Genomic DNA, 230,686 nt, shown 5'->3' with positions numbered 1-230,686 from the left:
GGAGCGGCCGGTCGGCTCGACCGGCGATTCGTCTGACCACGCCCTCGCTGAGGCGTTCGCGCGGACACCTTCTGCCGGCACGACCCCGCGGCGACTCGCGTCCGCTCCGAGCCTCCACCACACCGGGGCGAGACACGGCGCGACCCGTAGGTTTCGATCATGCAGCCAACCGAGGCGTCCTCGTTGCGCGGTGACCTGAGCCTCGCGGACCTGCTGAGCGTGGCGGGCGTCGCGACGGAGGACGTGCTCCTCGTCCGGCACACCTACAGCGCAGACGGCCTCACCGGCCCGCAGGACGCCACGGTGGAGAACGTCCTCACCTACACCCGAATCCAGTCGGTCCGGCAGAGCAAGATCCCGAGGGATCCACCTGCCGTGTGGCTCAACTTCGTGGCGGACGGCAAGCGGCGGTCCCGGTTCCTCGTGGCCTACGAGAACAGGGGTGAAGTGCTCGCCGAGCGGACCGAGGTCAAGCGGTACTTCGATCTCCACCCATCCGACGTTCTCGTGTCGCTCCGGAACCGGCTCGTCATCGAGTGGTCGAACGACACGATCAACTGGGCCAAGGCGGGAGGGAAGGCCGCGCAGATGCCGGTGGTCGAGATCGCCGACCCCGCCCGCGTGCCGTTCCCGGGCTTCGACAACGTCCTCATCACCCACGACGAGCTGGTGGCCGTCGTCGAGGACTCGCGATACGCGGAGTGGAGGACAGCGCTCGCCGCCGTCCAGGGCGTCTACCTCGTCGCGGACACCAGCAGCGGCGAGCTGTACGTCGGGAAGGCGGACGGCACGGAGCGCCTTCTGGGTCGGTGGAGCGCGTACGCCCGCGACGGCCACGGCGGCAACGTCGCGCTCCGCGAACTGGCAGAGGTCGACGTGACCCACCGTCGGCACTTCCTCTTCAGCATCCTGCGGGTGTTCGGCCCGACCGCGACCACCGCTGAGGTCGACGCGGCCGAGGCTCACTACAAGCGGGCGTTCCTCACCCGGCAGTACGGCCTCAACCGGAACTAGCAGGCGGCACCGCGGACGCTGCCGCACGGAGCGGTGGCGGTTCGGCCGGGACTGCGACACCGATGCAGATGGCTGACGCAATCGTGCAGACATCCGGCGGGCATGCCGGGACCAGAGATGGAAGAACCCCCACCGGCCAGGGAGGCCGTGGGGGTCCAACTCTGTGTCCGAGGGGGGACTTGAACTTCCGTCCGCAGGTAAGCATCTAGGTGCGTCATGATGCCTCGACCAGCGCTTTTGTCCCTCTTTGTGGACACCGAGATGACCTAGAATTGCATCCAGATGCCCTCAAATGCGCCGACGGCAGTATCACGCGGAGTATCACGAGGCGATCCTCACGGACCCGACTTCTGGCCGATCGGCCAGCTCGGCGGTCCCGGGTATGCCACCCCGCGCATACGACGCGTTGTCGGCTGGGCGGCGAGTTGTCGGTGGTGCCGCTGACCGTCCTGGTTGCGATCAGCTGGGCCATTGCGCCACGCCTGGCTACCGGCTACCAGCAGAGGTGTCGTCTACTAGGCGTCCTGACCACGGACGTTGGTGACGCCACTCACCCGCCCCAACCGTCGTCAGCTCATCACCGGTAGACAGGCTCAGCCAGGCTCGTAGTCAGTCCAAGTTGTGAGCGCGGGCCAATTGTCGCCCGATGCCTCGGGCGGCGACCTGGAGCACCGGTACGAGGCGGGGGATGTCCCGCCGGTGCGGGGGGACCACGATGCCCAGTGCTGCGACGACGACGGGTCCGCTGCGGCCCTCCAGGCGCACCGGCACCGCAAGGGACGCCGCGCCCGCGGACATCTCCTCCGACGTCCGTGCGTAATGGCGACGCCTCACCTCGGCCAGTTCCCGGCGCATCCGGCCGGGCTCGACCAGCGTGTGCCTCGTCTGGCGGGTGAGCAAGCCCAGCGCCTGTTCCACCACGTCGAGCGGGGCAGCGGCCAGGAGCACCTTGCCCACGCCGGTCGCGTGCAGCGGCAGTCGGCTGCCGACCTGGCTGATGATGGGCACCGACACGCGGCCGGAGATCCGTTCGACGTAGAGGGCCTGCAGGTCCTCGCGGACGGCGAGGTGCACGGTGTCCCGGATCGTGGTGTGCAGGTCGTGCATGAAGGGCGCGGCCACCTGACGCAGCTCCATCTGAACCGGCGCGAGAAGTCCGAGGTCCCACAGCTTGCGGCCGATCTCGTAGCGGCCGTCGGGGCGCCGGATGAGCGCGCCCCACTCGGTCAGCTCGCCGAGCAGCCGGTGGGCCGTGGCGAGCGGGGTGCCGGAGCGTTCGGCGATCTCGGAGAGGGTCAGCCGAGGCGTGCGGCCGCCGAACGCGTCCAGGAGCCCCAGGGCGCGCGAGGTCACCGATCGACCGGGGGCGTTGCTGCGGCCGGCCATAGGTTCTCCTCCCGCCCAGTGGAAGTGCGGGCTTGGGCAGCCTAACCGTCGGCCGTACCGTCCCGGCATGACCGGGAGCACATCCGGTAGTCGGCTGCACCTGCCGCGCTACCTGCGCGAGGACGACTCGCTGCGCACGCCCATCGGCTTTCCCGATTACCGGAGCACGGCCCTCCGCGCCCCGTTGCGCACTCCGGTCGACCTCCCGCATCGGCTGACCGAGGTGACCGGTCCGGTGCTCGGCGAGGACCGTGTACTCGCCCGGGACGCCGACCTGACCTGGCGCAACGACGGCGAGGCCATCGGTCAGCGGATCCTGGTTCATGGGCGGGTGCTCGACAGCGACGGTCGTCCGGTGCCCGATGCGCTCGTCGAGGTGTGGCAGGCCAACGCGGCCGGTCGCTACCGGCACGTGGTCGACAACTGGCCGGCACCGCTGGACCCGCACTTCGACGGACTGGGCCGCGTGGTCACCGACAGCCTCGGCCGGTACGAGTTCCTGACCATCAAGCCGGGTGCTTATCCGTGGGGCAACCATCACAACGCATGGCGGCCGGCGCACATCCACTTCAGCCTGTTCGGCCGGGCGTTCACCCAGCGCCTGGTCACGCAGATGTACTTCCCCGGCGACCCGTTGTTCGAGCAGGACCCGATCTACAACGCCATTCCCGCCGCGGCGCGGCACCGGGCCGTCAGTCGGTACTCCCTCGAGCGGACGCAGGACAACTGGGCCCTGGCCTTCGAGTGGGACATCGTGCTGCGCGGCACCGACCAGACCCCGCTCGAGACCGACGACGACGGAGATGTCGCGTGAACCCGCTGGACGTCCCCCCGGACCCCGCTGTCCCGCACGAGCCCCGTTCCGGGCAGCGCGGCTCCGGCTTCCTGACCGCCCCGTTCCGGCTGGGCACCACGCCGAGCGCCACGGTGGGTCCGTACCTGGCCATCGGGCTGAGCTGGCCCGACGGCATCTGGGCCGCTGATGAGGGCACCCGGGACGGCGTGTGGATCCGCGGCCGGGTGCTGGACGGTGCCGGCGACGTGGTCCCCGACGCGATGGTGGAGACCTGGCAGGCGGACCCGGACGGCGGCTTCGCCTCGCCCGAGGACCCGCGCGGTGTGGCGTCCTACCCGGGCTTCCGCGGCTACGCCCGCGCCCAGACGAGCACCGGTGAGTTCGGCGTCTTCACGCTCAAGCCGGGGCGGGTGCCCGACGGGCATGGCGGTCTGCAGGCGCCGCACATCGATGTCTCGGTTTTCGCGCGCGGCCTCCTCGACCGCGTCGTCACCCGCATCTACTTCGCCGACGAGGCGGACGCCAACGCCGAGGACGTCGTCCTGCGCGAGCTGCCCGAGGACCGGCGGAGCACGCTGGTCGCCGACCGGACCGAGGACGGCTACCGGCTCGACGTGCACCTCCAGGGCGAGCGCGAGACGGTGTTCTTCGCCGTATGAGTCCTTCCGGTAGGAAGATCCCGTGAGCGGACTCTTCGACGGCACCTTCGCGCGCGGGGGTGCGGCCGCCGCTGTCTCCGACCCCGCCTGGCTCGACGCGCTGCTCGACGTCGAGGCGGCCCTCGCCCGGGCCGCCGCGCGCTCCGGGCTGGTCCCGGCCGGAGCCGCCGAGGCGGTCTCCGCGGCGTGCGCGGAGCCGGCCGGGCTGGACCTGGCACGGGTGGTTGCGCGCGCGGCGGACGCCGGCAACCCGGTGCCGCCGCTGGTGCGGGTGCTGCAGGACGCCGTCGGCGCGGAGGCCGCGCGGGCCGTGCACGTGGGGGCGACCAGCCAGGACGTGCTGGACACCGCTCTCGTCCTCGTCGCCCGCCGCGCCATGTCGGCGATCGAGCGCGACCTCGCCGTCGCCGCGGAGGCCGCGGCGGCCCTGGCGCGTGCCCACAGGGACGACGTCGTCATGGGCCGCACCCTGATGCAGCAGGCGCTGCCCACGACGCTCGGGCTCAAGGCCGCTGGCTGGCTGGCCGGCCTCGAGGGCGCGCGGGCGCGGCTGGTCGCCGTCGACGCCGCCCTCCCGGTCCAGTACGGGGGAGCCGTGGGCACCCTGGCCGCCAGCGAGGGCCACGGCGTGGACCTGCGTGCGGCCCTGGCGGCAGAGCTCGGGCTGACCACGACCGCGGTCGCGTGGCACACCGTGCGGCTGCCGATCGCGGACCTGGCCGGGGCGCTGGGCACGGCGGCCGGTGTCCTGGCCACGGTCGCCGTCGACGTCGTCCTCATGGCGCAGACCGAGGTGGGGGAGGTCAGCGAGGGCGGTGCCCGCGGCGGGTCGTCGGCCATGCCGCACAAGCACAACCCCGTCGCCGCCATCTCGGCCCGGGCCTGCGCGCGACGGGCCCCCGGCCTCGTCGCCACCCTGCTCGGTGCCATGGAGCAGGAGCATGAGCGCTCGGCCGGTGCGTGGCACAGCGAGTGGCCGACTCTCGGCGCTCTGCTGGCCACCGTCGGGTCGGCGGCCGCGTGGTTGGCCGAGTGCCTGGCCGAGCTGCGACCCGACGTGGCGCGGATGGCCGCGAACGCGGCGGCCGCCCGCGATCCGGAGCTGGCCGCCGCGCTGGCCGAGGCGCTCACGCCGTCCCTGGGTCGCGGTGCGGCGCACGACGCGGCTGCCGGCTCCGTGCGCGAGGCGCAGCGCTCGGGCCGTCCGCTGGCCGACGTGATCGCGGAGAGGGGCGACGTCGACCCGACGGGACTGCTCGGCCGCGGACCGGACGTCGGCGAGGCGGCGGGCCAGGTCGACGCCGTGCTCGCGCAGTACGACCGCAGGACAGGGAGGCCGTGATGCCCGCAGTGGACGTCTCGTACACCGAGGACGGGCCGGCCGGCGCGCCGGTCGTCGTCCTCTCCAATTCCCTCGGCGCGACCCGCGCGATGTGGGAACCCCAGGTGCCGGACTTGGCCGAGCGGTTCCGCGTGATCACGTACGACACCCGCGGGCACGGGCAGTCCCCGGCGCCCGGCGGGCCGTACTCGATCGACGACCTCGTGGACGACGTCGTCGGGCTCCTCGACCGCCTGGGCGTGGAGCGGGCGCACGTCGCGGGGCTGTCGCTGGGCGGCATGACCGGAATCCGGCTGGCCGCGCGCGAGCCCGGCCGGGTGCACCGGCTCGCCGTTCTCTGCAGCTCGGCGAAGGCAGATCCACAAAGTTTCCTGGACCGGGCGGCCGCGGTTCGCTCCGGCGGTACCGCGCCGCTGGCGTCGACCGTGGTGAGCCGTTGGCTGACTCCCGCCCACGCGGCAGCCCACCCGGGGCAGGTGGCCGGCCTGGAGGCGATGGTTTCCGGGGCCGACGACGAGGGCTACGCCGCCTGCTGCGAGGCCATCGCCGGTCTGGACCTGCGCGAGGACCTCGGCCGGATCACCGCGCCCACCCTCGTCGTCTCCGCGCTCGAGGACCCGGCGCTGCCGCCCGAGCACCAGCGGGTCATCGCCGACGGCATCGCAGGGTCCGACCTGCTGACCCTCACCCCGGCCGCGCACCTCGCCAACCTCGAGCGGACGTTCGAGGTCACCCGCGCCCTGCTGGGGCACTTCGACGCAGCAGGAGGCACCCCGTGAGCGATCCGACCGGCCCGACCACCGACGACGAGCGGCGCGCGGCGGGCATGCGGACGCGGCGCGAAGTTCTGGGCGATGCCCACGTCGACCGTGCCGTGGCTGCCACGACGCCGTTCACCGCCGACTTCCAGGACTTCATCACGCGCACCGCTTGGGGCGACCTCTGGCAGCGGCCCGGGCTGGCCCGCCGCGACCGCAGCCTGATGACGCTGTCGATCACCATTGCGTTGCGGCACTGGGAGGAGTTCGCGCTGCACGTGCGGGCGGCGAAGAACAACGGGCTGAGCGACGAGGAGATAGGCGAGGTCATCCAGCACGCCGCCGTCTACGCCGGCGTCCCGGCCGCGAACCACGCCTTCAAGGTGGCGGCGCCGATCCTGGAGGAGCTCCGCTCGACCTCCTCCTGACCGGACCGTCAGACGGTGCTGGGCAGCGGCATCTCGCGCATCTCGTCGGCCACGATCAGGGGCGCGCCGGTGGCAGCCACGACGTCGTCGGCGCTGACGCTGGGCGCGGTCTCGCGGAGTACGAGGCCGTCGTCCGTGACGTCGATGACGGCGAGGTCGGTGATGATCCGGTCCACGCACGCCTTGCCGGTCAGCGGCAGGGTGCACTCCTCCACGATCTTGGCCGATCCGTCGCGGGCGACGTGCTCCATCATGATGATCACGCGCCGAGCCCCGTGGACGAGGTCCATCGCCCCGCCCATGCCGTTGACCATCTTGCCCGGGATCAGCCAATTGGCGAGGTCGCCCCGGGGGTTGACCTGCATGGCGCCGAGCACCGCGACGTCGAGGTGCTTGCCGCGGATCATGCCGAAGGAGTCCGCCGAGTCGAAGTAGCTGGCGCCCGGCAGGACCGTGACGGTCTCCTTGCCTGCGTTGATCAGGTCGGCGTCCTCCTCGCCCTCGTAGGGGTAGGGGCCGACGCCGAGCACGCCGTTCTCGGAGTGCAGCACGACGTGGACGCCCTCGGGCACGTAGTTGGGCACCAGGGTCGGCATGCCGATCCCGAGGTTGACGTACTGGCCGTCCTCGAGCTCGAGCGCGACCCGGGCGGCGAGCTGCTCGCGGGTGAGGGACATCAGGGCGTGGCCTCCTCGCCGGCGGCGGCCGGGGTGTCGGTGCGGTCGTTGCGCGGACGGGTGGTCCGCTTCTCGATCTTCTTGTTCTCGGCGCCGACCACCACGACGCGGTCGACGAACACCCCGGGCAGGTGGACGTGCTCGGGGGCGAGCTCGCCGGGCTCGACCAGCTCCTCGATCTCGGCGATGGTGACCCGACCGGCCATCCCGGCGAGCGGGTTGAAGTTCCGCGCCGATGCGTGGAACACCAGATTGCCGTGACGGTCACCCTGCGCGGCCCGGACCAGCCCGAAGTCTGCGGTGAGCGCGGTCTCCAGCACGTACTGCTGGCCGTCGAAGACCCGCACCTCCTTAGGCGCGCTGGTCTCGACGACGTTGCCCTCGGCGTCGTACCGGACCGGGATGCCGCCCTCGGCGACCATCGTGCCCACGCCGGTCGGCGTGTAGAAGGCCGGGATGCCGGCGCCCCCGGCCCGCAGCCGCTCGGCCAGCGTGCCTTGGGGAGTCAATTCCACGTCCAGCTCCCCGGAGAGGTAGAGCCGTGCCAGCTCCTTGTTGCCCCCGACGAAGGAGCTGATCGTGCGGGAGATCCGGCCCGCGTACAGCAGTACGCCCAGCGCCTGGTCGTCGACCCCGCAGTTGTTGGAAATTGTCGTGAGCCCGCGGGCGCCCTGCTCGAGCAGGGCGTCGATCAGGATGACCGGGACGCCGCAAAGGCCGAACCCGCCGACCGCCACGGTTGCGCCATCCGGGACGTCGGCCACGGCATCGCGGGCCGTGGCGCGGACCTTGTCCACGGCTCAGAACCTCCCGGCGCGTGCGGTGACCTGCCGGCAGGCGCGCCGCAGCTTGTCCGTGTGCTTGAGATACACCAACTGCTCCGATCGGTTGAGGCTGCGCGTCAGTATCAGTGCCGATCGGTCCAGTTCTGACGCCCGAACTCCACTGGACGGAAAGCTTCCTGCACCACCGGTCATGGGTGACGCGGACGGCGGGAGACAGACCACGAGTGCGGTGTAGCCGCGGTGGTGGTCGTGCCGGTGGAGAAGCCTGGACAGGCGGCGACGCGGTCAGCCTCGCTGACATAGGGGCAGGGTGCGGCGGGACTCCTGCAGCTTCGGTTGACGGCGGTCGGGACTGGTCGTGCCGCGACTGCGGCCTGAGCGCGGCATGAGTGTGAAGGCGAGCTCGTATTCGACCGGGTGAGTTCGCCGAGGGCCCGCTGCCGGCGTCGGCGGGCGTAGGTAGCGTTCGGTCAGACAGACGATCGGCTGGTGCCGCTCGTCTCGTTCTCCATCTCCCGCCGCCGCTTCTCCCGGCGCAGCTGCACGAGCTCGTCCTGCTCGGCGCTGGTCTGCCCGTCGACGACTCCGTCGTCAATTGCGGCCGGGCGCGCCCAGCGGCGCACGGACCCGACTGAGATGTCGAAGTCAGCAGCGGCCGCGGCCTGGCTTAGGTCACCGCGGCGAGTGACCCGAACGACGTCACGCTGTACTCCGGCGGGAACTCCTTGGGCACAGCGACATCTTCTCCGCAAGACGAGATCCCGGCAGACCGAGTCTCGACCGAGTCGCGACAGTCCCCATTCTCGTCTGGGCGAGGCGCTAAAGGCAGTAGTCTACAGCTGGAGATGGTCGGTCGACGGTCGCAGAGGTGGGCACTGAGAGCTGCCTGGGAAGGGGGATCATCGTGGATGACCGGCGTTGCCACGACGGAAGGTGGTCCGGGCGCCAGATCGCCGCGTCGGCGCCCTCTCACCCCCCAGCGCACGGCCCGTTGCCATTTTGGTCCTGCTACCCCTGATGTCCACCGCCCCAGACGTGTCAAAGCCCGGCGGTGAGGATGGGCGTGAGACCCGGAGCCCGGACTTCGTGCGTGCCTTCGAGCGCGGGCTGGCCGTCATCCGGACATTCGGAAAAGAGACTCCTGAACTGACCCTGACTGAAGTCGCTCGCGCCACCAACCTCACCCGAGCCGCTGCTCGCCGCTTCCTCCTCACACTGGTCGAGCTGGGCTATGTGCAGACGGACGGCCGCGTGTTCTCGCTCCGTCCCCGGGTGCTGGAACTGGGGTACGCCTACCTGTCCGCACTCAGCTTGCCGGAGGTGGCGCAGGGACACATGGAACGGCTCGTGCACCAGGTGCGCGAAACCTGCTCCCTTGCCGTGCTCGACGAGGACGAGGTGGTCTACGTCGCGCGCGTTCACACTCGGCGGATAGTGACGTTGTCCATTAATGTGGGGACCCGCTTCCCCGCCTATGCCACCTCCATGGGGCGTGTGCTGCTCGCCTACCAGGACCGCGAATGGCTGGAGCGGTACCTGTCCACTGTCGCGATGGCTCCGAGCACGTCCCGCAGCGTGACAGATCCACGTCAATTGGCTTCCGTGCTGGCGACGGTCCGCGCCCAGGGCTACTGCGTCACCGAGCAGGAGTTGGAGGAGGGTCTCCGCTCGGTCGCGGTGCCCATCCGCGGTGGCAGCGGCTCGGTCATCGCTGCGATGAACGTCTCGGCCCACACCAGCGGGCGGGATGCGGACTCCTTCCGGAGTGAGGTCCTCCCCGTTCTCCTCGAAGTCGCCGCCGCCGTGCACGAGGATCTGGTTACTCGCTGACACGGCGACGCGGCTCGGGGCGTCAAGGACGGAGCAGCATCGGTCGGGCCGCCTCGGACAACCCCATCACACCGATCGGGGTGGGGTCTCGAGCGTGCTCGGGTAGAAGAGTCCGTCGACGGTCACATCGCGGCCCACCATCCCTTGCTCACCGGCGTACCCGAGGAACCTTTCCAGCGTTCTGCGATTCCGGTCGGAGAGGCCGTACTCCCACGGGTCGCGGCCGAGGAGCGCCCGTTCCTCCTCGATGAGGGCCCTCAGCCAGGCCAGGCTGACCGTGCGCGGATCCTCCATCCGCTCGTAGGCCAACCGCTTGGCCTCCTGGAACGCATCGAAGAGGTTGCGTGCAATCCACGGATGGGCGGCCAGGAGTTCCGCCCGGATGGCCACGGTGTGCATGATCGGGAAAATTCCGGTCGTACGGTAGTACTCCTGCTCAGCGCTCTTGGGATTGTGGAACACACGGCGGATGGTGCCCTCGTTGCGGCGGATCGGCCCTGGGATCTCGGGGTAGATGAGGCCGGCCAACTCGCCCTCGACACACATCTCGGTGATGGTGCGTCCCGCGGGAACGCGGTCCACGTGCACCCCCGGCGGCAGGTCGAGCGGTACGTCCTCGCTGTCCTGGGCGACCCAGCGGACCTGGTCCAGGGCGAGACCGTGGTGCTCGCCCAGGATGCCGCGCAACCAGACGCCGGCGGTGGTCTGCCAGCTGCGGATCCCGATCGCGGCCCCCGAGAGGTCGCTCGGGCGCCGAATGTCGGAGCGTGCCGACGCGAATACGTAGCCGTGACGGAAGCGCCTATGCGGAAAGACCGGGATGGCCACGAGGTCGTCCTCGCCGCGGCCTCGGCGCGTCACGTACGAGCCCATGGACAGCTCAGCGGCGTCGAACTCCCGGTGCTTGAGCATGCGCCAGTGGCGCGGTGGCGACGGAGCGGTCAGGACGGTGAGGTCGACCCCCTGCGGCTGGACCGTGCCGTCGAGGATCGGACGGGTGATGTCGTAGTCCCCGACCATGATGGTCATCCGCACCTTGCTGCCCACACTCACTTCTCCTTCACGCGTTGATCTACGGAAGCTCGACCGGCGTCCTTGCCGGCTCCTGCAGTCGTTGCCAAACCCTGTTCCGCGGGCTCCTGACGGCGCCGCGAGCAGCATGATCACAGCGAGGGCCTCGTCATCCGGACAAGGGCATGCGAACTCGCCCAGGACCCATGCGGGACGTCACACCCGGAACCGAGGTGCCTCAGGGGACGCGCGGGCCATCAGGGATGGTCGACGGTGGGTGACAGGTCAGCGCCTGTTGCAGCGTTCACCAGTCGTGCCGGGTCCGACGGGGGAGTGCTTCCCCGCCAGACGATGTGCATGTCGGGCCGAAGAAGCAGGAGGTCGTGCCCGTACACCTCGCGGGCCTGGGGTGAGTTGACGTGCACCGTCTCGAACGGGGCGCCGTGCGCGGCGAAGGCGTCGGTGAGGTCGTCCAGCGCCACGTCCGTGTTCCCGAGGAGCAGGAGGGTGTAGCCCTTGCCGACCCGGTCCTGCACAGCGGTTGATCCGTCGATCCAGACATTGGGCAGGCGCGCGCCGGGCCATGTCGTGGGGGTGTAGGTGAAGCTGTCCGGGTCGGGGCCTTCCTCGACCTCGTGCGCGATGAGTGGCGAGTCGAGATAGCGGTAACCTCGCTCGATGCCGTCGAGGTCGTTGCTCCACCGCTGTTCGCGGTCGGCGACCCGGGTGAGCTCCGCGCGCGTTCGCGCCCCGTCGGGCGAGTTGTCGGCGATGTCGGACTTCCACATGGCTCGCCAGGCACGGCGCCCCGTCGCCGCCTTCTTCGAGGCAGCCACGTTCCGCAGCCCGATGGGCCGTCGTTCGAGTTCGTAGGACTCGAGCAGGCCCGGGCCGCCCCAGCCTTGGAGCGTGCCGGCCAGCTTCCACGCCAGATCGATCGCGTCGCCGAGGCCGGTGTTCATCCCCAGCCCACCGGTCGGGATCACGAGGTGCACGGCATCACCGGCCATCAGTACCCGCCGGTCGCGATAGCGGTCGGCGACCATCAGTCGCTGCGTCCAGGATCCGGTGTAGAGGATCTCGTAGTCGATCGGCATACCGACGATGCGCTCGAAGAGCTTCGGCATGTCGTCAGGGCTGTCCACGACGGCGTGCAGAGAGAAATGCTTGGTGTCGTCCTGGACGATCAGGAACGAGTGCTGATCGTCCGCGACGTGGTAGTGCCGGCCCTTACCGATGGGGATCCGGTCGAACAAGTCCTCGCAGTAGAAGAGAGCCTGCTGCATCTCGAGGAGGGACTCGCCCCGGAGCTCCACGCCCAGCCGGGCGCGAACCGTGCTGGACCCTCCGTCGCAGCCGACGACATAGTCCGAACGGAGCGACAGGTCGTCGCCGTCCAGGGTCCGGGCGCGCGTCGTGACGCCCGATTCGTCCTGCGCGAAGTCGACGACCTCGTGCCCGAACCGGACTTCTACGCCCGGGGTCGCCTCCGCGACCGAGCGCAGGAGTGGTTCGAGCGTGTACTGGGAGATCAGCTGGTACGGCTCGGCCGGCTGGGTGCCGTCGTTTACGTCATGCGACCGCTGCTTCAGTTCCTCCACGGACGGATAACGATGCTGGACCAGTGGCGGCCGGGTGACGTCCTCCAGACAGATGAAGACGTCCATCGGCAGGTCCGTGTCGAAACCTGCCGAGCGGATGATGTCCGCCAGCCCCAGCCGTCGGTAGTGCTCCATGGTCCGGGCGTTGCACCGCTCCATCTTGGGGAGCCGTCCCGGGGCGGGACGTTTGTCGAGCAGGAGACAGCGGATTCCTCGCTGCCCCAGGTCGATGGCCAGACTGAGGCCGACCGGCCCTCCGCCGACGATGATCACTTGCGGGTCGCTCACAACGTCTCCTCGGAACGTGGCGGATTGAGAGGCTCGGCTCAGCCCTTGAGCTCGAGGCCGAGCATCTTGGTCACGTTGCCCCGGAAAATGGCGTCCTGTTCGGCCTCGCTGAGGCCGATCTCCTGGAGGTTCTTGATCGTGGCGCGGATGTAGCCGGGACCCTTCTCGGGGTCGTATGGGCTGTCCGACGAGAAGAGCACATGGTCGACGCCGTAGAAGTCGATACTGCAGCGGAGAGCGTGGGCGGCACCGAACATCGCGGTGTCGGCGTACATCATCTTGAAGTATTCCAGTGGACGCTTCGTCAACGGGTAGCCGGTGATGTCGTCCTTCTGGTCCTCAGGAGTACGGGCGCCCAGCTGATCCCAGCCTGGCCCCACGCGCCCGGAGAAGTGCGGCACCATGCTGCCCCCGTGGTGAATGAGCATCTTCAGGTCGGGATAGCGCTCGAGTACTCCTGAGAAGACCATGCGCGCCATGAAGGCCGACAGGTCATACTCCCATCCAAAGGTCCACCAGATCTCGTACTTGGAGCGCTGTTCGCTGGGGTAGTCCGCCCACGCGGAGCTCCGGCTGGGGTGCACCTGCAGCAGTGAACCGAGCTCGGCGACCTTGGCGTAGAACGGGTCGAACCGGGGCTCGTCCATGGGGTGGCCGGCGACGTGGGTGTAGATCTGAGCACCGAGGGCACCCAGCTCGTTCACCGCGTACTCGAGCTCCTCGACGGCGGCGTCCGGGTCGTCCATCGGCACGCAGGCTGTCCATCCAGCGAAGCGCTCCGGGTGTGCGGCGACAAGCTCCGCCATTGACTCGTTGCCGATCCGGGACAGTTCCTTGGAGATCTTGGGCGAGCCGAAGAACTCCACCGGCGGAGCGGCGATGTTGATGATCTGCCGGTAGTCGCCAAACTCGTCCATCTGGCGGAAACGGACGTTCATGTCGACGAGTGCCGGGATGTTGGAAACACGCTTACGCAGGTTCTGCACGTCCGGGGGTGCGTCCAGTTCGAAGAAGCGATCGAAATACGGGCGCGGCATGATGTGGCAGAACGCATCGATCTTCATTGTGGGACCTTCCGTCGTGGCCGTTCCTCGCCTGGCGCAGCTCTGGTCCTGCGCAGCGGCGGGTGATTTTTGTACGACGTCACTTATCCAGAGGGGGCTACGACTGCGAGTCGTGTTCGCATGCCGAACCGTTGTGCGCTGGTCGAACGTACCGGGAGCCCTGCGCCATGGTCAACACACTCAGGCCACATATCCGTGAGGTCCCGCCGCCAGGCCAAATCGCGTGGTCGGGACAGACGACAGGGGTGCGCCCCGTCCCCGGTGCCGCTGGAGGGCGTGCAGGGGAAGGTGACCCGGACAGCACGGTGTGGCGGCTCATGCCGGTGGCTGCGACGCCATCGGGCACCCCGCTGCCGCCGCCTGAACCAGGGGTCCGAGCCCCCGCGCCGATGGTGCCTGGGCGCGGGATCGTTCAGACCTCGGCGAACCGGCGCAGGCCTCTGTCGCCGACCGTGAGCAGCAGCAGCAGAGCTCCCGCTCCGACGGAGACCCAGCCCAGGAAGTGCAGCCCGTCGCCGGAGACGCCGTCGGCGTAGGCGAGCGCTGCGACACCCGTGGCGGTCATCGCGCCGGTGTACTGCGCGGTTCGGAAGAGGCCCGCTGCCGCCCCGACATGGTCCGCGGGCGCCGCTCGGTACACGAGGAGTTGGTTCGCCACGAGTCCGAGGCCGTTGGGCAGGCCGAACGCCGCGCACACGAGAACGAGCAGAGCGATCGACGAGTCCGCGTCCAGGACCAGCATTCCGGCGCTCCCCGCGAGGAGGCCCAGCGCCCCTACCATCAACGGGGGGAGCAGGCGCCGACCGCGGACGCCGACGAAGGCCGCGACGGCGCCGACCGCCGACATGCCCAGGAGTACCAGCCCCGCGGCGCTCGCGGACAGACCCCGGCTGTCCTGGAGCCAGGGAGTCAGCCCGAAGAGCACCCCATACACGACCAGGAAGGTGAGGAAGACCCGCGCGTACGCGGTCACCAGCGCGGCGTTCGTGCCCAGCATGCGGAGGTCGATGAACGGCGTACGCACGCGCACCTCCACCAGGACGAGGAGAAGCAGGCAACCCACCAGGCCCAGCAGGACTGCAGCCGGTGGCCGCGGCAACTTCATCGTGGTCAGCAGGAAGAGCGAGACGGCGCCCCCAAAGAGGGCAGTTCCGGGCAGGTCGAGCAGCCGCCAGGCTCGTGCTTCCCGGTGCCGGGGCAACGACCGGGGGAGCAGGAGGAAGCCCAGGGCTGTGACGGCCAGACCGAGCGGCACGTTGACCGCGAAGACGGCCCGCCAACCGATGGTGTCCACGAGGACGCCGCCCAGCGGGGGGCCGACGGTCAGCGTCACCAGGCTCACGGTGCTCAGCAAGGCCAGCGTGCGCGGGGGAGTGGGCACACCCAGTCGACCGGCTTGCTCCCGGAGCATCGCGATCGCCGCCGGGAATGCCGCCCCCGTGCCCAGACCCACCAGGGCCCGGGAGGCCAGCAGCCAGCTGAAATCCGGTGCGAGCGCCCCGAGCACGCCGGCCACCGCGACGAGCATGCCGCCGGCGAGGAAGACCCGCCGCGGGCCGAACTGGTCAGCCAGCCGTCCGGCCACGGGCTGGCCGATGGCGCTGGCCAGGTACATCACCGCCACGAGCCAGGCCGTAGCCGAGGGACCGACTCCCAGGTCGCCGCCGATGGGGGAAAGGGCGGTCGCGATGACCGTGGAGTTGACCGGGTTCAGCACCGCACCGGCGCAGAGCGGCACCACCAGACGTGGCCCCAGATCGACGGCCCGATGTCGTCCGAACCGGGACGCCGGGGGGGCGCTCCGGAGCTCGGCGGGACGGTTCCCCCGGTGTCGGTCGGCCGAGCTGTTCAAGCGCGAGTGCACGTTCCTCCGGGCCGATCGGCGCCCTCCGGGGGCAGCGGTGTCGATGATGGTGCGGAGCCTCGCCGAGATGGCTACATCCCGTGCAGCTGCCGGACGAGGACGGGGCACTCGGCGCTGAGCATGATGCGCTGCGCGTCACTGCCCATCAGAGCCTTGCCCACCCGCGTGCGCTTGGCCAGCCCGATGACCATCAGGTCCGATTCCCGGGTGGCTGCGATCCGCACCAGGTCCACCGCGGCGCTGACGGCGACGATGCTCGCTTCCCAGGTCGTCTCGTAGCCCTCGCCCGTGAGCATCTTCGCCTGCTCCTCCAGGCTGCGCTCGGTGCGGCGGAGCCGCTGGATCTCGTCGTCCTCGGTCCCCACCCGCACGAGCGTGACCAGGTGCACGCGCGCGGGGCTGGGGCCGGCCTTCTTCGCGAGCTCCAGCAGCGGCTCGTGCGGCTGGTTCTCCTTGAGGGCTACGAGGATGTTGGTAAACACGGAGTACTCGCTTCCGGAGCTCGTGGGTTACACCGTGGGCGACGGCGTCAGGGTGTGCGCGGCCGAATGGCCGTGGACGGGGACGCCGGACATGCGGCCAGGGCCTGCTCCACCTGGGCGAGGGACATCACGTCGGCGTACTTGTGGTGCAGGTCGAAGAGACTGACCTTGTGGCTGAGGGGGCTGCGGTCGAACACCGCTTCTTCGACCACTACCGCGTGGAAGCCGTGGGAGTAGGCGTCGACGGCGGTCGCCCGGACGCAGCCGCTCGTGGTCTCTCCGCACAGGATCAGTGTGTCGACGCCCAGCCGCTCAAGGTGGTCGGCGAGGTCTGTCTCGAAGAAGACGCTGGCCCGGCGCTTGGGGACGACCAGCTCGCCGGCACGGGGTCCGAAGAAGGGATCGAGAGAAAGGTCTGCAGCGTCGCGCTGGGACGGGGGACGGTTGGTTGCCCGTGAAGTCTCGGGGTTCTGGCTGCTGAAGAGCACGGGGAGGCCGCGCCCGCGGGCGGAGTTGAGGAGGGTGGCGATCGGCGTGCGCGCCGCCCACGCGTAGGGGCCACAGCTCCGCGGATTGCGGGCAACGGCGTCGGCCAGCGTCATCGGGCCCTCGGGGAACACGCCGCTGAAGAGGTCGACGGCCAGGACCGCCGGCAGGCCGACGATCCCGGTCTCCCGCTGGTAGGACCGGTAGACCTCCAGAGTCTCGGCGGGGATGACGTCGCGCCAGCAGTGGTCCTCGAAGGGGTCCAGAGCAGAGACGTTCGACGACATGGACGGCACCTCCAACGGCGGCAGACGGCGCAGTGCGCCGGCCCCCGGAAATCGGGACAGCGAGGTCGCTGGGGGCGCCGCCGAGCAGTTCGCCGGCGCCCCCAGTCCCCGGTGTCAGAAGGAGGCCTTGACCGCCTCGATGAACTCCGGGGAGGAGTCGATCACCGACTCGATCAGCTCGAGGTACTCGTCACCGTTGAGCACGTCCAGCGGACGCTGCTGGCCCTCGAGCTCTGCGATCAGCTCCTCATTGGTGGTGGCGCACTCGAAGGCCTCACGCAGCTCGGTCAGCTGGTTCTCGGGCAGCCCGGGGGGTGCCACGAGGCCGCGGCCGAGGGTCTCCAGGTTCACAAGGTCCTCCACCAGCACCTGCCCCTCCTCCGACTCGGGGGTGAAGTCGGTGAGGACGGGGGTGTCGGGAAGGAGCTCGACCGGCTCGTCGCTGGTGACGAGGACCGGGTTCAGCTCACCGCTCTCGATCGCACCGAGGTGACTGTCCCAGGTGCTGGCGTGGGCGTCGGCGTTGCCCGCGATGACGGCCAGCCGGGCCTCGCCCGAGCCGCCGAAGCCGGTGATGACCTCGTACGGGAAGCCGTAGATGGCCGACAGCACGCTGGCTGCGATGTACTCGTTGCTGCCGGGGCCTGTGGCGACGAAACGCACCGTCTCCTCGGAGTCGATGATGTCCTGGAAGTCCTCGAGGTCGCTGTCGGCGGCAACGGCGACCGTGTCCGGAGCGGTCGCCAGCCGGCCGATCATGGAGAACTCGGACATATCGAACATGACGCCCTCGGCGCCAGCGATCTGCGCACTGGTCGTGCCCACTGAGTTGGTGATCTGAATGCGGCGGTCCTCGGGCCCGGCTGCGGCCGTGGCGTTGGTGGCGAGCAGGCTCCCGGCGCCCGGCTCGTTGCGCACCACGACCTCCGCTCCCAGGCACTCCCCCAGATACGGGGCGATGGCGCGGGCGTAGACGTCGTAGCCACCGCCGGCGTCGTAGGGGACCACAAAGTCGAGGTTCTCCCCTTCGTAGAAATTCGCCTCGGCACCGTCGCCGGACGTCTCACCGTCCTGCCCGCATGCGGCGAGAGCGGCGACGAGGACGGCGGCTCCGCCGGCACGGCGCAGGGCGGTCAAGGGCCTGTGGGTCATGGCGTTCTCCTTGGTTCGGGTAGCTGTCGTGGTGCCCGTACGGGGTGCTGCTGGTGACCGACGAGCCGGAGGGTGCGACGGTGCGTCGGGGTCGAGGGGCTTGCTGCCGTCTGCCGGCCTGAGGAGCCCGGCGGAGGCAGATCAGAAGAAGAGCCCGGGTGGGACTTGCAGTTGCAACGCCACCTCGAACGCGAGGTAGAGCACGGCGAAGACCACGGCCGCGTAGACGAGGCTGAACACCCACGACCTGCGCACCGACAATTTCAGGTAGGTGAAGGCGAAAAGCGGGGCGGTGACGAACAGGCCAACCACGTACAGCCCCACGAAGAAGGCCGCGACCCATGCCAGCGAGCCGGCCCAGACGCGGCCACCGGCATGGGCGAAGACGTACTCGACGTCGCCCTCGGCCTCGTCGTCGGCGTCCACCCGCGACTCGACCACCGGCACGGCGCGGCGGGCGCGCAGGAGCAGCATCACCACATGCAGGAGAGCAAGAGCCACACCCAGCAAGGTCACCATGCGGGGGAACAGCCCGGCGCGCTCTGACCACTCCGTCGCGATCCAGAATGCGTTGCCGAAGAGCGCTGCCAGGCCGAGGCTGATGACGATGTCGACCACCGGCAGCCGGTGCTCGGTTTTCTGCCTGGCGGTAGGCGCCGCGGGCGCGGTACCGGCGGGGGTATCGGGCGTGGTCACGAACGGACGTCCTCGGTGAGCGGGGCGGTCTGGGGGCGGTTACGGAGTCGGCGCAGCGCCGGGACCACGAAGACTCCGACAAGCACCACGGCCATGCCGATAACGGCCGGGCGCAGGAGCCAGTCCCAGCCGAAAAGCGAGTAGGAGACGAACAGGTACCGCTCGGCAATACCGCCGAGCACGACGGCGAGGAGGAACGGCACGCGGGGCCAGTCCCAGCGGATGCAGGCCACGCCGATGGCCGCGGCGATCAGCATGACCAGGACGTCGCCGAAGGAGTTGCTGGAACTGTAGGCCCCCAGCCCCAGTAGAAGCAGGAGGAAGGGCACGAGTAGCGGGCCGGAGATGAACGTCAGGCGGGTGAGCGGGCGGAGAAAGGCAAAGGCGGCCGCGACGGCGACGAAGTTGGCCAGGACGACGATCCACACCATGGAGTAGGTGACGTCGAGCTCGGTCGTCAGCATCTCCGGACCGGGGTCGAGCCCGGCGATCAGGAAAGCGCTCAGCAGCACGGCGGTCGCCGCGCCGCCCGGGATCCCGAACGCGACGGTGGGGACGAGTGAACCGCCGTCCTTGGCGTTGTTGACCGCGCCGCTGGCGATGACGCCGTCGATCGCGCCCTTGCCGAACTGCTCCGGGTTCTTGGACGACTGGCGCGCCTGACCGTAGGCGATGAACTGGGCCACCGAGCCGCCGAGACCCGGGACCATGCCGATGGTGGAGCCGATGGCGCTTGACCGCAGGACGACCGGCCAGTGGCGCAGCGTGTCCCGGATCCCCTCGCCTACGCCGGTGATCCGGGTGGGCACGTCACTTGCCTTCGACGCGATGCTGCTCCGGCTAAGCATGAGTTGGAGCACCTCGGCCCCGCCGAACAGGCCGACGACCAGTGGTACCAGCGGAATGCCGTCCCACAGGTAGATCTGGTCCATCGTGTAACGCGGGATGCCCTCCTGCGAGTCGATCCCGATCAGCGCCACGAGCAGGCCCAGGACGGCCATGAGAAGGCCCTTGGTGACGTTCTTCCCCGAGAGCGCCACCACGAATGTCAGGCCGACCAGGGTCAGCATGAAGAACTCCGGTGCGCTGAGGGCGAGCACTACCGGTCTGATCACAGGCACCGACAGGGCGAGGACCAGGGCGCCGAACACCGACCCCAGCGCGGAGCTGAACAGGACCGCGCCGAGGGCACGGCCGCTCTGGCCCCGGCGGGTGAGGGGGTAGCCGTCGAGCGTGGCCGCTGCCGAGGTCGCCTCGCCCGGGATGCCAAAGAGGACCGACGTGATGTCGCCGGTCGTGGAGGTCACGACCAGCATTCCGAGCAGGAAGGCGAAGGCCTCGACCGGCTCCATGGTGAACGTGAATGGCAGCATCAGCGCCAGCGTCACGGGCCCGCCGAGCCCGGGCAGGATCCCGACGACGAAGCCGATCGCGACGCCGAGCAGCATCAGGCCAAGGGTCTGCAGTTGCAGAACCTGGGACAAGCTGTCGAGAAGTGCCTCGCCCACGAGAACTCCAGAGGACGTAGTGGCCGGCATGGCCGAGGTCGGCCAGCTGGTTCGAGCGCGGCGATCGGCTCCCAGGGGGTGGGGTCCGGGCCGATCGCCCTGCGTCTGACGTGCTGTGGATCACGTCCCCGAGGATGGTTGGGCAGAAAGGAGTTCTTTGTCAACCCCATCGCGCCCACTGTTCGAGACCAGCTCCGGTCCCTCCCTTGGCGGGAACTGAGGCTTGTCGGCAGCACTAAAAGCCACGTACAGTCCCGCTCGCAGAAAGAGCTTCTGCTGCGCCTCACGGGAAGGAACGCTCTTGCGACAAGTGGGAGTCGTCGGTCTTGGGGGCATGGGCATCGCCCTGGCCGAGTCGCTGCTTGACGCCGGCTGGCCGGTCCGCTGCTACGACATCCGGACAGAGCCGGTGGCCACCATGGTGGCTCGGGGCGCGGAGGCAGCGACCAGTCCGCGGGCCCTGGCCGAGGCCAGCGACGTCGTCTTGACCTTCCTGCCCGGGCCGACCCAGGTTCGGCATGTAGCGTTGGATCCCGAGACCGGCGTGCTCGCCGGGCTGCGACCCGGTGGCGCGATGCTGGACATGTCCACGTGTGGGCCCCGCCTCGCCGAGGTGCTCGGCGAGGCGTTCGACGCCGCGGGACGCCGGTACGTCGACTGTCCGGTGAGTCGTAAGGCGCCGCACATGACGGTGCTGGTCGGCGGGCCGGCAGGCGTGCTCGGTGCCGACGAGGAGGTCGTGGCTGCGGTCTCCCGCGTCATTGTCCACTGCGGACGGCGGGGGGCGGGGTACGCCGTGAAGCTGCTCAACCAGCAGGTGAAGTACAGCTGGTACCTGGCATCGTCGGAGGCCCTGCTCGTCGGCTCTGCCCTGGGGCTAGACGCCGAGACGGTGGCCACGGCCATCGAGGAGTCCAGCGGGTCGGACTCCGGCTTCTCGACCGCAGCCGAGTTCTTCCGAGGCGACGCCGCGGGAATCGCGGCCCACGCCCCGGCGAGCACGATCGAGAAGGATCTCGCCCTCGCCGAGGCCATGGCCGCCGAGGCGGGCGTGCGCAGCCGACTGCTGTCGGCGGCCGTCGACTTCTTCGTCACCGTCGGTGGCACCCCCTATCGCGGACGCCCCTACCCGGAGAGTTCCGCCCTTCTTCAGGAGCTGCGGGCGATGCCGCCACGAACAGGAGAGTCACCGTGACCATCACCCACCGGATCACGCCAGGCCTCGGCTCCTCCGCGGAACTCCGCAAGCTCGTGGCCCTCGGCTGTCGGGTGCTGGCCTTCCGTGGCCTGGCCGAGGACATCCTCGGGCACATCAGCGTCCGCACTGCATCCAACGAGCTCCTCGTCCGATGCCGGGGTCCGCAGGAGCGCGGACTGCTCTTCACCGGTTGCGCGGACGTCCATGCGGCCTCCCTGGACGCGCAGAGTGACCTGCCCCCCGGTTTCTCGGCGCCGAACGAGCTTCCCATCCACACCGAGGTGCTCCGGGCAAGGCCCGACGTCCAGGCCGTGGTGCACGTGCACCCCCCGGCAGTAGTCGCGGCAGACCTGGCCGGTCTGCCGCTCCGGCCCATCGTCGGCGCTTACAACATCCCGGCGATGCGCATGGCCCAGGCTGGCATCCCCATCTATCCGCGTGGTGTCCTCATCAACCGGCCCGAGCTGGGGCGCGACGTGGCCCGCGCTCTGGGCGACCGCCCCGCGTGCATCCTTCGCGGGCACGGCATCGTGGCCACGGGCGAGTCCGTGGAGCAGGCCGTCGTGCGCGCCCTCAACCTCGATGCGCTGGCCCGGATGACCCTGCAGGCCAGCAGCTTCGGCACCACCCCGCCGGAGCTGTCGGCGGAGGACATCGCAGCCATGCCGGACCTGGGGTCCGCCTTTAACGACGCGCAGGTCTGGGCCTACAACATCCGCCGGCTCGAGCACGCCGACCTCGCCGGCGACCTCTGAGATTGCCTGAGCGGGAGCCGGTCCGGCAGGTCCCGCTCAGTGTCCCGCGACGCGGCGAGCAGTCCGCTGGAGGTGGTCGGCCATGATTCGCTGAGCCCGTTCGGGGTCACGGGCGCGCACCGCCTCGACGAAGGTCCGGTGCTCCGCCACGCCTTGGCGTCCCTCGTGCTGCGCCTCGCGCAAGGACATCAGCACGGGTTCCCGCAGCGACCGCATGAGCATCACCAGTGCCGGGTTGTGTGCCGCCGCCGCAATCTGGAGGTGGAAATCGAAGGACATCGTGACCGTGTACGTGCCCGCGTCACGCGCCCGCTCCGCCTCGTTGCACAGCTCAACAAGCTCGTCGAGCTCCTCCTCGGTGGCGCGTGCGCACACCAGCGGAACCACGCCCAGCTCGAACACCTCGCGGGCCTCTGTCACCTCCACTGCGGAGAGCGCCGAGAGACTGAGCAGGTCGGTGATCCCCTCGCCGATCCGCCTGGTGGTGGGCGCGGTGACGAACGCGCCGCCCCGCGCGCCGACGCGGATGTCGATGAGACCGCCGGCTTCGAGCACCCGGAGGGCCTCGCGCACGGTCACCCGGCTGACCTCGAAGCGTTCGCAGAGTTCGCGCTCGGACGGAAGTCGCGCTCCGATACCGAGCTCACCGCTACGGATCAAGGCCCGCACTTGGTGAACGATCGCCTGCGAGATCCGCCCGACGGCCACCGGCTGGAACAGGTCAGCATTGGACGGGACAACGCCGTCGCTCACCGCCGGTCTCCTCTCATCGGGTGGGAAGGTTACTGCACGAACACGAACCCTTCCCGGACGTGCGGGTGTGGGAGGGCCTCGGGAGACGCGAGTTCAGACCGCGGGGCGGAGCCGGCCGAGGCCGACCGCCGGCGCTGTGATGAGCAGCCCGGCGGTGACGATGGCGGCGGTGAGCGGGATGACGGTGACCATGCCGGCAACGGCGAACGGCGCCACCAGGAGAGCTGCGGCCCGGAAGGTGCCCGTGGAGGCGATGGCATCGCCACGCTCCTCCGCGTCGACGGCGTCGGTGGCCACGGCAGGACCAACCGTCTGGACCGCCCCGGCCCCGATGCCGGAGACGAACAGTGCCAGCCCAGCGAGCGCCGCCATCCCGGCGAGCGGCCCCACCACGGCGATACCGATGCCGCTGGCCAGGATGCCCAGAACCAGCGACCGGCGCAGCCCCGCGCCGCGCAGCCGGCCGGCGATCGCGCTCCCGGCGACCTGAGCCCCGTTGGCGACTGCCACCAGGGCGCCGATCGTCGTGGAACTCTGCCGCGCGAGGTCGAGGGCGACGGGGACGTAGGAACCGAGGAGCCCGCGCCAGGCCCCGGCGCTGGCGCCTGCCCAGCAGCCGACGTCCACCCCCGGGCGCAGCCAGATCCGCACCCGGGTGCGGTCCTTGCTGCGGGGCGCGAACGGCGCCAGCCGGGCGAGCAGCAGGGCGGCGACCACGCCCGTCGCGCTGATCGCCCCTGCCACGCCCAGTGCGAACTGCGGGGACCGGGCGATCAGCAGCCCCGCCACCAATGGCCCGGCGATCTGGCCCAGCCCGGAAACCAGGTTGATCCGCGCGAGCGCGCCGACGGCGGACTCCGACGTTCGCACGGCGTGCGTCTGCGTACCGGTCCAGAAGCAGGCCCGGGCCAGACCCTGGAGCAGTTGGGAGACCGCGATGACCAGCCACGTCGTCGACAGCACGAGGACGCCGCAGGAGAGTGCGAGCGAGGCGGCGGCGACGACGACGAAGACCTTGTCCGGCAGGCGCCGCATCATGGCGCCCATGACGAGTCGGGTGCCCATCTGCGATACCGCCGATATCGCGACGATGACTCCCACCTCGGGGGTCGAGTACCCGACCCGCAGCGCCAGGAGGGGCACGGCCACGCTGGCGATCCCCAGGCCCACGGCGAAGATCACCGCGCCGACCAGGCTCGCGGTCGTGTCGCGGCGTGAGCCACCCGCATCCTCCTGTGGCGGTGGCGACATCCCGCGGGTCCTCCTCGGTGAATACGGATATCGGTCGGGTGGTTGACAGTGATCCCGACCACTCATACCATAGAATGGACTGACCATTTGCACAATGCGTGCGATGCCGACCGCGGACGGTGGGCTGGCGCTGCGGATGTGACCGCGTCCGAGCGTCCGGAGCGACTACGGAGCGACCCTCATGCAGATCAAGGCCGACGTGGGCAAGTGCCAGGGCTACGGCAACTGTGTCGACCTGGATCCCGAGCATTTCGACCTCGACGACGACGGGGTGGTCGTCCTGCTCCAACCTTCCGTCGGCGAGGCGGAGCTCGAGACGTCCGGCGCCGCCGTGCGCAGTTGTCCCGTGCAAGCCATCTGGTTGGCCGACGACGATGCGTGACAGGGCGCCCGGACGGATCCTCGTCGTCGGCACGTCGGTCGGCGGGATCCGGACCGGGCAGGCTCTCCGGGCCGCGGGCCATACCGGAGAGGTGGTCGTGGTCGGTGCCGAGGACGTCACGCCCTACGACAAGCCGCCTCTGTCCAAGCAGGTCCTCGTCGGCAGTCAGACGGCGGCTGACATCTCCTTGCTCGGTCCCGGTGGCTGGTCGGGCGACGGGCTGACGCCGATGACCGGCCGCGCCGCGGTGCGCTTGGACCCGGTGGGCAAGCAGGTCATCCTGGCCGATGGTGAGCCGGTGGACTACGACGCCGTCGTGCTGGCGACCGGCGCGTTTCCGCGGAGCATTCCGGCCCCGGAGGGCGACTTGGTGTGCACCGTCCGCGAGTTGCGCGACGCCGCCGCGATCCGGGAGCGGTTCTCGCGCGGTGGGCCGGTCGTCGTCGTGGGCAGCGGCTTCATCGGCGCCGAGGTCGCCTCGAGCGCCCGCCAGTTGGGCCTGGACGCAACGATCGTCGAGGCGCTGCCCGAGCCGTTCGCCCGTGTCCTGGGTCCGGACGTGGGTGCTCGGATCAGCCGCCTGCACGCCGATGCGGGGGTGACAGTCCTGGGGTCTGCGGCGGTGGCGCGCGTGGAGTCACTGGCCGACGGCACCGGCGTCGTGCACCTGGCGGACGGCAGGCGTCTGCCGGCGGCGACGGTCGTCGTTGGAATCGGCGTGGTCCCCGGCACCGGGTGGCTGGAGGGCTCTGGGCTGGATCTTGGATTCGGGGTGTTGACAGACGAGTTCTGCCGGGCCTCGGGTGCGCCGGACGTATACGCCGTCGGCGATGTCGCGCGCTGGTTGGACGTGCGCAGCGGCGAGCACCGTCTCGTGGAGCACTGGACCAACGCGGTCGAGCAGGCCAACCTCGTGGCCCACAACCTCCTGCACCCGGACGACCTGCGACCCTACGTGAAGGCACCGTACTTCTGGTCCGACCAGCACGGCCTGAAGATCCAGATGGTCGGGCGCATCCACCCCGACGACCGGGTGTCCTTCCTGCGCTGCACGACGACCGCGGGGGACAAGGACGTCGCTCTCTACTCCCGCGATGGCGGTTTCTCGGCCGCAGTCGTACTCGGCTGGCCACGCGCCGTCGTGGCCTGTCGGCAGGCGTGGGAGCGCGGAGAGGACCTCGCGCAGATCACCGCCCGGCTGTCCGCCCTGGCCACGGCGACCGTCCCCGTCCCGGTCGGCTGACCGGGTGCCCTTGCATGTCCCGTCCCACGGACCCCGACAAGTCCACACCACAGAGGAGAACGAGCAAGTGACGACAGTGGAAGAGCCCACCGGTACCGGCGCTCGCCAGGTACGGAGCCTGGTCGACGTCCAGAAGGGCGAGATCAGCCGCGAGATCTTCATCGACGAGCAGATCTTCAAGGCCGAGCTCGAGAATCTGTTCCCGCGAGCGTGGCTGTTCGTCGGCCACGCCACCCAGGTCCCGAACCCCGGGGACTTCTTCTCCTCGTGGATGGGCGCCGACCCCGTCCTGCTGACCCGCGACAACAAGGGCGAACTGAACGTCCTGCTGAACTCGTGCCGGCACCGTGGTATGCGCGTCTGCCGATACGACGAGGGCAACACTCTCCAGTTCACCTGCCCGTACCACGCCTGGTCGTACTCCATCGACGGCTCCCTGGTGGACACTCCTGGCGCCCTGCACGGTGTGCCGCAGCAGAAGGCGGCGTACGGCACCAACCTCGAGCGGGAGAAGTGGGGACTCGTTCGCGCCGCCAAGGTGCACAACTACAAGGGCCTCGTCTTCGCCAACTGGGACCCTGAGGCGCCGTCGTTCGACGAGTACGTCGGTGACTTCCACTGGTGGCTGGACAACCTGGCCGACGCCTTCGACGGCACGGAGGGTGGCACCGAGGCTTACCGTGGCGTGCACAAGTGGCGGATCCGGTCCAACTGGAAGTTCGTCTCGGAGAACTTCCTCGGGGACACCTACCACGGCGCCTCCACGCACGCCTCCGTCGAGGCCGTCGGCATCGGCCCCGGGGGGAAGGGCAAGCGTCGCCACGGCGAGCGACAGAACGAGGGTGGATTCTCGAAGGGCCGCATGAAGACGTCGTTCCGGCGGGGGCACGGAGCCTCGGACAACATCGCCTACGAGATCCCCTACCCCGAGTTCGCCGAGGACGACCTGGACGACTACTTCGTCGCCGCCTGGGAGAAGCGCAAGGAGAAGCTCCAGGCCGAGGGCCGCCTGCTGGGTGGTCGCGGCCCGGCGACCCTCTTCCCGAACATGTCCTTCGCCGCAGGCTTTCCGCGGACCATCCTGGTCGCGCACCCGATCAGCCCCACCGAGACCGAGGTGTGGCGCTGGTACCTGGTCGACAAGTCCGCGCCCGAGAAGGTCCGCGACTGGCTGCGCCGCTACTACATGCGTTACGCCGGCCCGGCCGGCATGACCGAGCAGGACGACATGGAGAACTGGGACTACGCCACCGAGTCCAGTCGGGGCGTCATCGCTCGGCGCTACCCCTTCAACTATCAGCAGGGCCTGGGTCAGGAGACCGCCAGCGACCTTGCCGGCTCTGTGCACTCCCACCACGCCATCGCCGGAGAGGTCAACGCCCGAGCCTTCTACCGGCGGTGGGCCGAGTTCGTCGACAACCTTTCGTGGCCCGAGCTCACCAAGCTCGCCCAGGTCGACGACCGCACCACCGAGCACGTTGCCGAAACCACCGACGTCGCCGGGGGCGTCAAGGTCCTCGACGCCGTCGACGTCGTCGACGGCCCCCCCGCGAAGTAGGACCACCACTACTCCACGAAAGGACTGCCATGCCGATCGACGAGGCTCTGCTCGAGCGCATGCTCCTGCTCGAGAGCGTGTCCGAATTCCTATACCGCGAGGCCGATCTGCTCGACGAGCGGCGCTACACCGAGTGGCTCGACATGCTCGCCGAGGACTACCAGTACTCGGTGCCCCTCCGGATGAACGTCGCCTACGGGGAGACGGACGCGCGTGAGGAGACGCGTGCCGGCCGTGAGATCCTCTGGTTCGACGAGGGCAAAGAGACGATGTCTCTGCGCGTCGACCAGCTCAACACGGGCCTGCACTGGGCGGAGGAGCCGGTGTCCCGGGTCTCGCACCTGGTGACCAACATCCGGCTCGACGCCGTCGAGCTACCGGAGGTCTCGGTGAGCTGCCGATTCTTGGTCTACCGGAACCGGGTGGCCGACGAGACCGACTTCCTCGTCGGTCGTCGCAAGGACCGCCTGCGCCAGGTGGGTGACTCGTGGCAGGTGGTCCGCCGGGAGCTGCTGCTCGATCAGTCCGTACTCCTGGCGAAGAACCTTTCTATTTTCGTCTGAGCCCGGCAGCACCTCCGTCTTGTCGCGCCGGCACGCGCCTAGGAGGCCGGCGCGACAAGACGCACCGACGCAGGGCTGGGCCCCCACAGTCGCAGGATTCAAGTCTGCAGGCGCCGTGATAGCGCCATCCCACCTCTCGCGAAGTAATCATTGGTCTTCAGCTGACTGTACTTCTGGAGGAGAACTTGCTTGACGCGCCGCGACCAGCATTGTTAATGTGATTCGGGTCACGCAGAAAGATCTTCCGCAAGCAGATTGAATTGCCTTCGCTGCTGTCCACCCCGAGCCGAAGAGCGGATCGGTTCACCGTCTTCGGCGAACTCTCCATGCGCTCGGACTCAGCGCGATGCCCGTCCCACCGACATCTATCGGTGCGATAGCTCCCCCGTCCCCTCCCCCCCAGGAAAAGAGCGATGAAACGACGCCATAGCTTGTCCCTCACCGCAGCCATGGTCAGCCTGGCGCTCGCCGTAAGCGGCTGCAGCAACCCACGCGAGTCCGGCGGTAGCGAATCCAGCGGCGGAGGAACCATTCGCATCGGGCTGGCCTCGGCTGGCTATGGCCCCTACCTGCCCGTGTACGTCGCCGAACAAGAGGGCTACTTCGAGGACCGCGGCCTGGACGTCGAAATCACGGCCTATCAGGGTGGCGGTGCGGCTACCGAGGCCCTCGTCGCCGGGGAGGCCGACATCATCAGCTACACGCCCGCCGGTGTGGCCGTCTCCCGAAGCCGCGGCATCGAGCAGCGAATTATCGGCGCCGGCCTGCCGACGTCGACGGGTTGGTCGGTCCAGGTGCGGGCCGATAGCGACATCCAGTCGGTGGAGGACCTCGCCGGACGGCAGGTGGGCATCGGGAATCCGGGGGGCACGGGGGAGTACTTCGCGTTGTGGGTGGAGCAGACGGCCGGCATCGACTTCGAGCCGGTGGCTCTGGGTTACGGCGCCCTGAACGAGAGCCTGCTGCAGGGGACAGTGGATGCGATCGTTCAGTTGCCTCCAGCCAGTTACGACCTGCCACTCAGTGGTGAGGCTCGCGTGATCATGGACCTCGGCGAGACCATGGAGCCGACATTGCCGGACGCCTGGGTCGCCAGCGACGAGTTGATCGCGAGCGACTCGGAGATGGTGCAGTTGGCCCTAGAGGCCATCTATGAGGGTGTCCGCAAGCTCCAGTCGGACGAGGCGTACGCCTTGTCGGTCCTGGAGGAGCGGGCAGGTATCACCGGCGAGCTCGCCCGTGAGGAGTACTCGAACACCATCATGGCGTTGTCCACGGACGGTGACATCAAGGCGTCGTGGATCGACAACGCGCTGCAGCTGGCAGCGGACGTTGGACTTGATTCGCAAGGAGACCTTCCGGCGGCTGAGGACGTCTACACCGGCGAGTTCGTCCCGGTAGATGTCGGGGCCGGCGACTGACGTGCACACCGTCAGAGCCCGCAGTGACGCCGTCTATGTGGCCGGCCTGATCGTCGTCCCTATTCTGCTGTGGGAGGTGGCGGTGCGGGCGGGGATTCTCCAGTCCTCGCTCGCACCGGCACCGAGCGCTGTGGTGACGGCGATCCGCGGCCTGTTCGAGGACGGCCTCCTCTACGACCTGAGGGTCACCGCGACCTACGTCATCGTTGCGTTCCTGCTCGCACTGATCACGGGCACTGTCCTAGGCGTCGTCCTGGCGCAGTCGGAGCGGGTCGCGCAGGTCGTGCGAGGCTTCCTCACCTTCCTGCTCAGCATCCCGAAGTCGCTCTTCCTGCCGCTGTTCATCCTCATCCTCGGGATCGGGGCGCTGCAGAAAATCGCCTTCGGCGTCTTCAGCGCCTTCGCGGTCATCGTGGTGGCGACCATGGTTGGCATTTCCACGGTGGACCAGAACTTGTTGCAAATGGCCAGATCGCAGGGGGCGTCCCGGGCGCAGATGTTCGTGAAGGTCCATTTGCGGTCGATGGCGCCAACGCTGCTGGAGGCCGCGCGGATCGCGATGATCCTCAACATCACGGGAGTGCTCATCGCGGAGATGTACGTGTCTCGTGAGGGTCTCGGCTTCCTCATTAGCTCCTACGGCCAGACGTTCCAGGTCGAGCGGCTGCTGGGCGTTATCGCGATCACCAGCCTGATCGGGATCTTATTCAACGAATTCTTGCGGTGGTGCGACAAGCGTCAGAACCGCTGGCGCGGAGGAGTGTGAGATGTCAGGGAACGCAGCGATGGAAACCAAGTCTACCTCGGTGGGCACCATCGAGGTCAGCGGCGTTAGCCACGACTATCAGACGACGAAAGGTAAGGTCGCGGCGCTCGAAGACATCTCTTTCTCGGCACCCGCGGGCAAATTCATCTCCCTCGTCGGCCCCAGCGGATGCGGAAAGTCCTCGCTGTTGATGGTCCTAGCCGGTCTAATGACGCCGACCAGAGGTCAGGTCCGTCTCGACGGCCGGGTTACCTCGGGCCCGCAACCGGACCAGGTCGCCGTAGCCTTTCAGGACGCGTGTCTCCTGCCCTGGCGGAGCAGCCTGGACAACGTCAGCTTTCCCCTGGAGCTCCGCGGTGTCTCGCGCAGTGAGCGCGAGGAGCAGGGCCGACAGGCGCTGGCGAAGGTGGGGCTGAGCGGGTTCGCCGACCGGTACCCGCGCGAACTGTCGGGTGGGATGCGCCAGCGTGTCGCTGTTGCGCGTGCCCTGATCCAACGTCCATCCGTCCTGCTCATGGACGAACCGTTCGGTGCGCTTGACGAACAGACGCGTATGGACATGGGTGAGGAACTGCTGAGTCTGTGGGACGAGATCCGGAACACGGTGATCTTCGTGACTCACAATCTCACAGAAGCCGTCTACCTCTCCGACGAGGTAATCGTCATGGCGGCCGGCCCCGGCCGAATCATCGAGCGGGTCACCGTCGATCTTCCCCGGCCTCGCGCCATCGAGATTACCGAGACTGAGGAGTTTCTTCACCTGCGAAACCGCATCTGGCGCTTGATCAGGAGCCACTGACATGACGGCGGTCCTAGACAGCCCAGCGGGTGAGAACACCCTGCCAACGGTTCCCCGGCGCGGCCGACGGCCGAGCTCGGTAACTGCGTGGCGCTTAGGCGTAGTGGCAATCCTGCTGCTGTGCTGGGAGCTCCTGCCCCGGCTCCTCGGGATCCCCAGCGGCTTCCTCGTCCCGCTTTCCGAGGCGCTTCAGGCGGGAGGCCGGGAAGGCGACGCGGTGCTGGCCGCGCTGTGGCCGACCGTGTCTGCGGTTCTAGCGGCACTGACCTTCACCTGGGTGGTAGGCGTCGTCGTCGGCTTCCTAGTCGGCTCCATGCCCGGTTTGCGCTTCGTTGGGACGTTTTTCGGCATTCTTTACGCCGTCCCTTTCGTGATTCTCTATCCGCTGCTTTCGGTATGGATCGGCCCTGGCCAACTTTCTAAAATCGCTTTTGCCTGCTTGTACGGTTTCATCCCGGTGGTCCTGACAGCCGCCGCAGGCGTGCGTGGTGTCGACGAGAACCTGTACCGGTCGGCCCGCAGCATGGGAGCCAGTCGCCGACAACTCATGACCAAGGTCCTGTTGCCCGCCTCGATGCCGGTGATCCTCTCCGGACTGCGTCTCGGCGGCGGGCTTGTTCTCATCGCGGTGATCGTCGCCGAGATGCTCGCCTCGACCAGCGGCGGCATGGGAACATTGATCACCGCCTACCGCGTGCAATTCGATGCCGCCGCCGTCTACTTCTGCATCATCGTCGTACTGGTGCTGGCACTGATCATGGATCAGAGCTTGGCCGCCGCTGAGCGATGGGCCGCGCGTGGTCGGTCGGTGACCGTGAACACCGTGGCGCCCGGCTGAGTCCACCCGGCCTATCGTCCCTCCCAGTCCGAGAGGAAAGCCTCCATGTCCCTGCCTTCTCACAGCCGAGCGGCACTACTGCGTGCCTTCGGTGAGCCCGCCTCCATCGAAGACGTCCCCGTTCCCCAGGAGCTCGAGCCCGGGTCGCTGCTGGTTCGCATCTCCATGGCATCGGTTTGCGGGACGGACGTCCACATCTGGGAGGGTGGGGCCTTCAATGCCTCGGCCGACAATCTGCCGTCGGTCATGGGGCACGAAATGGTTGGGGAAGTGGTCGCCTTCGGTGAGGGGCCCCACAAGGACTCCCTGGATCAGCCGCTGTCTCTCGGCGACCGGGTCGTCTGGACCCACGCACCCTGTGGACGCTGCTTCTTCTGCACCGTAGATCGGCAGCCTTCCCTGTGCTCTCACCGCCAGAGCTACGGGCGTCTCTCAGCGCACCGCTTCCCGTATCTGACAGGGGGGTTCGCGGAGTACTGCTACGTCTTTCCCGGCTCCGGCCGGGTCCGCGTGCCCGACGAAGTTCGGGACTCCTGGGCGGCCCCGGCCAGCTGTGCCCTGCGGACCGTTGTCCACGTGCTGGAGCAGGTCGGCGGGGTGGAGCCGCACGAGACCGTCGTCGTCCAGGGCGCGGGACCGCTGGGCCTGTACGCGACCGCAATGTTGCGGGCAGCCGGAGTTGGCTCAATCGTCGTGATCGGTGCCCCCGACAGTCGGCTAGAGCTGGCAACGACCTATGGCGCGACCGGATGCGTGTCAGTGGAACACGTCCCCGACGCTGCGGAACGCGCCCGCCGGGTGAGGGACCTGACACGTGAAGGCCGAGGCGCCGACGTGGTCCTCGAGTTGTCAGGCGCAGCGTCCGCTGTGCCTGAGGGGCTGGCGCTCCTGCGGGCGGGCGGACGTTACGGGATCGCCGGACAGACGAACGCGGTCCAAGCCGCCATCGACCCCAGCGTCCTGGTGAAGAAGCAGCTGACCCTCCGCGGGGTCCTGTCGGCGCACGTGGGGCACTACTGGAAGGCCCTCGACTTCCTGCGCCAGACCCGGGAGACGGTGGACTGGGACGCCCTGACCACGGCCCCCGTCGCGCTCGACCGGGTGACAATGGCTATGCAGTCCATGAAGCGGGGAGTCATGAAGCCTCTGATTGACCCGGCCCTGTGATGGCGATCGACAGGGGGCAGATCGCTGTGGCGGCGCCCGAGCCCGGTGACTCCGGGCCTGCGTCCTCGCCGGTGACCTTCGATGCTCAGCCAGACCCGGCCATGGTCGGGGCGATTGATTTGCACGTGCACGGATATCCAGATGTGGGCCTTCGGTGGCGGATGCGCACCGACGACCTCACCCTAGCCAAGCTTGCGCGCGCCTATGGCATGGCCGGGATCGTACTGAAATCACACTTCTGGCCGACGATGGACCGTGCGTTGTTGCTCAACGAGCTTCTGGACGCGGACAACTTCACGATCTACTCCAGCATTACCCTCAACCAGCTCGTGGGCGGCATCTCACCCATGGCGGTCGAGGCCGCGGCCGCGCACGGCGCACGGGTCGTATTCCTGTCGACCTGGGGCTCGGCGAACGACCACGCGCACGGCGGGGTCGTCCGCCGGCAGGTGATCGACCCGATGTTCCCGTCCTTCAGTGGCCACTTGGACCGATCGGCAATCCGGGTCGTGGACGGGAACGGGCGGCTGTCCGCGGAGTGCCGGGATGTCATGGCGGTGTCCGCTGATCTTGGTCTGACCGTGTCGACGGGGCACCTCTCAACCGACGAAAGTCTTGCTGTGGCTCGTCACGCCGCTGACATGGGCTTCCAGAAGCTCATCTTCGCTCATCCTTTCTCGCCGTCGATCCGAGCGGAGCGGGCGGTCATGGGCGAGATCGCCGACCTCGGGGTGACCGTCGAGATGACTCAAGCGCTGACAGTCCTGCCGCGCGCTCCCATCACTGTGGGTGACATCCATGCCACCATTGGCGAGCTGGGCAGCCAGCGGGTGGTTCTCACCTCTGACGTCTTCTTCGACTGGCTGCCGCCGCAAGCCGAGGTCTTCCGAATGTTTCTCGGGCAGCTCCGCTCGCTCGGCTGCACCACCGAGGAACTCCGAACCATGGTCGTCGACAACCCGGCGCGCTTGCTGAGCCGATGACTGAGCCCGTGATGGCTGTCGCCTTAACGTGCCGCCGATCTCCCGGGGGAAACCCGTCCCTCGCCCCTCTCTCGACTGTCCAGACCTGCCCGAAGGAGACCCGATGAACGAGATGGCACAGAACGCCGACGCTCAAATCCGGGAAGGGCTCATGCTCATCGGCGGCAAGCTCTGCCCCAGCGTCGGGGAGGGGTGGCTGACCGCCATCGACCCCTGCAATGAAGAGGTGCTCGGCCGGGTGCCCGACGCAACGGCGGAGGATGTCGAACTCGCGGTCGCAGCTGCGGACCGCGCCGCTCCCGGGTGGGCCGCGACGCCTGCGCTGGAGCGGGCCCGCCTCGTACGGGAACTCGCCCGCCGCGCCCTCGAACGGGCCGACGAGTTGCTGGAGCTGGAGGTCCGCGACACCGGGAACACCCGGCGACGGATGGTGCGCGACGTCACGATGGCCACGGACCTGCTCGAGTACTTCGCCGGTCTGGCCCTGGAGTTGAAGGGCGAGACCGTCCCGTCCACCTCCACCGGACTGCACTTCTCGGTGCGTGAGCCCTACGGGGTCGTTGGACGCATCCTCGCTTTTAACCACCCGTTCTACTTTGCCGCCTCGCGACTGGCGGCCCCCCTCGTCGCTGGTAACACCGTGGTGCTGAAGCCGTCAGAGGAAGCCCCGCTGTCGACTACCGTGCTGGCCGAATTGTGTGCAGAGGTCTTCCCGCCCGGCGTGGTCAACATCGTGACCGGCACGGGCTTGGACGCCGGGGCCGCTCTAGTCCGGCACCCGCGGGTCAAGCGGCTCACCTTCATCGGATCGGTCCCGACCGGCCGAGCTATCCAGAGCCAGGCCGCGGAGTCCTCGGTCAAGCACGTCTCGCTCGAACTGGGCGGCAAGAATCCGATGATCGTGTTCGCTGACGCCGACCCGGAGAAGGTCGCGACCGCGGCAGTCGCGGGCATGAACTTCGGCCACCAGGGCCAGTCCTGCGGCTCGACCAGCCGGCTGCTGCTCCACGAGGACCTCTACAACGACGTCCTGGCGCGTGTGGTGGAAAAGGTCTCGGCCCTGCGGTTGGGCGACCCCATGCGGGACGACACCGACATGGGCCCGCTCAACAACGCCCGGCACCTCCAGAACGTGATGAGCCACATCGCGGCGGCGGAGGAGGATGGCGCGCGGCTCGTGACCGGTGGGCGGCGGCCCAGCGGTGCGCAGTTCGAGCGCGGGTTCTGGCTCCAGCCCACCGTGTTCGCCGACGTGACCCCCGGGATGCGCCTGTTCCGGAACGAGGTCTTCGGGCCGGTCCTGGCGGTCAGCCGGTGGTCCGACGACGACGACCTGCTCGCGATCGCGAACGGGGTCGACTACGGATTGACCGCGTCGATCTGGACCAACGACCTGAACCGGGCGCTGGTCACCGCGCGCGCCGTGCAGGCTGGATACGTCTGGATCAACGGGAACTCGTCCCACTTCCCGGGCACCAGCTTCGGCGGTCGCAAGGAGAGCGGCACCGGGTCGGAAGAGGGGCTCGACGAGCTTCTCAGCTTCACGGAGGTCAAGACCATCAACATCGTGCTTCCGGCCGAGCTGGTCTGACGGGACGGAGCGGCGTGCTGGTTGCCGGATCCGGCGACGCGACGATGCACCGGCGACCGTTAATATCGGCCAATGCCTGAGACGGTTCCCAACGCCGCGAAGGCCGGCCCCGCCTATCCGATCTCGTCGGTGGATAACGCTCTTCGGCTCGTGCTGATGCTGCGGGACCAGCCGCGGGTGCGGTTGTCGGGGATCGCCGTAGCGCTGGACATCGCTCCCTCCACGGCGCACCGGCTGCTGGCGATGCTCGCCCACCACGGCTTCGTCCGGCAGGAGGACGGCATGGGCACCTACGTCGCCGGCCCGGCCTTGCTCGACTTGGGACTGGCTGCCGTGCGCAACCTCGACATCCGCACCTACGCCCGGCCCATCCTCGCCGATCTCGCCAGGAAGACCGATGAGACGGTGCACCTGGCGCAGCTGGAAGGCGCCAAGACCCGGTACCTGGCCGCCGCCGAGAGCGGCCAACCGCTCAGGGTGGCCGACCGGACCGGCCAACTCCTCCCGGCACATCGCACGGCAACCGGCAAGGCGATCCTCGCCGCGTTCACCTCTCAGCAGTTGGACGAGACCTTCTCGCTCGAGGAGGTCGGCAATGCCGAGAGGCTCACCCCGGAGGACCGACGGCAGCTCGACGCCGAATTGGTCGAGGTGCGGGAGCGGGGGTACGCGACCAACCACCGGGCGGCCGAGGACATCATCTCCGTCGCCGTGGCGGTGCAGGATCACCGCGGAGCCAGCATTGCCGCGATCAATGCGTCTGCGCCGTCGAGCCGCATGACGAAGAAGCGGCAGATCGCGGTGGTTCGAGACCTGCACGCGGCCGCCGGGCAGCTAGAGGAACTGCTCAGCACCGTAGGCCGCACGTGACGCGTCGAAGGCAGTGCCCCCGGACGAGGAGGCGCCGTCGTCCTGAGGGCCGCAGCCCGGCTCAGCCGCCCAGCACCGGGACGTCGCTGAACCGCCGGACCGCGTCCACGACGTCCTCGGTGGAGGTATCGTAGGCGTGCGGCATCAGCAGTAGCTGGGTCCCGTACCACCGTTCCTGCAGGCGGCAGTATCACGCGGAGTATCACGACGCGATCCCCGCAGACCCGACTCCCAACAGCCGACCAGCTTGGTCCCGGACATGCCAATCCGCGCAGAAGCCTCCCACCGGCTGGGCGGTGAGGTTGCTGGTGCGGTCTCCGCTTCCGGGGTCGCAGTCAGCTGGTTGTTGTGGGTGTAGGCCCGTGGCTACCGGCCCCCAGCAGAGGAGTCGTGCAGCCCTCCGACGGCGTCGTCGACTGCCACACCCAGGACGGCCAACAGTGGTAGGCGTGGGATCAGTACTCGTCGACCCAGCCGAACCACGGGCAGCTCGCCATTCTCGATGGCTCGGGTCACCGTACGGACATCGACGCCGAATACCGAGGCCGCCTCCGCGACGGTCACCACGGCGGAGCCACTGGCCCTGAGGTCCTCGAGGTTCACCGCGGCTGCTCCAAGCCACCGATGACCTCAGGCTGGAGACGAAGCTCCGGATGACCGGCATCCGCCCGCGCCCGAGGCCCTTGACGGATCGGCGTCCTGCAGGTGGCCCAGAGCAGGTGCGCTCTCTCCTCCGGCATGAGCAGCATGTGATCGATGTCCAGAACATCGGCGAGCGGCTGCGGATAACCCATGTCGTCACCTTCCGGATATGTCCCATCTCACTGACACGGACCCGAAGTCGTGCTGAAGGACGTGCTGCCTGCTACCGGCGCCTCACGATGACGCACGGGTCTCCGGGAATCCTCCAGTTCCGGTGATGAGAGCACCGCCCGTCCCCCGTGATCGTGCAAACCGGCGCCGCGCTACGCGTCTTCCGATCACTGAAAGTTACGGGCGAAATACCGGAGGCCCGGGCTGGTGTACAGGCTGGTGGCCACTGCTCGGCGGCGCGGAGTAGTGGCCTGAGGCTCTCGCACCATCAGGCGGCCAGCGGCATGTGCCGGCCGCTGACGCGCGTCCGACTAAGCCGACGTTGCGGCTAGGGTTCGACGTCACACGAGCGGGGTGTCCACCGAATGGGTGACATGGAGGAGGGCTGCCATGGCGCGGCCGCTGCTTCGAGGTGACCGCTTGCGGGCTGCCCGTGAGGCCGTGGGGCTGACCAGGGAAGAGCTGGCCACGAAGCTGGAGCTCTCCGGCCCGGCGCGTATCCGAGTCTGGGAGGCGGGGCTCGAACGCCCGCGACCCCGCTTCGTACCCCGCCTGGCGACTGCCCTGGGCGTCGATCCGTTGCATCTTCTGGACGTCGATGCAGGTGACCCGCCCTTGGCGGCCCTCCGCCTGGCGGCCGGACTCGCCACGAACGAGGTGACTGGCCCCGGCCTATCGGTCATGACCTACGTGCGCCTGGAGGATGGCCGCCCGGGTGTAGATCACTCCGCCAAGGTGATCGCCGCCGTCGCGGAAGTCCTCGGTGTAGACGTCGCTCGCGTGGAGGCGGCCGTCCGCCGTTCCCGCAGCGACCACGCGGCCATGGCCTCCTTCGGGGGCTGAACAGGAGCATTGCAGGAGCATCGGTCTTGCTTTCCTGTCCCTATCTCGTGGTAATTTCCCGCCACTTTCGGGGAGGTGCCGTGAACCGCAGGTCAGCGCTACGCCGTGCGCTCGCAGGCGCCTTCGATCGCCTCGTGCACGGGCCCTGCGCGATGCGACCGTTGGCCGAGCCTGAACGTGGCCGGGCAGCCGGCGCCGTTGGGACCCGGGCGCGCACGCGGATCGGCCTCGCCGTCGCCGGATCACTGATCACGCTCGTTGCGTGTAGCGGTGAGGACGGTTCTGCGAGCCAGGCGTCGCCGAGCACGAAGGCGCCCGAGGCGCGGCCATCGCAAGCTGCCCCCAGCGTCGTGGAAGACCCGGAGAGCGAGGCTGCCGCCGAGGAGGCGATGGCCGTCTACGGCGACCTAACGGAGCTGATCCAGGACGCGCGCCGCGACCCCACCAAGAGCTGGCTACCTGCCTACACGCAGCTGACCGCCGACCCCTATAGGTCGGCCGAGCTCCTCGAGATCTCTGCCCTCCGGGATCGCGGCATCAAGCACACAGGTTCGGTGATCAACAGCCCCGAGGTTGCTGGAGTCGACCTTGCCGGGGGTACCGACGGGACCTTGCAGACGGTGACGATCGAAGATTGCGTGGACGCACGCGACTTCCCGGCAGCGGTGCAAGCCAGTGGCGAGGTAATCAGCGCCGAGCGACCACCGCACTTCGCCGTCGCGACCGTCGTTTTCTACCCGGCTCCCACGGATCGATGGCTGGTCACCGCCGTCGAGGTGCAGGACCAGACGTGCTGACCCTTGGACGGGCTCGGGTCGTCGCGGGCGTTCTGGCTGCGGTGCTCTTGCAGGGCCCGACCGCGGCAGCCGTGTCCCCCGACGAGATCTGCCTCTCCTCCGGGTTCTGCTACCTCGAGGACATCCGGCCGGCGCTTACCAGCATCTCGCCCTCGACGCCGGCCACCTCGAACGGGGGTGCGCCTGCCAGCTGCAGCGACGCCGGTGGGCGGATGGTGCCCTGCTACAGCGATAACCTCGGCTGGTATGAGCAGTCGAGCGACTGCTATCTCGGACTCATGGACCCCCAGCCGCCGCCGGGCTCACCGCTGTGGGACGGACACACGCCAGATGAGGGCGGTGCCCTCTACACCGCCAACTGCGGGGTGCAGGACGGCGGCTCGATCGGGTCTACAGCGACGTCGGTGGTCTGGCGGCGAGGTCCGCCCACGGGCTCCGTCGACCCCGCCGTCCTCGCGCGGCGGGCCATCGCTGCCATGCAGTTGCAGCCTCCGCTCATCCGCACCGCGCCCCCGCAGGAATCGGGCAGCGCACTGGTCGGGCTCCCGGTGTGGATGTGGACCGAACGCGGGGAGATCGTCTCCGGCCCCATTACTCGCTCCGCCACCGACGGACCGGTGTCCGTCGAAGCGACCGGCGTGGTCACCGGGATCACCTGGGACATGGGAGACGGGAACACCGTCCCCTGCGGCCTCGGAACGCCCTATCGCGCCGGAGCTGACGGCCCCTCCCCAGACTGCGGCCACACCTACGCACGCTCCTCGGTCCGGCAGGTGCCGGGCGGCGGCCCGTGGCCGATCACTGCCACGACGACGTGGACCGTCACCTGGTCCGGTGGCGGACGAGCCGGCTCAGAGGTCGTCCAGCTTTCGTCGTCCGGCGAGCTTCTCGTCGGGGAGCTGCACGTCCTCAACCAGTACGGGAGCAGCTGATGACTCGCACCCAGCCGCCGAGGACCAGCGCACCGCCTTCTTCCGAGGCGGGCAACGGGCTGTCCCGGGCGCCGGTGCTGCCGCAGCCACGTCGCCAGCGCCGTCCGGCGCTGCTGGCGCTCGCTGTGACCATGGTGGTCCTCGGAGCGCTGGGCGCGACATATCTGGCGACGTCGCTGGGCCAGACGTCTCCGGTGATCGCGCTCGTACGGGAGGTGCCCTGGGGCCAGGCCATCAGCGCCGCCGACCTGGTGGAAGCGAGGATCTCGCCCGATCCGGCGTTGCAGCCCATTCCGTACGGTGACCGAGACCAGGTGATCGGCATGGTGGCGGCGGCCACGCTGATGCCAGGTTCGCTGCTCACCCGGGAGGCGCTGACCGATCAGCGCCTCCCGGCCCCCGGCCAGCAACTGGTCGGGGTCGGGGTGTCGCCGGTGCAGCTGCCGACGACCGCGCTGCGTCCCGGCGATGACGTCCTCCTGGTTCCCGTGGCCGCCGGCAGTGCTCCGGTCGCGACCGAGGCAGGCGCGCCAGGCGTGGTGGACGCGACCGTGGTGCAGACTGGTCCGCCGGGAACCGACGGTCTACGAGTGGTCGACGTGCTCGTCGCGGCGGCTGACGGGCCGGACGTCGCCGCCCGCGCCGCTGCCGGTCTGGTCGCCATCGTTGTGGTCGCAGGCGAGTAGGCGGCGGCCGTGTTGATCGCGCTGTGCTCGGCCAAGGGCGCGCCCGGGGTGACCACCAGCGGCCTGGCGCTGGCGCTGTCCTGGCCGCAGCCGGTGGTATTGGCCGAACTGGACCCGGCCGGCGGGGACGTGCTGGCGGGATACGGCCGAGGCGAGATGTCCGCCGGCGGGCTGGCCGACCTGGAGCTCGCGGCGCGGCGTGGCGGACTGGCCCGGCACCTGGACAGCCAGCTGCTGCGGCTCGACCCGGAGGGTCGGGCGCGGTTGCTACCCGGCTTGGCCGACCCCGCCGGCGCCCGACACGTGGACTGGGACCGACTGGCCGCCGTGCTGGCGTCGGGGGAGGACGGCGCGGTCGACGTGATCGCCGACTGCGGTCGGTTGCGCGCCGAGCACTTTCCCGCAGCCGTCGTCCGGCGGGCCGCCGCCGTGGTCTTGGTCACCGGATCGACGCTGCGTGCCGTTCGTGCGGCGACGCAGGCGATCGCCGAGCTCCGCGGAGGGGGAGGCCACGCAGGCATGGTGGCCACGCTGGTAGTCCGGCCGGGTGAGCCCTACGGCGAGCGGGAGATCGGCGAGGCCCTCGGCGTTCAGGTCATCGGTTCGCTGCCGCGCGATATCAAGGCGGCGTCGGTGCTCAGCGATGGCGCGCCGGCCGGCCGGCTGTTCGCCCAGTCGGCGCTGCTGCGGGCCGCGCGGGCGGTCGCAACACGCGTGGTCGAGTTCGCCGCGGCGCACGAAGCCCGGTTGACGCCACCGCCGGCGCCCGTGCCTGCGTCGGCGACCACGATCGGGGGCAGCCGTGTCCGCTGACCTCACCACCGACCTCGTCCGCGCCGGAGCCGTGCCACGAGGACTCGACGCATCACCGGTCTCGGTGGACTGGATGCTTGTCCGCCGGCTGCACGAGGCGACGGCGACGGCGCTGGCCGAGGAGCTCAAGCGCCGCCCGGCGCTCAGCACGGTGGCGCAGCAGGAGCTGGCCCGCACTCTTGTTCAGGACGGCGTCGACGAGCTGGTGCGCGAACGGATGCGCGCCGGGCAAGCGGTGCCCACCCCGGAGGACGAACAGGCGATCGCCGAGGCGGTGTTCGCAGCCCAGTTCGGGCTGGGCCGGCTGCAGCCCTACTTGGACGACCCGCTGGTGGAGAACATCGAGGCGCACGGGCACGACAACGTGTGGGTCGGCTATTCCGACGGCCGCGATGTCCGGGTCGATCCGATCGCGGACTCGGACGAGGACCTGGTGCGTCAGCTGCAGCACATCGCCGCCCGGCTGGGCCGATCGGAACGGACGCTGACCACGGCAAGTCCGCTGCTGACCATGCGGCTGCCGGACGGGTCGCGGTTGGCGGCGGTGATCGAGACCGTGCCCCGCCCGCAGTTGGTGATCCGGCGGCACCGGATCCGCGACGTCGACCTCGACGACCTGGTGGAGCTGCGGGCGATCGGCCGGCCTCTGGCGGAGTTCCTACGGGCGGCGGTGCGGGCCCGGAAGAACATCGTGGTCACCGGCGCGCAGGGCGCCGGCAAGACGCTCATGCTGCGCGCGTTGGCCAACGAACTGCCGGTGAGCGAGAACTTGGCCACGATCGAGAAGCACTTCGAGCTGCTGCTGCACGAGCTGCCCGATCGGCATCCGCGGGTGGTGCCGTTCGAGGCCCGGGAGGGCTCCGGGGAGCGCGGCCCGGACGGCCGCCGCCTCGGCGAGGTGACGCTGACCGAGCTAGTGGAGCAGGCGTTGGTGATGAACGTCAGCCGGGTGTGGCTGGGGGAGGTCCGTGGCGAGGAGGCTTGGCCGCTGATCGAGGTGATGGAGGCCGGCGAGGGCGGCTCGTGCTGCACCCTGCACGCCCGCTCGGCACACCACGCGTTCGAGCGGCTGGCCAATCTGTGCATGCGCGGCCGTGCTGCAGTCACCCCCGAGCATGCGTACCGGTCGTGCGCGTCGGCGATCGACCTGGTCGTGCACATCACCACTGTGGACGAGCGGTGGATCGGCGGTGAGCGGCAGCGGTTCGTCAGCCAGGTCGTCGAGTGCAACGGCATCGGCGAGGGCGGACGCCCGGCGGTCACCGAGGTCTTCGCTCAGGGACCCGACGGTCGGGCAGTGCCTGAGCACGATCCGGTGGACTTGGCGGACTACGTCCGGGTCGGCTTCGACCCCGGCTGGCTGCGAGTCGGCCAGGGGCCGTGGGCCGACACGGTCGGAGGGCGACGGTGAGCGGCGCGGGGTTGCTGGTCGGCGTGTGCGGAGCACTCTTAGTCGCCGGCCTGTTACTGGCCGCCCACGCGCTCACCGCCCCGGACGCACCAGCTCAGCCGCGGCGCCGCAGACCGCGTCCGGCGTCGTCGGTCGACTGCCCGGCGGCGCGGCGGCAGCGGATGCTGTGGGGAGCCGCCGCGGTGGCGGCGGCTGTGGTGTGGCTGGCCTCGGGCTGGCCGGTCGGCGGCGTCCTGGTCGGGCTGGCGGCTATCGGCGTGCCGTGGCTGCTGGCGCAGTTCGCCGCCGGCAACGCCGCGGTGGAGCGGCTGGAGGCGCTGCAGGAGTGGGTGCGCCGCACCTCCGACGTCCTGGCCGCGGGCGGTGGGCTGGAGCAGACGCTCATCCGCTCGGCCCGTACCGCACCCGCGCCGATCCAGACGGAGGTGGCCACGCTGGCGGCGCGGCTGCAGGCGCGCTGGCCGACAGCCCGGGCGCTGCTGGCCTTCGCCGACGATCTCGACGACGCCGCCGGAGACCTGGTCGTCGGCGCACTGCTGCTGGGCGCGGAGCTGCGTGGGCCGGGACTCGCGCGCGTGCTGACCGAGCTTGCCGGAAGCCTCAGCGAAGAGGTCACCATGCGCCGCAAGGTGGAGGCCGACCGCGCCAAACCGCGCGCGAATGCCCGCTGGCTGCTCCTGATCACCGTCGCCGTCTCCGGGCTGGCCGCGTTCAACGGCGACTACCTGGCGCCCTACGGCACCGGGCTCGGGCAGCTGGTGCTGGCGGCCATCGCCGGTCTGATGGTCGCCTGCCTCCTGTGGATGCGCAGGCTCACCGTGGCCGTGCCGTCGACCCGCTTCTTGGTCGATCGCGACGGCGGCCGGCGGAACGAGCTCGCTCACGAGGAGGTGCCGGCCCGGTGAGCGGCGCTCAGGCGTTGCTGATCGGCTCCGGTGCGGTCGTCGGGCTCGGCGTGTTCCTGCTGCTGCGCGCCGCCGTGGTGGTCGAACAGCCGCGGCTTGCCGACGCGCTGGTCCGCCTGGACGGGCGCGCGGTACGCGCACCGGTCGGGCTGGTTCCGGGGGCGGGTGACCGGTGGGCACGGGCGGCCGGCCGCGCCGGTATCTGGGCCGCCGCCCGGTTGCCGGGGGCGGGTCGGCGGGTACCGGGACAGGCGCTGGCGTTGATTGGCTGGACGCTGGAGGGCTACGCCGCACGCAAGGTGGGCCTGGCAGCGTTCGGCGCGGCCTTGGTGCCGCTGCTCACCGCTGTGCTCGGGCTGGCCGGCGTCCGCATGCCCGTAGTGATTCCGGTGGCCGGATCGCTGGCGCTGGCCGTCGTCCTCTTCTTTGTCGTCGATCTCGTTGTGCGTGACCAGGCCGCCGAGGCGCGCTCCCAGATGCGCCTGGCGCTGTGCTCCTATCTGGAACTGGTCAGCCTGCGCCGCGACGCCAGCGAGGGCCCAACCATCGCCCTGGAACGGGCCGCCGCGCTAGGCGACGGGTGGGTCTTTCGGCGGATCAACGACGCGCTGGTGGCCGCCCGGTTGGCCGGGGAGCCGCCGTGGGACGGGTTGCACCGGTTGGCCACCGACACCGGGGTCGGCGAGCTGGCCGATGTCGCCGACATCGCCGCGGTCGCCGCCGTCGAGGGGGCCTCGATCGCCCCGACGCTGCGGGCCCGCGCCCAGTCGCTGCGGGTGCAGCTGCTGGCGGAGGAGGAGGCAGCGGCCAACACCGCCAGCGAGAAGCTCACCGCTCCGGTTGCGCTGCTGTCGATCGCCTTCCTGTTGCTGTTCCTCTATCCCGCCCTGGCCCGACTGATGGCTACCTGACTGCCATGCCCACCTCAGAAGGAGAGTCCGATGATGCCGCTTTTCACCACCTTGACCGCCCTCGGCGCGGCGCTGCGCGAGCGGCTCCACGATCTCCGTGACGAGCCGGAGCGGGGCTCGCTGTCGGTGGAGCAGGTGATCATCACGGTGGCGCTGATCGGCATCGCCGTCGCGTTGGTCGCGGTGATCGCCAACGCGGTCACCTCCCGTTCGGACTCGATTCAGTAGCCAGCCCGTGGTCCGCTCCGCCAGCCCCCGCGGCCCCACAGCGCTGTCCCGGCTCGGCCATGCCTCTGGCCACCGGTCCAGCGGCGTGGTGCGCCGACGGCTGTCCGGGGAACGCGGCGCGGCGTCGGTGGAGCTGGCGGTCACGTTCCCCGTCGTGCTCCTGCTAGTCATGACGCTGATCCAGGCGGCCCTGTGGTTCCACGCCCGCTCGATCGCCCTCGGCGCTGCCCAGGAAGGCGCCCGGGAGGGCCGGGTGCAGCCCGCCTCGATCGTGCGCGCGGAATCAGCGGCCGCGGGCTTCCTCGAGCAGACCGCCTCCGACCTGCTCACTGACAGGACCGTCACCGTGGCCGACTCACCGACCAGCATCGAGGTGACCGTGACCGGAACCTCCCTCAGTCTCTTCCCCGGCCTGTCCGGCTGGTCGGTCACCCAGAGCGCCATCGGCCCCGTGGAACGGGTCACCTCATGAACGGCCGGGTGGGGGAGCGGGGATCGGTGTCGGTCGAGCTGGCGCTGCTGGCCCCGGCGCTGCTCCTGCTGCTGTCTTTCGCCGTCGTCGCCGGACGTACACAGATCGCCGAGGGCGCCGTCGCCGAGGCTGCTCGCTCGGCCGCCCGGGAAGCCTCCTTGTCCGGCGATCCCGCTATTGCGGCGGCCTCGGCCACCGCGCAGGCGGAGCGCACCCTGGCCGCTCAGGACCCGCGGTGTGAGCGCACCGCGATCGATGTCGACACCGCCGGCTTCCAGGCACCGCCCGGCCAGTCGGGCGACGTAACCGTGTCGATCACGTGCGTCGTCGACATGGCCGATCTTCTGGCGCCCGGTCTGCCGGGTTCGGTGACCGTTGATGCGACCTTCTCCAGCCCTGTAGACGCCTACCGCGAACGATGAACCCCCGACAGCGCCTCCGAGATCAGGATGCCGACCGCGGTGCGCTTGGCGTCTTCCTCGCCGTCCTTGTCCCCGGCCTGCTGTTGATCATCGGCCTGGCCGTCGACGGCGGCGCCAAGGTGGCCGCCACCCAGCGCGCCAACGCCATCGCCGACGAAGCCGCCCGCGCCGGCGGCCAAGCCCTCGACGTCTCCGCCGCTCTCGCCGGAGATGTCCGGGTCGATCCCGGCGCCGCGGTCGCCGCGGCGCAGGACTACCTGTCGCGCAACGGCGTGCAGGGCGCGGTGGCGGTTGTGGACGGCGACACCCTGACGGTGACCACGACGATTACCGAGCCGACCAGTCTCCTCAGCCTTATCGGCATTCAGACCATGACCGTGGAGGGCTCCGGGACCGCCGCCCTCATCACCGACCAGGACGGGGGAGCGGAGCCATGACGACTACGCCGTGGGCGCTCGACGTGCCGCGCCGAGTGCTCGCATTGCTCCTCCTGATTGCTGCGGTCGCCGGCGTTCCCATCGGGCTGTGGCAGCTTGGCGCCGCCTACCTGCCGTTAGCGCTGCCCTCATGGGAGCAGGTCACGGACGCGTTGAGTGGGCCGGACAACGGTGCTCTCTTCCTCGGCCTGCTCGTGGTGATCGGCTGGGCCGCGTGGGCGGTGTTCGCCCTGTCGGTGGCCGTCGAGCTCGCCGCCCAGTTACGCGGTCTCCCACCGCTGCGGCTGCCCGGCCTGGCCGGACCACAGCAGCTGGCCGGCCTGCTCGTTGCCGCCGTCGTCGGCGTCGGGGGTGCCCCCCTGCTCGCCGCCCCGGCGCTCGCCGGACCACCCGTGGTCGCCGAGCAGCCGATCGACGAGCCGCCATCGACACCTTCCTCCGCACACGATGCCGAGCCAGCCGAGCCTGCGGCGAACGGCCGCACCTACACGGTGCAGCCGCGCGACACCCTCGGCCGTATCGCCGTCCGCTCCCTTGGGGACTGGACGCGGTTCGAGGAGATACTCGAGCTCAACCGCGGCCGGCCCCAGCCCGACGGCGCCGTCCTCACCGATCCGGCGCTGATCCGCCCCGGCTGGGTCCTGGTCCTCCCATCCGACGCCACGCCTCCCGAGGAGGAACCGACCGCCGGCGAGGTGACGGTGCGGTCCGGCGACACCCTCGCAGACATCGCCGCGCAGCACGGGCTGGGCAGTTGGCAGCCGATCTTCGACCTCAACGCCGGTGAACCGATCCCGGGTGGCGGCCGGTTCACCGACCCCGACTTGATCCGCCCTGGGCAGGTCCTCGACCTCCCGTCCGCCGACTCGGCAGTGTCCGACTCGACTCCGCCGAACGCTCCGGAACCATCGGCCGAGGACGCGCCGCCGTCGCCGCCAGAGGGGCGCGAGGCACCCGTGCCGGCTACCCCATCGCCGACACCGCCGGCCTCGCCGCCACGGGGGAGTCCCTCCGACGAACCAGCGCAACCGGCAGCCGACGCCACCGATGCCGAGGCCGACCAAGTCCCGTCGGAGCTGGCGGCCGTCCTCGCCGGCAGCGGGGCACTGCTCGCAGCAGGTGTGGGCGCGACGTGGCTCGCCCACCGCCGCCAGCGCCTACGTCGTCGGCGCACGGGTCGACGCCTGGCCCCGGTGCAGCCGACGCTGTCGGCCACGCAGACGGCCGTGACCTGGGCGGCCGACGCGGGCACGGCCGACTACGCCACGCTCGACCGCGCCCTTCGCAGCTTGGCTGTACGGCTATCGGAGGACCCCGACGGACAGTTACCGGACGTCGTCGCCGCCCGGCTGGATGGCGGCCGCCTGGAGCTGCGGCTGTACGCCCCGGCCGACCGCCCTCCGCCCGATCCGTGGACCGCCGACGACACCGACCTGTGGTGGTCGGTGCGGCTCGACCAGGACACCGGCGTCGCGCCCGAGGTGGCCCGGGCACGCCTGGCCCCGTACCCGACCCTGGTCACCATCGGCGCCGACGGCACAGGCCGTTGGCTGCTGGACCTGGAACGCCTCGGTGCCGTCCACGTGACCGGGCCAGCCGAGCGCCGGGAGGACTTCGCCCGGCACCTGGTCGCCGAGCTGGCCGTCAACAGCTGGTCGGACTTGCTCACCGTCACCCCCGTCGGCTTCGGCGAGGAGCTGGTCGACCTGGCTCCGCACCGCATCCGCCCCGTGGACGCTGCCGCCGCCCCTGCGCTGCACACAGCCCCGCGCGACAGTCCCGAGCGGGATACCGACGACGTGCTGGGCGGACGGCTACGCGCCGGAGCCGGCGACGGTTGGATGCCACACGTCATTTTCGCTCCACACCAACAGGATCGGGACGACGGCGAGCTGGCCGGCTCCGCCGCTGTCTTGCGGGCCCGGAAGCGGCGTGCCGCGGTCGCATTGGTGCTCGGTGTCGAGTCGACGCAGGTCGGCGACGAGTGGCTGCTCACGCTGGCCGACGACGGGTCGCTGCTTGTCCCGGCACTCGGACTGTCGCTCCCGGCCCCGCAGCTGACCGTCCAACAGGCCTGCGACATCGCCACCCTGCTGGCCTTCGAGCGCGACGCGATGGACGACGCCATCCCTGCATCCGATGGGGACCGGCCGTGGCAGGTCCACACCGACGCCGCCGGAGCACTGCTCGATGACACGACGGCGGAGGAGCCCGGCGACGCTCCGGAACGCTTGCCTCAGCCACGGCCAGCTCGCCGGTCTTCTGCTGGTGGCGCCGCACTCGGGCCGGTTTCGCGTGAACACCGTGCCAAGGCTGCGGATGGCAACGGTCAGAAGACGCACGGCGAGTGGCACCCGACCGAGCTGCGGCAGCGGATCGAGGACGACCTCGAGCAACTCGATCGTGACCTGGTGGATTGGTGGTCACCGGACTGCGCCCGGCCGCGGCTGACTCTGCTCGGACCGGTCACCCTGCGCGCGCACGGCGACGAGCACGCCGTCGCCAAGTCCGGGCGGCGACGCCGCTATGAAGAGGTGGTCGCCTACCTGGCCACCCGCCCGCACGGTTCCACCGCCGACGAGGCCGCCACCGCCTTGCAACCGGCTCGCGGCGGCAAGACCGACCCGGTCAGCGTCCGCGCCTACGTGCATCGGATGACCGCCGGTGCCCGTGCTTGGCTCGGCGACGACCCGGCGACCGGGGAGAAGCATCTGAGCTCGGGCTACCGCGGCCGGTACACGCTGATCGGCGTGCTCGTCGACGCCGACCTTTTCCGCCAGCTGCGCGCCCGCGCCGAGGTTCGCGGCGACGACGGCTTGCCCGACTTGCTGGCCGCACTCGAGCTGGTGTCCGGGCCACCGTTCGCCCAGCGGCCCGCGGGCTACGAGTGGCTGGACGGCCTGGATCTCTCGCTCACCGCGGGAATCTGCGACGTCGCCCACCAGGTCGTCACCGCTGCCCTCTCCGACGACGATCTGACTTCGGCCCGCACCGCCTCGGCCGCCGCACTGCTCGTCGCGCCGGACGACGAGAAGGTGCTGCTCGACGCGATGTGGGTCGCCTACCGCGAGGGCAGCCGCGCCGAAGCCGAGACCTACGTCGCGCGGATCGTGACCATCTACGACGGCGAGGACGAGATGGACCTGCCCATGAGTACCGCGGAGACCATCAACCGCGCCCGCCGGCAGTTCCTCGACCGGGCCTCATGAGGACGGGCCGCAGCCTGCACCCACTACGAGGGAGGTCCCACCAGCCATGCCGTATCCGTCTCGACCGCAGCTGCGCCCGCTGCCCGCGTTCGCCGGCTCCGCCCGCAGCGGCACCGTGTCCAGCCAGCGGCTGCAGGGACAGCTGGAGGCCTTCGTCCTCGCCGAGTACGCCGTCGGACGCTCGCTGAGGCAGATCGCCGAGCTGATCGACCGTTCCCCGACCGCGGTCCGCCGTGTGCTCGACAAGCATGGAGTTTCACGGCGCGCCGTCGGCGCTCCCCGGCAGACCGACCACACATGAGGGCGTCCACCGACTTCGGTAGGGCAGGCTCCGCGGCCAAGAAAGACGAAACCCCGGCGATGTGGCCGAGGCCAGGGATCGTTCCGGGGTCTTCGCCGCCGAGTCTACGGGGACGGGTCTGACATGTCCACGCCTCCACCCGGAGACAGGGAATCGCCGAATGCGACTGGTCAGCCCTCAGCGACCGCGCTGCTCATCCAACGCCACCTGTCCGCGCCCCGCCTGGCCACCTACGTGCGCGCCACCGATGGCGACCTGGACCGTGCGGTCGAGCTTTACCTGTGGAACGCGGCGGTCGCCGGTGCGCTGTGGGAGGTCCTTAACCACGTCGAGGTCGTGCTGCGCAACGTCCTGCACGACGCCCTGACCGCCCGACACCAGCGGCTGGGCCGAACCGGGCAGTGGTACGGCGACCCTACCCGAGAGCTCTCCCAGCACGCCCGCGACGACATCAGCCGAGCCAAGCAGCGGCTGCAGCGGGCCGGCGCCCCGCTGCTACCCGGCAAGATCGTCGCCGAACTGAGCTTTGGATTCTGGCGGTTCCTGCTCGCCCGCCGCTACACCGCTTCCCTCTGGCCGGCGCTGCGACCCGCCTTCCGGTACTTGCCCGGATCCGATCGGCGCCTACTGGAGGCTCCGGTCGCCCGGTTGCACGTACTGCGCAACCGCGTCGCCCACCACGAACCGCTGCTGGCCGAGCCGCTGGGCGACCGCTACACCGATCTGCTCCAGATCGTGGGATTCGTCCACCCGCAGCTGTGCGGCTGGCTGGACACCCACAATCGCCTGCTGGCCACACTCGCCCAGCGGCCCTGACCGGAACCGGAGCAGCGCAGCTTCGGCTGGTACGCCCACGTCGGTTCTCCCGTAATCCTCCAGTAGTTCGCCTGTGGTCGGCCGATCGTCACAGCTGCTGCGCCCGTCGCATGCCCGACCTCACCAGGAGACCTCAGTGCCGTAGCTGACTGGAGAACTACAGGAGGTTGGAGCGCAACGGTCGGCGCATGCAGACCACCGCCCCGTGTCGGGGATCAAGGAGCGGCCGAACGAGCCGTGACGCGCCGCCGGCGGCGTCGTTGGCGATCGCCGGCTCCGTGCGTCCTTCTGGGGACCGGCCGATGACGGTTGAGGCGTTGCGCGGGGCCGTGATCGCAATCCGCGCCGGAATCTTCGACGAGGTCAGCGGTGACGATGTCGTCTGCACAGGCCAGGTGTCCGGCACCGCGGTCGCCGGCAGCGCCTACCGGTCGGATGCCGGTCCGACTCCCTGGGCGGCAGGCGATGTCGGCGGCCCCGTCGTCCTAATCGTGGCCGGTCACGCCGGGGCCGGCGCCTCAACGGTCGCCTTGGCGGTCGCCGAGGGCCTGGCGGAGAGCCGGCGGGTCCAGCTGATCGACTACGCCGAACCGGTCCGGTCGGGCCTGACGGCGGCCTCGACCATCGAACTGGGCACGGACGGCGCCGAGTGGCGACGCGGCCGGCGCGGTCGACTCGACGTGGTCCGCCTCGCCCGCCGCCCAGGCGACGGAGAGCTCCCGCCGCCACCGGAGACCGACGCCACCGCTCGGCTGCTGGTGGTCGATGCGGGCTGGTCGCTGACCACCGCGCTGCTCGACTCACCCGGTCCCCTCATTCAAGACGCGAACGTCGTCGTCGTCACCCGGGTGACGGTCCCCGCGGTCCGGCAGGCCGAGCACGTGCTGGCCGCCCTCGCCGACGAGCCGGTCGTCGCCGCGGTCGGCCCGGCGCGCTGGCCGCGGGCGGTGCAGGCCAGCTGCGGACCACGACTGCGTGAGCTGCGGTCGCTGGGGCGGGTGGTCCGGGTTCCGGTCGACCGGCGACTGGAGACCGCCGGACTCAACGGTGACCGGCTGCCGAAGCCGGTGGCGTCCGCTGGCCAGTCGATGGCCGCGCTCCTGGTGCCGGCCGAGGACCCGCAGCCCCGGCATCGGCGTCGAGCGGGGCGGGCTGGGACCGGCTGCACAGAGGAGATCCGATGATCAGCGGGCGCCGAACCGCGCCTGCGGCGCTTCGCGCGGCCTCGGCCGTCGCACTCGTCCTCGCCGGGGTGGTGGTGCTGGGCGCCGAGCCGGCGGCTGCGGCCCCGGTGGAGATCACCGCAGCGGTCTGCCCGGAGGCGCCGCCGGGGATGCAGGCCTTCGCCGACGACGTCACCGCCTGGGTGAAGTGGGGCGTGCTCGCGCTGATCGGCATCGGCGCGGTGGTGTCACTCGGCTCCATCCTGGTGGGGCGGATCTTCTCCCATCCGCACGCCTCCCGGTACGGGGCGATGGGTATCGCAGTGGTGGTGATGGTGGCCATCACGTACACCGCGATCCTGACGATCCTCGGCTCGATCACCGGCAGTGGGTGCACCTGATGAGCCGCCGTCAGAGGCACCGGGAGAGCAGTGCGGGGGAGTGGGGCCCGGCTCGGCTGCTGACGCTTCTCGTGGGCAGCGCGCTGGGGGCGCTAGCGGTGCTGGCCGGACTGGTCCTCACCGTCATCACAACGTTCACCGACGCCGGCCCTGGCCCAGCCGGGGCCGCACCACAGCTCACGGCTCCGGCAACGGACTTGTCGCGGCATGATGCGCTGGCCGCCGCCCCTATGCCGCACGCCGAGCCGGAGGCCGCGCTGCCCGGCCCGCTGGCGACCGAGGCCGCCGGCGTGATGGAGCTGCCACGACCCACCGGCGTCGGTCCGGCAGAGGTGCCCACCGGCTTCCCCCGCACGTCGGAGGGGGCGCTGGCGCAGCTCGCGGCCATCGACGTGACCGCGATGGAGAGCGGATCGGTAGACGGCGTGCGTCGGGTCATCGCCGAGTGGGCCGCGCCGGGCGGCCCCACCCCCGAGACGTGGTCGGGTGTGGACGGGATGGCGCGCATGCTCTCGGCGGCCGGCTTGTCGAGCGCGGGGTCGCCGCAGTTGGCCATCGTGGTCCGCCCGCTGATGGGGCTGATCAAGGGCACGGTGGGCCCGGACTTTGCGGTGGTGTGCGTGGACTTCGAATTCACCGTCGCCGTGGAGCAGACCTCGCGGATCGCGATCGCCGACTGCCAGCGCATGGTCTGGACCGTCGACCGCTGGCTGATCGCGTCCGGGCCGGAGCCAGCCCCGGCTCCGTCGGTCTGGCCGGGAACCGAGGCCGCGGTCGCGGCCGGCTACCGGGACCTGCGCTATGTCTAGGCGCTGGTTCGGAGGGCGCGGCGGGCCGGTGTCGCCGCGTGTGCTGGTCCTTGTTCTCGTCCTGACCGCGCTGGCCTGGGTGGCGACGGCCTCCTCGGCGTCGGCCGACTCCACGGTGCTCGCTTTTCCAGCGGAACCGGCCGCCGACGACGGGGTTCTGTCGTGCCTGCCGCTCAATCCGTTCTGCGTGCTCGGTGAGGTCGCTGGCGCCGCGGTCGCCGATGTGTGGGTCAACGCCATGCTCTCGTTGTGGGAGGCCGGCCTCTGGCTACTGGGCCTGGCCTTCTCGGTGATCGATGCCCTGGCCACCCCGGACCTGTCCGCCGACGGACCGCTGGCGGCGGTGTATCCGGTGACCTTCGGCATCGGGGCGACCGTGGCGGCGCTGATGGCCATGGTGCAGCTGGGCGTCGCGGCGGTGCGCCGGGACGGGGAGACACTCGGCCGGCTGCTGATCGGCCTGCTGCAGTTCGGGCTGGTCTGGGCCGGCTACGTCGGCGTGGCCGCGCTGCTGGTCACCGGCGTCTCCGGGCTGACCACCGCCCTGCTGCGCAACCTGCTGGGCATCGACAACATGGCTTCTTTCGAACCGTCGATCAGCGTGGGCCGTGATCTGGTCGACGGCACGGTCGCGACTGTCCCGGGCGTCTGTTCGATCTTCCTGCTGGTGCCGGCCAGCGCCGGCTTCCTGCTGCTGATGCTGGTCCGCGAGGCGGCGCTGATCGTGCTGGCGGCAACCTCGGCGATCTCGGCCGGCGGGCTGCTGGCACAGACGGCGAGCTCCTGGTTCTGGCGCAGCCTTCGCTGGTTCCTCGCTGCGCTGCTGGTCGCCCCGGTGGCCGTGCTCGTCCTCGGCGTGGGAGTCACCATCACCGAGGGCATCGTCACCGGAGCCAAGGAGACCAGCACCGAGCAAGCGGTCGGCATGGCGGTGGTCGGCTGCCTGCTGATCCTGCTCGCCGCGATCTGCCCGCTGGCGCTGTTCCGGCTACTGGCCTTCGTCGACCCGGGAACATCCAGCGGCGCGTCGCTTCGCTCCTCGCTGGCCGCCTCCGGCGGCGCGATGGGCGCGCTGGGCAACCTCGGCGGTCGGGGTGGTGGACGGGCCGCGGGGGCCGCGGCCGTCGCGGCCTCCGGCGGGGTGGCCGCGACAGGCGCCGCGGCCCAGCTGGCTGGAGACCGAGCGCAGGGTGAGTCGACCGCGGACTCCGCCACCCAAGGCCGGTTCGCCGGCGTGCTGCACGGACTCACGGTCGGCACCGCCCAGGCGGGCCGGCTGGCCGCAGGGGTAGCCGCATCGGCAGCCGACGTGCTCTCGGGCGCCGGGATCGGGCACTCCGCGCACTACTACGGACCGTCGGTACCCGGTCGGGCCGCTCCCGGCTCCAACGGACACGGCCGAGCGGCGCCGGGCTCGGCGGGGGCGGGGCAATCAGCGCGAACGGACGACGGCACCCCCCCCGCCGGGTGCCGCAGGTCCGGCCGCGTACGGGCCGACGGGCACCGACCGGAACGACAGCCCGGCCGACCCGGGTGATGCCGGTCCTCCGGCTCCCCGGCCACCTCGTCGAGGCGACGGGCCTGCCGGTGGAGGTACCCGGTGAGCGCTCACCGCTACGGCGACTACTCCCGGGACGTCTCGGGCTGGTTCCTCGGGATGACCGGCGCCCAACTGGCTCTGGTGGCGCTCTCTGGAATGCCGGCCCTGCTGGCGCTGAACGCCCAGGCCTGGGGGCTCTTCTTCGGCTGGCTGCCGGTGTGGGCGCTGCTGGCCGCGGTGCTGCTGGTGCCCGTCCGGGGCCGCGCGGCCGGCCGCTGGTTCGCCGACCTGCTTCTGCACGCGATCGGAGTCCTCATGGGATGGACGGCGTTCGGCTCCAGCGCCGCATCGGGAACGGCCGACGACCTGGCCGAGGCGGATCTGCCCGGAGTGTTGGCCGGCATCCGTACCCACGACGGGCCGCCCTTCGGGCAGCTGTTCGACCGCCCGGTAATCGTGCAGGACTCCGCGGCGCGCACCTGGGCGGCAGTGGCCCGGATCGTCCATCCGGGTATCGGGCTGGCCGAGCCGGGTGAACGGGATCGGATGGCGGCCGGGCTGGCCGAGCTGTGCGAGCTGACCGCACGCACCGAACTGATCGACACCCTCGCCGTGCACCTGCGGACCGTGCCCGACGACGGCGCCGAACGCGCCACCTGGGAACACGCGCACACCCGCGGCGACGCGCCGACATTGGCCACTCAAGTCAACGCGCTGCTGGGCGCGATGCTGACCCCGGCGGCAGTGCGCACCGAGGCCTTCATCACCGTCGTCGCCGGCGAGAGCCGGATCGCTCGCGCCGCGAAAGAAGCCGGCGGAGGGGTGGACGGCCGCGCCCGAGTGCTGCACGGAGTGATGGCCGAGGTCGAGGCCGCACTGCGCGGCCCGGTCGGCTGCACCGCGGTGGCTTGGCTGGACTCCGCCGCACTGGCCGCCGCGGTGCGCACCGGCTTCGCCCCCGGCGACCGCGGCCAGCTGGTCGCCGCTGACCTGGCCGCCGCGTCCGGGCAGGGGCTGGCCGCGTGGGTGCCGATGGCCGCCGCCGGCCCCACCCAGGCGCGCGCCGAGGTGCGGCACTACGTGCACGACGCGTGGGCGTCGGTCACCGACACGATTCTGTTGCCCGACCAGGGGGCGGTGCTCGGTGCGTTGGCTCCCGTGCTGGTGCCGACCACGGCGGGAGAGCGGCGCTGCCTGACGGTGTTCCTTGCTCCGCTGCCGCTGGAGCGGGCCACCAGGATGGTGGGCCGGGAGGAGATGAGCGCCACCACCGGCAACGAGATGCGCGCCCGGATGGGCTTCCGGCAGCGGGCTCGCCAGCGCCGGGACACCGAGCGAATCGGTGCCGCCGACGAGAAGTTGGCTACCGGCCGGGCACTGGTTCGTCTTGCCGTCGCTGCCTGCGTCACTGTGCCGGCGTCCTGGCCGGTGGCCGAGCACGGCCGCCGGTTGTCCGCCTCCGTTCGCGCCGCCGGATTCGTGCCGCTGCGGCTGGACCTGGCGCAGGATGCTGGCTTCGCTGCCGCTGCCATCCCCCTCGGCGTGGGGCTGCCGAACCGGCGAGGACGACGATGACCCGCCGCCTTTCCCGCCGCGGGCGCGATGTCGCCGTCCTGCTCGATGACTTCGGCCACCGCCTGCCCACCGCTCTCCCTGCACCGGCGGCGCCCCGCGAGCGGGGGTCGTTTCCCGTTCTGGTGCCCCGCCGCGGCCCCCGCGGCCGCGGCCGGGGCCGGGCCGCGACACCGGCGCCGCTGTCGGTGTGGCGGATGACTTCGGAGCAGACCCCGGTGGCGTGGCCGCTGATCCCCACGCCCGGCCTGCCGCCCACCGGCGCACAGATGGGCATCGACCTGCTCTCCGGAGGGACGTTCTACTGCGACCCGGTCGGCTGGGTCACCGACGACGCCATCCCGGTCACCAATCCCAACGTCGTCGTCTTCGGCAAGCCCGGCCGCGGCAAGTCCGCCACGGTCAAGGCGTTCGCGCTGCGGATGCTCGGCTACGGCTACCGCACGCTGATCCTGGGGGACACCAAGGACGAGTACGAACCGCTGTGCCGCGAGCTGGGGGTGGAGCCGTTCGTCATCGGCTCGGGCCTGCCCGCCCGGGTCAACCCATTGGCTTTCGGCCCCCTTGGCTACCGGTGGGAGCGCCTGGACGCCGCCGAGGCGCGCCGCCGTGAGGCGATCATCTTCGCCCGGTGGCTCGTGCTGCTGCGCGGCCTGGTCGGCTCCCAGTCTGTGCCGTTTGGCCCGGTGGAGGAGACCGCGGTGGGGGAGGCGCTGCGGCTGCTCACCGGCTACCGCGGCGGCGCCACCCGGCTGACCGAGCCCACGATCCCGCAGTTGTGGCGGGCGCTCGACGAGCCTCCCGACGAGTTGGTCGCCAGCTGCCGGTACGCCGACCGCCGGCACTTCCTCGACGCCACCCGCATCTTGCGTGACGCCCTTGGCGCCCTGGTCAAGGGTTCCTTGGCGGGGCTGTTCGACGACCACACCAGCATCGACGTTGACTGGCGCGCGCCGATCCAGTCGCTGTCGCTGTCCCGGCTGGAGCCGCTCGGTGATCAGGCCGTCGGTATTGCGCTGACCTGCCTCAACTCGTGGGGGCAGGCGATGCGGGAGATTGCCGACCCGGGTGATCTGCGCATCGTCGTGCGCGACGAGACCTGGCGGCAGATGCGCCTGGGCACTGAGGCGATGAAAAGTCTCGACGCCAACTTGCGGCTGTCCCGCCGGGACGCCGACGTGCAGATCCTGCTGGCGCACAAGCCCTCGGACATGCTCACCGCCGGCGACGCCGCGTCGCAGGCGGTGGCCATCGCCCGCGACCTGCTGCACCTGTGCGACGTGAAGGTGCTGCACGGCCAGGACCAGGCCGTCGGCGACGAGCTCGGCAGCCTGCTCGGCCTGGCGCCGATGGCCCAGCGGGTGGTCACCGGCTGGGCCGTCGCGGGCAAGGGCCGGGCGCTGTGGCTGGTCGGGGATCGGGCGTTCAAGGTGCAGACCGTCCTCACCGCGCCCGAGTTGCGACTGACCGATACCAACGAGGCCCTCACCGCTGGAGGTCCGGCGTGAGCGGGACGGCGGAAGGATTGGCCCAGGCGTACGCGACGCGATGGCTGTGGAAGGCCGCTATTCCGATTGCGCTACCGGTGCTGGTCGGGCTCACCGTGTTGCTGATCCCGTTGGCCGTTCTTGTAGCTCCGGAGGCATCGACGCAGGCGGTCTCGTCCGCCTGCTCGACCGGTGGCACCGGCGCGACCGTCGCCGGCATCGAGCTGGACGCCGTTCAGATGGGGCAGGCGCAGACCATCGTGAACGTCGCCGCGGTGCGCGGGCTCGGGCCGTACGCGGCCACCGTGGCGCTGGCCACCGCCTACCAGGAGTCCCGATTCCGGATGCTGGCCAACGACGGCAGCAGCCCCGAACTCACCGCCGAGCAGGCCGCGGTGACCGCCACCAGCCTGCAGTACGCGCATGACGGGCTGGGCTCCGACCACGACAGCGTCAACACCTTCCAGCAGCGGTGGATCGCCGGCTGGGGCACCCCCGCGCAGTTGATGGATCCCGTCTACGCCGCCGAGGCCTTCTACGCCCGGCTCGTCGAGGTGCCCAACTGGCAGACGATGTCGCTCACCCGTGCAGCGCAGGCTGTGCAAGTGTCGGCATACGGGTCGGCGTACGCCCGCTGGGAACCGCTGGCCCGAGAGCTGACCGCCATGCTGTGGCCGGCCGCCCAGGCGACCGCTGCCGACGCGACCGGTGCAGCGTCCGCTGTCTGCCCGGGCCTCCCGGTGGCTGCCGGGTCGTGGGTCGGGCCCAGCACCGGAACGGTCACCTCCGAGTACGGGCAGCGGTGGGGCACCCTGCACGCCGGGGTCGACATCGCAGGGCCTCGCAACACCCCCGTGTACGCCGCCGCCGACGGCACCGTGACCACCGCCGCCTGCACCAGCGCCTACTGCGATCGCGACGGCAGCCTGAACCTGGCTGGTTACGGCAACCTCGTCGAACTCGACCACGGCGTCGGCGTGACCACCCGGTACGCGCACCTGTCCGGCTACACCGTCACGCCCGGCCAGCAGGTGCCCGCTGGTGCGCTGATCGGTTTCCAGGGCTCCACCGGCAACAGCACCGGCGTCCACCTGCACTTCGAGGTCCGCGTCGACGGAGCGCCGATCGACCCCGTCCCTTGGCTGGTCGACCGCGGCGTCGATCTACATGCCCCCAACCCCGCATGAGTCCGCCACCAATGCCGCGAGACCGAGGAGGAGCCATGAACGCTGCATGTCCAGGAGGCCGGCGGTGAGCGCCGGCCGCCCGCGGCCCGACGTCGGTCCGGCCAGCTGGGAGGTTCCCGCCGCCGCCGGTGTGGTCTGGCTGACCGCAGGCGCACTGCTGCTGCCCGTGGGTCGAGCCGCCGCGACCCTGGCGACCGGCGGCGGCTGGGTGTGGCCGACCGGATCGCCCGCGCTGGTCGCCTCCGTCGGCGGGCTGCTCACCGGCGACCTGGCCGCCGGTCTCGACCCCACACAAGCCGCGGCACTGCCTGGAACGGGCGCCGTGTATGCCGCCGTCATCACCGTCCTCGTGCTGTTCCTGACCGGCAGTGGGGGAGCGGCGTGGGCCGTACACCGATTCTTGGGCGGGGGAGTGGGCATGGCCACCCGCGGCCAGGTCGCCGAGGTCCTCGGCCGCGCCCGGCTTGGCCAGGTCGCCTCCGTTGTCCGCCCGGACCTGCCTAGCGGCCGCCGACGGCGAGACCGCACGCCGATCGAGCGCGAGGTCGGGTGGCGGTTGGGCCACGCCACCGTCCCCGCCTCCGGTGAACTGTGGGTGCCCTTCGACCGCGCCACCGGCGTCTACGGCCCCCAGGGCTCCGGCAAGACCCTGGACCTGCTCGCCCCCGCGTTGCTCGGCGCCCCCGGCCCAGCGCTGGTGACACTGACCAAGGCCGAGGACTTGCTTCTCACCCTCGACGCGCGCGCCACCGGCGACCGTCCGGTCGCCGTGCTCGACCCCTTCGGTGCGGTGCCCGGCCTGCCGGAGCTGGTGTGGGACCCGGTCGCCGGCTGCGTCGATCCGATGGTCGCCGAGCGCCGCGCCAAGGCATTCACCGCCGGCACCGTGACCGGCGCGGTCACCGGCGGCAGTAGCGACAGCGCGGCGCGGTTCTACGCGTTCGAGGCGGCCAAGGTGTTGCAGGCCTATCTACACGCCGCCGCGCTCACCGGGCGCACGATCGAGCACGTCCTGGAGTGGGCCGCCCACCCCCAGGCAGCCAGCCAGCCGGCCGACATCCTGCGCGCCCATCCGCACGCCGCGCCGTTCTGGGACGGGCTGCTGCACGGCGCCTTGAACGGCGATCCGCGCACCGCCGGCAACACGACGACGACCGTGCAGCAGGCCCTGGCCTTGTTCTTCCAGGCCGACATCCGCCGCCGGTGCGTGCCCGGACCCGGCCGGGCGGCCACCGACATCCCAGCGCTGCTGTCCGCCGGTGGCACCGTCTACCTGCTCGGCCGCGAAGACCCCTACGCCTCGGCATCGCCGCTGATGACCGCGCTGGCCGAGCACGTCCTCGACACCGCGCTGCAGTTGGCCGGCGACGCGCCCACCGGGCGGCTGTGCCCGCCGCTGCTGGCCTGCCTGGACGAGCTGCCCTCCACCGCGCCGCTGCCGACCTTGCGCACCCGGATGGCCAACGACCGGGCCCTCGGGGTCAGCTTCCTCTACGCCGCCCAGACCTGGCGGCAGCTGGTGCTCGTCTACGGCGAGGACGAAGCCCGCGCCCTATTCGGGCTCACCAACGTGATCGTCGCCTTCGGCGGCGGCAAGGACGGCGGCTTCTACCGCGAGCTCTCCGAGCTGCTCGGCACCACCCGGGTGCGGCGTACCTCCTACACATACCGCGGAACCGGGTGGGGCCGATCCACCCACGGTGAGACCGTGCCGGTGCTGCGACCGGAGGAGATCCGCCAGCTGCCGCCCGGCCGCGCCCTGGTCGTCGCGGAGAACGCTCCACCGCTGATCGCCCGGCTCACCCGCTGCCTCACCGGCCGCCGCGGCGGGGAGCTGCTCGCGGCCCAGTCCGCAGCCCGCGACCGCGTCGCCGCTGCCCGCGAGGAGACCGCGCCTTCGGCCGAGCGCGCCGCTCTCGCCCACGAGGCGGCCGCCAACGCCGGCCTGGTGCCGACCGGGCAGGACATCCGATGACCGGCTCCCAGCTCGCCGTCACGTTTCCCAAGCCGCCGCACGAGGTGCGCCGCGCCCTCGATCAGCTCCGGCTGGCCGAGGACGCCGGCCTCGAGCCCACCGGCCTGCCATTGCTGGACCGGCCCTGGGACCCGGCCACCTGTTCGGCGGTCGTACGGCAGCAGTTGTGGCCGTGGCTGGACGACGTCGCGGCCTGGCTCAACCACACCTACGTCTGGCAGACCACGAACGCCATCCCGTCCTGCTGGCCCACCCACCCCCACCTCGTCCAGGAGCTCGCCGTGCTTGCCTGCCTGCGCGTCACTGCCGCCGCCGCCCTGGTCCCGCACGGGCTGGAGGAGTGGCACCGCTACGCGTTACCGACCTTTCACGCCCGGATGAGTGAGCGACTCGGTACGGGTTGCCCGCCCGGCCGGCACACCGACTGGCCCGCCCGATCCCGGGCTGCCGACTACGACAGCCCGAAGGCCGCCGAAGCACGGCGGGCGCTGTTCGCCCGCGACCTCGGCCTCACCCCGCCCGCCGGGAGCGAGCCAGGATCGACCGGCAGCGGGATAGGCAGGCCGTGAGCCGCCCGGCCGCGCACGGCCGTGGGGACTGGGTGTCGCTACTCGACGGCGTGCGAGTCAGCCGCCGCTGGATGACCCGCCATACCCCACAGCTGCTCACCGCGTGGTGCGACGCCCCCACTGCCGGGCACCGGCGGGCGATCGCCGCCCGCATCCTGCAGATCGCAGCCGACCTGGAGAGCGAACCGGACGACGCCGACGACATGGCAGCCGAGTCGGCCTGGCGGGCGTTCGTCGTCCGGATCGATGCCCGCCTGGTGCGCGACCCGGACTGGCTTCCGCTGGCCGCCGCGCTGACCCGGGCTGCGGCCGCCGGCTACGACGTCGCCGTTCGGCTGCCCGCGCTGGCCGCCGCCGCGCCGCTGCCCGACCGTCATCCGGCCCGGGAGCTGCACTGGCGATTGCTCGACGACTGCCCGGACGCGCTGACCGCGCTCAGCCCCACCGGTGACCTCGCGGCGACCACCGAGGGGGCCCCGATCGTCCACAACGGCCCTGGCGGTCCACAGATGTTCCGCGGCATCCCGCCCGGTCTGCCGCACCGACTCAGCCTCGAAACAACCAACCCTCAGGACAGGAGACCGTCATGACCGCCGACGTGGCCAGCGATCCACTCAGCTATGCCGCCTCGCTCCTCGACGCCGTCGGCGCTGACCGAGAGCAGGTGCCCGCCGACATCGCGCTGGAGTGCCTCTACGCCGCCGAGTTGCTGGAACTCGCCGGTGCCCGTACCGAACGGATACCGCTGATCGACGGCGATCCGCGGGCCAGCGTCCGTGCCGCCATGGGAGCACTCGGCCTGATGGACGAGGCCGCCTTCGCGAACCCCCCGGTGCTCGACGCCGCGCGAGCCGCCCGACACGCCCTGCGACGACTGGGCTGAGAAGTGGCCACCACCCTGCAGCAGCTCCTCGACGGCCTCACCGAGCGGGCCACCGAGCCGCAGCCCTCGGCGACGATCGAGGACGTCACCGGCGGGTTGGCCCACCTCGGCCGGGCGCTCACCGGCCTGGCCCACGACGGGCTCACCCCCGGCAACAGCATGCGGCAGCGCGCCGCCGCCGAACTTGCCGCCGCCTGCACCACCGCTGGTCGGCTGTGGCCGCCCACCGGCGGACCGCTCACCGACCTCGCCGGCACAGCCGCCGACCTCGTCGGCCGCGACCGCGACATCATGGGCCGCTCGCATCGGTGGGCGGTCACCGTGGAACTGGCCGAGGTGGCCGACCACTGCGCGCGGCTCGGCCGCCGACTGCTGCCGCAGGCGGCGGCTCCGGAGTTGGCGACTGTTCGGGAGTCGGCCGTCGCCGTCGAACGGATCGCACAGACCGAGCCTCCGACGGCGATCGGTGCGGTAATGCTCGACCGCCTGGTACCCATGCCCGGCGACCCGCTGGCAGCCGCGCAGCTGACCGTCTTGGATGCTTCCGGGGCGCTGGCCGCGGCAATCGACCGAGCGCAGGAAAGCAGCGAATTGACTCTGCGCGACTTCCGCGCCGCCGTCGCCGCCGCCGAGATCACCAGCCGCAGCGCCGCCACCGTCACCGCAGCCGCCACCGGCAACGATGCCGGACCGCTGCTGGTCACCGGACTCGCCTGGCAGCTGGCCGGCCGCGCCAGCACGGTCTTCGACGATGGCCGACGAACTCGGTCCACCGATCCCCACGGCGTCGTCCCGTGGGCCTTGACGTTCGTGGGCTACCTGCGCGCACAGGTCGCCTTCAACACCGACATCGGGGCGCTCCGCGACCGGGACGATCTGGCGGCGGTCGCCGGCAGGATGCAGCAGGTCACCAGCCAGCTGCCGGTCCTCGCCGACCAGCTCACCGCGGCAGTCGACCGCTGGTCCCGAACCGGACAGCTGTACGCCAGCGCTCGGGACCTGCCACCCATGGACAACATGCCGGACGACCGGGTGGCTGCCGTGATCGCTGGACGACACGTGCAGGCCCGCGGCGCCGATCTGGACCGCCTTCGGCAGGTCGTCGGTAGGGCGGCGGAGCTGTCGACCGGACTGGCCGACGCGCTAAACCGCGCCACCGCAGCCGGCCCGCCCGCCCAACGACACCAGGCCCGTCTCTACGCCCAGGCAACGCGAACCCCCGACGCGCCCGAGCGCCTGCTCGACCACGCCCAGGCTGTCCATCGCGACATCACCACGATCCGGTCCCCGCATCAGGTCGCGCGGGAAGTTCCACCGTCCCGATAGTCGATCCCCCTGCGCGACAAAGCCGTAGTGGGCCTCTGCAGCGTGTATCCCTGCGGCTGTCGGCGGGGTCCGCGAGGATTCCCTCCGTGGCCAGCTCCGGTTCGTACAAGTATCTCTACGAGCGTCTCGGCGCTGATCGCTTCCAGCAACTCTGCGCCGCACTTGTCGTGGAGAGCTTCGAGGATGTCGCAGTCTTCCCCGTGCACGAGAAGGACGGCGGCCGAGACATGGTCTCGGGGACCGGCGAGAACCGCACGATCCTCCAGGTCAAGTGGACAGGCACCAGGAACCGGAAGCCGGCGTCCTGGCTGAAGGCCCAGGTCAAGGGTGAGGCCGACAACATCAAGCGCTTGGTTGGCGAGGGATGCAAGCGCTACATCTTGATGACCAACGTCGAAGGCAGCGCCACGCCCGGGAGTGGCGCTCGCGATGACCTCGATGGAGCCCTCAAGGAGCTCTCGAAGACATACGGCGTGGAGATGTCTTGTCTCTGGGCCTCCGATCTTGACGCCTGGGTAGACCTGGCGCCGTTCGAGCTCAAAGCGGCATACGTAGACATGCTTGCGGGCACCGACGCACTCTTCGCCCTCCTACGTTCTGAACTTCTTCAGGAGCGCGAAAAGCGCGAAAAGGACATACTCGTTACCTACGTCGCGACGCACTGGGATCGCGACAAGAGGGTGAAGTTCCGACAAGTCGACCTCAGCTCGGATCTACTGACTGACCTGTTTGTCGACGTGGCCGTGAGGCGAGTCCGCAGCCCCCGAAACCTCGCTCTTCCCGCAGCCGATCTGGGCGGCGTCGCGAAGCACCTGCTGAATTCGCAGTCCCCTCCCTTAACCCTGATCGAGGGCGTGCCTGGACAAGGCAAGTCCACGCTCGCGCAGTACGTCTGTCAGGTGTATCGGGCAGGGTTCATAGGCCGCAAGCAGCTCGCCGCAAGCAAGGAGTCCCTCCCCGTCGATGAGACGGAAGACCTTCGTGTCTCAATCCGTATCGACCTCGCCGACTACGCGGAATGGATCAGCGGTCACGACCCGTTCTCCGCTTCCGACACTCTCCCCAAGAGGACCAAGGAGCGGAGTCGGATCGACCTTGAGCTATTCCTCGTCGACCACCTGGCCGCAGGCGCCCCCGGCCACGACATACGGCTCGATGACGTCCGAAGCATCCTCGACCGCTTCTCAACCCTCGTAATCCTCGATGGGCTTGATGAGGTTGCCGCCTCCTCGGTCCGGGCCAAGGTCGTCCGGACGATCGACGAGTTCACGACTCGCTGGGCTCAAGCCCGCCCAGGCAACATGCGGATCATCGTCACCACCCGCCCGAACGGCTCTGGCTTGCCCGAGCCTGCGCCGGACATCTTCGACAAACTCGTCCTCCGACCGCTCGACGAAGCGACGAAGAAGCGGTACCTGCGTCGGTGGGCAGCGGCGCAGCACCTCGACGGCTCCGAGCGACGCACATTGGAGCGTGTGTTCGGCGAGCACACCGCGTCACCCCACGTCGCACAGCTGGCGGACAACCCGATGCAGCTCACGATCCTGCTGCATCTGATCCGGATCAAGGGTGAGTCCATGCCCACCGCGCGCACCAGCCTCTACCGGTCGTACATGGACCTCTTCCTCGAACGGGAAGCCGCCAAGTCAAAGGTCGTGCTCGAGAGCCGCGCCGACCTAGAGGAGGCCACTTCGTACCTCGGCTGGCTGATGCAGGCCCTCACCGAAGTCGACGCCTCGTCGACCCGGTTGCCGGCCCAGCGCATCGTCCGGGAGTTGAAGGCCTACCTGGCGGTCGTCGAGAAGGCCACCGCGCCCGTGCAGTCATTGTTCGAGGCCATGCGGGACAGGGTGTGGGTACTCACCAGCAAGCACTCCGGCACCTACGAGTTTGACGTCCAGTCGATCCGCGAGTTCTTCGCCGCCCGATTCCTTTACGACTTTGCCGAGGCAGATACCGGCCACGATTTCACCCCTGAAGGTGCACTAGTCGAGCTCCTCCCGCGTCCCTACTGGGCCAACACCGCGCGATTCCTCGGAGGACATTTCCCGCCGCGGCTGCTTCCCGAGGTGGCCGAACTGATCGAGGCCCGGTTCGGGGAACTGTCCGGTGCACGGCAGGTCCGAACTACCGTCTGGTCCCTCCTCAGCGATGGCATTTTCAAAGAACGTGCAAGCAGCCAGAGACGTGTCGCGGAGCTCTTCGCCGATGAGCTGGCCGTTCGACTCCTCGCACCTGAGATCAGTCGCCGCACTTCCGTCCCGGACCTTCCGAAGGAGTTCGGCGGGCTCGACCTGGCCGCGCGACTGCGGAACGACATCACCGCGGACGTCACTTCTCTGCTAACGCCAGCGAGAAGTTCCATCGCCGCGACAGTCGGCGACCCCGACGAGTTCAACATTTGGTGGGCTTCCGAGCTGGGCACGGCGGCTGGCACCGCCAAGGAGGCCCACTGGTTGGCTGTCGGCCGCCCGCTGGCGTCCGGGCAGCACCTCCCCCCGTCAACGGTCGAGGCGCTGGCCATGGACACGCCAGAGGGCGCAAGGGCAGCCATCGCCGCAGGGGTTTCCCCCGAACACAGCAGCAAGCGAGCCAAGCGACTCCTCGATTGGACTCTCGCAGGGCATTGCTCCGATGTATCGCCGCAAGGGACTAGCGAGGCCAGCGACCTGCTCCGGGTCGTCGCACCACACGTCCTGCTCACCAAAGCGGCGGGTGAAGCGCTGCCCGGAAGGCTCGGCATCGCCGGCCACCCCGTCACAGTCATCTCTCAGGAGCAGCGGACGGCTGCGCTCAGGCGTCTCGCCGAGCGGCATGGCGGCGACCAGCTGAAGCACGCGCTACGCGCCAAGGCCGGCGAGAAGGGCACTACGAGCCAGTGGGTCAACACCGCCCGCACCCTTTGCGCGACTTATGGCGGACCCTGCTGGCTTGCCACTGAGATCGCGGCCATCGGCGCCGCACTTCACGCCACGGAGTTCAGAACCGGCGGCGGTACGACAAAGGACGCCCCGTGCTTCGGCACCGACATGGACTACGGCCAGTGGCTACCAGCAGTACGACAGTATCGCGCCAGGCACGAGTGGTGGGAGGAACAGCGGACCAGCTGCACCGATGACCACGCGCGAGCAGCATGGGTCCTAGGGGCGCTCGCAGTCGCGAACTCGGACGTGGTGACTCGACTCCTTCCTACGATCAGCGGGGTCGTAGCTGACCTTCCCCACGACGCACTGTGTGCCCTGGTCGCCACGAGCAGCCGGATTGCTGCTTCCGGACTGCCCCGCAGGCTGAGCACTGCCGCCGTGGACAAGAAGACACCGGCTGCAGTCCGTCTCCTGCTCGCCCACTACGCAGACGACCTGACTGACCTGCTGCTTGGTGACACCTCCGTGCTCCACGAGGCCGCCCGGTTCCCAGTGGGAGCGTGGCCCGCGACACAGGTCGTCACGAGGCGCGCGCTCAAGGACCCCTCGGATGAATCGTTGGCGCTGGTCGAGCTGTTCGGGCTTAGCGCCATGGATGCGCTTCCCCTCGACAGCGAACTGCCGATAGAGAGCGCTGAACACATCCTCAGGCATCCGGATCGGTACTCGACAACTTGGCTGACGGTTGCTGACCAATCGCTGACCACGCGTCGGTACGACCAGCCGCTCAAGAGCTACGTCGACGCACACTGGGGCATCTAGCTCGTCTCAGGCAATACACGACACGCCTGAGCGGCGACTCGTCTCGCGCTCGCTCAGTCGGACGTCGAGCGAGAACGACTGCAGCGGTCCCGCACGTCGAACGTCTATCGGGAGTAGGGCAGGTCAGGCAGCGCGTCCTGCGCCGGGCGTCCCGTATAGCCCGCCCGGTGAGGATCGTCGTAAGGAAACGCCAACCGGGACGCCTGCTGCGGACTGGCCGTAGTCCTGGCGGTGATCGGTTCGGTGTCCAGCACGGCGGCGTGGACAGCGCCCAGGGGGACACCGAGAGTCTCGGTGACTCGGTCGATGTGTGCCAGCCACCGGGCTGGTGGTGTGGCGACGATGATGGCTGCCGCGTCACGCACTCCCGCCTGGATGGCCAAGGGGTTCCTGTCGCTTCGGGCCAGGGTGAGGCGGGCGTCGAGAAGGGCGTCGGCGAGGCTGTCTGAGGTCTCGATGGCCGTGCGCAGCGCGACGACGCCGTCGCGATGGAGGACGTCGGCCGGGTCGAGGCCGTCGGGCAGGGTGAGCCGGCGGGGGTCGTCGCCGCGCGCGGTGAGCTGCCAGAAGATGCGCTCGGCGGCCCTCTGTCCGGCGGCGTCGTTGTCCGTAGCCAGGAGAATGCCCGGATTGCCCTCGCGGATGTGGGGGCGGAGCAGGTCGGCTTGTCGATCGGTGAGGGCTGTGCCGAGGGGGGCGACGCCAACTGTCCGTCCGTCACCGGCGAGGGTGACTGCAAGAGCATCCAGCGGTCCTTCAACGAGGGCCGGGACGGCACCGGCAGCGAGCGCGGACCGGCTTTCGTAGAGCCCGAGCAGGTGGTCGCCCTTGGTGTAGAGGTCGGTGCCGGGGGTGTTGAGGTATTTGGGTCCGGCACGGCAGTCGTCGGCAGCGGCGGGGTTGCGGCGGGCGATGAACCCGACGATGGTGCCGTCGGCGTCGTGGATCGGGAAGATGAGCCGGTCGCGGAATCGGTCGATCAGTGCCCCGGTGCGGGCGCATTGGACGAGGCCGGCGGCGAGCAGTTCGGTGTCGGTGGCGCCGGACGTCCGCAGGTGGTCGAGGAGGGTGGTCCAGCCGGCGGGGGCGTACCCGGGGCTGAACCGCGGGTCGGCGGTGAGGTCGGTGCCCAACCGTTCGCGGAGGTAGTCCGGCGCCCAAGAGTCGTGGTAGCGGTCGGTGTAGAACGCGGCCGCCTTGGTGTTGAGCTCGATCAGCCGGTCGCGGCCGACGACGGCGGTGGCCCAGAAGTGCTGCTCGAGCAGGTAGTCCGCCTCGTCGCAGGCCGGTTCCTCGCGGGCGAAGGGGTCCGAGGTGAAATACCGCGGTCCGACCAGCGGCGATTCGACGTCGGGGTCGGGGGGCTCGGCGTCGTCGTCAGGCCTGTAAGCCCAAACGGCGCCGGTGAGAGCTGTGTTGTCGGCGGCCGGTGGGAGCAGATGCGCGTCGTCTGGTGGCTGCAGGTCGTCCGGTAGCGGCTCGGGCGTTTGCACGGGCGCGGGGTCGATAAGGGCGGCGATCCGGAAGACGAGCGTTTCGGCCAGCTCGTTCCCGGACCGGCCGCCATCGTCCGCCGACGGCAGGCCGGCGACCGCGGCGGTGAGCAAGTCGGTGGGGGACCAGCCGTCGCGGATCCCGACGGTGACCGCCGCGACGAGGGCCGGCCAGGCGGGGGTGTCCAGCACACGCTGCCCGTGCTCGTCGGGCAGCAGCGTCAGAAGGGTGGTGCACCAGTCCGGCCGGACTACGGTGGCGCCCGGCCCGGCGGCGACGGTGGCCGGGGCCAGGTGAGGGGTGAGTCGCCACCACAGGGCCGCGGCGGGCAGGTCGTCGGGCAGCGGTCGCTGTGCCACCGCGGCGAGCAGGCCGGCGGCGTCCAGGCCGGCGCGGTCGGCTGCCGTGAGCCGTTCGGCCAGGGCCGGCCAGTGCGGGTCGCGGCGCACGCGGGGGTCGATGCTGTCGGCCAGCCTTGACCACCCTGAGCTTCCAAGTGCCGGGATGGCGGCGGCCACCGCGTCGTCCAGCCGTTGCTGATGCCGGCTTTCGGCGACCGCGGGGCGGGGCGGGCCGGTGGGGCGCCGGTCGCCGTCGGGGACGGCGAGCGCAGCGCGCCAGACGGCGAGCTCGGCCCTCAGGCGTGCCTGGTCGGCGCCCAGCAGCGGCCGCGCCCAGGTGGGTGCGCTGGCCGGAGTCATGGCGGCGGCGGTGTTGACGACCCGGGTCGCGCAGTCGGTGACGTGGCGGGCGCGGGCGGCCAGGTAGGTGCCCCAGTGCGAATCGTCGGCAAGCGCCGTCGGCGTGCCGGGCAGCCACGGCAACGGCCCCGCCGGACCGGGACTGGGAGCGTTCAGGCGCCAGCCGAGGACGGCGGCGGGGTCGCGGACGCCGTTCAGCTCGCGTCTGGCTGCCGCCGTTCGCAGGGCGGCGATGGGATCGGTGCCGCTGACGGCGAGCAGCGCCAGGTGCCCGTGCAGTGTGGGCCAGGCCGGAGCCCCGGTCAGCCCAGGGTGGAGCTGCTCGGCGGCGTTTTCCAGTGCTTCTGCAGCTGTGGCGCCGAGTTGGTGGGCGGCGGCGAACCGCAGTGCGTCGGCGTACCGGGCGGCCGCGGAGTGCAGCTGTTCTTCAGGGTCGGCCAGCGCCCGGCGGGCGCCGGTGGCCGAGGTCTGCGCGCCGTCGCGGTCCAGCATGCCGAGCAGAAGGTCAGTGGCGGCGGGTGGATGGACGGCGGCGGGGGTGACGATGCTGTGCGGCTCGCCATCCCCGACGGTGGCCAGGTAGAGGTGGTTGGCGGTTCGGCCGCGGGAGAGCGCGACGTAGAGCAGCTGCCGGCTCTCGCTGCCAGTGAGCACGGTGTGGCAGGTATCGGCGGTGACGCCCTGGGCGCCGTGCACAGTGGTCGCGTAGCCCAGTTGCACGTGGTCGGCGACGTAGTCGGCCGGCAGGGTGATGCGCCGAGCGCTGCGGTTGTGGGTGACGGCGAGGGCGCCGTCGTCGTGCACGGCGGTGACGGTCCAGCGGTCGCCGTTCTTCACCCAATCCGCGGCGCCCAGCGGCAGTCGCCGGTCGTTGGTGCGGGTGATGATCGGGTCACCGGTGCCGGCCCGGGTGCCGTCGGCCAGCGCCACCTCCCGGCCAGCCGGTCCAGCGAGGGCGGCGAGTCGATCGGTGCGGGCCCGCGCGTTGAGCACGGTCACGCTCTCGCGGGTGGCGGCCAGCAGCAGGGCGTCGACGCCGCGGGCCTGGTCGGCGGCCCAGGCGGTGTAGGCCTGTTCGGCGCAGTTGGCAGCATCTCCGACATGCACCCGGCCGGAGTCGAGGTAGAAGCCCACGGCGGTGGTGTCGCCGTCGCGAACCGCGACGGTGGCCGCGGCCTCGGCCGGATCGGCGAAGCGGACCAGCTGAGTCAGCGTCACCGCGCCGTGGGTGGCGGCGATCTCGGCCAGCACTCCGCCGGCGGCGACCGCGGCCAGCTGTCGGTCATCGCCGACCAGCCGCACCGACCCGCCCCGCCCCAGCACGTGGTCGACGACGGCAGCGAGCTCGCGGGTGCCGGCCATGCCCGCCTCGTCGACGATCACCAGCGTGCCGGGGCCGATGTCGGTTACCCAGGCCGGCCGGTCGCCGGTGTCCAGCGCCCAGACCAACTTCGTCACGGTGTCGCAGTGGCCGGCGACGGCCTCGCGCAGCCCGGCGGCGGCCACCGCCGACGGCGCCAGACCGAGCACGCTGCCGCCGGCGGCGGTCCAGGCCCGGGCCAGCGCGGCCAGCGCGGTGGTCTTGCCCGTACCGGCGGGCGCGATAGCCAGCTGCACCCCCACCCCACTGCCGGCCAGGTCCCGGACCAGTTGAGCCTGGCCGGGGTTGAGCTCGGTGCCGTTGGCGGTGACCTCCAGCAGCGCCAGTTCGACCACCCGGGGATCAGCCTGGCGGCCGTCGGCGCGTCCCGCAGCGGCCAGCAACAGCGCCTCGGCGTCCAACACCTGCTGGGACGTGTAGAGCTGGGCACCGGCGACGGTGTAGACGCTGGCGCCGTCCGAGCGGCGCAGCTCCGACGGCTCGACCGCCGAGTCCGACTCGCGGAGCGGGATCGACAGAGAAGGTGAGAGCGCGGCCACGCTGACCTGCGCAACCGCGGCATCGATGACATCCGGCGCGAGGTCGGCGGCCCGGACCAACCGCTCGGCTTCGGCGCGCACATGCCAGACCTGCCAGGTCGCGCGCTGCGCGGAGACCGTGTCCAGCACCCGGCCGGCGGCTGAGCGCACCCAAGCATCGGTCACCACCGCAACGGCACGGACCCGTGGGCGCAGGGCGTCATCGAGCATGCCGGCCACCGCCGTCGGCCCGCCGAGCACGTCGTGGGCCTGTTCTCGCCAGGCCGCCCGCTGTTCGGCGAGCGAGCGGGCCTCGTGCTTGGCCTCTCGCGTTTCCAGCGTGGCCTGCTGGGCGAGCGCGATCGCTTCGGATGCCGTGGGCGTCCGGGAGTGCTCGGACTGGAAGTCGGTGGCCAGCTCTCCGCGGCGGACGTCGATCGCCTGGCGCCGCGAGGACCAGGCGCTCAGCAGCCGGGCGTCGAGGCCGACGATCTCCCGCACCGACCGCTTGCCGTCCTCCCGGCCGGGACGCTCGGCGAAGCGAACCCCGAACCCGGCCACCAGATTGGCCTCCAGTCGGGTGTTGTACCGCTCCGAGGCCGCGACGTTGGCCTTGTACAACACCCGCCCGTCCAGCGCCCGCCACCGCCCGTCGCGGCCCTGCACCTTGTTGCTCACCGCCACATGGGTGTGCAGGTCCGGATCACCGGCGCGCGAGTCGCGATGGGTGAACACCGCGGCGATCAGCCCCGAGGTGTCCACCTGCTGCGCCCCGCCGGCGCCCAGCCGGGTGAAGACGGCGTGCCGCTCGAGCCAGGCCAGGGTGTCGGCAACCGCGGCGTGGTGGGCGGCCTCGATCTGTTCGGCGATCTCACGGGGTGCCAGCGCCCACAACGCCGACACCGACTTCACCGGCGAGAACGTCAGGTCGTAGCCGGCCACCGCCTTCGTCGCCGGCCGCGACGCCCGGGCGATGAACCCGGACAATTCGCGGGCATCGGCGGGTGGGCGGCCGTGCTCGGCGGCGAACATGCCGCGTGCGACCTCGCCACGGATTCGGGCCCGTTCGGGCGCCGGCAGGGGCGCATCGGGTGGCAGCCCGCGGGCGGCGTTGACCGCAGCGAACTCATGCGCGCAGCGCGCCCGGAAGCCGTCCGCGGGTGTGGGGTAGACCAGAAACGGCTGGCCGAGGGCGCCGGCGGCGCGCGCCTGCTCCGGCGTCCGTCCGGCGGCGAGCTCCTCCCGCTCCAGACGCTCGGCGTCGGGATGGCGCCCCTCGCCGAATAGAGCCTTCATCTGCGCCTCGTCGACCGGTTGCCCGGCGCTCACGGCGGGCAACCCGGTGAGGCCGCTGCCGGTCCAGACGCCCGGCGACTCGCCCCGATGTGAGTAGTAGTCACCCAGGCCGGCATGCCCGCGTTCGGTGGCATCCAGCGCCGCGACCTGCCGTGTCAGGTACGTGTACCCGTCACCCGCGGTCAGCTTGTGCAGCGACATCACCACGGCTGCGGACGGTAGGAACGAGACCTCCAGTGCTTCTCGCGTAGTTCTCCTGTTCGGCTGCCTTCTCCACTTACTCGCGGCTCATCGGTGCGGGAAAGCGCCGTCGCGGGTCTGGCTCCTTACGGCCCGGCAGGAGGGATCGTGGTGGCCAGCGGTTCCGTGCAGGCGCCGGGGATGCACGACGACCGTCGGGCCGGTCGCGTTGCTGCACCTCTGCCCGGGAATGGACCGGGGCATCTGACGGATGAGGACGCGCACCAGGTTGGCAGGAAGGTCGGCTACCAGAAGGCGCTTGGTTGTCCGAGATGCGACCGACTCGGGCACGACCACGGGTGCGCTGAGCTGCAGCAATACTCGAGATGCCGGCGTCTCACTGCTGTGGTGCGAGTCCCAGTAGATGCAATAGGCGACCTTCTCGCCGCAAGTGCATGAGGTGTGTGGCACTTGATCTTGGTCAAGCTTCAGTAGCGATTAGGCGCAGGATGGCCGCGGGGGGCAGAGCGCCAGGATCGACGTCGAGGCCTCCGTCGAGCCGGTCTGGGAGGTGCTGCGCGAGGTCGAGCGGCGGCCGGAGTGGGCGCCGACGGTGACCTCGGTTCGCCGCCTGGACGACGGGCCTCTCGCCGTCGGGTCCCGGGTCCGGGTGGCGCAGCCGCGGATTGCTCCGACCGAGTACGTGGTGACGGAGCACGCGTGACGCTGGCCGTCGAGCAGGCCACGTTTGCGTAACGCCGCAGTCCCGGATATCGCCGTCCTATCTAGAGTGCACCGGAGTCCGATCGGGGAGCTGGGCAGTGACGACGGTGCGCAAGCAGGTGCGCTTCTACGAGCCGGTGCTCGTGCAGGGCAACGGGACCCGGTCCGAGATCAAGGGCGACTTCTGGAAAAGGGTCCGCGAGCGCGCGGACACTCTGAGCCCGAACAACAGGGAGTGCCGCTACAACTCGGTCAGCTACTTCGGGGAAGCTCGCCTCGGCGTGCACCCGGCGATTGACTACGTCTACTTCGGCCGGCTTCGACCTCGTGCGGATCACCCCGACAGCTACCGTCCGGGGAAGGGCTGGATCGGTCCGCTGAAGCCCGCGCAGGTCGGCGACCTAATCTCGGAGCCCACGTACGTGGTGCCCATCCGATCTCGCAACATCATCGCGGTCATGCGGCCGACCAGCGGCGCGACGCGCATCCAGGCCATCGAGGCGTGGCTGAACCACATCTTCGACATGATCCAAACCCCGGACCACTTTGAGCTCAGGCCGTTCATCGACGAGCAGATCCTCGAGCGCCTTCTTGGCGCATCCGGGGCGACGAAGCTCAACGTCAAGATCGCGCCGGGCACGGAGGTCCCCAGCGATCTCCCCGGTGAAGTCGGCCGCGCCATCGAGTCGGCCTCGGAGGACACGACTGACGAGATGTCCCTGGAGATGACGTGGAGCTTTGGCCACAGGACCGGCAGTCAGGGCTGGCGGAGTGCCCTGCTCAACACCGCTCAGGCCATCGCCAGGGGCTCCTGGGCGGAGAAGGCTGTGGTCAGCATGCAGGTTGAGGATGACGACGGCTTCCATGTGGAGCAGCACAACCTCTTCGAGGACCGCGTTTCGTTCCCGGCGAGCTTTGAGGTCCCCGAGGGTCGGGAGCCGTCGGAAGAGTCAGTGCTCACTGGTATCCAGGGGGCCATCGAGGAGTTCCGTCGGCGTCAGCTGTAGGTGACATGGGGCAGAAAGCAGTGATGCGCCGGGTGAAGGCCGGTACCAAGCGCGTCCGGGCCTGGGCCGAGGACTACCCCATGGCCGTGAACCTGGCGGCGGGCGTGCTGCTGGGCCTCTACTGGCTCGCTACACGGTGGTGGCCCGACGCGAGCATTCCCAGGGCCCTCGGCGGGAGCGTGAAGAACGAGGTTCTGCTGGCCCTCGACCTCGGTGCCGCCGGTGTGGCCACGATGACGGCCGGCTTCGCCGGTGTCGTGATCATTTTCGGCCTGTCCGGCGGTGGGCCACGCTTCCGCAAGCTTCGCCAAGCTGGGGGGCAGCGGCTGCTGGCCAATTGGGTCTCGGTGGTGGCGGTGTCCTTCACGGCCGCGTTCCTTGCTGTCGCCGCCGGGGTTGCAGCGCTTGCTGACTGGACGCAGGAGTCGGTGTGGGGCTTCCTGTTCGCGTGTCTGCTGGCCGCGCATGGAGCCGCGCGCCTGGTCTGGCTGCTGACCGCGCTCGCCCAGGTGGTCAAGCGGACCGATAAGGACGAACAGATCGAAGCGGACGCGGTACACATCGACGACATCCTGCGCCGAACTGCGTAGCACCAGCACGGCCAGCCAAACTCCATCGGCGCAATGTCAGGCCCGTTATCAGGGCCTGCCGGGTCGGTGAAGGTCGAGGACCGCGGCAACCGCTGGAGCAGCTGCGGGTTCAGCACCGCCGTCGCCCTAACGCTGCGCGACTGGCTTCATGCTTCATCCACTACAACGGCGCGATGGAGTTGTCAGAGGACACTCTCAAGGATCTGCTGGCGGCCCACCCAGGCGACAACCGCTAGTCCACCCCACCCATAACACGGCCGGGCTGCCTCACGGGGGCCGGGCCGGCTACGTCTACAGGTCGGTGCTGGCCGCGGGCATGGCTACTGGTCGCGGGCATGGCTACTGGTCGCGGGCATGGCTACTGGCCGCGCTCGACGAGCCCCTGCGCCGTTGCGTCATAGACGTAGCGGACGATCGCTCCTGACTGGATAAGTTCGATGGCCTGGTCGATCACGGCCCTCGGGACCACAAACCACTCCGACGCGTCGTAGTCGCGGCCCCAGCGATCCACCTGGCTGATGTCGAGGCGGACTTCTGCGAAGACTCGGTGCAGCAAGTTCTCTAGGGCAGACGCCTTGAGATTGTAGGTACGGTAGCTGGCCACCACCTCCACTGGCGCCATCAGATACGTCGGCGACTTCTCGGCGTCCTTGATTCGGAGTTCGACCGACCCGCGTGTAAAGCCGATCTTGTACAGGTCCTTGATGCCAGCAATCTGCGGGTCCGCGCTGAGGGACCGAAGCACGTAGATGTAGCCGCTCACCTGGTCATCGCTCAGGATCTCGGGCGGCTCGGACCTAACGACGATCTGGCCGTCCTCGTCGCTCAGCCTGATGCCTAGGGACTGCCGATACATCGAAGATTCGGTGCCGTTCTCGAAGATGCAGCGGAGCCGTTCGCGCTTGTTTTCTCTCACGGTCGTTTTCTTGTATTCGGTCTCACCGACCTCGGCGATGAACAGCATGACTCCGTTGAGGACGAAGAAGGCCCCAGGGAGGATGTGGGTCATGCCGGGGTAGGGCAGCAGCTTGCTCACACCGTCACGCAGCTCGGCGTGCTTCTGCTTAAAGAGCGGCTCGAACCGCTCGAAATCCTGGGCCTTCTCGCGGCGCGCCGCGTTCCCGCTGTCGTAAGTCTGACGGCGCACCGGCAGGTCGGAGACGTCCAGCAGTCCGGACTCGTCAGCGAGCAGGTCTAGGTCGTCGCCACCGAGCAGGTCGTCAAGCGACGCTGGTGCCTCGGGTGTCTCCAGGAGACCAAACTCGTCGAGTGGCTTCAGTGCAGCGATCTTCTCCTCGCTGGCGAGGATGCCGTCGAGCCGGGCGCCGAGCCTGCGTTCGGCAATCTCCCGCGTTGTAGAGCTCGGGAGCCGCTCGTGTGCACGTCGGAACTCAACGATCTCCAGGAATCCCCGCTTCAGGCGATCGGCTGAGGTGACTTTCAAGGCCCGCTCAGGTCCGTCCAGCAGGCCATCGATGTCAGAGTCGAGGATGTCATCGATGCTGGCTGGGACGACGGCGTCTGCCAACCCCGCTTCGTCGCTGGCGCTCATACGTCGTCCGGAGCCTCGGCATCGCGCTGAGCGGCATCGCGCTCTTGCTTTTTCTTCTGCAGGAACAGCACTACCTCGGCGTACCGTTTCTCGGTCGGATCATCGGAGCGCACGTTTGGCTTGCGCCCGTTGACCTTGGCCCACTGCTGAATCTTTGGCCAGGTAGTCAGCGTCTCTTCCTCGGTGATCTCGACCCTGGTCGCGGTAATCGCATCCGAGATGATACGCAGTACGGAAGGCCTGACGGACTTGGAGATGACCTCGAAGGCTCGCTGAAATGGGTTGACGGAGTCGATGAGATTAATGTTGATGTCGTCGATGTTCACGAACTTCTCCGACATTCTGATGAACCGCTTGTCGCCCACTTCGCGGACTTCGCCGTTCTTGATGACAGAGTCCACGACCACCTGCTGACGCAACTCCTCGACCTGCGACTCGTCTAGGTCGGGATAGCGCTCGCGGATGATCTTCGGGATCAGAACCTTGTTGGTCGTCTGGGGGTCCACCGAGCCAGCAGCGGCCTTTGCAAACGTGTCGTCTTGCAGGATGGTCGCCTTCAGGTCGTTGAGGTCCGTCTCGACGATCTGCTTGACCCGCTCCGAGCTGGGCTCCTTGAATCCCTTGATTTTGATGACACTCGGCGGGGTTGGAGCGTCGTCACCGCTGCGCTTGGTCTTGAACTCGAAGTTCTGGGCCAGTACTTGTTCCATCAGCAGCGACGCCGTGATGGCCTTCAGCATGTTGTTCACCGACACCTTCACCTCGCCCTGCGATGCGTCCGGCTCGGCAATCAGGTTGGTGAACTGGGCGTGCTCCTTGCCGGGCGAGTCACGGGTGACGCGACCAATGATCTGGATGACCTCAGTCAGCGATGCTCTATAGCCGACGGTGAGGGCGTGCTCGGCGAAAGGCCAGTCGAAGCCCTCCTTGGCCATCCCGAGGGCCAGGATCACGTCCACGGCGTCCCGGTCCTTCGAGGCGACGGTAGAGAGGTGGTGCAGGGTGTCGGCGCGCTTCTTCTGGTCCGTGTCGTCCACGAGGTCGGCCAGGCGCAGCATTGCGCCGGTGTCGGACCTGCGGATGCTGATGATCCCCGTGTCAGGGTCGGTGGACTCGACGTGGCCGATCGAGTCGATGATGAACCCGACCTCTTCGATCTTGTCCTTGGTGGACTCTCCCGAGTTCACGTTCGGGATGTGGATAATTGTCTTCTTGTTCAGGTCGAAGACCTCACCGATCGCCTCGGTGTACCGGCCCTGGTAAAAGTGATGGCCGATGCCCAGCGAGTGCAGATGCTCGTAACCGTTTAGCTGGTCGTAATAGTTGAACGTGACCGGCGTGAAGCGTGCCTCGTCCTCGGCCGCTAGCACGGGGACCGAGTCGCCGCGAAAGTAGGAGCCGGTCATCGCGACGATGTGAACGTCCGAGCCGTTCATGACATCGCGCAGAAGCGCGCCGAGTCGACTGGCTTCGGTGTCGGCAGAGACGTGGTGGAACTCGTCGATCGCGAGCACGGTGCCGTTGAACGCGTCTGGAGTTAGCTTCTCGAAGGCGAAACGCAGTGTGGCGTGCGTGCAGATTAGGACCGCCAGGGGGCCGTTCAGAAAGTTGATGAAGGCGCCGACCTTGCCCTGCGAGGAGCCTGGGTCGCACAGGTTGAGCTCCGGCTTCACCTCCCAGTCTGCGAAGAATCCGAACTGGGTGAGGCTCGTCGAGGCAAACGACCCGCCGATCGACCGCTCTGGTACCGCGACGATGACCTTCTTGCGACCCTGGTTGTAGAGCTTGTCGAGAGCCACGAACATCAGGGCTCGGGACTTGCCCGAGGCCGGCGGAGCCTTGACTAGCAGGTGCTGCGCTTCGCGTTTGGCGAAGACGCGTTGCTGCATCTCGCGCATGCCCATCGCGTCGGTGTTCACTGAGCCGCCCGTGCGGGCGTAGGTGACGTCGACGACGTTGGGTGGCTTCTTGATCTCGCTCACTTGCGCCTACCCCTCTGCTTCTTGGCGGGCGCGTTTGCGGCCTCCTCGGCAGTCATCGCCTCATACATAGCAAAGAGGTCCGACAACCGTTGTTCATCGGTCTCGTAGTTGCGCTTGGAGTATATTGAGTCGACCAGCGCATCGACCTCGGCGTGCGCCGCTCGCAGGTCAGCGGGCATCAGTTCGGGGTCGTACAGTTCCGCGAGGGTCTTCTCACAGTGGTACTCGCGGACGTCGAGAACCCGCAGAGCCATGACGGTGAGCTGCTCCTTCACCGCGTCGGAGAGCGGCGGTACCAGGAAGTTGTTGTAGACGATTGTGTTCGAGTACCGAAGTCGCGACTCGTGTTGTCCGCCGACTGCCCGAGTCCAGACTATGTGCATCCGCGCCGTGATCAGCGCGAACACCCACGGCTCGGCGTCGTAGACGGCGAAGGCGAGATTGGATATTATAGTGTCGGCGCCCCTGTACCCAATAGGGATATAATCGCGTCGCTCGGACGACACCGCGGGGACGATTATTGAGTCAGTGGGCTTGTAGCTGATCTGCACAAAGCGGTGGGGCTTCGCCGCGTAGGCAGCCGTACTGCCGGCGTCGCTCTTGCCTCGCTCGTCTGTCACCTGTGCAAGGCGCTCCGCGATTGCTGGCACTGAGCGCGCTAAGTCCACTTGGCCATCTTCGATCCAAAGGCAATATCGTTCTAGCCCATCCACATGCTCTTTGGTGCCAATGTAAGCCTTGATGAACTCGGAGGATAGCGGATCGTTGTCAATCATCCTCTGCCGCTCGCGGGGGCTGATTACTAGCCCGCGGGCTCGAGGCATTGACCCGAACACCATGACCGGGCGACTCGCGCCAAGCGGGCTGTTACGCCTGCCGATGAAGATGTTCGCGCCGTCCGCGAGGTAGCCGTTGATGTTCTTCGCACCGATCTGCAGGTCGTCGGTGTATAGGTACTTCGGGCCTGAGCGAGCTACGCGAAGTCCGATGACCACGACCGTGACTCCGGCGTTGCGCCTGGCGTTATTCGCCCACTTGAATGAGGTGTAAGCGAACCCGATCTCGATGCCCCCGGCGAAGATCATAGGAAACATGAGCCCAACATGCTCGCCCTGAGAGACCGAGTTGGTGGCGACAAACGCAAGTTCGGCTCTCGTGCCCCCAATGTAGTCCGCTCCCTTCACGAACCAGAGGGCGATGTAGTCCAAGTTTTTGTTGAAGGGGCGCCCTCCGAAGACGAATGGGAAGTCTGCCTTCATCTCCTTAGTCTGCGCCTTCGCACCCTTGTATGGCGGGTTCCCGATCAAGTAGATTTCGCCGTCGTCGTTGGGGCAGACTGCGTTCCAATCGACCCGCGCTGCGTTGCCCTGCTGGATCTGGCCGGCTTCCTTGAGGGGGATCAGCGGGATGGAAACGTTGAACTTTTCTCTGAACTCCGTGTTCATCTGGTGCTTTGCGATCCAGAGCGAGAGGATCGCGATCTCCGTGGCAAAGTCGTCTAGCTCAATGCCATAGAAGTTCTCGATGTGGATCTTCGACTCGGTGAACAGCACCTGGTGCTTGGGGTGAAGGTAGGCGAGTCGCTCGAGAATGGCGTGCTCAAGTTTCCGGAGCTCCTTGTAGGCGATGACAAGAAAGTTCCCAGACCCACAAGCGGGGTCGAAAACCTTGATTGCGCTGATCCGCTCCAGAAGCGACTCGAGCCTGCGAACTGAGTCGAAGCCTGCGTCGAACTCATCCCTCAGTCCGTCGAGAAATAGGGGCTCGATGGTCTTGAGGATGTTCGGCACCGACGTGTAGTGCTGCCCGAGGTCGCTGCGCTCGAGGGGATTGACGACTGCCTGGAACATGGACCCGAAGATGTCGGGGTTGATCTTGCTCCAGTTGAGCGTTCCCAGCGCGATCAGGAGGTCGCGGGCCGACTTCGTGAAGGCCGGCAGCGCGTCTTCGGGGGCGATGGTGAAGAGTCGGCCGTTGACGAATGGGAACGCGGCCAGGTGGGTGGGTTTGTCAGCCTTGTCCTCAGTGTCGAGGGCCCTGAACAGCGTGAACAAGAAGTCGCCGACGTCCGATCCGTCGGCCTGGGTGTGGGAGCCGACCGCGTTGGTGAACTGGCTCTTTGTGAAGATCTCTGTGTCCTCGGCAAAGAAGCAGAACAGCAGTCGGGCAAAAAACACATTGATCGCATGGCGCCCGTGCGTCCCCTCCATCAAGCCGGGGTTGGCGACGAGGAGCTCATCGCAGAGCTTGCCCATCCGTTCCGCTGCCTTGACGTCCGCGTGGGCCTCGGTGACGTACTGGGCCTTCTCCATCCCCGCCCAGGGCAGGAAGAACGTGAAGTGTTGATCGATGTCCCGGATCGGGATCATCAAGTTTTCGCCGGTCTTCGTGTCGACAGCCAGGAGCTCGGTGTAATCGGTGACGATCACGAAGCGGGTGCGGTACCGCACCACGGCCGGGGAGGTCTTCAGCTCATCGATGACCGCGAGCGGGTCCTCCGTCGTCTCCTTGAAGTACACGACATTCTTCTGCGCCACCTCGGTGGCCTTGTCGGACGCGACGCTCAACGACCCGTTGCGCAGGCGCGTGACATTGCCTTGGGGCTTCCCGTACGCGAGAAGTAGATCGAAGATGAACTCGCGGTCATAGAGCTCGCGACCTCCGAGCCGGGCGACGCGCTCCTCGACGGCTCTCAGGTTCAGCCTCAACTTGGCAGATCCTCTTCCACGCGCATGATCCCATCATGGCTACCTGCAGGCGCGCCCGAGCGCGCATGGGTGTCGCCGCGATGGAGTGTTCTCGCCGGTCGCCAACCGCAGTCCGCCAGCGCAGGCTCTTGCCGCTTGCAGTATGAAAGCTGCCGGGCATGTGGGTCCTGCGCGCCAACAGCGCCCGCAAGGCCGTGATGTCGATGTGCACCCTTCCGGTGCTGGCCGGAACGAACCTCGAGCCCGCGTTCGCCGCCCCACGGTAGCCTCCAGCGCTGACCTGGTCGTGCATGTGGGCACCGAGCCGTGCGGGCAGCGGCGACTGCGCGAGGTCGTGCGCTTCCCGGGCGACACCGAGGGCAGCGTCGTGGAGACGGCGGACGTCTTCGCCGCCGGCGATGGCCGGCGGGTGTGCGCCGATGCCTATCTGCGGCACGCCGACCGCTTCAGGTGACTCGGGCGCAGCGCGTCCCGAGTCAGGCAACCGTCGCCCTCTTGATGGTTTCGGCTCGGCGGCTGACCTTGCGGAGCTTGGGTCGGTGACGTGCCGGTTTCGCCAGGCGATGTAGCGGCGGATCATGCTGGCCTGCCCTCGGTGGAAGTGGGGGGCAGTCCCCACCTCTTGCGGCTCGCGGTACTCCACAGAACCGGTCCCCATCTGCAAGGCATGCCAGGCTCAGTGGAGGGCGCGCCCCTCCGTTAAGAGTCCGCGGAGAGCAGCGATTCGGGCTTCGGCCAAATGCGGATCGCGGCCGCGGCTAGGCTCTTAGCCCGACCATCGATCGAGGCCTCGGACCAATGGCTAGTTGTCGCGATATCATAGTTGATGGCAAGCGACTTCTGTTTCTCGAACTCGAGCTTTTTGGTCAACCAGCCCAAGTTGGACACTCCACGATTGAAGGTGCTGGTGACGAGCGTCAGGTTCCCAAGCCGGTCGATGCGCCGGCGACGTTCGGAGTCCAACTTGATCCAGAGCGGGTCGGATTCATCCCTGGCGACGGTGGCATTCGCCTCGTCGGTGAGCGGCCAGTGGGGCTGCCAAGATTGCGGCATGACATGCTCGATCTGGAGGTTGTCGTACGTGACAACTGCGGCCGGCTCATTCGGGTCTTCTGATCGCAGTCGGTGGTCGATCGCTCCGAGCAGCAGACGGATTCGCGCCTGAGCCATGCCGTCGTAGAAGCGGCGGCTCAGGAATGCCTCCTCGATGTCAGTGTCCTTCGGCCAGTCGAGTGCACCACCCTTCAACCCGTTGATCACGGCGTCCGCGACATCGTGGTCCTTCTCGGCAGCGAGCTTGGCTTCGCGGAGCACCCTGGTGAGGTGGGTGCCGTAGCCGCGTGTCTGCCAGCCCACGTAGGCGCGGCGAAGTGACCACGACTCAACGGCGCGAACGGCGCGGACGTGGTCCGCCGCCGAAAGGGTGTCTTTCGAGAGCGTGCGGAGCCATGCGAGCAGGGGGACTGCGGTGGTGATGTCCAGCGCTCGGATCCGCTGGTACGCGGCCGCCACCACGTCCTCGTTAACGGGCGTGGCTCCGTAGATTGCCCGATAGGCGTTGGCGAACGTGCTGAGCTGCTGCAGCACCGCCTCTGTGCTCGGGCCACCATCGAGGTACTCCCTAGCTTCTCGATAGAGATGTCCCACGTTGGCCTCGATGCCCGTTGCCGCCGTTAGCCATACGGACAGAAGGGCGTCGCGGCGACCACGCTGGGCGTGTCCGCGTCCGACCTCCTGCTTCCACCACGGCTCATCAAAGTGTGCCCAGTGGCGCTCGTACAGGGTCTCGACGTCGTCCTCGGCGAGCTCGCCGCGAAGAAACAAAAGGTTCTTCACGAGGTCTATCGCCGACAGGGGCGTCTGACGGCCATTGAGTACCTCGAAGATGACCTGAGCATCGTCGTTGTCGTCGAGATCGATAACGACCAGTTTGAAAAGACTCGACAGTGCGTCGGCCAGGGCAACCAGACGCGAGGGCTCCACCTCGCCGTCCTCGTCGGTGGCGTAGTCCCTCGCCGCGTCTGAGAAGTACTTGCGGGCCTTAAGGTAGAGGTGATCGGAATTCCCATCGTAGATCGGAATCGAATCGCTCACCGCGGCAGGCCAGAGCTCACGGTCCTTGCGTCGCGGCCAGAGCTTGTGGATCTCATCCGGCGACTCGACGACATCATCGGGATTGAAAAGCATCCGACGCACGGACTTCGTTCGATCGGAGTCGTTCTCGGCCAGCACGTCGAGCAGGCCGCGGACCAGGAGCTGCACCGTGGTGAGCCGTTGTTGCCCGTCGATGACGGACCGCAGCGCCACGCCTCCTGTGGCGAATGGCAAGCTCGCGCACACTATGGCGCCTAGGAAGTGAGGCGAGACGCTCTGCTCCTTTGATTTCAGTGCGGCCCCTTCCGCGCCGCTGGTGCGGACCTCCATGAGCCGATCGGCGGTCGACTCCAAGTCCTCGAAGAGGAGCCTCCACTGGCCGTCGAGCGTCCACTCGTAGTCTCGCTGGAACGTTGGAATGAGGTACCGGCGCTCCGGCTTGAGGATGTCCTGCAGCGGGTAGGTCTTGGCGTCCACATGCCCATGATGCCGGGCGCCGACGGCGCGGACATGCGTCGCCGACCTCTGTCGAGACCCGCCAGTGGCGGTTCAGCGCGTGTGCAGGAGGAGGCTCGCCCGTCGTGGTCGGTGGACTCCCTGTGATGTGGTCTGCTGTCTCAGTGAGAGGCAGTGCCACCCAGCATGTGCGCCCCGGACTGCAGACGGGCGGAGGGTGGTCGCCGTGGCGATGACTGCCATGGTCAAGGACGAGCTCTCCCGGGTCGGGATTACGAACAACTCCGAGCGCAAGGCTGAGGTCACCGCGCTCCTCCGGCTTTCCGGTGGGGTGCACATAGTGGGCGGCCGGGTGATCATCGAGGCCGAACTGGACGCCGGCTCGGTCGCGCGCCGCCTGCGCCGTGACATCAGCGAGGTCTACGGCTACACCAGTGGGGTCAGCGTCCTCGCCGACGGTAATACTCGGCGCGGCGTTCGCTATCTCGTCCGGATTGCCAAGCACGGCGAGGGGTTGGCTCGCCAGACCGGTCTGGTCGACCAGCGCGGCCGGCCGGTACGCGGTCTGCCGCCGTCGGTTGTCTCTGGTGGCATCCGCGACCTCGAGGCGGCATGGCGCGGGGCGTTCCTCGCGCATGGCTCGCTCACCGAGCCGGGGCGATCGTCCTCGCTGGAGATCACCTGTCCCGGTCCTGAAACGGCGATGGCGCTCGTCGGTGCCGCCCGCCGCCTGGGTATCGCCGCGAAGGCCCGCGAGATCCGCGGGGCCCATCAAGTGGTCGTCCGCGACGGCGACGCGATCAGCGCCCTACTCACCCGCATGGGCGCGCACCACGCCATGCTTGCGTGGGAGGAGCGGCGCATGCGCCGTGAGGTCCGCGCGACCGCCAACCGGCCGGCCAACTTCGACGACGCTAATCTGCGCCGTTCGGCGCGGGCAGCAGTGGCCACGAGCGCACGAGTGGAGCGGGCGATGGAGATCCTGGCCGGGGACGCGCCCAAGCACCTTCTCGATATCGGGCGGCTGCGGCTGAAGTTCAATCAGGCATCACTGGAGGAACTCGGGCAGCGGGCCGATCCGTCGATGACCAAGGACGCCGTGCACGGGCGCATCCGCCGGCTACTGGCAATGGCCGACAACCGGGCCAAGGAGCTGGGCATCCCGGACACGGGATCCGTCGTCAACGACACCATGATGGGTGTTTGAGATGACACCGGCCCCTAGGCTGCGCTCGGTCGACGTGTCAAGCACGGCAGCTTGCCCGCCGGTGGTGGGGTGGCGGCTGCTGATCTGGCTGGTCCGCGGCCCAAACCCGTGGCGGGAGCCGCCCCGCTGGCCGTGGCGACGGCGAGCCGATTAGACCGAGTGGAGCGGCAAGGCGCGGAAACGAGGCAGACGCCGTCGTGCCTCAGCAGGGGCAAAACTGGGCGGTCGGAGGCCAACAGAGGTCACCACGGTTGAGGCAGGAAACGCTGATGACTACCCGCTTGAACTGGGCAGATGAATGAATTCGCTGGTGAGGACAGAGAGCGGGTAACCGGGATCGAACCGGCATGGCCAGCTTGGAAGCCTGGGCATCTCGCCGTACCCCTTCATGGCCGCAACCTCCGTCGCGTCAACGGCGTGCCGAGGCAGGCGATCGACTTCGTCCGCGCGAGAACTATCCCCGGCAGGCCTTACCGGAGAAGTTCGGGAGGAACTCGGTAGCCCGCTCGTGAAGAGTTTCGCGGGTACTGGCGCTCGGCCGCGCGGTTGGGTTGCTGACCGTGGTCCACAGCGTCGAGTCGCGTCCACAGATGCAAGCCGGTGCTGGCTGTCGGGCTGCCGCTGGTTGTTCCGTAGTCGTAGCCAGTGGCTCCCTATAGCAGGCATCCGGCTGGCAGCGGGTGCGCTGGGTCGAACGATGGAGGTCTGCGATGGCGAAGCCACGGAGACGGCAGGCGGGCGAGGGCGGGATCAGCGAGTACATGACCAAAGCTGGTCCGCGCTTCCTGATCAAATTCACGGCCCAGCGGGCCGACGGGACAAAGCGCGTCGTCCTCAAGCGCGGCTTCAAGACCAGGAAAGACGCCGCTGCGGCTCTGCGCGCGGAGGTCCGCAAGACTGACGTAGGGGAGTGGGTCGAGCCGTCGAAGCAGCGACTCGATGCATACCTGGCCGAGTGGATCCAAGGACAGCGACTCAGCCCGGCCACGCTGGCCTCCTACCGGAAGAACATTCGGCTGCACGTTGATCCACACCTCGGTGCACAGCCGGTGGCCCGGCTCACCGGTCCGGCGGTGGACGCCTGGATGCGCAGGCTGGAGGAGTCCGGCCGAGCCGACGGCCAGGGCGGCCTTTCCCCGCGCACGGTGCGCTACGTGTTCACGATCCTTCGGTCGGCACTGAGCGACGCAGTCAAACAGGGGCGGCTCTCGGTCAACCCGACCGACCGATCGACACCGCCGAGCCCATCGGAGGCCCGTCCACCGGAGATGCAGGCGTGGACCGCGGCCGAGCTCGGTCGGTTCCTTGGCTGGGCGGAGGCCTACGACCGGGACTTCGCCATGGGTTGGCGACTGCTCGCGGCTACCGGGATGCGCCGCGGAGAGGCGCTGGCCCTGCGCTGGCGCGATGTGGACCTGGACGCCGGCCGGCTTGCCGTCCGCCGCAGTGTCGGCGTGGTGAAGACCAAGGGCGCCGGAGAACAGCTGGTCGAGGGCCCGACCAAGAGGGGCCAGTCACGCGTCGTCGATCTGGACGCGGGCACCGTGGCCGCGCTCCGCGCCTACCGCGCAGCTCGCGGACTGCTGGCGCTCGACCTCGTGCGTGACTCGGCGCTCGTACTCAGCAACTCGGACGGCACCCATCGGCACCCCGAGCGGTTCTCCCGCCGATTCACCGGCCAGGTCGTCCAGGCGCGGAAGGCGCTGGGGGAGGAGCGGCTGCCGATGATCCGGCTGCACGACCTCCGCCACACGCACGCCACCCTGCTGCTGGCCGACGGCGTGCCAGTGAAGGTCGTCTCGGAGCGCCTGGGCCACGCCAGCGCCACGATCACGCTCACCGTCTACCAGCACGTCCACCCCGGCATGGGGCGCCAGGCTGCCGACCGGTTTGCCGCCCTGCTCGAGGGCTGATCCCAGGCGCGAAGTATCACGCGGGTATCACGAGGGCCTCCGAGGCTCCTTCAACGAAACACCCCGGGCTCCTGACCTGCAGGAACACCGGGGTGAGGCTGTGTCCGAGGGGGGACTTGAACCCCCACGCCCGATAAAGGGCACTAGCACCTCAAGCTAGCGCGTCTGCCATTCCGCCACCCGGACGAGTGCGGGGCAAGACTACCGGAACCGATCCGCCGGTCGAAGCACCCCCCGCCGGTCAGGCCGCGGCGACCGAGACCCGGCCTCGACCGGCCCGCTTGGCGTCGTAGAGCGCCGCGTCGGCGGCGGTGTAGAGCCCGCGCCGATCGGTCGAGTGCTGCGCGACGTGCGCGACGCCGACGCTGATCGACAGGGCCAGCAGGCGGCCGTCGAGCAGCGTCATCGGCGTGGCGCGCACCGCGTCCAGCAGCTCTTCGGCCCGCTGCACGCCGGTGTCCCGGCCACATCCCGGCATCAGGACGGCGAGCTCGTCGCCGCCCAGCCGCGACAGGACGGCGTCCGCTGCGCGTATCCGGCTGGCGGCAGCGGCCGCGAGCATGAGCGCGGCGCTGTGCGCCGCCGCTTGCGGATCGCGCGCAGTGCTCTCACGATCCCCACGCCCTCTCCCTCGGCATCGCCGTGCGGACGGTTCAGCCTCGTGTCACCCGGTGGGAGGAGGCAGGGACCGGTGGCACCATCGGCCCATGACCGACGACGCGACGGTGCCCGGAGCCCGTGCCCAGGACGAGGTCGCCGAGCTGCTCTCGGACCTCATCCGGATCGACACGACCAACACCGGCAGCACGGCCACCAGCGCCGGCGAGCGCGTCGCCGCCGAGTGGGTCGCAGGCAAGCTCGACGAGGTCGGCATCCCGTCGGTGATCCACGAGTCCGAGCGGGGGAGGGCCAGCCTGGTCGCCCGCATCCCCGGCGCGGACCGCAGCCGCCCGGCGCTGCTCGTGCACGGGCACCTCGACGTCGTCCCCGCCGATCCGGCCGAGTGGAGCGTGCACCCCTTCTCCGGAGAGGAGCGGGACGGCTACATCTGGGGCCGCGGCGCGGTCGACATGAAGGACATGGACGCGATGGTGCTCGCGCTGGTCCGCGACTGGGCCCGCACCGGCGTCCGCCCCGACCGCGACATCGTGCTGGCGTTCGTCGCCGACGAGGAGGCCGGCGGCAAGCTCGGCGCGCACTACCTGGTCGACGAGCACCCCGACCTGCTCGAGGGGTGCACCGAGGCGATCAGCGAGGTCGGCGGCTTCAGCATCACCGTCCGCGACGACCTGCGCCTCTACCTCGTGCAGACCGCCGAGAAGGGCCTGGCCTGGATGCGGCTCACCGCCGGCGGCCGGCCCGGGCACGGCTCGTTCGTGCACGACGACAACGCCGTCACCCGGCTCTGCGAGGCGGTCGCCCGGATCGGCGCGCACCGCTTCCCGCTCACCCTCACCCCGCCGATGCGGCAGTTCCTCGCCGCGGTCGAGGACGCCTACGGCATCGAGATCGACCCGGCCGAGCCCGAGCTGGCCCTCGCCCGCCTGGGCAGCATCAGCCGGATGATCGGCGCCGCCCTGCGCAACACCGCCAACCCCACGATGCTCGACGCCGGCTACAAGGCCAACGTCATCCCCGGCACCGCGAGCGCCACCGTCGACGGCCGCTTCCTCTACGGCGAGGAGGAGGAGTTCGAGCGCCAGCTCGCCGCGCTGATCGGCGAGGGCGTGCAGCGCGAGTGGCTGGTGCACGACCAGGCCGTGGAGACGACGTTCGACGGCCCGCTGGTCGACCAGATGGTCACCGCGCTCAAGGCCGAGGACGACGGCGCGCGCCCGGTGCCGTTCACCATGAGCGGCGGCACCGACGCGAAGAGCTTCCAGCGCCTGGGCATGCGCTGCTTCGGGTTCTCCCCGCTGCGGCTGCCCGCCGACCTGGACTTCGCCTCGCTCTTCCACGGCATCGACGAGCGGGTGCCGGTCGAGTCGCTCCAATTCGGCGTCCGGGTGCTCGACCGCTTCCTACGGTCGGCATGATGCATCGCGGCCGAGCGTGCGAGGTCGCGCAGAAGGCAGGGCACCCGGGGGCACGCGCCGGACGAGCGCCAGCGAGGATGGGCGCGTGACCTCGACCACTCCTGCACCCAAGCCCGGTTCCGTCGCGCTCATCACGGGAGGCACGGGTGGCTTCGGCCGCGCCCTCGCCACCAAGCTGAAGGCGCTCGACGTCACCGTCGTCCTCGCCGACCTCGACAGCGAGCGCAACCGGCAGGTCGCCGACGAGCTCGGCTGCCCGTTCGTCGTCCTCGACGTCTCCGACCGCGCGGCCAACGCCGCCGTCGTCGCCCAGGTCGAGGCCGAGCACGGCCGGCTGGACGCCGCGTTCCTCAACGCCGGCATCGCCGGCAAGTCGCGGCAGGCCCTGGACGTCGACGAGTTCCTGCGCGTGGTCGAGATCGACCTGTTCGGCGTCGTCTACGGCACCGAGGCCGCGCTGCCGGCGCTGCGGCGGGCCGGCGGCGGCTCCATCGTCGTCACCGCCTCGCTGGCCGGCCTCGCACCGCTGGCCACCGACCCCGGCTACAGCGTCGCCAAGGGCGGGGCGATCACGTTCGTCCGCTCGATGGCCGCGCGGGTGATCAGCGAGAACATCACCATGACCGCGATCTGCCCCGGCTTCGCCGACACCGCGATCATCGACGGCATCCGCGACACGTTCATCGAGAACGGCTTCCCGATCCTCTCCGCCGAGGAGGTCGCCGACGCGATGATCGCCGCCTGGACCTCGGGCGAGCCGGGTGGGGCCTACATCGTCCAGCCGGGCATCGGCGCGGTGCCCTACAAGTTCAAGGGCGTGCCGGCCGCGCGCACCGCCAGCGGCGAGACCGCGGGCGTCCCCAGCGCGCTGAAGCCGGGTTCCGCGACCTGATCGCACGCTCCTCGGGGAGCGAACCCCTCCCGCGGGCGGGTCCGGTCGGCCACACTGCCCCCGGCCGGACCCGCCCGCTCCGAGAGGTGCCTCGATGCGACACCGGATCACCGCAGCGGTCGAGATCGAGGCACCGCCGGACGCGGTCTGGGCGGAGCTGGCCGACCTGGCCGCGTACGCCGACTGGAACCCGTTCATCCGGTCCGCGTCCGGCACCCTCGCGCCGGGGGAGCGGCTCTCGCTGCGCCTGCAGCCGCCCGGCGGCCGCGCGCTGCCCATCCGGCCGACCGTCACCGAGGTGGTCCACGGCCGCGTGCTCGAGTGGCTCGGCCACCTCGGCGTCCCCGGCCTGTTCGACGGCCGGCACCGCTTCGAGCTCACCGCGACCCCGCAGGGCACCCGCCTGGTCCAGAGCGAGTCGTTCAGCGGCCTGCTGGTGCGACCGCTCCGCGGCTTCCTCGACGGCGGCACGCTGGCCGGCTTCCGGGCGATGAACGACGCCCTGCGCCGCCGGGTGCTGGAGCCGCGCGGCTGATCAGGCGGCGTCGTCCTGGGAGCAGGCGAACAGGAACGCCGGTGGCACGTTCCACGGCGTGATCCGCCAGCGCACCGAGCGGAACCGGCGGCGGAACTCGCCCAGCATCAGCGGCGAGTACTGGATCACCACCATCACGCCCCCCGGGCCCAGGATGCGCGGCAGCACGTCGAGGATCCGCTGCCGCAGCTCGCCGTCGAGCGAGGTGAACGGCAGGGCCGAGACCAGCACGTCCGCGCGCCGGCCGCCGAGGTGGGCGTCGATGTTCTCGGCGGTGTCGGCGACGACCTCCAGCCGGTCGTCACCCGCGTAGCGCTTCGCGATCCCGGCGGCGAGCTTCGGGTCGATCTCCACGGCCACCAGGCGCGCGTCGGGCCGCAGCCGGGCCAGGATCTCCCCGGTCTGCACGCCGGTGCCGGCACCCAGCTCGACGACCAGATCGGCGGCCGGGACGTCGGCCAGGTCGAGCATGTCGCGCACCGCGGTGCGCGAGGTGGGCAGCACGGCGCCGACCTGGCGGGGGTGGGCGATGAACGCGGCGAAGAAGCGCAGCGGGTCGCTCAGGTGCTGTCTCATGCGGTCCTTCCAAGGGCCGGGCGTCGTGGGCAGCACCCTGTCACGGCACCGGGCGCGGAGCGAGTGCGGCCGGGGGCAGGTGACGGCCGTCACGCCCGGTCTGGCAGGGTCGGGCCATGCGTGCATGGCGGGTCCACGAGCTCGGCGATCCAGCGAAGGTCATGAGCTTCGACGAGGTCGACGTCCCGACCCCGGGTGAGGGCCAGGTGCTGGTCAAGGTGCGGGCGGCCGCCCTGAACTTCCCCGACATCCTCATGGCCCAGGGGCTGTACCAGGAGAAGCCGCCGCTGCCGTACACGCCGGGCGTCGAGCTGTGCGGCGAGATCGTCGGGACGGGCCAGCGGGTCATCGGCTCGCCCGCCGGCGGTCCGGGCGCGTTCGCCGAGTACGCGCTGATGGACGCCGCCGCCGCGTACCCGGCACCCGAGGCGCTCTCCGACGAGAAGGCCGCCTCGCTGTACCTCACCTACTCGACCGGGCACGTCGGCCTGCACCGCCGCGCGCACCTGCAGGCGGGGGAGTGGCTGCTGGTCCACGCCGGCGCCGGTGGCGTCGGCTCGGCCGCGATCCAGCTCGGCAAGGCCGCCGGTGCGCGGGTCATCGCCACCGCCGGTGGTGCCCGGAAGACCGAGATCTGCCGCGAGCTGGGCGCCGACCACGTCATCGACTACACGACCGAGGACTTCGTGCCCCTCGTCAAGGAGATCACCGGCGGGCACGGCGCCGACGTGGTCTACGACCCGGTCGGCGGCGAGGTGTTCGACAAGTCGCGCCGGTGCATCGCCTTCGAGGGCCGCCTGCTCGTCGTCGGTTTCACCAGCGGGGTCCACCCCTCGGCGCCGGCCAACCACGTGCTGGTCAAGAACTACAGCGTCGTCGGGCTGCACTGGGGCCTGTACCGCAAGCACGAGCCGGCACTGTTCTGGCGGACGCACGAGGAGCTGCTGCGGCTCGTCGCCGACGGGCTGATCGATCCGCTGGTCGGCGACGTCCTCCCGCTGGACCAGGCGCCGCAGGCCCTGGCCCGGCTGGGCGACCGCGGCACCGTCGGCAAGGTCGTCCTCGTTCCCTGAGGTGCGGGGCCCGCTGCCTAGGCTGGGCGGGCCATGACCTCCCGTGACCTCCCGATCGTCCCGGCGCGGGAGGGGCTGTCCGCCGACTGCTCCCGGTGCGCGGGGCTCTGCTGCGTGGCTCCCGCGTTCGCCGCGTCGGCGGACTTCGCGATCGACAAGCCGGCCGGCACCCCCTGCCGGCACCTGCAGGACGACTTCCGCTGCGGCATCCACGACCGGCTGCGACCGGAGGGCTTCCCCGGCTGCACGGTCTTCGACTGCTTCGGCGCCGGCCAGCGGATCACCCAGCAGACCTTCGAGGGGCGCAGCTGGCGGGAGTCACCGGAGCTCGCCGCCGCGCAGTTCGCCGTCATGCCGGTCATGCGGCAGCTGCACGAGGTCCTCTGGCACCTGGCGGAGGCCGCGACGCTGCCTGCCGCCGCGGCGCTGCACCCCGCCGTCGCGGACGCCCGGGTCGAGACCGAGCGGATGGCCGGGCTGGGCGCCGACGAGCTGCGTGCGCTCGACGTGGCCGCGCACCGGGCGCGGGTGGGTGCGCTGCTGCAGCAGGTGAGCGACGCCGTCCGAGCGCCGGCCGGTCCCGACCGCCGCGGCGCCGACCTCATGGGGCGGGATCTGCGCCGGACGAGGTTGCGCGCGGCGAGCCTGCGGGGCGCCTACCTCATCGGCGCCGACCTGCGCGGCACCGACCTCGGCACGGCCGACCTGCTCGGCGCGGACCTCCGGGCGGCCGACCTGCGGGGGGCGGACCTCTCCGCGTGCCTGTTCCTCACCGGACCGCAGCTGGAGGCCGCCCGGGGCGACGCCGCCACGCTGCTCCCGGCCGGGCTCCGGCGTCCGCAGCACTGGGCCTAGATGACCGGGCCGGGCAGGTAGGAGAGGCGGGAGCGGCGGCGCAGGATCACCTTGCGGGTGCCGTCGGGGTGCAGTTGGAGCCGGGCGAGCTCCCAGCCGCCGACGTCGGACTGCAGGCTCAGCATGGTCGCCGCCGCGGACCGGGACGTGCCCGGCGGGATCCGCAGCGGCGCGAATTCGTACTCGGCAGACGCCTCCATCGGCCCGATTGTGCCTGGCGGACGCCCGCCGGTCACGCCGTCGTCGCCGCCCGGCGACCGGCCGGCCTGCCGAAACGGCCTCCGGGCGGCAGGATGGACCCCGACCTGACCGCTGAGCCCGACGGAGGACGACGTGACCGATCCCGGTACCGCCAACGACGCCGACCGCGCGGAGCAGGAGGCTCTCGTCGACCCGGCTGCGGTCTCCGTGGCCGGTGACGCGGTGGCGCCCGGGGACGGCGTCCCGGAGGCCGACGCCCTGGAGCAGCAGCTCGCCGCGCGCCCCGGCGAGACCGGCAGCCCGTCCCGCCCGGTGGGGGATCGCGAGGCGGACGAGGCCGACGTCCTGGAGCAGGAGACCGACGTCCCGGCCGACGAGGACGACATCCCCGGCTGATCGCGGCACGCCATAGCAGACGGGGAAATGTGACGATCGCGTTGCGGAAGTCTGTCGAAAGCTGTTCTCGACGCCTGTCGCGCCTTCGCCCTCGCTAGCGTCGATCGTCGGGCCGCGCACGGTGCGACCCGGCACGACGCGTCCGGCGACCCACGCCGCCGGATCCCCGGCGAGAGGTACCTGTGACCGCACTTCGCGTCGACGGCCTGTTCAAGGTCTTCGGTCGACACCCTGACCAGGCGGTGGACCGGCTCCGTGCCGGCGCCTCCGCCGACGACATCCGCGCCTCCGGCGCCACCCCCGCCGTCATCGACGTCAGCCTGGCGGTGGAGCCGGGCGAGATCTTCGTCGTCATGGGCCTGTCCGGCTCGGGCAAGTCCACCTTGATCCGCACGCTGAACGGCCTGCTCGAGCCGACCGCGGGCACGGTCCACGTCGGCGACGACGAGATCACCGCGCTCAGCGGCAAGCGACTGCGCGAGGTGCGGCAGCGCCGGATCAGCATGGTCTTCCAGCACTTCGCGCTCCTCCCGCACCGCAGCGTCGTGGAGAACGCCGCCTACGCCCTCGAGGTCCGCGGCGTCGACCGCCGCACCCGGCTGGCGGCGGCGAACGAGGCGCTGGCGCTCGTCGGCCTCGAGGGTCAGGCCGACAAGCGCCCCGACCAGCTGTCGGGCGGCATGCAGCAGCGCGTCGGCCTGGCGCGCGCCCTGGCCTCGGAGGCCGACGTCCTGCTCATGGACGAGGCGTTCAGCGCCCTGGACCCGCTCATCCGCCGCGAGATGCAGGACCAGCTCCTGGAGCTGCAGGCCCGGCTGGGCAAGACGATCGTCTTCATCACCCACGACCTCAACGAGGCCATGCGCCTGGGGGACCGGATCGCCATCATGCGCGACGGCCGGCTCGTCCGGCTCGGCACGCCGGAGTCGATCCTGGCGAACCCCGGCGACGAGTACGTCGAGCGCTTCCTCGCCGACGTCGACCGGTCCCGCGTGTTCTCCGCGGGGGACGTGATGGTCCCGACGTCCACCGTCTCCGTGGACGTCACGCCGGAGACGGCGCTCGCCGCGCTCCGCGAGCGCGGCGCCTCGGCGCTCACCGTGGTCGACGGCGAGGGCCACCTCGTCGGAGTCGTCACCGGGGCGGACCTGCTGAGCTCCTCGGGGGACGTCGCCGCCGCGGTCCGGCCGCCGGCCGCCCGCGTCACCCCCAGCACATCGCTGGCCGACCTGCTCGCCCCCGCGGGTGCGAGCGAGGCGCCCGTCGTCGTCGTGGACGAGTCCGGCCGCCCCTGCGGGCTGGTGGACTCGCGTGCGGTGCTCGCCGCCCTGGCCGGCTCGGCATCCGACGGGCGTCCTCCGGCCGGCTCGGTGGGCGACCGCGCCGACCAGCTGGAGGGGTCCCGTGGCTGAGCCGACCACCATCCTGGCCGTTGACGAAGGACCGCTGCCCCGGGTGCCGGTGGGCGAGTGGGTGGACACGGCGATCGACTGGCTGAAGGACAACTTCGACCCGTTCTTCGACGCCGTCAAGACGGGCACCGAGACCTCCGTGGAGGGCGTCACCGACGGGCTGCTGGCTCTCCCGCCGCTGCTGTTCGCCGCGATCCTGGCGGCGCTGGCGCTCGTCGTCCGGTCCGCCGTGTTCGCCGTGGGCTCCCTGCTCGGGTTGCTGCTCATCCAGAGCATGGAGCTCTGGGAGCCGGCGATGCAGACCCTGGCCCTCGTCCTCGTCGCCACGCTGGTCGCGATCGTCATCGCGATCCCGGTCGGGATCGCCGCTGCCAAGAGCAGCCGGGTGAGCGCCGTGGTGCGGCCGGTGCTCGACCTCATGCAGACGATGCCGGCGTTCGTCTACCTGATCCCGGCCGTGACCTTCTTCAGCATCGGTCTGGTGCCCGGCGTCATCACCACGATCATCTTCGCCCTGCCGCCCGGCGTCCGGCTCACGGAGCTGGGCATCCGCCAGGTGGACCGGGAGACGGTCGAGGCCGGGCACGCGTTCGGCAGCTCCCCGTGGCAGATCCTGCGCGGCATCGAGCTGCCGCTCGCCCGGCCGACGATCATGGCCGGCGTCAACCAGGTGATCATGCTGGCGCTGTCCATGGCGGTCATCGCCGGACTGATCGGCGCGCCCGGGCTCGGCCAGGTGGTCGTCACCAGCATCTCCCGGCTGAACATCGGGCTGGGCTTCGAGGCCGGCCTGTCCGTGGTGATCCTGGCGATCTTCCTGGACCGGCTCACCTCGTCCTTCGGGGAGCGCCGGCGCGAGGGCGGGCTGCGCTCCAGGCTCGTGCGCCGGCGGACCGCGCCGGCCGCGGGCACGCCCGTCGTCGCTGCCGAGGACACCGTCCCGGCGAGCCGGCCCACCGCGGGCGCCGGCATCTGACCCGCACGAAAGCCGACCGGGTCCCACGAGGGCGCCCGGCGGACGAACACGTTCGACGACGGTCCGCGACGACGCGGGCCGCACCGACGAGAGGAGCACCACGTGACCGTGCACAACCGAAAGCGCCGCAGCCTGCGGGCGGCGGCAGGTCTCGCCGCGCTCGCCCTGGCGGCCACCGCCTGCGGCAGCGACGACGAGGGCAGCGACACCAACGCCTCCGGTGAGGGCGGCAGCAGCTGCGAGTCGGTCACCCTCGGCTTCATCCCCTCCTGGACCGACGGCCTGAGCATGGCCCACCTGTGGCAGAACGTGCTCGAGGACAAGGGCGTCGACGTCGAGTTCTCGGAGATCGCCGACGCCGCCCCGCTGTACGCGGGCCTCGCCGGCGGCGACGTCGACGTCTACCCGTCCGCCTGGTCGGAGGTCACGCACGCCGACTACATGGAGGAGTACGGCGACGACATCGAGGACCTCGGTGCCTGGTACGAGGGCGCGGTGCTGACCCTGGCCGTCCCCGAGTACGTCGACATCGACTCGATCGCCGACCTCGCCGGCAACGCCGACCGGTTCGACGGCCGCATCGTCGGCATCGAGCCCGGCGCCGGCCTGACCCGGACCACCAAGGAGTCGGTGATCCCCGCCTACGGGCTCACCGACTACCAGCTGGTCGAGTCCTCCACGACCGCGATGCTCGCCGAGCTGCAGTCCGCCGTGGACGCGGAGGAGGACATCGTCGTCACCCTGTGGCGTCCGTTCTGGGCCAACAGCGAGTTCCCGATGAAGGACCTCGCGGACCCGGAAGGCGCGCTCGGTGACTCCGAGGGCCTGCACAACCTGGCCCGCAGCGGCTTCTCCGACGACTGCTCCGACGTCGCCGAGATGATGGGCGACTTCACGCTCACCGACGAGCAGTACGGCTCGCTGGAGAACCTGGTCGTCAACGAGTACGGCGAGGGCCAGTACCCCGAGGCGATCGAGGCGTTCTTCGAGGAGAACCCGGACGTCGAGGAGACCCTCAAGGGCTGATCGACCCCTCTCGCCCACGGGCGCGGCACACCTCCGGGTGTGCCGCGCCCGTTCGCGTTCGCGGACGCTGCCGGGTCAGCCGGCCAGGTCCGCGGCGTACTCGGCCAGCAGTCCGGCCAGCCGGGTGCGCCGCGGCCGGACGTCGACCTCGCGGACGGCCCGCATCAGGGCCGACCCGCTGGCGTGCACGATCGACAGGTGCTTCTGCGCGCGGGTCAGCGCGGTGTAGACCAGCGGCCGCGACAGCATCCCGCCCGCCTCGGGCGGCAGGACGACGACGACGCCGGGCCACTCCGAGCCCTGCGCCCGGTGCACCGTGATCGCCCAGCCGTGCCGCAGGTCCGAGAGCGCCGACCCGGTGACCGTGACCGGACCCGAGCTGAAGTCGATGTTCAGCGAACCCTCGCCGGCCTTGGTCACCACGCCGACCTCGCCGTTGGCGAAACCGATCGGCTCCAGATCGAGGTGGTTGGCGGTGGCCACGACGCGGTCGCCCGCGTCGAAGCCGAACACCGTGCCGTCGCCCGGGTTCAGCACCGCCTTGAGCGCCTTGTTCAGCTCGATCGTCCCGGCCGGCCCGCGGTGCACCGGCGTCACCACCTGGACCGCGCCCGGCTCGATGCCCAGCGCCCGCGGGATCGAGTCGGTGACCAGCTGCACGACCCGGCGGGCCGCCTCGGCCGAGCCGGTGGCCGGCACGATGACGACCTCCCGGTCGGGGGAGTCGACCGCCGGCAGCTCCCCGCCCCGCACGCCGGTGGCCAGCCGGGCGATCGCGCCGCCCTCCGCCTGCCGGTAGAGGGTGGTCAGCTCGGTGACCGGGACGGCTCGTGAGTCGATGAGGTCGCCGAGGACGTGCCCGGGCCCGATCGAGGGCAGCTGGGCGGGATCGCCGACCAGCAGCAGGTGGGTGCCGTCCTGGCAGGCCTCGAGCAGCGCGGCGGTGAGCTCGACGTCGAGCATCGAGGCCTCGTCGACGACGACGACGTCGGCGTCCAGCGGCCACTCCTCGTTGCGCGCGAACCCGCCGGTCATGCCCTGCGCACCGAGCAGCCGGTGCACGGTGACCGCGGGGTGGTCGGTGAGCTCCTCCAGCCGCTTGGCCGCCCGGCCGGTGGGCGCGGCCAGCGCCACCTCGGTGCCCTTCGCCTGCAGCAGCTTCACGATCGCGGCGACCGTGCGGCTCTTCCCGGTGCCGGGGCCGCCGGTGAGCAGGCTGACCCCGGCGCCGAGGACCTGCGCGACGGCCTGCTTCTGCGCCTCGTCCAGGCCCTTGGACACCGAGCGCACCGACGCCGGGTCGGCGATCCGCTCGGCCGCCGCGGCCAGGCGGGCGACGTTCTCCGCGACGGCTTCCTCGGCCATGCCGTAGCGGGCCAGCGACAGCATCCGCAGCGCCGGGTCGGGCTCGGCGGGCTCGGCCGTGTCGGCATCTCCACCCGCCCCGTCGTCCTCGTCCGGCAGCGGTGGCTCGTGCTCGAGCACGTCGCCGCCGTCGACGGCCGCCACGATCGCCGCGGCCGGATCGGTGATGCCCTCGGCACGCAGCGCCGCCACCACCAGGTCGGCCGGGAGCACGGTGTGCCCGTCCCGGGTCGCCGTCCGCAGCGTGAGGCCCACGATCGCCCGGCCGCGGCGGCCGTCCTGCCGGTCGGCGCCCTGGAGGACGGCGATCGCCAGCCGGTCGGCCTCGGCGAGCGAGACGCCGGGCAGGCTCAGCAGCGCCCAGGGATCGTCGCGCAGCCGTCGCGCGGCGTCGGGCCCGAGGGCGTCGGCCACACCCGCGGCCAGCTTGGCCTGCAGGCCGGCCCCGATCAGCATCTCCACCACCTCGTAGGTGGGCGCGGCGGCCAGGAAGCTGGAGAAGAGCCGGTCGGCGCGCTGCCGCCCGACCCGCGGGATCTTCTGCAGCCGGTCGGCGCTGACGTCGTCGGGGGCGGTGATGCCGGCGGCCGGGAGCTCCGCCGCCGTCCGGCGGCCGAGGCCGGGCCAGAGCCCGGCGGCGCAGAAGGCGGCGAAGACCGGATCCGCGCCGGGGGCGGGGGCGGGGGCGGCCGCGGTCACCGGTCCGCCCGGCGCTCGGGATAGCCGGCGGGTGCTGCGGAGACGTCCTCGAGCGCGGTGCGGATCGCGGCCGGCAGCCGGACGCCGTCGGCGTCGAGCGAGGCCTGCAGCTGCTGCGCCGTCCGGGCGCCGACGACGGGGGCGACGACGCCGGGGCGGTCGCGGACCCAGGCCAGCGCCACGCCCAGCGGGCTGGTGCCCAGGCCCTCGGCGGCGGTGATCACCGCCTCGACGATCCGGTCGGACTTGGGCGAGCGGAGCCCGTCGATGAACGCCTGCCACTGCTGCGAGGCGCCCCGGGACTCCGACGGCGTGCTGTGCCGGTACTTGCCGGTGAGCAGCCCCCGGCCCAGCGGTGACCAGGCCAGCACGCCGAGCCCGAGCGCCTCCGCGGCGGGCACGACCTCGCGCTCGACGCCGCGCTGCAGCAGCGAGTACTCGACCTGGGTGCTCACGATCGGGGTGCGGCCGGGCCAGGCGCGCTGCCAGGTGGCGGCCTGCGCGGTCTGCCAGCCGGAGAAGTTGCTGATGCCGATGTAGCGGGCCCGCCCGGAGGAGACGGCGAGGTCGCAGGCGGCCAGCGTCTCCTCCAGCGGCGTCGCGTCGTCCCAGGCGTGCACCTGCCACAGGTCGACGTGGTCGAGCCCGAGCCGCTGCAGGGAGGCGTCCAGCGCGGCGAGCAGGTGGCCGCGCGAGGCGCCGCGGCCCATCGGGCCGGGAGCGGTGCGGCCGGCGGCCTTGGTGGCGACGAGCACGCTGTCGCGCGGGACGACGTCGGTCAGCAGATGCCCGAGGATCCGCTCGCTCTCGCCGTCGCAGTACACGTCGGCGGTGTCGATCAGCGTGCCGCCGGCGTCGACGAAGGCCGTGAGCTGCATCGCGGCCTCGTCCTCGTCGGTGTCCCGGCCCCAGGTCATCGTGCCCAGCGCCAGGCGGCTGACGACCAGACCGCTGCGCCCGAGCGCCCGTTGTTCCACGACCGGCAAACCTACCGGCGCGACGCACCCCGCACGCGGGACCACCCACAGCCTCGGAGCGGCGCGCCGGAGCGGTGCAGGGTGCCGCCTAGGGTGACCGGTCGTGCCCGACTGCCTGCTGCCGACCGTCCCTCCCGCGCGCTGATGGGCTGGTTCGAAGCCGTCGTCCTGGGGCTCGTCCAGGGGCTGACCGAGTTCCTGCCGATCTCCTCCAGCGCGCACCTGCGCGTGGTGGGGGAGGCGTTCGGCTGGGACGACCCGGGTGCGGCCTTCACCGCGATCACGCAGATCGGCACCGAGGCCGCTGTCCTGCTGTACTTCCGGCACGACATCTGGCGGATCCTCACCGCCTGGTTCGCCTCGCTCGGCGGCCGGCGGAAGGGCGACCCCGACGCCCGCATGGGCTGGCTGATCATCGTGGGCAGCCTGCCGATCGGGATCCTCGGCCTGCTGTTCGAGGACGACATCGAGACGACGTTCCGCGACCTGCGCATCGTGGCGACGGCGCTGATCGTCTTCTCGCTGATCCTGTTCTGGGCCGACCGGGTGGGCGCCAAGCAGCGGCAGCTCGACCAGCTCACCGTGGGCCACGGCATCGGGTTCGGGTTCGCCCAGGCGATGGCGCTGATCCCCGGCGTCTCCCGCTCCGGCGGCACGATCACCGCCGGGCTGTTCCTCGGCTACTCGCGCGCCGCGGCCGCCCGCTACTCGTTCCTGCTGGCGATCCCCGCGGTGCTCGCCTCGGGCTTCTACCAGGCCTACGACGAGCTCAGCGGCGGCGACGGCGCCGGGGTCGGGGTGTCCTGGGGGCCGACGATCCTCGCCACGGTGCTGGCGTTCGGCGTCGGGCTGACCGTCATCGCGTGGCTGCTGCGCTACCTCGACCGCGGTTCGTTCACGCCGTTCGTCGTCTACCGGATCGCCCTGGGCGTCCTGGTGCTCGTGCTGGTGTTCAGCGGCGTGCTCGACCCGGAGCCGGTCGCCTCGTCCGTCCGCTGAGCGTCGCGCCCGTAGGCTCGCGCCCGTGACCACGGTGATCCTGCTCCGGCACGGGCGGACCACGGCCAACGCCGGCGGCATCCTGGCCGGCTGGACGCCCGGCGTGCAGCTCGACGAGGCGGGGCAGGCGCAGGTCGCCGCGGTGGGGGAGCGGCTGGCGAAGGTGCCGCTCGCGGCTGTCGTCAGCAGTCCGCTGGAGCGCTGCGTGCAGACGGCGTCGGCGGTCACCGCCGGCCGCGACCTGGAGCTGCGCACCGACGACCGGCTCGGCGAGGCCCGCTACGGCGACTGGACCGGCCGGGCGATCAAGGAGCTGGTCAAGGAGCCGCTCTGGAAGGTCGTGCAGCAGCACCCGTCGGCCGCCGTCTTCCCCGGCGACGAGGGGGAGGGCCTGGCCCAGACCCAGGCCCGCGCCGTCGCCGCCGTCCGTGCGGTCAACGCCGAGCTGGGCCCCGACGCCGTCTGGCTGGCCTGCAGCCACGGTGACGTCATCAAGGCGGTGCTGGCCGACGCGCTGGGCCTGCACCTGGACCAGTTCCAGCGGATCGTCGTCGATCCGGCGTCGATCTCGGTGGTCACCTACACCGAGACGCGACCCTTCGTCGCGCGCATCAACGACACCGGCGGCGACGTCTCGGCGCTGATCCCGGCGCCGAGGAAGCGCGGCCGCCGGAAGGCGTCCTCGGACGCCGTCGTCGGCGGCGGAGCCGGCGCACCCTCCTGACCTCCCCGCGCCGACGGCGAGCCCCGGCTCCGCCCGCGTAACCTGGGCGCGTGCCCCGTCAGGTCCATCTCTTCGACCGTCCGAGCCGCTTCGTCGCCGGCACCGTGGGCCAGCCAGGGGACCGCACGTTCTACCTCCAGGCGTCCGACGGCACCGGCCGCACGGTCAGCGTCGCCCTGGAGAAGAACCAGGTCCAGGTGCTGGCCGACCGCATGGCCGAGCTGCTCGACGAGGTCGCCGGCCGCGCCGACGCGGTCATCCCGCCCGACGCCGACGTCGACGACCTCGATCCGCTCACCCCGCCCGTCGACGAGGAGTTCCGCGTCGCCGCCATGGGGCTGGCCTGGGACGGCTCCGAGCAGGCCGTCGTCGTCGAGGCGGTGGCCGCGGGCGAGGAGCCGATCGAGGAGGACGCGATCCTCTCCGACGCCGACGAGGGCCCGGACGCGCTCCGGGTGACGATCACCCCGATGGCGGCCCGCGCGTTCATCGCGCGCGCCCGCCGGGTGATCTCCGCCGGGCGGCCGTCCTGCCCGCTGTGCTCGCTGCCGCTGGACGCCACCGGCCACGTCTGCCCGAGGCAGAACGGTTACCGCCGCTGACCGGCGGTGAGCCGATGAGCGAGCAACCCGCCGAGCCGGTCACCCGGCCGCCCGCCGACGACGCCGAGGCGCTGCACCTGCTGCGCACCGGCGAGATCGACCTCGAGGGCCGGATGCTCGACGCCTCGAACGTGACCCTGGTGGGCAGCATCCGGTCCGGCGACGTCGGCGGCGAGTGCGTCTACAAGCCGGTCGCGGGGGAGCGGCCGCTCTGGGACTTCCCCGACGGGACGCTCGCCGGCCGGGAGATCGCCTCGTTCCTCGTGTCGGAGGCCACCGGCTGGCGGGTCGTGCCGCCGACGGTGCTGCGCGACGGCCCGTTCGGCCCCGGCATGGTGCAGCTCTGGATCGACGGCGACGAGGAGATCGACCTCGCCGAGTACGTGCGCCGCGACGACCCCGCGCTGCGCCGCATGGCGGTCTTCGACGCGGTGGTGAACAACGCCGACCGCAAGGGCGGCCACATCATCCCGATGCCCGACGGCCACGCGTACGGCGTCGACCACGGCATCTGCTTCTCCGTCGAGCCCAAGCTGCGCACCCTGCTGTGGCGCTGGGCCGGCCGGCCCCTCCCGCTCGCCTCGCTCGAGGTGCTGGAGCGGCTGGCCGAGGACCTGCGCGGCGCCCTGGGCGAGGAGCTGCACGAGCACCTGACCCGCCGCGAGGTGCGCCGCACCCAGCAGCGGGTCGCCGACCTGCTGCGCACGAAGCTGCACCCGGAGCCCAGCGGCGACTGGCCTGCGCTGCCCTGGCCGCCCTTCTGAGACAGTGTCGGGGTGGGTGATCTCGGCACGGACACGCAGGTGGAGCAGGTCGACGAGGGGCGCTTCACGGCGATCCCGTCGCCGGAGTGGAACATCTGGGGGCCGATGGGGGGCTACATCGCCTCCTTCGCCCTCCGGGCCGTGGGCGCCACCGTCCCGGACCACGAGCCGGCCGCGTTCTCCTGCCACTACCTCGGCGTGGCCCGCCCGGAGCCGATCGACATCGAGGTGCGCAGTGCCAAGCCCGGCCGCACGGCGGGCTCCTCGACCGTCTCGATCACCCAGGGCGGGAAGCCGATCCTGAACGCGATGGTGTGGGCGGTCGCCGGCGTCGAGGGCCTCGAGCACGACGAGTCCGTGCCGCCCGCCGTCCCCGGGCCCGACGAGCTGCCGTCGCTGGACGCGCTCGGCCGCCGGGAGGGCTCCTCGACGGTGATCCCGTTCTGGAACAACATCGAGAGCCGACCCGTCGACGCCGAGGGTCTCGGGCGGCCGGACGGCCCGCGCCCCGCCGTGTGGCAGCAGTGGCTCCGGTTCCACACGACGGCGACCTTCGCCGACCCGTGGGTGGACGCCACCCGCTCGCTGATCCTGGTCGACCTGCCGAGCTGGCCGGCGGCGGTCCGCCCGCACGCCTGGCAGCGGCCGGCGTTCACCGCCCCCACGCTGGACCTGAACGTCGCCTTCCACCGCCCCGCGACCGAGGAGCCGTGGCTGCTCTGCGACGGCTCGGCCCCGGTCTCCACCCGAGGGATGTTCGGCTGGCGGGCGAACGTGTGGTCGCCCAGCGGGAAGCTGCACGCCTCCGGTGGCGGCCAGTGCCTCTACCGGCGCCTGCCCGCCTGAGGGAGGGGGCTCCCGTGCCGCACCGCAGCCGCCTGTCGATCCTGCTGCTCGACCTGCCCCCGGAGCACCACGCCGCCGGCTCCGCGTTCTGGGCGGGGGCCACCGGGCGCCCGTCCGCGCCCGACCCGGACGATGCCGCCTGGGCCTCGCTCGGCTCGTTCGCGGACGGCTGGCACGTCGAGATCCAGCGGACGGGGGAGGGGACGCCGCCGCGCTGGCACGTCGACATCGAGACCGACGACATCCCGGCCGAGGTGGCCCGGCTGGAGGCGCTGGGCGCCACCCGGCACCGGGACATGGGCAGCTTCTGGCAGATGAAGGACCCGGCGGGGATGGTCTTCTGCGTCGTCGGGATCCAGACCGGCGAGGAGTTCGAGCGCCACGCGGTGACCTGGCCCTGAGGTCCGCCGGCTGGGTGCAGCCGCGCCATCCACCGTTCAGCCGCACCGTGACGCGGCTGAACGGTCGCCCGGGCGGCGGGACACCGGGACCGACGACCTAGTCGAGGTCGACCAGGCCGATCATCGCGGCGGCCTGGAGGCCGTCGCCGTCGACGGTGAGCACCTCCAGCGGCACCCGCCGCCAGACCGCGAGCAGCAGGTCGCCCGCGGTGCCGGTCAACGCCGCGATCGGGAAGGGCCGCGAGCCGGGGAAGAGGGTGCGCTCGGCGTCGACGTCGACGGCGTGGAGGACGACGGGGTGCGCGTCCGCGGGCGGCCCGTCGGGCAGCGCGCCCGGGACCATGACCTCGAGCCACTCGTCCAGCCCGTCGAGGCCGACGTCGGCCGGGACCGGGCGGACGTCGCCCAGCACCTGCTCCACGTCGACGGTGTGCACCGTGGCCTCCTGCAGCTGCCGGCGAAGCACGAAGCCGACGTCCTGCCGGCGCGCCCAGGTCCACACGTGCTCGCGGGGGTCGGCCGCGGCCAGCGCCGCCTCCAGCTCCGCGCTGCGGGCCGCGCCGTACGCGAGCAGCTCGTCGTCGGGATGCCGGACCGGCTCGACGTAGCCCTCGGGGCTCTGGGCGCGGGTCCGCACCACCCAGGTCCAGAAGCGCTGCACCTCGGCCAGGTGCCAGACCAGGTCCGCCAGGGACCATCCGGGGCAGCCCGGCACGCGGGCTGCCCAGCCGTGGTCCAGGACGGCGGCCGCCGCGGCGTCGGCGAAGCGGGCGTCCGTCCGGCGCAGCGCCGGGAGGTAGTGGTCGAGCTCCATGGCGTCCCTCCCCGTCGGGTGACCGCGCCGGACGGGCGGCCCGGAGTCGTCGCACCCGCAATCTAGGCTCGGGTCGTGCTCTCCTGGCCCGCTCCGCTCCTGCCGACCCTTCCCGGGACGGGTTCCGTGCTCAAGGTCCACGACACCGCGCGCGGCGAGGTGGTGCCCACGACGCCGGACCGCACGGCGCGCATGTACGTCTGCGGCATCACGCCCTACGACGCCACGCACCTCGGCCACGCGGCCACCTACCTGGCGTTCGACCTGGTCAACCGGGTGTGGCGGGACGCCGGCCACGCGGTGCACTACGTCCAGAACGTCACCGACATCGACGACCCCCTGCTCGAGCGCGCCGACCGGGACGGCGAGGACTGGGTCGTCCTCGCCATGCGGGAGACGGCGCTGTTCCGGGAGGACATGACGGCGCTGCGCGTGCTGCCGCCGGAGGACTACGTGGGCGCGGTCGAGTCCATCCCGCGGGTCGTGGCCCACATCGAGACCCTGCTCGACGAGGGCCTGGCCTACGTGCTCGACGACGGCACCGGCGACGTCTACCACGACATCTCCCAGGCGCCCGGCTTCGGCAGCGAGTCCCGCTACGACGAGGCGACCATGCTGCGCTTCTTCGCCGAGCGCGGCGGTGACCCCGACCGCGCCGGGAAGCGGCAGCCGCTGGACCCGGTGCTCTGGCGCGGCGCGCGCCCCGGCGAGCCGTCGTGGCCCGGCCCGCGCGGCACCGCCGGCCGCCCCGGCTGGCACATCGAGTGCGCCGCGATCGCCCTGGACACCATCGGCATGGGCTTCGACGTCCAGGGCGGTGGCAGCGACCTGATCTTCCCGCACCACGAGTACTCCGCCGTGCACGCCGAGGCGCTGACGGCGGCGGCATCGGGGGAGAAGGGGCCCTTCGCCCGCGCCTACGTGCACGCCGCGATGATCGGGCTCGACGGCGAGAAGATGAGCAAGAGCCGCGGCAACCTGGTCTTCGTCTCCAAGCTGCGCGGTGAGGGTGTCGACCCCATGGCCATCCGGCTGGCGCTGCTGTCCGGGCACTACCGCACCGACCGGGCCTGGACGCCGGCGCTGCTCCGCGAGGCGCAGGAGCGGCTGGGCACCTGGCGGCGCGCCGTCGCCCAGGACACCGGCGCCCCGGCGGGCCCGGTGCTGCACGGCCTGCGCGACCGGCTCGCCGACGACCTCGACAGCCCGGGCGCGATCGCGGTCGTCGACGCCTGGGCGGCGGCGACCATCGCGGGGACCGGCGAGCAGGAGGAGCAGGCGCCGGCGATCGTCTGCGACGCCGTCGACGCGCTGCTCGGCGTGGCGCTGGACTCGTGCGCCGAGGCGCCCGCGTTGCAGGACGGCTGATGACGGCCGGGCCCCGCGACCACGCCGCCCCGTTCCGGTTCACCGACCGGGCCGCGCGGGAGCGCGCCGAGGAGCAGCTCGCCCCGGCCGCCTGCCGGGCGGCCGCCACCCGGGGCCGGGCACGCCCGGAGGCGGAGGACCCGCTGCGGACGGCGTTCGAGCGTGACCGGGACCGGATCCTGCACGCCAAGGCCTTCCGCCGGCTCAAGCACAAGACGCAGGTCTTCCTCAACCCGGACGGCGACCACTTCGTCACCCGGCTCACCCACACCCTGCAGGTCACCCAGGTCGCCCGGTCACTGGCCCGCGCGCTGGGGCTCAACGAGACCCTCGCCGAGGCGATCGCGCTGGCCCACGACGTCGGGCACTCACCGTTCGGGCACATCGGCGAGGACGCGTTCGACCCCTACGTCCCCGGCGGCTGGCACCACGCCGCGCAGGGCGTGCGGATCGTCGAGGTGCTCGAGGACCTCAACCTCACCTGGGAGGTGCGCGACGGCGTCCGGGCGCACAGCTGGAAGATCAGCCCGCCGCCGTCGACCCGCGAGGCGGAGTGCGTGCGCTATGCCGACCGGATCGGCTACCTGTCCCACGACGCGCTGGACGCCGTCCGCGCCGGGGTGCTGCGCCCCAGCGACCTCCCGGCCCGCACCCGCGCGGTCTTCGGCGAGCCGGGCAGCGAGATGGTCGGCGCCATGATCGACGCCGTCGTGGCCGGCTCGCTGGCCCCCGGCGCCGAGCACGTGGTGATGGCGCCGGAGCCGCTCGAGGCGATGCACGAACTGCGGGCGTTCATGTTCGAGCGGGTGTACGAGTCGGAGACCGCCGCCGGGCAGAAGCACGTCGCCGTCGACGTCATCCGGCGGCTGGTCGACCACCACCTGGGCCACCCGGAGCTGCTCCCTGCGTCCTACCGCGACACGGAGGCCGACCCGGTCACCCAGGTCGTCGACTACGTCAGCGGGATGACCGACCGGTTCGCGCTGAACACGCACGACCGCCTGTTCGACGACGACGCCGCCGCACGGCTGACGCCATTGCTCCGCGATCCTCCGGATCGCACCGCGGCCGATTCCCGTCCCAGCCTGCGCTGAGCTGGTCCGTCGTTCGACCGCGGAGACCCTGCGGGCCCCCACTCCTCACGACAGAGCTCAGGCGCCGCTCGTGTTCCCCCGGCGCTTGAGGTAGCGCTCGAACTCGCGGGCGATCTGGTCGCCGTTGGCCTGCGAGAGGTCGCTCTCGGTGGCCCGCTCCTCGAGCGAGCGCACGTACTCGACGACCTCCTCGTCCTCGCTGGCCATCTCGTCGACGGTCTGGACCCACTCCTCGGCCTGCTGGGGCAGCGTCCCGACCGGCACGGCGATCTCCAGCACCTCCTCGACGCGGCGCAGCAGCGCGAGCGTGGCCCGGGGCGAGGGCGGCTGCGAGACGTAGTGCGGCACGGCCGCCCAGAAGCTGATCGCCGGCAGGCCGGCCTGCACGCAGGCGTCCTGGAAGACGCCGAGGATCCCGGTCGGGCCCTCGTACCGGGAGGTCTCCAGCCCGTAGGCCTGGGCCGACTCGTCGTCGTAGGCCGAGCCGGTGACCGGCGTCGGGCGGGTGTGCGGCGTGTCGGCCAGCAGCGCGCCCAGGGAGACGACGGTCTGCACGTCCAGCTCCTGCAGCAGCGCGATGAGCTCCGCGCAGAACGAGCGCCAGCGCATGTTGGGCTCGATGCCGCGGACGAGCACGACGTCGCGGGGGCTGCCCGGGGGCCGGGCCACCGAGATGCGGGTGGTCGGCCACTCGATGCGCCGGCTCACCCCGTCGATCAGCGAGACCGTCGGCCGGTTGACCTGGAAGTCGTAGTAGTCCTCGGGGTCCAGCGCGGCCAGCGGTGTCGCGTCCCAGATCAGCTCCAGGTGCTCGACCACGCCCGTCGCGGCGTCGCCTGCGTCGTTCCAGCCCTCGAAGGCCACGACCACCACCGGCTCGGTGAGGTCGGGCAGGTCCTCGGCGCTGTCCTTCGGGTCGATCACCCCTCCCAGCCTACGTCGATCACCCGCGGCGGTCGGGCTCCGCGAGGTGGGCAGCCCGAACAGGGGACCGGCTCGAACAGGGGACTCCGCTCACCGGAGGACGCGGAAGTGAGACCATGGAGCCGACATCGGGACCGCCCAAGCCTGGGCCAACCCGCCGGGGTGCCGGAGTTCGCACGCGCAGAGCCCGCACCCCACAGACGAGCACACCATGGGGATCACCTGTGTCCGAGTCACCCGTCCTCCGCCCCGACGCCACGGCCGAGCTGACCGCCCTGCTCGAGCAGCGCATCCTCGTGCTCGACGGCGCCATGGGGACCGCGATCCAGCGGGACCGCCCGGACGAGGCCGGCTACCGCGGCGAGCGCTTCGCGGACTGGCCCAGCGACGTCCAGGGCAACAACGACCTGCTCAGCATCACCCAACCCGAGCTCATCGCCGGCATCCACCGCGAGTACCTCGAGGCCGGCGCCGACCTGCTCGAGACCAACACCTTCAACGCGACGACGATCTCGCTGAACGACTACGGCATGTCCGACCTCGCCTACGAGCTCAACCTCGCCTCGGCCCGGCTCGCCCGCCGCGAGGCCGACGCGATGACCGCCCGCACCCCGGACAAGCCGCGCTACGTCGTCGGCGCCATCGGGCCGACCAGCCGGACGGCGTCCATCTCACCGGACGTGAACGACCCCGGCGCCCGCAACGTCACCTTCGACGAACTCGTCGCGGCCTACCTCGAGCAGGCCAACGGCCTGGTCGACGGCGGCTCCGACGTGCTGCTGATCGAGACGATCTTCGACACCCTCAACGCCAAGGCGGCGATCTTCGCCCTCGAGACGCTGTTCGAGGAGCGCGGCCGCCGCTGGCCGGTGATGATCTCCGGCACGATCACCGACGCCTCCGGGCGCACGCTGTCCGGCCAGGTCACCGAGGCGTTCTGGCACTCGGTGCGGCACGTCGAGCCGCTGCTCGTCGGTCTCAACTGCGCGCTCGGGGCTCAGGAGATGCGGCCCTACATCGCCGAGATCGCCCGGATCGCCGACACGTTCGTCTCCTGCTATCCCAACGCCGGGCTGCCCAACGCCTTCGGCGAGTACGACGAGTCGCCCGACGAGACCGCCGCGATCGTGGCCGAGTTCGCCGACGCCGGCTTCGTCAACCTCGTCGGCGGCTGCTGCGGCACGACGCCGGCGCACATCGCGGCGATTGCGCGCGACGTCGCGGGGAAGACGCCCCGCGTCGTCCCGGAGGTCCGGCCCGCGCTGCGGCTGTCCGGCCTGGAGCCGGTGACGGTCACCGAGGAGACGCTCTTCGTCAACGTCGGCGAGCGGACCAACATCACCGGCTCGGCGCGCTTCCGGAACCTGATCAAGGCAGGCGACTACCCGGCCGCCCTCGCCGTCGCCCGCCAGCAGGTCGAGGCCGGTGCGCAGGTCATCGACATCAACATGGACGAGGGGATGATCGACGGCGTCGAGGCGATGGACCGCTTCACCAAGCTCATCGCCGGCGAACCCGACATCTCCCGCGTCCCGGTGATGGTCGACTCCTCCAAGTGGGAGGTCATCGAGGCCGGCCTGAAGTGCGTGCAGGGCAAGGCGATCGTCAACTCCATCTCCCTCAAGGAGGGCGAGGAGAAGTTCATCCGCGAGGCCCGGCTGTGCCGCAAGTACGGGGCCGCCGTCGTCGTCATGGCCTTCGACGAGGACGGCCAGGCCGACAACCTGGAGCGGCGCAAGCAGATCTGCCGCCGCGCGTACGACGTGCTGACCCAGCAGGTGGGCTTCCCGGCCGAGGACATCATCTTCGACCCGAACGTGTTCGCCGTCGCCACGGGCATCGAGGAGCACGCGAACTACGGGCTGGACTTCATCGAGGCCACCCGCTGGATCAAGCAGAACCTGCCCGGCGCGCTGGTCTCCGGCGGCGTCTCGAACGTCTCCTTCTCGTTCCGCGGCAACAACCCGGTGCGCGAGGCCATCCACGCGGTGTTCCTCTTCCACGCCATCGCGGCGGGCATGGACATGGGCATCGTCAACGCCGGCGCGCTCGAGGTGTACGACGAGGTGCCGGCGCTGCTGCGCGAGCGGATCGAGGACGTCATCCTCAACCGCCGTCCGGACAGCACCGAGCGGCTGCTGGAGATCGCCGGCGACTTCGCCGGCGACGGCACCGTCAAGGAGGTCGCCACCGAGGAGTGGCGCAACCTGCCGGTGGGCGAGCGGATCACCCACGCCCTGGTCAAGGGCATCGACGCCTACGCCGAGTCCGACACCGAGGAGCTGCGCGCGCTGATCAGCGAGCGCGGCGGCCGGCCGATCGAGGTCATCGAGGGCCCGCTGATGGACGGCATGAACGTCGTCGGCGACCTGTTCGGGCAGGGCAAGATGTTCCTGCCGCAGGTGGTGAAGTCCGCGCGGGTCATGAAGAAGGCCGTCGCCTACCTCATCCCGTTCATCGAGGCGGAGAAGAAGCCCGGCGACGTCGAGCGCAGCAACGGCAAGGTCGTCATGGCCACCGTGAAGGGCGACGTCCACGACATCGGCAAGAACATCGTCGGCGTCGTCCTGCAGTGCAACAACTACGACGTCGTCGACCTGGGTGTCATGGTGCCGGCGCAGAAGATCCTGGACGCCGCCAAGGCCGAGGGCGCCGACGTCATCGGCCTGTCCGGGCTGATCACGCCGTCGCTGGACGAGATGGTCAACCTCGCCTCGGAGATGGAGCGCCAGGGCTTCGAGATCCCGCTGCTGATCGGCGGGGCGACGACGTCGCGCGCGCACACCGCGGTCAAGGTGGCGCAGAAGTACCACGGCCCGGTGATCTGGGTGAAGGACGCCTCGCGGTCGGTGCCGGTCGTTGCCGCGCTGCTGTCCGACGAGCAGCGGCCCAAGCTGCTGGCCGACACCGACGCCGAGTACGCCACGCTGCGGGAGCGGCACGCCGCCCGGCAGGACAGCCGCTCGCTGCTGCCCATCGCCACCGCCCGCGCCGCGGCCACCCCCGTCGACTGGACGGGCTACACGCCGCCACGCCCGCGGATGCTCCTGCAGCAGGCCAAGGACGTGTGCGACGGACCCGCGTGCACGCTCGGCACCGCGACCCAGTTCGTGCGGCACTTCCACGACTACCCGCTCGCGGAGCTGCGCGACTACATCGACTGGCAGCCGTTCTTCAACGCCTGGGAGATGCGCGGCCGGTTCCCCGACATCCTGCACAACCCGACGACCGGTGAGGCCGCACGGCGGCTCTACGAGGACGCGCAGGCGATGCTCGACCGCGTCGTCGAGGAGAAGTGGCTGCGCGCGTCGGGCGTCTTCGGGCTGTTCCCGGCCAACCAGGTCGCCGGCGACGACATCGAGGTCTACACCGACGAGGCGCGCGGTGAGGTGCGCACCGTGCTGCACCAGCTGCGGCAGCAGACCGAGGGCCGGGACGGATCGGCGCGCAAGTCGCTGGCCGACTTCGTCGCGCCCAAGGAGTCCGGGCTCCGGGACTACGTCGGCGCCTTCGCCGTCACCGCGGGGCTGGGCTCCACCGAACGCGTCCTGGCGTTCAAGAAGGAGCACGACGACTACAACGCGATCATGCTCGAGGCGCTGGCCGACCGGCTGGCCGAGGCGTTCGCCGAGCGGCTGCACGAGCGGGTCCGCAAGGAGTTCTGGGGCTACGCCACCGACGAGCGCCTGGACAACGAGTCGCTCATCTCGGAGAAGTACCAGGGCATCCGTCCCGCGCCCGGCTACCCCGCCTGCCCCGAGCACACCGAGAAGCAGACGATCTGGGAACTCCTCGACGTCGAGGCGCACACCGGCATCGAGCTCACCGAGAGCATGGCCATGTGGCCGGGCGCCGCGGTGAGCGGGCTGTACTTCTCGCACCCGGACTCGCAGTACTTCGTCCTGGGCAGGGTCGGCCGCGACCAGGTCGAGGACTACGCACAGCGCAAGGGCTGGACCGTCGACGAGGCCGAGAAGTGGCTCTCGCCGAACCTCGGCTACCGGACCGAGGACGAGTGACGGGTCACTCGACGACGAGCACGTCGGAGAAGGACGCCGAGTGGGCGCTCGTGAACGGGTGTCCGCCCGGCTCCTGAGGTGCCACGAAGGTCGACAGCGTCCCGGCCGGGAGGACGACGTCGAACGAGCCGTCGTCGGCGGTCAGCGTCACCTGCTCTCCGCTGCCGTTGAACACGGTGATCCGCGAGCCGGCGGCCACCGGGCCGGCGACGTGGAACCGTTCCTCGTCGACCAGCACCCCGACCGACAGCTCGCCGTGGTCGTGCCCCGCCATGGGGTCTGCGGCCGCGACGGGCGCGGTGCCTTGCGTGCCGGCTGACGCGCTGCCGGTGGGCGTCGCCGCCGGGGGAGGGGACGCCGCGAGGGCGACCGCGAGCGTCACGGTCGCCAGCATCAGCACGACCTCCCCGGCGGCGAACCGGCCGAAGCTCCGGCCCTCGCCCGCCCGGAGCCGGGGGAGGGTGCGTCTGCGGTGGTGCCGGCCGAGGACGCCGAGCAGCGTCAGGCCGGCGGTCTTCCCCACCAGCAGGGCGCCGTAGCCGGTGCTCAGCGCCGACAGCACGGCGCCGGTGCCGCCGAGCACCAGCCAGGCGGCGAGGACGCCGGAGACGGCCGTCGCCACGAAGCAGCCCAGCGCCAGCGCGCTGTACCGGGTCGCGGCCCGACCGCGCGCCACCGCACCGTGGCGGCCGTGCACGAGCAGGGCCACCAGTCCACCGACCCAGACGGTGGCGGCCACGACGTGGACGCCGAGGGTCGTGACGGCCAGCAGGTGGTCCTCCGCGCCCGAGGAGTGGCCGCTGAGCACGACCGGCAGGACCAGCGCGCCGAGCGCCAGGGCCAGCAGGGTCCGCGCGCCGGCCCGTGAGGTCCGGGTGGCCGCGACGGCGACGACGCCCGCGAGCGCCATGCCGAGCAGCGCCGCGCGTCCGGCACCGGTGTCCTCGACGAACACCCGGACCGACGCCCAGGACAGCGACGTGGGAGCGGTGCCCAGCAGCCGGCTGAGCGCGAGGATCCCGCCGACCGCGGTCGCGACGGTCCACACCAGGGCCCAGCCGGCGGCCGCGCGGAGCGCACGCCGCGACTCCGGGGGCAGCGCACCGCCCGAGCCCGGGAGCAGGACCGCGGCGAACACCAGGGTGCCGACCGTGCCCACAGCCGCGACCCGGCCGGCCAGCGTGGTCAGGGGCAGGCCCCACTCGACGAGCCGGCCCGCGTCCGGGAGCTCCGTCGCGGTCGTGGCGCCGTCGCCGATCGCCAGGGCCCAGAACAGCAGCACGCCCAGCCCGACCGCGCCGAGGGCGGCGCCGGGAACGGCGGCACGGCGGTGGCGGGTCCGTGGTGCCGCGGGCGGCGGCAGGACGAGCGGGGGGAGGGCGCTCATGCGCGTCGTCGCAGGCGCGCCCCGACCATCGCGCCGAGCCCGAGCAGGACCACCGCGCCGGACACCAGCCAGACGGGGGCGATGCCTTCCTCCTCCGGGCCCGGTGCGGAGCGGGCATCCGACGCCGGCGACGGGGCGCCGGCGGCCGGAGCGCTCCCCGCCGTCACCGTGAAGTCGAACGCGCCGGAGAGCGAGTGCCCGTCGGATGACGTGCTCCGCCAATCGACGCGATAGCTCCCCACGGGCAGGTCCGGGAGCAGCTGCTGCACCACCGCGGTGCCGCTGATCTCGGCGGGCCCGTCGGAGACGGAGGCACCGTCGGGACCGGTCACCGCCACCAGGGTGCCCAGCGGCAGGGGCTCCCCGGTGAACTCCAGGTCGACCGTGTCGGGTGCGGTGGCGAGGGTGGCCGCGGCAACCGGGCTCGAGCTGACGAGGCCGTCGTGCGCGGACGCGGGGGAGGCGCCGAGGACCAGAGCTGCGCCCGCGACGAGGGGCACCAGCGCCGGCGCCGTGCGCCGGAGGATCCGCTCCAGGGACGTGCGCAGCGATGCGGTCATGTCCTGCCTTCGTCGCCGGGTGCTCTTCCGGTTGGGCGGATCGCATCTGTTTCCCAGGTGGGTGAACCGATCACGGCCGGGATGCCGAACCCCTTGCGGACAGCGCGCCGGAAGGACTCGTCCACGCCGGCTCTCTCCCCGCTGACCTGGGTCATCCGACCGGATCGACGGCAGGCACACCGACGTGCCGGCCGGCACCACGGGCGAGCGGCGCTCAGCCGTCGCCCTGGCACCACTCCGATCGAAGGAGCACACCTTGCGCAAGGCATTCGCACTCCCCACCGTGGCCATCGCCGCCGCGGCCTTCCCGCTGCTGGCCATGTCCCCGGCCTCGGCCCACGAGGGCGCCACCAGCTACCAGGCCAACCTGGCCTCGGTGAACAGCTCGGGCGTCACCGGAACCGGCATGGTGACCCTGGACGGGAACACCGCGACCGTCATGATCGAGGCGAACGGCCTGCTCGCCGGCGCGCCGCATGCCCAGCACTTCCACATCGCCGCGCTGGGCACCTGCCCGTCCAACGGGCTCGAGGACGACGCGGACAAGGACGGCTTCGTCAGCGTCACCGAGGCCGCCAAGTACTACGGCGCCATCGGCTCCTCGCTGACGCTGACGGGCGACACCAGCCCGGACAGCGGCCTGGCCGTCGACCGCTTCCCGACCGCTGACGGCGGCACGATCAGCTACGACCGCACCTTCGAGGTCACCGACGACGTGCACAAGGCGTTCGAGGCCGGCACCGCCGTCATCGTGCTGCACGGCGTCGACAAGAACGGCAGCGGCACCTACGACGGCGACATCAAGAGCGACCTCGACCCGTCGCTGCCCATGGAGGCGACCGCCCCCGCCGCCTGTGGTGGCCTGAAGACCGCCCAGATGGGCACCGCCCCGTCCGGTGGCGCCGAGACCGGTGCGGGCAGCACCTCCGGCATCGAGAACCAGGGCGCCCTCGGCGTCGGCGCCCTCGCCGCCGTCGGTGCGGCCGCCGCCGGTGCCGTGGCCTACCGCCGCCGTTCGGCCGACCAGGCCTGATCGGCCGCCCGGCCGCGCGGAGGGCCACCCGCTCTCCGCGCGGCCGGGCACCCCGTACTCCTCTCCCCGGAAGGACCCCCGTGACCGAGCAGAGCGCCCGTCGGCCCGGCCGCCGTACCTGGATCGCGCTCGCGGTGGCCCTCGCCGTCGTGGCGGCGGTCGCCCTCGGAGTGGCGCTGACCGGGCAGCAGCAGGCCCCGCAACCGATCGCCTCGTCCGGTGACCGCAGCCCCTCCTCGTCCGTCGCGCCCGATGCGACGACGTCCTCGCCGGCCCCGCCGGCTGCCGATCCGCCGGCTGCGGCCGCGCCGGCCGTGGCCGCGCCGGTGTCGATCGGCATCCCGTCCATCGACGTGACCAGCGACCTCATGCGCCTGGACCTGAACGACGACGGCACCGTGCAGGTGCCGCCGCTCGAGCCCGACGACGAGGCCGGGTGGTACCAGCGCGGACCGGCGCCCGGCGCGGTCGGGCCCGCGGTGATCCTCGGGCACGTCGACTCCGCCGAGCATGGGCCGGGAGTCTTCTTCGACCTCGGGGCGCTGCGCGCCGGTGACGAGGTGACGGTCTCCCGCGCCGACGGGACGGTGGCGGTCTTCGCGGTCGACCGGGTCGAGCGCCATCCCAAGGACGACTTCCCGACCATCGAGGTCTACGGCGACACCCCCGACCCGCAACTGCGCCTGATCACCTGCGGTGGCGACTTCGACTCCGGCGTGCGCAGCTACGAGGACAACGTCATCGCCTTCGCGACGCTGGTCGGCACCCGTCCCGTCTGAACCGGGCCCGCCACCCCTCCACGGCAGAGCGGCCCTCGAGCGGCTCTCTAGACTCGGGCCCGTGCGGGAGCTCCAGTGAACGGGCAGGAGCCCGCGACCCCCTCAGGAACCGGTGCGCTGCGGGCGGTGCTGTTCGACATGGACGGCACTCTGGTGGAGACCGAGGAGTACTGGGGCGAGGCGATGTTCTCCCTCGCCGGCCAGCTCGGCGGCCGGATGTCGGCCGCAGCGCGGGCGGCGACCGTGGGCACGAGCATGCGCGTGGCGATGGACGTCCTCTACACCGATCTCGGTGTGACCCGGACCGAGGCGCAGGCCCAGGGCGACGTCGACCAGATCCTCGACGCGGTCGCCCGGATGATGACCGAGCGGCTGGTCTGGCGGCCCGGCGCCCAGGAGTTGCTGGCCGCCGTGCACGCCTCGGGGCTGCGCACCGCGCTGGTGACGACGACGCCGCGCCGGCTCGCCGACCTGGTGATCGCGCACATCGAGGCCGGCTACCGCGGCGGCGGCCCCTTCCACGTGACGGTGTGCGGCGACGAGGTGCCGGCCCGCAAGCCCGACCCCGCGCCCTACCTGCACGCCATGGCGTGGCTCGGGGTCTCGCCCGCGGAGTCCGTCGTCATCGAGGACTCGCTCGTCGGCGTCACGTCCGGCCTGGCCGCGGGCGCCGCCGTCCTGGGCGTGGCCGGTCTGCAGGCGGTGCCGCCGGCACCCGGGCTGGTGCAGTGCGGGTCGCTGGAGGGCATCGGGCTCGCCGAGCTGGCCGACGTCCTCGCCGGGCGCGTGACCGCGGGCGGGCCCGCGGCCTGATCGCCGGCGACCGGGGTCAGTCCAGGTCGACGAGCGGCAGCCTCCGCCAGCCCGCCGCCGCCGCGGCCTCCGCAGGGAACGGCGGGGGAGTGCCACCGAACGCCGGGCAGGCCGCCTGGTGGTCGCACCACCCGCACAGCCGTGACTTGTTCGGCCGGAAGTCGCCGGTGCTGACGGCGCGCTCGATGGCCGACCAGATGGCCTGCAGCGTGCGCTCGAAGCGGAGCAGCTCCTCCTCGTCCGGGGCGTAGGTCAGCGCGTCGCCGTCGCCGAGGTAGATGAGCTTGAGCTGGGCGGCGACCACGCCGCGGGTGCGCCACAGCACCAGCGCGTAGAACTTCATCTGGAACAGCGCCTTGTTCTCGAACGCCTCGCGCGGCATCGAGCCGGTCTTGTAGTCGACCACCCGCAGCGCGCCGCTGGGGGCGACGTCGAGCCGGTCGACGAAGCCGCGCAGCAGCAGCCCGTCGGGCAGCGTCACCTCCACCAGCTCCTCGCGGCCCGCCGGCTCGATGCGGGTCGGGTCCTCCAGGGTGAAGTAGCGCTCGACGAGCTTCCCGGCCGAGGCCAGCCACGCATCCACCGATTCCGGCGCGTTCACGTCGGTCTCGGCGCCCTCGCCCCGGGCGGTCGCGAAGAGCTCGGCCACCCCCGGCTCCGCCTGCAGGTCGGCCCACGCCGGCTCCAGGAGCTCCAGCGCACCGTCGACGGTGCGTCGCGCCGCCGGCAGGTCGTAGAGCCGCTCGAGCACGGAGTGGACCAGCGTGCCCCGCACCATGGCGAGGGTCTTGCGCTCGGGGAGCCGGTCGATGGTGCGGAACCGGTACAGCAGCGGACAGGTCTTGAAGTCAGCGGCGCGGCTGGGGGAGAGCGAGGGGCGCCGCGGGGCGCGGTCGGGCTCGGGCCCGGTGGCGGCCTCGGTGGTGGGCCCGGCGTCCGACCCCAGGGGCGCGTTCGTCTCCACCGTGAGCGTCATGGGTCCGAGGCTAGGTCGGGGCTGCGACAGTTCCGAGCGCCCGCGCCGTACCGGGGCAGCGCTGCACCGGGGACGCGGGTCACACGCGCCCCCTCCGTAGGCTCGGCGGTCGTGACCACCGAGCCCGAGCCCGACCTCGACGTCCCTGCCGAGCGACCGGAGCCGGTGCCCGGCGCGTTCGTGGCGGGCGACCGGGTGCAGCTGACAGACCCCAAGGGCCGGCTGCACACCGTCGTCCTCGAGCCCGGCAAGCAGTTCCACACCCACCGCGGCGCCATCGAGCACGACGACCTCATCGGCGCGCCCGAGGGGTCCGTCGTCCACTCCACCGCGAACACCGGTTACCTGGCGCTGCGTCCGCTCCTGGCCGACTACGTGCTCTCCATGCCGCGCGGTGCGCAGGTCATCTACCCCAAGGACGCCGCCCAGATCGTGGGCTTCGGCGACGTCGGCCCGGGCATGCGGGTGCTGGAGGCCGGCGCCGGCTCCGGGGCGCTGAGCTGCTCGCTGCTGCGGGCGGTCGGGTCCGAGGGCTCCCTGACCAGCTACGAGCGGCGGGAGGACTTCCTCGACGTCGCCCGGGGCAACGTGGGCGCGTTCTTCGGCGAGGTGCCGGCCAACTGGGACCTGCGGCTGGGCGACCTGGCCGACCACCCGGCCGACGAGGTCGTCGACCGCGTCGTCCTGGACATGCTGGAGCCGTGGGCGGTGCTGCCGACGGTGGCCGCGGCCCTCCGTCCCGGTGGTGTCCTCGTCGGGTACGTCGCGACGACGACGCAGCTGTCCACCTACGTCGAGGCGCTGCGGGCCCAGGGCCTGTGGACCGAGCCGCACCAGTGGGAGACCCTGCTGCGGCCGTGGCACGCGGTCGGCCTCTCGGTGCGCCCGGAGCACCGGATGGTCGCCCACACCGCCTTCCTGGTGACCGCCCGCAGGCTCGCCGAGGGCGCCGTCGCCCCCATCCGGCAGCGGCGGGCGCAGAAGTACTGAGCCGCCTCCGGGGGGCGCAGCACCTCGCGCGAGCCACCGGCGAACTGTCGTCGCGCGTGTATAGATTTGCGTCCTGGCTCCCCCGAATGTCCGGAGGTGCGTGATGGGCCCAGGTCCGATCGATGGTCCCGACGAGACGAAGGCGCGACGCGAGCGTGACGTCGCTGCGCTGCTGACCCAGATCTCCTACCTCGAGGAGGAGATCAGCCTGCTGCGGCGCAAGGTGTCCGACAGCCCGCGACAGACGCGGGTGCTCGAGGAGCGGATCGCCGAGGCGGAGGGCCGCGCGGCCTTCCTGTCCGAGCGCAACGACAAGCTCTCCTCGACCCTGCGCGACGCCCGCGAGCAGCTGGTGACGCTCAAGGAGGAGGTCGACCGGCTGGGGCAGCCGCCCTCCGGCTACGGCGTCTTCCTGGAGCGCCACGAGGACGGCTCGGTCGACGTCTTCACCAGTGGCCGCAAGATGCGCGTGACCCTCTCCCCGAACGTGGAAGGGCTCGAGCTGCGGCCCGGCCAGGAGGTCATGCTCAACGAGGCGATGAACGTCGTCGAGGCGCGCGGGTTCGAGCGCGCCGGCGACGTCGTCATGCTCAAGGAACTGCTCGAGCCGGTGGACGGCGTCACCCAGCGGGCGCTGGTCATCGGCCACACCGACGAGGAACGCATCGTCTACCTCGCGGACTCGCTGACCGACCAGCCACTGCGGGCGGGGGACTCGCTGCTGCTGGAGTCGCGCTCGGGCTACGTCTACGAGCGGATCCCGAAAAGCGAGGTCGAGGAGCTCGTCCTCGAAGAGGTGCCCGACATCGACTACGCCGACATCGGTGGCCTCTCGCGGCAGATCGAGCAGATCCGCGACGCCGTCGAGCTGCCGTTCCTGCACGCGGACCTGTTCCGCGAGTACCAGCTGCGCCCGCCGAAGGGCATCCTGCTCTACGGCCCGCCCGGGTGCGGCAAGACGCTGATCGCCAAGGCGGTCGCGAACTCCCTGGCCAAGAAGGTGTCCGCGCTCAAGGGGGAGGGGCAGGGGAAGTCCTACTTCCTCAACATCAAGGGCCCCGAGCTGCTCAACAAATACGTCGGCGAGACCGAGCGGCACATCCGCCTGGTCTTCCAGCGGGCGCGCGAGAAGGCCAGCGAGGGCACCCCGGTCATCGTGTTCTTCGACGAGATGGACTCGATCTTCCGCACCCGCGGATCGGGGGTCTCCTCGGACGTCGAGTCGACCATCGTGCCGCAGCTGCTCAGCGAGATCGACGGCGTCGAGGGCCTGGAGAACGTCATCGTCATCGGCGCCTCCAACCGCGAGGACATGATCGACCCGGCGATCCTGCGGCCGGGCCGGCTCGACGTGAAGATCAAGATCGAGCGGCCGGACGCCGAGGCGGCACGGGACATCTTCAGCAAGTACCTGTTGACGACGCTCCCGCTGCACCCCGACGACCTCGCCGAGCACGGCGGCAGCCGCGAGGCGACGATCGCCGGGATGATCCAGCGCACCGTCGAGCGCATGTACACCGAGGTCGAGGAGAACCGCTTCCTCGAGGTCACCTATGCCAACGGGGACAAGGAGGTTCTGTACTTCAAGGACTTCAACTCGGGCGCGATGCTGCAGAACATCGTCGACCGCGCCAAGAAGATGGCGATCAAGGAGCGGCTGGAGACCGGCACCGGCGGCTTGCGGGTCGGCCACCTGATGCAGGCGTGCGTCGACGAGTTCAAGGAGAACGAGGACCTGCCCAACACCACCAACCCCGACGACTGGGCGCGGATCTCGGGCAAGAAGGGCGAGCGGATCGTCTACATCCGCACGCTGATCAGCGGCAAGGGCAACGAGTCCGGCCGCGCGATCGACACGGCCACGAACACCGGCCAGTACCTGTAGGTCAGCACGCTCGACGACGACGACGACGACGGCCCGGCACCCGCATCCGCGGGCGCCGGGCCGTCGTCGCGCCCGCACCCGTGACGTCAAAGAATCTTGACACCATGTCGACCCCGCTTTACGTTGCTCGATGTCAAAGATGTTCGACACGAGGAGCAGGGTGTGGCGTTCGAGGAGAAGCGGGCCTGGATCATGGCGACGGTCGCGGTGCTCACCTATGCCGTGTACGCGGTCGTCGTCGTGAGCGGGGCCGGTGACGCGCCGCTCCCCGATGCGCCCTATGCGGCCGCTCTTCTCTGGAGCGTCGGCGCGGCGATCGCCGGCACCATCGCGCTGAACGTCGCGGCCGACCTCAGCGGACGCCGCGAGGACAGGACCACCGACCAGCGGGATCGGGAGATCCACCGCCTCGGCCAGTACGTCGGTCAGTCGTTCCTGGTGCTGGGCGGCGTCGCGGGGCTGCTCCTCGCCCTCGGCGAGCACGACCACTTCTGGATCGCGAACGTCCTCTACCTGGCGTTCTTCCTGTCCGCGGTCGTCGGCTCGGTCGCCCGGATCGTCGCCTACCGGAGGGGCTTCCAGGAATGGTGAAGCCCACCAGCGTCACGAACCGCATCCGCACGCTGCGGTTCGAGCACGGCGAGATGACCCAGGCCGAGCTCGCCCAGCGGATCGGCGTCACCCGGCAGACCGTCATCGCCATCGAGCAGGGGCGCTACTCACCGTCGCTCGAGATGGCCTTCCGCATCGCCCGGGTCTTCCGCGCGCCCTTGGACGACGTCTTCCAGTACCCCGCAACGACCGAGGAGCAGCCATGAAGGCGATCGTCCAGGACCGGTACGGCTCGGCCGACGTGCTCGAGCTCCGGGAGGTGGCCGAGCCGACCGTCGGCCCGCGGGACGTCCTGGTGCGCGTCCGGGCGGCGGGCGTGGACCGGGGCGCCTGGCACCTGATGGCCGGCGAGCCGTACGCCGTGCGGCTGGGCACGGGCCTGCGCGCCCCACGGCAGCCGATCCGGGGCGGGGAACTGGCCGGCGTCGTCCAGCGGGTGGGCGCCGAGGTGACCGGCTTCGTGCCCGGGGACGAGGTGTTCGGGAGCGGCAGCGGCACCTTCGCCGAGTACGCCGCCGTGCGGGAGGACAGGCTCGCCCCCAAGCCGGCCGGGCTCACCTTCCCGGAGGCCGCCGCCGTCCCGGTGTCCGGTGTGACGGCGCTCCAGGCGCTGCGCGACCAGGCCCGCCTGCAGCCGGGGCAGCGGGTGCTCGTGATCGGCGCGAGCGGCGGCGTCGGCAGCTTCGCCGTGCAGGTGGCGAAGGCGTTCGGCGGTCACGTGACCGGGGTGTGCAGCGCGGGGAAGGTCGATGCGGTCCGGGCCCTGGGGGCCGACGAGGTGATCGACTACGCGCAGCGCGACGTCACCGACGGGACGCAGCACTTCGACGTCGTCCTGGACATCGGCGGCGGCCGGCCGCTCCGCGGGCTGCGGCGGGCGCTCGCCCCGCGCGGCACCCTCGTCGTCGTCGGCGGTGAAGGCGGCGGCCGGTGGCTGGGCATGAGCCGGCAGCTCGGCGCGGTGCTGCTCTCTCCCTTCGTCCGGCAACGTCTGCGCATGCTCGTCTCCGTGGTCCGGACGCCCGACCTGGTGGCCCTGACGGAACTGATCGACCGTGGGACCGTCCGACCACTGGTCGACCGCACGTTCCCGCTCGCGGCGGCGCCGGACGCCGTCCGGGCGCTCGTGGCCGGGACGGTGACGGGCAAGGTCGTGGTCACCCTCTGACACGGCGGCGGCCCGGTCGTCGCCGTCCCCGGGAATGCCGCGCGGCCTAGGGTTGGGTCATGAGCGTGCGGCGGGTCATGGGCACCGAGGTCGAGTACGGCATCTCCGTGCCCGGGCACCCGAGCGCCAACCCCACGACGCTGTCCAGCCAGGTGGTCAACGCGTGGTCGGTGGCCGAGGCCCCGACGCGCCGCCGTCCCCGGTGGGACTTCGAGGAGGAGTCGCCGCTGCGCGACGCCCGCGGCTTCGACCTCACCCCGGCGCAGGCGCTGGACCACAACGACCTGGACGAGGACACCGGGATGGCCAACGTCATCCTCACCAACGGCGCGCGGCTGTACGTCGACCACGCGCACCCGGAGTACTCCACGCCGGAGGTCACCAGCCCGCGCGACATCGTGCTGTGGGACAAGGCGGGGGAGCGGGTCATGGCCGAGGCCACCCGGCGGGCCGCGCGCGTGCCGGGCACCCAGCCGATCCAGCTCTACAAGAACAACACCGACGGCAAGGGCGCCTCCTACGGCGCGCACGAGAACTACCTGATGGACCGCCGGACGCCGTTCGTCGACATCATCCGCGGCCTGGTGCCGTTCTTCGTGACGCGGCAGGTCTTCGCCGGCGCGGGCCGGGTGGGCATCGGCACGGAGAGCCGCACGGCCGGCTTCCAGCTCTCGCAGCGCGCCGACTTCTTCGAGGTCGAGGTGGGCCTGGAGACGACGCTCAAGCGGCCGATCATCAACACTCGGGACGAGCCGCACGCCGACGCCGAGAAGTACCGCCGGCTGCACGTGATCATCGGCGACGCGAACCTGGCCGAGCTCTCCACCTACCTCAAGGTCGGGACGACGTCGCTGGTGCTGGCAATGATCGAGGCGCGGTTCCTGCCGAACGACCTCTCGCTCGAGGAGCCGGTGGAGGCGCTGCGGGCGATCAGCCACGACCCCTCCCTGACGCAGACGCTCCGGTTGCGCGACGGACGCCGGATGACCGCGCTGGAGATGCAGCAGAGCTACCTGGAACTGGCGCAGAAGTTCGTGGCCCAGCGCGGGGAGGGCGACGAGCAGACCGACGACGTCCTGCGCCGGTGGGCCGAGGTGCTCGAGGATCTCTCGATCGACCCGATGCGCTGCGCCGATCGGCTGGACTGGCCGGCCAAGCTCCGGCTGCTCGAGGGGTACCGCTCCCGCGACGGGCTCTCGTGGGGCGACTCGCGGCTCAAGCTCGTCGACCTGCAGTACTCCGACGTGCGGCCGGACAAGGGGCTGTACAACCGGCTGGTGGCGCGCGGCTCGATGCAGCGGCTGCTCACCGACGACGAGGTCGAGCGGGCGGTGGTGCACGCCCCCGAGGACACCCGCGCCTACTTCCGCGGCGAGTGCCTGCGCCGCTTCCCGGCCTCGGTGGCGGCGGCGTCGTGGGACTCGGTGGTCTTCGACCTCGGCCGGGAGAACCTCGTGCGCATCCCGACGATGGAGCCGCTGCGCGGCACCCGCGAGCACGTCGGCGCCCTGTTCGAGGCGTCCGCGACCGCCCAGGAACTGGTGGACACGATCACCGGCAGGTGATCTCCACAGCGTCCGTCCGCCGACCCCCGCATGTCACCCCCGGCGGGTAGCTTCAGCGCCAGCAGCAGTTCCCACGACGGGAGGGGCAGGCCATGGCCACCAGGGACACCGGCGGGCAGCAGAAGGCGACGCGTTCGCGCGAGGAGACCGACGAGGTCGAGGCCTCGGTCGACACCGAGGCCGCCGAGCGCCGCCAGGAGATGACCGACGAGGTCGACTCGCTCCTGGACGAGATCGACGAGGTCCTCGAGTCCAACGCCGAGGACTTCGTTCGGTCGTACATACAGAAGGGCGGCGAGTGAATTAGATCGAGCAAGACCAGGTTTCATGAGTCGTCGGTGCGCCGATTGTTGCAGAGATCTGCCCGAAAGCAGCTACTACTTCGTCTCGAAGACGAGCGGCAAGCTGCGCGGCCAGTGCAAGGACTGCATGCGGCAGCGCAAGCTCGAACAGCGAGACCCTGACTGGACTCCTTCCTGTTCGCGCTGCGGCAGTCGGCTTTCTGTCCGGGCCGGTTCGGGACGGCGCCTCTGTGAGGAATGTTTCGCGCAGACGTATGACACGGCCCATCCCCGAGTCAATGGTGCGCACCGGATCAAGCTGAAACCCTGCAGCTTGTGCGGTGGTCGCAAGGAGCGCTTCGAGCGGGGCAAAGTCTGTCGCGCTTGCCGGCCATGGCTCAGGTTTGCCTCGTCCCTCCGACAGTTCGGCCTTACGCCGGCCGAGTACATGTCGATATTCGATGCCCAGGGTGGCCGCTGCTACGTGTGCGGTGCCCCGCCCGGCGCAATCCGACTGAGCATCGATCACGACCACTCGATTTCCGAGATGCGTCGATCTATTCGTGGCCTCCTGTGCAACGAATGCAATTACAGCCGGCTTCCCCGGTTTCAGGATGACGTGGGAATGCTCCAGCGGGCGGTGTCTTACCTGGTGCACCCTCCGGCACAATCGGCGCTCGCTGACATCCGTCACCCCGAGGCCCCCGCTCCGCCACCGCCGGAAGGCGTCGTGTTCTTTCCGGAGATCCAGGCCGGTGCTGACCCGCAGTCCGAGCGCTCGGTCGCTACAGCGAGCGACGGACACCACGTGGCCAGCCGCCCGGGGGAGCCGCCGGTAGGGTCGCAGCGACGCCCGGGCGCGCGCGGTACCAGCACGCGGAGCACCGGGCGGACCAGCGGTGCACGCCGGCGTGAGCAGGCGGGAGAGGGAGATGCGTGAGCGATCAGTCAGCCACCCGGAGCGGGTTCCCGCCCGCCTACCTGGACCGGGTGGGCTCCTCGTTCACCGACTTCCTCGCCACCGCGGCGCCTGACCTCCTGCCCGGCCGCCGCCCCGTCCCGACCATGCCCGTGGGAGACCTGGCGCCGCACGGCACGACGATCGTCGCCGTCACCTACTCCGGCGGCGTCCTCATGGGCGGCGACCGGCGCGCCACCATGGGCAACCTGATCAGCTCGCGCGACATCGAGAAGGTCTACCCGGCCGACTCCTACAGCGTCATCGGCATCGCGGGCGCGGCCGGCATCGCCATCGAGATGGTGAAGCTCTACCAGGTGGAGCTCGAGCACTACGAGAAGATCGAGGGCCTCACGATGTCCCTCGACGGCAAGGCGAACCGCCTGGCCGCGATGATCCGGGGCAACCTGGGTGCGGCGATGCAGGGCCTCGCCGTCGTCCCGCTGTTCGCCGGGTTCGACCTCGACGCCGCGCAGGGCACCCCGCCCGGCCGTATCTTCAGCTACGACGTCACCGGCGGGAACTACGAGGAGCGCGGCTACGCCGCCGTCGGCTCCGGCTCTCTGTTCGCCAAGAACTCGCTCAAGAAGACGTGGCAGCAGGGTCTGTCGGCCGACGCGGCCACCCGCACGGTCGTCGAGTCCCTCTACGACGCCGCCGACGACGACTCCGCTACCGGCGGCCCCGACCCGGTGCGCCGGCTCTACCCGATCGTCTACCGGGTCGACGCCGAGGGCATCGTGCGGCTGACCGACGCCGAGATCGCCGCCGTCGCCGACGCGATCGTCACCGAGCGGGCCGACGCCGACCGCCGGAACACCGAGCGGGGGGCCACGCGCCCAGGAGACCAGCCATGACGATGCCGTACTACGCCTCCGCCGAGCAGGTCATGCGGGACCGCTCGGAGTACGCCCGGAAGGGCATCTCCCGCGGCCGCAGCGTCGCCGTCGTCACCTACGCCGACGGCGTGCTGTTCATCGCCGAGAACCCCAGCTCCACGCTGCACAAGGTCGGCGAGATCTACGACCGGATCGGTTTCGCCGCCGTCGGCCGGTACAGCGAGTTCGAGAGCCTGCGCGTCGCCGGGGTCCGCCTGGCCGACGTCCGCGGCTACTCCTACAACCGCCGCGACGTCACCGGCCGGGTGATCGCCAACGCCTACGCGCAGACCCTCGGCGCGATCTTCACCGAGCAGATGAAGCCCTACGAGGTCGAGCTCTGCGTCGCCGAGGTCGGCGACCGGCCCGAGACCGACCAGCTCTACCGGCTGACCTTCGACGGCTCGGTGGTCGACGAGCCGGACTTCGTCGTCATGGGCGGCCAGGCCGAGGCCGTGACCGGCCACCTGCGCGAGCACTTCCTGCCGGGCATGGGCCTGTCGGACGCCCTGCAGGTCGGCGTCCGGGCGCTGTCCGCGGTCAGCCCGGTCACCGCCGGTGCCGCGCACGGCGGCCCGTCGCAGCTCACCGCCGCCCAGCTGGAGGTCGCCGTCCTCGACCGGCGCCGGCCCAAGCGGGCCTTCCGCCGCATCACCGGCTCGGCGCTGCGCACCCTGCTGGGCGACGAGCCCACGCCCGACGCCGTCGAGGACGCACCGGCCACGGTTCACCACGCGCCCAGCGTGCCGGAGCCGGGCACGCCCGCCGGCCTCGGCGACCCGGCCAACCCCGACACCGCCGGCGAGGCGGGCTTCGACGCCCACGACGAGGACGGCGGCGAGGGCTGAGCCGAGCGCGCGTGCGCGCGGAGACGATCCCTGTCGCCTCCGGCGCCTAGGCTCGGATCGTGGACCGACGGATCTTCGGGATCGAGACCGAGTACGGCGTCACGTGCACCTTCAAGGGGCAGCGGCGGCTGTCCCCGGACGAGGTCGCCCGCTACCTGTTCCGGCGGGTGGTGTCCTGGGGTCGCAGCTCCAACGTCTTCCTCCGCAACGGCTCCCGGCTCTACCTGGACGTCGGCAGCCACCCCGAGTACGCGACGGCGGAGTGCGACGACCTCACCGAGCTCGTCGTCCACGACAAGGCCGGCGAGCGGATCCTCGAGGGACTGCTGGTCGACGCCGAGCAGCGCCTGGCCGAGGAGGGCGTGATCGGTGACATCTACCTGTTCAAGAACAACACCGACTCCGCGGGCAACAGCTACGGCTGCCACGAGAACTACCTGGTCGGCCGGCACGGCGAGTTCAGCCGGCTGGCCGACGTCCTCATCCCGTTCCTGGTGAGCCGCCAGATCGTGGTGGGTGCCGGCAAGGTGCTGCAGACCCCGCGGGGTGCGGTCTACTGCGTCAGCCAGCGGGCCGAGCACATCTGGGAGGGCGTCTCCAGCGCCACCACCCGCTCCCGGCCGATCATCAACACCCGCGACGAGCCGCACGCCGACGCCGAGAAGTACCGCCGGCTGCACGTCATCGTCGGGGACTCGAACATGAGCGAGACGACGACGCTGCTCAAGGTGGCGATGACCGATCTCGTGCTGCGCATGATCGAGGCCGGCGTCCCGATCCGGGACATGACGCTGGAGAACCCGATCCGCGCCATCCGCGAGATCAGCCACGACATGACCGGCCGGCGCAGGGTGCGGCTGTCCAGCGGCAAGGAGATGTCGGCGCTGGAGATCCAGCGCGAGTACCACGACCGCGCGCTGGAGTTCGCCGACCGTGAGGGCGTCACCCCGGTGCAGCGGCAGATGCTCGAGCTGTGGGGAAGGGTGCTCAAGGCCGTCGACACCGAGGACATCAGCCTCATCGACCGGGAGATCGACTGGGCCATCAAGTACAGCCTGATCGAGCGCTACCGGGCCAAGCGCGACCTGCCGCTGTCCTCGCCGCGGGTCGCACAGATGGACCTCGCCTACCACGACATCAGCCGCACCCGCGGCCTGTACTACCTGCTGGAGCGGGCCGGCCAGGTCGAGCGGGTCACCCACGAGCCCCGGGTCTTCGAGGCCAAGAACGTGCCCCCGCAGACCACCCGCGCCCGGCTGCGCGGCGAGTTCATCCGCAAGGCCCAGGAGAAGCGCCGCGACTTCACCGTCGACTGGGTGCACCTGAAGCTCAACGACCAGGCCCAGCGCACCGTGTTGTGCAAGGACCCGTTCAAGTCCGTCGACGACCGCGTCGAGAAGCTCATCGCGAGCATGTAGGGCAGGCCGAACGGGCCCGAAGGGTCCGTGGAGGCGTGGCCTGAAGCCGCCCCGCGAGGGACGCGCCACGACGTGGGGGCCGGAGGCTCCCCGGCGCGGTGCGTCAGACGCGCTCGACGCAACCGGGGAACGGCTCCTGGCCGCGGTGTCAGCCGGAGGCTGACAGATCACACAGGGCGGCGTAGCGGCCGGCGGCCGCGGCGGCGAGGAAGTAGGCGCGCTCCTCGGGCATGCCGCGCCCCATCGTCCGCAGCGGGATGGGGGAGAGGCCGAGGGCGTCCTCGAGGCCGTCGGTGTCCACCCACACGACGGGGTTCCGGGCGGGCTGCCCAGCGAGGTCCTCGTCGACCTGCGACCCGAGCTCGGAGCCCAGGCCGCGCGGGGCCACCAGCGTCACGCCGCCCAGCGCCACCCGCCCGAACGCGGTGAGCGAGTGGTGCGACACCCCGCGGTGGCGCGGCCGCGGGTCGGCGTCGGAGATGCGCAGCGCGCCGATGGCCTGGCCGCCGAGCACGGCGACGGCGTTGCACGCCTCGCCGGCGGCGACGCCGGAGAAGCCCCACGGCGTCCCGGTGCCGAGGTTGCCCGGGCCCTGGGTGACGACGGCGAGGTCCGCGCCCAGCACGTGCCGCGCGGCCAGCAGGCCGGTGTGCACGGTGACCGCCTCGACGTCGCCGCCGAAGGCCTGACCCACCGTGACGATGCCGGCCAGCGACTTCCGCAGCGCGTCGATGGTCCGCGAGAACCCGGCCGCGAGCGCTCCGCCGTCGGTCATCACGTAGGCGACCTTGAGGTCGGGGTCGGTGGCCAGCATCCCGATGAGCACCGCCGGCAGCGCCGAGTGCAGATCGGCCACGACCACCGGCATGCCGTCCAGGGAGTCGGCCTCGGCGAGCGTCGCGTGGTGCTCGGTCTCCTGCTCGTCGACGCCCTGCACGGTCACCTGCATCGGCGTGTAGCGGGCCTTCACCAGGTGGCCCGGGCCGGAGGGGTCGGCCGGCAGCCGGTCGGGGACGGCGACCACCAGCGCGTAGCCGCCCGTGCCGAGGTTCTGCGCCCAGGCGGTCGTGTTCAGCAGCACGTCGTCGCCGACCTGCGGGACGCCGACGAGCGACGGGTAGGCGAGCGCGCGCAGCTCGCCGTCCTCGGGCACGGAGACGGTGAGCTCCAGCGAGTCGTGCCCGCTCCGCCCGAGCGCGGTCACCGCCCCGCGCCGCCAACGGATGCGGGACGGGACCGGAGAGCTCATGCCCCGCAGGCTAGCCAGCGTCCCGGGAGACGGCCGGTCGGCCGCTGCCCACTAGCCTGGGGCGCATGGCGGCCAAGCGGGCGGAACGACTGGTCAACCTGGTCATCGCGCTGCTCAGCACCCGCCAGTACGTGACGGCGGCCCGCATCCGCGCGACCGTGCCCGGCTACGAGGCCGACGACGGCACCGACCGCGCCGACGAGGCCTTCAAGCGGATGTTCGAGCGCGACAAGGCCGAGCTCCGCGAGATGGGCGTGCCGCTGGAGACCGGCCGCACCAGCGTCTTCGACACCGAGGACGGCTACCGCATCGCCCGCGCGGACTACGAGCTGCCCGAGATCCAGCTGACCGGCGAGGAGGCGGCGGCCGTCGGCCTGGCACTGCGGCTGTGGGAGTCCGCCCAGCTCGCCGGTGCCGCGCAGAGCGCCCTCGTGAAGCTCCGGGCCGCCGGCGTCGACGTCGAGACCGGGGGAGGCATCCCGCTGCAGCCGCGGCTGGACGCGGGGGAGCCCGCGTTCGAGCCGGTCTACGCCGCCGCCCGGGACCGCCGTGCCCTGCAGTTCGACTACCGGCGCCCGGACGAGGACGCCCCCGCCCGCCGGCACGTGCAGCCGTGGGGCGTCATCGCCTGGCACGGCCGCTGGTACCTCGGCGGACTGGACCTCGACCGGCAGCAGCCGCGGATGTTCCGGCTCTCCCGCGTCGTCGGCACGCCGCAGGCCACCGGGCCCGCCGGCGCGTTCGAGCCCCCGGCCGACCTGGACCTCGGCGCGATGGTCGCCAACCAGGTGGGCGGCCAGGAGCACGTCGTCGTCGTGCGTGCCCGGCCCGGCACGGCCGTCGGTCTGCGCCGCTGGGCCACCCCGCTCGGGACGACGCAGGACGGCACGGAGGACCGGCTGGAACTGCGCACGACCGAGCCGTGGGGGCTGGCCGGTCAGCTCGCCGCCCTGGGCGCCGACGTCGTCGTCGAATCGCCCGCCGAGGTCCGCGACGCCGTGATCGCCCGACTCACCCGGCTGGCCGCGATGGGGGCGTCCGCATGAGCACCAGCAGCACGCCCGACCGGATGACCCGGTTGCTGGCCCTGATCCCGTACCTGACCGCGCGGCCCGACGGCGTCCGCGTCCAGGAGGCGGCCCGGGACTTCGGCGTCACCGAGCGGCAGTTGCGCAGCGACCTCGAACTGCTCTGGATGTGCGGCCTGCCCGGGCACGGCCCCGGCGACCTCATCGACCTCTCCTTCGAGGGCGACCGGGTGCACGTCACCTTCCCCGCCGGCATGGTGCGGCCGCTGCGGCTGACCACCGACGAGGCCGTTGCACTGGTCGTGGCCCTGAAGACCCTGCTGGAGCTGCCGGGGCTCGCCGAGCGCGAGGCGGTGAGCCGCGCGCTCGCCAAGGTGTCGGCCGCCGCCGGCCATGCGGCCGAGGTCGCCCCGATCACCGTGAGCGTGGACGCGCGCGAGGAGACCCTCGCCGTCGTCCGGGAGGCGCTCCAGCGCAAGCGCGCCCTCCACCTGCACTACTACGTGCCCACGCGCGACGAGCGGACCGAGCGCACGGTCGACCCGATGCGCCTGCTGCTGGTCGACGGGCGCTGGTACCTGGAGGCCTGGTGCCGCCGGGTCGAGGGCGTGCGGCTGTTCCGCCTCGACCGGGTCGACGACGTCGCCGTCCTCGACGAACCGGCCGCCCCGCCACCCGAGGCGCACGAGCGAGACGTCGAGGGCGGGGTCTACCACCCCGAGCCGGGGTCGCCGGCCGTGCGGCTGCGGTTGTCCCGCGGCAGCCGGTGGGTGGCCGAGTACTACCCGGTCGACTCCGTCGCGCCCGTCGACGACCCGCCGGGCGGGCTCGCGGTCACGGTGCGCACCGCCGACCTGGCGTGGGCCCGGCGGCTGGTCGCCTCCCTGGGCGGGGACGCGCTGGTCGACGAGCCGACCGGGCTGGCCGACGACGTCGCCGCCGACGCCCGGGCGGCGCTGGCCCGCTACGGGATCGACGCCCCGGGCAGCGCCACCCGCTAGGGTCGCCCCGTGCTGCTGTGGGTCGTGTGGGGCGTCGTCGTGGTGCTGTCCGTCGTCGTCCTCGGCGCCCTCGCCTACGGCGTCCTGGGCGCCCGCGCCCGGCTGGCGCGGGAGGTCACCGCCTTCGAGCGCGAGGTGCAGCCGCTGCTGGACCAGATCACGGCGACCGCCGATCGCGCCGCCCGGACGGACGACGAGTCGGCCGACCGTCGCTGACGGTGCGGGGGAGCGGCCGCGTCCGGCGTAGCATCGGTCGCGACTCAACTTCTGGAGGACCAGTGAATCTCGGCCCGCTGGAGATCGGCCTGATCATCCTGGCCATCCTGCTGCTGTTCGGCTACAAGAAGCTCCCGGACGCCTCGCGCTCCCTGGGCCGCTCGCTCCGGATCTTCAAGGGCGAGATGAAGGGCATGAAGGACGACGACTCCGTGGGCGGGGGAGTCCGCGGCAAGGAGCCGGCGAAGACGACCGTGCGCGGCGAGATCGTGACGCCGGCCCCGTCGACCGCCGAGGCCGACGTGCTCGCGGCGGAGGCGCACGCCGCCGAGCTGCGCGCCGCTGAGCTGCGGGCCCGCGCCGAGCAGGCGCGCACGTCCGACCGCCCCTCCTGACCCCAGCCCCGGACCGGACGACGGTGAGCGAGGCGCCGCGGCGCAGGCGCCGGAAGCGCGACCCGCAGGCGACCATGCCGCTGGTCGGTCATCTGACCGAGCTGCGCAACCGGATCGCCAAGGCGCTGCTGGCGCTCGCCCTGGGCACGGCCGTCGGGTTCCTCTGGTACGACCACGGCCTGCTGACCTTCCTCACCGAGCCCTACTGCGAGCTCCCCTCGAGCTTCCGGTTCCAGGGCGACGAGGAGTGCCGGCTGGTGGTGCTCGACGTCTTCGGCGGCGTGCTGCTGCGCCTCAAGATCGGCCTGATCGCCGGCGCCGTCCTGTCGGCGCCGTTCTGGCTGTACCAGCTGTGGGCGTTCATCACCCCCGGCCTGCGGCGCCACGAACGGCGCTACACCGTCGCCTTCGTCGCCTCGGCCACGGCGCTGTTCGCCGCCGGCGCCTTCCTGGCCTGGCTGACCCTGCGCAAGGGGCTGGAGCTGCTGCTCTCCCTCGCCGGGGACGAGGTCGCCTTCCAGCTGACGGCACCGGACTACCTCGGCTTCGTGATCAGCCTGCTGGTGGCCTTCGGGCTCTCCCTGGAGCTCCCGCTGATCGCCGTCGCGCTCAACCTGGTGGGCATCCTGAGCTACGCGGTGCTGGCGAAGAGCCGGCGCTGGATCTTCTTCCTGACCATCGTGTTCGCCGCGTTCGTCACGCCCACGCAGGACCCGTTCACGATGCTGGCGATGGCCGGGCCGATGATCCTGCTGTTCGAGGTGGCCATCCAGATCGCGCGCTTCGTCGACCGGCGTCGGGCCCGCCGCGAGGCGGCAGAGAGCTTCCACGACCTCGGTGACGACGTGGCCTCCCCGCTGGACGCGAGCCCCTCCTCGCTGGACGAGCCGCACGACTCCGCGTCCACCCGCGGCTGACCGGGCCGCACCGTGGACGTCGCCGTGCTGGTCAGTGCTGCCGCGGGCCGTGGCCGTGCCCGGGCCGCCGGTGAGGCCGTCCTGCACGAGCTCCGGAACGCCGGCCTACGCCCCCGGATCCTGCCGGCCACCACCGGTGCCCAGGCCGAGGCGCAGGGGCGGGCGGCCGTGGCCGCGGGGGTCGCCGCGGTCGTGGCCGTCGGCGGTGACGGGACGGCGCACGCCGCGCTGCAGGCGGTCGCCGGAACCGGAACGCCCCTGGGCGTGGTCCCGGCCGGCACCGGCAACGACCTGGCCCTGGCCCTCGGGATGCCGGCCGACCCCGCGGCCGCCGCCCGGGCGATCGCCGCGGACCTGGCGGCGGGGGCGCGGCGGGCCCTCGACGCCGGCCGGGTGGGCGACCGCTGGTGGGCCACCGTGCTGTGCTGCGGCTTCGACTCGGCCGTCACCGACCGCGCCAACCGGCTGCGCTGGCCGCGTGGTCGCCGCCGGTACGACCTCGCCGTGCTGATCGAGCTGGCCCGGCTGCACCCCTACGAGATCACGCTGCGGCTCGACGACGACGAGGCGCGGACGCTGCCGGCGACGATGATCGCCGTCGGCAACACCGCCTGGTACGGCGGCGGGCTGAACATCTGCCCGGGTGCGGACCCCGCCGACGGCCGGTTCGACGTCACCGTCGTCGGGCCCACCACGCGCCGCGAGCTGATCCGCACCCGTCCCCGGCTGGCCGACGGCTCGCACGTGGACCACCCGTCGGTCTCGGTGTTCCGCGCCGCCCGCGTGGAGCTGTCCTGCCCGGGCGTCACGACCTACGCCGACGGCGAGCCGGTGGCGCCGCTGCCCGTCGTCGTCGAGTGCGTGCCCGGTGCGCTGAGCGTCATCGGTGCGTGGCGAGCCGAAGGCCGACCGCGCGCATAACGTGGGGGCATGTCCAGCCCCGCTGAGCGGTACGCCGCGGCCCGGCGCCGGACGGCCCATCCGGCGCTGGCGGAGTTCACCGCCGAACTCGGTTTCTCCCTCGACCCGTTCCAGGTCGAGGCGTGCGAGGCCCTGGACCGGGGCTCGGGCGTGCTCGTGTGCGCCCCGACGGGGGCCGGCAAGACCGTCGTCGGCGAGTTCGCGGTGCACAAGGCGCTCTCCGAGGGGCGCAAGGCGTTCTACACGACGCCGATCAAGGCGCTGTCCAACCAGAAGTACAACGACCTGGTCGAGCGCTACGGGGCCGACCGCGTCGGCTTGCTGACCGGCGACAACGCCGTGAACGGCGACGCGCCGGTGGTCGTGATGACCACCGAGGTGCTGCGCAACATGCTCTACGCCGAGTCGCCGGCGCTGCTCGGCCTGGGCTACGTCGTGATGGACGAGGTGCACTACCTCGCCGACCGGTTCCGCGGCGCGGTGTGGGAGGAGGTGATCATCCACCTCCCGCCGTCGGTCACGCTGGTCTCGCTGTCGGCGACGGTCAGCAATGCCGAGGAGTTCGCCGACTGGCTGGTCACCGTGCGCGGCGACACCGAGGTGGTGGTCAGCGAGGTCCGGCCCATCCCGCTCTGGCAGCACATGCTCGTCGGCAACCGCGTGTTCGACCTCTTCTCGCTGCGCCCGGCCGCCCACGCCGCAGAGCACGGGGACAGCCCGCGCCCGCTGTCCACGCGCGAGCGCGGCGCGTCGGTCGTCGACCCCGAGCTGGTGCGCTACGTCCGCGAGCACGAACGGCGGATCGAGGGGTGGGGCGGGCCGAGCCGCCGGGAGTCCTCGCACAAGCCGCGGTACCGCCCGCCGGCGCGCTCCGACGTCATCGAGCGGCTGGACAAGGCCGGCCTGCTGCCGGCGATCACCTTCGTGTTCAGCCGCAACGGCTGCGACGCCGCCGTGCACCAGTGCCTGATGAGCGGCCTGCGGCTCACCGACGAGGCCGAGCGGGCCGAGATCGCCGCGATCATCGACGAGCGCACCGGCTCGCTGCCGGAGGAGGACCTGCACGTCCTCGGCTTCTGGGAGTGGCGCGAGGGGCTGCTGGCCGGGCTCGCCGCCCACCACGCCGGCCTGGTCCCCGCGTTCAAGGAGACCGTCGAGGAGTGCTTCGTCCGCGGGCTGGTCAAGGCGGTGTTCGCCACCGAGACCCTCGCCCTGGGCATCAACATGCCGGCGCGCACCGTCGTCCTCGAGCGGCTGGTGAAGTGGAACGGCGAGGCGCACGTCGACGTGACGGCGGGGGAGTACACCCAGCTGACCGGGCGGGCCGGGCGGCGGGGGATCGACGTGGAAGGCCACGCCGTCGTCATCTGGGCGCCGGGCATGGACCCCTCGGTCGTGGCCGGGCTGGCCAGCACGCGCACCTATCCGCTGCGGTCCAGCTTCCGGCCGAGCTACAACATGGCGGTCAACCTGGTCGGCTCGTTCGGCCGGGCGCGGGCCCGCGAGCTGCTCGCCTCCTCCTTCGCCCAGTTCCAGGCCGACCGCTCGGTCGTCGGGCTGGCCCGGTCCGCCGCGCGGCACGAGCGGGAGGCCGCGACGTTCGCCGCCGACATGCGCTCGGACCGGGGCGACGTGGGGGAGTACGCGCGGCTGCGCCGGGAGATCTCCGACCGCGAGAAGGAGCTCTCCCGCGACTCGCAGGCCAAGCGCCGCCTCGAGTCCGCCGACGCGCTCGCCGCGCTGCGCCCCGGGGACGTCATCCGAGTGCCCTCGGGCCGCCGCCAGGGGCTGGCCGTCGTCCTCGACCCCGGCGTCTCCGACCTCGCCGACCCGCGGCCACTGGTTCTCACGGAGGACAAGTGGGCCGGCCGGCTGGCCTCCATCGACTTCCCGACGCCGGTGACGGCGCTGGCCCGCGTGCGGGTGCCCAAGAACTTCAACCATCGCAGCCCGCACGCCCGCCGCGACCTCGCCTCGACGCTCCGCAACGCCCGCGTCGAGCACGACCTCGGCGCCCGGATGGTGCGCAAGGGGCGTTCGGCCGCCGCCGACGACCCGGTGCTCGCCGACCTGCGCGCCGCGGTGCGCCGCCATCCCGTGCACGCGCTGCCCGACCGCGAGGAGCGGGTGCGGGTCGCCGAGCGGTGGCTGCGCTCGGTCCGGGAGGCCGAGGCGCTGCACCGCACGATGGCCGAGCGCACCGGCTCCCTGACCCGCCAGTTCGACGCCATCTGCGACGTCCTGGAGGAGCTGGGCTACCTGGTGCCCGAGCCGGCGCCGCTGGTCCCCGCCGAGACCGCGGTGATCGGCGCGGTCGATGACGTCCCGCTGGTCACCGACGACGGGCGGCGGCTGGCGCGCATCTGGTCCGAGGCCGACCTGCTGGTGGCCGAGTGCCTGCGCGCGGGTGCGTGGCGCGGGCTGAACGCCACCGAGCTCGCTGCGGCCGTCTCGACGCTGGTCTTCGAGGCGCGGCGCGACCTCGTCTCGCTGCCCGCGATCCCCTCCGGGAAGGTGACCGCCGCGGTGGCCGGGATGCGGCAGGTCAAGGCCCGGCTCTCCGACGTCGAGGCGGCGCACGGCGTGCGGGTCACGCGGGACCTGGACCTCGGGTTCGCGTGGGCGGCCTACCGGTGGGCCGACGGGCAGAGCCTCGACCGCGTCCTCGCCGGCGCGGAGCAGGCCGGCACCGAGCTGTCCGGGGGTGACTTCGTCCGCTGGATGCGCCAGCTGATCGATCTGCTGGACCAGGTGGCCAAGGTGGCCGACGGTCCGGTGGCGTCGGTGGCGCGCGCCGCGGTCGGCAAGGTCCGGCGGGGCGTCGTCGCCGTCGCGGTGGGGGGCTGACGGTGACCGATCCGGACCTGGCCCACGAGGACGCGTCCGCGCCGAAGCGGCGGTCCCGGGCGCCGTTCTACGGCGGGGTGCTGCTCATCGGGCTGCTCGTCCTGGTCGCGCTCGCGCTCAGCCGCTGGCTCGGCCTGGGCCCGACCCTGCTCGATCCCGGCCGGGTGGAGCGGGACGTCGCGGAGCAGTTCGAGGAGCGCTACGGCGTCGGGATCGACATCGACTGCCCGTACGGCCTGGAGGTCGTCGAGGGCGAGAGCTACGAGTGCGACGCCGAGACCGACGACCGCGAGGACGTCGAGATCGTCATCACGATCACCGACGAGGACGACGCCGCCTACACCTGGGCCGTCGACTAGGCCGCTCAGCCCAGGGCGTCGGCCGGCCAGCCCAGCGCCGCGCCCAGCCGCCGCAGCGACGAGTCCAGCCCGTGTGCGGCGGCGAGCTCGGCCAGGGCCGACGCGTCCGCCGGCCCCCGCGGCAGGTCGCCGTGGACCGCGGGCAGGTCGATGTCCTTCGCGACGGCGACGACCACCGGCGCGCGGTCGAGGTAGTCGGTGGCCGCGTGCAGCTTCTTCAGCACCGCCGCGGTCAGCGGCGCCTTCGGGACGACGGTGCGCGCGGCCGCGGCCCGGATGCCGGCCAGGTCGCCGAACTCGTTGATCAGGGCGGCCGCGGTCTTGGCACCGACGCCGGCCACGCCCGGGAGCCCGTCGCTGGGGTCGCCACGGAGGACCGCGAAGTCGGCGTAGGCGCGGCCCGGGATGCCGTACTTCGCGGCGACGGCGGCCTCGTCGACGCTCTCGATGTCGGCGATGCCGCGGTTGGTGTACAGCACCCGGACCTGGCGTCCGTCGTCCACCAGCTGGAACAGGTCGCGGTCGCCGGTGACGATGTCGACCGGGCCGCGGGCGCGGGTGGCGAGCGTCCCGATGACGTCGTCGGCCTCGTAGCCGGGAGCGCCCACGCGGACCAGGCCGGCCGCGGCCAGCACGTCCGCCAGGATCGGCACCTGCGGGCCCAGCTCGTCGGGGGTCTCCTCGCCGCCCTCGGGGGACAACCGGTGCGCCTTGTAGGAGGGCAGCGCCTCCACCCGGAACGCCGGCCGCCAGTCGTCGTCCCAGCAGGCCACCCACCGGTCGGGACCGTGCGCGGTGAGCAGCCGCGCGGTCATGTCGAGGAAGCCGCGCACCGCGTTGATCGGGCGGCCGTCCGGCGTGGTCACGCTGGTGGGCACGCCGTAGAAGGCGCGGAAGTAGAGCGAGGCGGCGTCCAGCAGCATCGTCGTCACAGCCGCGCACGCTAGCCGTCGGGCGGGACGTGCGGAGCGCGCCCGGGGCCGTGGTTAGTCTGCGCGCGTGGCATCCGCTTCCGTTCCGCGGCCTACCGGGCCGCTCGTGACCGTGGACCGGGTGCACGCCGCCCGCGCCCTGGCCGCCGAGTCCGGCACCGACCTGCTCGTCCTCACGCCGGGCTCGGACCTGCGCTACCTCACCGGGTACGACGCGCACGCCATGGAACGGTTGACCGCCCTGGCCGTTCCGCGGCAGGGAGAGCCCTTCCTCGTCGTCCCGCGGCTGGAGGCACCGATGGTCGAGGTGAGCCCGGCGGGCGCGCTCGGCCTCGACGTCCTCGCCTGGGACGAGACCGACGACCCCTTCGCCCTCCTGGCCGGCGCTGCCGCGGCCCGGCTGGGCTCCGCGCCGGCCCGCGTCGCCGTCGGCGCCCGCACCTGGGCCGAGCACGCCCTCGGGGTGCAGCGCGCACTGCCCGGCTCGGCCCTGGAGCTGGCCGGTCCGGTGCTGGACCGGCTGCGGATGGTGAAGTCGCCGGCCGAGGTCGAGGAGCTGGCCCTGGCCGGGGCCGCCATCGACCGCGTGCACGCCCGGATGGCCGAGCTCCTGAGGGTCGGCCGGACCGAGGCAGCCGTGGGCGCGGACATCGCCGCGGCGATCCTCGAGGAGGGGCACGTCGGCGTCGACTTCACGATCGTCGGTTCGGGCCCCAACGGCGCCAGCCCGCACCACGAGCTGTCGGACCGGACGATCGTCGCCGGCGACGTCGTCGTCATCGACATCGGCGGGAAGACGGCGACCGGCTACCGGTCGGACTGCACCCGCACGTACGTCGTCGGCGGCAGCGCCGCCCCCGACGTCGCCGAGTGGTACGGCGTGCTGCAGGCCGCCCAGCAGGCCGCCGTCGCCGTGGTCCGCCCCGGGGTGACCGCCGAGCAGGTGGACGCCGCCGCGCGACAGGTGATCGCCGGCGCCGGCTGGGGCGAGCACTTCATCCACCGGACCGGGCACGGCATCGGGCTGGACTCCCACGAGGCGCCCTACCTCGTCGAGGGCAACGACCTGCCGCTCGAGCCCGGCATGGCGTTCTCGATCGAACCGGGCATCTACCTCGCCGGGCGCTGCGGTGCCCGCATCGAGGACATCGTGGTGTGCACCGACGACGGTGTCCGCTCCCTGAACGTGGGTCCGCGTGAGCTCGTCGAACTCCCCGGCTGAGGTCGACGGCGTCGCCGGGCCACCCGCCGTCGACGTCGACCGGACGCTGCTCTCGGCCCTGGCGCGGGACGGGCGGGCGAGCTACACCGAGCTGGCCGAGAAGGTGGGACTGTCGGTGTCGGCGGTGCACCAGCGGGTGCGGCGGCTGGAGCAGCGGGGGCTGATCACCGGGTACCGGGCCACGCTCGACCCGACGCTGCTCGGCCTGCCGCTGACCGCCTTCGTCTCCATCACGCCGATCGGCGCGCAGAACGAGGACGCTCCGGCGCTGCTGGCGCACCTGCGGGCGATCGAGGAGTGCCACGCGGTGGCCGGCCAGGAGAGCTACATCCTCAAGGTGCGGGTCGCCTCGCCCGACGCCCTCGAGCTGCTGCTGCGCGAGATCCGGGCGGCGGCCAGCGTCTCGACCAGGACGACGGTCGTGCTCTCCACGCTCTACGAGGACCGCCCTCCGCTCTGACCCGCCCGCCCCGGTCGGGAGGTGCGTGCGCGGGCGGATAGCGTGCCCGCGTGGCCGAGATCCTCGTCGTGGGTGCCGGGATCGGCGGGTCGTTCTCCGCCCGCCTGCTGGCAGGGGCGGGGCACGCCGTGACCCTGGTCGAGCGGAGTCCGCGGGCTCCGCGACCGGGCGCCGGCCTGGTCCTGTCGAACAGCGCCGTGCGGACCCTCGCCGCGGGTGGCGTGGACGTCGACCCGATCGCGCACCGGCTGAGGAAGCTCCACGTCACCGGGCCCGACGGACGGCCTCGTGGCGGTGCAGGGAACCGGTTCGCGCTGGCGCGACCGGAGCTCGTCGCCGCGCTCGGCGAGGGGCTGCACCGGCTGGTCGACGTCCGCTTCGACACCGTGCTGCACGAGGTCCGGCCGGATGCCGGGCGCGTCCACTGCCGGATCGGCACCCAGGAGCAGCCGTTCGACTTCGTCGTCGCCGCCGACGGCATCCGGTCGACGGTGCGCCGGGCGCTGGCCCCGCACGTGGCGCTGCGCTCCGCCGCCCAGGTGTGCTGGCGGGGGATCGTCGAGGAGCGCTTCGGGGACGCCGCCACCGAGCTCTGGACCGGCCGGGAACGGATCGGCGTCGTCCCGCTGAGCGGCGAACGCAGCTACGTCTACGTCGTGCGCGGCGCCGGGACGACCGGGAACGTCCTCACCCCCGCGGACGGCGTCCCGGGCAGGGAGGCCGCGGCGGTGGAGGCGTTGCGCGCACTCCCGGTGGACGAGCTGCTGCGGCACGAGCTGGAGGAGGTGGACCGCCCGGTGTGGGGCACGTCGGGAGTGGCGCTGCTCGGGGACGCCGCGCACGCGATGACCCCCAACATGGGGCTGGGCGCCGCCCTGGCCATCGAGGACGCCGCCGTCCTGACCTCCGCGCTGCGCCAGGGGCTCCCCGGAGCCGTCGGCCGCTACCGGCGCGCCCGCGCGGTCCGGGTGCGGGCCGTGCAGCTCGCCTCGCGGGCGATCGGTGTCCTCGCCCACGGCCGGCACCCGGCGGCGACCCGGCTGAGAGCGGCGATGGGCCTCGAGCACCGCCCCTGATCCGCACTGGACAAGCGTTCGAACACGTGTTCGGATGGGTGTCATGCGATGGGAAGCGCAGCGGTTGGACCTCGAGGAGTCCTCGACCCTGCCTGGCATGCCGAGCATCCGCGGCCTGCTGCGCAGCGTGCAGGTGCCCGAGTTCCCGGGGCTGACTTTCCACGAGGTGCGGTCGCGGTCCGCGCTCAACCGCGTCCCGGACGATTCCGCGATGCCATTCCCCTTCACCATCAACACGTTTAGGGGATGCAGCCATTCGTGCGTATACTGCTTTTCTCGGAAGACACATGAATGGCTCGAGTTCGATTCCGGCAAGGACTTCGACTCACAGATCGTGGTCAAGACGAACGTGGTCGAGGTGCTCCGCCGGGAGCTGGCCCGGCCGTCGTGGGGGCGCGAGCACGTCGCGCTCGGCACCAACACCGACCCCTACCAGCGCGCCGAGGGGCGCTACCGGCTCATGCCGGGCGTGATCGGCGCGCTCGCCGAGTCGGGCACGCCGTTCTCCATCCTCACCAAGGGCACCCTGTTGCGCCGGGACATCCCGGCGCTCGTCGAGGCTGCCCAGCAGGTGCCGCTCGGGCTCGGCGTCTCCATGGCGATCTGGGACGACGCCCTGCACGCCGCCCTCGAACCGGGCGTGCCCACACCGCGGGCGCGGCTGGACCTGGTCCGGGCGCTGGCCGAGGCCGGCCTGCCGTGCGGGGTCTTCCTCGCGCCGGTGCTGCCCGGCCTCACCGACGACGAGGCGTCCCTGGACGCGGCCCTGGGCGCGATCGCCGCGGCGGGGGCGACCGGGGTGACCGTCATCCCGCTGCACCTGCGGCCCGGTGCCCGGGAATGGTTCATGACCTGGCTGCGCAGTGCCCACCCGGAACTGGTGCCGCGGTACGAGCGGCTGTACGCCCGCCGTGCCTACGTTCCGGCCGAGTACCGCACCTGGCTGGCGCGGCGGGTCGCGCCGCTGCTGGCCCGGCACGGCCTGGACCGGCAGTCCGGCGGAGCGGCGCGGGGCGCGGACGACGCGATCGCCACCGGGGTTCCTGGCGACGAGGAGGTCGGCTTCCCCGCGGGGAGCCTGCCGACGGGCGGCCTGCCGGGCGTCCGCCCCAAGGAGCGCCGGGCAGCGGCGACGAGGCCGGCGGTGCCGGCGGAGCCCGGCGAGCAGCTCTCCCTGCTGTGAGCAGAGCTGCCGGGAGGAGCGCCGCGTGACGGAACCGGCCCGGGGGCCGGATCTCAGCCGGCGAGCCGCGGCGAGCGCGAGGCGCGGGCCACCGTCCGTGCCGCCCGCACGACGCCGCGTGCCGAGACCGGGGGAGCGCCGGCCGCCAGCGACAGCCGCCGGAACGAGTCGTAGGACAGCTCCCGGTACGCCGCCGCGAGCACGTCCGCGGCGTCCTGGCGGGACGGGGGAGCGGTGGCCCGCAGGTGCTGCCCGGTGCGCCCGGCGTGCTTCGCGAACGTCACCTGCAGCGCCTGGTTGGACAACCGCCCGCCGATCCGCGAGTCGAGCCCGGGCCCGCGGCGCAGCGCCGGCAGCACCCAGGGGCTCGCGGCCAGCGCGGGATAGCGGCCGCGGACCTCCTCCCAGGCATGCCAGGCGGTCAGCGCGCCGGTGACGGACCACTCGCCGTCCTCGGTGCGGACGACCAGCCGGCGGGCGCCGGAGTGGACCTGGTCGCGGCGCAGCGAGCGGAACATGCCCACCGGGGCGGGCCAGGACAGCGCGAGCGCGCACCAGGCCACCGCGCGCACGTGCTCCGGGTCCGAACCGCGCAGCTCGGTGAGCGGGCGCAGCTCCAGCTCCAGCGGATCGGGCTCCGGCGTCCGGGCGCGGGGGAGAGCCAGCCCGCCGTACCGGGCGACCTTGGAGTAGAGCGCCACCGTCGCCGGCTTCCAGCCCCGCGCCGCGGCCAGCGGGTCCAGCCCGGTCTCCGCCAGCTGGTCGGGCCCCAGACCGAGCTCCATCGCCGCGTCGGCGAGCCGGCGCCACTGCGCCTCGTAGCCCGGCGGAACGGCCCAGCCGCGCCACGCCCGCTCGGGCGGGGGCGCGGGCATCTCCGGCAACGGCTGCTGCCACGCGCGCGACATGCCGGAACACTACCGTTATCCCCAACAACAAGGCGACACGTCGGTTGTGGTCATCTGCCGTTGCACGGTGCGCCACCCTCCGGGCGGCGTGTCACCAACGGCGGCACCCCTGCGCACGCCCGGGGAGGGGCGCCGGGGCAGGAGACCTCCCGGGCGGACGGTGCCCGGGTTGGTTAGGGTCCGCCCATGTACACCGCGAGCTGGCGCGACGTCGTCCGTGGAGATCTGTTCGGCGCATCGCCGGACCGCCGGGATCGGCCGTACCGGTTCGTGATCCGGATGTGCCTGGTCGTCTTCCACCTCTTCCGCTTCCGGTTCGACGTCCGGGGCGGCCAGCACGTCCCCGCGACCGGCGGCGCGATCATCTGCAGCAACCACGTCAGCTTCTTCGACTTCACGTTCCTGGGCCTGGGCGCGATCTCCCAGCACCGCCTGGTGCGGTTCATGGCGAAGTCCGCGGTGTTCGGCCACTGGTTCGCCGGGCCGTTCATGCGGGCGATGAAGCACATCCCCGTCGACCGGAAGGCCGGGGCCGCCGCGTTCGAGTCCGCCGTCCGGGCTCTCAAGGACGGTGAGGTGGTCGGCGTCTTCCCGGAGGCGACCATCAGCCGCAGCTTCACGGTGAAGGACCTCAAGGCCGGCGCCGCGCGGATGGCGATCGACGCGAACGTCCCGATCATCCCGGCGGCGGTCTGGGGCGGGCACCGGGTCGCGACCAAGGGCCACAAGGTCCAGCTGCGCCGCGGCGTCCCGGTCATGGTCTTCCTCGGGGAGCCGATCGTCCCCGAGCCGGGGGAGAAGGTGCAGCCGCTGCTGCGGCGGACCCGGGCGGCGATGGAGGCGCTCCTCGAGGAGGCGCAGGCGGCCTACCCGGACCAGCCCGCCGGGCCGGACGACCGCTGGTGGCTGCCCGTGCACATGGATGGCACCGCGCCGACCCCGGAGGAGGCCGCGATCGCGGACTCCGCGCGGGCCGCGGGCCACGGGCCGAAGGCGCCGAAGAAGTCGCTGCTCCAGCGCGTCACCGGGCTGCTCCGCCGCCGCTGAGCCGGGGCACTACTACTCGACGACGACCGGAGCCATCAGCCGGAAGGCCTCCAGCTCGACGTCGTACCACCGCGTCATGCGGCCCAGCGGCTGCATGCCCAGCCGGCGGCAGACCGCCAGGGACGGCTCGTTGCCCGGTCGGACGACGGCGTAGACCTCGGGGACGCCGGCTGCGAACGCGCGCTCGATGATCGCCACCGCCGCCTCGGTCGCGTATCCGCGGCCCCACGAGTCCGGGTGCAGGTGCCACCCGACCTCGACCTCACCTACACCGTGAGGCAGCGGCTTGAGCAGCAGCGTTCCGGCCGGCGGGCCGCCGTCCCCGGGTTCGACCGCCCAGCAGCCGTACCGGTCGTCGGTCGCGGCGATCGCGGCCCAGCTCCGGACCAGCTCCGCCGGGGGACGGTCGGGGCCCCCCGTGCGCGCCGCCTCTCCGCTCATGCCCTCGTGGCTACCCGACGCCCGGGGGAGCCGACACTCCGCCCCCCGCCGCGCCGGCCGACGGGCCCACCGCCACCTCCAGCGATTGCGTAACGATCAGGTCACGGTGCCTCTCACGGTCACCGTAGGTACCTGATCGGCCGCGGAGTGTCCTTACAGTCCCTGCAGTTCCACACCGGGAGCACCGTGCCGTGTCTCCCCGGATCGAGCGTGCGGGCCCTCCGGCCGGCGCGGACGGCTCCCGGGCCGCCCCGCCTCCGGGCTGCGAGAGCCGGCGTGAGACCGGGGGAGTCGGCCGGCGCCACCGGCGGAGCCTTGCGAGGACCGCGTCATCAGACAACGGTCGAGCCGTGCGCAGCCAGCGCCCGGCCGGCCGGCCCGAAGGCGCGGTACCGAGGAGGGAAACCGTCGGCGCACCCAGTGGGTGGAGCATCTCCGGCCCGCCCGGGGGTCCGTGCGACGTCGCCGGCCCCCGGGGGAGCGGGGAATGGGATGCTGGGTCAGGGCCGCAGCGACGAGGCGGCGGTCCCGACCCCCGTCCGACCGGCTCGGGGCAGCACCCGGCTCCTGGGGCCCGCCCCTGTCGACGCCGGACGACCGTCCCCGGGAGGGCACGCGTGGCCGCAGCACCTGGCACGCTGCTCCGCCGCACGCCCGAGCCCCGGCGGACACCGGCCACCCGTACCCGCCGCCTGCCCTGGCGGACGCTGCTCGCCGTCCTCGGGGGACTGGCCATGGGCCTGGCCTACCCCGGAGCCGGCCTGGTCCCGCTCGCTGTCCTCGGCCCGGCCTGCCTGGCCCTCGCGGTGCACGGCCGGAGCGCCCGCGGCGGCCTCTGGCTGGGCCTGGTCCTCGGTCTCGCCTTCTTCGCCCCCCTGCTGTCGTGGACGGGCATCTACGTCGGCGCCTTCCCCTGGCTCGCGCTCGCGGTGTTCGAGGCGCTGCACCTGGCCCTCCTCGGCGCCGCGACCGCCCTGACCTCGCGGCTGCGGTGGTGGCCGCTGTGGGCCGCCGCGCTCTGGGTCGCCGACGAGGCGCTGCGCGGGCGCCTCATCCTCGGCGGCTTCCCCTGGGGGCGGTTGGGCTTCAGCCAGACCGAGGGCCCGCTGCTCTCGCTCGCAGCCTACGGGGGTGTGCCCCTGGTCAGCTTCGCCGTCGCCCTGATCGGCACGCTGCTGGCCGCGACGGTGCTGGCCCTGCACCGCGTCCGGCGCGCGCCCGGGCCGGACCGGCGCGGAGCCGTCCTCCGCCCGCTGGGCGCGCTCGTCGCGATCCCGCTCGTCGGGGCCGCGGCCTGGCTGCCGCTGCCCGGGGCCTCGCTCACCGACGGCGGCCCGACGTCGACGGTCGCCGTGATCCAGGGCAACGTGCCGCGCGCCGGCCTGGACTTCAACGCCCAGCGCCGGGCGGTGCTGGACAACCACGTGCAGCGCACGCTGGAGCTGGCCGACGCCGTCCGGGCGGGGGAGCAGCCGCAGCCGGATCTCGTGCTCTGGCCGGAGAACAGCTCCGACATCGACCCCTACCTGAACGACGACGCCCGCACGCAGATCGACCGCGCCGCGCGTGCGATCGACGCCCCGATCCTGGTCGGCGCCATCGTCCAGGGCCCGGGCCGCTTCATCAGCAACACCGCCATCGTCTGGGATCCCGAGGCCGGGCCGGGGGACACCTACGTCAAGCGGCATCCGGTCCCGCTCGGCGAGTACGTGCCCGCCCGTGGCTTCTTCCGGCTCTTCAGCTCCGACGTCGACCGCGTCACCGACCAGTACGCCGGGGACGAACCGGGACTCCTCGACATCGGCGGGGCCACCGTCGGCGACCTCATCTGCTTCGAGGTGGTCTACGACGGGCTGGTGGCCGACGTCGCCGACGCCGGCATGCTCGTCGTCCAGACCAACAACGCGACCTTCGGCCGCACCGCCGAGAGCGCCCAGCAGCTGGCCATGAGCCGGCTGCGGGCGGTCGAGCACGGCCGCAGCGTCGCCGTGGCCGCGACCAGCGGCATCTCCGCGATCGTGGCGCCCGACGGCACCGTCGTCCGGTCCTCCGAGCTGTTCACCCCCGACGTGTTCGTCGAGGAGATCGCCCAGCGCGACTCCCGCAGCGTGGCGAGCCGGCTCGGGGCCGCACCCGAGTGGGCGCTCACCGCCCTCGGGCTCCTCGCCCTGGGGGCGGCGCTGCGGGTGAGGGCGAAGTCGCGCCCGCCGGCGGGAGCACGATGACCGCCCCGAGCGTTGGAACGAGCGTGGGACGACGACTACGCATGGCTGCTGGGCTCCTCGCGCTGGCCGAGGTGATCGTGTTCGTCCTCGTCGCGCAGTGGATCGGCGTGGGCGCGACGGTGCTCGCCGCGATCGCCACCAGCGCGCTCGGCTGGGCGCTGCTGGCCCGCCAGGGAACCAAGGCGCTGACCGAGCTGCGCGCGAGCGCCCGCACCGGCCGGGCGTCGGCCGGCCGCGAGCTGGGCGACGCCGGGCTCGTCGCCGTCGGCGGGCTGCTGATGGTGCTGCCGGGCTTCATCGGCGACGTGCTGGGGCTGCTGTGCCTGCTCCCGGGCACCCGGTCGCTGGTCCGCACCGCGCTCGGCCGGTTGATCGCCTCCCGGTTGCCGGTCGGCCTGCGGCCGCCGGTGCGGGTGGACAGCGTCCGGACGGCCGAGATGCCCCGTCGGGACGACGTCCGGACGCCGCCCATGGTCATCGAGGGCGAGGTGCTCCGCGGCCCCGACGGGCGCCCGGCGGGCTGAGCCCCGCACCCGGGACGCCCCCGGAACGCAGAACGGCCCCGGTGGGAATCCACCGGGGCCGAACCGTGCAGCGTGCTGGGATCAGCTAGCGCGGGTACGCCGGCCGCGGAGCACCTCGAGGCGCTCGGCGAGCACCTCTTCGAGGTCCTCGACGGAGCGGCGCTCGAGCAGCATGTCCCAGTGGGTGCGCGGCGGCTTGACCTTCTTGGGGGCCGGCTCGGCACCGCCGACCAGCTTGGCCGCGGCACCGTCGAACTTGCACTCCCACGTGTCCGGAAGCTCGGCGTCATCGGCGAAGGGCACCGTGAACAGGTGACCCGAGGGGCACCGGTACTCGGCGTACTGCCGATCGATGGGCGCGGTGTTCCGTTCGGTCTCGTAGCTGACGCTGCCCAGTCGGCTGCCGCGCAGGGAACGTTCGCCCATTGCACACCGTCCTCTCGTACGTGGTGTCGGTCGGGACTCGACTCCGGTCCGTGGGCCATACCCACGAACCGAGGAGTCACAGGGAAGAACGACAGATTCGGCGAAGAGATTCCGCCCAAATGGCTTCCCATCATCGCATGGGGTGGGGTCCGCGCCCCCTCGGCCCCTCGGAGGGGTGAGGTTCCCGGGTCAGGGGAGCGCGAGCTGCCCCGGACCGGCCGCCGTGGGCCCCAGCTGGCCGCGCACGTGGTGCCGGCGGCAGAGCACCTGGTAGCGCACCGCGGGGGAGGAGCCGGGCTCTCCGCCGGGCAGCTCGGCCGGCGCGGTGTCGGCGACGGTCTCGCCGGCCCGCACCATGACCCCGTCGACGACGCGGGCGTTGAGCAGCCCCGGGAGCCCGCACCAGCACAGCACCTCGACCTGCACCCGCTGGACGTCGTCCGCGACCTCCAGGAGGCGCTGGGTGCCCGGGAAGAGCCGGGTCCGGAAGTCGGTGGTCAGGCCGAACGCGTAGACGTCGACGTGGAACTGGTCGACGAGCTCGGCCAGCTGGTCGACCTGCCCGTCGGTCAGGAACTGCGCCTCGTCGACGATGAGGTAGTCGACGCGGTCGCCGGAGGCCCAGCGGTCGCGCACCAGCAGGCGCAGATCGGTGCCCGCGTCGATCTCGATCGCCGGCCGGCACAGGCCCACGCGCGAGCTGATCTGCGGCGCCGCCGACCGGTCGCCCTGGGTGACCAGCAGCCCGTGCCGCCCCTGCCGGCTCTGGTTGTGGTCGACCTGCAGGGCGAGGGTGGACTTCCCGCAGTCCATGGGGCCGTGGAAGAAGCGCAGGTGCGCGGGGGCGGGGTGCCGCCGGCGGTCACCGGACGCCGGGACGGCGGACGGCTCGGGCAGCTCGTCGACGAACGAGGAGTCGACCGCGCTCACGCCGGCTCCGAGGGGGCCGCCCCGGTCGGTGCGATCACGCCCACTGGCCGCGCTCCTCGAGCACCTCGCGGAGCATGGCCGGGCGGTCGGTCATGATGCCGTCCACACCGAGGTCGAGCATCGCCCGCGCCTCGTCGGGGTCGTCCACGGTCCAGACGTGCACCTGCAGACCCCGGGCGTGCGCGGCGGCCAGGAAGCGCTCGTCGACCAGCGCCCGCCCGCCCAGCTGGAGCGGCACCTGCGCGCAGCCCGCCTGGATGCGCACGAGCCCTGCGGCCCGGGGTGAGTAGGAGGACAGCCGCAGGGCCGCCACCCCGCGGGGGCCCAGCGAGGTGCAGACGGCCGGGCCGAAGAGCCGGCGGGCCGCGGCGATCCGGGCGTCGGAGAAGGAACCGAGGCAGATCCGGTCCGCGACTCCCATCCGGTGCACCAGCCGCACGAGCGGCGCGAGGACGCCGGCCGCCTTGATGTCGAGGTTGAACCTCACGTCCGGCCAGGCGCCGAGGAGGTCCTCGAGCCGCATGATCGGCTCGCGCCCCCCGATCCGGGCCTCGGACAACTCGGACCAGTGCAGCGCGTCCACCCGGCCGGTGCGGTCGGTCACCCGCTCCAGCGTGGCGTCGTGGAAGGCCACGAGGGTGCCGTCGGCGGTGATCTGGACGTCGGTCTCGAGGTACCGGTAACCGAGGTCCACGCAGGCCTGGAAGGCCGGCAGCGTGTTCTCGAGGTGCTCGATGGCACCGCCGCGGTGGGCCATGGCGAGGGGTGTCGGCGCGTCGAGGAATGCGAACCGCGCGGAGGGCACAGCGACACGCTAGTCAGCCCCGCGGACCTTCGCTCCGGGCCCCCTGCCGGGGCGTCCCCAGCAGCGCCCGGCAGGACCGCTGGTCAGCGCTCCGCATCGCGGTTCGGGGTGTCCCTGGCGTGTTCACCGGTTCCCGTCGGCCGCGGCGTCTAGCGTGCCGTTCCGTGGCACAGCACGCGACCGGCACGGTGACGCACCCCCCGATCTCCCCCGCACCCAACCGGGGGAGCGGCGAGGCCCGGCGGTGCGGGTGGTGTCGCCGCGTCCTCCCCGAGCAGGGGTCGGTCGGGCGGCCTCGGCTGTACTGCGGCCAGGCCTGCCGCCAGCGGGCCTACGAGCAGCGCTCCGCGGCGGCGAAGGCCGGCCTGCCGGACGACGTCGTCCTGGTGTCCCGGGCAGAGCTCGACGGGCTGCAGGACCGGCTCTACCAGCTGCGGTGCGCACTGGAGGACGTCCAGACCCTCCTGACCGAGAAGCCGACGAAAGCCGAGCTCGAGCGGTCGCTCACCGACCTCGTCCACTCCACCGGGCGTCTCGACCGGCTCTGGGTCACCGAACGCGGCTGACCCGCCGGCGGTGCGGGCCGATCAGTCCGGATCGGTCGTGTCGTCGTCCTGGTTGTCCTGGTCCGGATCCGAGTTGTTCGGCAGGTTGCCCTGCTCGTCGCTGCCCGGGTCGTCGCCGTCGCGGTTCTCGCTGTCGTCGTCGGTCGTTCCGTCGTTCTGGTCCGTCCCGGCGGCCGAGCACGCGGTCATCGTGGCACCGCCACCGAAGATCGCCAGAGCGGCCAGGAGAGCGGCGAGCGGTCGTCGGATCTGCATGCTCCGACCCTACGAACACCCGGCCCGGACCGCCCGTCGAACCCGCCCGATGGCCACACTTACGTCACTGTTACGTAATGCGGGTGGTGTGGCTGGAGGGGGGGAGCGCCGAAGCGGGCGGCGTTCCGTCGGTCCGCCGGCCCCGGACCGGTCCGCGGACAGGCCGACGGGCTGACCATCAAGATCGTCTCATCGACAAGATCATCCCGGGGGAGTCGCACCGGGGTGTCGAGCGCGGGCAGCATCGGCGGACGACCGCCCGGGGTCGCCGACGACCGCAGTCGGCGCCGTCGACGCACACCGGGTGCCCACCCGGCCGCGGGCGCAGCGGTCGCGGATGCGCAGCACGAGGACGACGGATGCGTCACGTCGAGCGATCGCGAGTGCCCGACGGATCCGGCGGCCCCGGGCCCCTCTCCAGGCGCCCATCCAGTGCGCCGATAATGCACATTATGTCAACTCATCCGGAGGAGCCCCGCTCCTGAGGCCCTCGCCCGCCCGCGGACCCGCCTCCGCCGCGGTGGACCGACGGCGGCACGCGAAGCACACGATCTCGCGTCCCGCCGTCGGATCCTGGCGCGGCCGCCCCGTACAGCGCTCGCGGTGTGGCCACCGCGGCATCGCGGTACCCGCCGGCAGTGGGTGCCGGGTCGCGCCCCGTTCCGCCACCCGGACTCCCCGGCCTGCATCGACCGGTTTACGTCACAGTGACGGATACCCCTCCCTGCGCCGGCGTCAGCCGATCTCGCTGCGGATGATCCGGATCCAGCCGGCCACCATGGGCGCCACCAGCCACAGCGCCACCGTCGTCGCCAGCCGCGCCCAGTCCTCGCCGCTCGACAGCAGGCCCTCGAACATCGGCGCCATCGTCGTGGCCTGGTCGAGCCAGTCCCGCACCCACGCGAGCGCGCCGACGGTGTTGGCCACGATCGTCACGACCGTCGGGAGCACGAAGTACAGGACGATCGCCAGCGGTGAGCTGAGCAGCAGCATGCCGAAGGCGACACCGATGAGGATCGTGAGCACCTGAAGCAGGGCCACCTGTGCCAGGTGTCCGGCGGAGATCCCCCAGTCCGTCGCGTCGGTCGTCAGGATCGGCGTGAGCAGTGCCCCCAGGGCCGAGGCGAGCAGCGCGGCCACGGTCCCGAGCAGGCCGAGCAGCACGCCGACGATCACCTTCGCGGTGAGCACCCGCGAGCGGGCCGGCACCAGGGTGAACGTCGTCATGGCCGTCCGCTGCGACCACTCGCTGGTGACCAGCAGGATGCCGACGACGGGCAGCAGCAGGTTCACCGGCAGCTGGGTCGTGCCGACGAACATCGCGAAGGTCTTGTCCGGCTCCTCGGCGAAGAGCATCTGCAGCGTCACGACGGTGAGCGCCGCCAGGGCGACGACCAGCAGCAGCCAGAAACCGGCGCGGGTGTCGTAGGTCTTCCGGAGCTCCACGCGGACGAGCCGCAGCAGCGACGGCGCCGCCGGGGCGTCCCCCGCCCGCGGAGCCGTGGTCGGGGCGAGGGTGGCGGTGCTCATGCGGAGGTCTCCTGGATCTGGCGGTCGGCGGCGGCTGCGGCGCCGGCGGTGGGGTCGGTCAGCGAGCGGAACAGCTCCTCGAGCCGGTCTCCCCCGGCCGGGCGGAGCTCCAGCAGCGGCACCCCGCCGGTGGCCGCGGCGATGCCGACCGCCTCGGCCGGACCGTCCGCGATCAGCGCGTCCGCAGGACCGGGGGTGACGCCGATGCCGGCCGCCGCGAGAGCGCCGGTCAGCGCCGCACGGTCGCGCGCCCGGACGAGGGTGCCGGTGCTCGCCAGGAGCTCCTCGCTGCTCCCCTGGGCCACGATCCGGCCGCCGGCGATGACGACCAGCTGGTCGGCCACCGCCTCGACCTCCCGCAGCAGGTGCGAGGAGAGCAGCACCGTGCCGCCGCGGTCGGCGAAGCCGCGCAGCAGCCCGCGCATCCAGAAGATGCCCTCGGGGTCCAGCCCGTTGGCGGGCTCGTCCAGGACCAGCACCTGCGGCTCGCCGAGCAGCGCCATGGCCAGGCCGAGCCGCTGCCGCATGCCCAGGGAGTACTTCCCGACCCGCTTGCCGGCCGGCTTGCCGGCGAGGCCGACCTGCTGCAGCACCTCGTCCACCCGGGAGCGCGCGACGCCCTGCACGAGCGCCGCCAGCGCGAGGGTCTCGCGCCCCGTCCGGCCGGCGTGCTGCGCGCCGGCGTCCAGCAGCACGCCGACGTGCCGGCCGGCGTTGGGCAGCTCGCGGTAGGGCCGCCCCGCCACCGCGGTGGTGCCGCTGGTCGGCAGGGTCAACCCGCAGACTGCGCGCAGCGTGGTCGACTTGCCGGCGCCGTTGGGCCCGAGGAAGCCGGTGACGGTGCCGGGCGCACAGGAGAAGGAGACGTCGGAGACGGCGAGCTGGGCGCCGTACCGCTTGGTCAGGTGTTCGACGGTGATCACGCGGACCACCCTCCCCCGCGGGCCCACTCCCCCGCGTCGGCCGGACGGCGGTCCGCCGCAGACCTTGGTCGACAACGCGCGCCCGGTCCTAGACCTTCGTCGCTGCCGTCGGTCGGCCGCTCTCCGTAGCCTGCTGGGGTGAGCACCGCCGTCCGGCCTCCGGCCCCGTCGCACCCGGGCGTGGACCACCCCTCGCTCGTCCCGGCCCTGCTCCTGGCCGACTCCCTCTCCCCCGGTGCCGACGTCGACGGCAGGCGGCCGGTGCGCCGGTCGGTGCGCGACTGGTTCGTCGACCTGGTCGTGTTCCTGGCCGCGGTCGGGCTGGGCCTCCTGCTGCTGCTCGAGTCGAGCGCGCGCCCCGACCCGCCGTCGGACGGCCTGCTCGCGACCGATCTGCTCGTGGGGGCGGCCGGCTGCCTGCTGCTCTGGGGACGGCGGCGGTGGCCGGTGGCCGTGGCGGCGGTGCTGGCGCTGATCGGGGCGTTCTCGTCCATGGCCGGCGTCGCCGTCCTGGTCGCGTTGTTCACCGTGGCCGTGCACCGCACCTGGCGCACGGTGCTGCTGGTGGCGGGGCTGAACCTGGCCACCTTCCTCGTCTACGACCACCTGCGCCCGGACCCGGACCTGCCCGGGCCGCTGTCCCTGGCCCTCGGCGTGGTGCTGACCGCCGCCGTCGTCGCCTGGGGGATGTTCGTGCGCGCCCGCCGGCAGCTCGTCGTCTCGCTGCGCGACCGGGCCGTGCGCGCGGAGACCGAGCAGCGGCTGCGCGTCGACCAGGCCCGCCAGCTCGAGCGCACCCGCATCGCCCGGGAGATGCACGACGTGCTGGCCCATCGGCTGTCGCTCCTGAGCATGCACGCCGGCGCCCTGGAGTACCGCCCCGACGCCGCACCGGAGGAGGTCGCCCGGGCCGCCGGGGTGATCCGGGCCAGCGCCCGTGGTGCCCTGGAGGACCTGCGCGAGGTGATCGGCGTGCTGCGCGACACCGGCGACGGTGCGCTGTCCGACCGCCCGCAGCCGACCCTCGCCGACCTCGCCGACCTGGTCGAGGAGTCCCGCGCGGCCGGGCTGCGGGTGCGGATGGAGTACCGGGTGCCCGACGTCGAGGCGGTGCCGACGATGACCGGCCGCACCGTCTACCGGGTGGTGCAGGAGGCGCTGACCAACGTCCGCAAGCACGCCGGGGGCACGGTCGCCTGCGTCCGCGTGACGGCCGAGCCCGGCGCCGGCATCGAGGTCGAGGTGACCAACCCGGCGTCGCTGAGCGCCGACCCCGGAACACCGCTGCCGGGTTCGGGCACCGGCCTGGTCGGCCTCATCGAGCGGGTCGGCCTCGCCGGCGGCACGCTCGAGCACGGCTGGACCGCCGACGGCGAGTTCCGGCTCCGGGCGTGGCTGCCGCAGCCCCAGCCGGCGGCGGAGACGTGAGCGGGGCGATCCGGGTCCTCGTCGTGGACGACGACCCCCTGGTGCGCGCGGCGCTGGCCATGGTGCTCGGCGGCTCCGGGGACTGCGTGCTGGTCGGCGAGGCCGCGGACGGCGCGGACGTGTCCGCCGCCGTGGCCGAGCACGCGCCGGACGTCGTCCTCATGGACATCCGCATGCCGCACGTCGACGGGCTGACCGCCACCGAACGGCTGCGTGCCCGCCCGGGCGGACCGGAGGTCATCGTGCTCACCACGTTCGACGCCGACGCCTCGGTGCTCCGGGCGCTGCGCGCCGGGGCCAGCGGCTTCCTGCTCAAGGACACCCCGCCGGCCGCGATCGTCGACGCCGTGCGGCGGGTGGCGGCGGGGGAACCGATGCTCTCCCCCACCGTGACCCGCCAGCTGATGGCGCACGTCGCCGACGCCGGTGGCGCGCCGACGGGCTCCGGCGACCGCCGGGCGACCGCCCTCGCGCTCCTGCAGCGCCTCAGCGACCGCGAGCGCGAGGTGGCGCTGGCCGTCGGCCGCGGGCTGTCCAACGCGCAGATCGCCGCGGAGGCCTACATGAGCGTGGCCACCGTGAAGGCGCACGTCTCCCGGCTGCTCACCAAGCTGGAGGCGGCCAACCGCGTGCAGGTGGCACTGGTCGTGCACGACGCCGGCCTGGCCTGAACCTCACGCAGCAGCTTTGACCCGGACGCCGGCGGGTAGCCGCTCCGGGACGACGACGCCAGGAGGTCACGTGACCGAGCACCGCCCCGACACCGACGAGCACTCCGAACCGGGCGGCTCCCCCACGCAGGGGCAGCACGACCTGATCCGCAAGCCGGTCACCCCCGGCACCGACGACGGCGACACCGCGGCCGTCCCCGGCGCCTACGAGGCCGACGACGACGAGCGCGAGCGGGGGAAGGCGGTCAAGCCCGGGAACTGACCGGTGAGCCGCCGGCCGTTCCCGGGCCGGTGCGGTTGACTGCCCGGCGTGGACGCGGCGGGCCGGATCTGGGACCGGGTCACCGCTCCCGCCCCCGACCCCTCCACTCCCCTGCTCCTCGGCGCGGCGGCCGTGGCGGCGCTGCTGGTCCTCTACGCGCCGCTGTGGCGGCTCACCCGGCACGCGGTGACCATCGCGCACGAGGGTGCGCACGGGATGGTGGCGCTCGCCGCCGGCCGCCGGCTGTCGGGCATCCGGCTGCACTCGGACACCTCCGGTGTGACGGTCTCCTCCGGGCGGCCCACCGGTCCGGGCATGGTGCTCACCTGCGCCGCCGGCTACACCGGACCCGGTCTCTTCGGCCTGGGCGCGGCCGCCCTGCTCGCCGCCGGGCAGGCCGTGGCGCTGCTGTGGGGGCTGGTCGCCCTCCTGGCGCTGCTGCTGGTGCAGATCCGCAACTGGTACGGCCTGTGGTCGGTCCTGGTCAGCGGCGGGCTGGTGCTGGCCGGGACGTGGTGGCTCCCGCCCGAGGGTCAGGCCGCCGCCGCGGCGCTCATCACCTGGTTCCTGCTGCTGGCCGCGCCGCGTGCCGTCCTCGAGCTGCAGACCGCCCGCCGGCACCGGGGGGCACCGGACTCCGACGCCGACCAGCTGGCCCGGCTCACCCGGATTCCCGGCGTGGTGTGGGTCGGCTTCTTCCTGGCCGTCGACGTCGGGGCGCTGCTCCTGGGCGGCAGCTGGCTGCTCACCTGACCGCTAGTGCAGCTCGGAGACGGTCCGGTGCTCCAGCGGCGGCGTGCCGGCGCGCAGCCGCCGGCGGGGCTCGCAGCCCGGAGGCTGGGTGACCGGCTCGACCTGCGGCGCCGGCGGGATGTCCAGCACCAGGTCGGCGTGGTCGACGATGACCTGCCTGCCGTGGTGCCGGATCTCCAGCGGATCGCCGTCGACCAGCCGGTAGGTCACCGTCGTCGGGGTCACCGAGACGACCAGCTTGCGCCCCCGGTAGACCATCCGGAACCGGAGCCGGGTGAGCCGGCCGGGCAGCCGCGGGGCGAAGGTGAGCGCGCCGTCGTGGTCCCGCATGCCACCGAAGCCGGCGACCGCCACCGTCCAGCCCCCGGCCAGCGAGGCGATGTGCAGTCCGTGCCCGGAGTTGTGGTGCAGGTTCTGCAGGTCGGTGAGCGCCACCTCGGCCCAGTAGTCGTAGGCCAGGTCCAGGTGACCCGTCTCCGCGGCGACGACGCCCTGCTGGCTGGCCGACAGGGAGGAGTCCCGCGTCGTCCGCGCCTCGTAGTAGGCGAAGTTCGCGATCTTCTCGTCGAGCGTGAAGGCGTCCCCCCGCAGGTGCAGGGCCATGACGAGGTCGGCCTGCTTCACCACCTGCTTCCGGTAGATCTCGAAGTAGGGGTAGTGCAGCAGCAGCGGGTAGTTCTCGGTGGGCGTGGCGGCGAAGTCCCACTCCTCGTGGTGGGTGAACGCGTCGGACTGCATGTGCACGCCGCGCTGGGTGTCGTAGGGCACCGCCATCAGCGCCGCGGCGCGCAGCCACACCTCCACCTCGTCCGCGGAGACCTGGAGCCGGCCGGCGACGTCGGGCTGCCGGGTCACGGCCCGTGCCGCCTCGCGCAGGTTGCGCTGCGCCATGAGGTTGGTGAAGACGTTGTTGTCCACCACGGCCGTGTACTCGTCGGGCCCGGTCACGCCGTCGATGCGGAACCCGTGCTCGGTGTCGAAGTGCCCCAGGGACGCCCACAGCCGCGCCGTCTCGATGAGCAGCTCGGCGCCGAAGTCGCGGTCGAAGTCGTCGTCGCCGGTGGCGTTGAGGTAGCGGACGACGGCGTCGGCGATGTCGGCGTTGATGTGGAAGGCGGCGGTGCCGGCCGGCCAGTACCCGGAGGTCTCCTCGCCGCGGATGGTGCGCCACGGGAAGACCGCACCGCGCAGGCCGAGCACCCGCGCCCGTTCCCGGGCCAGCTCCAGGATCGAGTGCCGCCAGCGCAGCGCGTCGCGGGCGGCCTCCGGCGCCGTGTAGGTCAGCACCGGGAGCACGTAGGTCTCGGTGTCCCAGAACGTGTGCCCGTCGTAGCCGGGCCCGGTCAGGCCCTTGGCCGGGATGGGCTGGCGCTCACCGCGCAGGCCGGCCTGCAGGACGTGGAACATGCCCACCCGGACGGCCTGCTGCAGCTCGTCGTCGCCCTCGATCTCGACGTCGGCCTCGTCCCAGTGCTGGTCGAGCAGGTCGCGCTGCTCTCGCATCAGCCGGTCGAACCCGGCCAACTTCGCGGTCGCCAGCGCAGCCTCGACCTGGTCGCGCAGCGCCGCTCCGGAACGGCGGGAGGACCAGCCGTAGGCGAGGAACTTGACCAGCTTCAGCGATCCGCCCGGCGGGATGCGCGCGGCCAGCGTGTACCGGGCGAGGTCGCCGTTGGCCAGGATGTCCTCGGTGCTGCTGTCCGGGATCTCCACGACGTGGTCCATCCCGGCCGCCATCCGCAGCCGGCTCCGCGCCGTCTGGTGCACCAGCACGGCGCGTCGGCCGCGGCCGACGGAGAACTCCGCCTGCAGCGGCCGGCTCAGGTTCGCCGCCGCGCGCGGGTCGTCGCTGTCGCCGTGGCCCACCTCGTTGGCCAGCAGGTCGGACTGCAGCGCCACGTACAGGTCGCCGAGGTCGTCGATGACCTCCACCTGGTACTCGATCGCGGCGATCGAGCGGCGGGCCAGCGACACCAGCCGGGTGCTGGTGACCCGGACGCTGCGGCCACCCGGTGAGCGCCACTCGGTGATCCGCCGCAGCACCCCCGCGCGCAGGTCGAGGGTGCGCCGGTGCTCGAGGATCTCGCCGTAGTTGAGGTCCAGCGGCGAGTCCTTCACCAGCAGCCGGATGAGCTTGCCGTCGGTGACGTTGACGACCGTCTGCCCCTGCTCGGGATACCCGTAGCCGGCTTCGGCGTAGGGCAGCGGCCGCTCCTCGTAGAAGCCGTTGAGGTACGTGCCCGGGACGACGACCGGCTCGCCCTCGTCGAACGAGCCGCGCATGCCGATGTGCCCGTTGGCCAGCGCGAACACCGACTCGTGTACGCCCAGCGAGGCGTGGTCCAGCCCCACCTCGGTGAGGGACCACGGCTCGATGGGGAAGGTCGCCCGCCCCTCCGTCACGCGCCCTCCCCCAGCAGCTCGGCGAGGTCGGTGACCACGACGTCGGCTCCCGCGGCCGCCAGGCCCTCGGCCTGACCGACCCGGTCCACGCCCACCACGAAGCCGAACTGCCCCGCCTTCCCGGCCGCCACCCCCGACAGTGCGTCCTCGAACACGACCGCGTGCGCGGGGTCCACGCCCAGCGCCCGGGCGCCGGCCAGGAACGTGTCGGGCTCCGGCTTGCCACGCAGCTTCTCGCGCGCGGCCACCACGCCGTCGACGCGCGCGTCGATGAGGTCGGCGAAGCCGCCCGCGGCGATCACCTGCTCGCCGTTGGCCGAGGCGGTCACCACCGCGGTGGGCAGCCCCGCTGCCTTCACCGCGCGCAGGTAGCGCACCGAGCCGGGGTAGACCTCGACGCCGTGCTCGTCCAGCTCGCGGAGCACCAGCACGTTCTTGCGTGCGGCGATGCCCTGCACCGTCGCCGCGTCGGGCGCGTCCCCCGCGGAGCCCTCGGGCAGGGTGATGTCCCGGCTGGCGAGGAAGTCCCGGACGCCGGACGCCCGGGGCCTGCCGTCGACGTACCGGTTGTAGTCGTCCTGGTCGAACGGGCGCGCCCCCGGGTCGGTGGCGGCCAGGTACTCGTCGAAGGTCCGTTTCCAGGCGGCCATGTGCACGGTGGCGGTGCGGGTCAGCACACCGTCGAGGTCGAAGAGGCAGGCGCGGACGGACCCGGGCAACCCCAGGCCGGATACAGGCACGGCAGCGACGGTACCGGCGTGCGGTCCGGTGCACGCGACGGACGGGCCGGGACGGGGAGCTGCCGCCACCGGCGCGCGCCGGGCGGCCCTGCTGCCTAGGGTCGCTGAGGGGCCGCGCATGCCGGACCCCCGCCCGACCTGGGCCGATCCAGCGATCCCGAGGAGCTCCGCATGGCCGACCGGCCGATTCCGCCCAGCCCGTACGACTTCCTCCCGCAGGTGCCGTCCTTCGCCGTCACCAGCTCCGACGTGAGCGACGGCGCGACCCTGCCCCGGCCGCACGTCAGCGGCGTCATGGGCGCCGGCGGCGAGGACCGCTCCCCCCAGCTGTCGTGGTCGGGCTTCCCGGAGGGCACCCGCAGCTTCGCCGTCACCGTCTTCGACCCGGACGCCCCCACCGCCAGCGGCTTCTGGCACTGGGCGGTGGCGAACATCCCGGCCTCGGTCACCGAGCTGGCCTCCGACGCCGGCAACAAGGACGCCCCGCACCTGCCCGAGGGCGCGCTGCAGCTGGCCAACGACGGCGGCTTCGCCGGATACGTCGGCGCCGCTCCCCCGGCCGGGCACGGTCCGCACCGCTACTTCGTCGTCGTGCACGCGGTGGACACCGAGACGCTCGACGTCGATGCCGACACCCGCCCGGCGGTGCTGGGCTTCAACCTGTTCTTCCACACGCTGGCCCGGGCGACCATGGTGGTCACCTACGCGCAGGAGTAGGCGGGCCCGATCGGCGGGGCGGCGACGCCGACGGTCGCCAGGCGGGCGAACCCGATCCGCTCGTAGACCCGGGCGACGTCGTCGTCGCCGGCGGCCAGGAACACCAGGTCGGCGGTCTCGCGCGCGTGGGCGACCAGGGCGGAGGCGATGCCGGCGCCCAGGCCGCGACCGCGCAGCCGCGGCGCCGTCGCCAGACCCACGATCTCGCTGACGACGGCGTCGCCGAGGTCGACGGGCTGGTGCAGGCCGACGGCGACCGGCACGCCCCGCTCGATCGCCACCATCATCACGGTGCGGCCGGTGGCGATCCGCTCGCGCAGCGCCGCCGTCCCCGCGGCGTCCTGCGGCGTGGGCCCCGGCCGGGGCGTCTGCACGTCCGCGTGGCCGCCCGGATGGGCGAACGCCACCGCGGAGACCTCCTGGTAGTGCGGGAGCTCGGGATCGTCGGCGCCCACGACGTAGAGCCGCACACCCGCCGGGAACAGCAGCTCGACCGGTTCGTCGGCCACCAGCAGCGGGAGCACGTCGACCACCAGCCCCGCCGCACGGGCCGCGGCGGCCACCTCGGGCGTGCACTGCGGGATCCACTCCAGGGCGCGGGGCAGCCCCGCGGCGTCCTGCAGGTCCAGCGCGGCGCGCACGTCGGCGACGGTCACCTTCGAGTCGGTGCCCCGCCGCGGGCGGGCCGGATAGGGCCAGGACGGGTCCCCCACCGGGACGTCGAGGGCGCCGGCCGGCTCGATCTGCGCGTCCGGGAGCGGCGCGGCGGCGTGGTAACGCTCGATGCACTCGAGCAGTCCCGGGCGGGCTGGCACAGGCAGAACCCTAGACCGGCATCGCGCGGCGACCGGGTTCCCGGCCGCGCCCGGGCGCCCCTCCTGACCCGCACGGGTGACCCGAGCGCAGGACGGTGCAGTGCGGGACGGCACGATGGGGGGTGTGACGGCAGGGACGCGCGGCTCCATCTCGCCCTACGCGGTGTTCGACCGCGACTCGTGGCGAGCGCTCGCCGCGGGGTCGCAGCTGCCCCTGGACGAGGCCGACCTCTCGGAGCTCGCCTCGCTGGGTGACCGCATCGACCTGGACGAGGTGGCCACCGTCTACCTGCCGCTGGCCCGCCTGCTGGGTCTGCACGTCACGGCCAGCCGCCGGCTGTGGGCGGCGCAGAGCGAGTTCCTCGGCGACTCGACGGCGAAGGTGCCCTTCGTGATCGCCGTCGCCGGCAGCGTCGCCGTCGGCAAGAGCACCACGGCCCGGCTGCTGCAGACCCTGCTGGCCGCCAGCCCCGGGTCCCCGCGGGTGGACCTGGTCACGACCGACGGCTTCCTGATGCCCAACGCGGCGCTGGAGGCCCGCGGGCTGATGGGCCGCAAGGGCTTCCCGGAGAGCTACGACCGCCGGGCGCTGCTGCGCTTCCTGGCCGACGTGAAGAGCGGCCGCGAGGAGGTGTTCGCGCCGGTGTACGACCACCAGTCCTACGACATCGTCCCCGGCCGGCAGCAGGCCGTCGACCGACCCGACATCCTGGTCGTCGAGGGGCTCAACGTGCTGCAGGCGGGTCGCCGTTCCGACGGCACCGCCCCCGAGGTGTTCGCCTCGGACTTCTTCGACTTCTCCGTCTACGTCGACGCCTCCGAGGCCGACATCCAGACCTGGTACGTCGAGCGGTTCCTCGCCCTCCGGCGCACCGCGTTCGCCGACACGTCGGCCTTCTTCCACCGGTTCGCCGGCCTGACCGACGAGCAGGCCCGGGACACCGCGCTGGGCATCTGGTCCGCGGTCAACGCACCGAACCTGCGGGACAACATCGCGCCCACGCGGTCGCGCGCCCGGCTGGTGCTGCAGAAGGCCGCCGACCACTCCGTGCGCCGGATCCTGCTCCGCAAGCTCTGAACCGGCCGCCGGGCACGGCGGCTTGGCAGATGTGCACCACCCGACGGGATGACGTGGTGATCTGCGTCACGCCGATCTGCGCCCGGTCGCGCGCACACTGGACGCGTTCGGTGATCGAACGCTCACCTTCAGCCACCAGGGCCCACGAAGCCCGAACGGACGGACTCCCCCATGTGCTCTCACATCACCCCGTGCCCCGACGCCAGCAGCGAGGCGCGTGACCTCGCCGCCGTCGTCAGCAGCCGCCCCGAGCAGGGCTGGAGCCTGCTGTGCAACGGCGTCGTCCTGTTCGACGACGACGGCGAGTTGCTCCCCGACGGCCGCGCCGTGACCCACGCGCACACCTGGCTGGCCCCGGAGCTCGCCAGCGCCTGACGCCGGTCAGCCGCAGCGCCCGGCGACGAACACGAGCTCGTCCCCGGGCCGGTCCGGGGCGTCGCGGACGTCCTCGACGACGAAGCCGGCCTCGATCAACGAGCCGGCGACCTCCTCCCGGCTGCGGAAGCGCAGCGTCGAGTCCGAGGTGAGCACCTGACCGTCGCGTTCGAGGACGAACGTCCAGCGGAACGACACCAGCGGCTCCTGCACGGCGGTGACCTCCACCCAGGTCCGCACGGCACCGACCCCCGGGACGACGGCGCGGCTGGTGGACAGCTCCGGCGTCCAGCCCCGCCAGGCACGCCGCTCCGGTCGCCGGGTCTCGAACACCAGGTGTCCGCCGGGGCGCAGGGCGGCGTGGGCCGCCGCCAGCACGCCGGCCCACTCCTCGTCCGCCAGGAAGACCTGGGCCACGTTCGCGGTCATGGTCACCGCGTCGACCTGCAGCGGTGGCAGCGACCGGACGTCGCCGTGCACCCACGTCACCTGCTCCGCGTGCGGCTTCCTGCGGGCCACGTCCAGCGAGGCCGCCGCCGGGTCCAGGCCGACCACCTGCACCCCGCGGCCGGCGAGCTGGCAGGCGAAGGAGCCCGTGCCGCAGCCGACGTCGAGCAGGGACCGCGCCCCCCACTCGTCCACGAGGGCGGCGTAGGCGTCCAGGTCCGAGCGCTCGCCGTCGAAGGTGTCGTAGAGCACGGCCAGCCGGGGATCGGAGAAGATCGCGTCCGTCCCCGGGACGGTCACCGGTCCCCCGCCTCGCGGGCCACGCCCTCCAGTCGCTCCCGGTAGGCCGGCCACCAGGCCGCGTCGACCTCGGGCAGGTTGTCGACGTCCCGCCGCGCCCCCACCGCACCGTCGATGCTCTCGCGCACGATGTCGGCGTGGCCGAGGTGCCGGTGCGTCTCCGCGATGACGTGCACCAGGATGCGGTGCAGGGTCACCCGCCCGGAGGTCCACCAGGACACCTCCCCCACCGCGTCGAGCGGCAGGTCGGTGACGGTGGCGTCGGCGACCGCCCACGCGCGGCGGTAGCCGTCCAGGATCTGCTCGCGCGACTCGTCGGCCGTCGCCCACAGGTCCCAGTTGGGGTCGGAACCGTCGTCCTCGACCCAGGCGCGCACCTCGTCGACCGGCCGGCCGAACGTCGGCCCGAAGTAGCCGAGCTCGACGAAGGTCAGGTGCTTCACCAGGCCGAGCAGGTTCGTCCCGGTCGGCGTCATCGGCCGGCGCACGTGGTACTCGGAGAGCCCGTCGAGCTTCCAGAGCAGGGCATCGCGCGCCATCTGCAGGTAGCGCAGGAGGTCGGCCTTGACGTCGTCCGCGGCGGTCACGGGCGACACCGTGCCACCCGGGTACGACAGGACGCCAGCCCCGGGCCGCCGGGTCAGGCCTGGGCGCCCACCACGTCGGCCGTCGTCCCCAGGTCGTCCGGCGCCCCGGCCGCACGCTCCGGCGTCGACCCGAACGCGTCCGGCGCGTGCTCGCCGAAGTCGTGCTCGGCGAACGCCTCGATCGGCGGGCAGGCGCAGACCAGGTTGCGGTCGCCGTAGGCCTGGTCGATCCGGCGGACCGGGCTGAGGTAGCCCCGGCCCTGCAGCCCGCGGACGGGGTAGATCGCCGTCGTCCGGGGATAGGGGCGCTCCCACTCCCCCGCGAGCATCGCCAGGGTGTGCGGCGCGTTGCGCAGCGGGTTGTCCGTGGCGTCGTACTCGCCGGAGGCGACCTTCTCGATCTCGCCGCGGATGGTCACCATCGCCTCGACGAAGCGGTCCAGCTCGGCCTTGTCCTCGCTCTCGGTCGGCTCGACCATGAGCGTGCCCGCCACCGGGAAGCTCATCGTCGGCGCGTGGAAGCCGAAGTCGATGAGCCGCTTGGCGATGTCGTCGTTGGTGATGCCGGTGGCCTTGGTGAGCGGCCGGATGTCGAGGATGCACTCGTGGGCGACCATGCCGTCCGCGCCGGTGTAGAGCACCGGGAAGTGCTCGCGCAGCCGGGCGGCCAGGTAGTTGGCGCCCAGGATCGCGTGCTCGGTCGCCTTCGTGAGGCCGTCGGGGCCCATCAGCCGGACGTAGGCCCAGGAGATCGGCAGGATGCCCGCCGAGCCGAAGGGGGCCCCGGAGACGGCCGGCCCCCGGCCGCCGGTCTCGACCAGCGGGTGGCCGGGCAGGAACGGCACCAGGTGCTCGGCGACGCCGATGGGGCCGACGCCGGGGCCGCCGCCGCCGTGCGGGATGCAGAAGGTCTTGTGCAGGTTGAGGTGGCTGACGTCGGAGCCGAACCGGCCGGGACGGGCGAGGCCGACCAGGGCGTTGAGGTTGGCGCCGTCGACGTAGACCTGGCCGCCGGCGTCGTGCACCGCGGCGCAGATCTCGCGCACCTCGGTCTCGTACACCCCGTGCGTGGAGGGGTAGGTCAGCATGATCGCGGCGAGCCGCTCGGCGTGCTGGTCGACCTTGGCGCGCAGGTCGCCGAGGTCGACGTTGCCGGCCTCGTCGCAGGCGACGACGACGACCCGCATGCCGGCCATGACGGCGCTGGCCGCGTTGGTGCCGTGCGCCGAGCTCGGGATCAGGCAGACGTCGCGGCCCTCGTCCCCGCGCGAGCGGTGGTAGCCGCGGATGGCCAGCAGCCCGGCGAACTCGCCCTGCGAGCCGGCGTTGGGCTGCACGCTGACGGCGGCGTAGCCGGTCACCTCGGCCAGCCAGCCGCACAGCTCGTCGATCAGGCGGCTGTACCCCCGCGCCTGCTCGGCGGGGGCGAACGGGTGCAGCCCGGCGAACTCCGGCCAGGTGATCGCGGCCATCTCGGTGGCCGAGTTCAGCTTCATCGTGCACGAGCCGAGCGGGATCATCGTCCGGTCCAGCGCGAGGTCCTTGTCGCTCAGCGAGCGCAGGTAGCGCAGCATCGCCGTCTCCGAGCGGTGCGCGGAGAACACCGGGTGCGTGAGGTACGCGGTCCGCCGGCGCAGGTCGGCCGGCAGCGCGTCGCCGTCGGCGTCGTCGAGCGCGGCGTCGTCGAGGGCGACCCCGAACGAGTCGGCGACCGCGCGGAGGATCTCCGGCGTCGTCGTCTCGTCGCAGGCCACCGCCACGGTGTCGGCGTCGACCGGGCGCAGGTTGATCCGCCGCTCGGCCGCAGCCGCGACCACCTCGGCCGCCCGCCCCGGGACGGCGACGGTCACCGTGTCGAAGAAGTGCTCGTGCGCGATCGTCAGGCCACCGGCCCGCAGCGCGGACGCCAGCGCATGCGCACTGCGGTGCACGCGGGCCGCGATCGCGGCGAGGCCCTCGGGGCCGTGGTAGACGGCGTAGGCGCCGGCCATGACGGCGAGCAGCACCTGCGCGGTGCAGATGTTGCTGGTCGCCTTCTCGCGGCGGATGTGCTGCTCGCGGGTCTGCAGCGCCAGCCGGTAGGCGAGGTCGCCGTCGGCGTCCACGGAGACCCCGACGAGCCGCCCCGGGAGCTGGCGGGCGAGGCCCTCGCGGACCGAGAGGTAGCCGGCGTGCGGGCCGCCGTAGCCCATCGGGACACCGAAGCGCTGGCTGGTGCCGCAGGCGACGTCGGCGCCCCACTCCCCCGGTGCCTCCAGGAGCGTGAGCGCGAGCAGGTCGGCGGCGACGACGACCGATGCCCCGGCCTCGTGCGCGGCCGCGGCCAGGGCGCAGTGGTCGCGGACCGCGCCGCTGGCACCCGGGTAGGACAGCAGCACGCCGAACGCGCCGGCCTCGGGCAGGTCGGTGGGCCAGCCCTGCGAGAGGTCGGTGACGTGGAGGGCGATGCCGAGCGGCTCGGCACGGGTCTCGAGGACCGCGAGCGTCTGGGGCAGCGTGTCGGCGTCGACGACGAAGACGGCGTCGGGCTTGGCCCGCCCCGCCCGGCGCACGAGCGTCATCGCCTCGGCGGCGGCGGTGGCCTCGTCGAGCATGGAGGCGCCGGCGACGTCCAGACCGGTGAGGTCGGAGACCATCGTCTGGAAGTTGATCAGCGCCTCGAGCCGGCCCTGGCTGATCTCGGGCTGGTAGGGCGTGTACGCGGTGTACCAGGCGGGGTTCTCCAGCACCGTGCGCTGGATGACCGTCGGGGTGATCGTGCCGGAGTAGCCCAGACCGATCATCGAGGTGAAGACCTGGTTCTCGGCGGCCCGCTCGCGCAGCTCGGCGAGGACGGCGGCCTCGTCGGCGGCCGGCGGCAGCGCCAGCGGCGTGCGGTCGCGCACCTTCTCGGGGACGCAGGCGTCTGCCAGCGACTCGAGCGTGGGGTGTCCCACGACCTCGAGCATGGCCGCGGTGTCGTCCCCCCGTGGCCCGATGTGCCGGGCGGCGAAGGACCCCGCGGGATTCAGCGAGTTCAGCGACGGAAGGGAGCCGGCGAACGGCGGAAGCGCCCCGCCCTCGGTTCCAGCGACGGTCTCAGCACGGTCTGCCACTGCCAGAACGCTACCAGCGGACGTCCACCCGCCCCGCGGCGGAAACAGGGGTTACCCGGGTCACTCGGGACCGACCGTTGAACCGTGGCGACCCACGACGGCGGGCCATGTGGGTCACCCGGGTTCACCGGTCCCGACGAGCGGGGCCGGGGAACGACGAATCACATGGCGCGGCGGCGGCGGCGCATGGAGAGCTCGTCGTCGGCGGAGTCCATCGGCGCGCCGTCGAGCCGCTCGGCGGGCAGCTCGGCGAGCTCGCCGGACAGCTCCCGCAGCGCGCCGGAGACGGCGATGCCGAAGACGCCCTGGCCCCCGGCCAGCAGGTCGACGACCTCCTCGGCGGAGGTGCACTCGTACACCGTCGCGCCGTCGGAGAACAGCGTGATGTTGGCGAGGTCCTTGATGCCGCGATTGCGCAGGTGGTCGACGGCCTTGCGGATGTTCTGCAGGGAGACGCCGGTGTCCAGGAGCCGCTTGACGACCTTGAGCACGAGGATGTCGCGGAAGGAGTAGAGCCGCTGGGTGCCCGAGCCGGTGGCGCTGCGGACCGACGGGGCGACGAGGCCGGTGCGGGCCCAGTAGTCGAGCTGCCGGTAGGTGATGCCCGCGGCAGCGCACGCCGTCGGGCCGCGGTACCCGACGAGATCGGTGTCGACCTCGTCGTAGGCGGGAGCCCCGACTGCGGCGTCGCTGAAGAGCTGACCCTGGGAGCCCTTGTCCTGGTCGCTCACGTCGGCGTCCTCCTCTGTCCCGCTCCGCTCGCGCGGCGCGGGTCGACGGCTGGCACCCGGGGTCGAGTTCCATGGGTCTGCGCCCACCGACCTCAGGTGTCACACCGTTGTTGTTCGCCGACCGTAAGCCGGGCCAGGGGGCCGGTCAACTGAGCGGGGCGGCGTGTCGTCCCGCTCATCATTTCGAGTGGAGTGCCGCGCGGAGCTGCCGATGATGTCCGGATGGCCGCCGTCAGGCGGCGCCGCCGCCGGATCCGGAACCGGCGCCGAAGTCCTCCGGCGAGATCTGGTCGAGGAACTCGCGGAACTTCTCGACCTCGTCCTCCTGCTCGTCGGGGATCTCGATGCCGACCTCGTCGAGCAGGTCGTCGGCCCCGAAGATCGGCGCACCGGTGCGCACGGCCAGGGCGACCGCGTCCGACGGCCGGGCGCTGACCACCCGCTCGTCACCGAGGACGAGCTCGGCGATGTAGATGCCCTCGCGCATCTCGGTGATGTTGACCGCCTCGAGCTCGGCACCGAGGGCGGTGATCACCTCGCGGAGGAGGTCGTGGGTCATCGGCCGGGCGGGGCGCACACCCTGCTGCTCGAACGCGATGGCCGCGGCCTCGACCGCACCGATCCAGATCGGCAGGTAGCGCTCCCCCTGCGTCTCCTTGAGCAGCAGGATCGGCTGGTTCCCGGGCAACTCCACCCGGACACCGACGACTCGAAGCTCCTGCACGGTACGGCTCCCTCGGCTGCGTGCCCGGCGGTCCGGACCGATGGGCGTCGTCCGGCGGCGGGGCGGTGTGGTGGCTGGTTCGGAGGCGGCGGTCGGGTACTGCGACGAGTTCACCGTACGCCGGAGTCAGGGGCGCAGGAGTTCCCGGAGCCGCGCCTCCAGCAGCGCGGTGTGCAACTGCGCGGAGAGCCCGGCCAGCTCGCGCAGCTTCTCCGTGGCGCGGGTGCGAGCCTCCTCGGAGCGGGCGCGCAGGACCGGCGCGACGAGCTGCTCCACCAGACCGGCCTCGCGCTCCACGCCGGTGCGGTAGACCCGCAGGTGGCGCGGCTCGATGCCGTGCCGGGCCAGGCCCGCGGCGGCCCGCGCGACCGCCAGGTCGGCGACCGGGTGCCGCCCCTCGGCGTCGGTGGCGAGCAGTCCGAACTGGACGCAGGCGGCGAGCTGGTCGGGCTCGAGGCCCGCCGCCCGGGCGAACTGGTCCGGGGTCAGCGGCGCGGCCTCGCCGTCGTCGTTCCCGGGGGCGCGCGGTGGCACGGCGGCCGGACCGGAGCTGTCGGGCACCGGCTCACCGCGGTCGAGCGCCTCGAGGTGGTCCTTGATGACGCGCAGCGGGAGGTAGTGGTCCCGCTGCGCCGTCAGCACGTACCGCAGCCGGCTGACGTCGGCCCGGGAGAACTTCCGATACCCCGACGGCGTGCGCTGCGGGTGGACCAGGTCCTCCGACTCCAGGTACCGGATCTTGCTGATCGTCACGTCGGGGAAGTCGTCCCGCAGCACCGCGAGCACCTCACCGATGGTGAGGCGCGGGATGTGCTGGTCGCCGGCCTCCCCCGTGGAGCGAGCCGGACCGCCCACTAGCGAGCGGCCGGCTCGCCGGTCCGGGGACCGGTCAGGTAGACGAGGCGGAACTTGCCGATCTGCACCTCGTCGCCGCCCGACAAGGTGGCGACGTCGACCGGCTCGCGGTTGACGTAGGTGCCGTTGAGGCTGCCCACGTCGCGCACCGAGAAGCCGCTGCCCTCGCGGTGGAACTCCACGTGCCGGCGGCTGACCGTCACGTCGTCGAGGAAGATGTCGCTGTCCGGGTGCCGTCCGGCGGTGGTGACGTCCTGGTCGAGCAGGAAGCGGCTGCCCGCGTTCGGGCCGCGCTTCACGACGAGCAGGGCGGACCCGGCCGGCAGGGATTCGACGGCGCCGGCGTGGGCGTCGGCGGGCGACTCGGTCGCCTCCGGCAGCTCGCCGGAGTCGTCCCCCCCGACCTTGGGGATCACGCTGGTCGACTCGCCGACCCGCTCGGGCGAGAGCGCCGAGCCGCACTGGGCGCAGAAGCGACTGCCCTCGGGGTTCTCATGTCCACATCGAGTGCAGTGCACGTTGCGTCTCCTCCGGTGCGAGGGGCGTCGCCGCGGCCCTGGAGAGGCTGCGGGCGGCCGGCGGACGACCGGCCGGGCGGCCTGTCGTGTGTCGGTCACCGCGGATGCGGCGGGCCGTGGTCATGGAACCAGCGGTGGACCCGAGGGTCAACCGCAGGTGCAGGGGCGGGATCGGGAGCTGCGCGGCAGGTCACCGGCGACTCCGTCCCCCGTCGAGATCATAGTGAGCAGGGGCCCGGACGGCGCCGCAGGCGGGGCCGTCAGGAGCCGTCGACCAGCGCCTGGTAGGCGCCGGCGTCCAGCAGCGCCCCGATCGGGTCGCCGCCCTCACCGGGCACGCTGATCTCCACCAGCCAGCCGGCGCCGTACGGATCGGCGTTGACCGTCTCCGGCGCGTCGGTGAGCGCCTCGTTGACCGCGGCCACGATCCCGGCGACGGGCGCGTAGACGTCGGACACCGACTTGGTCGACTCCACCTCGCCGATCGGCGTCCCCGGGGTCACCTCGTCGCCCACCGAGGGCAGCTGCACGAAGACGATGTCCCCCAGGGCGTCCTGGGCGTGGTCGGTGATGCCGACGCGCACGACTGTCGACGTGCCGTCGGTGCCCTGCACCAGCGCCCACTCGTGCTGGTCGGTGTAGCGGCGGTCGTCCGGAGTGGCCATGCGGGGATCTTCTCCCAGGGAGGAGGTGGGCGGCGCGCGGGGGCGGCCGAGGGGTCGGTCGGAGGGTTCAGTCGTCGTCGTCCGGCGCAGCGTATTGAGCCTCGGGGAGCGGCCGCAACGCGTCGACGAGGAGCTCGGGCACCTGCTCGATCGTCACCGAGCCGCCCCGGCTGCCGACGGCCTGCACCACTCCCCCGGGGATGTTCAGCGCGGTCTCCAGGTCCTGCGGCGAGCCGAGCACCAGCACCTCGTAGGGGGCGGTGACGGGGCGCCCGTCGATCAGCAGCGCCCCGGCGGTGCCGGTGACCGCGGTGCTCAGCCCCACGCGCACGCCGTCGAACTGCATCGTCTCGGCACCCGCGCCGCGGAGTTCCTGGATCACGTCGATCAGGTCCGTGACGCGCAGCCCGTCGTCCGGGTCCCGCAGCGTCATGCGCAGCCCCGGCCCCTCCGCGGGTGCGGTGCCGTTGAGGACGCCGAGCGCGGCGGCCCGGGTGCCCGCCTCCTCCAGCGCCGAGGCGGTCTCGCTGTCGGAGCTGGTGAGCTGCCGCAGGGCGCTGCGCTGGTCGGCGATCTGCTCGCGCAGCCGGACCCCGCGGGAGCTGACCTCGTCGACGATGCGCACCAGGTCCTCCTCGCGCGCGCCGGCCAGCACCTGCTCGTCGTCGGAGTTGCGCACCTGCACCGTGAAGGCGAAGCCGAGCAGCAGGGTGAGGACGCCGATCAGCAGGGCGGCGGGCAGGTCCCGCCTCCGGGCGGGCCGGTCCCCCTCCCCCGCCTGCGGCGGGTCGACCGGGGGCGGGCCGACCGGGGGCGGCTCGACCGGGGGCGGGTCGGTGCTCATGCCCGGAAGATGTGCCGTCGAATGGCGGCGGCGTTGCCGAAGATGCGGATGCCGAGGACGACGACGACGGCCGTGGACAGCTGCGCACCCACGCCGAGCTGGTCGCCGAGGAAGACGATGAGCGCCGCGACGACGACGTTCGACACGAACGAGATGACGAAGACCTTGGCGTCGAAGATGCCGTCCAGCCGGGCGCGGAAGCCACCGAAGACGGCATCCAGCGCGGCCACCACCGCGATCGGCAGGTAGGGCTGCAGCCCCAGGGGGACGGTGGGGTCCAGCAGCAGGCCGAGCAGCACGCCGGCCACCAGGCCGAGGATCGGGATCACGGGTCAGTCTCCGGTCGCGGGGTCGGTCGGTGGGGCGGTGGGCACGTCGGTCACCGGCCGGGCCGCACGCAGCTCGGGGGTGCTGGCCGCGGGCAGGCTCAGGTCGTCCTTGCGCGCGAAGTCGAAGCGGAGCCCGTAGGTCTCCTCGATCAGGGCGAGGGCGCCGACCTCGGGGCTGGCGAGGAACCCGCTGGAGAGGCTCTCGGGATCGCCGATGGCACGCACCTCGTAGGGGTTGGTCACCGGGCGGAAGTCGACGAGGACGGCCTCACCGGCGAACCGGATGGCACTGGTCGGCCCCAGTCGCTGGCCGTTGATGCTGATCGCCTCGGCGCCGGCGGCCCACAGCGCGTTGACCACCTGCTGGAGGTCGCCGTCGCGCACGCGGCCGCGGACGTCGGCCTCGGTGCCGCCCCCGACCGGGTCGTCGTCGGCGTCGGACCCTGCGTTGGCCAGGGTGACCAGCAGCCCCGGTCCGCTGACCGGCAGCGCGGCCGCGCCGGCCTCGGCCCGGGCGAGCTCGTCCAGCGCGCGCTGGCCGGTCGTCGAGGACGCCAGCAGCTCGTCGCGGGCCCGGCCGACCTCCGCCCGGAGCGACTCGAGCTCGGCGGCCAGCTCGTCGCTGGCGTCGGACTCGGCGCGGATGTCGTCCACCAGCGCCGCCCGGATCTCCTGCCGCCCCTGCAGCCGGGCGGCGGCCTCGTCGTAGGTGACCGCGGCGAGGACCCCGGCCACGACCAGCGTGAGCGCGACCAGCACCCGGCCGCGCCAGCGGGGCCCGGCCGCACCCGGACCGGCGGCGGCCCGCGCCTCCGCCGCCTGGGCGTAGGCCGGGTCGAGGGTCTCGGCGAGCACGTCGTCGAGCAGCGAGGCACCCAGCGAACGCGGGCCGCCACCCGGGGGACGTGCGGTCACGGCACCGCGCCCGCCGCGGGGGCGGCCCGCTCCGTCCGGACGATCCCCACCACCTGGGCGACGTAGAAGACGCCGGCCAGCAGGTACAGGGCCGTTCCCCAGATGGTGAACGCCCAGGCGAAGGGCTCGATGGCCGTCGCCAGCCAGCCGGTGCCGTCGGCGAGCAGCAGCCCGGGGAAGGCGTAGAGCAGCAGGAACGTCGCGGCCTTGCCCAGGTAGTGCACCTGCAGCGGCGGATAGCCGTACCGGCGCAGGACGAGCAGCATGACGCCGAGGACGAGCTCACGGCCCAGGAGCAGCGCGACCAGCCAGACCGGTGCGATGTCGCGCAGGGCGAGGGCGACCAGCGTGCAGACGATGTAGAGCCGGTCGGCGGCGGGATCCAGCAGGGCGCCGATCCGGCTGCCCTGGTCCAGCCAGCGCGCGAGCTTGCCGTCGGCCCAGTCGGTGAAGCCCGAGACCATGAGCACGATGACGGCCCAGCCGTCCGCCTCCGGCCCCAGCAGCAGCCACAGGAACAGCGGCACGCCCAGCAGGCGCAGCACCGACAGCGCGTTGGGCAGCGTCCACACCCGGTCGGGGAGCTCGTCCCGGCCGACGAAGGCACCGTGCGCCGCCGTCGTCTCGGCCGACGGCCCGTTCGACGACGTCACGATCCCCTCCCGGCCGCAGTTCCCTCTGCGCAGAGGCTAGTGGACGCCGGGACGGCGGCCGCCACACGCCGGACGGCGGCGGGTCCGCGCGCCGCGTGAGCTCAGGCGGGCACCGAGAGCGAGGCCGGGGCGGGCTCGTGGCCGAGCGGACGGCGGTCGAAGGAGCCGGTGCCGTGCGTGATCGAGCGCAGCACACCGGGATAGGCGAGCAGCTCGACCTCGGGCACCTCGGCGTGCACCGTCGCCCGGTCGGAGGCCGGATCGGTGTCACTGCCGGTGACCCGCGCGCGGCGCGAGGACAGGTCGCTCATCACCGCGCCGACGTGCTCGGCGGGCACCCGGACGGCCACCTCGCACCACGGCTCCAGCACGCGGGTGCCCGCCGCGGCGGCCAGCTCGCGCAGCGCCTGGGCGCCGGCGGCCTGGAACGCGGCGTCGGAGGAGTCGACCGAGTGCGCCTTGCCGTCGACCAGGGTGACGCGCACGTCGACGACGGCGCGTTCCCCGCCCAGGCCGCGCTCGGCCTGGGTCCGGACGCCCTTCTCCACGCTGGCGTGGAACTGGCTGGGCACCGTGCCGCCCACGATCCGCTGCGCGAAGACGATGCCGCTCCCGGGCGGCCCCGGCTCCCCCTCCACGACGACGACGGCGTACTGCCCGTGTCCCCCGGACTGCTTGACGTGCCGGGCCGTCACCCGCGCCGGGCCGGCCAGGGTCTCCACCAGCGGCACCCTTACCGGAACGGTGGTGACCGCGACGCCGTGCCGGCTCCGCAACCGTTCCAGCAGCACCTCGGCGTGCGCGTCGCCGACGCACCACAGCAGCAGCTGCCCGGTCTCGGGACGGCGTTCGAGCCGCACCGTCGGGTCCTCGGCGACCAGCCGGGCCAGCGCGGTGGCCAGCCGGTCCTCGTCCGAGCGCGAGGCCGCCTCCACGGCCACCGGCAGCTGCGGGGTGGGCAGCTCCCACGGCGGGACGAGCCGCGGATCCTCCGGCGAGGACAGCGTGTCGCCGGTCTCCGCGCTGGTCAGCCGGGCGATCGCGCAGATGTCCCCGGCCGGGCAGGCGGCGACCGGCCGCAGCAGCGAGCCCAGCGGCGAGGTGATCGAGCCGATGCGCTCGTCGAGGTCGTGGTCGGGATGCCCCCGGTCGGCCGCGCCGTGGCCGGAGACGTGGACGGCGACGTCGGGACGCAGGGTGCCGGAGAAGACGCGCACGAGCGAGACCCGGCCCACGTAGGGGTCCGTCGTCGTCTTGACCACCTCGGCGACCAGCGGCCCGTCCGGGTCGCAGTCCAGCGCCGGCGCCGTCCCCCCGTCCGGCCGGGTGACCGGTGGGCAGCCGTGCTCGGCGGGGCTCGGGAAGCCCGCCACCACCAGTTCGAGGAGCGAGTCGACGCCGATGCCCGACGTCGGCGCCGCGCAGAGCACCGGGTGGAAGTGCCCGCGGGCGACAGCGGTGCCGAGGTCGGCGATCAGGTCGCCCTGGACGAGCTGGTCACCGGCGAGGTAGCGCTCCATGAGCGCCTCGTCCTCGCTCTCGCCGATGATGCCCTCGATCAGCTCCGACCGGAGCCGGTCGGCCTCGTTCTCGCTCGCCGCCGCGTCGGGGTCGAGCAGCGAGACGAGCCGGCGCACCGAGCCGTCGGCGGCCCGGTCCACCAGGTGCACGGGGAAGACGTTCTCCCCCAGCAGCATCTGGCACAGCCGCACGGCGTCGTCGACGTCGGCCTGCGGCCGGTCGATCTGGGTGAGCACGACCGCACGCGGCATCCCGACGGCCGCGCACTCCTCCCACAGGGCGACGGTGGTCGCGTCCACACCGTTGACGGCCGAGACGACGAAGAGGGCTGCGTCGGCGGCCCGGAGACCGGCCCGCAGCTCGCCCACGAAGTCCGGCGCCCCCGGGGTGTCGAGGAGGGTGATGCGGTGCCCGGCGTGCTCGACGGTCGCGACGCCCAGCGACACCGAGCGCCGCTGCCGGATCTCGACGTCCTCGGTGTCCAGGCAGGTCGTGCCGTCCTCGACCCGGCCGGCGCGGGGCAGCGCTCCGGTGGCGACGAGCAACGCCTCGGCCAGGCTGGTCTTGCCCGCACCCGTGTGGCCGACCAGGGCGACGTTGCGCACCTGCCCGGCCGGTCGTGGAGCGGGCGCTGCTGCGGTCTCCTTCGCCATCTGCGCGGCTCAGTTCCGCGAGCCGGTGGAGTGCAGCACGGTCGCCGTGCCGGCCGGGTAGAACAGCGCCACGTGCCCGTCCGGCTCCCAGCGCACGCGGTACGGCGGCCCGCCACCGGGCTCGGCGCACTCGACGATCTCGCCGATGCGGTCGGGCTCCCCCTGGTGGGTCGAATGGACGACGATCCGGTCTCCGACGTGCGCTTCCACGGCGTCCTCCTGGAGGTGCGACTGTGGTCCGCGTCACAGCCTGCCCCGCCCCGGGTGCGGGATCAAGGGAACCGGTGACGGTCAGGCGGACGCGCGCCCGTCGACACCGGCGGTGTGCGCCTCGATCTCCTCGGCGAGACGGTCGAGCACCGAGGTCGGCAGGGCGTGCCCCATCCCGGGGATGGTCACCATCCGCGCGGCGCCGATCGTCGCGACGAGGTGCGCGGCGTGCGGAGGCGGGTTGACCGGGTCCTCGGGCGCCTCGATCACCAGGGTGGGCACCCGGTTCGCCTCCAGTTCACGCCCCCGGTCGAGCCCCGACTGGTCGGCCAGGGCGTGCGCGACCGTGCCACGCGCGCCGCCGCCGTGCGCCCTCACCCGCTCCTCGAGCGCGCGGAACTCGGCCGCGTCGAAGGGGAGCACGGTGCCGGCGAGGCGCCTCCAGTGCTCCACCCGCCAGGCGAGCTCCGCCTCGGCGTCGCGCTCCTCCCCCATGGTCTGCCAGTACGCGAGCAGTTCCGGGTCCGGTCCCGGCAGCTGCCCGGATGCTCCGTCCGGCCCCGCCAGGCCCGCGCCGAGCGCGGCCGTCGCGAAGACCGTGGCGCTGAGCAGCCGGTCGGGGTGGTCCAGCAGCAGGAGCTGGACGAGGACGCCGCCCATCGACATCCCGACGACGTGGGCCCGGTCGACACCGAGAGCGTCGAGCACGGCCACGGCGTCCTCGGCCAGGTCCCGCACCGCGTAGGGCCGGTCCGCGAAGACCCGGGACGAGCGCCCGGTGTCGCGGTGGTCGTAACGGATCACCCGGTGCCGGGCGCCCAGCCGGTCCAGCAGCGGCTCCGGCCACACGACGCCGCTGGCGTTCGCGCCCATGATCAGGAGCAACGGCGAGCCCGCCGGGTTCCCCCGTTCCTCGGCCCACAGGACGGTGCGGTCGTCGAGCCGGAGCAGGTGTTCCACCGGCTCACCCGATCATGGTCCCGGCGGACCGTCCACCGGGTTCGGCGTCCGTCGGGCCGCCCGCCGCTCCAGGACGCGCACCCCGCGGCGGTGCAGCAGCCACCCGGCCGCGATGAGGACGACCCCGGAGACCAGGAACCCGATGTCCCAGCTCAGCGGCGCACCGAGGTCGTCGCGGACGTGGTGCACGCCGAGGATCTGGTGGTCGACCAGCCCCTCGACGAGGTTGAACAGCCCCCAGCCGGCGACGACGAGGCCGAGGTGGAAGCTCCAGCTGGGTGCGATCCGGCCCTGCCGCCAGGCGATCAGCGCGGTGACCATGCCGGCGACGGCGGCGGCCCACGTGCCCAGGTGGAAGAACCCGTCGGCGACGGTGTTGGCCTCCAACCCGGCCAGCGTGCCCGGATCGCGACCGTCGACCGAGCTGATCATGTGGTGCCACTGCAGGATCTGGTGCAGCACGATGCCGTCGACGAAGCCGCCGAAACCTATGCCGTAGAGCAGGCCCGACGCCTTCGAGGGCAGCCGCTCCCCCGCCGCCGCTCGTGCCGATGCCGCCACGGGAGGGCCGCTACCCCGTCGACGCGCTCCGCACCCACCCCCCGCATGCTGGAACCATGAGCAGCAGCGACCACGCCGCCGGCCGGAACCAGAGCACCGGGCTGGCGCACGCCGTCCTCGCGGAGACCGCGGACCTGCCGGCGCCGTGGGCCGCCGTCTGCGGTGCCTCGGTCGACGTCGTCCAGGGGAAGTGGAGCGGCCCCCGCGGGCTCGGGTCGTCGTCCCCCTGCCCGGAGTGCCGCCGCCTCGCGGAGTCCTGAGCCGGGCCCCTGCCCTCAACTGCGGGGCTCTTCGCCCGGCGCCTTCGGCGCATGGGTGTTGGGGATAACGGTCGAGTGCCGGACCTGCCGAACCGGCGAGATCGGCGATGTCGCGCGCTCCAGGGGGCTGAAGGCGCGAGATCGCCGATCTCGTCGCGGTACGGGGGCGGGCGGACCGCCCGGTGCGCTCAGCTCTCGACGAAGCGGTTCAGCCGCTCGACGGCCTCGACGAACTCCTCGACCATCTCGAGGACGACGCGACGCGAGGGGCGGACCGTGCTCATGCTCGCGCTGCCCACGATCTGGCCGACGAAGTAGGTCGCCAGGTCGTTCGCCGGCGTGCCGGGCGTGCCCGCGACCCGGTTGATCCGCGCCTGCGCCTCGCCGACGAGCATCGGCTGCAGCGGCATGGGCAGCGTGCCGGGGCCCTCGGCGGACTCCCACTCCTCGGTCCACGGGCTGCGCAGCATCCGCGCCGGCTTGCCGGTCATCGACCGCGACCGGACGGTGTCGCCGAGCCCGGCCCGCAGGAACTTCTCCTTGACCGCCGGGTTGGTCTCGGCCTCCTCGGTCGTGAGCCAGACCGAACCGCACCAGACGCCGTCGGCGCCCAGCGCCATGCCGGCGGCGAGCTGCCGGCCGCGGCCGATGCCACCGGCGGCGAGGACGGGCAGCGGGCCCACCGCGTCGACGACCTCGGGCACGAGGACCATCGTGGCGATCTGCCCGGTGTGCCCGCCGGCCTCGGTGCCCTGGGCGACGACGAGGTCGGCGCCGGCCGCCTTGTGCTTGATCGCGTGCTCGACCGAGCCGGCCAGCGCGGCCACCGGGATGCCGGCGCCGTGCGCCCGCTCGATGAAGTGCGGCGGCGGCGGGCCGAGGGCGGAGGCGACGAGCTTCGTCTTGTGCGCGAACAGGACGTCGAGCAGCGGCGCCATGCTCTTGGGGTCGACCCGCATGCCGCCGACGCCGGAGCTGCGGCCGCCGGTCGGGGTGTCGGCGGGCAGCGGCGGGATGCCGTAGCGATCGAGCAGCCCGTCGAGCCACTGCCGGTGCCCGGCGGGCAGGAGGTCGCCGAGCGCGGCGCGGTCCAGGCCGCCGGACTCGGAGCCGGCGAACTTCTCCGGCACGAGCAGGTCGACGCCGTAGGGCCGGCCCTTCACCTCCTCCTCGATCCAGGCGAGGTCGATGTCGAGCTGCTCCGGGGTGTGCGCCACGGCGCCCAGGACGCCGAGCCCGCCGGCGTTGGTGACGGCGGCGACGACGTCGCGGCAGTGGCTGAAGGCGAAGATCGGGACGTCGATCCCGACGAGTTCGGTGGCGGCAGTGCGCACGGGGGTGCCTCTCTCTGGAGTGGGTCGAGGGGTCGGTCGGGGAGGTCAGGAACGGCCGCCGGGCGGCGGGCCGTCGGTCGCGCCGCCGGCGAAGGCCTGCGCCTTCTCCATCCAGTCGCGGGCGGCCGCGCCGTGCGTCTGCAGGGCGGTGTCGTCGACGTGCCGGCGCTGGGTGACGACCAGGCAGAAGTCCAGGGCCGGTCCGCGGACGGACTGCGCCGCGTCGTCGGGGCCCCAGCGCCAGACCTCGCCGGAGGGGGCGACCAGCTCCAGGCGCACGTCGGCGGCGGGCAGCTCCTCGCGGCGGTTGGCGTAGGTCCACTTCCGCGTGATGAACCCGATCTGGCAGATGTGCCGCAGCCGGTCGGTCGGCTCCCGGGTCGTGCCGACGGCGTCGACGACGTCCTGGCCGTGCGCCCAGGTCTCCATGAGCCGGGCGGTGAGGAACGAGCGCACGCTCATCGACGGCCCGTACCAGGGCGCCCGGCCCTCGGGGTCGACCTGCCGCACGACGTCGAGCAGGCGGGACCGGTTGGCCCGCCACGCGGCGAGCAGCTCGGTCGGCGCGAGGTGCCGGTGCAGCGTCACGCCGTCCATGTCCTCGAGCAGCGGGCCGATCGAGGCGGCGAACGCCGCCTCGTCGGTGAGCGCCAGCACGGCGGCGCCGTCGAAGTAGGTGAGGTGGCCGACCTGGTCGGCGACGGTCCAGCCCGGGCTCGGCGTGGGCGTGGCCCACTGCTCGTCGGTCAGCCCGGCGAGCACGGCGTCCAGCGCCTCGTGCTCTGCGGCCAGGTCGGCGGCGACCGCGGCGACGTCGGTCATGGGGTACGTCCTTCCACGTGGGCAGAGCCCTTCATCGAGACAAGCCCTTCAGGATGATGTCGACCGCCTCGTCGGCGGCCTGCTGGGGCGAGCTGCGCAGGGTGCGCGCCACCTCCGGGTCGGCGAAGCTGCGGCCCAGGCCGGCGAGCACCCGGGCCACCGCCGCGGTGTCGACGTCGGTGATGTCGCCGCGGGTGACCGCGGTGTCCAGGAGGATCCGCGTGACGTCGATCAGGTACTGGTTGTGGCTGTCCACCAGCGCCCGCACCGCCGGCACGGTGTCGAGGTCCCGCGACCAGGCGTGGGTCGCGCGGCCGACCGCCACGTGCGCCGCCCGCAGGTAAGCCCGGATCGCGTCCAGCGGCGGCATCCGGTCGGTGAGGATCCGCTGGGCGTTCCCGCCGATCCGCCACAGCTGCCGGTCGACGACCATCAGGACCAGTGCGTCCCGGCTCGGCGCCAGCGCGTAGAGGGTGCGCAACGAGCACCCGGCCCGGGCCGCGATCTCGGCCATCGTGAGCTCGGCGAAGCCGTCGCGGAACATCGCGTCGAGCTGCCGCAGCACCTCGCGCTGGCGCTCGGTGAGCTGCTCCTCCCGCTCGCGGTCGAGGACCGGCCGCGGGCGCTCGACGGTGGCGAGCGTGCTCACGGCCCCTCCCCGACCAGCGCCACCGGGACGTCGGCGTGCCGGGCGCGCAGCCACTCCCCCAGGCTCTTGGCCTGCCCGTCCTGGCGGGTCGAGGCGGCGACGCCCTCGTCGAGCAGCCCGTGGACGACGAAGTTGAGCGAGCGCAGCGCCGGCAGCCGGTGCCGGTCGATCCGCAGCGGCGCGGTCTCGGGCAGCAGCGCGGTGAGCCGCTCGGTCGTGAGGAAGCCGTCCAGCCACGCCCAGGCGGCGTCGGTGCGGGCGAACACGCCGAGGTTGGCGTTGCCGCCCTTGTCCCCCGACCGCGCGCCGACGACCAGGCCGAGCGGCACCCGCCTCGTGGGACCGGCAGGCGCCGGGGCCGACGGGCCGGGCAGCGGCTGCACCGGGGCGGCCGGGGTGGCCGGCGCGGTGGAGGGCACGACCGTCGTCGGCCCGCCCAGGACGGTCACCTGCTGGGGCACGAGCTCGGCGGGCACGACCGCCGGCCGGTAGACGCCGTAGGGGCGGGCGTCGCGCCCGCCGCCCCCCACGCCGAAGAACCCGGGGATGGTGGCCAGCGCGAGCTCGGTCATGGCCGCGCCGACCGACCGGCCGAGCTTGCGCTCGTCGGCGTCCTTGAGCGTCAGCCGCCAGACCGCGACGGCCTCCTCGTTGGTCGCCGGGTCCTCCTTGTCGGTGCGCACCAGCGTCGTCGTCACGTCGGCGAAGTCGGCCGGCCCGTAGGGGCACGCGGCCCAGAAGGCCTCCTCGACCAGGGCGGCCTTGGCCTCGACGTCCAGCCCGACCAGCGCGACGCCGAGGTCGGTGCGGAACCCGCCGAGCGAGTTCATCGCCACCTTGAGCGTCGACGGCGGCGGTTCCCCCTTCGCGCCGCTGATCCGCACCCGGTCGGGGGCGACCTGCTCCAGCGCCACGGTGTCGAAGCGCGCGGTGACGTCGGGGCCGAGGTAGGCCGGGGCGCCGATCTCGTAGAGCAGCTGGGAGGTGACCGTGCCGATCGAGACCTGGCCGCCGGTGCCGTCGTGCTTGCCGATGACCGAGGCACCGTCGCCGCCGATCTCGGCCCACGGGAAGCCGGTGCGGGCCATGCCCGGCACCTCGGTGAAGAAGGAGTAGTTGCCGCCGGTGGCCTGGGTGCCGCACTCGATGACGTGCCCGGCGACGACGGCGCCGGCGAGGGCGTCCCAGTCGTCGCGCGCCCAGCCGTGGTGCCAGGCGGCCGGGCCGCAGACGATCGCGGCGTCGGTGGTCCGTCCGGTGATCACGATGTCGGCGCCGGAGTTCAGCGCGTCGACGATGCCCCAGCAGCCGAGGTAGGCGTTGGCGCTGATGAACCGGGAGGGGTCGCCGAGCGGCGCCCCGGTGTCGAGGTGCGCCAGGTCCACACCCGCGGCGACGAGCTCGTCCAGCCGGGGCAGCAGGTCGTCGCCGCTGACGTAGGCGATCGTCGGAGAGAGACCGAGCTGTGCGGCGACCTCGGCGACGGCCTCGGCGCAGCCGGCCGGGTCGAGCCCGCCGGCGTTGGCGACGACCTTGATGCCGCGGTCGAGGCAGGTGCCCATGACCTGCTCCATCTGCGTCACGAACGTGCGGGCGTACCCGCCGCCGGGCCGCGACGCGCGGCTGCGCGCCAGGATCAGCATGGTCAGCTCGGCCAGCCAGTCGCCGGTGAGGACGTCGATCGGCCCGCCCTCGACCATCTCGCGGGCGGCGGAGAGCCGGTCGCCGTAGAACCCGGAGCAGTTGGCGATCCGCAGCGGCTCAGGCATCGGGGGCCCCTTCGTCCGTCGTGGCCGCCTCGGGCTCGACGACGAGGAGGACGGCGCCGTTCTCGACCTGCTGGCCGGCGGCGACCCGCACCTCGCCGACCACGCCTGCGTAGGGCGCCCGCACGTGGTGCTCCATCTTCATGGCCTCGAGCAGCACCAGCGTCTGCCCGGCGGTCACCCGGTCCCCCACCGCGCAGCGCACGTCGAGGACCACGCCGGGCATCGGCGCGACGAAGCCGCCCTCCACGCCGGCCGCGCCGGGCGGCACGAACCGCGGGACGACGGCGAGCTCCACCGTGCCGCGCGGGGTCTGGACGTGCAGCCGCTCGCCGTCGGCGGTGACGGTGCAGCGCGCCCGGTGCCCGGCGAGCTCGACGTCGATGCTCCCCGGCGACCAGGCGTGGACGCGGGCCGCCCCCAGGTCGCGCACCGCGAACGTGCCGTCCCGGAGCGCGCGGTAGCGGACCTCGACCTCGTCGTCCCGGTGCCGGAAGCGCACCGACGTGTCGGGCAGCCGGGCGTTGCGCCAGCCGGTCGGCACCGCCCGCAGCACGCCGGCCTCCGCGCGGTTGCGGCCCTGCAGCCACAGCGCCGCGGCCGCGGCCACCCGGTGCAGCGCGTCGTCGTCCAGGGCGAGCTGGGCGGCCGGCGCGTGGCGCTCGATGAAGTCGGTGGTCGTGTCGCCGTCGAGGAAGGCCGGGTGCCGGAGGACGGCGGCGAGGAAGTCGCGGTTGGTGGTCAGCCCGCCCAGGTGCAGCCGGGTGAGCGCCAGCGCGAGCCGGCCGGCCGCCTCCCGCCGGGTCGGTGCGTGCGCGATGACCTTGGCCAGCATCGGGTCGAAGCTGACGCCGACGACGGAGCCCGCCTCGACGCCGGAGTCCCACCGGACGGCGGGCTCGGCGGCGGGGGTGAACGCCGCGACCGTGCCCGTGGCCGGGAGGAACCCGGCGGCGGGGTCCTCGGCGTAGAGCCGCACCTCGATGGCGTGGCCGGTGAAGGAGACGTCGGCCTGGGTGCGGTCCAGCGGCTCGCCCGCGGCGACCCGCAGCTGCTCGCGGACCAGGTCGATGCCGGTGACCTCCTCGGTGACCGGGTGCTCCACCTGCAGGCGGGTGTTCACCTCGAGGAAGAAGAACTCGCGGGTGTCGTCGTCGACCAGGAACTCGACCGTGCCGGCGGAGCGGTAGCCGAGCGCGCCGGCCAAGGCCAGCGCCGCCTCGCCCATCGCCGTCCGCAGGGCATCGTCGACCACGGGCGACGGCGACTCCTCGACGATCTTCTGGTGCCGGCGCTGGATCGAGCACTCGCGCTCGCCCAGGTGCAGCAGGTTGCCGTGCTCGTCGCCGAGGATCTGGATCTCGACGTGCCGGGCCCGGCGCACGTAGCGCTCGAGGAACACCCGGGCGTCGCCGAAGCCGGACAGCGCCTCGCGCTGCGCACCGGCGACCGCCTCGGCGAGGTCGGCGGCGGACTCCACGACCCGCATGCCCTTGCCGCCACCACCGGCGGCGGCCTTGACCAGCAGCGGGTAGCCGACGGCGGCGCCGTCGCGCGGGTCGTCCGAGGACGGCAGGGTCGGGACGCCGGCGGCGACGGCGGCCTTCTTCGCGGCGAGCTTGTCGCCCATCGCCGCGATGACCTCGGGCGTGGGGCCGACCCAGACCAGGCCCGCGGAGAGGACGTCGGCGGCGAAGCCGGCGTTCTCCGACAGGAAGCCGTAGCCGGGGTGGATCGCGCCGGCGCCGGTGGCGCGGGCGGCGGCGATCACCGCGGCGCCGTCGAGGTACCCGGTGTCGAGCCGGACGGCCTCGTCGGCATCGGCGACGAACGGGGCCCCGGCGTCGGCGTCGACGTAGACGGCGACGCAGCGGTACCCCATGGCGCGCGCGGTGCGGAACACCCGGCGGGCGATCTCGCCGCGGTTGGCGACGAGGACGGTGTCGAAGGCCCTGACATCCAACGACGCGGTCACAGCCGGAACACCCCGAACTGCTGCGCGCCCTCGACGGGCCCGTTGGCCACGAACGACAGGCACATGCCGAGCACCGTGCGGGTGTCGCGCGGATCGATGATCCCGTCGTCGCTCACCGCCCCGGTGGCCCGCAGCGCCAGCGAGCCCTCCTCCTGGCCCGCCTCCACCATCGCCACGATCTGCGCGTCCTCCTCCTCGTCGAAGGGCACGCCCTTGCGCAGCGCCTGCCCGCGGCGGACCTGCGACATGACCCCGGCGATCTGCTTGGGGCCCATGACCGCGATCTTCGCCGTCGGCCACAGGAAGGTGAACCGGTTGCCGAAGGCCCGGCCGGACATGCCGTAGGTGCCGGCGCCGTAGGAGGAGCCGATGATCACCGTCAGGTGCGGCACCGTCGAGTTCGTGACGGCGTTGAGCATCTGGCTGCCCTTCTTGACGATGCCGGCCGCCTCGAAGTCCCGCCCCACCATGTAGCCGGTGATGTTCTGCAGGAAGACCAGCGGCACGTCGATCCGGTTGCACAGCTGGATGAAGTGCGCCGCCTTCTGCGCCGAGTCGGGGTGCAGCACGCCGTTGTTGCCGAGGATGCCGACCGGGTAGCCGTGGATCGACGCCCACCCGCAGACCAGCGTCGGGCCCCACCGGGGCTTGAACTCCTCGAAGCGGGAACCGTCGGCCACCCGGGCGACGACGTCGCGGACGTCGACCGGCTGGCGGAGGTCGCGGCTGACCAGGCCGAGCAGCTCCTCGGGGTCGTGCACCGGCTCGTCGGCGGTCAGCGAGGGCTCGGGACCGGCCTTGCGCCAGTTCAGGTGCGAGACCGCCTCGCGGCACATCCGGATGGCGTCCAGCTCGTCCTCGGCAAAGTAGTCCCCCAGACCCGAGACGTCGGCGTGCAGCCGGGCTCCTCCGAGGGTCTCGTCGTCGCTCTCCTCGCCGGTGGCCATCTTCACCAGCGGCGGGCCGGCGAGGAACACCTTCGACTGCTGGTCGATGACGACGACGTAGTCCGACAGCCCCGGCTGGTAGGCCCCGCCGGCGGTCGAGGACCCGAACACGACGCAGACCGACGGGATGCCCAGCTTGGACAGCTCGGTCATCTCGTAGAACTGCCGGCCGCTCTCGGCGAAGTGCGAGGTCTGCGCCGACCGGCCGCCCCCTCCCCCGCCGGGCCGCAGGTCTGCGCCGGCGGACTCCACGAAGCTGACGTAGGGCATCCGGTTCTCGCGGGCGATCTCCAGCGCGCGCGCCCACTTCTTCAGCGCGTACGGGGTCAGCGCGCCACCGAGGACCGTCGGGTCGTTGCCCATGACGACGCACTCGACGCCGGCGATCACGCCGACCCCCACCACCATGCCGCCGCCGGCCGTGTAGTCCGAGCCGTAGGCCGCGAGCGGGCTGATCTCGAGGAACGGGCTGTCGGGGTCGAGGGCGTGCGCGATGCGCTCGCGGATCGGCAGCTTGTCCCGCTGCCGCAGCCGCTCGGTCGCCTTCTCCCCGCCGCCGGCGGCCGCCTGGTCGAGCAGCTCGTCGAGCGTCGCGAGCTGCTCGAGCATGTCGGCGCGGTTCTGCTGGAAGCTCTCGCTCCCCGGATCGACCGACGACGGGAGCGGTGGGGCGAGCAGCGAGCGGGCCATGCGGCGAACGTAGGGCGGTAATCCCGGCGAGTCAACGTTACCGCCAGCCGTGTCGGAAGCCATTGACAGGCTGCTTGTCATGTTGACAGGCTCTCTGTCGTGACATCAGCCGACCCCGCCTACCAGGTGCTCCTCCAGGTGCGCCCGCTCTACCAGGCGTCCGAGCGCGCCGTGAGCGACGCCCTCCGGGGCACGGACCTGACGGTTCCGCTGCGTGCCGTGCTGGAACTCGTCCTGCACCGGGGAGCCGCGACCGTGCCCCAGGTGGCCCTCGAGTTCGGGGTCACGCGGCAGAGCATCCAGGCGCTCGTCGACGCCGGAGCAGCCCTCGGGCTCCTCCGGTTCGAGGACAACCCCCGGCACCGGCGCTCCCGCCTCGTCACGGCGACCGAGCACGGCGAGCAGACGTTCGCCGAGGTCCACCGGCGGGAGCTCGCGAACCTCGACCGCGTCGCCGCCGACCTGGACGCCGACGACCTCGCCCGGTGCGCCCGGGTCCTCGCCGTCCTCACCGACCGCCTCCGCCAGATCCCCGCCACCGAGGAGCACCCGTGAACCAGGCCCCCGACCTCATCGTCCCGACCGACCTCGTCGACCCGCTCGACCCCACCGACCTCGTCGACCCGCTCGACCCCACCGACCTCGTCGACCCGCTCGACCCCGGGGGCTTCGACCTCTACCTGCCCGGGCACGGTGGGCGGCCGCCCGTCGTCGTCCTGGTGCACGGGCTGTTCCCGGAACCCCCACCGGTGAGTCCCCGTCGGACCCCGTTCTTCCGGGCCTACGCCGCGCAGCTCGCCTCCCGGGGCACGGCGGCGGTGGTGCTGGACCACGAGCTGACCGGCGGCATGCGCTATCCGGAGGCGTCCGCGACGCTCGACCGCGTGCTCTCGGCGGTGCGCAGCAGCGGCGAGGTCGACGGCGACGCGGTGGGCGTCTGGTTCTTCTCCGGCGGCGGCCCGCTGGCCTACCCGGTCCTCGCCGCCGGGCACGAGTGGCTGCGGTGCGTCGCCCTGACCTATCCCCTGCTGCCCACCGAGGACATCCCCGGCTGGCCTTCCCTGTCCGACGCCCTGCGCGGGCTGGGGAACACCCCGGTGGTGCTCACGCTCGTCGAGAACGAGCTCCCCGCGTTCGTCGCCGGCCAGCAGGCGCTGCTCGCGGCACCGCCGCCCGGGCTGACGACCATCGACGTCCCGGGGGCCGAGCACGGCTTCGACACCGGCCCCGCCACGGAGCACGGCCGCGCCGCTGTCCTCCGGGCACTGGACGCCGTCACGGGGCAGCTGGTCGGAACGCCCTAGGACCGCGGCTCCTCGGCACCGTCAGGTCCGGCTCGGTTCGCCGGCGGCCCACCGCAGCCACGAGCGGACCCACGGCGGCACCGCGGGCACCGGGAGCACCCCGGCCACGACCGCGCCGAGGGCTACGACGGCCAGCACCTGGCGGGCCGTCCCCGACTCCCCCGGGGAGACGAGGAGCAGCACGCCGGCGGCGGCCGTGGTCGCGGCCGCCACGCCGGCGAGCACGAGCGGACGGTGCGCGCGCAGCGGCGCCGTGACCGCCCAGAGCAGCACGACCGCGCCGATCCCGACCGCGCCTCCGACGAGGGCCATCCCTCCGAGGGCGGCGAGGACGAGCAGCCCGGCACCGATCCGGGACGCATCGCGGTGCCCGCCGCCGTCCGGGCGCACGCGGCCGGGCCGCACCGGCAGGACCGCCAGCACGGCGAGCAGGGCCACCGCCGCGGCTCCTCCGGCGAGCGCCGTCCGGTAGATCGTCCCCGGGGCGAAGTCGATGCGGACGGTGCCGGCCGTCCCGGCGGGGAGCACGTACCCCTGCTGCCAGCCGTCGACGGCGACCGACACCAGGCGCCGCCCGTCGAGGGTGGCGGTCCAGCCGGCGTTGGTGTTCTCCGGGACGACGAGGAGCGTGTCCTGCTCGCGGGCTCCGACCTCCACGGTCCGGTGCTCGGCGTCCCAGCGGCCCACCGCCGCCGGCTCCCGGACGACCGGGGCGGTGCTCGCCGCCCCGTCGACGCGGACGAGGGTCGCCGAGTCGACGGCCAGTGCGGCCGTGTGCTCCGCGGTCAGCCGGTGCGGGCCGGTGGTCAGGCGGAACGCGCCCGCGTCCTCGCAGATTGACACCGGGATCCTCCGCAGCTCCTGCAGCGCCCCGAGGGTGGTCTCGATCCGGGTCGACATCTCTCGGCCGTCCACCAGCAGCGCCGGCCCCTCGCCGCACGGGAGGACGACGGGGGTGTCGGCGGGAGCGGGCACCCGGGGCCCGCCGATCTCCACCTCGCTGACGCCGATGCCCAGCGGCAGCGTCCACTGGAAGTACGGGTCGAAGGACATCCCCCGTCCGGCCGACGCGAGGGTGAGCTCGAGCCGGTCGGTGACGACCGGGTCCACCCGCGCGGTCCCGTCCTCGGCGAGCGGGACCGTGCTCGACGACCCGCCGCCGTCGATGGTGACGGTGTCCGGTCGCAGCGCGGCCACCCGCGGGTCCGAGACGACGCGCAGCACGTCGACCGTGCGCGGCTCGGGCCAGCTGAGCACCAGCGTGGGCTGCTCGTCCCCCGGGCCCGCCAGCCAGGACGTGCCCGGATCGCCGTCCACGGCCGCTGCCGCACCTCCGCGTGGGTCGAACACCTCGACGCTGGTGGCACTCGCCCGCACTCCGCCCCGGGCGGTCGCGAGGAGGTCGTCGAGCGCGGGGCCGGGACGGGGCACGGCCGTGAGCGCGAGGTCGTGGTCCGCCTCGACGGCCACCGTGAACGTCCGGTCGAGCGCCCCGGGCTCCTCGGTGACGGTCACCAGCTCGCCGGCGCAGCGGACCGGGCCGTCGGCGGCGGCCGGCAGGCAGCCGGGGCGGCCCGGCGGCGCGTCGAACGCGTAGACGTCGGCCGCGGTCGACGGGGTCGGTGCGACCACGGTGCGGTCGACCTCCACCCCGGGGAGGGCCACCTCGGTCAGCACCAGGAACGGGGAGCGCGCCCCGGTCGTCGTCGCGCTGATCGTGAGCGTGCGCGACGGGCCCTCGGGCAGGGCGAGGGTCTGCGGTTCCCCGGTGTCCGCGACCCGCGCCACCGTCGTGCCCGCGTCGGTGGTCAGCCGCAGCTCCGCCGGCCGCTTCCCGGCCAGACCGCCGCCCAGGACGACGGTCACCTCCGCGGCGTCGAACGGCTGGTCGGTCGTGAGGCGCCACCAGTCCGGCCGCGACCGGTCGGCGCCGGCCGCCGGCTCCCACGCGGTGAACAGGTCGGAGTCCACCGCGGCCCAGGGCTGGGCCGCGGGCCGGCTGCCGGTCAGCCCGGCGATGTCCGACGCCGAGCTCGACGCGGTGGGGGTTCCGCCCACGTAGTCGACGACGCTCCGGGCCTGCGCCAGGCCGGGGAACGGGTAGTCCGCGACCGGCTGGTCCTCGACCGGCGGCGCATCGGCGGTCAGGCCGCCGGAGGTCGCGCCGGTCAGCCGGCCGAAGTCCCGGTCCCGGCGCAGCAGCGCGTCGGTGACCATCGTCGATCCGGTGCCGACCGACGACTCCCCGGCGAGCAGCACCGGGCGGCCGGTCACCAGCCCCCTGTCCTCCAGTGCGAGCACGGCCTCGGGTCCGCCGTGGACGGTGACGGCCGAGGACAGCGGTGCCGTCCACGCCCGGGGCACGGGATCGGCCACCGCGTAGACCTCGACGGCCGGCGCCGGCTCACCCAGCCCTCCGTCGAGGACGGTGCCCGGCGGCAGCTCCACCTGCGGATGGTCCTCGCCGAACCCGGCCGCGAGGGTGATGCCCGGGGAGCCGAGCAGGGTCCGGCGCACCACGGACGACCGGGTCGAGGCCGTGTCGGCGACGTCGAGGTCGTTGCGCAGGACCAGGTGCGAGATCCCGGCCCGGGCGAGGTACCGGGCGAGCCCGGCGGAACCCTCGCCGCGCGCGAGCTGCCGCTCGACGGCGTCCAGCATCCGGATGTGCGCCTCGGGCGTCAGCGGGATGGCGGAGCGGACCTCCCAGGGCGACTCCGCCAGCGGCTGGAGCGGCTCGTCGACGGTCCTGCCCCACTCGTAGCTGCCGAAGGACGACCCCGGGACCAGGAGCGCCCGACCGGTGGGCTGCTGGGCGGCGAGGAAGTCCGCCGTCTCCCGCCAGTGCGCGGGGATGTCCGCGAACCCGGTCGGCGGCGTCAGCCGGCCGGCCAGCGCCGGGGACGCCGTTCCGGCCACCGCCAGCACGACCGCGGCGAGGACGACGCCTGCGCCCGCCCGCTTCGCCCGGGCTAGCGCGACCCCCGTGCCGGCCCCGCCCGCCCCACGCACCACCCGGACGAGGACGGCGAGCAGGTGCGCCAGCCCGAGCGCGAGCGGCAGGCGCAGCACCGGGTCGAACTTGTGGACGCCGCGCAGCGGGGCGAGCGCGCCGTCGAGCGCCTCGTGCAGCGGGCCGGCCCAGGCACCGTCGACGGTGGCCAGGTGGCCCATGGACACCAGTCCGACACCCGCGAGCAACCCCAGGACCAGCCAGGTCCGCTCGGGCAGGTCGTGCCGGGTGAGCGCCACCAGCCCGGCGAGGACGAGCACCAGGGTGGCCGCGATCGGCAGGGCGTCCTTGAGGAGGGACCAGCCGGCCGGCAGGTAGGGACCCGACGAGGGCGAGGCCAGCTGGGCGATCCAGTACGTGGTGCCGCGCAGCACGCTCAGCACGTCGGTGGGCGCCGTCGTCGTCGCCGCGGTCTCGACGTAGTCGAAGACGGGGATGCTGTAGCGGCCGAGCAGGAGCAGCGGTACCGCCCACCAGAGCGTGGCCAGGCCCACGCACAGCGTCCACCACCCGACCAGTCGGCGGCGGAGCGGGCCGGGAGGTCGCGTGACCAGGTAGAGGGCCGCCAGCGGGAGGACGGCGGCCGTGGCGACGGCGTTGACCCCGCCGACGCAGAACACCGCGAGCCCCGAGAGCGCCGCGGCCCGTCGCGGCGACCCGTGCCGCGACATCCCGGCCAGGGGCACGAGGACCCACGGGGCGAGGGCCATCGGGGTGACCTCGACGGAGGTGGCGGACAGGACCGAGAGCATCCGGGGCGCCAGGGCGTAGGCGATGCCGGCGAGCAGCGCCGTCGCCGGCGTGCCGATGCGCAGCCGGCGGGCGAGCAGCACCACGCCGAGGAAGGCGGTGCACATGAGCGCCGCCAGCCACAGCCGCTGGACCACCCACATGGGCAGGCCGACCAGGTGCCCGACCGCGAAGAAGGGGCCCATCGGGAAGAAGTAGCCGTAGGCCTGGTACTGGAGCTGCCCGGCGAACCCTTGCGGCTCCCACAACGACAGGGCCCGCGTCAGGAACGCGAGCGGGTCCACGACCAGGTCGAGCTTGGTGTCCCCGACGAGTTCGCCGGGCGACTGCGCGAGGCAGAGGACGACGAACCCCAGGCAGACCAGCCCGGGCCCCGCCGCGCTACGGAGCCGCGCCCGCCCTCGTGCTCCCGACCGGGTCGGAGCAGTGCCGGGGGCGTCCTCGCCCGACTCCCCCGGGACGACGGGAGTTCCGGCGACGGTCGCCGTCATCCAGAGCCGGAGGGAGCCCGCATTTCCTCCGGCGCGCCCCACATGCGGCGCACCCTGGCAGCCGGTCGGAGGAATCGTCAAGCAGACCAATCTTCCGGGTGACGGCGACCATTCCGGCCTATTCCGTTCCGCTCATTCTCCCGGAGCGCACTCTTTCGGGAATCGGTGCAGTCGCGCATTGTGCGGGTTGACCGGTGGCGAACAGCGTTCCATAGTGACGCCCCGCCAGCGCATTTATCCGAGCACGCTCCGAGTGCGTTTCCGGCACCGAGAGGAGCACAGGGACGTGACGAGCCAGCCGCGCGCCCGGCTCCGGGGCTCCGCCCACCGGCCGTCGCGGCCCGGCGCAGCAGGGTGCACGGACGGGGGCCTCCGATGACCCTGGTCGAGCCGGTCGTGGGCGGCCTGGTGCCCCCCGAGCCGGTCGGCGGCCCGGTCGGTGACCCGGCGACGGCGCAGGTCGAGCGACCCGTGCTCGTCCAGCTGCGGGGGCCGCGCGACGGCGGGTCGGGAGCCGAGCGCCCGGCGGCGCCTCGCGCGCCCGGGCCGGGCGTCGACCTCGAGATCGCGATCCCCGCCTACAACGAGGCGCTGCGCCTGCCGGAGACGCTGCGCCGCACCGTCGACTTCCTCCGCGACCAGCCCTGGTCCTCCCGCGTGGTCGTCGTGGACAACGGCAGTTCCGACGGGACCGCCGACGTCGTGCGTGCCTTCAGGGCGGCGACGGACGAGGCGGCGACGGACACGGCGGTGCCGGTGGAGCTCGTCGGCTGCGCGCGGCCCGGGAAGGGCGCGGCCGTCCGGCGCGCGCTGCTGCGCAGCCGCGCGCGCTTCGTCGGCTTCTTCGACGCCGACCTCGCCACTCCGGTCGAGACGCTGTGCACCGTGATGGGGCACCTGGAGGCCGGCGCGGTGGCGGTCGTCGGATCCCGGTACGCCCCCGGAGCCCGGCTCGTCCAGCACCAGCCCACCACCCGGCGGCTCGGTGGCGCCGCGTTCCGCGCGGTGTCCCGCAGCGTCGTCCCCGGGGTGCACGACACCCAGTGCGGCTTCAAGTTCTTCGATCGCGCCGCCCTCGTGCCGGCGCTGGTCAGCTGCCGCACCACCGGCTTCGCCTTCGACGTCGAGCTGCTGCGACACCTGCAGAACGCCGGCGCGGAGATCCTGGAGGTCCCCGTCGCGTGGAGCCACGCGGACGGCTCGTCGTTCTCCCCGCTGCGCGACGGGGTGTCCGCCTTCCGGGCCGTGCTGCAGTTCCAGCGCGTCGCGGCCGGGCGCGTGTCGTGACGAGCCACTCCGAGCTGCTGCGGGGCTCCCGGATCCTGGTCCTCAACTGGCGCGACATCCGCCACCCCCTGGCCGGCGGCGCCGAGCAGTACATGCACGAGATCGGCACCCGCTGGGTGCAGGCCGGCGCCCAGGTCACCTGGCTGACCTCCGCGGTCCCGGGGCAACCGGAGCACGAGCGGCTGGACGGGATCCACTTCCTGCGGGCCGGGAACGCGCTGTCGGTCTTCTCGCACACCGCCGCGCGCGGAGCCCGCGCCCGCGGGCACTTCGACGCCGTCGTGGACTGCCAGAACGGGACGCCGTTCTTCGCGCCGCTGTTCGCCGGGCGGCGGACGCCGGTGGTGCAGCTCGTGCACCACGTGCACCAGGACCAGTTCTCCACCCACTTCTCCCCTCCCCTCGCCGCCCTGGGCCGGTGGCTCGAGGGCCCCGCTGCGCGCCGCGTCTACCGGGATCGGCCGATCGTCGCGGTCTCGCCGTCCACCCGGCACGAGCTGCGCGCCAGGCTGGGATTCCGCGGACCGATCCACGTCGTCCCGAACGGGACCGTGGTGCCACCGCCGGAGCGCAACCGGCGCGCCGCCGAGCCGACCATCACGCTGGTGAGCCGGCTCGTGCCGCACAAGCGCATCGACCTGCTCCTCGGCCACCTGCGCACGGTGGCGGAGGCGATCCCGGCCCTGCGCGTCGACATCGTCGGCGACGGGCCGGACGGAGCCCGGCTGCGGAGCCTCGTCGACGAGCTGGGCATGCAGGCGACGGTGGCCTTCCACGGGCGCGCCTCCGACGACGTCCGTGACGAGCTCCTCTCGCGGGCCTGGCTGACGACCTCCACCTCGCAGGCGGAGGGCTGGGGCTCCTCGGTCCTCGAGGCGGCCGCCCGGGGGGTGCCGTGCCTGGCCCTGCGCGTGCCGGGTGTCCGGGACTCGGTCCTCGACGGCGAGACCGGATGGCTGGTGGACGAGCCGGGGCGGCTCGGTGCGGCCCTGACCGGCGCCCTGCGCCGCCTGGCCGACCCGGTGCGGGCCGGGCAGATCGCCGAGACCTGCCGGGCGTGGGCCGGGTGCTTCTCCTGGGACCGCAGCGCCGACCTCCTCGCCGGCGTCCTCCGCGCGGAGATGGCCCGCATGACGGCCGTCGCCGACGGCCTCTCGGCGGAACGGCGGGAGGCCCGTTCCGACATCGCCGTCATGGCCGTCGTCCCGCGCCGGGCGACCGGGCTGTCGGCTCAGCTGCGGGCGACCGACGAGGTCGTGCAGAGCGAGGACCGCACCGCGGTCGTCCTGAACGGCTGCGACGAGACCGCCGGCGTCTCGGTGATGACGCGGCTCGGCATGCGGCCGCTGTCGATGCAGCTGATGGACAACCGGCTCCTGCTGGCCGGCCCCACCACTCCGCAGGAGTCGTCCGACCCGGCGCTCGGTCAGCTCGGGCTCACCAGCGCCTGACCGGTCCCGGGCGGCTGCGGACAACTGGCGCCCTGCGAACGACTCAGGGGCCGCTCCCGGTCTCCCGGAACCGACCCCTGACCAGCACGTACCTTCTGTCGGGCTGACAGGATTTGAACCTGCGACCCCCTGACCCCCAGTCAGGTGCGCTACCAAGCTGCGCTACAGCCCGCGCGCCTTCCGCTTCCCGGGAACGAACCCGGGCGCGCGACGACCGCCCCGGAAGATTACCGCACCACCACCCGCCGTCCGGCGGCCCCCCGCTCAGTTCCGGGAGCCCACGGCGTCAAACCCGGTGACACCCGACGACGACGGTGCCAACCTCTCCGCAACGGGCCGTCGCCGTCCTCCTCGACCAGGGCACCGAGGTGCCGGAGGGACTCCGTCATGGGCAGATCGTTCGCGTCGCGCGTCAGCCACCGCCGCTTCAAGTGGGTCGTCCTCGTCTTCTGGCTGGTGCTCGCCGCGGCCTCGGGGCCGCTGGCCGGCGGCCTGACCGACGAGCAGGACAACGAGGTCTCCTCGTGGCTTCCCGCGGACGCCGAGTCCACGCGCGCGATCGAGCTGCAGGCCGAGCTGGGCTCGGACCCCGACGTCATCCAGGCGGTGGTCGTCTACGAGCGCACCGGCGGACTCACCGATGCCGACCTCGCCGCCGTCGAGGCCGACGCCGCCGCCTTCAGCCGGCTCGAGGACCTCGACGGCGAGATCACCGGCCCGATCCGCTCGGAGGACGGCGAGGCCGTCCAGCTCGTCGTGCCGCTGAACATGGGCGACGAGGGGTGGGAGGCGATCGCGCCGCTGGTCGACGACCTGCGCGCCGAGGCCGCCGACGCCCCCGACGGCCTGGAGTCCTGGATCACCGGCCCGGCGGGCAACGCCGCCGACTCCTCGGAGGCGTTCGAGGGCATCGACGGCGCTCTGCTGTTCGCCGCCCTGGGCGTCGTGATCCTGATCCTGCTGGTCACCTACCGCAGTCCGATCCTGTGGATCCTGCCGATCTTCTCCGCGGTGGTGGCGCTGTTCTGCTCGCAGGCGCTGATCTACCTGCTCGCCCGCCACGCCGACCTCACCGTCAACGCGCAGAGCGCGAGCATCCTCACCGTGCTGGTCATCGGCGCGGGCACGGACTACGCGCTGCTGCTGGTCGCCCGCTACCGGGAGGAACTGCGGCTGCACGCCGACCGGCACGAGGCGATGACCGAGGCCGTCCACCGGGCCGGGCCCGCCGTGCTCGCCAGCGGTGGCACGGTCGTCCTCGGCATGCTGTGCCTGGCCTTCGCCGACATGAACTCCACGGCCGGGCTCGGCCCGGTCGCCGCCATCGGCGTCGCCGTCACCCTCGTGGTGCTGATGACGCTGCTGCCCGCCCTGCTGGTCATCTGCGGCCGCTGGGTCTTCTGGCCGGTGCGGCCCGCTCTGGGCAGCCCCGAGCCGAGCGCGACCGGGATGTGGGCCCGCATCGGCGGCCTGATCGCACCCCGGCCCCGTGCCGTGTGGGTGGTCACCAGCGTGCTGCTCCTCGTCGGCGGCATCGGGATCTTCGGCCTGGACGCCAAGGGCCTCTCCCAGGCCGACGGGTTCCGCGGCACGCCGGAGTCCATCGTCGGCGAGGAGGTCGCCGCCCGGCACTTCCCCGCGACCGCCGGCAACCCGGTGTACGTCCTCACCACCGCCGCGGACGCCGACGAGGTCGCGGACGCCGTCGCGGCGACCGACGGCATCAGCGCCGTCGCCGAACCGGAGGTCACCGGGGATGCCGCGCTCGTCGAGGCGACCCTGGCCGACCGCGCGGACAGCCAGGCCGCCTACGACACCATCGACCGGCTGCGCGCCGGGCTCGACGACGTCGGGGACGGCGAGGCGCTGGTCGGCGGCAACACCGCCGTCAACCTCGACGTCCAGGACGCCGCGCAGCGGGACAACCGGGTGGTCATCCCGCTGATCATGGGAGTCGTCCTGCTGGTGCTCGGGCTGCTGCTCCGGGCGGTCGTCGCCCCGGTGATCCTCATCGCGACCGTCGTGGTCTCCTACGGCGCCGCGCTCGGCATCAGCGCACTGATCTTCGACTGGACGCTGGGCGTCGGGACGACGGACAGCTCGTTCCCGCTGTTCGTGTTCGTCTTCCTCGTCGCCCTGGGCATCGACTACAACATCTTCCTGATGACCCGGGTGCGGGAGGAGACGCACGACCACGGCACCCGGCCGGCGGCGCTGATCGGTCTCGCGGCCACCGGCGGGGTGATCACCTCGGCCGGGCTGGTGCTCGCGGCGACCTTCGCGGTGCTGGGCACGCTGCCGCTGACGTTCCTCACCCAGCTCGGCATCGCCGTCGCGCTCGGCGTGCTGCTGGACACCCTGGTCGTCCGGTCGGTGCTGGTCACCGCGCTCACCCTCGACGTGGGCCGGTGGATGTGGTGGCCCAGCCGGCTGGCGCAGCGTCGCGACGAGCCGGAGGGCACCGGGGGCAGCGAGGACGTCAGGGTGCCGTCGCCGCGCACCCGGCAGGACGCCCTTCAGGACGTCCGACCGCGGACCTGACCGACGGGAGGGCCGGTACGCCGGCCCTCCCGTCGGTCAGCTCTGCCCCACTCAGCTCTTCTTGGCGTCCCGGTCGCGGCCCTCGCGCACCTTGACCGAGACCTCGATCGGCGTGCCGGCGAAGCCCCACTGCTCGCGCAGCTTGCGCTCGAGGAACCGCCGGTAGCCGGCCTCGAGGAAGCCGGTGGAGAAGACGACGAACCGCGGCGGGCGGACGTCGGCCTGCGTCACGTACTTGATCTTGGGCGCCCGTCCGCCGCGCGCCGGCGGCGGGGTCTCCTGCACCAGCGCCCGGATGAACTGGTTCAGCTCGGCGGTCGGCACCCGTTTCTCCCACGAGGCCAGGGCCCAGCGCAGGTGGTCGGCGAGCTTGCCGACGCCCCGGCCGGTGGTGGCGGAGATGTTGACCCGGGTGGCCCACTTGATGCGGGCCAGGTCGCGCTCGATCTCGCGCTCGAGCTGGTCGTGCCGGTCCTCGTCGAGGGTGTCCCACTTGTTGAAGGCGATCACCAGGGCCCGGCCGGCCTCGACGACCTGGGTGATGACCCGCTGGTCCTGCTCGCTGATGACCTCGTCGGCGGCCAGCAGGACGACGGCGACCTCGGCGGCCTGGATCGCGGCCTCGGTGCGCAGGCTGGCGTAGTACTCCATGCCGCTGGCGGTGTTGACCTTGCGGCGCAGCCCGGCCGTGTCGACGAACTTCCACTCCTCGCCGCCGAGGGTCACGATCGAGTCGACCGGGTCGACCGTCGTCCCGGCGACGGAGTCGACGACCGAGCGCTCCTCCTTGGCCAGCCGGTTGATCAGGCTGGACTTGCCCACGTTCGGGCGGCCGACGAGGGCCACGCGGCGCGGGCCCTCCTCGTGCTCCTGCTCGCGGGGGGCCTCGGGCATCGCGTCCAGGATCAGGTCGAGCAGGTCACCGCTGGAGCGCCCGTGCAGCGCGCTGACCGGCTGCGGCTCCCCCATGCCCAGGCTCCACAGCTCGTGGACGTTGCCCTCGCTGCGCTCGTCGTCGACCTTGTTGGCGACCAGGATCACCGGCCGGTCACTGCGCCGCAGGATGCGAGCCGCGGCGAGGTCGGTGTCGGTCGCGCCCACCTGGCTGTCGACGACGAGGACGATGACGTCGGCGGTCTCCATGGCGAGCTGCGCCTGACGGGTGATCGACGCGCCCATGCCGACGGCCTTGGGGTCCCAGCCGCCGGTGTCCATCACGGTGAAGCGCTTGCCGTTCCACAGGGCCTCGTAGGAGATGCGGTCCCGCGTGACCCCGGGGACGTCCTGCACGACCGCGGCGCGGCGGCCCAGGATGCGGTTGACCAGCGTCGACTTGCCCACGTTCGGGCGGCCCACGATGGCGACGACGGGCAGCGGCCCGTCCTGCTTCTCGGTCACGTTCGGTCCCCTGTCACCAGCGCGGCCTGAGCCAGCGCCACGATGCGGTCCACCACGGCCTGCTGGCTCAGCTCACTGCTGTCCACGACCACGGCGTCCGCGGCCGGTCGCAGCGGGCTGTCCGCCCGGCTGCTGTCGTACTGGTCCCGGCGGCGCAGATCCGCGGCCAGGTCGTCGATCTGTGCGGCCTCGGTGAGGCCGAGCTGCCCGGCCCGGCGCTGGGCGCGGACCTCGGGCGCCGCGGTCAGGTAGACCTTCAGCGTCGCGTCGGGCAGGACGACCGTGCCGATGTCGCGCCCCTCGACGACGACGGCGTCGGCCGCCCCCACGAGGTCGCGCTGCTGGGCGACCAGCTGCCGGCGCACGGCCGGCACCGCGGAGACCGCGGACACCGCCCGGGTGACCTCGGCGCTCCGGATGCGGACGGCGACGTCGGCGCCGTCGACCTCCACGCGCTCCGTCCCGGCCTCGGTGCCCACCTCGATGCGGGCGGCGGCCACGGTCCGGGCGACGGCCTCGGCGTCGCCGGGGTCGATCCCGGCGTCCAGGACGGCGACCGTGGCCGCGCGGTACATCGCCCCGGTGTCCAGGTAGGACGCGCCCAGCCGGGCGGCGACCCCCCGGCCGACGCTGGACTTGCCGGTGCCCGACGGCCCGTCGAGGGTCACCGCGCCCCGGAACGGGTGCTGCTCGGGCGTCGGGTCGGTCACTGGGCGATGTCCCGGCGCAGCGCGGCGGCACCGCGCAGGTAGACGTGCTGGATCTCCGAGCGCGGCCGCGGGGTCTCCACGTGCGCCATCAACCGCAGCACCCGCGGCAGGGCGTGCGGGACGGCGATCTCGGTGGCGCACATCAGCGGCACGTCACCCATGCCCAGCTCGCGCGCGGCCAGCGCCGGGAACTCCGAGACCAGGTCGGGCGTGGCGGTGAACACGATGCTGATGACGTCGTCGTGCTCCAGCGCGTTGCGCTCGAGCACGGTGCTCACCAGCTCGCGGGTTGCCTCGAGCACCTGCTCCCGGTCGTCGGCCTCGACCTGCGTCGCGCCCCGGATGGCTCGGACGGCCATGCACACTCCTCGTTCGTTCTCTGCGCTGCACCGGCGCCCGGATCGCCGGGGGCCTCGATCGAGTCTAGGGAGCCTCCGCCACCGGTCCCCCGGAACGCCGCTCCCCGCCCGGGACCTACAGCCCGACGAGCTCCGAGAGGGTGCCGAGCTCCTGCCGGCTGAGCTTGCGGATCGTGCCGGAGCGCATCGCGCGCAGCTCGATCGGCCCGACGGCGGTTCGGGTCAGCCGGGACACCGGCAGCCCGACCTCGGCCAGCAGCCGGCGGACGATGTGCTTGCGGCCCTCGTGCAGCACGACCTCGACCACCGACTGGCCGGCGTGGGTGTCGACGACGCGGAACGAGTCGACCTTGACCGGGCCGTCGTCGAGGTCGATGCCGCCGCGCAGCCGCTTGGCCATGTCACGGGGCACCGAGCCCGACACCTGGGCCAGGTAGGTCTTCTGGACGCCGTAGGACGGGTGGGCCAGCCGGTGGGCCAGCTCGCCGTCGGTGGTGAGCAGCAGCAGGCCCTCGGTGTCCTGGTCCAGCCGGCCGACGTGCACCAGGCCGGGGGCCAGGTCGCCCACCATGTCGCCGACGGTCGGGCGGTTGCGGTCGTCGCTCATCGCGGTCAGCACGCCCGGCGGCTTGTTCATCGCGTAGGTGACCCGGTCGTCGCGGATCTCGACGCGGACGCCGTCCACGGCGATCTTGTCGCGCGTCGGATCCACCCGCATGCCCTGCACCGTGACGACGGCGCCGTTCACGCTGATCCGGCCCGCGTCGATCATGTCCTCGCTGACCCGCCGGCTGCCGACCCCGGCACGGGCCAGGACCTTCTGCAGCCGCTCCCCCTCGCGGTCGTCGCCGTCGCCCTCGGGCGCGCGGTCGCCGGGGTGGACAGGAGCCAGCTCCATGTCCTCGGACCAGCCCTCGCCTGCGGAGATGGGGACGTCATCGTTCGGGGTCTCGTCGTTCGGGGTCGCAGCGCTCATCACCGCCCAGTCTCCCACCTCGCGGGCCCGGCGACCGCCACCCGGCCGACGGCTCCCTCGCGCGGGGGTGGCTCAGCTGTCGGGGTGCTCGTCGAGGACGGTGGAGGTCTCCGGCAGCAGCGGGGCCAGTTCGGGCAGGTCCGCGAGGCTGGTGAGCCCGAGCCGTTCCAGGAACAGCGGCGTCGTGGCGTACAGCCCTCCCCCGCTGTCGGGGTCGCTGCCCACCTCGGAGACCAGCCCGCGGCTGATCAGCGTGCGCATCACGCCGTCGACGCCGACCCCGCGGATGGCGGCCACCCGGGCACGGGTCACCGGCTGCCGGTAGGCGATGACGGCGAGGGTCTCCAGCGCGGCCTGGGTGAGCCGGCTGCGCTGGCCGTCCACGAGGAACCGCTCGACGACGCCGGCGTGCTCCTCGCGGGTGTAGAGCCGCCACCCCTCCCCCACCCGGCGCAGCGTGATCCCGGCCGAGCGCGCGTCGTAGCCCGCGGCGAGCTCGGCCAGCCCGGTGCGGAGCTGGATCAGGTCGCAGCGCAGCGCCCCGGCGAGGGTGACCTCGTCGACCGGGTCGTCCATGACGAACAGCAGCGCCTCCAGCCCGCCCCGCAGCTCGTCCGGGTCGAGCAGCTCCAGCGCCTCGGGCACCTGCTCGGGTTCGGCTCCGGTTTCGGGTTCGGGTTCCGGGGCGGGCGCCGTGGCCGGGGTGTCCCCGTCGTCCTCCAGCGGGACGGGCGCGACCTCCGGCTCCTCGACCGGCAGGTCCGAGACGCGGGCGGCCAGCTCCGCGGCGACGGCGTCCCACGCGGCGGGGTCGTCCTCGCCGCGACTCGCGGCCACCTCGCGGGTCGCCGCGAGCTCGGCGGCCAGCGCCTCCCAGGAGATGGGGGCGGGCTCGTCGCGCGGGCCTGGGTCGCCGGGCCGGTCGTCGTCGCTGGTCACGAGTACTCCTCGTCGAGGTCGTCGGGGGTGCCGGGGCCGGGCAGCGCGCCGTCCACGTCGACCGCCTCGCCGGAGGCCTCCCGCCCGGTCCAGCGGACGTGCAGGTCACCGAGCGGCGTCAGCTGCTCGAAGGTCACCCGCTGCTGCCGGTAGAGCTCGAGCAGCGCGAGGAACCGGGCGACGACCTCGAGGGTGTGCGAGCAGTCGGCGGTCAGCGCGCGGAAGGAGACGGTGCCGGCGCGGGCCAGGTGGTCGCGGACGACCATCAGCTGCTCGCTCACGCTGACCGCCGGGGCGTGCAGGTGCGCGACGCCGACCGTCTCCACCGGCTTCGGTGCCAGGGCCCGCGCGGCGAGGGCGGCGAACTGCTCGGGGGTGACGTCCAGGCGCACCTCGGGCACGAGGTCGGCGAAGCGCGCCTCGAGGGCCACCGCGCGGGGGAACCGGCGGGACGCGTCGGCCTCCCGCTCGCGCAGGAAGGCCGCGGCAAGCTTGTAGGCCTTGTACTGCAGGAGCCGGGCGAAGAGCAGGTCCCGGGCCTCGAGCAGCTCGAGGTCGTCCTCGTCGTCGACGTCGGCGGCCGGCAGCAGCCGGGCGGCCTTGAGGTCGAGCAGCGTGGAGGCGACGACGAGGAACTCGCTGGCCTGGTCGAGGTCGAGCTCCCCGCCGAGCGCGCGCAGGTGGGCGATGAACTCGTCGGTGACCTTCGACAGCGCGATCTCGGTGACGTCGAGCTTGTGCTTGCCGATCAGCTGCAGCAGGAGGTCGAACGGCCCCTCGAAGTTGGTCAGCTTGACGGTGAAACGCGCGGTCTGCGGCGCCTCGGTCACGACGGCAGCCTAGGCCCGCCGGGTGCTCATCCCTTGAGCCGGCGGACCAGCACGGAGTCCTCACCGCGGTCGGCGAGGTCGGCGAGGATCACCGAGATCGCCTCCCGGACGATCCGCCCGCGGTCGGCGGCCAGACCGTGCTGGCCGCGCAGGGTCAGCCGCGCGGTCTCCAGCTGCATCAGGTCGTCGGCCGAGATGTAGACGGTGATCTTCTCGTCGTGCTTGGTGCGCTCGCGGCCGCGCGCCGGGCGGCCCCGGGTCGGCACACTCGGCCGGAGCACCGGAGCCGGCGCGGGGGCGCCGCGGAAGGCGGCGAGATCGTCGTCGGCCGTGGCCGCACCACCCGGGACGAGGGTGAGCGGGCTGGCCGCGGCGGGCTCGGCGGCCGGCTCCTCCGCCCGGCGGCCGGCGACCGCGCCGCGCAGGGCCGGCGAGCTCACCGTGCTGCTCAGGCTCGGCAGCTCGGTCACCTCCGGCAGGGCGGAGGCGGAGTCGGTGCGCCGGAACAGCTCGGACGCACCGGGCAGGACGGGGCGTCGGGTCACAGCGCCAGCACCTCCTTGGCGAGGTCGCGGTAGGCCGCGGCACCCGAGGACGTCGGCGCCCAGGTGGTGATCGGCTGCCCGGCGACGGTGGTCTCCGGGAAGCGGACGGTGCGCTGGATGACGGTCTGGAAGACGGTGTCGCCGAAGGCCTCGACCACCCGGCTGAACACCTCCTTGCAGTGCACGGTCCGGGAGTCGTACATCGTGGCGAGGATGCCGGAGATCTCCAGCTGCGGGTTGAGCCGCTCCTTCACCTTGTCGATCGTGTCGACCAGCAGCGCCACCCCGCGCAGCGAGAAGAACTCGCACTCCAGCGGGATCATGACGCCCTGCGCGGCGGTCAGGGCGTTGACCGTGAGCAGGCCCAGCGAGGGCTGGCAGTCGATGAGGATGTAGTCGTACTCGTCGCGCACGTCGGCGAGCACGCGGAGCAGGGTCTGCTCACGGGCGACCTCGCTGACCAGCTGCACCTCGGCGGCGGACAGGTCGATGTTGCTGGGGACCAGGTCCAGGCCGGGGACGTCGGTGTGCACCCGCACGTCGCGCAGCGTGGTGTTCCGCTCCATCAGGGCGTTGTAGATGGTCCGGTCCATGTTCTGGGCCGGGATCCCGAGCCCGACCGACAGGGCACCCTGCGGGTCGAGGTCGATGAGCAGCACCTTGCGGCCGAACTCGGTCAGCGCGGCACCCAGGTTGATCGTCGACGTCGTCTTGCCGACGCCGCCCTTCTGGTTGCACATCGCGATGACGCGGGCCGGACCGTGCTCGGTCAGCGGCTTGGGGTCCGGCAGCCGACGCTGCCGGGCCCGCGCGGGGTCCTGCCGCGAGGCGGCGGCACCCATCTCCGGGTCGCCGTCACGCGGGCGCGCGACGGCGTGGGCCGCGTCCGCTCGGATCGCCATGGGTCTGTCGCCTCCACCTCGTACCCGGTCCCCGGTTCTGGGGCGCGGTCAGCCGTCCTGTCCGCTCGAGTGATGAGGACGCTACGAAGCGTGGCCGGAATGCCCAAGGGGGCGCGCCGGAGACTTGTCGACATGGCGACGATTGACAACTTGTGGGACTGCTCCAGCCGAATGGGCCGTCAGATCTGCCAAGGCTTTCGCGGGCCGACTGTCAGTTCAACGCCCGTGGATGGCTGGTCGCATAGATCTCGCGCAACCGATCGACGGTCACCAGCGTGTACACCTGCGTCGTGGTCACCGAGGCGTGACCGAGCAGCTCCTGCACGACCCGCACGTCGGCCCCGCCGTCGAGCAGGTGGGTGGCGAAGGAGTGCCGGAGCGTGTGCGGCGAGACCGAGGAGGCCAGCGCACCGCCCGTGCCGTCGGCCCGCTCCGCGGCCGACCGGAGGATCTGCCAGGCGCTCTGCCGTGACAGCGGGCCGCCGCGGACGTTGAGGAACAGCGCTCCCCCGCGCACCCCGACCCGGCTCTTGACGGCCAGCTCGGGCCGCGCCCGCACCAGGTAGTCCTCCACCGCCCGCAGGGCGTAGCTGCCGACGGGCACGATCCGCTCCTTGCCGCCCTTCCCGGCCAGCCGCACCGTGGCCTGGCCGCGGTCGACGTCGTCGACGGCGAGCCCGACGGCCTCGGAGATGCGCGCGCCGGTGCCGTACAGCAGCTCCAGCAGCGCCCGGTCGCGCAGGCCGCGGGGCCCCTCGAGCGCACCGGCCGCCTCGATCAGCGCGACGACCGACTCGACCGGCACCGCCTTGGGCAGCCGGCGGGCCGGCGTGGGCGGGCGGACCTCGGCGGCGACGTCGTCCGGCACGAGGCCGTCCAGCAGGGCGAAGCGGTGCAGCCCGCGCACCGCGACGACCGCGCGCGCGGCCGACGTGGCCGACAGCGGCGGGTGGTCGTCGTCCCCACGGCGCAGGGCGGCGAGGAAGCCGGCGACGTCGGACTCGGTGATCTCCCGCAGCCCGCGCACGCCGGCCGCGTCGAGGTACCCGGTGTACCGGCGCAGGTCGCGGCGGTAGGAGGAGATGGTGTTCGAGGCGAGCCCGCGCTCCACGGTGAGGTGGTCCAGGTAGCCCGTCACCACCCGCTCCACGTCGGAGCCGGAGACGCGCGGCGGGACGTCGGCGACGGTCAGGACAGCACCTCCGTCAGCGGGACGGCGGCCCGGCCGTGCGCCCGGGCGACCTCGGGCTGGACGACCTCGCCGCCGGCCACGTTCACCCCGAGCGCCAGGGCCGGGTCCGCCGCCACCGCTCCGGCGGTGCCGTGCTCCGCCAGCGTCATGACGTAGGGCAGCGTGACGTTGGTCAGCGCGTGGGTGGAGGTGTTCGGCACCGCGCCGGGCATGTTCGCGACGCAGTAGAAGACCGACCCGTGCACCCGGAAGGTCGGCTCGTCGTGCGTGGTGGGCCGGGTGTCCTCGAAGCAGCCGCCCTGGTCGACGGCGATGTCCACCAGCACCGACCCGGGCCGCATGCGCGACACCAGCTCGCTGCTCACCAGCACCGGCGCCCGGGCGCCGGGCACCAGCACCGCGCCGATCACCAGGTCGGCCTCGAGCACCGCGCGCTCCACCGCGTAAGCGGTGGACGCGACCGTCTGCAGGTGGCCCTGGTAGATCCGGTCGGCGGCGCGCAGCTTGTCGATGTCCTTGTCCAGGACGACGACCTCCGCCTGCATCCCCAGGGCGATCGCGGCCGCGCTCATGCCGGAGACCCCCGCGCCCAGGACGACGACCGTCGCGGCGGGCACCCCGGGGACGCCGCCGAGCAGGACGCCGCGGCCGCCGTGCGCACGCTCGAGGGCGTGCGCGCCGACCTGCGGTGCCATCCGGCCGGCGACCTCGGACATCGGTGCGAGCAGCGGCAGCGCGCCGTCGGCGGTCTGCACCGTCTCGTAGGCGATCGCGGTGGTGCCGGAGGCGACGAGCGCGTCGGTGCACTGCTGCGACGCGGCCAGGTGCAGGTAGGTGAACAGCGTCTGCCCGGCGCGCAGCCGGCCGTACTCCTCGGCGATCGGCTCCTTGACCTTGAGCAGCAGCTCGCTGTCGGCCCAGACGTCGTCGGCAGCGGGCACGAGCCGCGCACCGGCGGCGGCGTACTCGGCGTCGGGGATCGAGGAGCCCTCGCCGGCGCCGCTCTCGACCAGCACGGTGTGGCCGGCGCGGACCAGTTCGGTCACGCCGGCCGGGGTGAGCGCCACCCGGTACTCACCGCTCTTGATCTCCCGGGCCACCCCGACCTGCATGGGCCGGAGTCTAGGCACGCTCCCGCCCGGGCACGCTCGACCTGCGGCCGGTGGCGGCCGCCCGAAGGATGGGCGGATGCGCCTGTACGCCCAGCACCCCGCCCTCCGCCTGCGCCAGCTCGCCGCCGACGCCGGGCTGCTGGTGTGGATCGTCGGCTGGGTGCTCGCCGCGCGGGCCGCGCACGGCGCGGTGCTGCTGCTGGCCGGGCCGGGCAAGGCGGTCGAGGACCTCGGCCGGTCGGTCGGCGGCAGCATGGACTCGGCGGCGGGCGTGGCCGAGGACGTCCCGCTGGTGGGTGACGAGCTGGCGACGCCGTTCGACGCGCTGGCCCGGGCCAGCGGCTCGGTGCGCGGCGCCGGGCAGAGCGCGCAGGACGCCGTCGACACCCTGGCTCTGATCCTGGCCGTCGCGCTGGTCGTCCTGCCGGTGGGCTGGATGCTGCTGCGCTGGCTGCCCTGGCGGACCCGCTGGGTGCGCGAGGCCACCGCGGCTCAGCAGGTGCTGTCCGGCACCTCGACCGGCGGCCCCGACCTGGAGCTGCTGGCCGCGCGGGCGCTGGCGACCGCGCCGCTCCCCCGGCTGGCCGCGCTGCCGCCGGGCACGGGCGCGGCCTGGCGCGCCGGCGACCCGGCAGCGGTCAGGTCACTGGCCACGCTGGAGCTCGACCGCCTGGGCCTGCGCCTGCCCGACGCCGGCGCCCGGACGCTACTCACCTGACCACGCACTCGGAACCAGCAGCCAGCACCCCCAGCACTTGGAACCCAGCACTTGGAACCAGCCCTCGGACCGAGCGCTCGGAACCACCACTCGTACCCAGCACTCAGAACGGCGGCGGGTCGTCCGCGGGGTCCGGCGGTGACGGTGGCGGCTCGGGTGGTCGCAGACCGGGCGGCCGGGTCGTCCGGGTGATCCCCGACGGGCTGGTGACGTGCAGCGTGCCGTCGGGATCCATGCGGAACCGCCAGCCCCGGGCGAAGGTCTTCAGCCGGTGGTGGGAACGGCACGCGCAGCACAGGTTCGAGCACGACGTCCGGCCGCCGTCCGCATGCGCCACCACGTGGTCGAGGTCGGCCCAACCGACCCGCTGACCGCAGTTCGGCATCCGGCACCGCCGGTCCCGCGTCGTCACGAACCGCTGCTGGGCCGCTCGGGGCTCGTAGCTGTCGGTGTCGGCCGGCATGCCCAGCACCGCGCAGCCGCATGCCGCGTCCGGGTGCTGCGCGCAGCCCTTGGCCGCGAGCCGCCCGAGCTCTGCACCGCTCACCGTGGCCAGCAGTTGCCCGCGCTGGTCGGTGAGCGCGAACGTGAGCGACCCACCGGCCGGCGCGGTCAGCCCGATCGCCTCCACCCGGCGCAGCAGCTCACGCAGGTGCGCAGCGGTGATCGCGAAGCCGGCGACCTCGCCACCCCGATCGCCGGCCCCGTCGAGCCCGTCGAGCGCGGCGGTCACGGTCAACTGCACCGACACCCCGCCCAGGCCGGAATCGGCGGGGCGCAGGATGAGCATCGAATGGATCGCCGACCGGATCTGCCCGATCGGCCGCTCGTCACCGTCGGCCTTCGCCATCGCGGCCAGCTGGTCGATCACCGCGTGGCAGGCCGCCGCCTCCTCCGCGCTCATGTCGGCGGTCAGCGCCGCCATCCCGTCCGCCGTCGGGTGGACGCGCACGTCGGCGGCACACTGAGCCTCGGCCCGCCGCTCCTCCACCGCCGAGGCGTCGAGCTCGGCGAGCAGCTCGAGAGCGCGATCCCGGAGGCGGGCGAGCGACAGCTCACCCGCCTCCGGCAACAGAGTCATCTCCACTGCCCGTGCCAGCTCCGGGGCAGCCCCCTGCAGAGCATCGGCCAGCACCCCGGCCCGACGCTCGTCGACCGCGCCCCGGCGCAGCGCTGCGAACGTGGCCGGCAGGTTGTCCCGCCAGGTGAACGCCCGCCGCGCCCGGAACGCCGCCGTCCCCCGGCCCAGGTTCAGCGCGTGCGCCACCTCGTCGACGAAGAACTCACTGACCCCGGCGAACTCCGGAGCGGTCTTCCGCCAGCTCCGCCGACGCGCACCGGGTGTGCCGGGCGCCGGGTCGTCCGTATCCGGCCGCAGCTCCGCCAACCGCAGGATCAGCTGCGCCTCCCGCGCGGTCTGCCGCGCCCGGTCCCGCTCGATCCGGCCCAGCTCCGCGGCGACCTGCTCGTCGTCCAGCCACTCGGCAGGCACGTCCAGGTGAGCTTCCGGCCGGGCACCCACCCAGTCGACCACCACCCCCTCCACCACGGAGGTCCCCGCCAGCGTCTGCACACTCCGAAGCTACGGGCCACCTCTGACAGTTCTGGGCGAGATGAGGACGTCTGATGAGGGAGACGACATCGGCCCGGCGGCGCCTCGGACTCGCCCAGAAGGCGGTTCATGGGACATGCGGACGTCTCCGCGCCGTCACCGTGCTCCTGAGCGTTTCCTTCCCCGACCAACGAGAACTATGAGCCCCCAAGCGATGCAGGCAACGACCGCGACGAGGGTCAGTGCAGCGCCCCCGAGGAGAGTCAGGTAGAAGAGCACCGCGCCAGGACCGTCGAGGGTCTCCCTGCCGGTCGCATCAGTCGTGGTCCACGGCAGTACCAGACTCAGCCCGATCCCCAGCAGCCACGCAGCCGGCAAACCGACTGCCAAGCCGATCAGCAGCTTGTGGCCCACCGCTGTGCCTCCCAACAGTGTTGAACGGTGGGCTCTCACTATCGAGCACTCCGCTCCCAGAGTGTCGGCCGGAGAGGAGCGGCTCTGAAGCGGGACAGGTTGGGCGTCCCATAGCGGGCGGCTACGGGACAGGCGGGCGTTTCGCAGCCGGGGTGAACAAGCGCAGCGCTTCGACCTGGTCCTCGGTGAGGACCCACCGAGAGTTGGCCGGCTCCGGATAGATCTCAGCCTGCGCCCACAGCTCGGCGCGAACGCTCGAGGCCGTGCCGACCTTTCTGCCGCGCGCGACCAGGTCGTCGCGCAATTGCGTGGCATCGAAGAGGTAGACGCTGTCGATCCGCCATGGCCGCTTTCGACCGTGCGAGCTCGTCGCCGCGCTGGTTGGACCGGTCATCACGAGGTAGTCGTCCGGCACCGTCGGGGAGGTCAGATCGACGATGCCCTCTCGCTGCAGGTACCACTTCACGTTGACTGACCGATGCTGGAGCGGGCCGGAGCGGAAGTAGCCGTCCAGGGCGGCCGACGTTGCTGACTTCTCGAGTGCGATGTCGAAGATCTCGGCAGCGATCCACTCTCCCAGATGGCCGGACGTCATCGGCCGCTGGATGAGCGCGGCGATCTCGCCGTCCACGCGATTGCGTTCGTCGAGCAGGTCTGCGACCCGCCGCAGCGCCTCGTGGTCCACGGGACCAGTCTGCGCCGAGGACGCGGACACCGCGTCAGCGGCAGGTCGCAGAGGCGGGCGTGCCGCGCTCAGGTGGCGGAGACGTCCCGCAGCCGGGGACCGGTGGCGCGCACCTGCGCCGCCGCGAGGATGCCGACCACCGCGGCGGCGCTGCGGATGTCGCCGTCGAACACCCGCTGCACGGCGTCGGCGAGCGGCACCCGCTCGATCGTCATGTCGAGCTCCTCGTTCTCGACGACGAACCCGTCGGGCAGCGCGGCGTCGTGGAGGCCCTCAGCCAGGTAGACCAGCACCATTTCGTCGCAGAAGCCCGCCGTGCTGTACGTGGTGGTCAGCAGCGACCACCGCTCGGCGGCCAGCAGCACCTCCTCGGCCAGCTCGCGCTTCGCCGTCTCCAGCGGAGGCTCGCCGTCGGCGTCCCGGAGGCCGGCGGGCAGCTCCCAGAGGTAGCCGCCCACGGGGTGCCGGTACTGCCGGAGCAGCACCACCCGGCCGTCGTCGTCCAGCGCGATGACGGCGACGGCACCCGGGTGGGACACGACCTCGCGCACCGAGTCGCCGCCGCCGGGCATGGCCACGGTGTCGCGGCGCAGCGAGATGATGCGTCCGTCGTACACGGGCTCGCTGGCCACGACCCGGTAGTCGTGCCCGTCGGCGGCGTCGGTCATCAGGTGCCGACCTGCTGCGCCTCATCGATGATCACCGGGAGCCGTGCGGACTCCTGGTAGTCGATGGCGGCCTGGACGAAGCCGGCGAACAGCGGGTGCGGCCGGGTCGGGCGGCTCTTGAGCTCGGGGTGTGCCTGGGTGCCGACGAAGAACGGGTGGACGTCGGCGGGCAGCTCGGCGAACTCGACCAGCGTGCCGTCGGGCGAGGTGCCCGATAAGACCAGGCCGGCCTCGTTGAGCCGGTCGCGGTAGGCGTTGGCCACCTCGTAGCGGTGCCGGTGCCGCTCGGTGATCTCGGTCGAGCCGTAGACGCCCGCGACCACCGAGCCGTGCTGCAGCGAGGCCGGGTAGCTGCCCAGGCGCATCGTGCCGCCCATGTCGCGCTCCCCGGAGACGACGTCCAGCTGGGTGGCCATGGTCGCGATGACGGCCTCGGGGGTCTCGGGGTCGAACTCGGTGGAGTTGGCCTTCTCCAGCCCGGCGACGTCGCGGGCGTACTCGATGACCATGCACTGCAGACCCAGGCACAGCCCGAGGGTCGGGATGCCGTTGGTCCGGGTGTGCCGGATGGCGCCGAGCTTGCCCTCGATGCCGCGGACGCCGAAGCCGCCGGGGATGCAGACGCCGTCGACGCCGGCCAGCGCCTTGGCGGCGCCGTCGGGGGTCGCGCAGTCGTCCGAGGGCACCCAGCGGATCTGCACCCGGCTGCGGTGGGCGAACCCGCCGGCGCGCAGGGCCTCGGTCACCGAGAGGTAGGCGTCGGGCAGGTCGATGTACTTGCCGACCAGCGCGATCGTCACCGTCTGCCTGGGCGCGTGCACCCGGTCGAGCAGGTCACCCCAGACGGTCCAGTCCACGTCCCGGAAGGGCAGCCCGAGCCGGCGGACGACGTAGGCGTCCAGTCCCTCGCTGTGCAGCACCTTCGGGATGTCGTAGATCGACGGCGCGTCCGGGCAGGAGACGACGCCCTCGACGTCGGTGTCGCACATCAGGCTGATCTTGCGCTTGAGCCCGTCGGAGATCTCACGGTCCGAGCGGCACACGATCGCGTCGGGCTGGATGCCGATGCTGCGCAACTGGGCGACCGAGTGCTGGGTCGGCTTGGTCTTCAGCTCGCCCGACGGCGCGATGTAGGGGATCAGCGAGATGTGCAGGAAGAAGCAGTTGTCCCGGCCGATCTCGTGGCGGACCTGGCGGGCGGCCTCGAGGAAGGGCAGCGACTCGATGTCGCCGACGGTGCCGCCGATCTCGGTGATGACGACGTCGACGCGCTCCGCGCTGTCGGCGCCGGCCAGGATCCGCGACTTGATCTCGTTGGTGATGTGCGGGATGACCTGCACGGTGTCACCGAGGTACTCGCCGCGGCGCTCCTTGGCGATCACGTCCGAGTAGACCTGGCCGGTGGTGACGTTGGCCCGGCCGGAGAGGTCGATGTCGAGGAAGCGCTCGTAGTGGCCGACGTCGAGGTCGGTCTCGGCGCCGTCCTCGGTGACGAAGACCTCGCCGTGCTGGAACGGGTTCATCGTCCCGGGGTCGACGTTGAGGTAGGGGTCCAGCTTCTGCATGGTCACCCGCAGCCCGCGGGCGGACAGCAGCGCCCCCAGCGAACTGGCGGTCAGACCCTTGCCGAGTGAGGAGACAACCCCGCCGGTGACGAAGACGAACTTCGTCGGCTGGGAGTTGCGGAGGAGGCCGCGTGACGCGACGGATTCAGGCGTTCCAGACGGTCGATCCACGGGAGACGACCGTAACACGGTCCGGGTCGTCGTCCGGGCCCGAGTGGGCAGCGCCACGTGCGCCCTCCCCCTCCGTGGGGGCGCCGGGCCGCGGAGCCGCCGCCAGCCAGATCAGCAGGGGCACCAGCAGCGCGGCCGCCGTGGCCGGGAGCGCGACGCCGGAGTCGTTGACCGCGGCGCCCAGCGTCAGGCTCAGCGCACCGGCGAGCAGGCCGGCGCGCAGCACCGTCGCGTCTGCGGCGGCCAGACCGCCGGGCGGCACGCCGTCGGCGCTGCGCAGCGGCCCGCCGGGCCGGAGCAGCCACACCGCCGCCACCAGCGCGACCGGCAGCATCCAGGCCAGCGGGCTGCCCAGCAGGATGTCCAGGTTGGCGGACGCCTTCCGCGAGACGACCGTCCACGCCTCGCCGGTGAGGACCTGCTCGACGAACCGGCCCAGGTGGCTGCGCTCGGCGGCCGGCCCCGACCAGTCGAGGACGGCGATGCTGCCGACGGCGACGACCGCGGCGGCCAGGATCACGACCAGCCGGGCGACGGTGACCCGCAGCCCGGTGAGCAGCATCGCCAGCAGCAGGAACCCGGGCAGCGCGGCGAGCACGCCACCGAAGTCGCGGCCCAGCGGCGGGGCGCCGATGACGCCGACGGTGAGGACGCCGGCACCGAGGACGACGGCGCCCACGGCGAGCCGGCGCCGATCCGGCGGCACCCGGCGCCCGACGGCCGTGGCCACCGCGGCGGTGACCAGCAGCGCGCTCACCGACAGCAGGCCGAAGCTCAGGTTCCCGTAGCCGGTGAACCGGCCGGCGACGATGGCGTCGTACCCGAGCAGGCCGTTGAGCTCCAGCATCGAGCCGGTCAGCACATCGCCCACCAGCGTGCCGAAGGTGATGACCAGGACCACCAGGGGTGGCCCCAGCCGGCTGCGCCGCCAGGGCCCCAGCGCCGCGACGGCGGTGACTCCGACGACGGCGCCCAGCACCGCCAGGACCAGCGACCGCAGCGGGGCGTCGCTGCGCTCCCAGGGGACGAACCCGGCCAGGTACGTGGCCACCGGCAGCGCCGCGACGGCGAGGCACAGCACCCGCAGCGCCGCGCGGGCCCGGCGGACCGGCGCGCCGGGTTCCCGCGGGCCGGCGCGCAGCCCGAGCAGCAGGACGCCGAGGCCGACCAGCACGGCCCCGACGGTGACCACGAGCCAGAAGAAGTCGCCGACGTTGCGGTGGTGCACCGTGGCCGCGACGTTCATCCGCTCGAGGTCGGTCACCGCGTCGGCCAGCGCCGGCCGGTCGCCGGTGGCGCGCAGCGGCTGCCCGTTCATCGAGGCCGGGACGTCCAGCCCGAGGGCGCGCAGCGCGGTGGGCGCGAGGTCGATCAGCTGGACGTAGGGCGCGCGTCCCGTGCTCGCCGAGCGCAGCCAGCCGCCGCCGTCGAAGCCCGGGCCGGTGGCGATGGCGACGTGCAGCTGCGGGCGGCCGTCGTTGACCTCGGAGATCCCGGCGAGCAGCACCAGCGTCTCGCCCGGCAGCGCTTCGACGGCGGCCTGCAGCCGGACCAGCGACTCCTCGATGCGGCCCAGGGCGCCGGCCCGCGGGCGGGGCTCGGTGCCGTCGTCGGTCTGGTCGGCGCCGGGGCTCCCGGCCAGCGTGAGCTGGTCGAGGGAGACCAGAGCCAGGTCGCAGCCGCCGAGGAAGGCGGTGAGCTCGGCCGGGTCGGCCGGCAGCGAGGCTCTCCGGTCCAGCGCGACATCGGGCGCGGCCGCGGCCAGGGCGGCCGCGCGTCCCGAGACGGCGGCGCAGCCGACGCCGGCGCCCAGCGCCGCGGGCTCGGCGCCGAACCTGCTCGTGCCCTCGTCGTCGGCGGTGCGCTGCACGGTGGCCGCCGGGTCGTCCAGCGCCACCGCGGCGATCCGCTCCTGCAGCCCGCAGTGCGACAGCGAGGTGTCGACCCGCGGTTCGGGCTCCTCCCCGTCGGTCCCGGCGTCGTCGCCCGGGGCCGGGGCGCCGTCGGGGACCGGCTCCCCGGGCCCCTCCTCGGGCAGCGGCACCGTCGGCAGCGGAACCGGCGGCAGCCCCTCGTCGGGGCCCGGGAAGCGGGCGCGGTTGCCGGCGCCGAGCGTCGCCCAGCCGTCGAGCAGGCAGGTGGTCCCGCGGGCGGCCCGCACCGACAGGGCGCCGACCGACCCCTGCTCGGCCATGGCCCACAGGGTGGGGGTGGTCTCGGGGTCGACGTCGCTCCACACCAGACCGGGCACGCCCACCACGACGACGCGGTCCACGGACGGCGCGTCGTCGTCCGCGGCGGCGGCCGGCGGCGCCCAGCCGAGCAGCACCGTCAGCAGCAGCACCAGCGGCAGGGCCCACCGCCGGGCCCCGGTCACCGGGACCCGGCTGCCGGCGCGCCCAGCAGCTCGCGGTAGACGGCGGCCACGCGGCGGCCGGCGCCCGCATCGTCCGGCCACTGCGACGCCTGCCGACGGCCGGCCTCGGCGAGGGCGGCGGCGTGCGCCGGGTCGGTGAGCACGTGCTCCAGGGCGTCGGCGAGCGCGGCGGCGTCGCCGACGGGCACCAGGACCGCCCCCTCCCCCACCAGCTCGGGGATCCCCCCGGCGCGGGTCGAGACCAGCGGGGTGCCGGCGCGGAGCGCCTCCTGGGCGGTGAACGGGCTGCCCTCCCACCGCGAGGGCAGCACGCACACGTCGGCGGCACCGAGCAGGTCGGCGACGTCGCTGCGCCGCCCGAGCAGCACGACCGGCAGCCGCTCGGCGGCGATCCGGGCGGCGAGCTCGTCCTGCAGGGGGCCGTCCCCCGCGACGGCGAACAGCGGTGCCGACTCGCGGCCGCTCCAGCGGGACACCGCGTCGAGCAGCACGTCGTAGCCCTTCTGCGGGTGCAACCGGCCCACCGCCACCACCAGTGGGCGGCCGTCGGGGAGGCCGAGCTCCGCGCGGACCTCCGCGCGGCCGCGCTGAGCGGGCGCCAGCGGCGGGGCGAGGGCCGGGGCGACGCGCACGTCCGGGGCGCCGGCGCGGCGGGCGTTGGCGGCCAGGTCGCTCGAGACGGCGAGCACGAGGTCGGCGCCGCGCACGGTCAGCCGCTCCAGGGCCTGCAGCGCACCGCGCAGCCGGCCGCCACCCTCCTGCAGGGCGTTGTGCAGGGTCAGGACCAGCGGCGGCCGGGGCCCGGAGCGGCCTCGACCTCCCGGAACACGCAGCGCGGCCGCGGCGACCAGCCCGGCGCGCAGCCCGTGCGCGTGCACGAGGTCCGCCCCGGCCAGCGCGCGGCGCAGCTGCAGCACCGCGCGGGCGTCGGCGGCGGGTGCCAGCCCGGTGGAGATCCCGACGGGCGTGAAGTCGGCTCCGGTCGCGGTGAAGCCGAACAGCTCCTCGGTGGCCGGTGCACCGCAGACGCCCACGTCGGCGCCGGCCTCGCGGAGCACCGGGAGCAGCGCACGGACGTGGGTGCCGACGCCACCGGCGCTGGTGGCCAGCACCTCGACGACCCGGCGCCCTGCGAGCGGCCGCTCAGCCACGGTGCACCTCCTGCCGGTCGGGCGCGCGCAGGGCGCGGAACGCGGCGGTCAGCGGGCCGCGTGCGGCCCCCATCATGACGGCCAGGAAGACGAGGAGCACGAGCGCTCCGGCCAGCACCCCCACGCCGACCGCGGCGAGGACCCCCTCGTCGGGTACCGGGTCCGCGCCGAGGGCCCGGGAGAGGGCGAGCCCGGCGGCCGCGGCCGCCGCTGCGGCGGCGAGCGCCGTCGTCCCGATGCGGGGCAGCCCGGCGAGCGAGCCCGCGGGAGCCGATCGGGCGACCACGACGAGCAGCGCCAGACCCGCGACGGTGACGCCGAGCGTGTGCCCGGCTCCGAGCGCCGCCGCGCGATCGGCGGCCGGCAGCACGGCGGCGAGGACGACGTCCGCGACGACGGCGACCAGCCAGCCGCCGACCACGCAGACGGTGGGCGCCTTCCACTGCCCACGCGCGTACAGCGCCCGGGTGAGGACGGCGACGAGCCCGTAGCCGACGAGCCCCGGGGCGAAGGCGATCGTGGTGTCGCGCAGGGCCTCGACGCCGGCGTCGGAGCCGGAGCTCAGGAAGAGCCGTGCCATGGGACCGGCCACCGCGATCAGCACCGCGGCGGCCCCTGCCGAGGCAGCGACGACGAAGGCGGTGACCGGGGCGAGCGCCCGGGCGTACCCGGCGTCGTCGCCGAGCTCGGCCCGCTCGGACAGCCCGGGGTAGGCCGACGTCGCCAGGGGGACGGCCAGCGCGGCCCACGGGACGAGGAAGAGCGTGAGGGCGGCGCCGTAGATCACGAGGCTGCCGTCGGGTGCGTCGCCGCCGGTGAGCCGGATCGCGACGAAGGCGACCAGCTGCTGCCCGGCCAGGGTGAGCACGCCGGCCACGGCCAGCCGGCGCACCCGCGGCGCCGCGCCGACCGGGAAGCGCAGCGACGGCCGCAGGCCCAGGCCGAGCCGGCGCAGCGGGACGAGCAGGCTCAGGCTCAGCGCCACAACGCCCAGCGTCGTCCCCACGCCGAGGACGAGCTCGGCCGACCGGGTCAGGTCGGGAACGTCGCGGCTGCCGCCCATGCCCGCGAAGAGCAGGTACGCCGAGGCCACCACCACGCTGGAGAGCAGCGGGGCCACGGCGGGAGCGGCGAAGTGCCGGTGCGCCTGCAGGACGCCGGCGAGCACGATGCCGATGCCGTAGAGGACGACCTGGGGCGCGAAGACGAGCAGCAGCCGGGCGGCGAGGTCGACCTCCGCCGGCTCGCCGGGGCCGAGCAGCCGGGCGATCGGTCCGGCGAACACGGCGATGAGCAGCGCCAGCGGCGTCAGGACCAGCAGGGTCCAGCCCAGCAGCGCCGAGGCCGTCCGGCGCACCTGCTCCCGGTTCCCGGCCGCGATCCCTCCGGCGAGCATCGGCACCACGAGGCTGGCGAGCGCTCCACCGGCGACGACCTCGAAGACGATGTTCGGGACGGTGTTGGCCGCCTGGTACGTGTCGCCGGTGGTGCCGGCGCCCACCGCGTTGGTGAACACCAGCTGGCGTCCGAAGCCGGCCACGCGGGCCAGCAGGGTGAGGACGGCGATCAGCGCCGCCGCGCCGGCGACCCCCTGGGCGACCGTGCGGCGGGTCACGACGTCCGGCGGCCGAGCCGGTCCAGGTCGCGCAGGCCGGGGGTGGCCTCGATGACCCGCGTGAAGCTGACCTTCTCGCTGGCCAGCGTGAGCGCGGTGATCGCGCCGAGCAGCCCCGCACGGCGGCCGCGGGACGGCACGGCGGCCAGCCTCAGGCCGAGCAGCGCGCCGAGCGCGTTCGCCCCGGCGTCGCCGAGCATCACCCGCTCGCCCAGGTCGTCGGGCAGCACCGCGAGGGTGGCGCCGAGCGGGCCGGCCACCAGGCCGCCCACCGGCCCGCCGACCGTGGCGGCGGCCGCGAGGACGCCGGCCTTGGCGGCGCGGCCGGGGCGCAGGTCGAGCAGGTTGACCAGGTTCGCGGTCCCCGCGACCAGCCCGGTGGTGAGGACGGCGTCGGCCACGGCGCGCGGCCCGCGACCTCGGGTGGTGAGCCACGCGGCGACCGCGCCGGCGGCGCCGATGCCGGCGACCTTGACCGCGCCCGCGGAGACCCGTCCGGCGCGCAGTGCCCGCAGGTGCCCGGCCAGCCCCTTGTCGCGGGCCTGCTCCGGCCGTGCGCCGGCGAGGTCGTCGTAGCCGCCGACCAGGCCGGAGACACCGCCGACCACGACGGTGGCCGCGCGCAACCCGGCCGGGGCGCCGAGCAGCCCGCCGGCGGTGGCGGCCACGGCGAGCGCCGGGCCGCCGAGCAGGGTGACCGGCCGGCCGGCGTAGTTGGTGCGCCGCCACGCGGCGCCCGCCTCCGTGGCGGAGAGGGCGTTCGCGGCGGCGAGCGCGGCCCGGCCGGCCGCGGCACCGGCGAGCACGAGCCCGGCCCGGCTGCGGGCGGAGGGCCGCGTCGTCACGGGGTGTCGGACCGGACCGGCGGGACCGGCTGGGTGTCCTCGCCGGTGCCGTAGGCGCCCGAGGTGCCCTCGGTCTCGGCGCGGAGGGCGAGCACGGTGCTGATCCGGCCGGCCGGGGAGCTGATGTTGTCGACGGTCGAGATGGCGGCCGACGTGCCGGTGTCGTCGCGCACGGCGCCGATCAGGCCGTTCGCACGGGCCGAGGCGGCGTCGCCGGCGACGACCACGCCCGAGCCCGCGGCGTCCAGCGCGGTGAGCAGCTCGATCAGGGTCTCGTTCCGCTCGGCCGCCTGCTCGCCGGTGAACTCGTCGGCGGTGAGCACGAGGGCGACGTTGGCCGGGCTCACCGAGTCGCTGTCGGTGGTCAGCACCTCGAGGGCGGGCAGTCCGGCGAGGACCGACGACGTGGCGGCGGTGTCGGGGGCGACGCCGCCCGACGGCACCATCAGCACCTGGGCCAGCAGGGAGCCGACCAGCTGTCCGGCGTCGTCGACGTCGGGCAGCGTGATGCCCGCGGGCAGGCCGGAGCCGGTGGCGTAGCTGAGCAGACTCGACTCCGACGAGGGGTCGGTGTAGGCCGGGGTCAGCGAGATCTGCCCGGTGACGTTCCCGCCGGCCTGGGTGATCAGCGCGCTGACCTCCTCGACGTCGTCGGAGTCGACCTCCTCGCTGGCGACGACCAGCAGCACGCCGGTGCCGGCCAGGGCGCCCTCGACCAGGGCCGGGGCGAGCGCGGTCTCGAACTCGTCGGAGGTGTCGAGCTCGCTCTGCAGGGTCCGCGTCGAGTCCTCCAGCGCCCGCTTGTCCTGCTCGAGGGAGTCCACCTGTCTCTCCAGGCGGTCGAGGATCGGCCCGTTGAGCTGGGTGGTGCCGATGACGATCCCGAGCGCGATCGCCAGGAACACGGCGATCAGCGAGACCAGGTGGTAGCGGAAGTCGATCACGAGAAGAGGTTCTCCAGCCAGAACACGAAGCTGTTCCATTGGTCGAGCAGCAGATCGAGGTAGACCCGTCCGGCCGAGGACACCGCGAGGGTGGAGCCGATGGCGACGAACGCCGCGAGCACCAGCACCACCAGCGCCGCGGTGGAGATGCGGCTGCGGTAGAGGCGGCTGACGCCCTTGGCGTCGACCAGCTTGCCGCCCAGCCGCAGCCGGGTCAGGAAGGTGGAGGCCATGCCGCCGCGTCCCTTGTCCAGGAACTCCACGAGGGTGGCGTGCGTGCCGACGGCGACGATGAGCTTGGCGCCCTTCTCGTCGGCGAGCAGCATCGCGATGTCCTCGCTGGTGGCGGCCGCCGGGAAGGTGATGGCGTCCACGCCGAGCTCCTGCACCCGGGGCAGGCCCGGAGCCCGCCCGTCGGGGTAGGCGTGCACGACGACCTCAGCCCCGGAGGTGAGCGAGGCGTCGCTCACCGAGTCCATGTCGCCGATGATCATCTCGGGCTGGTAGCCGGCCTCGATGAGCGCGTCGGCGCCGCCGTCGACGCCGATCAGGACCGGCCGGTAGTCCCGGATGTAGGACCGCAGCGCGTGCAGGTCCTCCTTGTAGTCATAGCCCCGGACGACGATGAGCACGTGCCGGCCGTCGATCGGCGTGGTCACGTCCGGCACGCCGACGCCGTCGAGGAGCAGCGCGCGCTCGCGCTTCATGTACTCCATCGTGTTGGCCGCGAACGCCTCGAGCTGGGTGGACAGCCCCGCCCGCGCCTCGGCCATGGAGGCGGCGACGAGCTCGGCGTCCTGGGCGACCCCCTCGGCGACGACGGTGCCGTCCTCGGTCAGCAGCTGCCCCTCGTGCAGGCGGACCCGGGTGCCCTCCTTCAGGGCGGCGAAGACGTCCCGCCCGACGCCGTCGAGCAGCGGGATGCCGGCGTTCACCAGGATCTCCGGGCCGAGGTTGGGATAGCGGCCGGAGGTGCTGGGCGCGGCGTTGACGACGGCGGCGACCTTGCAGCCCACGAGGGCGTCGGCGCTGACGCGGTCGATGTCGACGTGGTCGATGACGGCGATGTCGCCGGGCCGCAGTCGCTTGGTCAGGTTCTTCGTGCGGCGGTCCAACCGGGCGGTGCCACTGACCCCGGGGCCCGACTCCTGTGCCCGGCGACGTCCGAGAGTGCCGATGCGCATGACCTCCATGCTTTCACGCGTGGCCGACCGGCCGTTCCACCGACGCGCGAGTGCGACCCGACAGTCACGCAGAGTGCGCGACACCAGGGGTGGCGCGACACGCCAGCGGCGCACGCGTCGGCGCTCACGAGGGATCGTTACCGACTCGTGACTAGCGTTGCGCCCGTGACTGGAGTGGCCCGCGCTGTGCCCCGTACCGACCCTCTTCCCCCCGTTCCGGCGGCACCGGAGACCGAACGCCCGCCGTCGGTCCCCTCGCCGCTGATCAGGGCGTTCCCCACCGCTCCCCCGCCGCCCGAACCTCCCGTCGAGGTCGCGGACGACGGCACGGAGCAGACCTCCGCCGCATCGCGCGCGCCGGGCTCGGCAGAGCCGGGTGCAGCGGGCGGCGAGGGTGCCGCCGACGCCGCGCGCCGCGGCGCCCGCGCGCCGGGCCGACGTGAGCAGCGTTACCAGGAGACACGGGCGCGGATCGTCGACGCGGCCGCCGAGCTGTTCGCCGAGCGGGGCTTCGACAGCGTCAGCGTGGTCGAGATCGCCAAGCGCGCGGGTGTGGTCGAGAAGACCGTCTTCAACCACTTCCCGATGAAGGAGGGCCTGGTCTTCGACGCCGACCCGCCCATGCGGGAGGCGCTGCTCGACGCGGTGCGCACGCGCCCCTCCGGAGAGTCCGTGTCGGCAGCGGCCGGCAGCTTCGTCGTCGCCGCGGTGGGGCTGCTCGGCGCGCCGGAGGCGGCCGACGGCGTCGCCCGGATGGCGCGGGTCATCCGTGGCAGCCGGACCCTGCAGGTGCGGGAGCGGGAGATCCTGGGCGAGCTGACCGACGCGCTGGCGGGGCTCATCGCCGAGGAGACGCGAGCGTGGCCGGGGCAGGTCGAGCCGTGGCTCGCCGCGCACGCCGTCCTCGGGCTGTACGCGTCGCTGCTGGAGCTGGCGCGCGACCGGGTGCTGGCCGGCGTCACCGGGCCGGAGCTCTCCGGCGAGCTGCGCCGCCAGGGCCGCCGCGGCCTGGCCCTCCTGCAGTTTGGCCTCGCCGGCTACGCCAAGCGGAGGTAGTGATCCGCGAGGGCGGGCCCGAAGGGTCCCCCTCGCGGATCACTGGCGCCGCCCTGCGAGGCGGCCCGACGAGCGGGGACCCGGAGGGTTCCCCGAGGAGGGCCGGGGACGTGCTCAGCGCAGCAGGGGTACGCCTCCTGGCCGCGGTGTGATCCGGAGGATCACAGATTGATCTGGAGAGAACGCAGCAGCTGGTCGGCGCGGTCACCGGGTACATCGGGGTTCCGGGTGAACAGCGCGATGGCGACCATGTACTCGTCGTCCCCGGCCCAGCCGCGGCCCTCGTCGCAGAGCCGGCGGATGTGGTCGCGGACCTTCGGCTCGCTGCTGTACGCGCCGTAGTCCAGGCCCATGGCGAGGAAGTTGGCGACGCGGTATCCGGCGTCCTCGGCGGTGCGCACGGTGGCCACCGGGTCGGAGTAGCTGGCGACGGCGGCGATGACGTTGTCGTAACCGGACTTCAGCAGCTGCAGCACGAGGTCGTTGCCGTGCACGCCGCCCCACAGCTCGGGCATGAGGATGTCGCGGTCGGGCGCGGGGATGTAGGGCGGGTTGGAGATCACGGTCGCGATCTGCGGGCCGCCGGTGGCGTCGGCCTGGTCGAAGAAGTCCCCCAGCTCGACGGTGTAGCGGCCGTCGACCCCCCGCGCGCGGATGTTCTCCCGGGCCTTCGCGACCGAGGCGGCGCTGATGTCGAAGCCGCGCACCCGCAGCCCCGGGAGGCTGGCCACGACGTCGGAGATGGCGGTGGCGTCACCGCTGCCCAGCTCGACGACACCGTCCCGCTCCCAGCCGAGCTGCTCGCGGTACTGGTCGAGCAGCATGCAGACGGAAAACCCGTAGTGGGCCGACTCGTCGGCCGAGGAGAAGCAGGTCACCGCCGACCACTACCCCGGAGATCGGTCGTGCAAAGCCGGATCACCCGACCGGGCTCGACGGGTCAGCGGCGCGCCTGCCCGGCGACGGCGAGCAGCTCGCGGGCGTGCGCCTGGCCGGTGTCGCTGTCGGCCAGCCCGGAGAGCATGCGGGCCAGCTCGCGCACCCGGTCGTCGTCTTCGACCGCGCGGATGTCGGTGGCCGTGACCCCGGCTCCGGTGTCCGGGGACTTGTCGACGACGAGGTGCGTGTCGGCGAAGGCCGCGACCTGCGCCAGGTGGGTGACGACGACGACCTGGTGCTGCCGGGCCAGCTGCGCCAGCCGCCGACCGATCTCGCCCGCGGCCGATCCGCCGACACCGGCGTCCACCTCGTCGAAGACCATCACCGGCACCGGATCGGCGCCCGCGAAGACCACCTCGATGGCGAGCATGACGCGGGAGAGCTCGCCACCCGACGCGCCCTTGTGCACCGGGCGCGCGGGGGCGCCGGGGTGCGCGGCGAGCAGCAGGGCGACCTGGTCGATGCCCTCGGGGCCGGGCTCGTCGGGGTGGCTGTCGATGGCGAAGGAGACGCGGGCGCTCTTCATGGCCAGCCCGGCCAGCTCGCGCCCCACCTCGGCGGCGAAGCCGTCTGCGGCCGACCGGCGGCCGGCGGAGATCTCGGCGCCGAGCGCGTCGACCTCCGCACGCGCGGCGTCCCGCTCGGCGGCGAGCTGCTCGAGCGCCTCGTCGGAGACGTCCAGCTGGGCCAGCCGGTGCGCCGCGTCGGCCGCCCAGGCGAGCACCCCGGCCACGCCCTCGCCGACCTCGGCGTACTTGCGGACCAGGCCGGTGATCAGCGACCGCCGGTCGAGCACCTCGGCCAGGCGGGCGGGGTCGGCGTCGAGGTCGGCCACGTAGCCGGAGAGCTGCGCGGCGACATCGGACACCACCGCGACGGCGTCGGCGAGGTCCTGGGCGAGCAGGACCAGGGTCGGGTCGTCGGACGCGGCGAGCGCGCGCTCGGCGATGGCCAGCGCGGCGGTGGCGTCCTGGGGCACCTCTCCCCCGCCGAGGTCGCCGGTCACGTCGCCGACCAGCGCCATGCGCGCCTCGTCGGCGGCGGCGCGCAGCGCATCGGCGTCGCTGAGCCGCTTCACCTGGGTGGCGAGCGCCTCGTCCTCGCCGGGCTCGGGAGCCACGGCCTCGATCTCCTCGAGCCCGTGCCGCAGCACGTCGGCGGCCTGGGCCAGCTCGCGCGCCTGGGTGCGGCGCCGGTCGAGCTCGGCGGCCGCGGTCCGCCAGCGGTCGTGCGCCGCGCGGTAGCGCTCGAGGAGCGCCAGGTGCTCCGGGCCGGCGTAGCGGTCCAGGGCCCGGCGCTGCTCGGCCGGTCGGGACAGGCGCAGCTGATCGGTCTGCCCGTGGACGGCGAGCAGGCTCTCGGCCAGCTCGGAGACGACGCCGACCGGCACGCTCCGCCCGCCGAGGAACGCCCGGGAGCGCCCCTCGGCGCTCACCGTGCGGGCGAGGATGAGGCTGCCGTCGTCGTCGGGGTCGGCGCCGGCGTCGGCGGCGCGCTGCCACACCGGTGAGTCCGGTGGCAGGGCCAGCCGTCCCTCGACCCCGGCCCGGCCGTTCGCCCGGACGCGGCCCGGATCGGCGCGACCGCCGAAGAGCAGCGTGAGCCCGGTGACGACCATCGTCTTGCCGGCGCCGGTCTCACCGGTCACCACCGTCAGGCCCGGGCCGAACTCGAGGGTGACGTCGTCGATCGCCCCCAGTCCGCGGATCCGCAGTTCGGTCAGCCGTCCGGGGCCGGTGGCGTCGGCGGTCGGCGCCGGGGCGGCCGGCTCAGCCGTCGTCGCGCGTGCCGCCACCGGCCGCCTCCCCTCCGGCCACGACGTCGCCGTTCCCGTCGACGACCTCGCGGTCGAAGACGTTCCGGCTGGTGGTCAGCTCGTGGCCGGGACCGGCGTGCCGGGCGTCGCGGAAGCCGCGCACGGGCAGGCCGAACTTGGCGACCAGCCGGTCGCCGAAGGTCGATGCGTGCACGCGCGCGATCCGCACGGGCCGGGACGCCTTCCGGACGTCGACGCGGCCGCCGTCGGGGACGCTGACCATCCGGCGTCCGTCCGCCGAGACGCGTGCCCGGTTGCCGTCGGCGGGGACCGAGACGGTGAGCACCGAGTTCGGCGAGGTGACCAGCGGGCGGGCGAAGAGCGCGTGGGCGTTGGTCGGGACGAGCAGCAGCGCCTCGACGTCGGGCCAGACCACGGGGCCGCCGGCGGAGAAGGCGTAGGCGGTCGACCCGGTCGGGGTTGCGCAGAGCACGCCGTCGCAGCCGAAGCTGGTCAGCGGCCGGCCGTCGATGAGGATGACCACGTCGAGCACGCGGGAGCGCTCGGCCTTCTCGATCGACACCTCGTTGAGTGCCCAGGTGCCGCCGACGACCGTGCCGTCGACGTCGACGACGTCGACCTCGATGGCCAGTCGCTCCTCCACGGAGTACTCGCACCGCTCGATGGCCTGCAGGGTCTCCTCGACCGCCTCGGGCTCGGTCTCGGCGAGGAAGCCGACCCGGCCCAGGTTCACGCCCATGAGAGCGGCGTCGGTGAAGCGAGCCAGCTCGGCGGCGCGCAGGAAGGTGCCGTCGCCGCCGAAGACCATCACGATCTCGGTGTCGCGGGCGGCCTCGGCGTCCGCCGGCACCACCTCGGCGCCGGTGATGTCCAGCTCCTTGGCCTCGTCGTCGAGCAGGCGCACGACGATGCCGCTCTCCTGCAGCCGCGCGGCGGAGCTACGGGCCAGGGCCACGATGTCCCGCCGGCCGGTGTGCACGGTCAGCAGCACGCGCCGTGGCTGCAGGGAAGTCCTGCCCTCGCTGGTCGGACTCACTGCGGTCCCTCCTGGACTGCTCGACGGATGTCGTGCTCTTGAACCGGTCCCGCATCGCGGCGCAACCACAGGAAGAACTCCACGTTGCCGGCCGGGCCGGGCAGCGGACTGGCGACCACGCCGGCGGTTCCCCAGCCGAGGACCGCCGCGGCGGTGGCCACCCCCAGGACGGACTGCACCCGGTGCTCGGGATCCCGGACGACGCCACCGGCGCCGAGCCGCTCCCGGCCGACCTCGAACTGGGGCTTCACCATCGGCAGCAGATCGGCCTCCGCGGCGGCGCACCCGGTGAGCGCCGGGAGGACCAGGCGCAGCGAGATGAACGACAGGTCGGCGACGACCAGGTCGACGGCGCCGCCGATCCCCTCGGCGGTCAGGGTGCGGACGTTGGTGCGCTCGAGGACGTGCACCCGGTCGTCGGTGCGCAGCGGCCAGGCCAGCTCGCCGTAGCCGACGTCGACGGCCACAACCTCGGCGGCGCCCCGGCTCAGCAGCACCTGGGTGAAGCCGCCGGTGGAGGCGCCGGCGTCCAGCGCGCGACGACCCTCGATCGCCACCGGGAACGCCTCCAGGGCGCCGAGCAGCTTGCGCGCGCCGCGGGAGACCCAGCTGGGCTGGTCGGGATCCGTGCGGACCACCACCGGGTCACCGGCGTCCACGCCCGTGGCGGGCTTGGTCGCGGCCCGACCGGAGACGGCGACCCGGCCCTCGGCGATCAGCGCGACCGCGTGCTCGCGGGACCGCGCCAGGCCCCGGCGCACGAGCTCGGCATCGAGTCGGCGACGGGCCATCAGAGCTGGTCGATCGTGCCGAGCTCGCGCTGGAGCCGGCCGTGCTCGGCCTCGAAGACCGCGACGTGCTCGGCCACGGGGCGCTGCTCCAGCTCGGCGAAGCGGTCGGGGGCCGGACGCTGCTGCTCCGCGGACGCCGGCTTCGGCCCGCTCGACGACGGGGACGGCGCGGCCGGACCCGCGACCGGGCGCGGCGGACCCGGCAGGGGTCGCGGCGAGCTCGGCTCGGTCATCGTCATCGCCTTCTGCGCGTGAGGTGCTGGGAGGTGGCCGTCGGAGTCGACGTCCGCACGACGGCGGGCTGCCGGTCCGTGCCCCGCCGAGGTTACCGGTCACCGACGACGGGGCACGGCGTGACGGAGCGCAGGCGATACCGTCTGGCGCCCGGTACGTCCCGACGTCGGCAGGAGATGCGCCCCCGTGGCCACGATGGATCAGTGCCTCACCGCCCTGCGCGGCATCCTCGACGACCTGGCGGCCAACCCGGCCGCGGCCGGCCTGGACCGCAGCCTGTCCTGCCGGCTGACCGACCTCGACCAGGTGGTCATGGGCCGGCTGGCCTCGGGCGCCGTCCGCGACGTGCACGTGGTCCCGCACGGTCCCGACCTGGCCAAGGCCGACATCCGGCTCACCATGACCAGCGACGACCTCGTGGCCCTGACCGCTGGCGAGCTCTCGTTCGGTCCGGCGTGGGCGACGGGACGGGTGAAGCTCGAGGCGGGACTGCGCGACCTCCTCCGGCTCCGCAAGCTCCTCTGACACGCGGGCCGCGTCAGCCGGTCGCGAGCCCCCACTCGCTGAGGGCCTCGCGAGCCGAGGTGCCCTCGCCGAGGAGGCGAGCGTCGGCGCCGTCGTCGGGGTGCCGGGCCCAGTGGGCCACGCAGAGCGCCCGCAACCCGTCGAGCCCGTCGCTCCCGGGTGCCGCGTGGTCCGTCTGCGCCTGCCGGCCCGGCTCGTGCACCAGCAGGAGACCGTCGGCCTCGGCCGGCCGGACCACCCAGTCCCCGCACCGCCACCCCGCCCCGTCACGGAGGACCGGCGGGTGGACCGCCAGCAGGCCGGCCGCGTCCCGGGACAGGTGGTCGGGCCGGTGCCCCGGGACAGCGGCGAGCAGCGTGGCCGCATCGGTGACCCCGGACAGCACGAGCAGGCTGGCCGCATCGGCCCGCCGGGCGCCCTCGATGTCGGTGTCCAGCCGGTCACCGACCACGAGCGGACGCTGGGCGCCGGTGCGCCGCACGCACTCGGCGTGCATCGCCGGATCGGGCTTGCCGGTGATCAGCGGGGGCCGCCCGGTGACCGCGCTGACCACGCCGACCATGGCCCCGTTGCCCGGGAGCGGACCTCGGGGGGACGGAATCGTGGCGTCGGCGTTCGTGGCGACGTGCCGGGCACCGTTGCGCACCGCGACGACGGCCTCGGCGAGCTGGGCCCAGCCGACCTCCCGGCCGTAGCCCTGCACGACCGCGTCCGGCTCGTCCTCCGCCCGGTCCACGACGACCAGCCCGGCGGCGCGGGCGGCCGTCGCGACGCCGGGGCCGCCGACGGCGAGGATGCGCGCGCCGGGCCCCAGGAGTTCCGCGACGACGGTCGCGGCCGCCTGCGAGCTGGTGATCACGTCGGCTGCCGTGGCCTCGACGCCGAGTTCGGTCAGATGTGCCGCCACGTCCTCGGGCGTGCGGGCGGCGTTGTTGGTGACGAAGCCCAGCCGCATGCCGGCGTCCCGGACGCCCCGCAGCGCCTCGGGCACGCCGGGCACGGCGTCCGGGCCGACGTAGACGACACCGTCGAGGTCCAGCAGGGCCACGTCGTGCGCCTCGGTCAAGGGGGTGGGCGACCCGCCGGCCAGCGAGGGCAGCTCGGTTCCGTCGGACCTCCCGGCACCGGTGTCGGTCATGTGTGTGTCCTTCCCGTGGTGGCGGACCGCGGCATCCGCGGCGCCGCACGTCTCCTCCGCGCCGGTCTCGCGACGGCACCGGTCGACGGCGCTCCTACGATTTGGTCGTGCCCTCGTCGTCGCCGGACCGCCGCCCGTCCGATCCCGCGGCAGGTCTCGAGGTGCGGCCGTTCCGGGCCCTGACCTACCGCGTGCGGGACGCCGCCCACCTGGCCCGGGTGACCTCGCCGGCGTACGACCTGGTCACCGCAGCCGGGCGGGAGCGGCTCGCCGGAGCCGATCCGCACAACATCGTGCGCCTCATCCTGCCCGAGACCGACACCGCTGACGGCTCCGCGCCGCCGCGGGCCGCCGACGGGTCCCCGCCCTGGGCGGCGCAGGCGGCACGCACGCTGGCCGCCTGGCAGGACGAGGACGTCCTCGTCCGGGACCCGGTGCCAGCGTTGTGGGTCTACGAGCTGCGGCCCGCTGATGGCGGAGCCCCGACCGTGGGCTGGTTGGGCGCCGTCGTCCTGCCCTCCCCGGCCTCGACCGCAGTGCTCCCCCACGAGGACACCTTCCCCGAGGCGGTGGAGGGGCGCCGGGCGCTCCTGGCGGCGACCCGCACCGACCTCGAGCCGATCGTCCTCGCCCACGATCCGGACCCCGAGGTCGCCGACCTCACCGAGCGCGTCCGTCGTACGGAGCCGGTGCTCCAGATCGTTGACGACGACGGCGTCCGGCACCGGCTGTGGCGCGTGACCGATGCCGCGCTCGTCACCGGGATCGGCGCGGCGCTCGGACGCACGGGTGCGGTGATCGCCGACGGGCACCACCGGTTCGCCGCCGCCCGCGCCCACCAGCGCACCGATCCGGGGTGCCGTGGATGCGACGCCGTCCTCGCACTGCTGACCCCGATGGGCCCGGGCGGGCTGCGCGTCGCGGCCATCCACCGCGTGCTGCCCGACCTCCGCCTCGACGACGCCGCCCGGGACGCCGCGAGGGGCTTCACCGTCGAGGACGTACCGGTCCACGACGGCCCGTCGCCCGTCGCCGCTGCCGTGGACGCCTGGCTCGCCGACCCCGCCGCGTCCGGCTTCCTGCTGAGCGACGGCGGCCGGCTGCTGCAGCTGAGCGACCCGACGCCGGCGGTCCGCGACCTGGTGCCGTCGGAGGCGCCCGCCGCCTGGCGTGGACTCGACGTGGTGCTGGCGCACAAGGGTCTGATCGAGGGGCTGTGGTCGCGGACCGACGAGCCCGAGAGCGTGCTCATCGCCCACACCGTCGAGGACGCCCTGCGGACCGCAGCCGAGCGCGACGGCGTCGCCCTGCTGCTGCGCCCCCCGTCGCCGGCCGACGTGGCCGCTGTCGCACGGGCGGGAGCCCGGATGCCACGGAAGTCCACGCTGTTCGTCCCCAAGCCCCGGACCGGTCTGGTCCTGCGTCCCCTGGCGGACTGACCGGCGGCTCACGCCGTGCGCTCGGCCGCCGAGCCCGCGGTGCGGGGCACCTTGCGGCCGCGGCGGCAGTTGACCTCGCACACCGACGCGGTGCCCGACCCGGTGCGCCAGAAGCGCCGCTGGAGAGCGCCCTCGACCTCCACGACGTCCCCCGGCTGCCACGCCGCGATCCGGCGCTGGAGCCCCTTGTCGTAGGTGATGCAGCTGAGCACGTCCACCGACTGACCGCTGGACCGCGGCTCCGGCCGGCGCACCACCAACCGGAAGCTCACCAGCGTGTCCCCGCTGGGCAGGGTCCGGGCCTCTGCCGGCGCTGACAGCCTGCCCCGTAGCACCACGTCGTTCCGGTCGATCACAGCCACGCTCATGGGAAGAGCCTGGAGCGAGCCACCGCCCTGGCACAGGGTTTCCCGCCGACTGTGGACACGGGCGGCGGGTGTGGACACCCGCCGCCCGGTTGTCGGTGGTTCGTGCTGTCAGGCCTCCGGCGTCGCGTCTTCGGCCGGGGTGTCCTCATCCGCGTCGCCGCCGGTCTCACCGAGGAGCTCGGCGACCTCGGCCTCGACCTCGTCCTGGAACGAACGGCCGGCGGTCGGGTAGTCAGCACCCTCGGCGACCGGCCCCTCGGCGTCGGACTGCTCGAACTCCGCCTCGATGGCGGCCTCGAGCGTGTCCGCGTCGCCGAGCTCGTCGTCCTCCGGGTCGACCTCGCTCGACGCCGCGTCCTCGTCGCCGGGCTCGTCGTCGCCGAGCTCGTCGTCCTCGAACTCGTCGATGAGGTCGGTGAACTCGACGGAGTCCGCCAGCGCGTCGGGATCCACGGCGGTGATGGCGTCGTGCCACTGCTGGGCCAGCTCCTCCTCGCCGAGGGCTTGGAGCAGGTCGGCGTAGGCGGCGGCGAAGCGCAGTCGGACGTCATCGCCCTCGGTGAGCGAGTCCGGAGTCGGACGCCCACCCATGGCGGCCTCGAGCACCAGCCTGGCGGCGGCGTCCTCGCCGAGGTCACGGCGCGCTCCTGCCTCGACGAGGCGCAGCTCGGCCATCTCCTCGTGGTCCGGGGACTCGGTGAGGGCCTCGGCCACGAGCCGCAGGGCGACTTCGGGGCGGCCGAGCGCCCGCTCGCAGTCCGCCAGGACCGCGCGATAGCCGTGGTCCCCGCTCATCCGCCGGTAGGCGCGCAGCTCGCGCGCCGCTTCGGCGTAGTCACCGGCGTGGTAGGCGGCGACGCCGACCGCTTCGCGGACGACGGCGACACGAGAGGCGCGATCACGTGCGGCCCGCGCGTGGGCCAGTGCGAGCTCCGGCTCCTCGTCGACGAGCGTGCCCGCTGCGACGAGGTGCGCGGCGACCTTGTCGACACCGCGCGGGTCGAGCCCCTTCAGCGCCGCGCGGACCGCCGGGTCGAGCTCGCGGGGGTCCGCCCACTCCGGGAGGTCCGGGCCCGGCGGCAGCGGCGGACGACGATCGGTCCGGTCGTCCACACGGGGGCCGCGGTCGGGGGTGCTGCGCCGGTCGTCCGACGGGCGGCGGTCACGCCAGCTACCCGCGCCTCCCGCGTCAGACCTGCCGGCGCTCGGGCGCTGGGGCCGGTCTCCGGAGGGGCGACGGTCCTGCCAGCTGCTGCCGCCCTGGGGGCGGTCACGCTGCGGACGGTCGCCCTGGGGCCGGTCGCCGGAGGGGCGACGGTCCTGCCAGCTGCCCCCACCCTGCGGGCGGTCACGCTGCGGACGGTCACCCTGGTAACCGCCACCCTGGGGGCGGTCACCGGAGGGACGACGGTCCTGCCAGCTGCCCCCACCCTGGGGACGGTCACGCTGCGGCCGATCACCCTGGGGCCGGTCACCGGAGGGACGGCGGTCCTGCCAGCTGCCCCCACCCTGCGGGCGGTCGCGCTGCGGACGGTCGCCCTGGGGCCGGTCACCGGAGGGACGGCGGTCCTGCCAGCTGCTGCCGCTCTGCGGTCGGTCCCCGCCGGGGCGACGGTCCTGCCAACCGCCGCCACCCTGCGGGCGATAGCCCTGTGAACGGTCACCCTGCGGGCGGTCACCCGAGGGGCGACGGTCCTGCCAGCTGCTTCCGCCCTGAGGCCGGTCACGCTGCGGACGATCCCCCTGGGGGCGGTCACGGTCACCGGACGGGCGCCCGCCCTGGTAGCCGCCACCCTGGGGGCGGTCACCGGAGGGACGACGGTCCTGCCAGCTGCCCCCACCCTGCGGGCGGTCACGCTGCGGACGGTCGCCCGAGGGGCGGCCACCCTGGTAGCCACCACCCTGCGGACGGTCACGCTGCGGACGGTCACCCTGGTAACCGCCACCCTGGGGGCGGTCGCCGGAGGGACGGCGGTCCTGCCAGCTGCCCCCACCCTGGGAACGGTCACGCTGCGGCCGATCACCCTGGGGGCGGTCACCCGACGGGCGCCCACCCTGGTAACCGCCACCCGAGGCGCGGCCACCCTGGTAACCGCCACCCTGGGCACGGTCCCGCTGGGGCCGATCGCCCTGGTAGCCACCCCGGTCGTCACGTGACGACCCGCCGCTGCGCCCGCCGCCGGCAGGAGCACGACCGGTGGGTCGGCCGCCGGATCCGCCGCGGTCGTCGGAACCGCGACGGGGACTCGAGTTCTCACCGCGCTCGGCGAAGTACCGGGCATCGCGGTCGCTCTGCGGACGGGATCGACGCTCACCGTCCGGTGCACTCCCCCGACCGCCGGCGACGTTGCGGGGGGCACCGGGGCGTCCGGAGGCGCCCGCCGGGCGCTGGGCACGCGCACCGGGCCGGCCGGAGCCCGCGCCGGGGCGTCCGCTGCCGGAGCCGCGCGGGCCGTCAGAACCGCGTCGCGGAGAAGTCATGTTCGGGGTACCTCATCGAATAGCGGCGCACTCGCAAGCCGCCGAATGCTGAATAACGGAAAACGCGAACGAGGGCCAGAGCGCGTGGCTCTGACCCCCGTTCGGTAATGGTTGTCCGGCGGCGTCCTACTCTCCCACCCCGTCTCCAGGGCAGTACCATCGGCGCTGAAAGGCTTAGCTTCCGGGTTCGGAATGAGACCG

216 protein-coding genes, 2 tRNA genes and 1 rRNA gene are annotated in these 230,686 nt (G+C 72.5%); 120 read left to right on the top strand and 99 right to left on the bottom strand.

Annotated features, from left to right (window positions below; translation table 11 throughout):
* Positions 1-159: 159 nt before the first annotated feature.
* The gene (locus CRP29_RS10985; protein ID WP_097195092.1) at positions 160-1,014 is read left to right on the top strand and encodes a GIY-YIG nuclease family protein; all 855 of its coding nucleotides are present in this window, start codon (positions 160-162) and stop codon (positions 1,012-1,014) included.
* 609 nt (positions 1,015-1,623) lie between these two features.
* On the opposite strand, the gene CRP29_RS10980 is transcribed toward CRP29_RS10985, so the two are convergent.
* Positions 1,624-2,400, bottom strand: coding sequence for an IclR family transcriptional regulator (locus CRP29_RS10980; protein WP_097195091.1), 777 nt, complete (start codon positions 2,398-2,400; stop codon positions 1,624-1,626).
* A gap of 67 nt (positions 2,401-2,467) precedes the next feature.
* Between CRP29_RS10980 and pcaH the strand changes: the two genes are divergently transcribed.
* The 5 genes from pcaH to pcaC are packed head-to-tail and all read left to right on the top strand — an operon-like array spanning position 2,468 to position 6,383.
* The gene (gene pcaH / locus CRP29_RS10975; protein WP_097195090.1) at positions 2,468-3,214 is read left to right on the top strand and encodes a protocatechuate 3,4-dioxygenase subunit beta; all 747 of its coding nucleotides are present in this window, start codon (positions 2,468-2,470) and stop codon (positions 3,212-3,214) included.
* Entirely contained in the window at positions 3,211-3,855 is a 645-nt protein-coding gene (gene pcaG / locus CRP29_RS10970; RefSeq protein ID WP_176522924.1) for a protocatechuate 3,4-dioxygenase subunit alpha, read from the top strand. Before pcaH ends, pcaG begins: the two co-directional genes overlap by 4 nt.
* 22 nt (positions 3,856-3,877) lie before the next feature.
* The gene (pcaB, locus tag CRP29_RS10965; RefSeq protein ID WP_097195089.1) at positions 3,878-5,197 is read left to right on the top strand and encodes a 3-carboxy-cis,cis-muconate cycloisomerase; all 1,320 of its coding nucleotides are present in this window, start codon (positions 3,878-3,880) and stop codon (positions 5,195-5,197) included.
* Positions 5,197-5,976 carry a 3-oxoadipate enol-lactonase gene (pcaD, locus tag CRP29_RS10960; RefSeq protein WP_097195517.1) on the top strand — a complete coding sequence of 260 codons (780 nt, stop codon included), beginning with the start codon at positions 5,197-5,199 and terminating at the stop codon, positions 5,974-5,976. The genes pcaB and pcaD overlap by 1 nt, the downstream gene beginning before the upstream one ends.
* Complete coding sequence (pcaC, locus tag CRP29_RS10955) at positions 5,973-6,383, top strand: 4-carboxymuconolactone decarboxylase (protein ID WP_176522923.1); 411 nt, start codon at positions 5,973-5,975, stop codon at positions 6,381-6,383. Before pcaD ends, pcaC begins: the two co-directional genes overlap by 4 nt.
* 8 nt (positions 6,384-6,391) lie before the next feature.
* Here pcaC and CRP29_RS10950 read toward each other — a convergent pair whose 3' ends face one another.
* From CRP29_RS10950 to CRP29_RS22715, 3 genes are all read right to left on the bottom strand, one after another.
* Positions 6,392-7,060: a CoA transferase subunit B gene (locus CRP29_RS10950; protein ID WP_097195088.1), complete on the bottom strand. Its 669-nt coding sequence runs from the start codon at positions 7,058-7,060 to the stop codon at positions 6,392-6,394.
* Positions 7,060-7,857 carry a CoA transferase subunit A gene (locus CRP29_RS10945; RefSeq protein ID WP_097195087.1) on the bottom strand — a complete coding sequence of 266 codons (798 nt, stop codon included), beginning with the start codon at positions 7,855-7,857 and terminating at the stop codon, positions 7,060-7,062. Before CRP29_RS10945 ends, CRP29_RS10950 begins: the two co-directional genes overlap by 1 nt.
* A gap of 458 nt (positions 7,858-8,315) precedes the next feature.
* A complete protein-coding gene (locus CRP29_RS22715) occupies positions 8,316-8,468 on the bottom strand; it encodes a hypothetical protein (RefSeq protein WP_176522922.1) in 153 nt (50 codons plus the stop codon).
* A 463-nt stretch (positions 8,469-8,931) separates the two neighbouring features.
* Between CRP29_RS22715 and CRP29_RS10940 the strand changes: the two genes are divergently transcribed.
* Complete coding sequence (locus CRP29_RS10940) at positions 8,932-9,675, top strand: IclR family transcriptional regulator domain-containing protein (RefSeq protein ID WP_217991537.1); 744 nt, start codon at positions 8,932-8,934, stop codon at positions 9,673-9,675.
* 66 nt (positions 9,676-9,741) lie between these two features.
* Here the strand turns inward: CRP29_RS10940 and CRP29_RS10935 are convergent, their stop codons facing one another.
* The 9 genes from CRP29_RS10935 to CRP29_RS10895 all read right to left on the bottom strand — a co-directional run bounded on the left by CRP29_RS10935 (position 9,742) and on the right by CRP29_RS10895 (position 20,054).
* Positions 9,742-10,722 (bottom strand): substrate-binding domain-containing protein, encoded by a 981-nt coding sequence (locus CRP29_RS10935; protein WP_097195086.1) that lies wholly within the window; start codon positions 10,720-10,722, stop codon positions 9,742-9,744.
* 221 nt (positions 10,723-10,943) lie between these two features.
* Positions 10,944-12,575 (bottom strand): FAD-dependent monooxygenase, encoded by a 1,632-nt coding sequence (locus CRP29_RS10930; protein ID WP_097195085.1) that lies wholly within the window; start codon positions 12,573-12,575, stop codon positions 10,944-10,946.
* Positions 12,576-12,613: 38 nt separating this feature from the next.
* Positions 12,614-13,639, bottom strand: coding sequence for an amidohydrolase family protein (locus CRP29_RS10925; protein ID WP_097195084.1), 1,026 nt, complete (start codon positions 13,637-13,639; stop codon positions 12,614-12,616).
* Between the two features lie 412 nt (positions 13,640-14,051).
* Positions 14,052-15,380, bottom strand: a complete 1,329-nt coding sequence (locus CRP29_RS10920; protein ID WP_176522921.1) for an MFS transporter — start codon at positions 15,378-15,380, stop codon at positions 14,052-14,054.
* 194 nt (positions 15,381-15,574) lie between these two features.
* Complete coding sequence (locus CRP29_RS10915) at positions 15,575-15,985, bottom strand: universal stress protein (protein ID WP_141437103.1); 411 nt, start codon at positions 15,983-15,985, stop codon at positions 15,575-15,577.
* A gap of 47 nt (positions 15,986-16,032) precedes the next feature.
* On the bottom strand, positions 16,033-16,758 hold the full coding sequence (locus CRP29_RS10910) for an isochorismatase family protein (RefSeq protein WP_097195082.1): 726 nt from the start codon (positions 16,756-16,758) through the stop codon (positions 16,033-16,035).
* A 114-nt stretch (positions 16,759-16,872) separates the two neighbouring features.
* Positions 16,873-17,910 (bottom strand): tripartite tricarboxylate transporter substrate-binding protein, encoded by a 1,038-nt coding sequence (locus CRP29_RS10905; protein ID WP_097195081.1) that lies wholly within the window; start codon positions 17,908-17,910, stop codon positions 16,873-16,875.
* Positions 17,911-18,051: 141 nt separating this feature from the next.
* The gene (locus tag CRP29_RS10900; RefSeq protein ID WP_097195080.1) at positions 18,052-18,606 is read right to left on the bottom strand and encodes a tripartite tricarboxylate transporter TctB family protein; all 555 of its coding nucleotides are present in this window, start codon (positions 18,604-18,606) and stop codon (positions 18,052-18,054) included.
* A complete protein-coding gene (locus CRP29_RS10895) occupies positions 18,603-20,054 on the bottom strand; it encodes a tripartite tricarboxylate transporter permease (RefSeq protein WP_217991536.1) in 1,452 nt (483 codons plus the stop codon). Before CRP29_RS10895 ends, CRP29_RS10900 begins: the two co-directional genes overlap by 4 nt.
* Before the next feature lie 370 nt (positions 20,055-20,424).
* Here CRP29_RS10895 and CRP29_RS10890 point away from each other — a divergent pair, with 370 nt between their 5' ends.
* Both CRP29_RS10890 and phtC read left to right on the top strand, forming a co-directional pair.
* Complete coding sequence (locus CRP29_RS10890; RefSeq protein WP_245852775.1) at positions 20,425-21,309, top strand: NAD(P)-dependent oxidoreductase; 885 nt, start codon at positions 20,425-20,427, stop codon at positions 21,307-21,309.
* A complete protein-coding gene (phtC, locus tag CRP29_RS10885) occupies positions 21,306-22,067 on the top strand; it encodes a 3,4-dihydroxyphthalate decarboxylase (RefSeq protein ID WP_217991535.1) in 762 nt (253 codons plus the stop codon). Before CRP29_RS10890 ends, phtC begins: the two co-directional genes overlap by 4 nt.
* Positions 22,068-22,103: 36 nt before the next feature.
* Here phtC and CRP29_RS10880 read toward each other — a convergent pair whose 3' ends face one another.
* Positions 22,104-22,820, bottom strand: coding sequence for a FadR/GntR family transcriptional regulator (locus CRP29_RS10880; protein WP_217991534.1), 717 nt, complete (start codon positions 22,818-22,820; stop codon positions 22,104-22,106).
* Between the two features lie 93 nt (positions 22,821-22,913).
* Positions 22,914-24,071 (bottom strand): MFS transporter, encoded by a 1,158-nt coding sequence (locus CRP29_RS10875; protein ID WP_097195077.1) that lies wholly within the window; start codon positions 24,069-24,071, stop codon positions 22,914-22,916.
* Positions 24,072-24,252: 181 nt separating this feature from the next.
* Here CRP29_RS10875 and CRP29_RS10870 point away from each other — a divergent pair, with 181 nt between their 5' ends.
* From CRP29_RS10870 to CRP29_RS10815, 12 genes are all read left to right on the top strand, one after another.
* The gene (locus CRP29_RS10870; RefSeq protein WP_097195076.1) at positions 24,253-24,453 is read left to right on the top strand and encodes a ferredoxin; all 201 of its coding nucleotides are present in this window, start codon (positions 24,253-24,255) and stop codon (positions 24,451-24,453) included.
* Complete coding sequence (locus tag CRP29_RS10865; RefSeq protein ID WP_097195075.1) at positions 24,446-25,696, top strand: NAD(P)/FAD-dependent oxidoreductase; 1,251 nt, start codon at positions 24,446-24,448, stop codon at positions 25,694-25,696. Before CRP29_RS10870 ends, CRP29_RS10865 begins: the two co-directional genes overlap by 8 nt.
* Positions 25,697-25,763: 67 nt before the next feature.
* A complete protein-coding gene (locus CRP29_RS10860; protein ID WP_176522906.1) occupies positions 25,764-27,254 on the top strand; it encodes an aromatic ring-hydroxylating oxygenase subunit alpha in 1,491 nt (496 codons plus the stop codon).
* Positions 27,255-27,283: 29 nt separating this feature from the next.
* Positions 27,284-27,817, top strand: a complete 534-nt coding sequence (locus CRP29_RS10855; protein WP_097195073.1) for a 3-phenylpropionate/cinnamic acid dioxygenase subunit beta — start codon at positions 27,284-27,286, stop codon at positions 27,815-27,817.
* A gap of 431 nt (positions 27,818-28,248) precedes the next feature.
* Positions 28,249-29,238 (top strand): ABC transporter substrate-binding protein, encoded by a 990-nt coding sequence (locus CRP29_RS10850; protein ID WP_176522920.1) that lies wholly within the window; start codon positions 28,249-28,251, stop codon positions 29,236-29,238.
* Positions 29,239-29,275: 37 nt separating this feature from the next.
* Entirely contained in the window at positions 29,276-30,004 is a 729-nt protein-coding gene (locus CRP29_RS10845) for an ABC transporter permease (RefSeq protein WP_176522919.1), read from the top strand.
* Positions 30,005-30,044: 40 nt separating this feature from the next.
* Positions 30,045-30,803: an ABC transporter ATP-binding protein gene (locus CRP29_RS10840; RefSeq protein ID WP_217991533.1), complete on the top strand. Its 759-nt coding sequence runs from the start codon at positions 30,045-30,047 to the stop codon at positions 30,801-30,803.
* Positions 30,804-30,906: 103 nt separating this feature from the next.
* Positions 30,907-31,641 (top strand): ABC transporter permease, encoded by a 735-nt coding sequence (locus CRP29_RS10835; protein ID WP_176522918.1) that lies wholly within the window; start codon positions 30,907-30,909, stop codon positions 31,639-31,641.
* 45 nt (positions 31,642-31,686) lie between these two features.
* Positions 31,687-32,808: a zinc-binding dehydrogenase gene (locus CRP29_RS10830; RefSeq protein WP_097195068.1), complete on the top strand. Its 1,122-nt coding sequence runs from the start codon at positions 31,687-31,689 to the stop codon at positions 32,806-32,808.
* 71 nt (positions 32,809-32,879) lie between these two features.
* On the top strand, positions 32,880-33,791 hold the full coding sequence (locus CRP29_RS10825; RefSeq protein WP_141437102.1) for a DUF6282 family protein: 912 nt from the start codon (positions 32,880-32,882) through the stop codon (positions 33,789-33,791).
* Positions 33,792-33,894: 103 nt separating this feature from the next.
* Complete coding sequence (locus CRP29_RS10820) at positions 33,895-35,382, top strand: aldehyde dehydrogenase family protein (RefSeq protein ID WP_217991532.1); 1,488 nt, start codon at positions 33,895-33,897, stop codon at positions 35,380-35,382.
* Between the two features lie 72 nt (positions 35,383-35,454).
* Positions 35,455-36,252, top strand: a complete 798-nt coding sequence (locus CRP29_RS10815) for an IclR family transcriptional regulator (protein WP_097195066.1) — start codon at positions 35,455-35,457, stop codon at positions 36,250-36,252.
* A gap of 366 nt (positions 36,253-36,618) precedes the next feature.
* On the opposite strand, the gene CRP29_RS23810 is transcribed toward CRP29_RS10815, so the two are convergent.
* Together CRP29_RS23810 and CRP29_RS10805 are read right to left on the bottom strand one after the other, a co-directional pair.
* Positions 36,619-36,816 (bottom strand): helix-turn-helix domain-containing protein, encoded by a 198-nt coding sequence (locus CRP29_RS23810; RefSeq protein ID WP_425427087.1) that lies wholly within the window; start codon positions 36,814-36,816, stop codon positions 36,619-36,621.
* A gap of 35 nt (positions 36,817-36,851) precedes the next feature.
* Positions 36,852-37,046 (bottom strand): hypothetical protein, encoded by a 195-nt coding sequence (locus tag CRP29_RS10805; RefSeq protein WP_097195064.1) that lies wholly within the window; start codon positions 37,044-37,046, stop codon positions 36,852-36,854.
* Between the two features lie 409 nt (positions 37,047-37,455).
* Between CRP29_RS10805 and CRP29_RS10800 the strand changes: the two genes are divergently transcribed.
* From CRP29_RS10800 to CRP29_RS10665, 28 genes are all read left to right on the top strand, one after another.
* Entirely contained in the window at positions 37,456-37,908 is a 453-nt protein-coding gene (locus tag CRP29_RS10800) for a helix-turn-helix domain-containing protein (RefSeq protein ID WP_097195063.1), read from the top strand.
* A 350-nt stretch (positions 37,909-38,258) separates the two neighbouring features.
* Positions 38,259-38,705 (top strand): hypothetical protein, encoded by a 447-nt coding sequence (locus tag CRP29_RS10795; protein WP_097195062.1) that lies wholly within the window; start codon positions 38,259-38,261, stop codon positions 38,703-38,705.
* Between the two features lie 71 nt (positions 38,706-38,776).
* Positions 38,777-39,637, top strand: a complete 861-nt coding sequence (locus CRP29_RS10790) for an ATP/GTP-binding protein (RefSeq protein ID WP_141437101.1) — start codon at positions 38,777-38,779, stop codon at positions 39,635-39,637.
* Positions 39,637-40,323, top strand: coding sequence for an SAF domain-containing protein (locus tag CRP29_RS10785; protein WP_097195060.1), 687 nt, complete (start codon positions 39,637-39,639; stop codon positions 40,321-40,323). The genes CRP29_RS10790 and CRP29_RS10785 overlap by 1 nt, the downstream gene beginning before the upstream one ends.
* A gap of 9 nt (positions 40,324-40,332) precedes the next feature.
* The gene (locus tag CRP29_RS10780) at positions 40,333-41,136 is read left to right on the top strand and encodes a CpaE/TadZ family protein (protein ID WP_097195059.1); all 804 of its coding nucleotides are present in this window, start codon (positions 40,333-40,335) and stop codon (positions 41,134-41,136) included.
* Positions 41,126-42,547 (top strand): TadA family conjugal transfer-associated ATPase, encoded by a 1,422-nt coding sequence (locus tag CRP29_RS10775; RefSeq protein ID WP_097195058.1) that lies wholly within the window; start codon positions 41,126-41,128, stop codon positions 42,545-42,547. Before CRP29_RS10780 ends, CRP29_RS10775 begins: the two co-directional genes overlap by 11 nt.
* Before the next feature lie 182 nt (positions 42,548-42,729).
* On the top strand, positions 42,730-43,452 hold the full coding sequence (locus CRP29_RS10770; RefSeq protein ID WP_245852738.1) for a type II secretion system F family protein: 723 nt from the start codon (positions 42,730-42,732) through the stop codon (positions 43,450-43,452).
* Positions 43,449-44,363, top strand: a complete 915-nt coding sequence (locus CRP29_RS10765) for a type II secretion system F family protein (protein ID WP_097195056.1) — start codon at positions 43,449-43,451, stop codon at positions 44,361-44,363. The genes CRP29_RS10770 and CRP29_RS10765 overlap by 4 nt, the downstream gene beginning before the upstream one ends.
* Before the next feature lie 30 nt (positions 44,364-44,393).
* Positions 44,394-44,591, top strand: coding sequence for a hypothetical protein (locus CRP29_RS10760; protein WP_097195055.1), 198 nt, complete (start codon positions 44,394-44,396; stop codon positions 44,589-44,591).
* A gap of 85 nt (positions 44,592-44,676) precedes the next feature.
* Entirely contained in the window at positions 44,677-45,063 is a 387-nt protein-coding gene (locus CRP29_RS10755) for a TadE/TadG family type IV pilus assembly protein (protein ID WP_245852737.1), read from the top strand.
* A gap of 26 nt (positions 45,064-45,089) precedes the next feature.
* Entirely contained in the window at positions 45,090-45,485 is a 396-nt protein-coding gene (locus CRP29_RS10750) for a TadE/TadG family type IV pilus assembly protein (RefSeq protein ID WP_245852736.1), read from the top strand.
* On the top strand, positions 45,482-45,922 hold the full coding sequence (locus CRP29_RS10745) for a pilus assembly protein TadG-related protein (RefSeq protein WP_097195053.1): 441 nt from the start codon (positions 45,482-45,484) through the stop codon (positions 45,920-45,922). Before CRP29_RS10750 ends, CRP29_RS10745 begins: the two co-directional genes overlap by 4 nt.
* Positions 45,919-49,131 carry an AfsR/SARP family transcriptional regulator gene (locus CRP29_RS10740; RefSeq protein ID WP_097195052.1) on the top strand — a complete coding sequence of 1,071 codons (3,213 nt, stop codon included), beginning with the start codon at positions 45,919-45,921 and terminating at the stop codon, positions 49,129-49,131. The genes CRP29_RS10745 and CRP29_RS10740 overlap by 4 nt, the downstream gene beginning before the upstream one ends.
* 46 nt (positions 49,132-49,177) lie before the next feature.
* Complete coding sequence (locus tag CRP29_RS10735) at positions 49,178-49,432, top strand: helix-turn-helix domain-containing protein (protein WP_097195051.1); 255 nt, start codon at positions 49,178-49,180, stop codon at positions 49,430-49,432.
* Between the two features lie 234 nt (positions 49,433-49,666).
* Positions 49,667-50,248 carry a hypothetical protein gene (locus CRP29_RS10730; RefSeq protein WP_245852735.1) on the top strand — a complete coding sequence of 194 codons (582 nt, stop codon included), beginning with the start codon at positions 49,667-49,669 and terminating at the stop codon, positions 50,246-50,248.
* Between the two features lie 302 nt (positions 50,249-50,550).
* Positions 50,551-51,432: a hypothetical protein gene (locus tag CRP29_RS10725; RefSeq protein ID WP_097195050.1), complete on the top strand. Its 882-nt coding sequence runs from the start codon at positions 50,551-50,553 to the stop codon at positions 51,430-51,432.
* A complete protein-coding gene (locus tag CRP29_RS10720; protein WP_097195049.1) occupies positions 51,429-51,812 on the top strand; it encodes a hypothetical protein in 384 nt (127 codons plus the stop codon). Before CRP29_RS10725 ends, CRP29_RS10720 begins: the two co-directional genes overlap by 4 nt.
* The gene (locus tag CRP29_RS10715) at positions 51,812-52,621 is read left to right on the top strand and encodes a hypothetical protein (RefSeq protein ID WP_097195508.1); all 810 of its coding nucleotides are present in this window, start codon (positions 51,812-51,814) and stop codon (positions 52,619-52,621) included. The genes CRP29_RS10720 and CRP29_RS10715 overlap by 1 nt, the downstream gene beginning before the upstream one ends.
* 28 nt (positions 52,622-52,649) lie before the next feature.
* Positions 52,650-54,158 carry a hypothetical protein gene (locus CRP29_RS10710; RefSeq protein WP_245852734.1) on the top strand — a complete coding sequence of 503 codons (1,509 nt, stop codon included), beginning with the start codon at positions 52,650-52,652 and terminating at the stop codon, positions 54,156-54,158.
* 63 nt (positions 54,159-54,221) lie between these two features.
* Positions 54,222-55,736, top strand: a complete 1,515-nt coding sequence (locus tag CRP29_RS10705) for an SCO6880 family protein (RefSeq protein WP_217991531.1) — start codon at positions 54,222-54,224, stop codon at positions 55,734-55,736.
* Complete coding sequence (locus CRP29_RS10700) at positions 55,733-57,241, top strand: ATP-binding protein (RefSeq protein WP_097195048.1); 1,509 nt, start codon at positions 55,733-55,735, stop codon at positions 57,239-57,241. The genes CRP29_RS10705 and CRP29_RS10700 overlap by 4 nt, the downstream gene beginning before the upstream one ends.
* Positions 57,238-58,407 (top strand): M23 family metallopeptidase, encoded by a 1,170-nt coding sequence (locus CRP29_RS10695; protein ID WP_097195047.1) that lies wholly within the window; start codon positions 57,238-57,240, stop codon positions 58,405-58,407. Before CRP29_RS10700 ends, CRP29_RS10695 begins: the two co-directional genes overlap by 4 nt.
* 64 nt (positions 58,408-58,471) lie before the next feature.
* Complete coding sequence (locus CRP29_RS10690; protein WP_097195046.1) at positions 58,472-60,382, top strand: type IV secretory system conjugative DNA transfer family protein; 1,911 nt, start codon at positions 58,472-58,474, stop codon at positions 60,380-60,382.
* The gene (locus tag CRP29_RS10685; protein ID WP_097195045.1) at positions 60,379-60,951 is read left to right on the top strand and encodes a hypothetical protein; all 573 of its coding nucleotides are present in this window, start codon (positions 60,379-60,381) and stop codon (positions 60,949-60,951) included. The genes CRP29_RS10690 and CRP29_RS10685 overlap by 4 nt, the downstream gene beginning before the upstream one ends.
* Before the next feature lie 71 nt (positions 60,952-61,022).
* Entirely contained in the window at positions 61,023-61,541 is a 519-nt protein-coding gene (locus CRP29_RS10680) for a hypothetical protein (protein ID WP_245852733.1), read from the top strand.
* On the top strand, positions 61,538-61,834 hold the full coding sequence (locus CRP29_RS10675) for a hypothetical protein (protein WP_097195044.1): 297 nt from the start codon (positions 61,538-61,540) through the stop codon (positions 61,832-61,834). Before CRP29_RS10680 ends, CRP29_RS10675 begins: the two co-directional genes overlap by 4 nt.
* 3 nt (positions 61,835-61,837) lie before the next feature.
* Positions 61,838-63,160 (top strand): hypothetical protein, encoded by a 1,323-nt coding sequence (locus CRP29_RS10670; RefSeq protein ID WP_097195043.1) that lies wholly within the window; start codon positions 61,838-61,840, stop codon positions 63,158-63,160.
* An 86-nt stretch (positions 63,161-63,246) separates the two neighbouring features.
* Positions 63,247-66,846: an NACHT domain-containing protein gene (locus CRP29_RS10665; protein WP_217991530.1), complete on the top strand. Its 3,600-nt coding sequence runs from the start codon at positions 63,247-63,249 to the stop codon at positions 66,844-66,846.
* 104 nt (positions 66,847-66,950) lie between these two features.
* On the opposite strand, the gene mobF is transcribed toward CRP29_RS10665, so the two are convergent.
* On the bottom strand, positions 66,951-72,437 hold the full coding sequence (mobF, locus tag CRP29_RS10660) for a MobF family relaxase (RefSeq protein ID WP_097195506.1): 5,487 nt from the start codon (positions 72,435-72,437) through the stop codon (positions 66,951-66,953).
* 514 nt (positions 72,438-72,951) lie between these two features.
* On the opposite strand from mobF, the gene CRP29_RS10655 reads away from it, so the two are divergent.
* The 3 genes from CRP29_RS10655 (at position 72,952) to CRP29_RS10645 (ending at position 74,736) form a co-directional block, all read left to right on the top strand.
* Positions 72,952-73,140 (top strand): SRPBCC family protein, encoded by a 189-nt coding sequence (locus tag CRP29_RS10655; protein ID WP_281256801.1) that lies wholly within the window; start codon positions 72,952-72,954, stop codon positions 73,138-73,140.
* 97 nt (positions 73,141-73,237) lie between these two features.
* Positions 73,238-74,146, top strand: coding sequence for a hypothetical protein (locus CRP29_RS10650; protein WP_097195041.1), 909 nt, complete (start codon positions 73,238-73,240; stop codon positions 74,144-74,146).
* Positions 74,147-74,151: 5 nt separating this feature from the next.
* Positions 74,152-74,736, top strand: coding sequence for a hypothetical protein (locus tag CRP29_RS10645; protein WP_097195040.1), 585 nt, complete (start codon positions 74,152-74,154; stop codon positions 74,734-74,736).
* A gap of 358 nt (positions 74,737-75,094) precedes the next feature.
* Here CRP29_RS10645 and CRP29_RS10640 read toward each other — a convergent pair whose 3' ends face one another.
* From CRP29_RS10640 to CRP29_RS10630, 3 genes are read right to left on the bottom strand one after another with little or no spacing between them, the layout of a single operon-like run.
* Positions 75,095-76,288, bottom strand: coding sequence for a GIY-YIG nuclease family protein (locus CRP29_RS10640; protein ID WP_097195039.1), 1,194 nt, complete (start codon positions 76,286-76,288; stop codon positions 75,095-75,097).
* Complete coding sequence (locus tag CRP29_RS10635) at positions 76,285-78,270, bottom strand: DEAD/DEAH box helicase (protein WP_097195038.1); 1,986 nt, start codon at positions 78,268-78,270, stop codon at positions 76,285-76,287. Before CRP29_RS10635 ends, CRP29_RS10640 begins: the two co-directional genes overlap by 4 nt.
* Entirely contained in the window at positions 78,267-80,978 is a 2,712-nt protein-coding gene (locus CRP29_RS10630) for a DNA methyltransferase (protein ID WP_097195037.1), read from the bottom strand. Before CRP29_RS10630 ends, CRP29_RS10635 begins: the two co-directional genes overlap by 4 nt.
* A gap of 292 nt (positions 80,979-81,270) precedes the next feature.
* Between CRP29_RS10630 and CRP29_RS22710 the strand changes: the two genes are divergently transcribed.
* On the top strand, positions 81,271-81,432 hold the full coding sequence (locus CRP29_RS22710; protein WP_176522917.1) for a hypothetical protein: 162 nt from the start codon (positions 81,271-81,273) through the stop codon (positions 81,430-81,432).
* Between the two features lie 245 nt (positions 81,433-81,677).
* Here CRP29_RS22710 and CRP29_RS10620 read toward each other — a convergent pair whose 3' ends face one another.
* Positions 81,678-83,549, bottom strand: coding sequence for a DUF262 domain-containing protein (locus CRP29_RS10620; RefSeq protein WP_097195036.1), 1,872 nt, complete (start codon positions 83,547-83,549; stop codon positions 81,678-81,680).
* A gap of 211 nt (positions 83,550-83,760) precedes the next feature.
* Here CRP29_RS10620 and whiA point away from each other — a divergent pair, with 211 nt between their 5' ends.
* Positions 83,761-84,735 (top strand): DNA-binding protein WhiA, encoded by a 975-nt coding sequence (gene whiA, locus CRP29_RS10615; RefSeq protein WP_425427086.1) that lies wholly within the window; start codon positions 83,761-83,763, stop codon positions 84,733-84,735.
* Positions 84,736-85,445: 710 nt separating this feature from the next.
* Positions 85,446-86,648 (top strand): tyrosine-type recombinase/integrase, encoded by a 1,203-nt coding sequence (locus CRP29_RS10610; RefSeq protein WP_097195035.1) that lies wholly within the window; start codon positions 85,446-85,448, stop codon positions 86,646-86,648.
* A 101-nt stretch (positions 86,649-86,749) separates the two neighbouring features.
* Here the strand turns inward: CRP29_RS10610 and CRP29_RS10605 are convergent.
* Positions 86,750-86,834: transfer RNA gene (locus tag CRP29_RS10605), tRNA-Leu, on the bottom strand.
* A gap of 55 nt (positions 86,835-86,889) precedes the next feature.
* Positions 86,890-87,210, bottom strand: coding sequence for a GGDEF domain-containing protein (locus tag CRP29_RS10600; RefSeq protein WP_097195034.1), 321 nt, complete (start codon positions 87,208-87,210; stop codon positions 86,890-86,892).
* Between the two features lie 145 nt (positions 87,211-87,355).
* Between CRP29_RS10600 and CRP29_RS10595 the strand changes: the two genes are divergently transcribed.
* From CRP29_RS10595 to CRP29_RS10585, 3 genes are all read left to right on the top strand, one after another.
* Entirely contained in the window at positions 87,356-88,684 is a 1,329-nt protein-coding gene (locus tag CRP29_RS10595) for a M20/M25/M40 family metallo-hydrolase (RefSeq protein WP_097195033.1), read from the top strand.
* Positions 88,685-88,769: 85 nt separating this feature from the next.
* Positions 88,770-89,576, top strand: coding sequence for an SDR family oxidoreductase (locus CRP29_RS10590; RefSeq protein WP_097195032.1), 807 nt, complete (start codon positions 88,770-88,772; stop codon positions 89,574-89,576).
* A 94-nt stretch (positions 89,577-89,670) separates the two neighbouring features.
* On the top strand, positions 89,671-90,111 hold the full coding sequence (locus CRP29_RS10585) for an SRPBCC domain-containing protein (protein ID WP_097195031.1): 441 nt from the start codon (positions 89,671-89,673) through the stop codon (positions 90,109-90,111).
* On the opposite strand, the gene CRP29_RS10580 is transcribed toward CRP29_RS10585, so the two are convergent.
* Positions 90,112-90,687, bottom strand: a complete 576-nt coding sequence (locus CRP29_RS10580) for a class I SAM-dependent methyltransferase (protein ID WP_097195030.1) — start codon at positions 90,685-90,687, stop codon at positions 90,112-90,114.
* A gap of 116 nt (positions 90,688-90,803) precedes the next feature.
* Between CRP29_RS10580 and CRP29_RS10575 the strand changes: the two genes are divergently transcribed.
* Complete coding sequence (locus tag CRP29_RS10575) at positions 90,804-91,760, top strand: NADPH:quinone oxidoreductase family protein (RefSeq protein ID WP_097195029.1); 957 nt, start codon at positions 90,804-90,806, stop codon at positions 91,758-91,760.
* A gap of 33 nt (positions 91,761-91,793) precedes the next feature.
* Positions 91,794-92,615: a pentapeptide repeat-containing protein gene (locus CRP29_RS10570; protein ID WP_097195028.1), complete on the top strand. Its 822-nt coding sequence runs from the start codon at positions 91,794-91,796 to the stop codon at positions 92,613-92,615.
* Here the strand turns inward: CRP29_RS10570 and CRP29_RS10565 are convergent.
* Positions 92,612-92,815 (bottom strand): DUF5703 family protein, encoded by a 204-nt coding sequence (locus CRP29_RS10565; protein ID WP_097195027.1) that lies wholly within the window; start codon positions 92,813-92,815, stop codon positions 92,612-92,614. The two genes, CRP29_RS10570 and CRP29_RS10565, sit on opposite strands and share 4 nt — an antisense overlap.
* A 133-nt stretch (positions 92,816-92,948) precedes the next feature.
* Between CRP29_RS10565 and CRP29_RS10560 the strand changes: the two genes are divergently transcribed.
* The 4 genes from CRP29_RS10560 to CRP29_RS10545 all read left to right on the top strand — a co-directional run bounded on the left by CRP29_RS10560 (position 92,949) and on the right by CRP29_RS10545 (position 96,626).
* Positions 92,949-93,212, top strand: a complete 264-nt coding sequence (locus tag CRP29_RS10560) for a hypothetical protein (RefSeq protein WP_097195026.1) — start codon at positions 92,949-92,951, stop codon at positions 93,210-93,212.
* A gap of 182 nt (positions 93,213-93,394) precedes the next feature.
* The gene (locus CRP29_RS10555) at positions 93,395-94,624 is read left to right on the top strand and encodes a quaternary amine ABC transporter ATP-binding protein (protein ID WP_097195025.1); all 1,230 of its coding nucleotides are present in this window, start codon (positions 93,395-93,397) and stop codon (positions 94,622-94,624) included.
* Positions 94,617-95,600 (top strand): ABC transporter permease, encoded by a 984-nt coding sequence (locus CRP29_RS10550; protein ID WP_245852731.1) that lies wholly within the window; start codon positions 94,617-94,619, stop codon positions 95,598-95,600. The genes CRP29_RS10555 and CRP29_RS10550 overlap by 8 nt, the downstream gene beginning before the upstream one ends.
* A 102-nt stretch (positions 95,601-95,702) precedes the next feature.
* A complete protein-coding gene (locus CRP29_RS10545) occupies positions 95,703-96,626 on the top strand; it encodes a glycine betaine ABC transporter substrate-binding protein (RefSeq protein ID WP_245852730.1) in 924 nt (307 codons plus the stop codon).
* A 75-nt stretch (positions 96,627-96,701) separates the two neighbouring features.
* Here the strand turns inward: CRP29_RS10545 and CRP29_RS10540 are convergent, their stop codons facing one another.
* A complete protein-coding gene (locus tag CRP29_RS10540; RefSeq protein WP_097195024.1) occupies positions 96,702-98,690 on the bottom strand; it encodes an AAA family ATPase in 1,989 nt (662 codons plus the stop codon).
* A complete protein-coding gene (locus CRP29_RS10535) occupies positions 98,687-99,667 on the bottom strand; it encodes an aldo/keto reductase (RefSeq protein WP_097195023.1) in 981 nt (326 codons plus the stop codon). Before CRP29_RS10535 ends, CRP29_RS10540 begins: the two co-directional genes overlap by 4 nt.
* A 93-nt stretch (positions 99,668-99,760) precedes the next feature.
* Here CRP29_RS10535 and CRP29_RS10530 point away from each other — a divergent pair, with 93 nt between their 5' ends.
* Genes CRP29_RS10530 through CRP29_RS10505 form a run of 6 tightly spaced genes read left to right on the top strand, consistent with a single transcriptional unit; the run spans position 99,761 to position 104,003 of the window.
* Positions 99,761-100,666 (top strand): undecaprenyl-diphosphate phosphatase, encoded by a 906-nt coding sequence (locus CRP29_RS10530; RefSeq protein ID WP_245852729.1) that lies wholly within the window; start codon positions 99,761-99,763, stop codon positions 100,664-100,666.
* A gap of 25 nt (positions 100,667-100,691) precedes the next feature.
* Positions 100,692-101,390 (top strand): histidine phosphatase family protein, encoded by a 699-nt coding sequence (locus CRP29_RS10525; protein WP_097195021.1) that lies wholly within the window; start codon positions 100,692-100,694, stop codon positions 101,388-101,390.
* Between the two features lie 50 nt (positions 101,391-101,440).
* Positions 101,441-101,992 (top strand): DUF3090 family protein, encoded by a 552-nt coding sequence (locus tag CRP29_RS10520; protein WP_097195020.1) that lies wholly within the window; start codon positions 101,441-101,443, stop codon positions 101,990-101,992.
* Between the two features lie 14 nt (positions 101,993-102,006).
* Positions 102,007-102,756, top strand: a complete 750-nt coding sequence (locus tag CRP29_RS10515; protein WP_097195019.1) for an SCO1664 family protein — start codon at positions 102,007-102,009, stop codon at positions 102,754-102,756.
* 12 nt (positions 102,757-102,768) lie between these two features.
* Entirely contained in the window at positions 102,769-103,602 is an 834-nt protein-coding gene (locus tag CRP29_RS10510) for an acyl-CoA thioesterase (RefSeq protein ID WP_141437100.1), read from the top strand.
* Positions 103,603-103,616: 14 nt separating this feature from the next.
* Positions 103,617-104,003 (top strand): VOC family protein, encoded by a 387-nt coding sequence (locus CRP29_RS10505; RefSeq protein WP_097195017.1) that lies wholly within the window; start codon positions 103,617-103,619, stop codon positions 104,001-104,003.
* Between the two features lie 97 nt (positions 104,004-104,100).
* Here the strand turns inward: CRP29_RS10505 and CRP29_RS10500 are convergent, their stop codons facing one another.
* Positions 104,101-104,817 carry a maleylpyruvate isomerase family mycothiol-dependent enzyme gene (locus CRP29_RS10500; RefSeq protein WP_097195016.1) on the bottom strand — a complete coding sequence of 239 codons (717 nt, stop codon included), beginning with the start codon at positions 104,815-104,817 and terminating at the stop codon, positions 104,101-104,103.
* A gap of 75 nt (positions 104,818-104,892) precedes the next feature.
* Between CRP29_RS10500 and mshC the strand changes: the two genes are divergently transcribed.
* Positions 104,893-106,185, top strand: coding sequence for a cysteine--1-D-myo-inosityl 2-amino-2-deoxy-alpha-D-glucopyranoside ligase (gene mshC, locus CRP29_RS10495; RefSeq protein ID WP_097195015.1), 1,293 nt, complete (start codon positions 104,893-104,895; stop codon positions 106,183-106,185).
* Positions 106,185-107,279: an HD domain-containing protein gene (locus tag CRP29_RS10490; RefSeq protein WP_097195014.1), complete on the top strand. Its 1,095-nt coding sequence runs from the start codon at positions 106,185-106,187 to the stop codon at positions 107,277-107,279. Before mshC ends, CRP29_RS10490 begins: the two co-directional genes overlap by 1 nt.
* Before the next feature lie 57 nt (positions 107,280-107,336).
* On the opposite strand, the gene CRP29_RS10485 is transcribed toward CRP29_RS10490, so the two are convergent.
* Positions 107,337-108,203, bottom strand: coding sequence for a PAC2 family protein (locus CRP29_RS10485; protein WP_097195013.1), 867 nt, complete (start codon positions 108,201-108,203; stop codon positions 107,337-107,339).
* 224 nt (positions 108,204-108,427) lie between these two features.
* Here CRP29_RS10485 and metH point away from each other — a divergent pair, with 224 nt between their 5' ends.
* On the top strand, positions 108,428-112,222 hold the full coding sequence (gene metH, locus CRP29_RS10480; RefSeq protein WP_245852728.1) for a methionine synthase: 3,795 nt from the start codon (positions 108,428-108,430) through the stop codon (positions 112,220-112,222).
* A gap of 4 nt (positions 112,223-112,226) precedes the next feature.
* Here the strand turns inward: metH and CRP29_RS10475 are convergent, their stop codons facing one another.
* Positions 112,227-113,609 carry a copper resistance D family protein gene (locus CRP29_RS10475; protein WP_097195011.1) on the bottom strand — a complete coding sequence of 461 codons (1,383 nt, stop codon included), beginning with the start codon at positions 113,607-113,609 and terminating at the stop codon, positions 112,227-112,229.
* Entirely contained in the window at positions 113,606-114,169 is a 564-nt protein-coding gene (locus CRP29_RS22705; protein ID WP_176522916.1) for a copper resistance CopC family protein, read from the bottom strand. The genes CRP29_RS10475 and CRP29_RS22705 overlap by 4 nt, the downstream gene beginning before the upstream one ends.
* Positions 114,170-114,425: 256 nt before the next feature.
* On the opposite strand from CRP29_RS22705, the gene CRP29_RS10465 reads away from it, so the two are divergent.
* The 3 genes from CRP29_RS10465 (at position 114,426) to CRP29_RS10455 (ending at position 116,794) form a co-directional block, all read left to right on the top strand.
* Positions 114,426-115,202, top strand: a complete 777-nt coding sequence (locus CRP29_RS10465) for a hypothetical protein (RefSeq protein WP_097195009.1) — start codon at positions 114,426-114,428, stop codon at positions 115,200-115,202.
* An 80-nt stretch (positions 115,203-115,282) separates the two neighbouring features.
* A complete protein-coding gene (locus tag CRP29_RS10460; protein ID WP_245852727.1) occupies positions 115,283-115,981 on the top strand; it encodes a class F sortase in 699 nt (232 codons plus the stop codon).
* Between the two features lie 75 nt (positions 115,982-116,056).
* Positions 116,057-116,794, top strand: coding sequence for an HAD family hydrolase (locus CRP29_RS10455; protein ID WP_245852726.1), 738 nt, complete (start codon positions 116,057-116,059; stop codon positions 116,792-116,794).
* 16 nt (positions 116,795-116,810) lie between these two features.
* Here the strand turns inward: CRP29_RS10455 and CRP29_RS10450 are convergent, their stop codons facing one another.
* Positions 116,811-117,770 carry a RecB family exonuclease gene (locus CRP29_RS10450; RefSeq protein WP_097195008.1) on the bottom strand — a complete coding sequence of 320 codons (960 nt, stop codon included), beginning with the start codon at positions 117,768-117,770 and terminating at the stop codon, positions 116,811-116,813.
* Positions 117,771-117,881: 111 nt separating this feature from the next.
* Between CRP29_RS10450 and CRP29_RS10445 the strand changes: the two genes are divergently transcribed.
* The 11 genes from CRP29_RS10445 to pafA all read left to right on the top strand — a co-directional run bounded on the left by CRP29_RS10445 (position 117,882) and on the right by pafA (position 128,373).
* Positions 117,882-118,760: a tRNA (adenine-N1)-methyltransferase gene (locus CRP29_RS10445; RefSeq protein WP_281256798.1), complete on the top strand. Its 879-nt coding sequence runs from the start codon at positions 117,882-117,884 to the stop codon at positions 118,758-118,760.
* A 103-nt stretch (positions 118,761-118,863) separates the two neighbouring features.
* Positions 118,864-120,645 carry a proteasome ATPase gene (gene arc / locus CRP29_RS10440; protein ID WP_097195007.1) on the top strand — a complete coding sequence of 594 codons (1,782 nt, stop codon included), beginning with the start codon at positions 118,864-118,866 and terminating at the stop codon, positions 120,643-120,645.
* A gap of 162 nt (positions 120,646-120,807) precedes the next feature.
* Positions 120,808-121,236 carry a hypothetical protein gene (locus CRP29_RS10435; protein WP_176522915.1) on the top strand — a complete coding sequence of 143 codons (429 nt, stop codon included), beginning with the start codon at positions 120,808-120,810 and terminating at the stop codon, positions 121,234-121,236.
* Complete coding sequence (locus CRP29_RS10430) at positions 121,230-121,463, top strand: helix-turn-helix transcriptional regulator (RefSeq protein WP_097195006.1); 234 nt, start codon at positions 121,230-121,232, stop codon at positions 121,461-121,463. The genes CRP29_RS10435 and CRP29_RS10430 overlap by 7 nt, the downstream gene beginning before the upstream one ends.
* Complete coding sequence (locus CRP29_RS10425; protein WP_097195005.1) at positions 121,460-122,425, top strand: NAD(P)-dependent alcohol dehydrogenase; 966 nt, start codon at positions 121,460-121,462, stop codon at positions 122,423-122,425. Before CRP29_RS10430 ends, CRP29_RS10425 begins: the two co-directional genes overlap by 4 nt.
* 59 nt (positions 122,426-122,484) lie before the next feature.
* Positions 122,485-123,990 carry a depupylase/deamidase Dop gene (dop, locus tag CRP29_RS10420; protein ID WP_097195004.1) on the top strand — a complete coding sequence of 502 codons (1,506 nt, stop codon included), beginning with the start codon at positions 122,485-122,487 and terminating at the stop codon, positions 123,988-123,990.
* 92 nt (positions 123,991-124,082) lie between these two features.
* A complete protein-coding gene (locus tag CRP29_RS10415) occupies positions 124,083-124,292 on the top strand; it encodes a ubiquitin-like protein Pup (protein WP_097195003.1) in 210 nt (69 codons plus the stop codon).
* A 25-nt stretch (positions 124,293-124,317) separates the two neighbouring features.
* On the top strand, positions 124,318-125,211 hold the full coding sequence (locus CRP29_RS23805) for an endonuclease domain-containing protein (protein ID WP_097195002.1): 894 nt from the start codon (positions 124,318-124,320) through the stop codon (positions 125,209-125,211).
* Positions 125,208-126,086 (top strand): proteasome subunit beta, encoded by an 879-nt coding sequence (gene prcB, locus CRP29_RS10405; protein ID WP_097195001.1) that lies wholly within the window; start codon positions 125,208-125,210, stop codon positions 126,084-126,086. The genes CRP29_RS23805 and prcB overlap by 4 nt, the downstream gene beginning before the upstream one ends.
* A complete protein-coding gene (gene prcA, locus CRP29_RS10400; protein WP_097195000.1) occupies positions 126,083-126,955 on the top strand; it encodes a proteasome subunit alpha in 873 nt (290 codons plus the stop codon). The genes prcB and prcA overlap by 4 nt, the downstream gene beginning before the upstream one ends.
* Before the next feature lie 59 nt (positions 126,956-127,014).
* On the top strand, positions 127,015-128,373 hold the full coding sequence (pafA, locus tag CRP29_RS10395; protein WP_097194999.1) for a Pup--protein ligase: 1,359 nt from the start codon (positions 127,015-127,017) through the stop codon (positions 128,371-128,373).
* A gap of 148 nt (positions 128,374-128,521) precedes the next feature.
* On the opposite strand, the gene CRP29_RS10390 is transcribed toward pafA, so the two are convergent.
* On the bottom strand, positions 128,522-129,622 hold the full coding sequence (locus CRP29_RS10390) for a DUF3866 family protein (RefSeq protein ID WP_097194998.1): 1,101 nt from the start codon (positions 129,620-129,622) through the stop codon (positions 128,522-128,524).
* Between the two features lie 65 nt (positions 129,623-129,687).
* Between CRP29_RS10390 and CRP29_RS10385 the strand changes: the two genes are divergently transcribed.
* The 8 genes from CRP29_RS10385 to CRP29_RS10350 all read left to right on the top strand — a co-directional run bounded on the left by CRP29_RS10385 (position 129,688) and on the right by CRP29_RS10350 (position 137,306).
* A complete protein-coding gene (locus CRP29_RS10385; RefSeq protein WP_097194997.1) occupies positions 129,688-130,668 on the top strand; it encodes a helix-turn-helix transcriptional regulator in 981 nt (326 codons plus the stop codon).
* Positions 130,665-131,651 carry a helix-turn-helix transcriptional regulator gene (locus CRP29_RS10380; RefSeq protein ID WP_097194996.1) on the top strand — a complete coding sequence of 329 codons (987 nt, stop codon included), beginning with the start codon at positions 130,665-130,667 and terminating at the stop codon, positions 131,649-131,651. The genes CRP29_RS10385 and CRP29_RS10380 overlap by 4 nt, the downstream gene beginning before the upstream one ends.
* A 9-nt stretch (positions 131,652-131,660) precedes the next feature.
* Positions 131,661-131,867 (top strand): hypothetical protein, encoded by a 207-nt coding sequence (locus CRP29_RS10375; protein WP_097194995.1) that lies wholly within the window; start codon positions 131,661-131,663, stop codon positions 131,865-131,867.
* A 62-nt stretch (positions 131,868-131,929) separates the two neighbouring features.
* The gene (gene tatA, locus CRP29_RS10370) at positions 131,930-132,262 is read left to right on the top strand and encodes a Sec-independent protein translocase subunit TatA (protein ID WP_097194994.1); all 333 of its coding nucleotides are present in this window, start codon (positions 131,930-131,932) and stop codon (positions 132,260-132,262) included.
* 23 nt (positions 132,263-132,285) lie between these two features.
* A complete protein-coding gene (gene tatC / locus CRP29_RS10365) occupies positions 132,286-133,179 on the top strand; it encodes a twin-arginine translocase subunit TatC (RefSeq protein ID WP_245852725.1) in 894 nt (297 codons plus the stop codon).
* A gap of 24 nt (positions 133,180-133,203) precedes the next feature.
* Positions 133,204-134,100, top strand: a complete 897-nt coding sequence (locus CRP29_RS10360; protein WP_245852724.1) for a diacylglycerol kinase family protein — start codon at positions 133,204-133,206, stop codon at positions 134,098-134,100.
* 9 nt (positions 134,101-134,109) lie between these two features.
* Positions 134,110-136,947 (top strand): DEAD/DEAH box helicase, encoded by a 2,838-nt coding sequence (locus tag CRP29_RS10355; protein ID WP_097194992.1) that lies wholly within the window; start codon positions 134,110-134,112, stop codon positions 136,945-136,947.
* A 2-nt stretch (positions 136,948-136,949) separates the two neighbouring features.
* Positions 136,950-137,306, top strand: a complete 357-nt coding sequence (locus CRP29_RS10350; protein WP_176522913.1) for a DUF4333 domain-containing protein — start codon at positions 136,950-136,952, stop codon at positions 137,304-137,306.
* Positions 137,307-137,311: 5 nt separating this feature from the next.
* Here CRP29_RS10350 and CRP29_RS10345 read toward each other — a convergent pair whose 3' ends face one another.
* Entirely contained in the window at positions 137,312-138,229 is a 918-nt protein-coding gene (locus CRP29_RS10345; protein WP_097195497.1) for a 5'-3' exonuclease, read from the bottom strand.
* A 76-nt stretch (positions 138,230-138,305) separates the two neighbouring features.
* Between CRP29_RS10345 and CRP29_RS10340 the strand changes: the two genes are divergently transcribed.
* From CRP29_RS10340 to CRP29_RS10325, 4 genes are read left to right on the top strand one after another with little or no spacing between them, the layout of a single operon-like run.
* Positions 138,306-139,460: a M24 family metallopeptidase gene (locus CRP29_RS10340; RefSeq protein WP_245852723.1), complete on the top strand. Its 1,155-nt coding sequence runs from the start codon at positions 138,306-138,308 to the stop codon at positions 139,458-139,460.
* Complete coding sequence (locus CRP29_RS10335) at positions 139,435-139,920, top strand: Lrp/AsnC family transcriptional regulator (protein WP_097194989.1); 486 nt, start codon at positions 139,435-139,437, stop codon at positions 139,918-139,920. The genes CRP29_RS10340 and CRP29_RS10335 overlap by 26 nt, the downstream gene beginning before the upstream one ends.
* Positions 139,921-139,970: 50 nt before the next feature.
* Positions 139,971-140,996 (top strand): FAD-dependent monooxygenase, encoded by a 1,026-nt coding sequence (locus tag CRP29_RS10330; protein ID WP_097194988.1) that lies wholly within the window; start codon positions 139,971-139,973, stop codon positions 140,994-140,996.
* Between the two features lie 34 nt (positions 140,997-141,030).
* Positions 141,031-142,179 (top strand): Rv2578c family radical SAM protein, encoded by a 1,149-nt coding sequence (locus tag CRP29_RS10325; protein WP_342745224.1) that lies wholly within the window; start codon positions 141,031-141,033, stop codon positions 142,177-142,179.
* Positions 142,180-142,232: 53 nt separating this feature from the next.
* Here CRP29_RS10325 and CRP29_RS10320 read toward each other — a convergent pair whose 3' ends face one another.
* Positions 142,233-143,087, bottom strand: a complete 855-nt coding sequence (locus CRP29_RS10320; RefSeq protein ID WP_097194987.1) for a hypothetical protein — start codon at positions 143,085-143,087, stop codon at positions 142,233-142,235.
* 186 nt (positions 143,088-143,273) lie between these two features.
* On the opposite strand from CRP29_RS10320, the gene CRP29_RS10315 reads away from it, so the two are divergent.
* On the top strand, positions 143,274-144,134 hold the full coding sequence (locus CRP29_RS10315; RefSeq protein WP_097194986.1) for a lysophospholipid acyltransferase family protein: 861 nt from the start codon (positions 143,274-143,276) through the stop codon (positions 144,132-144,134).
* 12 nt (positions 144,135-144,146) lie between these two features.
* On the opposite strand, the gene CRP29_RS10310 is transcribed toward CRP29_RS10315, so the two are convergent.
* On the bottom strand, positions 144,147-144,575 hold the full coding sequence (locus CRP29_RS10310; protein WP_097194985.1) for a GNAT family N-acetyltransferase: 429 nt from the start codon (positions 144,573-144,575) through the stop codon (positions 144,147-144,149).
* Between the two features lie 617 nt (positions 144,576-145,192).
* Here CRP29_RS10310 and lnt point away from each other — a divergent pair.
* Both lnt and CRP29_RS10300 read left to right on the top strand, forming a co-directional pair.
* Positions 145,193-146,800 carry an apolipoprotein N-acyltransferase gene (gene lnt / locus CRP29_RS10305; RefSeq protein ID WP_245852721.1) on the top strand — a complete coding sequence of 536 codons (1,608 nt, stop codon included), beginning with the start codon at positions 145,193-145,195 and terminating at the stop codon, positions 146,798-146,800.
* A gap of 41 nt (positions 146,801-146,841) precedes the next feature.
* Entirely contained in the window at positions 146,842-147,324 is a 483-nt protein-coding gene (locus CRP29_RS10300) for an FxsA family protein (RefSeq protein WP_245852720.1), read from the top strand.
* Positions 147,325-147,405: 81 nt separating this feature from the next.
* Here CRP29_RS10300 and CRP29_RS10295 read toward each other — a convergent pair whose 3' ends face one another.
* The 3 genes from CRP29_RS10295 to CRP29_RS10285 form a co-directional block, all read right to left on the bottom strand.
* The gene (locus CRP29_RS10295; protein WP_091982951.1) at positions 147,406-147,750 is read right to left on the bottom strand and encodes an RNA polymerase-binding protein RbpA; all 345 of its coding nucleotides are present in this window, start codon (positions 147,748-147,750) and stop codon (positions 147,406-147,408) included.
* Between the two features lie 189 nt (positions 147,751-147,939).
* On the bottom strand, positions 147,940-148,680 hold the full coding sequence (locus CRP29_RS10290; protein WP_097194983.1) for a thymidine kinase: 741 nt from the start codon (positions 148,678-148,680) through the stop codon (positions 147,940-147,942).
* Between the two features lie 34 nt (positions 148,681-148,714).
* The gene (locus tag CRP29_RS10285; protein ID WP_097194982.1) at positions 148,715-149,485 is read right to left on the bottom strand and encodes a glycerophosphodiester phosphodiesterase family protein; all 771 of its coding nucleotides are present in this window, start codon (positions 149,483-149,485) and stop codon (positions 148,715-148,717) included.
* A gap of 164 nt (positions 149,486-149,649) precedes the next feature.
* Between CRP29_RS10285 and CRP29_RS10280 the strand changes: the two genes are divergently transcribed.
* On the top strand, positions 149,650-150,051 hold the full coding sequence (locus CRP29_RS10280; protein WP_245852719.1) for a hypothetical protein: 402 nt from the start codon (positions 149,650-149,652) through the stop codon (positions 150,049-150,051).
* A 21-nt stretch (positions 150,052-150,072) separates the two neighbouring features.
* Here the strand turns inward: CRP29_RS10280 and CRP29_RS10275 are convergent, their stop codons facing one another.
* From CRP29_RS10275 to CRP29_RS10265, 3 genes are all read right to left on the bottom strand, one after another.
* Entirely contained in the window at positions 150,073-150,306 is a 234-nt protein-coding gene (locus tag CRP29_RS10275) for a hypothetical protein (protein ID WP_097194981.1), read from the bottom strand.
* A gap of 735 nt (positions 150,307-151,041) precedes the next feature.
* Positions 151,042-151,836: an ABC transporter permease gene (locus tag CRP29_RS10270; RefSeq protein WP_097194980.1), complete on the bottom strand. Its 795-nt coding sequence runs from the start codon at positions 151,834-151,836 to the stop codon at positions 151,042-151,044.
* Complete coding sequence (locus CRP29_RS10265) at positions 151,833-152,759, bottom strand: ABC transporter ATP-binding protein (RefSeq protein ID WP_097195493.1); 927 nt, start codon at positions 152,757-152,759, stop codon at positions 151,833-151,835. The genes CRP29_RS10270 and CRP29_RS10265 overlap by 4 nt, the downstream gene beginning before the upstream one ends.
* 138 nt (positions 152,760-152,897) lie before the next feature.
* On the opposite strand from CRP29_RS10265, the gene CRP29_RS10260 reads away from it, so the two are divergent.
* The 4 genes from CRP29_RS10260 (at position 152,898) to CRP29_RS10245 (ending at position 155,873) form a co-directional block, all read left to right on the top strand.
* The gene (locus tag CRP29_RS10260; RefSeq protein WP_176522912.1) at positions 152,898-154,187 is read left to right on the top strand and encodes a sensor histidine kinase; all 1,290 of its coding nucleotides are present in this window, start codon (positions 152,898-152,900) and stop codon (positions 154,185-154,187) included.
* Positions 154,184-154,858: a response regulator transcription factor gene (locus CRP29_RS10255; protein WP_097194979.1), complete on the top strand. Its 675-nt coding sequence runs from the start codon at positions 154,184-154,186 to the stop codon at positions 154,856-154,858. Before CRP29_RS10260 ends, CRP29_RS10255 begins: the two co-directional genes overlap by 4 nt.
* A 70-nt stretch (positions 154,859-154,928) precedes the next feature.
* Positions 154,929-155,120, top strand: a complete 192-nt coding sequence (locus CRP29_RS10250; RefSeq protein WP_097194978.1) for a hypothetical protein — start codon at positions 154,929-154,931, stop codon at positions 155,118-155,120.
* A gap of 48 nt (positions 155,121-155,168) precedes the next feature.
* Positions 155,169-155,873, top strand: coding sequence for a M50 family metallopeptidase (locus tag CRP29_RS10245; RefSeq protein WP_097194977.1), 705 nt, complete (start codon positions 155,169-155,171; stop codon positions 155,871-155,873).
* A 3-nt stretch (positions 155,874-155,876) separates the two neighbouring features.
* Here CRP29_RS10245 and CRP29_RS10240 read toward each other — a convergent pair whose 3' ends face one another.
* Entirely contained in the window at positions 155,877-158,276 is a 2,400-nt protein-coding gene (locus CRP29_RS10240; protein ID WP_097194976.1) for a glycoside hydrolase family 65 protein, read from the bottom strand.
* Positions 158,273-159,016, bottom strand: coding sequence for an HAD family hydrolase (locus CRP29_RS10235; protein WP_245852718.1), 744 nt, complete (start codon positions 159,014-159,016; stop codon positions 158,273-158,275). Before CRP29_RS10235 ends, CRP29_RS10240 begins: the two co-directional genes overlap by 4 nt.
* A gap of 171 nt (positions 159,017-159,187) precedes the next feature.
* On the opposite strand from CRP29_RS10235, the gene CRP29_RS10230 reads away from it, so the two are divergent.
* Positions 159,188-159,733, top strand: a complete 546-nt coding sequence (locus tag CRP29_RS10230; RefSeq protein WP_097194974.1) for a YbhB/YbcL family Raf kinase inhibitor-like protein — start codon at positions 159,188-159,190, stop codon at positions 159,731-159,733.
* Here CRP29_RS10230 and CRP29_RS10225 read toward each other — a convergent pair.
* Positions 159,718-160,548 (bottom strand): GNAT family N-acetyltransferase, encoded by an 831-nt coding sequence (locus tag CRP29_RS10225; protein WP_097194973.1) that lies wholly within the window; start codon positions 160,546-160,548, stop codon positions 159,718-159,720. The two genes, CRP29_RS10230 and CRP29_RS10225, sit on opposite strands and share 16 nt — an antisense overlap.
* Positions 160,549-160,663: 115 nt before the next feature.
* Between CRP29_RS10225 and coaA the strand changes: the two genes are divergently transcribed.
* Positions 160,664-161,626: a type I pantothenate kinase gene (coaA, locus tag CRP29_RS10220; protein WP_097195491.1), complete on the top strand. Its 963-nt coding sequence runs from the start codon at positions 160,664-160,666 to the stop codon at positions 161,624-161,626.
* A gap of 171 nt (positions 161,627-161,797) precedes the next feature.
* Positions 161,798-162,001 (top strand): DUF5999 family protein, encoded by a 204-nt coding sequence (locus CRP29_RS10215; RefSeq protein ID WP_097194972.1) that lies wholly within the window; start codon positions 161,798-161,800, stop codon positions 161,999-162,001.
* A 6-nt stretch (positions 162,002-162,007) separates the two neighbouring features.
* Here CRP29_RS10215 and CRP29_RS10210 read toward each other — a convergent pair whose 3' ends face one another.
* From CRP29_RS10210 to CRP29_RS10135, 16 genes are all read right to left on the bottom strand, one after another.
* Entirely contained in the window at positions 162,008-162,748 is a 741-nt protein-coding gene (locus CRP29_RS10210) for a class I SAM-dependent methyltransferase (protein ID WP_176522911.1), read from the bottom strand.
* On the bottom strand, positions 162,745-163,335 hold the full coding sequence (locus CRP29_RS10205) for a DinB family protein (protein ID WP_245852717.1): 591 nt from the start codon (positions 163,333-163,335) through the stop codon (positions 162,745-162,747). The genes CRP29_RS10210 and CRP29_RS10205 overlap by 4 nt, the downstream gene beginning before the upstream one ends.
* Positions 163,336-163,388: 53 nt before the next feature.
* Positions 163,389-166,430, bottom strand: coding sequence for an aminomethyl-transferring glycine dehydrogenase (gene gcvP, locus CRP29_RS10200; RefSeq protein ID WP_097194971.1), 3,042 nt, complete (start codon positions 166,428-166,430; stop codon positions 163,389-163,391).
* Between the two features lie 161 nt (positions 166,431-166,591).
* Positions 166,592-167,161, bottom strand: a complete 570-nt coding sequence (locus tag CRP29_RS10195) for a MerR family transcriptional regulator (protein WP_091982920.1) — start codon at positions 167,159-167,161, stop codon at positions 166,592-166,594.
* Between the two features lie 232 nt (positions 167,162-167,393).
* Positions 167,394-167,885: a bifunctional nuclease family protein gene (locus tag CRP29_RS10190; RefSeq protein WP_097194970.1), complete on the bottom strand. Its 492-nt coding sequence runs from the start codon at positions 167,883-167,885 to the stop codon at positions 167,394-167,396.
* Between the two features lie 126 nt (positions 167,886-168,011).
* Complete coding sequence (gene ftsR / locus CRP29_RS10185) at positions 168,012-168,740, bottom strand: transcriptional regulator FtsR (protein WP_176522910.1); 729 nt, start codon at positions 168,738-168,740, stop codon at positions 168,012-168,014.
* A complete protein-coding gene (gene odhI / locus CRP29_RS10180; RefSeq protein ID WP_097194969.1) occupies positions 168,740-169,258 on the bottom strand; it encodes an oxoglutarate dehydrogenase inhibitor Odhl in 519 nt (172 codons plus the stop codon). Before odhI ends, ftsR begins: the two co-directional genes overlap by 1 nt.
* Before the next feature lie 260 nt (positions 169,259-169,518).
* Positions 169,519-169,923, bottom strand: coding sequence for a glycine cleavage system protein GcvH (gene gcvH / locus CRP29_RS10175; RefSeq protein ID WP_097194968.1), 405 nt, complete (start codon positions 169,921-169,923; stop codon positions 169,519-169,521).
* A gap of 67 nt (positions 169,924-169,990) precedes the next feature.
* Positions 169,991-170,767, bottom strand: a complete 777-nt coding sequence (locus CRP29_RS10170; RefSeq protein WP_097194967.1) for a DUF881 domain-containing protein — start codon at positions 170,765-170,767, stop codon at positions 169,991-169,993.
* Positions 170,764-171,096: a small basic family protein gene (locus CRP29_RS10165; protein ID WP_091982908.1), complete on the bottom strand. Its 333-nt coding sequence runs from the start codon at positions 171,094-171,096 to the stop codon at positions 170,764-170,766. Before CRP29_RS10165 ends, CRP29_RS10170 begins: the two co-directional genes overlap by 4 nt.
* A gap of 3 nt (positions 171,097-171,099) precedes the next feature.
* Positions 171,100-172,011 carry a DUF881 domain-containing protein gene (locus CRP29_RS10160; protein ID WP_097194966.1) on the bottom strand — a complete coding sequence of 304 codons (912 nt, stop codon included), beginning with the start codon at positions 172,009-172,011 and terminating at the stop codon, positions 171,100-171,102.
* Complete coding sequence (gene clsA, locus CRP29_RS10155) at positions 172,008-172,664, bottom strand: cardiolipin synthase ClsA (protein WP_097194965.1); 657 nt, start codon at positions 172,662-172,664, stop codon at positions 172,008-172,010. The genes CRP29_RS10160 and clsA overlap by 4 nt, the downstream gene beginning before the upstream one ends.
* Positions 172,665-172,765: 101 nt before the next feature.
* Positions 172,766-174,838: an elongation factor G-like protein EF-G2 gene (locus CRP29_RS10150; RefSeq protein WP_097194964.1), complete on the bottom strand. Its 2,073-nt coding sequence runs from the start codon at positions 174,836-174,838 to the stop codon at positions 172,766-172,768.
* A 9-nt stretch (positions 174,839-174,847) separates the two neighbouring features.
* A complete protein-coding gene (locus tag CRP29_RS10145) occupies positions 174,848-175,048 on the bottom strand; it encodes a DUF1918 domain-containing protein (RefSeq protein ID WP_097194963.1) in 201 nt (66 codons plus the stop codon).
* Between the two features lie 81 nt (positions 175,049-175,129).
* Positions 175,130-176,008, bottom strand: a complete 879-nt coding sequence (locus CRP29_RS10140) for an alpha/beta fold hydrolase (RefSeq protein WP_217991529.1) — start codon at positions 176,006-176,008, stop codon at positions 175,130-175,132.
* 12 nt (positions 176,009-176,020) lie between these two features.
* On the bottom strand, positions 176,021-176,569 hold the full coding sequence (locus CRP29_RS10135; protein ID WP_097194962.1) for a DUF2243 domain-containing protein: 549 nt from the start codon (positions 176,567-176,569) through the stop codon (positions 176,021-176,023).
* Positions 176,570-176,625: 56 nt separating this feature from the next.
* Between CRP29_RS10135 and CRP29_RS10130 the strand changes: the two genes are divergently transcribed.
* The gene (locus CRP29_RS10130; RefSeq protein ID WP_097194961.1) at positions 176,626-176,829 is read left to right on the top strand and encodes a hypothetical protein; all 204 of its coding nucleotides are present in this window, start codon (positions 176,626-176,628) and stop codon (positions 176,827-176,829) included.
* Between the two features lie 188 nt (positions 176,830-177,017).
* Here the strand turns inward: CRP29_RS10130 and CRP29_RS10125 are convergent, their stop codons facing one another.
* From CRP29_RS10125 to CRP29_RS10100, 6 genes are read right to left on the bottom strand one after another with little or no spacing between them, the layout of a single operon-like run.
* Positions 177,018-178,163 carry a nitronate monooxygenase gene (locus tag CRP29_RS10125; protein ID WP_097194960.1) on the bottom strand — a complete coding sequence of 382 codons (1,146 nt, stop codon included), beginning with the start codon at positions 178,161-178,163 and terminating at the stop codon, positions 177,018-177,020.
* A 45-nt stretch (positions 178,164-178,208) separates the two neighbouring features.
* A complete protein-coding gene (locus CRP29_RS10120; RefSeq protein ID WP_097194959.1) occupies positions 178,209-178,985 on the bottom strand; it encodes a TIGR03084 family metal-binding protein in 777 nt (258 codons plus the stop codon).
* 31 nt (positions 178,986-179,016) lie between these two features.
* Complete coding sequence (locus CRP29_RS10115) at positions 179,017-179,634, bottom strand: TetR/AcrR family transcriptional regulator (protein ID WP_097194958.1); 618 nt, start codon at positions 179,632-179,634, stop codon at positions 179,017-179,019.
* Positions 179,631-181,403, bottom strand: a complete 1,773-nt coding sequence (locus CRP29_RS10110) for an acyclic terpene utilization AtuA family protein (RefSeq protein ID WP_097194957.1) — start codon at positions 181,401-181,403, stop codon at positions 179,631-179,633. The genes CRP29_RS10115 and CRP29_RS10110 overlap by 4 nt, the downstream gene beginning before the upstream one ends.
* On the bottom strand, positions 181,396-183,375 hold the full coding sequence (locus tag CRP29_RS10105) for an acetyl/propionyl/methylcrotonyl-CoA carboxylase subunit alpha (protein ID WP_245852716.1): 1,980 nt from the start codon (positions 183,373-183,375) through the stop codon (positions 181,396-181,398). The genes CRP29_RS10110 and CRP29_RS10105 overlap by 8 nt, the downstream gene beginning before the upstream one ends.
* Positions 183,372-185,012, bottom strand: coding sequence for an acyl-CoA carboxylase subunit beta (locus tag CRP29_RS10100; protein WP_097194956.1), 1,641 nt, complete (start codon positions 185,010-185,012; stop codon positions 183,372-183,374). Before CRP29_RS10100 ends, CRP29_RS10105 begins: the two co-directional genes overlap by 4 nt.
* A 99-nt stretch (positions 185,013-185,111) precedes the next feature.
* Here CRP29_RS10100 and CRP29_RS10095 point away from each other — a divergent pair, with 99 nt between their 5' ends.
* Positions 185,112-185,567 carry a MarR family winged helix-turn-helix transcriptional regulator gene (locus CRP29_RS10095; protein WP_097194955.1) on the top strand — a complete coding sequence of 152 codons (456 nt, stop codon included), beginning with the start codon at positions 185,112-185,114 and terminating at the stop codon, positions 185,565-185,567.
* Positions 185,564-186,316 (top strand): dienelactone hydrolase family protein, encoded by a 753-nt coding sequence (locus CRP29_RS10090; protein WP_097194954.1) that lies wholly within the window; start codon positions 185,564-185,566, stop codon positions 186,314-186,316. Before CRP29_RS10095 ends, CRP29_RS10090 begins: the two co-directional genes overlap by 4 nt.
* 21 nt (positions 186,317-186,337) lie before the next feature.
* On the opposite strand, the gene CRP29_RS10085 is transcribed toward CRP29_RS10090, so the two are convergent.
* Positions 186,338-190,570 (bottom strand): alpha-(1->3)-arabinofuranosyltransferase domain-containing protein, encoded by a 4,233-nt coding sequence (locus CRP29_RS10085; RefSeq protein WP_097194953.1) that lies wholly within the window; start codon positions 190,568-190,570, stop codon positions 186,338-186,340.
* Between the two features lie 375 nt (positions 190,571-190,945).
* Between CRP29_RS10085 and CRP29_RS10080 the strand changes: the two genes are divergently transcribed.
* Both CRP29_RS10080 and CRP29_RS10075 read left to right on the top strand, forming a co-directional pair.
* A complete protein-coding gene (locus CRP29_RS10080) occupies positions 190,946-191,857 on the top strand; it encodes a glycosyltransferase (RefSeq protein ID WP_101541085.1) in 912 nt (303 codons plus the stop codon).
* Complete coding sequence (locus CRP29_RS10075; protein WP_097194952.1) at positions 191,854-193,308, top strand: glycosyltransferase family 4 protein; 1,455 nt, start codon at positions 191,854-191,856, stop codon at positions 193,306-193,308. Before CRP29_RS10080 ends, CRP29_RS10075 begins: the two co-directional genes overlap by 4 nt.
* A gap of 98 nt (positions 193,309-193,406) precedes the next feature.
* Here the strand turns inward: CRP29_RS10075 and CRP29_RS10070 are convergent.
* Positions 193,407-193,480: transfer RNA gene (locus tag CRP29_RS10070), tRNA-Pro, on the bottom strand.
* 215 nt (positions 193,481-193,695) lie between these two features.
* Here CRP29_RS10070 and CRP29_RS10065 point away from each other — a divergent pair.
* Complete coding sequence (locus tag CRP29_RS10065) at positions 193,696-195,849, top strand: MMPL family transporter (RefSeq protein WP_097194951.1); 2,154 nt, start codon at positions 193,696-193,698, stop codon at positions 195,847-195,849.
* A gap of 51 nt (positions 195,850-195,900) precedes the next feature.
* Here CRP29_RS10065 and der read toward each other — a convergent pair whose 3' ends face one another.
* The 10 genes from der to ald form a co-directional block, all read right to left on the bottom strand.
* Entirely contained in the window at positions 195,901-197,247 is a 1,347-nt protein-coding gene (gene der, locus CRP29_RS10060) for a ribosome biogenesis GTPase Der (protein ID WP_097194950.1), read from the bottom strand.
* Positions 197,244-197,957 carry a (d)CMP kinase gene (gene cmk / locus CRP29_RS10055; protein WP_097194949.1) on the bottom strand — a complete coding sequence of 238 codons (714 nt, stop codon included), beginning with the start codon at positions 197,955-197,957 and terminating at the stop codon, positions 197,244-197,246. The genes der and cmk overlap by 4 nt, the downstream gene beginning before the upstream one ends.
* Positions 197,954-198,316, bottom strand: coding sequence for a chorismate mutase (gene aroH, locus CRP29_RS10050; RefSeq protein ID WP_097194948.1), 363 nt, complete (start codon positions 198,314-198,316; stop codon positions 197,954-197,956). The genes cmk and aroH overlap by 4 nt, the downstream gene beginning before the upstream one ends.
* Positions 198,317-198,431: 115 nt before the next feature.
* Positions 198,432-199,292: a pseudouridine synthase gene (locus CRP29_RS10045; RefSeq protein WP_217991528.1), complete on the bottom strand. Its 861-nt coding sequence runs from the start codon at positions 199,290-199,292 to the stop codon at positions 198,432-198,434.
* Between the two features lie 72 nt (positions 199,293-199,364).
* Complete coding sequence (scpB, locus tag CRP29_RS10040; protein WP_097194947.1) at positions 199,365-200,231, bottom strand: SMC-Scp complex subunit ScpB; 867 nt, start codon at positions 200,229-200,231, stop codon at positions 199,365-199,367.
* The gene (locus CRP29_RS10035) at positions 200,228-201,061 is read right to left on the bottom strand and encodes a segregation and condensation protein A (RefSeq protein ID WP_097194946.1); all 834 of its coding nucleotides are present in this window, start codon (positions 201,059-201,061) and stop codon (positions 200,228-200,230) included. Before CRP29_RS10035 ends, scpB begins: the two co-directional genes overlap by 4 nt.
* 26 nt (positions 201,062-201,087) lie before the next feature.
* On the bottom strand, positions 201,088-201,606 hold the full coding sequence (locus CRP29_RS10030) for a hypothetical protein (RefSeq protein ID WP_097194945.1): 519 nt from the start codon (positions 201,604-201,606) through the stop codon (positions 201,088-201,090).
* On the bottom strand, positions 201,603-202,508 hold the full coding sequence (locus CRP29_RS10025) for a ParA family protein (protein WP_097194944.1): 906 nt from the start codon (positions 202,506-202,508) through the stop codon (positions 201,603-201,605). Before CRP29_RS10025 ends, CRP29_RS10030 begins: the two co-directional genes overlap by 4 nt.
* 211 nt (positions 202,509-202,719) lie before the next feature.
* Positions 202,720-203,646 carry a site-specific tyrosine recombinase XerD gene (locus CRP29_RS10020; protein ID WP_281256797.1) on the bottom strand — a complete coding sequence of 309 codons (927 nt, stop codon included), beginning with the start codon at positions 203,644-203,646 and terminating at the stop codon, positions 202,720-202,722.
* Between the two features lie 50 nt (positions 203,647-203,696).
* The gene (ald, locus tag CRP29_RS10015; protein WP_097194943.1) at positions 203,697-204,812 is read right to left on the bottom strand and encodes an alanine dehydrogenase; all 1,116 of its coding nucleotides are present in this window, start codon (positions 204,810-204,812) and stop codon (positions 203,697-203,699) included.
* A gap of 76 nt (positions 204,813-204,888) precedes the next feature.
* Between ald and CRP29_RS10010 the strand changes: the two genes are divergently transcribed.
* On the top strand, positions 204,889-205,530 hold the full coding sequence (locus CRP29_RS10010) for a hypothetical protein (protein ID WP_097194942.1): 642 nt from the start codon (positions 204,889-204,891) through the stop codon (positions 205,528-205,530).
* A gap of 103 nt (positions 205,531-205,633) precedes the next feature.
* Here CRP29_RS10010 and CRP29_RS10005 read toward each other — a convergent pair whose 3' ends face one another.
* The 10 genes from CRP29_RS10005 to steA all read right to left on the bottom strand — a co-directional run bounded on the left by CRP29_RS10005 (position 205,634) and on the right by steA (position 218,701).
* Entirely contained in the window at positions 205,634-207,103 is a 1,470-nt protein-coding gene (locus CRP29_RS10005; RefSeq protein WP_097194941.1) for an HNH endonuclease signature motif containing protein, read from the bottom strand.
* Positions 207,104-207,617: 514 nt separating this feature from the next.
* Positions 207,618-208,181, bottom strand: coding sequence for a hypothetical protein (locus tag CRP29_RS10000; protein ID WP_217991527.1), 564 nt, complete (start codon positions 208,179-208,181; stop codon positions 207,618-207,620).
* A gap of 68 nt (positions 208,182-208,249) precedes the next feature.
* The gene (locus CRP29_RS09995; RefSeq protein WP_097194940.1) at positions 208,250-208,849 is read right to left on the bottom strand and encodes an NUDIX domain-containing protein; all 600 of its coding nucleotides are present in this window, start codon (positions 208,847-208,849) and stop codon (positions 208,250-208,252) included.
* Complete coding sequence (locus tag CRP29_RS09990; RefSeq protein ID WP_097194939.1) at positions 208,849-210,585, bottom strand: CTP synthase; 1,737 nt, start codon at positions 210,583-210,585, stop codon at positions 208,849-208,851. The genes CRP29_RS09995 and CRP29_RS09990 overlap by 1 nt, the downstream gene beginning before the upstream one ends.
* Complete coding sequence (locus CRP29_RS09985; RefSeq protein ID WP_097194938.1) at positions 210,560-212,962, bottom strand: hypothetical protein; 2,403 nt, start codon at positions 212,960-212,962, stop codon at positions 210,560-210,562. Before CRP29_RS09985 ends, CRP29_RS09990 begins: the two co-directional genes overlap by 26 nt.
* Positions 212,959-214,113 carry a glycosyltransferase family 4 protein gene (locus CRP29_RS09980; RefSeq protein ID WP_097194937.1) on the bottom strand — a complete coding sequence of 385 codons (1,155 nt, stop codon included), beginning with the start codon at positions 214,111-214,113 and terminating at the stop codon, positions 212,959-212,961. Before CRP29_RS09980 ends, CRP29_RS09985 begins: the two co-directional genes overlap by 4 nt.
* Entirely contained in the window at positions 214,106-215,728 is a 1,623-nt protein-coding gene (murJ, locus tag CRP29_RS09975) for a murein biosynthesis integral membrane protein MurJ (RefSeq protein WP_097194936.1), read from the bottom strand. Before murJ ends, CRP29_RS09980 begins: the two co-directional genes overlap by 8 nt.
* Positions 215,725-216,573, bottom strand: a complete 849-nt coding sequence (locus tag CRP29_RS09970) for a hypothetical protein (RefSeq protein ID WP_097194935.1) — start codon at positions 216,571-216,573, stop codon at positions 215,725-215,727. The genes murJ and CRP29_RS09970 overlap by 4 nt, the downstream gene beginning before the upstream one ends.
* Positions 216,570-217,517 (bottom strand): copper transporter, encoded by a 948-nt coding sequence (locus CRP29_RS09965; RefSeq protein WP_097194934.1) that lies wholly within the window; start codon positions 217,515-217,517, stop codon positions 216,570-216,572. The genes CRP29_RS09970 and CRP29_RS09965 overlap by 4 nt, the downstream gene beginning before the upstream one ends.
* Complete coding sequence (gene steA / locus CRP29_RS09960; protein ID WP_097195483.1) at positions 217,514-218,701, bottom strand: putative cytokinetic ring protein SteA; 1,188 nt, start codon at positions 218,699-218,701, stop codon at positions 217,514-217,516. The genes CRP29_RS09965 and steA overlap by 4 nt, the downstream gene beginning before the upstream one ends.
* A gap of 165 nt (positions 218,702-218,866) precedes the next feature.
* Between steA and CRP29_RS09955 the strand changes: the two genes are divergently transcribed.
* Positions 218,867-219,757: a TetR/AcrR family transcriptional regulator gene (locus tag CRP29_RS09955; RefSeq protein WP_245852715.1), complete on the top strand. Its 891-nt coding sequence runs from the start codon at positions 218,867-218,869 to the stop codon at positions 219,755-219,757.
* Between the two features lie 161 nt (positions 219,758-219,918).
* Here the strand turns inward: CRP29_RS09955 and CRP29_RS09950 are convergent, their stop codons facing one another.
* From CRP29_RS09950 to CRP29_RS09930, 5 genes are all read right to left on the bottom strand, one after another.
* The gene (locus CRP29_RS09950) at positions 219,919-220,581 is read right to left on the bottom strand and encodes a class I SAM-dependent methyltransferase (RefSeq protein ID WP_245852714.1); all 663 of its coding nucleotides are present in this window, start codon (positions 220,579-220,581) and stop codon (positions 219,919-219,921) included.
* 116 nt (positions 220,582-220,697) lie between these two features.
* Complete coding sequence (recN, locus tag CRP29_RS09945; RefSeq protein ID WP_097194931.1) at positions 220,698-222,491, bottom strand: DNA repair protein RecN; 1,794 nt, start codon at positions 222,489-222,491, stop codon at positions 220,698-220,700.
* Positions 222,466-223,509 carry an NAD kinase gene (locus tag CRP29_RS09940; RefSeq protein ID WP_217991526.1) on the bottom strand — a complete coding sequence of 348 codons (1,044 nt, stop codon included), beginning with the start codon at positions 223,507-223,509 and terminating at the stop codon, positions 222,466-222,468. Before CRP29_RS09940 ends, recN begins: the two co-directional genes overlap by 26 nt.
* Positions 223,506-224,300, bottom strand: a complete 795-nt coding sequence (locus CRP29_RS09935) for a TlyA family RNA methyltransferase (RefSeq protein ID WP_097194930.1) — start codon at positions 224,298-224,300, stop codon at positions 223,506-223,508. Before CRP29_RS09935 ends, CRP29_RS09940 begins: the two co-directional genes overlap by 4 nt.
* The gene (locus tag CRP29_RS09930; protein ID WP_097194929.1) at positions 224,300-224,533 is read right to left on the bottom strand and encodes a hypothetical protein; all 234 of its coding nucleotides are present in this window, start codon (positions 224,531-224,533) and stop codon (positions 224,300-224,302) included. The genes CRP29_RS09935 and CRP29_RS09930 overlap by 1 nt, the downstream gene beginning before the upstream one ends.
* A gap of 196 nt (positions 224,534-224,729) precedes the next feature.
* Between CRP29_RS09930 and CRP29_RS09925 the strand changes: the two genes are divergently transcribed.
* Positions 224,730-225,059: an alkyl sulfatase C-terminal domain-containing protein gene (locus tag CRP29_RS09925; protein ID WP_245852772.1), complete on the top strand. Its 330-nt coding sequence runs from the start codon at positions 224,730-224,732 to the stop codon at positions 225,057-225,059.
* A 13-nt stretch (positions 225,060-225,072) separates the two neighbouring features.
* Here the strand turns inward: CRP29_RS09925 and CRP29_RS09920 are convergent, their stop codons facing one another.
* Positions 225,073-226,197: an HAD-IIA family hydrolase gene (locus tag CRP29_RS09920; RefSeq protein ID WP_097194927.1), complete on the bottom strand. Its 1,125-nt coding sequence runs from the start codon at positions 226,195-226,197 to the stop codon at positions 225,073-225,075.
* A 107-nt stretch (positions 226,198-226,304) separates the two neighbouring features.
* Here CRP29_RS09920 and CRP29_RS09915 point away from each other — a divergent pair, with 107 nt between their 5' ends.
* Positions 226,305-227,636 (top strand): DUF1015 domain-containing protein, encoded by a 1,332-nt coding sequence (locus tag CRP29_RS09915; protein ID WP_245852713.1) that lies wholly within the window; start codon positions 226,305-226,307, stop codon positions 227,634-227,636.
* A gap of 8 nt (positions 227,637-227,644) precedes the next feature.
* Here CRP29_RS09915 and CRP29_RS09910 read toward each other — a convergent pair whose 3' ends face one another.
* From CRP29_RS09910 to rrf, 3 genes are all read right to left on the bottom strand, one after another.
* Positions 227,645-228,004, bottom strand: coding sequence for a single-stranded DNA-binding protein (locus CRP29_RS09910; protein ID WP_097194925.1), 360 nt, complete (start codon positions 228,002-228,004; stop codon positions 227,645-227,647).
* Between the two features lie 108 nt (positions 228,005-228,112).
* A complete protein-coding gene (locus CRP29_RS22695; RefSeq protein WP_176522909.1) occupies positions 228,113-229,117 on the bottom strand; it encodes a tetratricopeptide repeat protein in 1,005 nt (334 codons plus the stop codon).
* A gap of 1,481 nt (positions 229,118-230,598) precedes the next feature.
* Positions 230,599-230,686 (bottom strand): 5S ribosomal RNA (gene rrf / locus CRP29_RS09900); the annotation flags it as partial.

Source organism: Blastococcus aggregatus (assembly GCF_900221005.1).
GTDB lineage: Bacteria > Actinomycetota > Actinomycetes > Mycobacteriales > Geodermatophilaceae > Blastococcus > Blastococcus aggregatus.
Note: the sequence above shows the minus strand (reverse complement) of the source record. Positions and strands in the feature narration are given on the sequence as shown.

What these genes read in the sequence shown, in the direction of transcription:
- mobF (WP_097195506.1), bottom strand. Translation starts at nt 72,437, where the DNA reads ATGTCGCTGCACAAGCTGACCGCGGGTGACGGGTACACGTACCTGACA.
- CRP29_RS10345 (WP_097195497.1), bottom strand. Translation starts at nt 138,229, where the DNA reads ATGCTGCTGGACGCCGCCTCGCTCTACTTCCGCGCCTTCTACGGCGTG.
- CRP29_RS10130 (WP_097194961.1), top strand. Translation starts at nt 176,626, where the DNA reads ATGAGCAGCAGCGACCACGCCGCCGGCCGGAACCAGAGCACCGGGCTG.
- arc (WP_097195007.1), top strand. Translation starts at nt 118,864, where the DNA reads ATGGGCCCAGGTCCGATCGATGGTCCCGACGAGACGAAGGCGCGACGC.
- CRP29_RS10310 (WP_097194985.1), bottom strand. Translation starts at nt 144,575, where the DNA reads ATGAGCGGAGAGGCGGCGCGCACGGGGGGCCCCGACCGTCCCCCGGCG.
- CRP29_RS10085 (WP_097194953.1), bottom strand. Translation starts at nt 190,570, where the DNA reads ATGACGGCGACCGTCGCCGGAACTCCCGTCGTCCCGGGGGAGTCGGGC.
- CRP29_RS10985 (WP_097195092.1), top strand. Translation starts at nt 160, where the DNA reads ATGCAGCCAACCGAGGCGTCCTCGTTGCGCGGTGACCTGAGCCTCGCG.
- CRP29_RS10170 (WP_097194967.1), bottom strand. Translation starts at nt 170,767, where the DNA reads ATGAGCACCGACCCGCCCCCGGTCGAGCCGCCCCCGGTCGGCCCGCCC.
- CRP29_RS10895 (WP_217991536.1), bottom strand. Translation starts at nt 20,054, where the DNA reads ATGCTGCTCGGCGTCGCGATCGGCTTCGTCGTCGGGATCCTGCCCGGG.
- CRP29_RS10450 (WP_097195008.1), bottom strand. Translation starts at nt 117,770, where the DNA reads ATGACGCTCACGGTGGAGACGAACGCGCCCCTGGGGTCGGACGCCGGG.
- CRP29_RS10515 (WP_097195019.1), top strand. Translation starts at nt 102,007, where the DNA reads ATGAGCGAGCAACCCGCCGAGCCGGTCACCCGGCCGCCCGCCGACGAC.
- prcA (WP_097195000.1), top strand. Translation starts at nt 126,083, where the DNA reads ATGACGATGCCGTACTACGCCTCCGCCGAGCAGGTCATGCGGGACCGC.
- CRP29_RS10045 (WP_217991528.1), bottom strand. Translation starts at nt 199,292, where the DNA reads ATGAGCGCTGCGACCCCGAACGACGAGACCCCGAACGATGACGTCCCC.
- CRP29_RS10740 (WP_097195052.1), top strand. Translation starts at nt 45,919, where the DNA reads ATGACGACTACGCCGTGGGCGCTCGACGTGCCGCGCCGAGTGCTCGCA.
- dop (WP_097195004.1), top strand. Translation starts at nt 122,485, where the DNA reads ATGAGCGTGCGGCGGGTCATGGGCACCGAGGTCGAGTACGGCATCTCC.
- CRP29_RS10865 (WP_097195075.1), top strand. Translation starts at nt 24,446, where the DNA reads ATGCGTGACAGGGCGCCCGGACGGATCCTCGTCGTCGGCACGTCGGTC.
- CRP29_RS10500 (WP_097195016.1), bottom strand. Translation starts at nt 104,817, where the DNA reads ATGGAGCTCGACCACTACCTCCCGGCGCTGCGCCGGACGGACGCCCGC.
- CRP29_RS10855 (WP_097195073.1), top strand. Translation starts at nt 27,284, where the DNA reads ATGCCGATCGACGAGGCTCTGCTCGAGCGCATGCTCCTGCTCGAGAGC.
- CRP29_RS10980 (WP_097195091.1), bottom strand. Translation starts at nt 2,400, where the DNA reads ATGGCCGGCCGCAGCAACGCCCCCGGTCGATCGGTGACCTCGCGCGCC.
- CRP29_RS10320 (WP_097194987.1), bottom strand. Translation starts at nt 143,087, where the DNA reads ATGTCGCGCGCGTGGCAGCAGCCGTTGCCGGAGATGCCCGCGCCCCCG.
- CRP29_RS10010 (WP_097194942.1), top strand. Translation starts at nt 204,889, where the DNA reads ATGCGCCTGTACGCCCAGCACCCCGCCCTCCGCCTGCGCCAGCTCGCC.
- CRP29_RS10215 (WP_097194972.1), top strand. Translation starts at nt 161,798, where the DNA reads ATGTGCTCTCACATCACCCCGTGCCCCGACGCCAGCAGCGAGGCGCGT.
- CRP29_RS10230 (WP_097194974.1), top strand. Translation starts at nt 159,188, where the DNA reads ATGGCCGACCGGCCGATTCCGCCCAGCCCGTACGACTTCCTCCCGCAG.
- CRP29_RS10065 (WP_097194951.1), top strand. Translation starts at nt 193,696, where the DNA reads ATGGGCAGATCGTTCGCGTCGCGCGTCAGCCACCGCCGCTTCAAGTGG.
- CRP29_RS09925 (WP_245852772.1), top strand. Translation starts at nt 224,730, where the DNA reads ATGGATCAGTGCCTCACCGCCCTGCGCGGCATCCTCGACGACCTGGCG.
- CRP29_RS10150 (WP_097194964.1), bottom strand. Translation starts at nt 174,838, where the DNA reads ATGGCGAAGGAGACCGCAGCAGCGCCCGCTCCACGACCGGCCGGGCAG.
- CRP29_RS10700 (WP_097195048.1), top strand. Translation starts at nt 55,733, where the DNA reads ATGACCCGCCGCCTTTCCCGCCGCGGGCGCGATGTCGCCGTCCTGCTC.
- CRP29_RS10565 (WP_097195027.1), bottom strand. Translation starts at nt 92,815, where the DNA reads ATGGAGGCGTCTGCCGAGTACGAATTCGCGCCGCTGCGGATCCCGCCG.
- CRP29_RS10815 (WP_097195066.1), top strand. Translation starts at nt 35,455, where the DNA reads ATGCCTGAGACGGTTCCCAACGCCGCGAAGGCCGGCCCCGCCTATCCG.
- CRP29_RS23805 (WP_097195002.1), top strand. Translation starts at nt 124,318, where the DNA reads ATGAGTCGTCGGTGCGCCGATTGTTGCAGAGATCTGCCCGAAAGCAGC.
- CRP29_RS10800 (WP_097195063.1), top strand. Translation starts at nt 37,456, where the DNA reads ATGGCGCGGCCGCTGCTTCGAGGTGACCGCTTGCGGGCTGCCCGTGAG.
- CRP29_RS09995 (WP_097194940.1), bottom strand. Translation starts at nt 208,849, where the DNA reads ATGACCGACGCCGCCGACGGGCACGACTACCGGGTCGTGGCCAGCGAG.
- CRP29_RS10325 (WP_342745224.1), top strand. Translation starts at nt 141,031, where the DNA reads ATGGGTGTCATGCGATGGGAAGCGCAGCGGTTGGACCTCGAGGAGTCC.
- CRP29_RS10270 (WP_097194980.1), bottom strand. Translation starts at nt 151,836, where the DNA reads ATGAGCACCGCCACCCTCGCCCCGACCACGGCTCCGCGGGCGGGGGAC.
- CRP29_RS10275 (WP_097194981.1), bottom strand. Translation starts at nt 150,306, where the DNA reads ATGCAGATCCGACGACCGCTCGCCGCTCTCCTGGCCGCTCTGGCGATC.
- CRP29_RS10905 (WP_097195081.1), bottom strand. Translation starts at nt 17,910, where the DNA reads ATGACCCACAGGCCCTTGACCGCCCTGCGCCGTGCCGGCGGAGCCGCC.
- CRP29_RS09920 (WP_097194927.1), bottom strand. Translation starts at nt 226,197, where the DNA reads ATGACCGACACCGGTGCCGGGAGGTCCGACGGAACCGAGCTGCCCTCG.
- CRP29_RS10580 (WP_097195030.1), bottom strand. Translation starts at nt 90,687, where the DNA reads ATGAGACAGCACCTGAGCGACCCGCTGCGCTTCTTCGCCGCGTTCATC.
- CRP29_RS10735 (WP_097195051.1), top strand. Translation starts at nt 49,178, where the DNA reads ATGCCGTATCCGTCTCGACCGCAGCTGCGCCCGCTGCCCGCGTTCGCC.
- CRP29_RS10875 (WP_097195077.1), bottom strand. Translation starts at nt 24,071, where the DNA reads ATGTCGCCACCGCCACAGGAGGATGCGGGTGGCTCACGCCGCGACACG.
- CRP29_RS10575 (WP_097195029.1), top strand. Translation starts at nt 90,804, where the DNA reads ATGCGTGCATGGCGGGTCCACGAGCTCGGCGATCCAGCGAAGGTCATG.
- CRP29_RS10725 (WP_097195050.1), top strand. Translation starts at nt 50,551, where the DNA reads ATGACGGTTGAGGCGTTGCGCGGGGCCGTGATCGCAATCCGCGCCGGA.
- CRP29_RS10820 (WP_217991532.1), top strand. Translation starts at nt 33,895, where the DNA reads ATGAACGAGATGGCACAGAACGCCGACGCTCAAATCCGGGAAGGGCTC.
- CRP29_RS22705 (WP_176522916.1), bottom strand. Translation starts at nt 114,169, where the DNA reads ATGACCGCATCGCTGCGCACGTCCCTGGAGCGGATCCTCCGGCGCACG.
- CRP29_RS10720 (WP_097195049.1), top strand. Translation starts at nt 51,429, where the DNA reads ATGATCAGCGGGCGCCGAACCGCGCCTGCGGCGCTTCGCGCGGCCTCG.
- CRP29_RS10475 (WP_097195011.1), bottom strand. Translation starts at nt 113,609, where the DNA reads ATGAGCGCCCTCCCCCCGCTCGTCCTGCCGCCGCCCGCGGCACCACGG.
- CRP29_RS10595 (WP_097195033.1), top strand. Translation starts at nt 87,356, where the DNA reads ATGACCGACGACGCGACGGTGCCCGGAGCCCGTGCCCAGGACGAGGTC.
- CRP29_RS10430 (WP_097195006.1), top strand. Translation starts at nt 121,230, where the DNA reads ATGGTGAAGCCCACCAGCGTCACGAACCGCATCCGCACGCTGCGGTTC.
- CRP29_RS10425 (WP_097195005.1), top strand. Translation starts at nt 121,460, where the DNA reads ATGAAGGCGATCGTCCAGGACCGGTACGGCTCGGCCGACGTGCTCGAG.
- CRP29_RS10380 (WP_097194996.1), top strand. Translation starts at nt 130,665, where the DNA reads ATGAGCACCAGCAGCACGCCCGACCGGATGACCCGGTTGCTGGCCCTG.
- CRP29_RS10570 (WP_097195028.1), top strand. Translation starts at nt 91,794, where the DNA reads ATGACCTCCCGTGACCTCCCGATCGTCCCGGCGCGGGAGGGGCTGTCC.
- CRP29_RS10675 (WP_097195044.1), top strand. Translation starts at nt 61,538, where the DNA reads ATGACCGCCGACGTGGCCAGCGATCCACTCAGCTATGCCGCCTCGCTC.
- CRP29_RS10715 (WP_097195508.1), top strand. Translation starts at nt 51,812, where the DNA reads ATGAGCCGCCGTCAGAGGCACCGGGAGAGCAGTGCGGGGGAGTGGGGC.
- CRP29_RS10100 (WP_097194956.1), bottom strand. Translation starts at nt 185,012, where the DNA reads ATGGCCCGCTCGCTGCTCGCCCCACCGCTCCCGTCGTCGGTCGATCCG.
- CRP29_RS10120 (WP_097194959.1), bottom strand. Translation starts at nt 178,985, where the DNA reads ATGACCGACGTCGCCGCGGTCGCCGCCGACCTGGCCGCAGAGCACGAG.
- ald (WP_097194943.1), bottom strand. Translation starts at nt 204,812, where the DNA reads ATGCAGGTCGGGGTGGCCCGGGAGATCAAGAGCGGTGAGTACCGGGTG.
- whiA (WP_425427086.1), top strand. Translation starts at nt 83,761, where the DNA reads ATGACTGCCATGGTCAAGGACGAGCTCTCCCGGGTCGGGATTACGAAC.
- CRP29_RS10110 (WP_097194957.1), bottom strand. Translation starts at nt 181,403, where the DNA reads ATGCCTGAGCCGCTGCGGATCGCCAACTGCTCCGGGTTCTACGGCGAC.
- aroH (WP_097194948.1), bottom strand. Translation starts at nt 198,316, where the DNA reads ATGGCCGTCCGAGCCATCCGGGGCGCGACGCAGGTCGAGGCCGACGAC.
- CRP29_RS10025 (WP_097194944.1), bottom strand. Translation starts at nt 202,508, where the DNA reads ATGGCGATCCGAGCGGACGCGGCCCACGCCGTCGCGCGCCCGCGTGAC.
- pcaD (WP_097195517.1), top strand. Translation starts at nt 5,197, where the DNA reads ATGCCCGCAGTGGACGTCTCGTACACCGAGGACGGGCCGGCCGGCGCG.
- CRP29_RS10610 (WP_097195035.1), top strand. Translation starts at nt 85,446, where the DNA reads ATGGCGAAGCCACGGAGACGGCAGGCGGGCGAGGGCGGGATCAGCGAG.
- CRP29_RS10585 (WP_097195031.1), top strand. Translation starts at nt 89,671, where the DNA reads ATGCGACACCGGATCACCGCAGCGGTCGAGATCGAGGCACCGCCGGAC.
- CRP29_RS10385 (WP_097194997.1), top strand. Translation starts at nt 129,688, where the DNA reads ATGGCGGCCAAGCGGGCGGAACGACTGGTCAACCTGGTCATCGCGCTG.
- CRP29_RS10950 (WP_097195088.1), bottom strand. Translation starts at nt 7,060, where the DNA reads ATGTCCCTCACCCGCGAGCAGCTCGCCGCCCGGGTCGCGCTCGAGCTC.
- pcaH (WP_097195090.1), top strand. Translation starts at nt 2,468, where the DNA reads ATGACCGGGAGCACATCCGGTAGTCGGCTGCACCTGCCGCGCTACCTG.
- CRP29_RS10415 (WP_097195003.1), top strand. Translation starts at nt 124,083, where the DNA reads ATGGCCACCAGGGACACCGGCGGGCAGCAGAAGGCGACGCGTTCGCGC.
- CRP29_RS10295 (WP_091982951.1), bottom strand. Translation starts at nt 147,750, where the DNA reads ATGGGCGAACGTTCCCTGCGCGGCAGCCGACTGGGCAGCGTCAGCTAC.
- CRP29_RS09910 (WP_097194925.1), bottom strand. Translation starts at nt 228,004, where the DNA reads ATGAGCGTGGCTGTGATCGACCGGAACGACGTGGTGCTACGGGGCAGG.
- CRP29_RS10645 (WP_097195040.1), top strand. Translation starts at nt 74,152, where the DNA reads ATGGGGCAGAAAGCAGTGATGCGCCGGGTGAAGGCCGGTACCAAGCGC.
- CRP29_RS10080 (WP_101541085.1), top strand. Translation starts at nt 190,946, where the DNA reads ATGACCCTGGTCGAGCCGGTCGTGGGCGGCCTGGTGCCCCCCGAGCCG.
- CRP29_RS10745 (WP_097195053.1), top strand. Translation starts at nt 45,482, where the DNA reads ATGAACCCCCGACAGCGCCTCCGAGATCAGGATGCCGACCGCGGTGCG.
- CRP29_RS10355 (WP_097194992.1), top strand. Translation starts at nt 134,110, where the DNA reads ATGTCCAGCCCCGCTGAGCGGTACGCCGCGGCCCGGCGCCGGACGGCC.
- steA (WP_097195483.1), bottom strand. Translation starts at nt 218,701, where the DNA reads ATGCGCATCGGCACTCTCGGACGTCGCCGGGCACAGGAGTCGGGCCCC.
- CRP29_RS10805 (WP_097195064.1), bottom strand. Translation starts at nt 37,046, where the DNA reads ATGGGTTATCCGCAGCCGCTCGCCGATGTTCTGGACATCGATCACATG.
- CRP29_RS09930 (WP_097194929.1), bottom strand. Translation starts at nt 224,533, where the DNA reads ATGACCGAGCCGAGCTCGCCGCGACCCCTGCCGGGTCCGCCGCGCCCG.
- CRP29_RS10490 (WP_097195014.1), top strand. Translation starts at nt 106,185, where the DNA reads ATGACGGCCGGGCCCCGCGACCACGCCGCCCCGTTCCGGTTCACCGAC.
- CRP29_RS10760 (WP_097195055.1), top strand. Translation starts at nt 44,394, where the DNA reads ATGATGCCGCTTTTCACCACCTTGACCGCCCTCGGCGCGGCGCTGCGC.
- CRP29_RS10600 (WP_097195034.1), bottom strand. Translation starts at nt 87,210, where the DNA reads ATGCTCGCGGCCGCTGCCGCCAGCCGGATACGCGCAGCGGACGCCGTC.
- CRP29_RS09935 (WP_097194930.1), bottom strand. Translation starts at nt 224,300, where the DNA reads ATGGCCCGTCGCCGACTCGATGCCGAGCTCGTGCGCCGGGGCCTGGCG.
- CRP29_RS09950 (WP_245852714.1), bottom strand. Translation starts at nt 220,581, where the DNA reads ATGCTGCTCGACCAGTACCGCGAGCAGCTCGGCTGGGAGCGGGACGGT.
- CRP29_RS10390 (WP_097194998.1), bottom strand. Translation starts at nt 129,622, where the DNA reads ATGAGCTCTCCGGTCCCGTCCCGCATCCGTTGGCGGCGCGGGGCGGTG.
- CRP29_RS10685 (WP_097195045.1), top strand. Translation starts at nt 60,379, where the DNA reads ATGACCGGCTCCCAGCTCGCCGTCACGTTTCCCAAGCCGCCGCACGAG.
- CRP29_RS10785 (WP_097195060.1), top strand. Translation starts at nt 39,637, where the DNA reads ATGACTCGCACCCAGCCGCCGAGGACCAGCGCACCGCCTTCTTCCGAG.
- CRP29_RS10830 (WP_097195068.1), top strand. Translation starts at nt 31,687, where the DNA reads ATGTCCCTGCCTTCTCACAGCCGAGCGGCACTACTGCGTGCCTTCGGT.
- CRP29_RS10680 (WP_245852733.1), top strand. Translation starts at nt 61,023, where the DNA reads ATGACCCGCCATACCCCACAGCTGCTCACCGCGTGGTGCGACGCCCCC.
- CRP29_RS10870 (WP_097195076.1), top strand. Translation starts at nt 24,253, where the DNA reads ATGCAGATCAAGGCCGACGTGGGCAAGTGCCAGGGCTACGGCAACTGT.
- CRP29_RS10910 (WP_097195082.1), bottom strand. Translation starts at nt 16,758, where the DNA reads ATGTCGTCGAACGTCTCTGCTCTGGACCCCTTCGAGGACCACTGCTGG.
- CRP29_RS10315 (WP_097194986.1), top strand. Translation starts at nt 143,274, where the DNA reads ATGTACACCGCGAGCTGGCGCGACGTCGTCCGTGGAGATCTGTTCGGC.
- CRP29_RS10300 (WP_245852720.1), top strand. Translation starts at nt 146,842, where the DNA reads ATGGCTGCTGGGCTCCTCGCGCTGGCCGAGGTGATCGTGTTCGTCCTC.
- CRP29_RS10640 (WP_097195039.1), bottom strand. Translation starts at nt 76,288, where the DNA reads ATGAGCGCCAGCGACGAAGCGGGGTTGGCAGACGCCGTCGTCCCAGCC.
- CRP29_RS10925 (WP_097195084.1), bottom strand. Translation starts at nt 13,639, where the DNA reads ATGAAGATCGATGCGTTCTGCCACATCATGCCGCGCCCGTATTTCGAT.
- coaA (WP_097195491.1), top strand. Translation starts at nt 160,664, where the DNA reads ATGGGGGGTGTGACGGCAGGGACGCGCGGCTCCATCTCGCCCTACGCG.
- gcvH (WP_097194968.1), bottom strand. Translation starts at nt 169,923, where the DNA reads ATGGCCACTCCGGACGACCGCCGCTACACCGACCAGCACGAGTGGGCG.